The sequence below is a fragment of the Pseudomonas sp. F007 genome (assembly GCF_057814275.1).
The window spans coordinates 340,894-565,679 of record NZ_JBVATA010000002.1 but is presented as its reverse complement, the minus strand read 5'-3'; the positions used below and the strand labels follow the sequence as shown (position 1 = coordinate 565,679).

Sequence of the window (224,786 nt, the reverse complement as noted above, 5' to 3'; positions counted from 1 at the left end):
GATCCAGTCGATGATCGACAAGAACGCCTTCGGCCTCAAGGACGCTGGCTTCAAGGTCGTCGAGTCCAGCGAAGCCGGGATGCTGTCGCAAGTCGACCGCGCGCAGAAACGCGACACTGCCGTCGTCTTCCTCGGCTGGGCCCCGCACCCGATGAACAAGCGCTTCAAGATTCAATACCTGACCGGTGGCGATGACTTCTTCGGCCCGGATTTCGGCGCCGCTACCGTGGCCACCAACACCCGCAAGGGTTACGCCACGGAATGCAGCAACGTTGGGCAGTTGTTGAAGAACCTGGAGTTCACCGTCGACATGGAAAGCGAACTGATGGGCAACATCCTCGACGACAAGATGAAGCCTGACGCGGCCGCCAAGGCCTGGCTGAAAAAGAACCCACAGGTGCTCGATACCTGGCTCGCTGGCGTGACCACCATTGACGGTAAACCAGGCCTGGAGGCCGTGAAAGCCAAGTTGCAGTAGTCGCTTATGCCGGACGGCGCATGCCGTCCGGGCTGTTAATTACCTTGCATGCGGACGTTCATTACCATGCTGATTGATCAGAAAATACCCCTAGGCCAGTACATCGCGGCATTCGTTGAATGGTTGACGCAACACGGCGCCAGCACCTTCGACGCGATTGCCGTGTCGCTGGAAACGATGATCCACGGCGTGACGTTTGCGCTGACCTGGTTCAACCCGCTGGCACTGATCGGTCTGATCGCTTTGCTGGCGCACTTCATCCAACGCAAATGGGGCCTGACTGCCTTTGTCGTCGCCTCGTTCCTGCTGATCCTCAACCTGGGGTACTGGCAGGAAACCATGGAAACCCTCGCCCAGGTGATGTTCGCCACCCTGGTCTGCGTGTTGATCGGCGTGCCGTTGGGCATCGTCGCCGCGCACAAACCGATGTTCTACACCATGATGCGTCCGGTACTCGATCTGATGCAGACCGTACCGACGTTCGTGTACCTCATTCCTACCCTGACCCTGTTCGGTCTGGGTGTTGTCCCGGGGCTGATCTCCACGGTGGTGTTCGCGATTGCCGCGCCCATCCGCCTGACCTACCTGGGCATTCGCGACGTACCGCAGGAACTGATGGATGCCGGCAAGGCCTTTGGCTGCTCGCGCCGTCAGTTGCTCTCGCGCATTGAACTGCCCCACGCCATGCCAAGCATCGCGGCCGGTATCACCCAGTGCATCATGCTGTCGTTGTCGATGGTGGTGATTGCCGCGCTGGTGGGTGCCGACGGCCTGGGCAAACCCGTGGTCAACGCACTGAATACCGCTGATATCGCCCTGGGCTTCGAAGCCGGCCTGGCGATCGTATTGCTGGCGATCATGCTCGACCGTATCTGCAAACAACCCGACGCCAAAGTAGGGGGTGACGCATGAGCATAATTCGCTTCGAAAACGTTGACGTGATCTTCACCAAGGATCCGCGCGAAGCACTGAAACTGCTCGATCAAGGCTTGACCCGCAGTGAGATCCTGAAAAAGACCGGGCAGATCGTCGGCGTTGAAAAGGCCAGCCTGGACATCAACAAAGGCGAGATCTGCGTGCTGATGGGCCTCTCCGGCTCCGGCAAGTCCAGCCTGTTGCGCTGCATCAACGGCCTCAACACCGTGAGCCGCGGCAAGCTGTTCGTCGAGCATGAAGGTCGGCAGATCGACATCGCCTCGTGCACCCCGGCCGAACTGAAAATGATGCGCACCAAGCGTATCGCCATGGTCTTCCAGAAGTTCGCCCTGATGCCCTGGCTGACGGTGCGCGAGAACATCAGCTTCGGCCTGGAAATGCAGGGTCGTCCGGAGAAGGAACGGCGCAAGCTGGTGGACGAGAAGCTGGAGCTGGTGGGCCTGACCCAGTGGCGCAACAAGAAGCCTGATGAGCTGTCCGGCGGCATGCAGCAACGGGTCGGCCTGGCCCGCGCCCTGGCGATGGACGCCGATATCCTGTTGATGGACGAACCCTTCTCGGCCCTCGACCCACTGATCCGCCAGGGTCTGCAGGACGAACTGCTGGAGCTGCAACGCAAACTGGCCAAGACTATCGTCTTCGTCAGTCACGACCTCGATGAGGCGCTGAAGCTGGGCAGCCGCATCGCGATCATGAAGGACGGTCGGATCATCCAGTACAGCAAGCCGGAAGAGATCGTCCTCAACCCGGCCGACGACTATGTGCGCACCTTCGTCGCCCACACCAATCCGCTCAACGTGCTGTGCGGCCGCAGCCTGATGCGCACCCTGGACAACTGCAAGCGCATCAACGGTTCGGTGTGCCTGGACCCGGGCGGCGACTCGTGGCTGGACCTGGCCGAAGGCAACACCATCAAGGGCGCCCGCCAGAACGGCTCGGCCCTGGACCTGCAGAACTGGGCACCCGGCCAGTCGGTGGAAGGCCTCGGCCGCCGCCCGACCCTGGTCGACTCCAACATCGGCATGCGCGACGCCCTGCAGATCCGCTACCAGACCGGCAACAAGCTGGTGCTCCACGACAACAACCATGTGGTCGGGATCCTCGGCGACAGCGAGCTGTACCACGCGCTGCTGGGCAAGAACCTGGGCTAACCCAGACCCGCAGACACAAAAACGCCGCGAGAGATCGCGGCGTTTTTGTTTGTGGGATAGACCCTTGTGGGAGCCAGCCTGCTGGCGAAGAAGTTGTTGCGGTGCGGCTGATGCCCCTTCGCGAGCAAGCTCGCTCCTACAGAGATCTGTGTCGGACACATATCCTGCGGATGTTCACAAACCTTGTAGGAGCTGGCTTGCCAGCGAAGAAGTTGATGCGGTGCGGCTGATGCCCCCTTCGCGAGCAAGCTCGCTCCTACAGAGATCTGTGTCGGACACATATCCTGCGGATGTTCACAAACCTTGTAGGAGCTGGCTTGCCAGCGAAGAAGTTGTTGCGGTGCGGCTGATGCCCCTTCGCGAGCAAGCTCGCTCCTACAGAGATCTGTGTCGGAGACATATCCTGCGGATGTCCACAAACCTTGTAGGAGCTGGCTTGCCAGCGAAGAAGTTGATGCGGTGCTTCAGACTGAAACACCGCTCCACTTACCCATCAGGCTGCCGTTGTGCTCTGACGCACTGGCGACGGCGCCGGTTGCAGATCCAGGTCGCTCAGCAGCTCATTGAAACCACGCCGCCCACGCGCCGCCAGTTCGGCTTGTTCCTGTTCGATCTGCACGTCCTGGCGCATCGCCTTGTGCAGGCCGAACATGAAGAACACCAGCACCACCGAGAACGGCAAGCCAGCCAGCACCACCATGGTCTGCATGGCTTCGAAGTTACCGGCGAACAGCAGGCCGATGGTCACCAGGGTGATCACCGCCGACCAGAAAATCCGCAGCCAGTGCGGTGCGTCCTCGTCGACATCGCCGCCTTTGCACGAGAGATTGGCCATCATCACCGCGCCGGAATCCGCCGGGGTCAGGAACAGCACAAAGCCGACAAAGATCGACACACCGATGACGATTTTCGATGCCGGGTAATGCTCAAGCAGTTGGTAGATCGCCATCGACGGCTGCTCCAGCGCCGTCTTGCCCAGCTCCACCGCCCCCTGGTTCATCACCAGATCGAGGGCCGAGTTACCGAAGATCGACAGCCACGCCAGGGTGAAGCCCAGCGGGATCAGTAGCACGCCAGCCACCAGTTCGCGCACGGTACGGCCACGGGAAATACGCGCGATGAACATGCCGACAAATGGCGCCCAGGAAATCCACCAGGCCCAGTAGAACAGGGTCCACAGGCCCAGCCAGCGCTCGGACTTGGCGTTGTCGGCTTCGTACACGTACAGGTCGAAGGTTTTCAGCACCACGCCGTTGAGGTAGTCGCCGATGTTCTGCACGAAGCCGTTGAGCAGGTGCAGGGTCGGGCCGAACAACAGCACAAAAATCAGCAGGCCGCTGAACAGCACGATGTTCAGGTTGGACAGGCGGCGAATGCCGTTTTCCACACCCGATACCGCAGCGATGGTCGCCACGGTGCTCATGACGATGATCACGATCAGCAGGTTGGTGTTGCTGTGCTCGATGCCGAACAGGTTCTCCAGCCCCGACGACACTTGCAGCGAGCCGATCCCCAGGTTGGTCACCAGGCCCAGCAGCGTGACGAACATGCCGAAGCCGTCCACCGCATGCCCGGCCGCGCCCTTGACCCAGCGCTCGCCGACCAGCGGATACAGCGCCGAACGCAAGGCCAGCGGCTGGTTGTGACGGTAGGCAAAGTAGGCCACGGCCAGCCCGACCAAAGCGTAGATCGCCCAGCCATGCAGGCCCCAGTGCAGGAAGGTCAGCTGCACTGCCTGACGCGCCACCTCGTGGGAACCCGGTACGCCTTCCGGTGGATTGAAAAAGTGGTCCAGCGGCTCGGATGCACCGAAGTACAGCAACGAGATACCGATACCGGAGGAGAACAGCATCCCCGCCCAGGCGCCGTAGCTGAAGTCCGGGGTGTCGTCCTTGCTGCCCAGCTTGAGCTTGCCGTAGGAGGAAAACGCCAGGCCGACGACAAACACCAGGTAGGCGGCGATCACCACCATGTAATACCAGCCGAAGCTGCGCGACAGCCAGGCCTGGGCAATGCCCAGCAACCGGCCCGCTTCTTGCGGTGCGGCAATGAGGATGGCAGTCAGCAGCAGAATCAATGCGGTGGAGGTGTAGAACACCCAACCGTTGACCGTCACCTTTTCTGGCGGGGTCTTTATTAGAGAGGCAGAACTCATTGCACAGATGCTCCAGGCAGTGCGAGAGAAGGACACAAGGCAAAGCCGTACCCGACCAATCGGTTAGTGGGCAGCCGACCAGCGGGTGATATAAAGACACCCGTAAAAACGCCCGAAGCCTGCAAGCGCCAGTGCGCGTGGGTTTCGAGCGTTTTTGGATGTCGTTTTTCCGCCATTTACACGTAGGAAAAACCTGTAAGCAGCGACGATTTGTCGCAGATCTTATTCTTTGTTGATTGAACGTTCAATCAAAACAAAATAGACTGGTCCTCAATCCGACAGACGTTTTTCGTCCATCGGGAGGCCTAAGGAGAGGTGCAACATGCCCAAGGTCGGTATGCAACCCATTCGCCGCCAGCAATTGATCGAAGCCACGCTGCTGGCCGTCGATCAGGTCGGAATGGGGGACGCCAGCATTGCGCTGATCGCTCGTTTGGCCGGTGTCTCGAACGGCATCATCAGTCATTACTTTCAGGACAAGAACGGCCTGATCGCCGCCACGATGCGGTATCTGATGAGTGTCCTCAGCGAGAACGTCACCCTGCGCCGTCAGGCGCTGACAGATGACAGCCCGCGGGCCCATCTGCAGGTGATCATCGAAGGCAACTTCGACGCCAGCCAGGTCAATGGCCCGGCAATGAAAACCTGGTTGGCCTTCTGGGCCACCAGCATGCATCAACCGTCGTTACACAGGTTGCAGCGGATCAACGATCACCGCCTGTATTCCAACCTGTGCTGCCAGTTCCGCCGCGTCTTGCCGCTGGACCAGGCACGCAGCGCGGCACGCGGACTGGCTGCACTGATCGACGGCTTGTGGTTGCGCGGCGCCTTGTCGGGAGATGCTTTCGACACCGAGCAGGCGCAGCGGATCGCTTACGAATACATGGATATCCAATTGGCCAAGCAGGTGAGTTAGAGCACACCAGAACGCTCTACCCCTGAACTCCAGCGCACGTGTCGTGCTGTACGACCCGCACGCTGGTTACCGCCAACCCACTCAATGCGCTTGCGAGGACTTTATGGCCCGTTTCGAACTGCAAAAACTCTACATCGATGGCGGCTACACCGACGCTGGCAGCGATGCCACTTTCGAAGCCATCAACCCGGCTACCGGGGAAGTCCTCGCCAAGGTGCAACGTGCGACTTTCGACGACGTCGAACGCGCCGTGGTCAGTGCCGAGAAAGGCCAGAAAATCTGGGCGGCGATGACTGCCATGGAGCGTTCGCGGATCCTGCGTCGCGCCGTCGACATCCTGCGCGAGCGCAACGATGAGCTGGCCGCCCTGGAAACCCTGGACACCGGTAAAGCGTTCTCCGAAACCAAGTACGTCGACATCGTCACCGGTGCCGACGTGCTGGAATACTACGCAGGCCTGGTGCCGGCAATCGAAGGCGAGCAGATCCCGCTGCGCACCACCTCCTTTGTCTACACCCGTCGCGAGCCGGTAGGCGTGGTGGCCGGTATCGGCGCGTGGAACTACCCGATCCAGATCGCCCTGTGGAAATCCGCCCCGGCCCTGGCCGCGGGTAACGCGATGATCTTCAAGCCAAGCGAAGTCACTTCCCTGACCACCTTGAAACTGGCCGAGATCTACACCGAAGCCGGCCTGCCGGATGGTGTATTCAACGTCCTGACCGGCAGCGGCCGTGAAGTCGGCACCTGGCTGACCGAGCACCCGCGCATCGAGAAAATCTCCTTCACCGGCGGCACCGACACCGGCAAGAAGGTCATGGCCAGTGCCTCGGCGTCCTCGCTCAAGGACGTCACCATGGAACTGGGCGGCAAGTCGCCACTGATCATTTTCGACGACGCCGACCTCGACCGCGCCGCCGATACCGCGATGATGGCCAACTTCTACAGCTCCGGTCAGGTCTGCACCAACGGCACTCGCGTGTTCGTGCCGAGCCACCTGAAAGCAGCCTTCGAAGCCAAGATCGCCGAACGCGTTGCACGCATTCGCGTCGGCAACCCGCAAGACGAAAACACCAACTTCGGCCCACTGGTCAGCTTCGCCCACATGGAAAGCGTGCTGGGCTACATCGCCAAGGGCAAGGCCGAGGGCGCGCGCGTCCTGTGCGGCGGCGAACGCATGACCGAGGGCGAATTCGCCAAGGGCGCGTTCGTGGCACCGACCGTGTTCACCGACTGCACCGACGAGATGACTATCGTCCGTGAAGAAATCTTCGGCCCGGTGATGAGCATCCTCACCTACGAAACCGAAGAAGAAGTGATCCGCCGCGCCAACGACACCGACTTCGGCCTCGCCGCCGGCGTCGTGACCCGCGACCTGAACCGCGCCCACCGCGTGATTCATCAGCTCGAAGCCGGTATCTGCTGGATCAACGCCTGGGGCGAATCCGACGCGAAGATGCCGGTGGGTGGCTACAAGCAGTCGGGTGTTGGCCGTGAGAACGGCATCAGCTCGCTGAACAACTTCACCCGCATCAAATCGGTACAGGTTGAATTGGGCGATTACGCCTCGGTGTTCTAAGACCCGAGTGATGCATTGCCCGTAAGGCCGCTTTCGCTGGCAAGCCAGCTCCTACAGGTATTGCGCTGCCCTTGTAGGAGCAGGCTTGCCAGCGAATCGGGTGCAAAGCACTCACAAGGCCCGACCTGACCACCATCAAAGAGGGTGCATTCAATGTCCCAAGAATACGATTACATCATCATCGGCGCCGGTTCGGCCGGTAATACCCTGGCGACCCGTCTGACCGAAGACGCTGGCGTCACCGTCCTGCTGCTCGAAGCTGGCGGCCCGGACTACCGTTTCGACTTCCGCACGCAAATGCCGGCGGCGCTGGCGTTCCCGCTGCAAGGCCGTCGCTACAACTGGGCCTATGAAACCGATCCAGAGCCGCACATGGACGGCCGCCGGATGGAATGCGGTCGCGGCAAGGGCCTGGGTGGCTCGTCGCTGATCAACGGCATGTGCTACATCCGTGGCAACGCCATGGACTACGACGGCTGGGCGAAGAACCCGGGCCTGGAAGACTGGACCTACCTCGACTGCCTGCCGTATTTCCGCAAGGCGGAAACCCGTGACATCGGCCCCAACGATTACCACGGCGGCGAAGGCCCGGTCAGCGTGACCACGCCTAAAGCAGGCAATAACCCGCTGTTCCACGCGATGGTTGAAGCCGGCGTGCAAGCCGGTTACCCCGCTACCTCCGACCTCAACGGCTACCAGCAGGAAGGCTTCGGTCCGATGGACCGCACCGTGACGCCCAAAGGCCGTCGCGCCAGCACCGCGCGCGGTTACCTGGACACCGCCAAGAAGCGTTCGACCCTGAACATCGTCACCCACGCCCTGACCGACAAAGTGCTGTTCGAAGGCAAGCGCGCCGTGGGTGTGCGCTACCTGGTGGGCAGCGCCGAAGAAGTCGTGGAAGCCCGTGCGCGCAAGGAAGTGCTGGTGTGCAGCGGCGCGATCGCTTCGCCACAGATTCTGCAACGCTCCGGCGTCGGCCCGGCCAAGCTTCTGGAAAGCCTGGATATCCCGGTGGTTCATGACCTGCCAGGCGTGGGCGAGAACCTGCAGGATCACCTCGAACTGTACCTGCAGTACGCCTGCACCCAACCAGTGTCGCTGTACCCGTCGCTGCTCTGGTACAACCAGCCGGCGATCGGTGCCGAGTGGCTGTTCAACGGCACCGGGATCGGCGCCAGCAACCAGTTCGAAGCCGGCGGTTTCATTCGTACCCGTCCGGATTTCGAGTGGCCGAACATCCAGTACCACTTCCTGCCGGTGGCGATTAACTACAACGGCAGCAACGGTGTGAAAGAGCACGGTTTCCAGGCACACATGGGCTCCATGCGTTCGCCAAGCCGTGGCCGGATCCAGGTCAAATCCAAGGACCCGCGCCAGCACCCGAGCATCCTGTTCAACTACATGGCCACCGAGCAGGACTGGCAGGAATTCCGCGACGGCATCCGCCTGACCCGGGAAATCATGCAGCAGCCGGCGCTGGATGCGTTCCGTGGTCGCGAAATCAGCCCGGGTATCGAGGTGCAAACCGACGAGCAACTGGACAAGTTCATTCGCGAGCACGCCGAAACCGCGTTCCACCCGTCCTGCTCGTGCAAGATGGGCACCGACGCGATGGCGGTGGTCGATGGCGAAGGTCGCGTCCACGGGATGCTGGGTCTGCGTGTGGTCGATGCCTCGATCATGCCGCTGATCACCACCGGCAACCTCAACGCGCCGACGATCATGATCGCCGAGAAAATCGCCGACAAGATCCGTGGTCGCCAGCCGTTGCCGCGCAGCCAGGCCAAGTACTACGTCGCCGGCGATGCGCCGGTGCGTGGCAAGCCGCTGCGTGAAGTGAGCCGTACCGCGCAGTAAAACAGTTACACCGAGGCGCGCCTTTCGCGACGGTGCGACAGTCTCGCTCTCACAGCTTCTATGGTTATCACAACATTTGTGAACACCAGCGATCCTTGTGGGAGCGAGCCTGCTCGCGAAGGGGGCTCAACTGACCACCACAATCCCAACCCTTCCTACACCCTTGCCCCCACCCCCCGCCCCGGCCTACTCTAGGCATCGCGCAAACGTTTCACCTCCCCGCCCCACCGACAGGCCGCCCCCTGGCTGGCCACGAGGCTTACTCATGTTTGATGTCGTCTCTTCGAGCAAATGGCCCACCGGCTATCTGATCAATCCCAACGTAGAACCCCTCGATCCAAAATGGCTGACCGAGTTCAGCAAGATCCCCGCGGCCGCCGTCAGCGACTGCCTGGGGCGCAACGTCGGCGGTCTGGGCCTCAAGCCGTTCCATGGCAGCGCGCCGATGCTCGGCAGCGCGCTGACCGTGCGTGTGCGCCCCGGCGACAACCTGATGATCCTCAAGGCCATGCAGATGGCCCGCCCGGGTGACGTACTGGTGATCGACGGCAGTGCCGACCTGACCCGCGCCGTGTTCGGCGGCATCATGCGCGCCATGGCCCTCAAGGCCGGGATCGTCGGCGTGGTGATCAACGGCGCCCTGCGTGACCTCGACGAATGGCAGACCGGTGAATTGCCAGCCTATGCCATCGGTGGTGTGCACCGTGGCCCGAGCACCGACGGCGGTGGCGAGATCAACGTGCCGATCTCGTGCGCCGGCATGCTGGTGATGCCGGGCGACCTGATGATCGGCGACGGCGACGGCGTGGTCGCCGCTGCCCGTGCCGAACTGCCTGAGTTGCTGGTGCGCTGCCACGACCTGCTGGCCCGCGAGAAAGCCACCCTGGCCGCCATCGAAGCCGGCACCCTGGACCCGGATCGCTTCGACGCCATCCTCCGCGCCAAGGGCTGCCCGGTCTAAAGCGTCCAACCTCCTGTAGGAGCAGCCCGGGCGGCGTTCCGCTGCTCGCGAAGAACCCGAGAACACCGCGATCTTGTAGGAGCTGGCTTGCCAGCGAAGAACCCGAGGGCACCGCGATCATTCAGGATGACCGCGTCACTGTTCTTTCGCGAGCAAGCTCGCTCCTACAAGGGTATCAAGGCCCCCAAAATCCCCCCCACACGGAGGTAGGCATGTTCGATTTCCATCCCCAACTCAAGCAGCGCTTCGCTGCCCTGCGCACCGGCGCCGAGTTTTTTTCCCTGCGCCATGTGCGCGAGTCGGGCCAGTACCTGTCGGTGCGCAAGAACGTTGCCGAGCCGCCGCACCTGAGCCGTGACGAAGGTGCGATGCTCACCGCCCGGGTGAATGGCGTCGAAGCCTACGCCGCGACCAACGACCTGTCCCTCGCCGGCCTGCAGGCCGCCCTCGAGCGCGCCGAACAGCAGGCCCGCGCACTGGCCGCCTACGCCCTGCTCGACCTGCGCCAGCAAGCGGTGTCCAGCGAGCGCGGCGACTACCTGTCACCGAATCTGCAACAACCCTTCCCCTCGCTCGCCGAGTGCTACCAGTTGCTCGGCGCCGAATCCGCCGCCGTGCCCAAGGACGAGCGCCTGGTGAACTGGCAGGTGAGCATCGGCATCACTCATGTCGAGCAGATCTACCTCAACAGCGCTGGCGCCGAACTGCGCCAGGCGCAACGCTTCGTCTATCCCGGACTGGACGTCACCGCCTACGACGGCAACGACAGCCAGACCCGCAGCCTCGGCCGCGAGAATTTCGGCCAGCAAGGCAGCGCCGACGTCATCAGCCGTTGTGGCCTGATCGGTGCCGCGCCGCAGGTCGCCGACCAGGCCCTGCAGTTGCTGCTGGCGCCCAACACCCCGCAAGACCGCTGCGACCTGCTGCTGATGCCGGACCAGATGATGCTGCAGATCCACGAATCCATCGGCCACCCGCTGGAACTGGACCGCATCCTCGGCGATGAGCGCAACTACGCCGGCACCAGCTTCGTCAAAACCAGCGATTTCGGCAGCCTGCAATACGGCTCGACACTGCTCAACGTGACCTTCGACCCGGAGATCCCCGAAGAGCTCGCCAGCTACGCCCACGACGATGACGGCACGCCTGCGAGCAAGCAGTTCCTGATCCGCGAAGGTTTGCTGCAGCGGCCTTTGGGCGGCGCCCTGTCGCAGTTTCGCGCCAATCTGAATGGCGTCGCCAACAGCCGTGCCTGTGGCTGGAACCGGCCGCCGATCGACCGCATGGCCAACCTCAACATCGAGCCGGGCGAGCAGTCGCTGGAGCAGTTGATTGGCGGCATCGAACGCGGCGTGCTGATGTCGACCAACCGTTCCTGGTCGATCGACGATGCGCGCAATAAATTCCAGTTCGGCTGCGAATGGGGCCAACTGATCGAAAACGGCGAACTCAAGGGCGTGGTCAAGAACCCCAACTACCGGGGCATTTCCGCGCAGTTCTGGAACAACCTCAGCGCGGTCGGCGACAGCAGCACCTTCAAGGTGTTGGGCACGCCGAACTGTGGCAAGGGCGAACCGAACCAGGTGATCCGCGTCGGCCACGCGTCGCCGGCCTGTGTATTCAGCAATATTGATGTATTTGGGGGAGACGCCTGATGAGCACCGCATTGAGTCAGGTCGAGCAATTCAAGGCGCTGGTGAACGCGCTGCGCGAAGCCCTGCGCGAACCGGAGCAATTCACTTTGAGCTATGCCGCCGAGTCGTCGGCGTTCGTGCGCTTCAACCACGCTCAAGTCCGCCAGGCCGGGCAGGTGCAACAGGCGCGCCTCGGTTTCAAGCTGATTGACGCCGGTCGGCATGCCGACTTGAGCATCACCCTGGCCGGCGATCCGCAGGTCGACCGCGAGCGCCTGGCCGACGCCCTGCAGCAACTGCGCGAGACCTTGCCGCTGCTGCCACCGGATCCGTACCTGCTGCTCAACCACGATGCCTGGCAGAGCCATAACGTGCAGGACCATCCGCTGCCGGACACCGCCCAGGCAGTGGCCGAAATCGCCAGCGCCGCCGCTGGCCTGGACCTGGTCGGTTTCTATGCCGCCGGCCCGATCAGCCGCGGATTCGCCAGTTCATCGGGTGCGTTTGGCTGGCATCAGGCCAACAGCTTCAACTTCGACTTCAGCCTGTTCCACGCCAACGGCCAGGCGGTGAAAGCCAGCTACGCCGGCCACGATTGGAACAGCGAAGCCTTCGCCAAGCGCTTCGAGCAGGCTCGGCAGCAGCTGGAATTTCTCGGTCGCCCCTTGCGCACCCTGCCACCGGGTCAGTACCGCGCCTACCTGGCACCGGCAGCCCTGGATGAGCTGGTCGGCATGCTCTGCTGGGGCGGTTTTTCCGCACAGGCGATCGCCAGCAAGAGCAGCCCGCTGCAAAAACTCTATGCCGGCGACCAGGCTTTCAGCCCGCTGCTGTCGCTCGATGAACAGGTCAGCGGCTCGCTGAGCCCGGCGTTTTCCGGCGAAGGTTATCCACGCAGCGACCTCAAGCTGATCGCCGCCGGCCAGGCCGATCAGCGCCTGGTCAGCTCACGCAGCGCCGCCGAATACGGCCTGAACGCCAATGGCGCCGGCGACGGTGAAGCGCCGAGCGCGCTGAACATGGCCGCTGGCACCCTGGCCGAGTCGCAGATTCTCAAGCAACTGGGCACCGGCCTGTACATCAGCAACCTGTGGTACCTGAACTACTCGGACCAACCGGCCGCGCGCCTGACCGGCATGACCCGCTTCGCCACCTTCTGGGTGGAGAACGGCGAGATCCAGGCACCGGTCAGCACCATGCGTTTCGATGACAGCGCCTATAGTCTGTTGGGTTCGCAACTCGAAGCCCTGACCCGGGAGCGCGAGCTGATCCTGTCGGCCAGCACCTACGACCAGCGCGCCACGGCGTCGGCATTGTTGCCGGGGGCGTTGATCAAGCGGTTGACGTTGACCCTGTAAGACCGCAAAACCTTGTAGTAGGAGCTGGCTTGCCAGCGAAGGCGTCTTTGAGGGCGCCAAGAGCTTCGCTGGCAAGCCAACTCCTACGGGAAGCGGTGAGTTGTCAAAATTCAAGAGGTCCCATGCCCAACCGCCCTGTTCTCGATCCCGTCACCGCCCGCTGGATTCCGTGGGTGGTGGCGATTGCGTTTTTCATGCAGTCCCTCGACGGCACCATCCTCAACACCGCGCTGCCGGCCATGGCCCGCGACCTGGCGGAAGACCCGCTGCGCATGCAGGGCGTGATCATCGCCTACATGCTCACCGTGGCCCTGCTGATTCCGGCCTCGGGCTGGATCGCCGACCGCTTCGGCACCAAGAAGATCTTCTTCAGCGCGATTCTGCTGTTCAGCTTCGGCTCATTGCTCTGCGCCCTGTCCAGCAGCCTGAGCATGCTCATCGGCGCCCGGGTGATCCAGGGCCTGGGCGGCGCGCTGATGCTGCCGGTCGGGCGCTTGGTGGTGCTGCGCGCCTACCCGCGCTCGGAACTGGTGCGGATCATGGGCTTCATCACCATTCCCGGGTTGCTCGGCCCCTTGATCGGCCCGACCATGGGCGGCTGGATGGTCGAGTACCTGACCTGGCACTGGATCTTCCTGATCAACCTGCCGGTGGGCCTGATCGGCTGCTACGCCGTGTGGAAGTTCATTCCCGATCTGCGCGGCAGCGAGCGCACGCGCTTCGATAGCCTGGGGTTCGTGCTGTTTGGCGCGGCCATGGTGCTGATCACCATCGCCATGGAAGGTCTCGGCGAACTGCACCTGCCCCACCTGCGGGTGATGTTGCTGCTGTTCGCCGGCATGGCGTGCCTGGCGGCGTACTGGCTGCGCGCCGGGCACATCGACAACCCGATGTTCTCGCCCACGCTGTTCAACACCCGGACCTTCGCCGTGGGCATCCTCGGCAACCTGTTCGCCCGCCTCGGCAGCGGTGCCCTGCCGTTCCTGGTGCCGCTGCTGTTGCAGGTGGCGATGGGGTATTCGCCGTCCCAGGCGGGGATGAGCATGTTGCCGCTGGCCGCTGCGGCGATGGTCGCCAAGTGGGTGGCGCGGCCGCTGATCGAGCGCCTGGGCTATCGCATCGTGCTCACCGGCAATACGTTGGCGCTGGGGATCATGCTGGCGAGCATGGGCCTGGTCAGCGAGCAGACGCCGTATTGGCTGCTGCTGGTGCACCTGGCAATCCTCGGGGCGATCAACTCGCTGCAGTTCACCGCGATGAATACCGTGACTTTGATCGACCTCGACGACGCCAACGCCAGCAGCGGCAACAGCTTGCTCTCGGTGGTCGCGCAGTTGTCCCTGAGCCTGGGCGTGGCCTGCGCCGGTGCCCTGCTCGGCGGCTTTACCGCCGAGGTCGGCAACGATGGCGTGGAGACCATTCTGGGCGCCTTCCAGCTGACCTTTGTCACGGTCGGGATCATGGCGATGCTGGCGGCAGCGATCTTCTTGCAGCTGTCGCCAAAAGACGGACGGCGGGTCACACGTCCGGAAGAACACATCGAGCCTTAGTTTCCGGATGATAAGTGCCTGCGCTCGACCATGCTGCGTTGAAAACAGCCTCGAAATGCTCATTGGCTAAAGCCAACTCCGCTTTCTCGGCAGTTTTCGCCTTGCCTGGTCATCGCTCGGCTACTTCTCATCCGGAAACTACGGGCTAAAGGCAATAGGACTGGTACACTGCGCGACATTTTGTTTTGCAGGCCAGTCCCGTGACCACCATCGCCACCGCTTTTAATACTTTGCCGCTGTCTGCCGCCATGCTGGCTAACCTCGACTCCCTCGGTTATGCCCAGATGACGCCGATCCAGGCGCAAAGCTTGCCGGTGATCCTCAAGGGGATGGACCTGATTGCCCAGGCCAAGACCGGCAGCGGCAAGACCGCAGCCTTTGGCATCGGCCTGCTGAACCCGATCAACCCGCGTTTCTTCGGTTGCCAGGCGCTGGTGATCTGCCCGACGCGCGAGCTGGCCGACCAGGTGGCCAAGGAAATCCGTCGCCTGGCCCGTGCCGAAGACAACATCAAGGTCCTGACCCTGTGTGGCGGCGTGTCGTTCGGCCCGCAGATCGGTTCGCTGGAGCACGGCGCGCACATCATCGTCGGCACTCCGGGGCGGATCCAGCAGCACCTGCGCAAGGGCTCGCTGGTCCTGCACGGCCTGAACACGCTGATCCTCGATGAAGCCGACCGCATGCTCGACATGGGTTTCTACGACTCCATCGAAGAAATCATCGCCCAGTGCCCGGAGCGCCGCCAGACCCTGCTGTTCTCCGCCACTTACCCGGTGGGCATCAAGCAACTGGCGTCGAAATTCATGCGCAACCCGCAGCAAGTGAAGGCCGAGGCGTTCCACGACGACAGCCAGATCGAGCAGCGCTTCTTCGAGATCAACCCGGACGAGCGCATGGATGCCGTGGTCAAGGTCCTCGGCCACTTCCGCCCACAGTCCACCGTGGCCTTCTGCTTCACCAAGCAGCAGGTGCAGGAGACCGTCGATCACCTGACCGCCAAGGGTATTTCCGCCGTCGGCCTGCACGGCGACCTGGAACAGCGCGACCGTGACCAGGTGCTGGCGATGTTCGCCAACCGCAGCACGTCGGTGCTGGTGGCCACCGACGTCGCCGCGCGCGGCCTGGACATTGATGCGCTGGACATGGTGATCAACGTCGAACTGGCGCGGGACTCGGAAATCCATATCCACCGCGTCGGCCGTACCGGTCGTGCCGGTGAGAAAGGCATCGCGATCAGCCTGGTGGCGCCGTCCGAAGCGCACCGTGCCCAGGCCATCGAGCAACTGCAGAAGACCCCGCTGAACTGGGATCAGGTCGACAACCTCACCCAACAGGGCGGCGGCCCGCTGTTGCCGGCCATGAGCACCCTGTGCATCGGCGCCGGGCGCAAGGACAAGGTACGCCCAGGCGACATCCTCGGCGCCCTGACCGGCGACGCCGGCGTGCCGGGTGCGCAGGTCGGCAAGATCGCGATCTTCGACTTCCAGGCCTTCGTCGCCGTCGACCGTAGCATCGCCAAACAGGCCTTGCAGCGTCTGAACAACGGCAAGATCAAAGGCCGTTCGTTGCGTGTGCGGATCCTTTAAGGGATTACCCTCCCCGTAGGAGCTGGCTTGCCAGCGAAGGCGGTCAGGCAGGCAACATCTGTGTTGAATGCGCCAAAGTCTTCGCTGGCAAGCCAGCTCCTACAGAAGGGTGTTGCGTCTGTGAATTTTGTGTGAGGACACCGTTTTGCGCTCTACCGAAGTCGTGATCATTGGCGCTGGCGCCGCAGGGTTGATGTGTGCACTGACCGCCGCCGGGCGCGGGCGCCAGGTGCTGTTGCTCGACCATGCCAACAAGGCCGGCAAGAAAATCCTGATGTCGGGCGGTGGCCGCTGCAATTTCACCAACATGTACACAGAGCCGAGCAATTTCCTCTCGCAGAATGCGCATTTCTGCAAATCCGCGCTGGCGCGTTACACCCAGTGGGATTTTATCGGCATGGTGGCCAAGCACGGCGTGCCGTATCACGAGAAAAAGCTCGGCCAGCTGTTTTGCGACAACAAGTCCAGCGATATCCTCGAGATGCTCCTCAACGAGTGCGATCAGGCCGGCGTCAGCCTGCACCTGGACACCTCGATCCAGACCATCGAGAAGCTCGAAAGCGGCTACCTGCTGGACACCACCCTTGGCCAGGTGAACTGCCAGTCGCTGGTGATCGCCACCGGCGGCCTGTCGATTCCAACCCTCGGCGCCACCGGTTTCGGTTACCAGGTGGCGCGCCAATTTGGTCACGAACTGCTGCCGACCCGCGCCGGTCTGGTGCCGTTCACCATCACCGACCAACTCAAGGAGTTGTGCAGCGAGTTGTCCGGGACCTCGGTGGATTGCCTGGTGAGCTGCAACGACCAGAGCTTTCGCGAGAACATCCTGTTCACTCACCGTGGCCTCAGCGGCCCGGCGATTCTCCAGATTTCCTTGTTCTGGCAATCCGGCGACAGCGTCGAAATCAACCTGATGCCCGACCATGACGCGCACGCCTGGCTGCAACAGCAGCAAGCCGAGCGGCCGAACAGCGAACTGAAAACCCTGCTCGGCGAGATCTTCACCAAGAAGATGGCCAACCTGCTGGCCGACAACTGGTTCGCCTCCAAGCCGATGAAGCAGTACACCCACGCCGAAATCGCCGAGATCGCCGCCAAACTGGCGAGCTGGACGGTGGTGCCCGCTGGCACCGAGGGCTACCGCACCGCCGAGGTGACCCTCGGTGGCGTCGATACTCGCGAGGTGTCATCCAAGACCATGGAATCACTGAAAAGCCCGGGCCTGTATTTCATCGGCGAAGTACTCGACGTCACCGGCCACCTCGGCGGCTTCAACTTCCAGTGGGCCTGGGCTTCGGGATATGCGGCGGCGCAGTACGTCTAAGCCGCATCGCTCCCTGTAAATAACCTTTGTAGGAGCTGGCTTGCCAGCGAAGCTCTTGGCGCTCTCAAGGGCGCCTTCGCTGGCAAGCCAGCTCCTACGGATCACATGCGCGCCGGCGAAGGAACAGATTTTGCTGTCAGATGTGATCGTCGCCATTGCGTCGGCGTCATTACTGGCTCAATTTAGCGGCATTGCCCCGGAAGGCCTTCGCACTTCATGTCATCGACTCCGTTTCGTCAGTCTCTGCGGCGCCTTTGGGCACTGGACAAGTTCAGCTACAGCGTGCGGGTGTTCATCGCCCTGACCGGCAGCATGGCGCTGTGTTGGTACCAGGATGAAATGGCCCTGCTGATTCCGCTGTTCCTGGGGATCATCGCCTGCGCCCTGGCCGAGACCGACGACAGTTGGCAGGGCCGCCTCAACGCGCTGGCCGTGACCCTGGTGTGCTTCAGCGTCGCGGCATTTTCGGTCGAACTGCTGTTCCCTTACCCCTGGATTTTCGTGATCGCCTTTGCGCTCGCCAGCTTCGGCCTGACCATGCTCGGCGCCCTCGGCGAACGCTACGGGGCGATTGCCTCGGCGACGCTGATTCTCTCGGTCTACACCATGATCGGCGTCGACCAGCGTGGCGGTGCGGTGACTGACTTCTGGCATGAACCGGTGCTGCTGGTGGCGGGCGCGGCGTGGTACGGCCTGCTGTCGGTGCTGTGGCAAGCGATGTTCTCCAACCAGCCGGTGCAGCAAAGCCTGGCGCGGCTGTTCCGCGAACTGGGCTACTACCTCAAGCTCAAGTCGGCGCTGTTCGAGCCACTGCGGCAGATGGACGTCGAAGCCCGGCGCCTGGAACTGGCGCAGCAGAACGGCCGCGTGGTCGCCGCGCTCAATGCCGCCAAGGAAATCATCCTGCACCGGGTCGGCAATGGCCGGCCGGGGTCGAAAGTCAGCCGCTACCTGAAGCTGTACTTCCTCGCCCAGGACATCCACGAGCGCGCCAGTTCCTCGCACTACCCGTACAACGCCCTGGCCGATGCGTTCTTTCACAGCGACGTGCTGTTCCGCTGCCAACGCCTGCTGCGCCAACAGGGCAAGGCGTGCCGGGCACTGGCCGAATCGATCCAGATGCGCCAGCCGTTCGTCTATGACGACAGCTTCGCCCAGGCCCTGAGCGACCTGCACGCCTCGATCGAGCATCTGCGCATCCAGAGCAACCCGGCCTGGCGCGGATTGCTGCGCTCATTGCGTGCACTCGCGGCCAACCTCGGCACACTCGACCGCCTGCTCAGCGACGCGAGCAACCCCGACGCCCTCGCCGACGCCACTGACAGCAGCCTGCTCGACCGTTCGCCGCGCAATCTAAAGGACGTCTGGACCCGCCTGCGCACCCAGATGACCCCGACCTCGCTGCTGTTCCGTCACGCCCTGCGCCTGCCGCTGGCGCTGACCATCGGCTATGGCGTGCTGCACTTGATCCACCCCTCGCAGGGCTACTGGATCATCCTCACCACGCTCTTTGTCTGCCAGCCAAACTATGGCGCAACCCGACGCAAGCTCGGCCAGCGGATCATCGGCACCGCCATCGGCCTGACCGTGGCCTGGGCGCTGTTCGACCTGTTCCCCAGCCCGCTGGTGCAATCGTGTTTCGCGATCGCCGCCGGAGTGGTGTTCTTTATCAACCGCACCACCCGCTACACCCTGGCGACGGCGGCAATCACCGTGATGGTGCTGTTCTGCTTCAATCAGGTCGGCGACGGCTATGGACTGTTCCTGCCGCGCCTGTTCGATACCCTGCTCGGCAGCCTGATTGCCGGCCTCGCGGTGTTCCTGTTCCTGCCGGACTGGCAGGGTCGGCGGTTGAACAAGGTGCTGGCCAACACCCTGACCTGTAACAGCATCTACCTGCGCCAGATCATGCAGCAGTACGCCGCCGGCAAAAGCGATGACCTGGCCTACCGCCTGGCCCGACGCAACGCGCACAACGCCGACGCGGCACTGTCGACCACTCTGGCCAACATGCTGATGGAGCCGGGGCATTTCCGTAAGGAGGCGGATGTCGGTTTTCGTTTCCTGGTGCTGTCGCACACCCTGCTCAGCTACCTCTCGGGCCTCGGCGCGCACCGCGAGACCCGGCTACCGGATGAAATCCGCGAGCAGCTGATCGAAGGTGCCGGGTTCAAGCTGGCGAGCAGCATCGATGAAATCGCCCAGGGCCTGGCGAGCAAACAACCGATCGCGATCCAGAGCGACGAAGAAGAAGCCCTGGCGACCGAGCTGGAACAGATGCCCGACGAGATCGACGAAGGCCAGCGCCTGGTGCAGACGCAGCTGGCGTTGATCTGCCGGCAGTTGGGGCCGTTGCGAACGCTGGCGGCACACCTGATAAAGGGATAAAAGCAGCGGCACGTTTTCAGCTGCAAGCTGCAAGTTTTCGGCGCGCCTGACCTTGCCGCTTGTAGCTGAAAACTTGTCGCTGCTCACATCCCGTGCTGCCTCAGCAGCCGCTCATAACTGCCGTCCGCCTTCATCCCGGCAATTTCCCGATCGAACCCGGCCACGATCTTCTCGTGATCCGGGTTCTTCAGGCTGACCAATATATGCAGGCTGTTTTCGCTCAAGGGCCGCGGCACAAACTCCACGGCATTGCGCACCTTGGGTGACTCGCGCGCCAGGTAATAACGCGCCACATACTCGTCTTCCAGGGTCAACTTCACCCGGTCCGCCGCCACCATGCGCACCGCCATGGCGAAATTGTGCACCGGGACTTTCTGCAGCGCGGCATCACCATCGAACTCCGGCGAATAGGCATAGCCGCGCACTACCGCTATCGGATAGGTGTGCAGTTGCTGCAGGTCGTTGTATTCGATGGGTGCATCCTTGCGCTTGATGAAGCGGACGCGATTGAGCAGGTATTCGGCAGAAAATTGCCCGACATGGGTGCGTTCTTCGTTGTACCAGGCGTTCACCAGGACGTCGTAGCGACCCTCGCCCAGCCCCAGCATTGCCCGGGCCCAGGGTACTTGCTGGAAATCACTGGCATAGCCGGCGCGCGCCAGTGCGGTGCTGACGATATCGGTGGCCAGCCCGCCGTTGACCAGCGTGGCGTCGGTGAACGGCGGCCAGGCATCGGCCACCAGTCGCAGCTTCTGAGCCTCCACGTCCTGGCTCAGCCACAGCAACCCCATCAACGCAATGATTCGATGCAATCGCGGCATGCCAAAAAATCCTTAGTGGGCGCCAACCCAACACGTTTTCAGCCGAACTCGATGATCGTAGGCCGCCGGGCGGCGATGTGTGTGCCCTTGTCTCGCAACGAGGAGCAAGGGCCCTGAAGCAGATTACACAAAGATGACGAAGGCGCACTAAATCAATGATGGCATTTTGGACTATGTCGCAGATTTTCACGCAGGCAAGACATACCGGCGGCAGACGCTTAGTATCTGACCAGGCTTTTTAAAGGATAGAACGATGAGCATCGAATGGATCTGCAAGCACCATGAGGACCTGGGCAAAGAGCAGCTTTACGCCATTTTGCAGCTGCGCACCGAGGTGTTCGTGGTGGAACAGAAGTGCGCCTATCAGGAAGTCGATGGCCGCGACCTCGAGGGGGACACCTGCCACCTGATGGCCTGGCAGGATGATCGGCTGATGGCGTACCTGCGCCTGCTCGACCCCTCCTCACAAGGCGGCGATGTGGTGATCGGCCGTGTCGTCATTGCGCCAGAAGTGCGGGGCAAGGGTCTGGGCCACGACCTGATGCAGCAGGCGCTGAAACAGGCCGAGAAGCACTGGCCCGAAACACCGATCTACCTTTCGGCCCAGGCCCATCTGCAGGGTTACTACGGCCGCTACGGCTTTGTCGTGGTGGGCGAGGAATACCTGGAAGACGACATTCCGCACATCGGCATGCGCAAGGGCTGAACATCCTCGAGGACGGTTCAGGGATAACCCAGGACCGCCTTGATCTGCCGCAGATGCTGTTCGATCCAGCGCGGATCGATGGCACCCCAGCTGAGAATCCGATAGCGCCCGGCGTGGTTGCGGGCGCCGTCTTCCTGTTCGAACTCGCAGACCACGTCCAGGTCGGCCAGGGCGGCAATGGTGTCCTGGGCGGTGCGTCGCGGCATGCCGGTCAGCTCGGTCAGCGCCGGCACGCTGCTGGCCAGCCCGCTGTCGATCAGGTAGGCCACGTACAGCCGCCGATAAAAACTGCTCTTGGTCTTGCTGACGTCCATCCAGACTCTCCGTGTGAATTACTGCAGGTCGCGCCAGGTCAGGTAGACCCGCAGATCGAACTCCAGTTGCTGATAGCCGGGCAGCATGTGCTCGCACAGCTTGTAGAAGGCTTTGTTGTGGTCGGACTCTTTGAAGTGCGCCAGCTCGTGGACCACGATCATCTGCAGGAACTGCGGCGCGGCGTCCTTGAACAGCGAGGCGATGCGGATTTCCTTCTTCGCCTTGAGCTTGCCGCCCTGCACCCGGGAAATCGTGGTGTGCAGGCCGAGTGCGCGATGGGTCAGGTCGAGCCGGTTGTCGAACAGCACCTTGTCGATGGCGGGCGCGTTGCGCAGGTATTCCTGCTTGATGTCCAGGGCATAGCTGTACAGCGCCTTGTCGCTCTGCACTGCGTGTTTGTCCGGGTAGCGTTGGTTCAGGTAGTCGCCCAGCCGATCCTGTTCGATCAACTGGCGGACCTGATCTTGCAAGGTGGCGGGATAGGCCTGGAGGTATTTGAGCGCGGTCATGGAGCAACGATCAGAGTGACGACAGGCCGCCAGTGTAGCGAATTCAGGTGCCCAGCGCGCCCCACTCGAACGGCTGCACAAAGTCGCCGACGTCCTCGGCCATCAGCGGCCGCGCCACCAGCGAGCCCTGTCCGAAAGGGCAACCGTTTTCCACCAGCCATCGATACTGCGCTGGACTATCCAGGCCTTCGGCGATCACCAGCACACCGAACTGCCGGCACAGTTCAATGACACTGCGCACCAGCGCGGCGTCGCGCGGTGAATCGACGACCCGCGCCAGCAGGTGGCGGTCCAGCTTCAGGGTGTCGAACGGGATGTCGCGCAGATGGGCCAGCGAGCACGGCCCCGAGCCAAAATCATCGAGCGCCACCCGCACCCCGAGCTTGCGCAACAGGCCGACCTGACGTCGCGACTCATCGAGATTGTGAATCAGCGCCTGCTCGGTGATCTCCAGCTCAAGCTGAGCGGGCTGCAACTGACAGCGCTCCAGCACCTGGCGCAACTCGGCGACCAGGTTGGGCATGGCGAACTGGGTGCTGCTCAGACTGACGGCCAGCACCATGTCCTCGCGAAACAGCGGCTCCCAGTCCTTGCGCTGCTGCGCTGCGCTGCGGTAGATCCAACTGCCCAGGCGACTGATCAGGCGCGCCTCCTCCAGCAACGGCAGGAACAGCCCGGGCGGGACATCGCCGACACTCGGATGCTGCCAGCGCAGCAGGGCCTCGAAGCCGCGCACGCGACCGTCGGCGATGGATACCTGAGGCTGGAACACCAGCTTGAAGTCTTTGCTTTCGATCGCCGAGCGCACGCTCTCTTCGAGCATCAGGCGCGTGCGCGCGCGGCCATTCATGTCGTGATCGTAGAACCGGTACTGCTGGCGCCCGGCGCGCTTGGCCTCGTACATGGCGATGTCGGCGGCCCGCAGCATGCCATCGAGGTCATTGCCGCAATCGGGAACGGTGGCGATGCCGATGTTCGCGCCCTGTGTGACGTCCATGCCCTCGATCTGTTGGCACACCGACACCCGCTCGATCAGCATTTCGGCGATCTTCGCCGCTTGTTCGGGAAACTCCAGGTCGAGCAAGGCAGTGAATTCGTCGCCCCCGATCCGCGCCAGTATGTCGAAAGGCCGTAGGCACGCCTTGAGCTGCTCGGCGACTCGGCGCAGCACCCGATCGCCGGCGTCATGGCCCAGGCAATCGTTGACCCGCTTGAAGCTGTCCAGATCGAGGTACATCAGCACCCAGGTACTACCCGCCCGTTCGCCGCGCAGCAGCAGGTTCTCTGCCGCCTGATAAAAACCACGACGATTGAGCAGCCCGGTCAAGGGATCGCTGACGGCTTGCAGCTCCAGCTGTTGATGCAACTCGCACACGGCTGACATGTCGAGCACCGTCACCACCATGGCCCCCTGCTCCAGCGGCAGCGGCGCACAGGACAGCGCCGCGGGCACCTGCTGGCCGGTTGCAGTGCGCAGGATCGCGTCATGGGCGCGCCAGGTCTGACCCCGGCGCAGGTCGGCGCAGAGGTCCGAGTCGAGCCACTGAGCGATGGTCGGGGTGTGCAGGAAATCGACGAAGCCGGCGCCTTGCAGGGTCTCGATCGGGGCGTCGAGCAGGCGGGAAATGGCTGGGTTGGCGTAGCGAATCACGCCATCCTCGGCGACCACCAGAATGCCCTCGGCAGCGTTCTCCAGCACCGAGGCGTTGAAGGCGCGCGCGACTTCGAGGTCATGGCTCAGGCGTTGCAGGGCACGCCGATTGCGCTGGTGATCGAGCAAGGCCTGGACCTTGGGCTTGAGGATCTGCGGATCGAACGGCTTGAACAGGTAATCCACCGCGCCACTGGCATAGCCCTTGAGCACGGCTTCGGTGGATTGCTCATTGGCGGTGAGGAAAATGATCGGTGTCAGTCGGGTCCGCCGGCTGCCGCGCATCAGCCGCGCCACTTCGAAGCCATCCATGCCGGGCATCTGTACATCCAGCAGGACCAGGTCGACTTCATGCTCAAGCAGCAGGCCCAGGGCTTCGAAGCCCGAGGCAGCGGTCATCACCAGCCAGTCCTGGCGCTGTAGCAACGCGCGCATGCTGATCAGGTTTTCCGGGTAATCATCGACGATCAAAAGAACTGAGCGGCCATCAACTGGCATCGGGTGCGCGCATTCCATGCTGCTTCTCTTTAACGGGGCATCTGGCGGGTTACGGAAAAAGTCGACCCCAGGCTGTGGCTTCACTCTAGACCCGGTTTATGCAAATCAGTAGAAATCAGACAGCCGCCATTGAACAAAGCACCAGGCTCCCGACTAACGGTCTGTCTTTGCAGGCCCCGTAAACCGGTCGGTGTGGCACGTCGCCATTTAGTCGGCGTCAAAAAACCGTTAACAATGGTTGCGCTCACGTTTATAAAGGCCGCCCTTTCATGCGTACGCCAAGGCATTGGCACGCATCAACCGGCAGCACTTGTGGACACCTGACGATGATCGATCTCGCAACCTGGAACCTCAGCGTTCCCGTTGGCAGCCCTCCCGCCACCATCGACACGCCCAAGCTGGTCAGCGGCTTCAAGAACCAGTACTTCCATTCCAGCAGCGGCACCCTGTTTTTCTGGGCGCCGGTCACCGGTACGCGCACCGAAAATGCCATTTACCCGCGTACCGAACTGCGTGAAACCTACAGCAACGGCACCCTGCGCAACTGGCTGTATCCCGAGGCCGACAACTCGCTGCGAGCAACGCTGAAGGTGAGCAAGGTGCCCAGTTCGGGCAAGGTGGTGATTGGCCAGATCCACGCCTACGACAGTCAGAAGCCGTTGGTGAAACTCGAGTATCAATACAAAAGCAAAACCGCGACCGGCAACATCGTCGCCAAGGTCCGCACCCGGCCGGATGACGCCGAGGGCCGGGTGATCACCATCGCCAGCGGGGTCAAGCTCGACCAGGACTTTTCCTACCTGATCCACCTGAGCCCCGGTGGCGCCCTCGGCATCAGCGCCGCCGGCTCGCAGTGGGACTCGAAGATCAGCGCCACCTGGCGCGACAAGCCGCTGTACTTCAAGGCCGGGGTCTATGTGCAGGACAACGCCGGCCCGACCAGCGAAGGGGCCCAGGTGAGCTTCAGCAAACTGGACATCGATCACGACAAATAACCCCTCGCAGATGCAGGACCACGACGCTTTCAGACAGATCCGCGCCGAGGGGCTCGACATTCTTGTAGGACAATTTGAGTATTGCGCCGCGTTATTTAAACGCCCCCCCTACAAGAACGTCATGGAGACACACCGATGCCCTTCACTCGCACCCTTCTCGCACTCTCTCTGGGCATGGCGCTGCTGCACAATCCAGCCTTCGCCGCCCCGCCGCTGTCGATGACCGACGGCGTGGCGCAGGTCAGCACCCAGGACAGCAACGCCTGGGTGGAAATCAACAAACAGGCTTTTGAAAACAACATTCGCGCCCTGCAGGTCACGCTGGCCGGCAAGTCGAAAATCTGCGCGGTACTCAAGGCCGACGCCTACGGCCACGGCATTGGCCTGCTGATGCCCTCGGTGATCGCCATGGGCGTGCCCTGCGTCGGCGTGGCCAGCAACGAAGAAATCCGCGTGGTGCGCGAAAGCGGCTTCAAGGGCCAGTTGATCCGTGTGCGCACCGCCGCCCTCAGCGAACTGGAAGCGGCGCTGCCGTACAACGTCGAAGAACTGGTGGGCAACCTCGACTTCGCCGTTCGCGCCAGCCTGATCGCGGAAAACCACGGCCGGCCACTGGTGGTGCACATTGGCCTGAACTCCAGCGGCATGAGCCGTAATGGCGTGGAAATGACCACCGCCCAAGGCCGCCGCGACGCCGTGGCGATCACCAAGGTGCCAAACCTCGAAGTGCGGGCGATCATGACCCACTTCGCGGTCGAGGACGCTGCGGATGTCCGCGCCGGTCTCAAGGCGTTCAACCAGCAGGCCGACTGGCTGATCAAGGTCGCGCAACTTGACCGCAGCAAAATCACCCTGCACGCGGCCAACTCCTTCGCCACCCTGGAAGTGCCCGAGTCGCACCTGGACATGGTCCGTCCCGGCGGCGCGCTGTTCGGCGACACCGTGCCCTCGCACACCGAATACACCCGGGTCATGCAGTTCAAATCCCATGTCGCTTCGGTCAACAGCTACCCCAAGGGCAACACCGTCGGCTACGACCGCACCTTCACCCTGGCGCGCGACTCGAAACTGGCCAACATCACCGTCGGCTACTCCGACGGCTACCGCCGCGCCTTCACCAACAAAGGCATGGTGCTGATCAACGGCCACCGCGTGCCGGTGGTGGGCAAGGTATCGATGAACACCCTGATGGTCGACGTCACCGACGTACCCAGCGTGAAAAGCGGCGATGAGGTGGTGTTGTTCGGCAAACAGGGCAAGGCCGAGATCGCCCAGGCGGAAGTCGAAGAGATCAACGGCGCGCTGCTGGCGGACTTGTATACGGTGTGGGGCAATTCCAATCCGAAGGTGTTGGTGGATAAGTAAGGTCAAGTAGTCGGAGCAAGCCCTGTGGGAGCGGGCTTGCCCCGAGCGACGTTCCGACGATTGAGCCATCAGCCACACCGCATCAGCGTCATCGCGAGCAGGCTCGCTCCCACAGGATGTTTTCAAACACTAAAAAATTTGTTATCGACACAATCATTATTTACTTTTTCTTAACTTCCTTGAATTCAAAATCTCCTTCCGCTTGAAAAGCACCTTCTTTCAGTTTGAACACCCCAGTAAATTCCGGCCAACCTTTGGTCAAGTGAATCGTCCCTTCAGCAAATAAACCAGCCACTTCACCATCGTATTCCAACTGCGCCCTCAAGCTCGGGTTATCCTTGACGAATGTGTGCTCTACCCCAACCTGAAGATTAACGGGAGCTTTGATCACCATATAATAACGGTGCCCATTAATTTCCTTCCGCCCCGGCCTGACGTAAAAGAACTCATTATCCGCAGCCAAATGGCCATACTCTTTCAAATTCAGAGGAGCGGGATCAAGCTCTCCGTATTTGTACACAACATTAAGATCGCCAAACGCATTGGCGGCTGGATATTTATCTTTCATTTCTCACATCCAACAAAAAGTAAGTGAGTCGAAAGCGTAAACTTTCCCAGGCAAGGACACACCTATCAGATCTGACAGTAATTCATAACCAGTTGAAATTACGGATTAGCGTTAATAACCAAATAATAGCCACCCGTGATTTCTCCGCGCCGATCGTTCGTTAGAGCAGAGCTAAATATTCCAGACAAAAAAATACCCCGACAAGTCGGGGCATTTTTAATTCAGGCCGTCGGCTTAGTTGACCTTCGCGTTCAACTCACCTTTCAGGTAACGCTGGTACATCGCTTCCAGGGAGATCGGCTTGATCTTCGAAGCGTTGCCGGCGGTGCCGAAGGCTTCGTAGCGGGCGATGCACACGTCGCGCATGGCGGTGACGGTGGCGCCGAAGAATTTGCGCGGGTCGAACTCGCTCGGGTTGGTGGCCATCAGGCGACGCATCGCACCGGTGGACGCCAGGCGCAGGTCGGTGTCGATGTTGACCTTGCGCACGCCGTGCTTGATGCCTTCGACGATTTCTTCAACCGGTACGCCGTAGGTCTCTTTGATGTCGCCGCCGTACTGGTTGATGATCGCCAGCCACTCTTGCGGAACCGAAGACGAACCGTGCATCACCAGGTGAGTGTTCGGAATGCGCTTGTGGATTTCCTTGATGCGGTCGATGGCCAGCACGTCACCGGTAGGTGGCTTGGTGAACTTGTAGGCGCCGTGGCTGGTGCCGATGGCAATCGCCAGGGCATCGACCTGGGTGCGCTTGACGAAGTCAGCGGCTTCTTCCGGATCAGTCAGCATCTGGCTGTGATCCAGCACGCCTTCGGCGCCGATGCCGTCTTCTTCACCGGCCATGCCGGTTTCCAGCGAACCCAGGCAGCCCAGCTCGCCTTCTACCGATACACCGCACGCGTGCGCCAGGGCCACGGTTTGCTGGGTCACGCGGACGTTGTAGTCGTAGTCGGTCGGGGTCTTGCCGTCTTCACCGAGGGAGCCGTCCATCATTACCGAGCTGAAGCCCAGTTGGATCGAGCGCTGGCAGACGTCAGGGCTGGTGCCGTGGTCCTGGTGCATGCACACCGGGATGTGCGGGAATTCTTCGATGGCCGCCAGAATCAGGTGACGCAGGAATGGCGCGCCAGCGTATTTGCGAGCGCCGGCCGAAGCCTGGACGATCACCGGGGAGTCAGTCTTGTCAGCGGCTTCCATGATGGCGCGCATCTGCTCAAGGTTGTTGACGTTGAAAGCTGGAACGCCGTAGCCGAATTCGGCTGCGTGGTCCAGCATCTGGCGCATGCTGATAAGTGCCATTGTGAGTGTCTCTCCCGGTTTAGGGTCGTTAATCGTGCAAGCCTGCCGTAGCGGCGGCTGCTATTCAAGTTATTGCAGATCGGGGGTCAAACCCCGGCCTGCGAATCAGGGTGTTACTTGGCCTTGCAGCCACGGCCGATCAAATCATTGGTGGCGACCCAGTACACCAGGCCTTCGTCACCCTTGAGGTGAAACGCCAACTGGTCGTCGCTGTACAGCGATCCACTGCCAGCGGGCTCGAGTTTCAGGCGATGCACCTGATCATCGGCAAGACGCACATCCACTGTTTCCTGCGCGGCATCGGCGAAGCGCCAGTGCACGACGGCCTGGCTGTCACACACCCAATCGGTCCAGTTATCGGACGCGGCAGGGGCTGACGCCAACGGGTTCCAACCAGCACATCCGGCAAGCACTGCCAGGGAGGCCACGGCGATCAAGCCTTTCATCCATTTTCCTCGGCTGGCGGCAACGGCCGCCGGCACTGGCGTTAGTCAGTCAGACCGGTCAGGGACATCCCTGTTCCCTGGCCGGCGTGTGCGTCTCGTATTTATCCAGGCCCTCGGGCCCGGAACGCTTGTTGAGCACCGGATTGGTTTCCGCCTGCCAGTCGGCCTGGTAGCAGCCTTTTTCCGGCGCGCCGGTTTCCGGGTCCTTGGCGGCCTTGGGACTGCTCCCGCAACCGGCCAGTACCGCAGCGGCAATCAACGTCGCTAACGTCTTGACCATGTGAACACTCCTTTGCCTGGTCAACGGGCGGCCTTACGCCTTGGCCCGGCTTTCCAGGACTTCAACGGCTGGCAGCACCTTGCCTTCGACGAATTCGAGGAATGCGCCGCCACCGGTAGAAATGTAGGAGATTTGCTCGGCAACGCCATATTTATCGATGGCCGCCAGGGTGTCGCCACCACCGGCAATGGAGAACGCCGAGCTGTCGGCGATGGCCTGGGCCAGCACTTTGGTGCCGTTGCCGAACTGATCGAATTCGAACACGCCCACCGGGCCGTTCCACAGGATGGTTTGCGACGATTTCAGCAGCTCGGCGAAGTGCGCAGCAGTCTGTGGGCCGATGTCGAGGATCATGTCGTCGGCGGCCACGTCGGCAATCAGTTTGACGGTGGCGGCGGCGCTTTCGGCAAATTCCTTGGCCACGACCACGTCCACTGGCAACGGTACGCTGACCTTGGCGGCGATGGCGCGGGCGGTGTCCAGCAGGTCCGGCTCGTACAGCGATTTACCGACCGGGTGACCGGCTGCGGCGAGGAAGGTGTTGGCAATGCCGCCGCCGACGATCAGTTGATCGCAGATCTGGCTCAGGCTGTTGAGCACGTCGAGCTTGGTCGAGACCTTGGAACCGGCAACGATGGCGGCCATTGGCTGGGCCGGGGCACCCAGCGCCTTGCCCAGTGCGTCCAGTTCGGCGGCCAGCAATGGGCCAGCGGCGGCAACCTTGGCGAACTTGGCCACGCCGTGGGTCGAGCCCTCGGCACGGTGGGCGGTGCCGAAGGCGTCCATCACGAACACGTCGCACAGGGCGGCGTATTGCTGGGCCAGTTCGTCGGCGTTCTTTTTCTCGCCCTTGTTGAAGCGCACGTTTTCGAACAGCACCACGTCGCCGGCCTTGACGTCAACGCCGCCCAGGTAGTCGGCCACCAGCGGCACTTCGCGGCCCAGGGCCTTGCTCAGGTAATCGGCCACCGGCTTGAGGCTGTTCTCGGCCGAGAACTCGCCTTCGGTCGGACGGCCCAGGTGCGAGCAGACCATGACGGCCGCACCTTTTTCCAGGGCCAGCTTGATGGTCGGCAGCGAAGCCAGGATACGCGCATCGCTGGTGACTACACCGTCCTTGACTGGGACGTTGAGGTCTTCGCGGATCAATACGCGCTTACCTTGCAGATCGAGGTCGGTCATCTTCAACACGGTCATGGGTCGCACTTCCTGGGGGTTCACTGTTTTAGACAGCAGGGTTTTGAGAGGCAGAAGGTTTGATAGCGGTTTGCAGATAGTGTTCGGCAACGTCCAGCATGCGGTTGGCAAAACCCCACTCGTTGTCGAACCAGGCCAGTACATTCACCAGCCTGGGGCCGGAAACACGGGTCTGACTGGCATCGACGATGGCCGAATGCGGGTCATGGTTGAAATCGCAGCTTGCATGGGGCAGCTCGGTGTAGGCCAACAGCCCCTTGAGCGGGCCGCTGGTGGCGGCCTCGCGCAGGATCCGGTTGACCTCATCGGCGTCGGTGTCGGTCACGGTTTGCAGGGTGATGTCCAGGCACGACACGTTGACGGTCGGCACCCGTACCGCTTTGGCCTGGATTCGCCCGGCAAGTTCCGGCAACAGCCGCTCGATGCCACGCGCCAGACCAGTGGACACCGGAATCACCGACTGGAACGCCGAACGGGTGCGGCGCAGGTCTTCGTGGTGATAGGCGTCGATCACCGGCTGGTCGTTCATCGCCGAGTGGATCGTGGTGATCGACACGTAGTCCAGGCCAAGGGCCTGGTCCAGCAGGCGCAACAGCGGCACGCCGCAGTTGGTGGTGCAGGAGGCGTTGGACACCAGCAGCTCGTCGCCGCTCAGGCAGTCCTGATTGACGCCGTAGACGATGGTGGCGTCGACATCCGCCTCGCTGGCCATCGGCTGGGAAAACAACACCCGCGGTGCGCCGGCGTCGAGAAAACGCTGGCCATCGGCACGGGTGTTGTAGGCACCGGAACATTCGAGCACCAGATCGACACCCAGGGACGCCCAATCGATGCCTTCGGGGGTGGCACTGCGCAGGACCTTCACGCAGTCGCCATTGATATGCAGACAATCGCCGTCGACCTTCACCTCACCGGGAAACCGGCCGTGGGTGGAGTCGAAGCGTGTCAGGTATTCGACACTGGCCATGTCGGCCAGATCGTTGATCGCGACAATTTCAAACCCGGCCTTCTCGCCTCGCTCAAACAACGCACGCAGGACGCAACGACCAATCCGGCCGTAGCCGTTGAGTGCAACTTTGTAAGGACGCGGTTGAGGCATGGGGTTCTCGATAATGCGCAGCCAGGCGAAAATCTTGTGTGCACAGCCCCTTTGTAGGAGCTGGCTTGCCAGCGAATGGGACATCCGATCCAACACTGCTGTCGACGGAAAGGTCGCTTTCGCTGGCAAGCCAGCTCCTACAGAGGGTTGCGGTGGTCATGAAACCACCGCACTTTGCTTCAGTCTTCCAGCAGCTCTTCAGCCTGACCCAGGATGTTTTCCAGGGTGAAGCCGAACTCTTCGAACAGCGCTGGCGCCGGCGCCGACTCACCGTAGGTGGTCATGCCGATGACGCGGCCTTCCAGGCCCACGTACTTGTACCAGTAGTCCGCGTGAGCGGCTTCGATGGCGATCCGCGCGCCCACTTGCAGCGGCAGGACCGCTTGCTTGTAGCCGGCATCCTGGGCATCGAACACGCTGGTGCACGGCATGGAAACCACGCGCACCTTGCGGCCCTGCTCGGTCAGCTTGTCGAAGGCCTGAACCGCCAGGCCGACTTCCGAACCGGTAGCGATCAGGATCAGCTCAGGCTCGCCCGCGCAGTCTTTCAGCACATAGCCACCACGGCTGATGTCGGCAATCTGGCCGGCATCACGGGTTTGGTGCTGCAGGTTCTGACGCGAGAAAATCAGTGCCGAAGGACCGTCCTTGCGCTCCAGGGCGTACTTCCAGGCCACGGCCGATTCGACCGCGTCACCTGGACGCCAGGTGTCCAGGTTCGGCGTGCAGCGCAGGCTGGCCAGTTGCTCGATTGGCTGGTGAGTCGGACCGTCTTCGCCCAGACCGATGGAGTCGTGGGTGTAGACGTGGATCACACGCTGCTTCATCAGCGCCGACATGCGCACCGCGTTGCGGGCGTATTCCATGAACATCAGGAAAGTCGCGCCGTAAGGCACCAGGCCGCCGTGCAGGGCAACGCCGTTCATGATCGCGGTCATGCCGAACTCGCGCACGCCGTAGTACATGTAGTTGCCGCTGGCATCTTCTGCGCTGACGCCCTTGCAACCTTTCCACAGGGTCAGGTTGGAACCGGCCAGGTCAGCCGAGCCGCCAAGCACTTCCGGCAGCAGCGGGCCGAACGCGTTCAGGGCGTTCTGGCTGGCTTTACGGCTGGCGATGGTTTCGCCCTTGGCGGCGACTTCAGCGATGTAGGCCGAGGCTTTTTCCGAGAAGTCCGCCGGCAGCTCACCGCTCAGGCGACGCACCAGCTCGTTGGCTTCTGTCGGGAAAGCAGCGGAGTAGGCGGCGAAACGCTGATCCCACTCGGCTTCGACCGCACGGCCCGCTTCCTTGGCATCCCACTCGGCATAGATGTCGGCCGGGATTTCGAAAGGACCGTGGTTCCAGTTCAGCGCTGCACGGGTCAGGGCGATTTCCGCGTCACCCAGTGGGGCGCCGTGGCAATCTTCCTTGCCTTGCTTGTTCGGCGAACCGAAGCCGATGGTGGTCTTGCAGCAGATCAGGGTCGGCTGCTCGCTCTTGCGGGCGGTCTCGATGGCAGTCTTGATCTCTTCCGGATCGTGGCCGTCGACGTTGCGGATCACCTGCCAGTTGTAGGCCTCGAAACGCTTCGGCGTGTCGTCGGTGAACCAGCCTTCGACTTCGCCGTCGATGGAGATGCCGTTGTCATCGTAGAATGCGATCAGCTTGCCCAGGCCCAGGGTGCCGGCCAGGGAGGCGACTTCGTGGGAAATGCCTTCCATCATGCAGCCATCACCCAGGAACACATAGGTGTGGTGATCGACGATGTTGTGCGATGGACGGTTGAACTGCGCCGCCAGGACTTTTTCCGCCAGGGCGAAACCCACGGCGTTGGCCAGGCCCTGGCCCAGTGGACCGGTGGTGGTTTCAACGCCTGGGGTGTAGCCGAATTCCGGGTGGCCAGGGGTGCGGCTGTGCAGTTGACGGAACTGCTTGAGGTCTTCGATCGACAGGTCGTAGCCGGTCAGGTGCAGCAGCGAGTAGATCAACATCGAGCCGTGACCATTGGACAGCACGAAGCGGTCGCGGTCGGCGAAGGATGGATTGCTCGGGTTGTGTTTGAGGTAGTCACGCCACAGTACTTCGGCGATATCCGCCATACCCATGGGGGCACCTGGATGTCCGCTGTTGGCTTTTTGCACGGCATCCATGCTGAGGGCACGAATGGCGTTGGCACGCTCACGACGGCTGGGCATCGCTGATCTCCTGGGGGTTCAGAATCAAGAGTGAATAAAATGAAACGGAAAAAAGGCGTGCATTTTCCCTCAGCGGACAGCCTCGGGGCAATGACCGATAGACGATCAGGCACGTTTTTCCTGTGGATAAATGCATCGCAACCGGGTGAAACCTTTCCGCATTCGATTTGTAGAGTAGGGTTGGGCCCAGGAAGTGCCATCCATCGAGCAATATCAAAACTTTTTGATATTGAACTTGCGGTGATTTGACGGCCTGTCTAGACTGCCGGCCATATGAATCTACCTGCGTCCTCCATTCGCCCTGACGATTGCGATGAGCTGGCGGCCCTGTGCAAGGCCGGCGGCGATCCGCTGCGCCTGAATGTTTTGCGCGCCCTGGCCAACGACTCGTTTGGCGTCCTGGAGCTGGCGCAGATTTTTGCCACCGGCCAATCGGGCATGAGCCACCACCTCAAGGTGCTGGCCCAGGCCGATCTGGTGGCCACGCGCCGCGAAGGCAATGCGATCTTCTACCGCCGCGCCCTGCCCCGCACCGAACTGATGGGCGGCAAGCTGCACGCCGCCCTGCTCGAAGAAGTCGACAGCCTGACCCTGCCCGGCGATGTGCAACTGCGCATCACACAGGTTCATGGCCAACGGGCAGCCGCCAGCCAGGATTTTTTCTCACGGGTAGCGGAAAAGTTTCGCGCCCAGCAGGACTTGATCGCCGGCCTGGCGCAGTACCGCGAAAGCGTGCTGGCACTGCTCGACAAACTCAGCTTCGGCGACGGCGCCACGGCGATTGAAGTCGGCCCCGGCGACGGCAGCTTCCTGCCGGAGCTGGCGCGCCGCTTCAGCCAGGTCACCGCGCTCGACAACAGCCCGGCGATGCTCGAGCTGGCGCGCCAGGTGTGTGCCCGCGAAGCACTGGGCAATGTCCACCTGCAGTTGGCCGATGCCCTGAACGGCGTCAGCCTGGTGGCCGATTGCGTGGTGCTGAACATGGTCCTGCACCATTTCGCCGCGCCAGCCGACGCCCTCAAGCACCTGGCTGGCCTGCTGCAACCCGGCGGCAGCCTGTTGGTAACAGAGTTATGCAGTCACAACCAAAGTTGGGCCAGGGAGGCCTGCGGTGATCTTTGGTTGGGCTTTGAACAGGACGATCTGGCCCGTTGGGCCACCGCTGCGGGACTCGTTCCCGGGGACAGCCTCTATGTAGGCTTACGTAATGGTTTCCAGATCCAGGTCCGCCACTTTCAGCGACCGACTGGCGACACTCACCATCGGTAAATTTCAGGAAAACATCGAGATGAGCGAATACTCCCTTTTCACCTCCGAGTCCGTATCTGAAGGGCATCCGGATAAAATCGCCGACCAGATTTCCGATGCGGTGCTGGACGCCATCATTGCTGAAGACAAGTTCGCCCGCGTGGCCTGCGAGACGCTGGTGAAAACGGGCGTGGCGATCATCGCCGGCGAAGTCACCACCACGGCCTGGGTCGACCTCGAGCAGATCGTCCGTGATGTGATCACCGACATCGGCTACACCAGCTCCGACGTCGGCTTCGACGGCGCGACCTGCGGCGTGATGAACATCATCGGCAAGCAGTCCCCTGACATCAACCAGGGTGTCGACCGTGCCAAGCCTGAAGATCAGGGCGCCGGCGACCAGGGCCTGATGTTCGGCTACGCCAGCAACGAGACCGACGTGCTGATGCCAGCGCCGATCACCTACTCGCACCAACTGGTCCAGCGCCAGGCTGAAGCCCGTAAATCCGGCCTGCTGCCGTGGTTGCGCCCGGACGCCAAGTCCCAGGTCACCTGCCGCTACGAAGGCGGCAAGGTGGTTGGCATCGACGCCGTGGTGCTGTCGACCCAGCACAACCCGGACGTGTCGTACAAAGACCTGCGCGAAGGCGTGATGGAGCTGATCGTCAAGCACGTCCTGCCAGCCGAGCTGCTGACCAAGGACACCCAGTTCCACATCAACCCGACTGGCCAGTTCATCATCGGTGGCCCGGTCGGCGACTGCGGCCTGACCGGTCGCAAGATCATCGTCGACAGCTACGGCGGCATGGCCCGTCACGGTGGCGGCGCATTTTCCGGCAAGGACCCATCGAAGGTCGACCGTTCGGCCGCCTACGCCGGTCGTTATGTGGCGAAGAACATCGTCGCCGCCGGCCTGGCCGAGCGTTGCGAGATTCAGGTTTCCTACGCGATCGGTGTCGCCCAGCCGACGTCGATCTCGCTGAACACCTTCGGCACTGGCAAGATCAGCGACGACAAGATCGTACAACTGGTGCGTGAAGTGTTCGACCTGCGTCCTTACGCCATCACCACCATGCTCGACCTGCTGCACCCGATGTACCGTGAAACCGCTTCGTATGGCCACTTCGGCCGTACCCCGGCGACCAAGACCGTGGGCGAAGACACCTTCACCACCTTCACCTGGGAAAAGACCGACCGCGCCGACGCCCTGCGCGCTGCCGCCGGCCTGTAACCCAGCTGCACAAAAGCCCCGCACGGTTCGCCCTGCGGGGCTTTTTCATGGGCGCTGGATAGCTCGCCCGAAGCGCTGGCAGCAAATGGTTACCGGATTGAATGCCCCTCGATGCCCGGGAGCTTGCTAACATTGACGGTTTCCGCGAGCGCAACAGGCGCTATTGCAACCAACGCCCGTTGCCGCGTTCCAACAGACTTTACGTTCGCGACTCCATCACCTTTCAACACGGAGCCTCCATGAAATTTCTTGCACCGCTCGCCCTGCTGACCCTGTGCAGCGTCTTCGCCGCGCCCTCGATGGCCACCGAGCAAGCCCCGGAACTCACCGGCTGCGCCGCCAAGCGCCAGTCCATCAGCACCCAGATCGAACAGGCCAAGGCCCACGGCAATGCCGAACAGCAGGCCGGCCTGGAAAAAGCCCTGAGCGAAGTCACCGCGCACTGCACCGATGCGTCGCTGAAGAAAGAGCGCGAGAACAAGGTGCTGGACGCCAAGCATGAAGTCAGCAAGCGCCAGGCTGATCTCGACAAGGCGATGAAGAAAGGGGATCCGGAGAAGATCAACAAGCGCAAGGACAAGCTCGCCGAGTCGCGCAAGGAATTGCAGCAGGCGCTGGATGAGTTGGATAAGTAACGGGCGGGTTTTGCGGGGGGGGTTGAGGGCCTCTTCGCTACGATGCGGCGGCCCGACAAGCCAGCTCCTACGGGAGCTGGTCACAACTTGCGGCTTATGGCTTGCAACTTGAGGCTCCGGCTACGGCTCAATGATCCCGAAACTGTTTATGGCAGGCACTGCAGGCATCTTCGACTTTCTGCACCGCAGGGCCCAGGTTGCTGGCCTTGTAGGGCTGAACCTGGCTGGCGATCACCAATTCACCGGTGGCCGCCTCGAGGGTGCGGGCCATTTCCTGGAAGCGCGCCTGCTTCTCCCAGACATCGGCGGTGGCACTGCTGTTGTCTTCTTCACGGACCTGCGGGAAATGTTTCCACGGCTCATGGGACAAGGCATCGAGCTTGACCGCGCCCTCGGCGAATTTCGCGCCGTCGAACGGGACACGCCCGCGCAGCATGCCGCCCAGGTCTTCGCCGGTCTTGAGCATTTGCTTGAAGATCGCCTTGCGCTGACCCAACGGCGAGTTGGGATCGACACCGCCACAGGCGGTCAGGGCCAGGCAGGCCAGCAATACAACTGAAATTCGTTTAAGCGTCATGGTGGCTCAAGGTCCGGAAATCGGCGGCCAGTATCCTCGCCTGAACCGCAAAGACCAATAGCCCTATCAACAATACGGGTTGCCGCAGCCGCCAATGCGCTGCGCCAACCAGCACAGGAAGTACCGCATGAACACTCGCTTCAAGGCCTGGGGCAAGACCCTGGCCTGGACCGTCCCGATGATCGCCCTGCTGGCCGGTTGCAACGGCGGCGACAACACCAAGCCGCAAACCCACGCCATCGCCACCTACTCCAGCGCCACCTGGGACGCCTTGCCGGCGGTCTCGGACAGCGACCTGCTGGCCGGTTTCGGCTCATGGCGCAGCGCCTGCACTCGACTCAAGAACGATCCGGTCTGGGGCCAGACCTGCGCTGCGGCAGCCAGCGTCGCCCTGGAACCGGGCGCGGTGCGCAGCTTTCTCAAGGAACACTTGCAGGTCTACGGCCTGCGCTCCTCGGGCGGCAACGCCAATGGCCTGATCACCGGCTACTACGAGCCGGTCTATCCGGGCAGCCTGACCCAGACCCCGAGCGCCCATGTGCCGATCTACGGGGTGCCGGAAGACATGATCATCGTCGCCCTCGACAGCCTCTACCCAGAGCTCAAGGGCAAGCGCCTGCGCGGTCGCCTGGAAGGTCGTGTGCTCAAGCCGTACGACGATTCCGCGACCATCGAGAGCCAAGGCGTGAAGGCACCGGTGGTGGCCTGGCTGACCGACCCGATGGACCTGCAATTCCTGCAGATCCAGGGTTCCGGCCGGGTCCAGCTGGCTGACGGTCGCCAGTTGCGCATCGCCTATGCCGACCAGAACGGCCACCCCTACCGCCCCATCGGCCGCTGGCTGGTGGAACAGGGCGAGCTGAAGAAAGAAGAGGTGACCATGGGCGCCATCAGCGCCTGGGCCAAGGCCAACCCGACGCGCATTCCCGAGTTACTGGCCAGCAACCCGAGCTATGTGTTCTTCACCCGCAACCCGGACAGCAACGAAGGTCCACGTGGTTCGCTGAACGTGCCACTGACCTCGGGCTATAGCGTCGCCGTCGATCGCAAGGTGATTCCGCTGGGCAGCCTGCTGTGGCTCTCGACCACGCGTCCTGACGGCACCCCACTGGTGCGCCCGGTAGCAGCCCAGGACACCGGCGGCGCAATCACCGGCGAAGTGCGTGCCGACCTGTTCTGGGGCACTGGCGAAGCCGCCGGGCAACTGGCCGGCGACATGAAACAGCAAGGCCAGATCTGGATGCTCTGGCCCAAGGGTGCGGCGCTGCCACAATTGCCCCAGGTGGCCGACAAACCTTGAGGTGACTGGCCTGCGGGAGTGCCGGAGCGCTCCCGCAGGGACTTCACATCGATACGAAGAAGAAGCTGGCGATCAGTGCCATGCCGACGAACCACACCAGCGAGCGCAGGATCGCCCAGTCCGCCAAGTAGCAGATGATGTACAACAGGCGACTGGTGATGAACAACACCGCCAGCACGTTGATCGTCACCAGCTCGGCGTTGCCCGCCAGATGGGCGACGATGACCGCTGCGGCAAAGGCCGGGGTGACTTCAAAACTGTTGAGCTGGGCCGCATAGGCACGCCGGGCAAAACCGTCGAGGTTTTCCAGGAAATCCCGTGGGTCGTGGTTATCCGCCAGGCGAAAGCGCCCGCCCAGCTTGGCGATATAGATGCACACGTATGGCAGGAAGATCGCGATCAAAATGCACCACAGGGCAACCGTCATTGCAGAATCCTTGTTCAGAGTTATCGGGAAGTTCGTCTAGAACTTCATGACCAGCATGCCTATCAGTACCAGCCCACAGGCTAAGAGCCGTGGCGTGCCAAAAGGTTCTTTGAGGTAGCGCATGCCGAACAGCACCACCAGGATCACGCTGATTTCACGCAGTGCCGCCGCTTCGGCAATCGACCCCAACTGCATCGCCCACAGCACCAGAGCGTAGCTGAACAACACACAGAACCCGACCGCCAGCCCCAGCCGCCACTGTTCGCGCCAGAACAGCATGAACGCCGGGCGCTTGCGCACCAGCGCCAGCAACGGAAAGGGCCAGGCACTGAGCAGGGTGACCCAGACCAAGTAATCCAGCGGATGGGACCAGCGCCGAATCGCCTGGCCGTCGATAAAGGTGTAGCAGCCGATGCACAGGCCAATCAGCGCCACCACCGGCAACATCGACCACGGCAGGCGCTCGCCGCCACCACCCTGCCACAGCAGGCACAGCATGCCGAACGGGATCAGCAGGATGCCGAGGATCTGCTGGGTGGTCAGCACTTCACCGGCGAAAATCAGGGTCAGAGCCAGCACCACCAAGGGCGACAAGCCGCGCATCAAGGGGTAGACCAGGCCCAGGTCACCGACCCGGTAGGCCTGGATCAACAGGTAGCGATAGAGCAACTCGAAGGCCGCCGAGGCGAGGATCCACGGCCAGATCTCCAGCGGCGGCAGCGCCACGAACGGCAGCATCAAGGCGACGAACAACAGCGCCACGCTGTCCATGCACGCCACCACCAGCAATCGCTCGGCACTGAACTTGATCAGGGTATTCCAGGCCGCGTGCAACAGCGCCGCGACCAAAACCAGAACCGTGGGTAACACAGCGCCTCCTTGCTCAAGAGAATTGATTCGTCATATGTCTGGAGCTGTTTATACTGCAAGCGAACACGCCGTACTCACGTGCGCACATACTTATTCCAATAAATCCCTGCTGCTGCCGACTCTGCCCAGACTCGGACACCGGCATGCGTTCGCCTGATCAAAGCGTCAAGACTACCGACAGAGACCTTGCGCATGCCACTCGCCTTGCTTGCATTGGCCGTTGCCGCTTTCGGCATTGGCACCACTGAATTCGTGATCATGGGCCTGTTGCCCGACGTTGCCCGCGACCTGGCAGTGAGTATTCCGCAGGCCGGCCTGCTGATCACCGGCTATGCCCTGGGCGTGGTATTCGGCGCGCCGATCCTCGCCGTGGGCACCGCCAAGATGCCGCGCAAAGCCACCTTGCTGGGGATGACGCTGATGTTCATCCTCGGCAACATGCTCTGCGCCCTGGCGCCGAACTACGTCACTCTGATGGCCGCGCGCGTGGTCACCGCGCTGTGTCACGGGGCTTTTTTCGGCATTGGCTCGGTGGTGGCCGCCGGCCTGGTGGCGCCGAACAAACGGGCCCAGGCGATTGCCCTGATGTTCACCGGCCTGACCCTGGCCAACGTGCTCGGCGTGCCGCTGGGGACCGCGCTGGGCCAATACGCCGGCTGGCGCTCGACGTTCTGGGCGGTGTCGGTGATCGGCGTGCTGGCCGCCCTCGCTCAATGGCGGTGGCTGCCTCGGGACATCGCCATGGACAAGGCCAACCTGGCCAGTGAGTTCAAGGTGCTGGGCAAAGCCAACGTGTTGCTGGCCCTGGGCATGAGCGTGCTGGCCTCGACCAGCCTGTTCAGCGTCTTCACCTACATCGCGCCGATCCTCCAGGACATTACCGGCGTTAGCCCCCATGGCGTGACGATCATGCTGCTGTTGTTCGGCGTCGGCCTGACCGCCGGCAGTATGCTCGGCGGGCGCCTGGCGGACAGCCGACTGCTGCCGTCACTGGTGGGCATGGCCCTGGCCGTGGTGCTGGTGCTGGCCGCCTTCAGCCAGACCAGCCACTCGGTGATTCCAGCGGCGATCACCCTGGTGCTGTGGGGCATTTTTGCCTTCGCCCTGTGCCCGATCCTGCAACTGCTGATCATCGACCAGGCCCACGAAGCGCCCAACCTCGGCTCGACCCTGAACCAGAGCGCGTTCAATCTGGGCAATGCGGCAGGCGCCTGGATCGGCGGCCTGGTGGTCGGCAGCGGCGCCGACCTCGCCGACCTGCCCTGGACCGGTGCGCTGGTCAGTGGGCTTACCGTGTTGACGGCGCTGTATTTCATTTATCGGCAGCGGCGGGTGGTGGCAGCGCTGGGGCAATCAGCGACACCGCATTAACTTCATCGCCAACAGGCTGGCTCCTACAGGGATCTATGAACACCCATAAAACCTGTAGGAGCTAGCTTGCTAGCGAAGGGGCCATCAGCAACACCGCATCAATTTCATCGCCAACAGGCTGGCGCCTACAGGGATCTGTGAACACCCGCAAATGAACTTTACCGCCAGCAGGCTGGCCTGCATGTCTGGTGTCACTTGGCGAGGGTCGCGCGCAACATTTGCAGCCTGAAACAGGCCAGAGCACGCGCAAGTGTCAGGGAACCCATCCCATTTGCGAGAGTCAACACCCCCCTTCCCGTCCGCTACCAGAATGTGCCGGACACCCTTATCACCCCCTGCCCCGAGACCCCGGATGCTTGAGCTTGTCGCTGCCTTTATCTGCCTCACCACCCTGCTGACCTTCGTCAATTTCCGCTTCATCGGCCTGCCGCCGACCATCGGCGTAATGGTCACCGCACTGCTGTTTTCCCTGTTGTTGCAGGGCCTCAGCCTGATCGGCTATCCCGGCCTGGAAGAACGCGTGGAACAACTGATCGGCCAGATCGACTTCGGCGATCTGCTGATGAACTGGATGTTGTCCTTCCTGCTGTTCGCCGGCGCCCTGCACGTCAACCTCAATGACCTGCGCAGCTACCGTTGGCCCATCGGCCTGCTGGCGACCTTCGGCGTGTTGATCGCCACGGTGGTCATCGGCAGCCTGGCCTATTACATCTTTGCCCTGTTCGGCTGGCACGTCAGCTTCCTCTATTGCCTGCTGTTCGGCGCGCTGATCTCGCCCACCGACCCGATTGCGGTGCTTGGTGTATTGCGTACCGCCAACGCTTCCAAGCCGCTGAAGACCACCATCGTCGGCGAATCGCTGTTCAACGACGGCACCGCGGTGGTGGTGTTCACCGTGCTGCTGGGCATCGCCCAACTCGGCGAAACCCCGACCGTCGGCGCGACCGCCCTGCTGTTCGCCCACGAAGCCCTGGGCGGCGTGGTGTTTGGCGGGCTGATTGGCTATCTGGTGTACCTGATGATCAAGAGCATCGAGCAGCACCAGATCGAGGTGATGCTGACCCTGGCACTGGTGATCGGCGGCTCGGCCATGGCGTCCGAGTTGCATGTCTCGGCGCCCATCGCGATGGTGGTCGCCGGCCTGATCATCGGCAACCTGGGGCGCAACCTGGCGATGAACGACATGACGCGCAAATACCTGGACGGCTTCTGGGAGCTGCTCGACGACATGCTCAACGCCCTGCTGTTCGCCCTGATCGGCATGGAATTGTTGCTGCTGCCGTTCAGTTGGATGCACTTGCTGGCGGCCAGTCTGCTGGCGCTGGCGATCCTGCTGTCGCGCCTGCTGACGGTGGCGCCGGCCATCGTCCTGCTGCGGCGCTGGCGCACGGTGCCACGCGGCACCATCCGCATCCTCACCTGGGGCGGTTTGCGCGGCGGCGTATCAGTGGCATTGGCCCTGGCCCTGCCGCTGGGCCCGGAGCGCGACCTGCTGCTGAGCATCACCTATATCGTGGTGTTGTCGTCGATCCTGTTGCAGGGCCTGAGCATCGGCAAGCTGGTCAAGCACGTGACCCGTGATGAAACGGCGCCGGCGGCACCGGCCGGGCATCACTGATCAGCGGTGCGTGACGGCTGCGCGGGCTGCTTCGGCGGCCCGCTTTCGCTGCGTACCTGGGCGTGACTGAGCAACGCAAAGATGAAGCTGCCGCCGACGATATTGCCGCCCAGCGTCGGCCCGGCGAACACCAGCCAGAAGTCCGCCCAGGACAACTCGCCGGCAAACACCAGGTACGAGACTTCGGCCGAGCCAACCACAATGTGGGTGAAGTCGCCCAGCGCCATCAGGTAAGTGATCAGGATGATGATCCACATCTTGGCGCTTTCCATAGAGGGGATCATCCAGACCATGGTGGCGATCATCCAGCCCGAGACGATGCCCTTGGCGAACATTTTGCCGGCGTCGTTTTCCATGACCTTGCGCCCGATTTCGAGAAAGGCCAGGTCGGTTTTGCTGTCGAAGATCGGCAGGTGCAACATCACGTAGGCCACCAGCAAGGTGCCGCACAGGTTGCCCACCAGCACCACGCTCCACAGGCGCAAGAGCCGGCCGAGGTTGTCCAGGGTGAATTTGGTCATGACCGGCAGCACTGCGGTCAGGGTGTTTTCGGTGAACAATTGCTGGCGCGCGAGGATCACCGCAAGAAAGCCGGCGCAGTAGCCGAAGCTCGCGATCACTTTGAACGCTTCGCCGTCCGGCAAACGTGAGTTGAGCAGCCCCATGGCCATCAGCGACAGCCCCATGGTCAGGCCGGCGGCCAGCGCGGACCACCAGAGCGCAGCGACACTGCGCTCCAGTTCCTGATCGCCCTGGGTGCGGATGATTTCGTGCAGAACGGCCGCGCGTGGCGGCTGGTTCTTGTCGACGTCGTGCTTTTCCTGCGCCGACAGGTTTGGTGTCTTGCCGTCTTTTTCAGTGCTCATTGGCTGCGCTACCCGGGTGGTCATTCTGGTACGACCCGCCGGGTGCGCCGCTGTTCACTGCGCAGGGGATGAATTACTCGACGGCGGTGCCGTCCTGGAACTGATCCTTGACGTAGCGGATCTCGGTCCGCCCGTGGGCCGCCGGCAGGCCGTCTTCGCCGAGGTTGACGAAGACCATTTTCTCGACGGTGAGGATGCTCTTGCGGGTGATCTTGTTGCGCACTTCGCAGGTCAGGGTGATGGAGGTGCGACCGAACTCGGTGGCAGTGATGCCCAGTTCGATGATGTCGCCCTGGCGCGAGGCGCTGACAAAGTTGATCTCGGAAATGTACTTGGTGACGACGCGCTGGTTGCCCAGTTGCACGATGGCGTAGATCGCCGCTTCTTCATCGATCCAGCGCAACAGGCTGCCGCCGAACAGCGTGCCGTTGGGGTTGAGGTCTTCAGGTTTTACCCATTTGCGGGTGTGGAAATTCATATTCGCTCCTGAGGGTCTTGCCGATGGATGCCGCCCATCATGGCAGAGCCCGGCGCAGAGCTCTACGCTGCATCGACTATGGTCTCGATCAAGATAATCAACCAGCCGACAGAAACCCTTTGGCAGATCCGCCCGGCCCGCTATAATCGCCTCCGTTTCAAAACGGTCATCTTCGACGGTTACCGTTTTCCCGCCACCTGTCCGAGGGGCGCTGCAGCAGGCTAGACCTGTCAGGCTCGGATGGGGCGTTGCCTGGCCTAATTGGGCCGGACACTAAACGCACAACGGCGCCCATTCGCATACATTACGAATGGAGGCTCTTCATGAGCGCTGTCAACACGCCTGCAGATTTCACCGACTACAAAGTCGCCGACATGTCCCTGGCCGCCTGGGGCCGTCGCGAAACCATTATCGCCGAGTCGGAAATGCCGGCCCTGATGGGTCTGCGTCGCAAATACGCCGGTGAGCAGCCGCTCAAAGGCGCGAAGATCCTCGGCTGCATCCACATGACCATTCAGACTGCCGTGCTGATCGAAACCCTGGTTGCCCTGGGCGCCGAAGTACGCTGGTCGTCCTGCAACATTTTCTCGACTCAGGACCAGGCCGCTGCGTCCATCGCCGCTGCCGGCATCCCGGTGTTCGCCTGGAAAGGTGAGACCGAGCAGGAGTACGAGTGGTGCCTGGAGCAAACCATCCTCAAAGATGGCGCGCCTTGGGATGCCAACATGATCCTCGACGATGGCGGCGACCTGACCGAGCTGCTGCACAAGAAGTACCCACAGGTACTGGATCGCGTCCACGGCGTGACCGAAGAAACCACCACCGGCGTACACCGTCTGCTGGACATGCTGGCCAAGGGCGAACTGCGCATCCCGGCCATCAACGTCAACGACTCGGTAACCAAGTCCAAGAACGACAACAAGTACGGCTGCCGTCACAGCCTGAACGATGCGATCAAGCGCGGTACCGACCACCTGCTGTCCGGCAAGCAAGCGCTGGTCATCGGCTACGGTGACGTGGGCAAGGGTTCGGCCCAGTCCCTGCGTCAGGAAGGCATGATCGTCAAGGTGTCCGAAGTTGACCCGATCTGCGCCATGCAAGCCTGCATGGACGGCTTCGAACTGGTTTCGCCATTCATCGACGGCATCAACACCGGCACCGAAGCGAGCATCGACAAAGCCCTGCTGGGCAAGATCGACCTGATCGTGACCACCACCGGCAACGTCAATGTCTGCGACGCCAACATGCTCAAGGCCCTGAAAAAGCGCGCCGTGGTCTGCAACATCGGTCACTTCGACAACGAAATCGACACCGCTTTCATGCGCAAGAACTGGGCATGGGAAGAAGTGAAGCCGCAGGTGCACAAGATCCACCGTACCGGCGCTGGCGATTTCGACCCGCAGAACGATGACTACCTGATTCTGCTGGCCGAAGGCCGTCTGGTAAACCTGGGCAACGCCACCGGTCACCCAAGCCGCATCATGGACGGTTCGTTCGCCAACCAGGTGCTGGCGCAGATCTTCCTGTTCGAACAGAAGTACGCCGACCTGTCGCCAGCCCAGAAAGCCGAGCGCCTGACCGTTGAAGTACTGCCGAAGAAACTCGACGAAGAAGTGGCCCTGGAAATGGTCCGCGGTTTCGGCGGCGTCGTGACTCAACTGACCAAGACCCAGGCCGACTACATCGGCGTGACGGTTGAAGGTCCGTTCAAGCCGCACGCTTACCGCTACTGATTCTTGGCAGACAACACGGTGTGCCCGGCGCACCGTGTTGTCTGATTCGCTGGCAAGCCAGCTCCTACAGATTGCACGTCGCATTTGTAGGAGCTGGCTTGCCAGCGAAGGCGTTGTGACGGACACACCGTTTGGCTCTCGAGTTTCCAAGGATATGACCATGTCCCAAGATCGTCGCTACAGCTTCGAGTTCTTCCCTACCAAGACCGACGCTGGGCATGAAAAGCTGCTCGCCACTGCTCGTCAGCTGGCCACCTATAACCCTGACTTCTTCTCCTGCACCTACGGCGCAGGCGGCTCGACCCGGGATCGCACGATCAACACCGTGTTACAGCTTGAAAGCGAAGTGAAAGTACCTGCCGCCCCGCACCTGTCGTGCGTCGGCGACAGCAAGGCTGACCTGCGCGGCCTGCTGAGCCAATACAAGGCGGCCGGGATTACCCGCATCGTCGCCCTGCGCGGTGACCTGCCTTCGGGCATGGGCATGGCCAGCGGTGAACTGCGCCACGCCAATGACCTGGTTGAATTCATCCGTGAAGAAACCGGCGATCATTTCCACATCGAAGTCGCTGCTTACCCGGAAATGCACCCACAAGCGCGCAATTTCGAGGACGATCTCAACAACTTCGTGCGCAAGGCCAACGCCGGCGCCGACAGTGCGATCACCCAGTACTTCTTCAATGCCGACAGCTACTTCTACTTCGTCGAGCGTGTGCGGGCACTGGGTGTGAACATCCCGATCGTGCCGGGCATCATGCCGATCACCAACTACAGCAAGCTGGCGCGCTTCTCCGATGCCTGCGGTGCGGAAATCCCGCGCTGGATCCGCAAGCAACTGGAAGCCTACGGCGACGACACCTCGAGCATTCAGGGTTTCGGCGAGCAGGTGATCACAGAGATGTGTGAACGTTTGTTGCAAGGCGGTGCACCGGGGCTGCATTTCTATACCCTGAACCAGGCTGAACCAAGCCTCGCTGTCTGGAACAACCTGAAACTACCGCGCTGACGGTAGTGTCAGAACAAAGGCCCTGGCGAACCCAGGGCCTTTTTTTTTGCCACTCAACCGGAAAACCGCCGTAGATGTCGACCTCACGCCAAGCACCGACCCCCCAACTGATTTATCTGGTCTATGGGGCCTGCACCTACCACCAGGAGGCGATCTTCAGCATTGCCAGCGCCCTGGCCGGTTTGCGCAAGACGCCGGGGCAAGCGCTCGATATCCAGGTCTTCACCGACAAACCGGAGCACTACCGCGACCTGCCAGTGCGGGTTCGCGAGTTCGACGAAAGCACCCGGCAAGGCTGGATCGCGCCCCACGGCTACCATTTCCGCGCCAAGCACGCGGTCATGCAGCAGGTCATGAAAGAGTCCGAGCTGGCGCTGCTGATCGACACCGATACCTTCTTCCACGGCTCGCCGCTGGAGCTGTTCCGCCGCATCGAGCCCGGCACCCTGTTGTGCAATACCCTGGGCACGGCCTATGGGGCCAACAAGCAGACCTTGCTCTACCGGACACTGGCCGAGGTCCTGCAGCAGCGGCAACTGGCCGATGACAGCACGCCGATGCTCAATTCCGGGGTGATTGGCCTGTACCAGCAGGACGCCGACATTCTCGAGCGCTCACTGGCGCTGATGGACGAGTTGTATCCCCTGGCCCAGGGCGCCTACACCCTGGAAGAGTTCTGCCTGTCGCTGGCGTCCTATCGCACCCTGCAGGTGCGCGAATGCCCGGACCTGATCCACCATTACTGGAGCCGCAAGGAGCTGTTTCGCGCCAAGATCAACGCCTGGCTGGATAAACACCGGAGCAACCCGACCAGCACTCTGGCCCAGGATGAAACCGCCCTGGTCACCGCGACCCTGCCACGCCCGCCGACCCTGCAACGCTTTGCCTACAAAGTCGTGACCCTGGCCCTGCCACGCGAACAACGCCAGTTCATGCGCGAGATTCTCTACGGCTGCTATCGCCACCCCAACCCGTTCGATCAGGCCTGTACCCCGGTCTGGTGGGAAAAAGCCCATGCCAATGTGGAAAAACGCCTGAAGCGACCGCTCAAAGGCGACCAGCTCGAACGCTGGTTCAACCACCCGATCAACCGGCTGGTACTTGGCAAGCGGCGAAGAGCCATCTACCTACACCTGATGCAGGCAAAAGGCGACTAAGCCTCGGGCTAGACCGCCTCTAGCTATTTGCCCGCCACTCGTCGTAATCTCCAGCAATGCCCGTCATTGCCCAATTACTGACAGCCGTGCTTCTTGCTTGCCTGAGCTTCGCTGCCCGGGCGGAAAAACTGCGGATTGTCACCGAGCCCTGGGCGCCTTACGTCTACGAGGAGAATGGCCAGGCTCGCGGGCTGGACTACGAAACAACGGCGATTGTCTTCCAGCGCCTGGGGATCGAGGTGCAATGGCAATTCCTGCCGTGGAAACGCTGCCTGGCCATGCTCGACCAGGGGCTTGCCGATGGCGTGCTGGACATCTTTCACAGCGATGAGCGCGACGCCACCCTGCTCTATCCCAGCGAACCCCTGTCCCAGGTCGAGTTCGTGATGTTCTACGCCAACGCCCGGCCCCACCCGTTCAAGACCCTCGAAGACCTGCGCGGCCTGACCATCGGCACCTCGCCCGGCTACCTGTACAGCGAGGATTTTCGTCAATCGACGCTGTTCACCCGCGAACCTGCGCCGACCCACGAAGCCAATTTCGGCAAGCTGGCGCTGGGACGCATTGACCTGCTGATCACTGATCGCCGGGTCGGCCAGACCCTGCTCGACAGCCTGAGCCTGCGCGGGCAGATCAGCGAAAGCCCCACCGTGATCAGCCAGCAGAGCCAGTTTCTCGCGGTGCGCCGCAATGCCGGCATGGACCTGCTGATACAGCGCTTCGGCGCCGAACTCAAACGCTTCAAGCGTGAACCGGCCTACGCCCAGCTCAGCGCTCGTTATGGTGCTGCACCTGCTCCTGGCATGGCCCTGGCCACGCCTTCGGCCGGTGAAGAAAAGGCCGTTGAGCAGCAGGAACGCAGCGCACAGTGATTGCTCTGTTATACTCCGGCCTTCCCGCCAGGCTTACGCCCGGACGCTCGGCACCGCACATCGCCTCTCGACATCGCTACAGCGCAGCTTTCAGCCCGCGCGAGCACTCGCAGATGAGCCCGCGGCACCCAGCAGGACCGGACGCGATTGCGCTTCTCTTTAATGCCACTCGCGCCAGGCAAGACTATCCCATTGGGCCAAGCCCTAACTAAAAACAGGATTACTCATGTCCTTTGCTTCCCTCGGTCTCTCCGAGGCTTTAGTCGGCGCCATCGAAGCCGCCGGCTACACCCAGCCTACTCCGGTGCAACAGCGGGCCATTCCCGCCGTGTTGCAAGGTCGCGACTTGATGGTTGCGGCACAGACAGGTACTGGTAAAACCGGCGGTTTCGCCCTGCCGATCCTCGAGCGCCTGTTCCCCAACGGTCACCCGGACAAATCCCAGCGCCATGGCCCACGCCAGCCGCGGGTACTGGTCCTGACCCCGACTCGCGAACTGGCCGCCCAGGTGCACGACAGCTTCAAGCTGTATGCCCGCGACCTGAAGTTCGTCAGCGCCTGCATCTTCGGCGGTGTTGGCATGAACCCGCAGGTCCAGGCCATGGCCCGTGGTGTCGACGTACTGGTCGCCTGCCCGGGTCGTTTGCTCGACCTGGCCGGCCAGGGCAGCGTCGATCTGTCCCACGTGGAAATCCTCGTGCTCGACGAAGCCGACCGCATGCTCGACATGGGTTTCGTCCATGACGTGAAAAAGGTCCTCGCCCGCCTGCCGGCCAAGCGCCAGAACCTGTTGTTCTCGGCGACGTTCTCCAAGGACATCACCGACCTGGCCGGCAAGCTGCTGCACAACCCCGAGCGCATCGAAGTCACGCCGCCGAACACCACGGTCGAGCGTATCGAGCAGCGCGTGTTCCGCCTGCCGGCGAGCCACAAGCGCTCGCTGCTGGCGCACCTGATCACCGCGGGCGCCTGGGAACAGGTGCTGGTATTCACCCGCACCAAGCACGGCGCCAACCGCCTGGCCGAGTACCTCGACAAGCACGGCCTGAGCGCGGTGGCGATCCACGGCAACAAGAGCCAGAACGCCCGCACCAAGGCCCTGGCCGACTTCAAGGCCGGTAGTGTGCGGATCCTCGTCGCGACCGACATCGCGGCGCGCGGCCTGGACATCGACCAGCTGCCACACGTGGTCAACTTCGAACTGCCGAACGTCGATGAAGACTACGTGCACCGCATCGGCCGTACCGGTCGTGCCGGTCGTTCGGGCGAGGCGATCTCGCTGGTCGCCCCTGACGAAGAAAAACTGCTGAAAAGCATCGAGCGCATGACCAAGCAGAAGATCGCCGATGGCGACCTGATGGGTTTTGATGCCAGCAGCGTCGAAGCCGAGAAGCCGGAAGTTCGCGAGCGTCCGGATGTGCGCAACCCGCGCAATGCCCGCGGCCCACGTGGTGACGGTCCGAACGGCGGTGGCGGTGGCGGCGGTCGCAAGGACAAGGGCAAGGACAAGGGCGGCAAGGAGAAACCGGCTGCCGGCCGTGGCGAACGCCAGGCGCAAAAGCCGCGTGAAGGCACCCCGGCCCGCGAACAGCAGCGCCCTGCTCCACGCGCTGCCGCGCCGGACCGCGCACCGGACGAGTTCCTCGACGATGATGTCGATAACTTCGGTAACCGCGTCGATTACGTGCCCCAGCAGAAACCGGCCCAGGGCCGTGGCCGTCGTCCAGGTGCTCCGGCACAAGGCGCTGGCGCGGGTGGCGGTGCACGCACCGGTCAGTCGCAAGGTCGCCAGAGTAATCCACGCAACAGCAGCGGCGGCGCCTCCACTGGCACCCCGGCAGCCAAGCGCAGCGGTCCACGCAGTGGTGCAGCGCGTGACGGCCAGGGCGGTCGTCGCGAAGACTCGCGCAACCGTCGACCAGCCCGTGACGATCAATCGCGCCAGGAACCGGCCGTGCAAAACCCGCGCGGCGGCCCGGCACCGAAGATCATCCACAAGGAGTCGAAGTCTGACCGCTTCCCGACACCTGAGCAGCTCGATCAACTGCCGAGCCGTCCACGTGGTGAAAAACCAGCGCTGCTGACCCGCAACCGCTGATTTTCAAAGCGCCATAAAAAATGCCCCGCATCTTTCGATGCGGGGCATTTTTCTGTGCGCGGCGAAAATTACTTCGCTTTCACGCCTTCAAACGAAACATACAGTTCAACGGCGTCGGATTTTGGACCCAGGTCTTTCTGCTTGCCGAAATCGGAGCGCTTGATGCTGGTAGTGCCTTCGAAGCCGGCACGGTAGCCGCCCCATGGATCCTTGCCTTCACCCAGGAAAGTGGCCTTGACCACAACTGGTTTGGTCACGCCTGCGATGGTCAGGTCGCCGGTCACGTCAGCGGTGTTGGCACCGGTGGATTTGACGCTGGTGGAAACAAAGGTCGCTTTGCCGAATTTGCTCGCGTTCAGGAAGTCAGCGCTGGCAATGTGCTTGTCGCGCTCGGCGTGGTTGGTGAACACGCTCGCAGTGTTGACGTTGAACTCGATCTTGCTGTCTTCCGGCTTGGCAGCGTCGAAGCTGAACTTGCCGTCGATGTCCTTGAAGGTACCGGTGATGTAGCTGTAGCCCAGGTGGCTGATCTTGAAGTCGACGAAGGCGTGCTGGCCTTCCTTGTCGACCACGTAGTCAGCGGCCATCACGTTGGCCGACAACAGTGCAGAACCGATTGCCAGAGCGGCGAGAGATTTTTTCAACATGCTTTCTATTCCTTGGAGTCGAGGTTGAATTTCAGGCTTTGCGACCGAGCATTCGCTTCAGGGTCACATCACGGTCGATAAAGTGGTGCTTCAGTGCTGCCAACGCATGGAGGCCGGAGAAAATCACCAGCGCCCAGGCCAGGTACAGATGAATCACACCGGCCACATCTGCCTGGTCCGGTAGCCCGGAAACCAGTGCAGGTACTTCGAACAAGCCAAACACCGGAATTCCGACACCGTCTGCGGTGGAAATCAGGTAACCGGCAATCATTACAGCGAACAAACCGATGTACAAAAATCCGTGACCCAACTTGGCGCCGATGCGCGTCAGGCGGTCGTAGCTGGTAAGCGTTGGTGGCGGTGGGCTGATAAAACGCCAGATCACCCGCAGCAACATCACCGCGAACAACACCAGGCCAATGCTCTTGTGCAGGTCCGGCGCGTCTTTGCGCCAGGTGCTGTAGTAGTCCAGACCGACCATCCACAAGCCCAGGGCAAACAGACCAACCACTGCCAGGGCGACGCCCCAGTGCATGAAAATGCTGACCCAACCGTAGCGGGAGGTAGAGTTACGTAGCTGCATTGCTCAGATCCTGTAAGAACTGCGACCAAGACTATCGAGTTATCTATCGAATTAAAGCCGAAAATTTCGCTTTGAAATATCGAGAAAAACGATAAAGAGTGTGAATCGGGTTGGTTAAGGAAAGATTAACCGCGAATCAGATTAGTCCTCTATACAGCCACCCGCGTGCCCCCGCTCACAGATTTCTCGTCAATTCAGACGGCTGAAAAACCACAATGGGTTGTCCGCACCCCTTTCATTGCATAGGCTTGCGCGACCGTTTGCCCGCGAAACCAGCGCGCCGTCTCGAGGAGAATGAACATGGGCTTGAATAATCAGTGGATGCAGCGCGATCTCGCGGTGCTGTGGCATCCCTGCACCCAGATGAAAGACCACGAACAACTGCCGCTGATCCCGATCAAGCGCGGCGAAGGTGTGTGGCTGGAAGATTTCGAAGGCAAGCGCTACCTCGACGCGGTCAGTTCCTGGTGGGTCAACGTGTTCGGCCATGCCAATCCGCGGATCAACCAGCGCATCAAGGACCAGGTCGATCAACTGGAACACGTGATCCTCGCCGGCTTCAGCCATCAGCCGGTGATCGAGTTGTCCGAGCGCCTGGTGAACATCACCCCCGAAGGCCTGACTCGGTGCTTCTACGCCGATAACGGTTCGTCCTGCATCGAAGTCGCGCTGAAAATGAGTTTTCACTACTGGCTCAACCGCGGCCAGCCGAACAAGAAACGCTTCGTCACCCTGACCAACAGCTACCACGGCGAAACCATGGCCGCGATGTCGGTCGGCGACGTGCCGCTGTTCACCGAAACCTACAAGGCGCTGCTGCTGGACACTATCAAGGTGCCGAGCCCGGACTGCTACCTGCGTCCCGAGGGCATGAGCTGGGAAGAACACTCGCGCAACATGTTCGCGGCCATGGAGCAGACCCTGGCGGAAAACCACGACAACGTCGCGGCGGTGATCGTCGAGCCGCTGATCCAGGGCGCCGGCGGCATGCGCATGTATCACCCGGTGTACCTCAAACTGCTGCGCGAAGCCTGCGACCGCTACGGCGTGCACCTGATCCACGATGAAATTGCCGTCGGTTTCGGCCGCACCGGGACGATGTTTGCCTGCGAACAGGCCGGCATCCGCCCGGACTTCCTCTGCCTGTCCAAGGCCCTGACCGGTGGCTATCTGCCACTGGCGGCCTGCGTCACCACCGAAGAGGTGTACAGCGCCTTCTACGATGATTACCCGACCCTGCGCGCCTTTCTCCATTCCCACAGCTACACCGGCAATCCGCTGGCCTGTGCTGCAGCCTTGGCGACCCTGGATATCTTCGAGCAGGACAAGGTGATCGAGAACAACCAGGCGTTGGCCCAGCGCATGGCCTCTTCTACCGCCCACCTGGCCGACCACCCGAACGTCTCGGAGGTGCGCCAGACCGGCATGGTGCTGGCGATCGAGATGGTCAAGGACAAGGCCAGCAAGGAAGCCTACCCCTGGCAGGAGCGTCGCGGCCTGAAAGTGTTTCAGCACGCCCTGGAACGCGGTGCGCTGTTGCGCCCGCTGGGCAGCGTGGTGTATTTCCTGCCGCCTTACGTGATCACCCCGGAGCAGATCGACTTCCTCGCCGAAGTGGCCAGCGAAGGTATCGATATCGCTACCCGTGATTCGATCAGCGTGGCGGTACCGAAGGATTTCCACCCGGGGTTTCGTGATCCGGGTTGAGAGGGGCCAAAATGGGATTTCCTCTTGCGGTATTGCCCTCCTGTGGGAGCGAGCCTGCTCGCGAAGGACGTCAACGATAACGCGCTTATTCTGGACGTACGCAGCGCCCTTGAGTTTTTCGCGAGCAGGCTCGCTCCTACAGATAGATCACCAGCATTTTTAACAGAGAACCCGAATGAGACTGTCCCGCTTCTTTATCGACGCCCCGCTGAGCCTCGGCGAACACGAGTTACCGGAGGCCCAGGCGCATTACATCAGCCGGGTGCTGCGCATGGCGCCGGGCGATGCCGTGCAGGTGTTCGACGGCTCAGGCCAGGAGTTTCTCGGCAGCCTGGCCGAAGTCGGCAAGAAACACGTGCGCGTGGCACTGACTGAAAGCTTTGCCGGGCAAGTCGAATCGCCGCTGCACATCCATCTCGGCCAGGGTTTGTCCCGGGGCGAGCGCATGGACTGGGCGATTCAGAAGGCCACCGAGTTGGGGGTGAGTGAAATCACGCCGATCTTCAGCGATCGTTGCGAAGTACGGCTCAAGGACGAACGCGCCGACAAGCGCCTGCAACACTGGCGCCAGGTGGCAATCAGCGCCTGCGAACAATGCGGGCGCTCGACAGTGCCGGTTATTCATCCGCCGCTGCTGCTGGCGGACTGGATCAAGCAGACCCAGGCCGAACTCAAGCTGGTGCTGCACCCGGTGGCCGAGCCCATGGTCAGCCATGCCAAACCGGCGACCCTGGCGTTCCTGATCGGCCCGGAAGGCGGCTTGAACGACAACGAAGTGGAACAGGCCCAGGCCGCCGGCTACCACGCCGCCCGCCTCGGCCCACGGGTGCTGCGCACCGAAACCGCGCCAGTGGTGGCACTGGCGGTGGCGCAGCAACTGTGGGGCGACTTCTAAGACGTTATTGCACCGGGTCGCTGGTGGGTTTGGCGATGATTGCCTTGAGTTCGCTGGTCATCGGGAACTCGAGGTTCAAACCCTTCGGCGGAATCGGCTGCTCGAACCAGCGCTGGTAGATGCCATTGATCTCGCCCGAGCTGTAGAGGTCGCCCAGGGCACCGTTGACCAGCGCGAGGAACTGCGGATCGTCCTTGCGCACCATGCAGCTGTAGATTTCCCGCGATTGCTCTTCGCCCACCACCACCCACTTGTGCGGATCGCGAGCCTTGGCACGCTCGCCGTAGAGCAACGCGTCGTCCATGTAGAACGCCGCCGCCCTTCCCGATTGCAGCATCTGGAAGGCTTCGCCGTGGTCCTTGGCGCTGATCACGAACATGTCCAGCTTGTTGTCCAGGTTGTAGCTCTTCAGGAAGCGCTCGTTGGTGGTGCCGGCGGTGGTCACTACATTCTTCCCGCGCAGGTCGGCAAAGCCCTTGATGCCGCTGTCGTTGGCGGTCAGCAACTGGCCTTTGACGTAGATAAAGCCATAGGAAAACGCCACCTGCTTCTGCCGCTCGGCAGTCACCCCGGTCGAACCACATTCCAGGTCGACGGTACCGTTCTGCACCAGCGGAATGCGGGTCTGCGAGGTCACCAGGTTGTATTTGACCTTGAGCGGTCCGGTCGCCAGTTTCTGCTCGATGCGCTCGACGATTTTGCCGGCCAGGTCCACCGAATAGCCCATGGGTTGACCGGTGTGGTCACCGACGTAGGAAAACGGTACCGACGCATCGCGATAACCCAGGGTAATGCCCTTGGCCTCGGCGATTTTGCTCAGGGTCGGCCCCAGCGGGGCTTCGTTGGCCTGGACCTGCGCAGCCAGCAACAGGCTCAGGGTGCAGCCGAGCAACGTGATTTTTTGCATTGTTATTCTCCGTTGTAGGGGTTCGATGGCTTAGCGGCGCGCCGCGATCACGGTGATTTCCACCAGCACCTGCGGGCGTGCGAGCTGCGCCTGCAGGGTGGTGCGACTCGGTGCCTGGCCAGGTGACAACCAGGCCGACCAGACGTCATTCATCGCGGCAAAATCGGCCTCGATGTCCTTCAGGTAAATGGTCGCGCTGAGCAGATGGTCCTTGTCGCTGCCGGCTTCGGCCAGCAGGGCGTCGATTTTTGCCAGCACCTCGCGGGTCTGCCCGGCGGCGTCGGTTGCATCGCCCGGCACCTGGCCGGAGAGGAACACCAGTTCGCCATAGGTCACGGCAGCGGATAAACGTGGGTTGCTGTGGAGACGTGTGAGGGTCATCGCAAGGTCCTTCTAAGGGATTGGAATTCAGGCTGCGCGGGGGGTAAAACCCTGCAGGTCGATGGATGGCCGGCGCTGGCCAATCAGTTCGCTGAGCACCCGGGCACTGCCACAGGCCAGGGTGAAACCGAGCGCGCCATGGCCGAGGTTCAGCCACAGGTTGCGATAAGCGGTGGCGCCCAACAGCGGCACACCGCTGGGAGTTGCCGGGCGCATGCCGGCCCATTCGACGGCCGCATCATAATCGCCGGCCTGGGCAAAGGTATCGCGGGCCTGGCGCTTGATCAGGGCCAGGCGCTTGGGGTCCAGCGTGGCATCGAAGCCGACGATGTCGACCATCGCCGCCACCCGCAACTGCTCGCCGATCCGCGCGTAGACGATCTTGCGGTTGTAGTCGGTGATGCTCAGTTCGGGCGCGCGGTGTTCAGGACCGATCGGCACCGTCAGGCTGTAGCCCTTGAGCGGATACAGCGGCAGGTCGAGGCCGGGCAAGGCCAGCAACGGGCTGCGGTGGCCGGCGGCGATCACCAGTTGCTCGACCGCCAGCACCTCATCGCCCAACTCGATTGCGCTCACCGCGCCCTGGTTATGGCGAATCGCAGTCACGGCCTGGCCCAGGCGGAACTCGCAACGGCCGGAAGCTCGCAGCCGTGCGGCCAACTGTTGGCAAAAAGCGTGGCAGTCGCCGACTTCTTCATCCGGGGTGTAGATGGCGCCGACAAAGGGCGCATCGGCCAGCGCCGGCTCCAGTTGCGCGCACTCTGCGGCCGACAGCACCTGCTGTTGCTGCGGATCGGCGAGCCCGGCGCGGGCGTGCTCGAAGCTGGCGGTCTCGCGGAAGGTCACCAGCTTGCCGTTGCGCCGCCAGTTGAACTCCCCCAGCGCATCGTCTTCGCGCCAGTGGTTCAGGGTCGACTGGCTGAACAACGCCAGGCGCAGCAAATGGGCAGCATTGGCGCGATTCACCGAGGACCGGCAAGCGCCCAGGAACGAGGCCATCCAGCGCCACTGCGCCGGATCGAAACGCGGCCGCAGCTTGAGCGGCGAGTCGCCGCGCAGCATCCAGCCGATCGCCTGCAACGGCACGCCGGCATCGGCCAAGGGCGCCACATAGCGATAGGACAACTGGCCACCGTTGGCGAAACTGGTCTCGCTGCCCAGCGAATCACGGGCCTCGACCAGGGTCACCTCGACGCCGTCGCGCACCAGGGCGTAGGCCGTTGCCAGGCCGATGACGCCGCCGCCAATGATGCATACACGCTGAGCCATGTCAGTCCTTAAGTGTTGATGAGACATGGACCGAGGGTAGAGCCAGGTGACAGGCGCCGAACAATGAATAAAGATGGCCATCCCATAAACAAAGGTTATGGACTCGCCATGCGCCTTCGTCACATCGAGATTTTCCAGGCCATCCGCCAGACCGGTTCGATCAGCGGTGCCGCGCAGTTGTTGCACGTGTCCCAACCCGCCGTGACCAAGGTCCTGCAACACGCCGAGCAGCAACTGGGATTCCCATTGTTCCTGCGAGTACGCGGCAAGCTCCAGGCCACCCCTGAAGCGCTGGAACTGGAGCGCGAAGTGGACAAGGTCACCGAGAGCCTGCAAGGCGTGCGGCGCCTGGCCCAGAGCCTGCGCCGCGAACCGGGCCACAGCCTGCGGATTGGCGCAACTCCCGCACTGGCCCTGTCGCTGCTGCCGCCGGCGATTCATGAGTGGACCCAGGGTTATCCGGACATCGCCTGCGAACTGGCCAGCGCCCACAGCCGTGAACTGATGCAGAACCTGCTGATGCGCGAAATCGATGTCGCCCTGACCCTGCAACGCCCGGACCATCCGGGCCTGAAGGCCGAGGCATTGGCCAGCGGCGTGCTGGTGGCGTTGGCGCCCAAGGGGTTCTGGCCCGACGACGAACAAGGCAAGCCATTGCCGCTGCAGGCCCTGGCGGATGCGCCGTTGATTGGCCTGTCCAGCGCCGACCCGCTGTCAGCTCGGCTCGACAGCTACCTCAAGACCGTGGAACCGCCGCCACGGGTGAGCATCGCGGTGCAGACCTATTCGCTGGCGCGGGCAATGGTCGAATCCGGTGCCGGGCTGGCGGTCATCGATCCGTTCACCGCCCTCGGTGCCGCACCGGACAGCACCGCCATCCGCCCGCTGGCACCGCCGCTGCCGATCACCTTGTATGCGGTCACCCGTGCCAGCGAACCACCGCCACACACCGTCAGCGCGCTGCTGACGATTTTCAGCCGCCGCGCCCGCGAGCAACTGGATCGGGTCTACAACACGTAGAACAGAATCGCCACGAAGTGCAGGACGCTGCCGGTGATCACAAACAGGTGCCAGATGCCATGGGCGTGACGCAGGCGGCTGTCGAGGGCGAAGAAAATGATGCCGACGGTATAAAACACCCCGCCCGCCGCCAGCCAGGCGAACCCCGCTGTGCCCAGCGCGGCCAGCAACGGCTTGACCGCCACCAGCACGATCCAGCCCATCACCGCATAAATCACGATCGACAGGATCCGCGCCTCGCTGCGCGGCTTGATCTCTTGCAGCATGCCGATCACCGCCAGCCCCCAGACGATGCCGAACAGGGTCCAGCCCCACGGACCGCGCAAAGTCACCAGGCAAAAAGGTGTGTAGCTGCCGGCGATCAGCAGGTAGATCGACAGGTGATCGACCTTCTGCATGATCTTCTTCGTCCGCCCGCGCACGCTGTGATAGACCGTGGAAACGCTGTACAGCGCCAGCAGGGTCACACCGTAGATCGCCACGCTGACGATCTTCCAGGGACTGCCGTCGAAGCTGGCAACCACCAACAGCCACACCGCACCGACAAACGCCGCGACCGCCCCCAGCAAATGCGTCCAGGCGTTGAATCTTTCCCCGTAATACATAAGCCTCCCGTCAGGTTTGCTTGCTTGAATCAGACCAGCCCGGCCTCCACCAGTCGCTGTTCCAGCGCCAGCAGGTCGGGAATCTTCGCTACCTGTTCGGCCACTTGCACCGCCGCTTGTTCCAATCCGCAAAGCGCAACGTCGACATAACTCAACTGACTGTCGAGCTTGCACGAGCGCGGGATGCCCTGGACCAGCAGCGCCATGAACTTGAGGTCCGGCCGGCCACCGAGGGCGTTGAGCACGACGATGCGCGCGCGGTCGCCGATCACGGTCTTGCCGCCGCAGGCCGACTCGAAACTGAGCAACGGGATCTGCCGGTTGCGCCAGTTGACCCGCCCCAGGTACCAGGGCGGCGAATCCATGTCGAAGCTCCCGGGTTGGTAATCGATCAGTTCGGCTACGGCCACGTTGGGCAGGATCAGGGTGCGGTCAGCCAGGGGCAGGAGCAGCCCGGTGAGCTGGCGGGTGCGATGTTCAAGCATGGGTTTTGCTCCACAAGGCGATGCTCTCGAGCAACACCGACTCCTGATACGGCTTGCCGAGGTAGTCATTGACGCCGATGGCCATGGCCCGGTCGCGGTGTTTCTGCCCGGTACGCGAGGTGATCATGATGATCGGCAGGTGTTGCAGGCGTGGGTCATTGCGCACCTGGGTGGCCACTTCAAAGCCGTCCATGCGCGGCATCTCGATGTCCAGCAGCATCAGGTCGGGCATGTGTTCTTCCAGCAACAACATGGCATCCACACCGTCCTTGGCCGTGAGCACGCTCATGCCATGGCGCTCCAGCAAGCGGCTGGTGACCTTGCGCACGGTGACCGAATCGTCGACCACCAGCACCAGCATCGAACGCTGCGGTTGTGCCTCGCCAGCGTGCGGCAGCTGCGTCGGCAAGCGCACCTGCATCGCCCGCAGCGGCGCCAGCAGATCGAGAATCAGCACCACCCGGCCGTCGCCGAGAATGGTCGCCCCGGACAAGCCCTGCACCGCCGCAAATTGCGGGCCGAGGCTTTTCACCACGATCTCGCGGGTGCCCAGCATCGCGTCTACCTGCACGGCAATGTGCCGCTCGTTGCACTGCACCAGCAGCACCGGCAACGCCTGGCTCTGCCCCAGCAGCCGCGGGCGAACCGTGGTTTTCAGCAGCTCGCCGAGATGGCACAGCTCGTAGCGCTGACCCGCGTACTGGTACACCGGCGGATCGAGCTGGTAGTAACCCTCCAGCTCGTTGGGCAGCACCCGCACGATGCCTTCGATGGTGTTCAGCGGAATCGCGTACTGCTCATCGGCGCACTGCACCATCAGCGCCCGGTTGACCGAAACGGTGAACGGCAGGCGGATGCGAAAGTGCACGCCCTTGCCCGGAATCGAGTCGATGCTCATCGAGCCGCCGAGTTGCCGCACCTCTTCATGGACCACATCCATGCCGACGCCGCGCCCGGAGATCTGGGTGATTTTCTCGGCGGTGGAGAACCCGGGCTGAAGGATGAACTGCAGCACGTCGCGATCAGTCATGTCGCTCTCGGGCGCCAGCAACCCGCGCTTGATCGCCTTGCGCCGCACCGCTTCAAGCGGCACGCCGGCACCGTCGTCGCGGATGTCGAAAATCATGTCGCCGCCTTCGCGGGACAGGTCCAAGGTGATTCGGCCCTGGCTCGGCTTGCCGGCGGCGCGGCGCACCTCGGCCGACTCCAGGCCGTGGTCGACGGCGTTGCGCAGCATGTGCTCCAGCGGCGCCGCCATGCGCTCGAGGACATTGCGATCCATCTCGCCCTCGGCATTGCCGACCACGAACTCGACGTCCTTGCCCAACTCGCTGGCGACCTGGCGGACGATGCGCTTGAGGCGCGGCAGCATTCGCTCGAACGGCACCATGCGCGTGCGCATCAGGCCTTCCTGCAGCTCGGTGTTGATCCGCCCCTGCTGCTGCAACAGGTTCTGTGCATCGAGGTTGCGCCGCTCAAGGGTTTCCTTGAGGTCGAGCAAGTCCGAGGCCGATTCGAACAAGGCACGGGACAACTGTTGCTGCTGGGAATGGCGATCCATCTCCAGCGGGTCGAATTCTTCATAACCCAGGCGCTCGGCTTCGACCTGCTGACGACTGAGAATCCGCCCCTGGGTCTCGGTATCGAGCCGGCGCAGTTGGTCGCGCATCCGCTCGAGGGTGGTTTCCATCTCGCTCAAGGTCACCTGGGCATCGTTGACCTGCTGCTCGACCCGTCCGCGAATGATCGAGGTTTCCGCCGCCAGGTTGACCAAATCATCCAGCAGTTCGGCCGAGACCTTGACCATGTCCGCGCCAATCTCGGCGGGCGCAGCAGCCGGCTCGGGCTTGCCCGGCGTCGCATCGGGTAGCGCATCGACCAGCGCAGGCGCCTGCTCGAGGGTGCTCGGGTGACTGAAGCCCCTGATCGCCTCGATCAGATTTTCGGCTGCTGCCACAGGCTGGCCGGCGCGGGTGGCATCGAGCATCTGTGCCAGGCGATCGTGGCTGCGTTGCAGCAGGCCGAACAACGCAGGGGTGGCTTGCAGCAGCCCACTTGACAGCGCTTCGTAGAGAAATTCCAGCTCATGGGCCAGGTCGCCAATCGGCGCGATTTCGACCATCCGCGCACCGCCCTTGAGGGTGTGCAAATCGCGCAGCAGGGTTTCCATTTCCTGGCGGTTGTGCGGATCGGCTTGCCAGCGGGTCAGCGCCGCGCCGGAACTGTCGATAATGTCGAAACCTTCCTCGAGGAAGATCTCCAGCAATTCCGGATCGTGGCTGGCGGTGTCGCCGCTCGGCATGGGTTCATTCGGTTCGGCGTTGCCGGCCAGGCCCTGGCGCCACTGCGCGATGGCTTCGATCAGGGCGCTGCAATCGTCCAGCGGCTGATGCCGTTGCAACTGTTCAAGCAATTGCGCGAGGCGATCATGGCTGTGCTGCAGCAACAGGCCCAGTTCGGCGCTGTGGCTCAGGCGCCGATCGACCAGGGCCTCATATAGGCTTTCCAGCTCGTGGGCCAGGTCGCCCACCGGGCCGACTTCAGCCATCCGTGCACCGCCCTTGAGCGTATGCAGGTCGCGCTGCAGGGCTGACAGCGGCGCCGGGTTCTGCGGCTCATTGAGCCAGCGCTGCAGGGCCTGGCCCGAGCTTTCGAGGATGTCCACCGCCTCCTCGAGGAAGATCTCGACCATTTCCTCGTCGGCGCTCAACGGCGTCGGCGAGGATTGCCCCAGTTCGGCGGTGACACTGCTCAACTCGGTGATGCTCAGGCTGCGGCTGCCATCGCTGCGGATCAGGCCCATGGCTGCCGGGTCGAGCCCCTCATCAAGCAAATCGCGCAGGGCCCGCACGCGCTGCGGCTGATGGCTGACCTCCTGGCCGGCCGCCAGTTGGTCGAGCATGTTGATCAGGTCTTCGTGGGCAGCTTGCGCCTGCTCGAAGAAGCGCTCGCTGACAGCCAGGCTGCTTTCTTCAACGGCACCATAGAGATCGAGCAGCGCCTCGCAGAGCTCATCGACCGGGTGCAGGTCGGCCAGGTGCGCGCTTTCCCCCAGGGTGGTCAGTTCATCGAGCAGCGCGCTGAGTTCCTGACGCTCGCCGGGATGCTCCTGCCAACGCTGCAGCAGGCTTTCGGCATCGAGCAGGATGTCCATGCCCTGAGCCAGGAAGTTGTTGATCAGTTGCGGGTCGCGCTTGCTCCGTACGCCGCTGTCTGGCGCATTGTTGGCCGCCTCAAGGCGCTCGGCGAGCAGGCGCTGGAGGCGGCCGATCAATTCGCCGGCACCCTCGATGTGCAGCAGCGGGTCGTCCTGCAAGTGTTCGAGGCCACGGCGCAGCAAGACCCAGGCTTCGTGCAGCAACTCGACTTCATCCAGATCGAGGGGCAGCAGGTGCGCCTTGTACTCACGCGCCAGTTGGTCCAGCGGCGCCGCCAGTTGGGCAATCGCCAGCACCCCTGCCACCGAGGCGCTGCCCTTGAGCGTATGCAGGGCACGCTGCAACTCATCGCTGGCCTGCAACGGCACATGCTCAGCGGCTTGATCGAGGAAACGCTTGAGGCTGTTGAGATGGGTCTGTGCTTCGTTGCGGAAAATCTCCAGCAACTGCCGATCGGCCGCCATGCTGTCCGGCGCTGCCGGCAACGCTTCACCGCGGGCCAGCGCGTGGGCGCTGGCGGCCAGGTGGTCGACGTCCTGGCGCTGACGCTGGCGGTTGCCGGCGAATTCGTGCGCCAGTTGCGGCAGCACCTGCAACACCCGGTCGAGCAACTGGTGAACCTGCGGGCTCGGCTCGACGCTGTGCTCGAGGATCCGGTTGAGCAGGTTTTCCACGGCCCACGCCAGTTCCGCCAACACCAGCGCGCGCACCATCCGTCCGCTGCCCTTCAAGGTATGGAAGGCTCGGCGCAGTTCGCCGAGCACCGAACGGCTCTCGGGGCTGGCGATCCAGCGCGGCAGGTACTCGCGCAGAATCTCGAGGACCTCGTCGGTCTCCTCGAGGAACACTTCGCGCAGCTCGTCATCCACCGGTTCTTCATCGGCCGGTGGCGGCAGCAGGCTTTCGGGGCTGACGATTGCCGGCGGGTTGACCGCCGACAGCGGACTGGCCAGGGCCTCGGCCAGCGCTTGCAGATCCTGTGGGTCTTGTGGGGCCGCCTTGTGGACCGCGACCGGCACTTCGCGGGGCAGATAACCGAGCGCCGCCAGGCTCTGCTCAGCGACGTCGAGGACCTGCTCGCCGAGGTTCTGCGGGTCTTCGTTCAAGCGCTCCAGGTAGTACTCGATGCTGGTGATGGCGTCGGCCAGGTTATCCAGTTGATGCCAATCCGGCGGCGTGCGGTCGCCCAGCAAGTGCTCGCCAATGTAGTCATTGCAGGCTTCCAGCAGGCTTGCCGCGCGGTTCAGCGGAATCATCGCCAGCGCACCGCGCACCTGGGTCAGCAGTTCCGGCAGCAGCAACAACGGCTGGCGATCCCAGTCACTGTCGATGTATTCGACGATCATGTCCTTGGCCTGTTGCAGGCACAGGCGCGCTTCCTTGATCACGATCTGGTGGATCTCGGTCAGGTCGGTGGTCGGCAGCCGGCTTTCTTCGCGGCTTTCCTCGACAATCCCGACCATCCCGGCCAGGTTTGCCTCGACGTACAGCAAGGCTCCGGCAACATCCATCAGGATCGCGTCATTGGGTTCGCGCTGCCCCTGGGCCAGGCTCTGCACCACCGCCAGCTGATCGATGATCACCTTGCGCGGCTGGCCGAAACCGAGCACTGCCAGGGTGTCGGCGATTTGCCGCAGCGGCGCCAGCAGGCTGTCGAGGTCCGCGGTGTGCTGGCGGTCGCTGCGCACGAACAGGTCGAGCCGCTCCTTGACTCGCACCAACTCTTCACACAGCGCCGCCAGCACCGAGCGCATGGCGTCGCGGTCGGGTCCGGCCAGGCGCGCACGCTCGGCGTCCAGCAGTGCGCTGTCGGGCAACGCGTCATCCAGTCCAAAACGATCTTTCATGGTTTGCATCCGGGCACTGGGGTATTGGGCCTTGGCGATATAAAACAACAGGCTCTTGAGCAACTCGGCCGGAGCCGGTTGATTGATCCCGGGTATGCCCTGCTCTTGCAGGCGCTTGAGTTCCTTGTCGGCATCCTTGAACAGACTGCGCAGGGCCGGACTGTTGGCGATGGCGCCGCTGCTCATGCCTTCGACCAGCGCCGCGGCGACCTGCCACAGCGGGCTGAGCGGCGCATCGCCGGACAGCCTTTCCAGCCCTGCAAAAACCTTGGCCAGATAGCCGTAATGGGTATCGTCCTCCTGCTCGCGGAGCAAGCCGGCGAGACCCATCTGCAGCATTTGCCGCAGCTTGCGCAGCACATTCGGCCAATCGTCGGGGGCCAGCTGTTGCAGTTGTGCCTCATCCAGCGCCGGCAGGCTGGGCAGTTGCGGGCTGAACAGGCTGGTTTCCGCCAGCAGGCCTTCGCCGCGCGCGCTGCGCAGATCGTTGATCAGCGGCAGGACCACCAGCGGCAGGTCGCGCCGGGCGCTTTGCACCCGATCGAGGTAGGTCGGTAACTGGCTGAGGGCTTGTTGCAGCAGGCGGATGGCTTCGTCGCGGTGAGCCACGGTGCCCTTTTGCAGGGCCGCAGCCAGGTGCTCCATTTCTTCGGCCAGCAGGGCGGCGCCGTAGAACTCGACCATCTGCAAACTGCCGTGGACCTGATGGATACCGGCCAGGCAGCGGTCGAGCTCGTGCAACGCCTGCGGGTCCTCGATCAGATTATCGAGGGCGAAGTAGGCCTGCTTCAGCGTTTCGGCAATTTCACCCTTGACCCATTCGAGGGCCACATAGTCGTGCCGATCACCCATAACCACTCCAGTCAAAGTCGCGCATTCAGCCCTTTTCAGCCCCGCGCGCCGGCGCCGCCGGCAGGGTAAAACCGGACACCGAGCGACGCAGCTGGCTGGCCATTTTTGCCAGGTTGCCAATGCTCTCGGCGGTGGCCGTGGAGCCCGACGAGGTTTGCGTGGTGATCTGCTGGATCACGTTCATCGTCAGGGAAATCTGACCTGCCGAAGAGGTCTGTTGTTGCGCCGCGTTGGAAATACTCTGGATCAACGCCGCGAGGGTTTTCGACACGCCTTCGATTTCTTCCAGGGCCACCCCGGCATCCTGCGCCAGTCGCGCGCCACGCACCACCTCGGTGGTGGTCTGCTCCATGGAAATCACCGCTTCATTGGTGTCGGTCTGGATGGCCCGCACCAGGGTCTCGATCTGCCGGGTGGCGGCGGAGGAACGTTCGGCCAGGCGCTGGACCTCGTCGGCCACCACCGCAAAGCCGCGCCCGGCGTCGCCGGCCATCGAAGCCTGGATCGCGGCGTTGAGCGCGAGAATGTTGGTCTGGTCGGCAATGTCGTCGATCAGGCTGACGATGTCGCCGATTTCCTGGGACGACTCGCCCAGGCGTTTGATGCGCTTGGCGGTGTCCTGGATCTGCTCGCGGATGTTGTCCATGCCGTGGATGGTGTTGTGCACCACCTCGTTGCCCTTGTTGGCAATTTCCACCGAGCGCTCGGCCACCGCGGAAGACTCGGCGGCGTTGGCCGAGACCTGGTCGATGGACTGGGCCATTTCGTTGATCGAGGTCGAGGCTTCGGAGATCTGCTGCGCCTGGTGCTCCGAAGCCTGGGCCAGGTGCATCGCCGTGGCCTGGGTTTCCTGCACGGCGGCAGCCACCTGGCCGGCGGTGAGGTTGATGGTGGCGACCAGGTCGCGCAATTGGTCGACCGAATAGTTGATCGAGTCGGCAATGGTCCCGGTGAAGTCTTCGGTCACCGAGGCGGTCACGGTCAGGTCGCCGTCGGCGAGGTCTTCGATTTCGTCGAGCAGGCGCATGATCGCGTTCTGGTTGCGCTCGTTCTTCTCGGCGGTTTCTCGCAGTTGGCGGTTGGTTTCGCGGACCATCACCAGGCCGATCAGGATGATCGAGGCCAACGCCAGCAGGCCCAGCACATAGCCGCCGATGGTATCGGTGGAGCGCCCGCCTACCAGGTTCTCGAAACCGCTGGCCAGGTGCGAGGCTTCCTCGAGCAGGGTTTGCGAGAGGTTGAAAATATTCCCCGCCGACTCACGGACCTTGAACAGTTGCGGCGAGGTTTCAAGGATTTCATCCACCGAGCCGGAGACGAACTGGAACAGCTCGGCAATCTCGGTGAGCCGCGCGCGGGCGTCGCGGTCCTCGACTTCGCTGATTTTCAGCGCCGGATTGCCCTGCAGCATGCCGTTGAGTACCTGGCCGAAGCGCGCTGCGTCACGGCCAAAGACGTCCGCCGCCTGCTGGGCATTTTCGTCGCCGGCCAGCACCGTGTTCACCGCACCGAGAATCCGCTCGGCGAGCAACGATTGTCGCTGGGCCACGGCCACCTGGGCGGCCGGTGCACCGCGCTGCAACAGGATCTCGACGACTTTTTCGTACTCGACCTGCAACTGCGGCACGGTCTCGGCCAGCGTCGCGGCCACCTGGTGCAGCGACAGCACGGTCTGTTCGCTGGACAGGATCGCATCGGTATTTTTCAGCAACCGCTCCCAATCCAGCTGCACCGCGCGCATTTGCGGGCGCACCGCCGCCGGCGCGGGCGGCAGGCCGGTGGCAGGGTCGCCTTTTTTCAGGTAGCTCCAGCGCTGGGCAAAATCATTGCGCGCATCGCTCAGCAACTTGAACGCCGCCGACTTGCCGGCAGCGGCTTCAGTGGCGTTCTTGGCAATGCGCTGGGACAGCACACGCAATTCGCCGGCATGGCCGATGTACTGCTTGTCGTGGGCGGCCTGGGTATTGAGGTAGGCAAAGTTGGCGAATAACAGCACGATGAACACGATCAGGGCAATGAACAGCGCAATGATCTGCGAGCGACTGCGCGTGCCGTCGGTGGAGGTGCCTGCGTTTGCTTTGCTCATCGATTCTCGCCTGTTGATCCACACGCTGCTGCAACCGCCTCGGGTTACAGCGCCACGTCCATGAAGCGTTGGGACTGCGCCAGGGCAAACGGGCTGAACACCTGCCAGCTCTGCTCGCGCTCGAAGCGCCCCTTGATGAAGGCCCCTGCCGGCCCGTCCGGTTCTGCGGCGCCCGCCTGGAAACCAGCCTGATCGAAGTGCTGCATGCCCAGCACCTCATCTACCATCAAGCCGACGAAGACTTCCTGATGCTCGACCACCAACACCCGGCGCTGGCGGCGCTGCGCCGCCAACTCGGCGCCGAGAAAACTGCACAGGTCCAGCACCGGCAACAGCCGCCCGCGCAGGTTGGCCACGCCCCTGACCCACGGCTTGACCCCGGGCAACGAGGTCAGGCGCGGCTCGTGCAGCACTTCACTGACCTCGCCCATGGGCGCCACGTACCAGTGTTCGCCGAGGCGAAAACCGACACCGCTCCAGCCATGATTGCGCAGGGGCCGGGACGGCAGGTCCGCCGCCAGCAACCGGCAGCGCTGGTCGATCTGCAGCAGCAGTTCGAAGGCGGTCAGCGACTCGGCCATGGCGCGGCCGTCAGCCTGCCAGCACGGCGTTCAGGGTCTTGATCAGGGTATCTTCGTCCACCGGTTTGGTCAGGTAGTCGCGAGCGCCCTGGCGTGTGCCCCAGACCTTGTCGGTCTCCTGGTCCTTGGTGGTAATGATGATGACCGGGATGTGCCCGGTCTCGGCGTCCTTGGTCAGTTGCCGGGTGGCCTGGAAGCCGTTGAGACCGGGCATGACGATGTCCATCAGGACCGCGTCGGGTTTTTCCTGGCGGGCCAGGGCCACGCCGTCGGCGCCGTTTTCCGCCTTGAGCACTTCATGGCCGTGCTTTTCCAGCATGCCGGTGAGTTTGTACATTTCAGTCGGCGAGTCATCGACGATCAGAATACGAGCCATGGTCTTCCCCATTCTTGTCGGCGCCGCAGCGGTGGGCCGAGCGTCCTTGTGCGTGTCCTACAACGGCGAATCGGCAGCAAAGCCCGGTACATGGGCGCGGATTGCGTTCAACAATTCGTCCTTGCTGAAGGGCTTGGTCAAAAACTGGTCGGAACCGACGATTCGCCCCTTGGCCTTGTCGAACAGACCGTCCCTTGATGAAAGCATGATCACCGGCGTGGACTTGAACGCACTGTTGTTCTTGATTAAAGCGCAGGTCTGATAACCATCCAGACGCGGCATCATGATGTCGACAAAGATGATCCCCGGATGATTGTCGGCAATCTTGGCCAGGGCATCAAAACCGTCGATGGCGGTGATCACCTCGCAGCCGGCATTGAGCAACATGGTTTCGGCGGTACGGCGAATGGTTTTCGAGTCGTCGATCACCATGACCTTCAAGGCGTTGGAATGCTGTCCCATATCTGCTCTACCATCGCCTGGGCGAATCAATTTGTCCGTTTACACCGGCCCGATGGCTCGAAAGCCTTGAAGTTCAAGGGCCAGCGCAACATGGCAGCCTTTTTAGCACAGTCTCCGAGTGCAATCTATCGAGCGGCTCGCGCGGCGGTTTTTCCTTGACCGGGAACACACTGGGCGCCACTCTGACGCCACTTTTTCAATGCCTTTTCTGCCCCTGAAAAGGCGCTAGCCCATTTCGAGGAAAAACCCATGAGCGTTCGCGTCGGGATTGTCATGGACCCTATCGCCAGCATTTCCTACAAGAAGGATAGCTCGCTGGCCATGCTGCTGGCCGCCCAGGCGCGCGGCTGGGAGCTGTTCTATATGGAACAGCACGATCTGTACCAGGGCGAAGGCGAAGCCCGGGCGCGCATGCGTCCATTGAAGGTGTTTGCCGATCCGCAGAAATGGTTCGAGCTGGGCGAGGAAAGCGACGCGCTGCTCAGCGACCTCGACGTGATCCTGATGCGCAAGGATCCGCCCTTCGACATGGAGTTCGTCTACTCCACCTACCTGCTCGAACAGGCCGAACGCGCTGGCGTGCTGGTGGTCAACAAGCCGCAAAGCCTGCGTGACTGCAATGAAAAGCTGTTCGCCACGCTGTTTCCGCAGTGCACCCCGCCGACCGTGGTCAGCCGCCGTGCCGACGTGCTGCGCGAATTCGCCGCCAAACACGGCGACGTGATTCTCAAGCCGCTGGACGGCATGGGCGGCACCTCGATCTTCCGTCATCGTGCCGGCGACCCGAACCTGTCGGTGATCCTCGAAACCCTGACCGCGCTCGGCACCCAGCAGATCATGGGCCAGGCCTACCTGCCGGCAATCAAGGACGGCGACAAGCGCATCCTGATGATCGACGGCGAGCCGGTGGACTACTGCCTGGCGCGCATCCCTGCCCAGGGCGAAACCCGTGGCAACCTGGCGGCGGGCGGTCGCGGTGAAGCGCGTCCGCTGAGCGACAAGGACCGCTGGATCGCTGCCCAGGTTGGCCCGACCCTGCGTGAAAAGGGCCTGCTGTTCGTCGGCCTCGACGTGATCGGTGAGCACCTGACCGAAATCAACGTCACCAGCCCGACCTGCATTCGCGAGATCGACAATGCGTTTGGCACCAATATTGGTGAAATGTTGATGGCGGCCATCGATCAGAAGCTCAAGGCCCGTTGATATAGAACCCGCAAGGCGAGACCAACATTGCGTTATCATGCGCGGCTTGTGAAAAACGCGATGTTGGTTTCCTTGTCATGACCCTTCCGTCCGATCTGCCTCCCGAACTCGCCCACCGCGGCGTGCGCCCGGCCGATCGCCTCGGTTTTACCCTGTTTCTCGCGGCGCTGATTCACCTGGCGCTGATCCTCGGCCTGGGCTTTACCTTTGTCGAACCCAAGCAGATCAGCAAAACCCTGGAAATCACCCTCGCCACCTTCAAAAGCGAAACCAAGCCGAAAAAGGCCGATTTTCTCGCCCAGGAAAACCAGCAAGGCAGCGGCACCCTGGATAAAAAGGCAGTGCCCAAGACCACCGAAATTGCGCCGTTCCAGGACAACGAGGTGAAAAAAGTCACGCCACCGCCCGCGGCCCCGCCGCCAGTGCCGCAAGCGGCGCCGAAAGCAGCAGTGACCACCGTGGCCCCGGCGCCAAAAAAGGCCGTGACCAAGAAGGAAGAAACCAAGACCCCGCCGACGCCGAAGGCCGCGACGCCGACCTTCGACAGCTCGCAGCTGTCCAGCGACATCGCCAGCCTCGAAGCCGAACTGGCCAAGGAACAACAGCTGTACGCCAAGCGCCCGCGCATCCACCGCCTCAGCGCCGCCTCGACCATGCGTGACAAGGGCGCCTGGTACAAGGATGAGTGGCGCAAGAAGGTCGAGCGGATCGGTAACCTGAACTATCCGGACGAAGCGCGGCGCAAGCAGATCTACGGCAACTTGCGCCTGATGGTCTCGATCAACCGCGACGGCTCGCTGTACGAAGTGCTGGTGCTGGAGTCCTCCGGCCAGCCGTTGCTCGATCAGGCCGCCCAACGCATCGTGCGCCTGGCCGCGCCCTTCGCGCCCTTTACCGGCGACCTGTCGGACATCGACCGCCTGGAAATTATCCGCACCTGGAAATTCGCCCGGGGTGATCGTCTGTCCAGTAATTGACGTCGGCTTCCCGCCCCCCCTGTAGGAGCTGGCTTGCCAGCGAAGAGGCCGCCAGCCCCCCCTATCCATCTATCACCTGACAAAACGCATTCGCGGGCAAGCCCGCTCCTACAATCCAGGGTGCGAGCCGCAAGCAAGTGTTCGGGCCAACAGGCGAATCGGCTCATTCACATCGCATCCCCAGCTTGTCAGTTTGCCCCTCCACCGCCACACTAGCGCACATGAAAAACGTCATCCCCAGCTACCTCAAGCATCACTTCCTGATCGCCATGCCCCATATGGCCGACCCGAACTTTGCGCACACCTTGACCTATATCGTCGAGCACACGGCCAATGGTGCCATGGGACTGGTGGTCAACCGCCCGCAGGACCTGAGCCTGGCGGATATTCTCGAGCAGTTGCGCCCTGACATCGAACCACCTGCCTTGTGCCAGCACGTGCCGATTTTCATCGGCGGGCCGGTGCAAAACGATCGAGGCTTCGTCCTGCACCCCTCGGGCCAGACGTTCCAGGCGACCGTCGATCTGGAAAGCGACCTGTCGTTGTCCACGTCCCAGGACGTGCTGTTTGCCATCGCCGACGGCGTTGGCCCGGCGAAAAGCCTGATCGCCCTCGGTTACGCCGGCTGGGAAGCCGGGCAACTGGAGGCCGAACTGGCCGACAACGCCTGGCTGACTTGCCCGTACGACGCCGACATCCTGTTCAACACCAGCAGCGAACTGCGCCTCGAAGCCGCAGCCAGGCACCTGGGCGTCAACCTCAGCCTGCTGACCAGCCAGGCGGGACACGCCTGATGGCCTTGCGTCTGATCCTCGGCTTCGACTACGGCACCAAACAGATCGGCGTCGCCGTCGGCCAGGTAATCACCGGCCAGGCTCGCGAGCTGTGCACCCTGAAGGCGCAGAACGGGGTTCCCGACTGGAATCAGGTCGAAGCCCTGGTCAAGGAATGGAAGCCCGACGCCGTGGTGGTCGGCCTGCCGCTGAACATGGACGGCACGCCGAGCGAGATGTGCGCCCGTGCCGAAAAATTCGCCCGCCGCCTCAATGGCCGCTTCAACCTGCCGTTCTATACCCATGACGAGCGCCTGACCACGTTCGAGGCCAAGGGCGAACGGCTGCAGCGTGGCGGACAAAAGGGCAGTTACCGCGACAACCCGGTGGACGCCATCGCGGCCGCCCTGTTGTTGCAGGGCTGGCTCGACGAAAACCATCATTTGTTTGAATCCTGAAAAGCGCCGCGGCGCTTTTCTTTTAGCTTAAACCCAGGCTTCCCCGGCTGCGTCCGAGGGCCCGGCCGGGGTCATTCGAAGGAGCAACCATGAGCCTGCCCAATCCCGCCGATCTGATCAGCCAGATGGCGATCCGCCTCAAGGCGCACCTGGCCCAGCGTGATATCAGCGAACCACGCTTTATCGGCATTCGCACCGGCGGTGTCTGGGTCGCTCAAGCCCTGCTCGAAGAGCTGGGCAGCGATGCGCCATTGGGCATTCTCGACGTGTCCTTCTACCGCGATGATTTCAGCCAGAATGGCCTGCACCCGCAAGTTCGCCCTTCGGCCCTGCCGTTCGAGATCGAAGGTCAGCACCTGGTGCTGATCGACGACGTGCTGATGAGCGGTCGGACCATCCGTGCGGCAATGAACGAGCTCTTCGACTACGGCCGCCCCGCCAGCGTGACCCTGGTCTGCCTGCTCGACCTCGATGCCGGCGAATTGCCGATCCGCCCCAATGTGGTCGGCGCGACCCTGGCCCTCGCGGCCCACGAGCGGGTCAAGCTGTCCGGCCCGGAGCTCAAGCTCGAAATGCAAGACCTCGCCCTTTAATCCGCCCTATTGAGAGTCCCCTTCGCGATGACGCCTCCAGATACCAAGCGCCCGCTGCAGCTCAATGATCAGGGTCAGCTGCGCCACTTCCTCTCGCTCGACGGCCTGCGCCGCGAGTTGCTGACGGAAATCCTCGACACCGCCGACTCGTTCCTCGAAGTCGGCGCCCGGGCCGTGAAGAAGGTCCCGTTGCTGCGCGGCAAGACCGTGTGCAACGTGTTCTTCGAGAACTCGACCCGCACCCGCACCACCTTCGAACTGGCGGCCCAGCGGCTGTCGGCGGACGTGATCACCCTCAACGTCTCGACGTCGTCGGCGAGCAAGGGCGAAACCCTGCTCGACACCCTGCGCAACCTCGAAGCCATGGCCGCCGACATGTTCGTCGTGCGCCACGGCGACTCCGGTGCCGCGCACTTCATCGCCGAACATGTCTGCCCACAAGTGGCGATCATCAACGGCGGCGACGGCCGTCACGCGCACCCGACCCAGGGCATGCTCGACATGCTGACCATCCGCCGGCACAAAGGCAGCTTCGAGAACCTTTCGGTGGCGATCGTCGGCGATATCCTGCATTCACGGGTGGCACGCTCGAACATGCTCGCGCTGAAAACCCTGGGTTGCCCGGACATCCGCGTCATTGCGCCGAAAACCCTGCTGCCGATCGGCATCGAGCAATACGGCGTGAAGGTCTACACCGACATGACCGAAGGCCTGAAAGACGTCGACGTGGTGATCATGCTGCGCCTGCAGCGTGAACGCATGACCGGTGGCCTGCTGCCGAGCGAAGGCGAGTTCTATCGCCTGTTCGGCCTGACCACCGCGCGCCTGGCCGGTGCCAAGCCGGATGCCATCGTCATGCACCCGGGACCGATCAACCGGGGCGTGGAGATCGAATCGGCGGTGGCCGATGGTCCGCATTCGGTGATTCTCAATCAGGTGACCTACGGGATCGCCATTCGTATGGCCGTGCTGTCCATGGCCATGAGTGGGCAGACCGCCCAGCGCCAATTCGAGCAGGAGAACGCGCAGTGAAGCTCAGCATCCTCGGCGCCCGCGTCATCGATCCAAGCAGTGGCCTGGATCAAATTACCGACCTTCATATCGAAGCCTGCAAGATCGTCGCCCTGGGCGCCGCACCGGCTGGTTTCGTCGCCGCGCAGACCATCGAGGCCCAGGGCCTGGTGGTCGCCCCCGGCCTGGTCGACCTCAACGTCGCCCTGCGCGAGCCGGGCTACAGCCGCAAAGGCAGCATCGCCAGCGAAACCCGCGCCGCCGCTGCCGGCGGCGTCACCAGCCTGTGCTGCCCACCACAGACCAAACCGGTGCTGGACACCTCGGCCGTTGCCGAACTGATCCTCGACCGCGCCCGCGAAGCCGGCAACGCCAAGGTGTTCCCGATCGGTGCCCTGAGCAAAGGCCTGGACGGCGAGCAACTGGCCGAGCTGGTTGCGTTGCGCGACGCCGGCTGCGTGGCCTTCGGCAATGGCCTGGAGAGCTTCCGCAACAGCCGCACCCTGTGCCGGGCACTGGACTACGCGGCAACCTTCGACCTGACGGTGATCTTCAATTCCCAGGACCACGACCTGGCCGAAGGTGGCCTGGCCCATGAAGGTCCGACCGCCAGCTTCCTCGGCTTGCCGGGGATTCCGGAAACCGCGGAAACCGTGGCCCTGGCCCGGGACCTGCTGCTGGTCGAGCAAACCGGCGTACGTGCACACTTCAGCCAGCTGACCAGCGCCCGTGGCGCCGCACTGATCGCCCAGGCCCAGGCCAAGGGGCTGAAGGTGACCGCCGATGTCGCGCTGTATCAGTTGATCCTCACCGACGAGGCGCTGATCGACTTCAGCAGCCTGTACCACGTGCAACCGCCGCTGCGCACCCGCGCCGACCGCGAAGGCCTGCGCGCTGCGGTGAAGTCCGGGGTGATCCAGGCGATCTCCAGCCATCACCAGCCTCACGAACGCGACGCCAAGCTGGCCCCGTTCGGTGCGACCGAACCGGGCATCAGCAGCGTTGAGTTGCTGCTGCCGCTGGCGATGACCCTGGTGGAAGACGGCTTGCTCGATCTGCCGACCCTGCTCGCCCGTCTGGGCGCCGGCCCTGCAGACGCCCTGCGCCTGCCAGCTGGCAAACTGGCGGTGGGCGCCCCGGCCGACCTCGTGGTATTCGACCCGAACGCCTCAACCGTGGTCGGTGAGAACTGGCTGTCGAAGGGCGAAAACTGCCCGTTCATCGGCCACAGCCTGCCGGGCGTGGTGCGCTACACCCTGGTGGACGGGCGGATCAGTCACCAGGCATAACGCTGTTATTCGTAGGAGCTGGCTTGCCAGCGAAGGCGGTGTGCCTGACACACCGCAGCGCCTAATTCGCCGGCAAGCCGCAAGCGGGAGCCAGCTCCTACAGCGATGCTTTTTACTGGAAAGCACCCCGATTCTGCGCATTGCGCAGCGAAACCTGGTCATTCAACGTCCAGAAGTCATACAGCACGCCCAGGAAGAACAACCCGCCGGTCACCAGGTACAGCAAGCCGCTGATCCATTTGCCCTGGTACATCCGGTGCAGACCGAACACCCCGAGGAAGGTCAGCAGAATCCAGGCCACGTTGTATTCGATTGGCCCAGCGGTGAAACGCAGGTCCGCTTCCCGGTCCATGGCCGGGATCAGGAACAGGTCGATCAACCAGCCAATGCCCAGCAAACCGAAGGTAAAAAACCAGATCGTCCCGGTCACCGGCTTGCCGTAATAGAAGCGGTGAGCGCCGGTAAAACCGAAAATCCACAGCAGGTAGCCAATCACCTTGCTGTGAGTGTCCTGGGGCGAAACATCCTGCCGATAGGTGTTCATGGGTTCCCTCATTTGCCTCGATAGATAAATATTTTTGTGACTTGTGTGACTTTTTTGTGTCGTGCCGACAAGTGGTTCATTTGCCTGACACTTCCCGCAAAGCCCCGTACCGCCTGACTTCTGTCCGACAATCGAGCCAATTTGCCGCAGCCCGAGGGCGATTTGACCCCGGCCAGAATCGACCAACGGCCCCGAAAGTGACAAAAAAGCTGTTATAAAGTTGCGCGCTTCCCCATATAGAGCCCTGCCTAATGCGTCCATTTTTCAAGACATGGCTAACCATTTGCCTTTTATTGCCACTGGCCGCCCACGCCACCAATCGTGAGCAACGTCTTCCGAACGTTAATGGTTACACCCCAAAATCTCATGTTTCTGCCGCTACCAGCAAAAACAAACATGCCGTAAAAGCCCCAGTCCTGAGCAAGAACAACAGCTCGCTGGTGCCACCGATGGCTGCCAAACAGAGCAGCGAAGTGCTGAGCCGCGCGGTGAACGTGCTCGGCACCCCTTATCGTTGGGGCGGCAGCAGTCCAAGTAAAGGCTTCGATTGCAGCGGCCTGGTGAAATACGCCTTCAACGACGTTGCCGCCGTTGACCTGCCGCGCACCTCCAACGCCATGGCTGCGGGCCACGGTGTGAAAGTCGATCGCAAGGACCTCAAGCCCGGCGACCTGATTTTCTTCAACATCAAGAGCCGTCGGGTCAATCACGTGGCCATCTACCTGGGCAACGACCGCTTCATCCACGCCCCGCGGCGCGGCAAGTCGGTGACCATCGACACCCTGAAAAAGCCGTACTGGGAAAAGAACTACGTGGTCGCCAAGCGTGTCCTGCCGAAAGAGCCGAACACCATGCGTATCGTTCAGCGTTGAGCTGACACCGACGAACCGAGGGAGCCTGCTCCCTCGTCTCCTTTCAGAATCCCTCCAGCGAACGCGCGTGTTCGCGCGCATGCTCACGGCTGATCAAGCCCTTGCCAAGCAATGACTTCAGACTCATGTCCAGGGTCTGCATGCCCAATGCCCCTCCCGTCTGAATCGACGAATACAGCTGCGCCACCTTGTCTTCGCGGATCAGATTACGAATCGCCGCCGTACCGAGCATGATCTCGTGCGCCGCCACCCGCCCCCCACCGACCTTTTTCACCAGCACTTGGGACACCACCGCCTGCAACGATTCAGCGAGCATCGAGCGGACCATGGCTTTCTCATCGCCAGGGAAAACATCCACCACCCGGTCAACGGTTTTCGCCGCCGAGCTGGTGTGCAGGGTGCCGAACACCAGGTGCCCGGTCTCGGCGGCGGTCAACGCCAGGCGAATGCTCTCCAGGTCACGCAATTCCCCCACCAGGATCACGTCCGGGTCCTCGCGCAGGGCCGAGCGCAGCGCGGTGGCGAAGCTGTGGGTATCACGTTGTACTTCGCGCTGATTGATCAGGCATTTGCGCGGCTCGTAGATAAATTCGATGGGGTCTTCAATGGTCAGGATGTGCTGATGGTGGTGGCTGTTGAGGTGATCAACCATCGCCGCCAGGGTCGTCGACTTACCGCTGCCGGTCGGCCCGGTCACCAGCACCAGGCCCCTGGGAATCTCGGCAATACGCCGAAACACATCCGCCAGACCCAATTCGGCGAGGCTCGGCACCTGGCTGGCAACCGTGCGGAACACAGCGCCGGGGCCGCGATGCTGGTGAAAGGCGTTGACCCGAAAGCGCGCCACGCCAACTGCTTCAAAGGAAAAATCCAGTTCCAGGGCCTGGGCGAACTGTGTCCGCTGCTGCTCGTTCATGACCCGGTGGATCAGCGCAGTGACCTGGCTGGCATCCTGCGCCGGCACGTTGATCCGCCGCACGTCACCGTCGACCCGAATCATCGGCGGCAAGCCGGTGGACAGGTGCAAGTCCGAAGCGCCTTGCCTGGCGCTGAAAGCCAATAGCTCAGTGATATCCATGGCACCTCTCAATTCCAGTAGAATGCCGCGAACCTCAGACTGCCGGCGTCCCTTGAATGTCCACGATAGCAGACAACATTTCACAGGTAGCTGCGCGCATCCGCGCCGCCGAACAGGCCAGCCAGCGTGCTGAACACAGCGTCCATCTGCTCGCCGTGAGCAAGACCAAGCCGGCCGAGGCAGTGCGTGAAGCCTATGCCGCCGGGGTCCGGGATTTCGGCGAGAACTACCTGCAGGAAGCCCTCGGCAAGCAGCTGGAATTGACCGATCTGCCCTTGAGTTGGCACTTCATCGGCCCCATTCAATCGAACAAGACGCGCGCTATCGCCGAGAACTTCGCTTGGGTGCACTCCGTGGATCGCTTGAAAATTGCCCAACGCCTGTCCGAGCAACGCCCTGCCGACCTGCCGCCACTGAACATCTGCATTCAGGTCAACGTCAGTGGCGAGGCCAGCAAGTCCGGCTGCACACCCGCCGACCTGCCGGCCCTGGCCAGCGCCATCAGCGCCTTGCCGCACCTGACGCTGCGCGGTTTGATGGCGATTCCCGAGCCCACCGACGACCGCGCCGAACAGGACGCTGCGTTTGCCGCTGTGCGCGAGCTGAACCAGAGCCTGCAGGCCAGCCTCAAGCTGCCGCTCGACACACTGTCCATGGGCATGAGCCACGACCTCGAGTCGGCCATTGCCCAGGGCGCAACCTGGGTTCGTATCGGTACGGCCCTGTTTGGCGCCCGCAACTACTCATGAATGCATGGCCAGCCATCAACCCTGGCCGAAACCCACTCTATAAGGACCTGACATGAGCAAGACGCGTATTGCCTTTATCGGTGCCGGAAACATGGCCGCCAGCCTGATCGGCGGCCTGCGGGCCAAGGGCCTTGAAGCTGCGCAGATCCGTGCCAGCGACCCTGGCGCCGAGACCCGTGCGCGGGTCAGCGCCGAGCATGGCATTGAAGTGTTCGCCGACAACGCCGACGCCATCCAGGGCGCCGATGTGGTGGTTCTGGCGGTCAAGCCACAGGCGATGAAAGTGGTCTGCGAGGCGATTCGCCCGCACCTGCAGCCGGGCCAGTTGGTGGTTTCGATTGCCGCCGGCATCACCTGCGCCAGCATGAACAACTGGCTGGGTGCGCAACCTATCGTGCGCTGCATGCCCAACACTCCGGCGCTGCTGCGCCAGGGCGTCAGCGGCCTGTACGCCACCGCCCAGGTCAGCACCGAGCAACGCCAGCAAGCCGAGCAACTGCTGTCGGCCGTGGGCATCGCCCTGTGGCTCGACGAAGAACAACAACTGGATGCCGTTACCGCCGTCTCCGGCAGCGGGCCGGCGTATTTCTTCCTGCTGATCGAAGCCATGACCGCAGCCGGCGAAAAGCTCGGCCTGCCGCGTGAAACCGCAGCCCAACTGACCCTGCAAACCGCCCTCGGCGCAGCGCACATGGCGGTGGCCAGCGACGTCGACGCCGCCGAATTGCGTCGCCGCGTTACTTCGCCGGCCGGCACCACTGAAGCCGCGATCAAGTCCTTCCAGGCCGACGGTTTCGAAGCCCTGGTGGAAAAAGCACTGGGTGCCGCCGCACACCGCTCGGCCGAGATGGCCGAGCAATTGGGCCAATAAGGAGCCATACATGATTGGATTGAACACTGCAGCGGTCTACGTGCTGCAAACCCTGGGCAGCCTGTACCTGCTGATTGTCCTGCTGCGGTTTGTCCTGCAACTGGTGCGGGCGAACTTCTACAACCCGCTGTGCCAATTCGCGGTCAAGGCCACCCAGCCGCTGCTCAAGCCGTTGCGCCGGATCATCCCGAGCCTGTTCGGCCTCGACCTGTCGTCGCTGGTGCTGGCGATCCTGGTGCAACTGGCGTTGATGGCCCTGACCCTGTTGCTGACCTACGGCACCACCGGCAACCCGCTGCAACTGCTGATCTGGTCGATCATCGGGGTCACGGCGCTGTTCCTGAATATCTTCTTCTACGCCCTGATCATCAGCGTGATCCTGTCGTGGGTTGCACCGGGCAGCCATAACCCGGGGGCGGAGCTGGTCAACCAGATCTGCGAGCCGGCCCTGGCGCCGTTCCGCAAGATCCTGCCGAACCTCGGCGGCCTGGATATTTCGCCGATTCTGGCATTCATGGTGCTGAAGCTGATCGACATGCTGGTGATCAATAACCTTGCGGCGATGACCATGATGCCGGAGATCCTGCGGCTGTTGATCTGATAGACCGCCTCGCAATGATCGCGAGCAAGCTCGCTCCTACAGGAAAATTGTTTCCTTGTGGGAGCGAGCCTGCTCGCGAATGGCGACCCCCGTTCCGACTGCATAAAATCCCCTCCGCCCTTCCCTTGCCGCTAGCCACAGCGGTCTTTAGACTTACGCCTCATTTCAACGAGAGCAGGGTCGATGCCAACTGCCTTTCCCGCCGATTCTGTTGGTCTGGTGACGCCCCAGGTGGCGCACTTCAGCGAGCCCCTGGCCCTTGCCTGCGGCCGCTCCCTGTCAGCCTATGACCTGATCTACGAAACCTACGGCACGCTGAACGCCACGGCGAGCAACGCCGTGCTGATCTGCCATGCCCTGTCCGGTCACCACCACGCGGCCGGCTACCACAGCCCCGACGACCGCAAGCCCGGTTGGTGGGACAGCTGCATCGGCCCGGGCAAGCCGATCGATACCAATCGCTTCTTCGTGGTCAGCCTGAACAACCTCGGCGGCTGCAACGGCTCCACCGGCCCCAGCAGCATCAATCCGGAGACTGGCAAACCGTTTGGCGCCGAGTTCCCGGTATTGACCGTCGAAGACTGGGTCCACAGCCAGGCGCGCCTGGCCGAACGCCTCGGTATCCAGCAATGGGCCGCGGTGATCGGCGGCAGCCTTGGCGGCATGCAGGCCATGCAATGGAGCATCACCTACCCGGATCGCATCCGCCATTGCCTGGCCATCGCCTCGGCACCCAAGCTGTCGGCGCAGAACATCGCCTTCAACGAAGTGGCGCGCCAGGCGATCCTCACCGATCCGGAGTTCCACGGCGGCTCGTTCCAGGAAGCCGGGGTGATTCCCAAGCGCGGCCTGATGCTGGCGCGCATGGTCGGGCACATCACTTACCTGTCGGACGACTCGATGGGTGAGAAATTCGGCCGTGGCCTGAAGAGCGAAAAGCTCAACTACGACTTCCACAGCGTCGAGTTCCAGGTCGAAAGCTACCTGCGTTATCAGGGTGAGGAGTTCTCCGGGCGTTTCGACGCCAACACCTACCTGTTGATGACCAAGGCGCTGGACTACTTCGATCCTGCAGCGAACTTCGACGATAACCTGGCAAAAACCTTTGCCGGCGCCAAGGCCAAGTTCTGCGTGATGTCGTTCACCACCGACTGGCGTTTTTCCCCGGCGCGCTCGCGCGAGCTGGTGGACGCCCTGATGGCGGCCCAAAAAGACGTGTGCTACCTCGAGATCGATGCTCCGCAAGGCCACGACGCCTTCCTGATTCCGATCCCGCGCTACCTGCAGGCGTTCAGCAATTACATGAAGCGGATTACGGTGTGAGAAAGCCATGAGAGCTGATCTGGAAATCATCCAGGAATGGATCCCCGCCGGCAGCCGCGTGCTCGACCTCGGTTGCGGCGATGGCGAACTGCTGACCTGGCTGCGCGACCACAAGCAAGTCACCGGCTATGGCCTGGAGAACGACCCGGACAACATCGCCGAGTGCGTGGCCAAGGGCATCAACGTTATCGAACAGGATCTGGACAAGGGTCTGGGCAACTTTGCCAGCAACAGCTTCGACATCGTGGTCATGACCCAGGCGCTGCAGGCCGTGCATTATCCGGACAAGATCCTCGACGAAATGCTCAGGGTCGGGCGCCAGTGCATCATCACCTTCCCCAACTTCGGCCACTGGCGCTGCCGCTGGTACCTGGCCAGCAAGGGCCGGATGCCGGTGTCGGAGTTCCTGCCCTACACCTGGTACAACACGCCGAACATTCACTTCTGCACCTTCGAGGATTTCGAAGCGCTGTGCAGCGAACGTGAAGCCAAGGTCATCGATAGACTTGCTGTCGATCAACAACACCGCCACGGGTGGGCCAGTAAGCTATGGCCTAATCTATTAGGTGAGATCGGCATCTACCGGGTCAGCAGTCCTGGCCTGCAGGATCACCAGGTAGCGGTTTAACCCTGTTATTCGAGGAGAACGATCATGAGTCGTCTTGCGCTGTTTGTCTTAACGGCCTGCCTGAGCGTCAGCGCCATGGCCGCTGAGGTGATCAAGGGCGATCGCCAGGAAACCTTCGGCGACGTCACGGTGCACTACAACACCTTCAATTCGACGTACCTGCAGCCGGATATCGCCAAGGCGGCCGAGCTGATCCGCAGCAAGAACCAGGGCGTGATCAACGTCTCGGTACTCAAGGCCGGCAAGCCACTGGTTGCCAACGTCAGCGGCAGCGTCAAGGACCTGACCAGCAAAAGCGTACCGCTGAACTTCAAGCAGATCACCGAGCAAGGGGCGATTTACTACATTGCCCAATACCCGGTAGAGCAGCAGGAAACCCGCACCTTCGAGATCAAGGTGCAGACCGGTGACGCGATCAACACCATCAATTTCAACCAAGAGCTCTTCCCCGGCGAATGATCACTTTCCCGCAACTCGTATTGGCCAGCCATAACGCCGGCAAACTCAAGGAACTCCAGGCCATGCTCGGCGACTCGGTGCAATTGCGCTCGATCGGCGAGTTCAGCCAGGTCGAGCCCGAGGAAACCGGCCTGTCGTTCGTCGAGAACGCCATCCTCAAGGCGCGCAATGCCGCGCGCATCTCCGGCTTGCCGGCGCTGGCCGACGACTCGGGCCTGGCGGTGGACTTCCTTGGCGGCGCGCCGGGCATCTACTCGGCACGTTATGCCGATGGCCAGGGCGATGCGGCGAACAACGCCAAGCTGCTGGACGTGCTCAAGGACGTCCCGGAGGCCGAGCGTGGCGCCCAGTTCGTCTGCGTACTGGCACTGGTGCGGCATGCCGACGACCCGCTGCCGATCCTCTGCGAAGGCCTGTGGCACGGGCGCATCCTGACCCAGGCCAGCGGTGAGCACGGCTTTGGCTACGATCCGCTGTTCTGGGTACCGGAGCGCAACTGCTCGAGCGCCGAGCTGAGTCCGGCCGACAAGAACCAGATCAGCCACCGCGCCCGCGCAATGGCTCTGCTGCGCCAGCGTCTGGGCCTGAAATGACCCACGACTCTCCCGCGTCGCCGCTGATTTTCGGTGGCGCCGCACCTTCGACCCGGGGCCCGCTGCCGACGCTGCCGCCCCTGGCGCTGTACATCCACATCCCGTGGTGCGTACGCAAATGCCCGTATTGCGACTTCAACTCCCACACCGCCAGCCCAGTGCTGCCAGAAGAGAAGTACGTCGATGCCCTGCTGGCCGACCTCGACCAGGACCTGCACGCGGTGTACGGCCGGGAGCTGAGTTCGATCTTCTTCGGCGGTGGCACCCCGAGCCTGTTCAGCGCCCCGGCACTGGGTCGCCTGCTCAAAGGTGTGGAACAGCGCATCCCGTTCGCCAGCGACATCGAAATCACCCTGGAAGCCAATCCGGGGACCTTCGAGCAAGAGAAATTCGTCGCCTACCGCGCCCTGGGGATCAATCGCCTGTCGATCGGCATCCAGAGCTTCCAGCAGGAAAAGCTCAAGGCCCTGGGACGCATCCACAATGGCGACGAGGCCATCCGTGCCGCCGGCATGGCGCGCCAGGCCGGGTTCGACAACTTCAACCTGGACCTGATGCACGGCCTGCCTGACCAGTCCCTGGAAGACGCCCTGGATGACCTGCGCCAGGCCATTGCGCTGCAGCCGACCCACCTGTCCTGGTATCAGCTGACCCTGGAGCCCAACACGGTGTTCTGGAACCAGCCGCCGCCCCTGCCGGAAGACGACACGCTGTGGGACATCCAGGAAGCCGGTCAGGCGCTGCTGGCTGAACACGGTTACGCCCAATACGAAGTCTCGGCCTACGCCCAGCCCGGCCGGGCGGCGCGGCACAACCTCAATTACTGGAGTTTTGGCGACTTTATCGGCATTGGCGCCGGCGCCCATGGCAAGCTCAGTCACCCGGACGGACGCATCCTGCGCACCTGGAAGACTCGCCTGCCCAAGGACTACCTGAACCCGGCGAAAAGCTTCAAGGCCGGCGAGAAAGCCCTGGGCGACGAGGAAATGCCGTTCGAGTTTCTCATGAACGCCTTGCGCCTGACCGACGGGGTCGAGGCCAGGCTGTACCCGGAACGCACCGGCATGCCATTGGAAAGTCTTGCCGAAGGCCGTCGCGATGCCGAACAAAGTGGCTTGTTGCGGGTCGAACCGTCACGTCTGGCGGCCACCGAGCGCGGACAGCTGTTCCTCAACGACTTGCTGCAGAATTTTCTGATCTGATCTCAGACCTAAGGGAAAACGAATGGATTTGGTACTCGACCTGCTCGCCACCGTCTCGCGCTGGAGCCGCAGCAACCTGTCGGAAATCTCTTTGGCGCTGGTGGGTTGCTTGCTGGTGCTGTTTGGCGCGGATTTCAAAGGCTGGATCGAACAGCGCCTGGGCAACATCGCCGGTGCCTTGCGCGTGCCGATGATGTCGTTGCTGTGCGTGATCGGCAGCGGCGCCGCCTTGATCTACGCCACCCCGTGGATCGTCAAGGGCCTGAGCCAGTTCAACAACTACAGCCTGGCACCGGTGTTGCTGGTGGTGCTGGTGTTGATCGGGGTGGTGGCGGATCGGCGCTGATCCGACACTATCCCTGTAGGAGCGAGCCTGCTCGCGATTGCGGTGTGTCATTCAACATGTGTATTGGCTGACACGGCCTCATCGCGAGCAAGCTCGCTCCTACAGGGGTTAAGCGTGCTTAGGACTGTTTTTCGAACTTCAAATCCCACACCCCATGCCCCAGCCGTTCGCCACGGCGTTCGAACTTGGTGATCGGGCGTTCGGCCGGGCGTGGCACACACTTGCCGTCTTCGGCGAGGTTGCGATAACCCGGGGCGACGTTCATCACTTCCAGCATGTACTCGGCGTACGGTTCCCAGTCGGTGGCCATGTGCAGCACACCGCCGACCTTCAACTTGCTGCGCACCAGCTCGGCGAACGAGGCCTGGACGATGCGGCGCTTGTGGTGGCGGCTCTTGTGCCACGGATCCGGGAAAAACAGCATCAGGCGATCCAGGCTGTTGTCGGCCACGCAACGATTGAGCACCTCGATTGCATCGCAATCGTAGACGCGCAAGTTGGTCAGCCCCTGGGTCAGTACGCCATTGAGCAGCGCACCGACACCCGGACGGTGCACTTCGACACCGATGAAGTCCTGCTCAGGCGCAGCCGCGGCCATTTCCAGCAGCGAATGGCCCATGCCAAAACCGATTTCCAGCGAGCGCGGCGCCGAGCGACCAAACACCTGGTCGAAATCTACCGGCGCGTCGGCCAGTGGCAGGACGAACAGCGGCGTGCCCTGCTCCAGGCCCTTTTGCTGGCCTTCGGTCATGCGCCCGGCGCGCATCACGAAACTCTTGATGCGGCGGTGTTGGCGCTCTTCGCCTTCTTCCGTCTGGATAGGCGTGTCGTTCGATTCAGTCATCAATGGCTCTTACTTGATCAGACCATCCAGCGGCGAGGAGGCGCTGGCATAGAGTTTTTTCGGCATGCGCCCGGCCAGGTACGCCAGGCGACCTGCGACGATTGCGTGTTTCATGGCTTCGGCCATCATGATCGGTTGCTGCGCATGGGCGAGGGCCGAGTTCATCAGCACCGCGTCGCAGCCCAGTTCCATGGCGATGGTGGCATCGGAAGCCGTGCCCACACCCGCATCCACCAACACCGGGATCTTCGCTTCTTCAAGGATGATCTGCAGGTTGTACGGATTGCAGATGCCCAGGCCCGAGCCAATCAGACCGGCCAGCGGCATCACCGCGATACAGCCGATTTCCGCCAGTTGCCGGGCGATGATCGGGTCGTCGCTGGTGTAGACCATCACGTCGAAGCCTTCCTTGACCAGGGTTTCCGCGGCCTTGAGGGTTTCGATCACGTTGGGGAACAGGGTTTTCTGGTCCGCCAGCACTTCCAGCTTCACCAGGTTGTGGCCGTCGAGCAGTTCACGGGCCAGGCGGCAGGTGCGCACGGCCTCGATCGCGTCGTAGCAACCGGCGGTGTTCGGCAGGAAGGTGTAGCGATCCGGCGACAGCACTTCGAGCAGGTTCGGCTCGCCCTCGATCTGTCCGAGGTTGGTGCGGCGCACGGCGAAGGTGACGATCTCGGCACCCGAGGCTTCGATGGCCGAACGGGTTTCTTGCATGTCACGGTACTTGCCGGTACCTACCAGCAAACGCGACTGGTACGTACGACCGGCCAGGACGAAGGGCTTGTCGCTGCGAACGTTGCTCATCGGAAATCCTCTGTGGGGGGGAGGTTCTTGCACAATGCGTGTAGGGCGCGGGTGTCGCCAGGACGATCAGCCGCCGCCGATGGCGTGCACCACTTCCACCGAATCGCCTTCAGCGAGGGTGGTGTCTGCATGCTGGCTGCGCGGGACGATGTCCAGGTTGCGCTCGACCGCGACACGGCGTCCGGTCAGGTCCAGACGGACCAGCAGGCCCGCAACGGTCTCGCCGTCGGGCAGTTCAAGGGATTCACCGTTCAACTGAATGCGCATGCCGGATGCCGCCATCATTTTTAGGGGCCAGCATTCTAGCCCGATCATGACCTAAAGGTCAGTAACAAGCGTCAGGCGGTCGCCTGCAGGCGCCAGGCGGCGAGTCCCAGGCACAGCCAGCCAATCAGGAACGCCAGGCCACCGAACGGGGTGATGATGCCGAGCTTGCCGATGCCGATAGTGGTCAGCAGGTACAGGCTGCCGGAGAACAGCAGGATACCGATACTGAACGAGATGCCGGCCCAGGCCACCAACCGTCCCTGCATCTGCATGGCCAGCAGCGCGACGCCGAACAATGCCAGCGCATGCACCAACTGGTAGGTGACGCCGGTGTGGAAAATGGCCAGGTACTCGGGGGTCAGGCGGCTCTTCAAGCCATGGGCGGCGAAGGCACCCAGGGCAACGCCGGTGAAACCGAAGAAAGCAGCCAGCATCAGAAAGCCACGCAGCATGAAGAACTCCAGTCAGACTCGATCAACAGGGTCTGTATAATGGCCCGCTCGACGGGTTCGGCCAAGCCATCTCTATGCTGCGTATATTTTTTCGACGTTTCACCAAGGCCCTGCTCTGGTTCGCGGCTGGCAGCGTGGTGCTGGTGCTGATTTTTCGCTTCGTCCCACCACCGGGCACGACGCTGATGATCGAGCGCAAGATCGAATCCTGGATCGACGGCGAACCCATCGACCTGCAGCGCGACTGGACCCCATGGGAGGACATCGCCGATGACCTCAAAGTCGCGGTGATTGCCGGCGAAGATCAGAAATTCCCCGAGCATTGGGGCTTCGACCTTGGCGCAATTCGCGCCGCCCTGGCCCATAACGAGCTGGGGGGGTCCGTGCGCGGTGCCAGTACCCTGAGCCAGCAGGTGTCGAAGAACCTGTTCCTGTGGTCCGGCCGCAGTTGGCTGCGCAAAGGCCTGGAAGCCTGGTTTACCGGGCTGATCGAAGTGCTTTGGCCAAAGCAGCGGATTCTCGAGGTGTACCTCAACAGCGTCGAATGGGATGACGGCGTGTTCGGCGCCGAAGCCGCCGCCCGCCATCATTTCGGCGTCAGCGCGAAAAACCTCAGCCGGCAACAGGCCAGCCTGCTGGCGGCGGTACTGCCCAATCCGCGGGTGTGGAGTGCCAGTCATCCGACTGCTTATGTGCAACGCCGGGCTGGCTGGATCCGTCAGCAAATGCGCCAGTTAGGCGGAGATAGCTACCTGATCGGTTTGAATGACTCGCGTCGGGCGCCCTGGGCGGAGTAAATCCACCCACCACCCCACTGTAGGAGCGAGCTTGCTCGCGAAAAACTTCAAGGGCGCCGCGCTCATTCAGAATGTCCGCGTTATCGTTGACGTTTTTCGCGAGCAAGCTCGCTCCTACAAGGGTCACCACAAAAAAGCCCCGATCAAATGACCGGGGCTTTTTTATTGCCGGCTTGCAGCTTACGCCGCAATCGACAGTTTCAACTTGTTCATCGCGCTCTTCTCAAGCTGACGAATCCGCTCGGCCGAGACGTTGTACTTCTGCGCCAGGTCGTGCAGCGTGGCTTTTTCTTCTGCCAGCCAACGCTGGTAGAGGATGTCACGGCTGCGGTCGTCCAGGACGTCCAGCGCCTCGTGCAGGTTACTGGTGGAGTTGTCGCTCCAGTCAGCGTCTTCCAGCTGGCGAGCCGGATCGTAGCGGTGGTCTTCCAGGTAGTTGGCTGGAGACTGGAAGGCGCTGTCGTCGTCGGCTTCGGCAGCCGGGTCGAAGGCCATGTCCTGGCCAGTCAGGCGACTTTCCATCTCGCGCACTTCCCGCGGCTCTACGCCGAGGCTTTCAGCCACACGATGGACTTCTTCGTTGTTCAGCCACGCCAAGCGTTTTTTCTGGCTGCGCAGGTTGAAGAACAGCTTGCGCTGGGCCTTGGTGGTCGCGACTTTCACGATGCGCCAGTTGCGCAGGATGAATTCGTGGATTTCCGCCTTGATCCAGTGCACGGCAAAAGACACCAGGCGCACACCCATTTCCGGATTGAAGCGTTTCACCGCTTTCATCAGGCCGACGTTGCCTTCCTGGATCAGGTCAGCCTGGGCCAGGCCGTAGCCGCTGTAGCTACGGGCGATATGCACAACAAAACGCAGGTGGGCGAGCACCATCTGCCGAGCTGCCTCAAGATCCTGCTCATAGTAGAGACTCTCGGCCAGTTCACGCTCCTGCTCTGGCGTCAGCAGTGGAATGCTGTTCACCGTGTGCACGTAGGCTTCCAGGTTTGCACCGGGAACCAGGGCATAAGCAGGTTGCAAAGAAGTGGTCATACGAAAAAACCTCCGACTCACATAACTCGTGCAGTTCAGCACTGCGAAAATTGACCGGAAACCGAAGGACAAGTTCCCCTACACGCTGAAAGGACATACAAGCAAAAAATACAATTTATTTCGGTGCAAGCTCTCTCAAATGGCGTGCCACCGCAATCCACGCACCGATATAACCCAACAACACCGCGCCAAGCAAGAGCGACAGACCATCGGCTACCGGCACACCGGCCAGCGCGAAACTGCTGCCGTACAAGCCGGCCAGGCCGACCACCGCGTCGTTCAGCCAGTTCAGGCCGAACGCCAGGACGCCCCAGGAAAAAATCCCCGCACCGAAGCCATAAAGCGCACCCATATAGAGAAAGGGCCTACGCACATAGCTGTCAGTGCCGCCGACCAGTTTAATCACTTCTATCTCTGTGCGGCGGTTTTCAATATGAAGACGAATGGTATTGCCTATCACCAAAAGTAATGCAGAAACCAGCAACACCGTCAAACCGAAGACAAACCGATCGCCCAGCTTGAGAATCGCTGCCAGACGCTCGACCCAAACCAGGTCCAGTTGCGCCTGCTGCACCTTGGGCAACTCGGCAAGTCGCTGACGCAAGGCCTCCAGAGTCGTCTTGTCGACTTCATTCGGGGTCACCAGCACCACGCCCGGCAGCGGGTTTTCCGGCAACTCCTTGAGCGCCTCGCCCAGGCCCGACTGTTGCTGGAACTCTTCCAGCGCCTGGTCGCGGCTGATGTACTCGGCCTCCGCCACCCCGGGCAGTGCCTTGATCTGCTCGCGCAGTTGCTCGCCCTCAGCGGCGCTGGCATCCAGCTGCAGGTACAGGGAAATCTGCGCCGCACGCTGCCAGGAGCCACCCAGGCGCTCGACGTTACTCAGCAGAAGTGACAGCCCCATCGGCAAGCTCAGGGCCACGGCCATCACCAGGCAAGTGAAGAAACTGCCGATCGGCTGCTTGCCCAGACGGCGCAAGCTGTCGAGTAGGCTGGCGCGGTGACTTTCGATCCAGGCGCGCAACAGGGTGCGAAAGTCCGGACCATCATCTTCGTCGTGCTTTTTCTTCTGCGGTTGCGGGTCGGCAGCCTTGGGGGCTACGCGCTCGGAAACCTTTGGACTGCGTGTCGCACTCATGCTCCGGCCTCCCCGTCGCCAATCAATCGGCCGCGCTGCAAGGTCAGCATGCGATGACGCATGCGCGCGATCAGCGCCAGGTCGTGACTGGCAATCAGCACGCTGGTGCCCAGGCGGTTGATGTCTTCGAAAACCCCCATGATCTCTGCCGCCAGGCGCGGGTCGAGGTTACCGGTGGGTTCGTCCGCCAACAGCAGGGCCGGACGGTGGACGATGGCGCGGGCGATGCCGACGCGCTGTTGCTGCCCGGTGGACAGGTCGCCGGGGTACAGATCGCTCTTGTCCGACAGCGCGACGCGATCGAGGGCCGAATCCACGCGCTTGGCGATCTCGACCTTGGACAGGCCGAGGATCTGCAGCGGCAAGGCGACGTTGTTGAACACGGTGCGGTCAAACAGCAGTTGGTGATTCTGGAACACCACGCCGATCTGCCGGCGCAGGAACGGGATCTGCGCATTGCTGATGGTCGCCAGGTCCTGCCCGGCCAGCAGCAATTTGCCAGTGGTCGGACGCTCCATCGCCAGCAACAGGCGCAGCAGGGTGCTTTTACCGGCGCCGGAATGCCCGGTGACGAACAGGAACTCGCCGCGCCGGACTCGAAAGCTCAGCTCATGCAAGCCGACGTGACCGTTCGGATAACGCTTGCCGACCTGTTCGAAACGAATCATGCACGCTCCCGCTCGGCAAACAATGCCTGGACAAAGGGTTCTGCTTCAAAGGTGCGCAAGTCATCGATGCCTTCACCGACGCCGATGTAGCGAATCGGCAGGCCGAACTGCTTGGCCAGGGCAAAAATCACCCCGCCCTTGGCCGTGCCGTCGAGCTTGGTCAGGGCCAGGCCGGTCAGTTCCACCGTCTGGTTGAACTGCTTGGCCTGGTTGATGGCGTTCTGGCCGGTACCGGCATCGAGCACCAGCAGCACTTCGTGCGGCGCTTCGGCGTCGAGCTTGCCGATCACCCGGCGCACCTTCTTCAGTTCTTCCATCAGGTTGTCTTTGGTGTGCAGGCGACCGGCGGTATCGGCGATCAGCACGTCGATATTCCGCGCCTTGGCCGCCTGCACGGCGTCGAAGATCACCGACGCCGAATCGGCACCGGTGTGCTGGGCGATCACCGCAATGTTGTTGCGCTCGCCCCAGACCTGCAGCTGCTCGACGGCCGCCGCACGGAAGGTATCACCCGCCGCGAGCATGACTTTCTTGCCTTCGAGTTGCAGTTTCTTCGCCAGTTTGCCGATGGTGGTGGTCTTGCCGGCGCCGTTGACGCCCACTACCAGGATCACGAACGGCTTGTTCTGCGAAGTGATCTTCAACGGCTGCTCGACCGGCTTGAGCATCGCCGCCAACTCAGCCTGCAGGGATTTGTACAGGGCGTCGGCGTCAGCCAGTTCCTTGCGGGCGACCTTCTGGGTCAGGCGCTGGATGATCACCGAGGTGGCCTCGACCCCGACGTCGGCGGTCAGCAGGCGAGTCTCGATGTCTTCGAGCAACTCGTCATCGATGATCTTCTTGCCGAGGAACAGGCTGGCCATGCCCTCGCCAATGCTGGCGCTGGTCTTCGACAGGCCTTGCTTGAGGCGGGCGAAGAAACCGGTCTTGGCTTCTTCATTGCGCACCGGCTCAGTGACTGCCGGCTCGACCACGACAGGTGCCGGAGCAACTGGCGCTGGAGTCACGGGTACAGGAGCGGCGGGAGCTGGAGCGGCGGCAACTGGCGTCGGTTGCGGAACAACCGGCGGGGCCACGAACGCGGCGATGACTGGCTGCGGCAGATCAGGCTCTTCAACGACTTCAGGCGTTTCGATGACCGGCTTCGACTCGACCACCAACAGCTCCACGGCTTGCTGGACCACAGTCGGCGCGGGAATCGGCGGCGTGATGTGCGGCGCCTGCTCATCTTCGACCAGGGCCACTGGCTCTTCGGGCACCGGCAGGGTCAACCACGGCTCGGGGCTCGGTGCAGGTACCGGCGCTGGCTCGACTGCCGGCTGCAGGACCGGCTCAGTGATGGGCTGCACCACCGGCGAAGTCGTCTCGACCACCGGCGCGGCTTCTACCAAAGGCTGCGGGGCAATCTCGGGTTCTGGTTGTGGCTGTTCGACGACGGCTTGCTGCGGTTTTTTACGCAACCATCCGAACAGGCTTTTCTTCTCGCCAGCCGCAGCTGGGTTCTTCTTGTCGTCGTTGGAACCAAACATGGAGGACGGCTATCTCACAGTAGCGGCGCGCCAATGGCGCCCCGGCAATTGAATATTCGATGCAGAACAGACTGCGATTCCCGCAGCTTGTTCACGCGCAACAATTTGTCGAGATGCTCGCGGGCATCTCAAAAGGTCGATTAACACTAAGGACTGGAACGGCATCGTCGGCGAAAACGCTGAGTTTAGCTGATAAACCCAATGCTTCTTCCGGAAACCCATACAACCTACTGACCGATCGAAGGCCTGATAGGCGTGGCCGCCAGTAAAACGGATCAGTATCCTAGCACCTCCTCGCCCGCCGACGCTAAGACCAAGCGGGCAGCCCAACAGGTCAAGAAACCCATGAATGCTCTAGCCCGCCGCGCTGCTGGCCTGCTGCTCAGCACAGTTTGTCTGCCCCTGGCCGCCCTGGCTGCCGACCCGCAACCGACCCATGAATTCACCCTCGACAACGGCCTCAAGGTCGTCGTGCGCGAGGATCACCGCGCGCCGGTGGTGGTGTCACAGGTCTGGTACAAGGTCGGCTCCAGCTACGAAACCCCGGGCCAGACCGGCCTGTCCCACGCCTTGGAACACATGATGTTCAAGGGCAGCGAGAAGGTCGGCCCCGGCGAAGCGTCGTTGATCCTGCGCGACCTCGGCGCCGAAGAGAACGCCTTCACCAGTGACGACTTCACCGCCTACTATCAGGTGCTGGCCCGCGACCGCCTGGGCGTTGCCTTCGAGCTGGAAGCCGACCGCATGGCCAGCTTGCGCCTGCCGCCGGACGAGTTCAGCCGCGAGATCGAAGTGATCAAGGAAGAACGCCGCCTGCGCACCGACGACAAGCCGATGTCCAAGGCCTACGAACGCTTCAAGGCCATGGCTTACCCGGCCAGCGGCTACCACACCCCGACCATCGGCTGGATGGCTGACCTGGACCGCATGAAGGTCGAGGAGCTGCGTCACTGGTACGAATCCTGGTACGCGCCGAACAACGCCACCCTGGTGGTGGTCGGCGATGTCACCCCGGACGAAGTCAAAGCCCTGGCCCAGCGTTACTTTGGCCCGATTGCCCGACGCGCGGTGCCACCGGCGAAGATTCCGCTGGAACTGGCCGAGCCGGGCGAACGGCAGATCACCCTGAAAGTGCAGACCCAGCTCCCGGCCCTGATGCTGGCCTTCAACGTGCCGAGCATTGCCACCACCGAGGACAAACGCTCGGTCAACGCCCTGCGACTGATCTCGGCGCTGCTCGATGGCGGCTACAGCGGACGCATCCCGACCCAGCTGGAGCGCGGTGAAGAACTGGTGTCCGGTGGCTCGTCGAGCTACGACGCCTACACCCGTGGCGACTCGCTGTTCACCCTGTCGGCTACACCCAATACCCAGAAGCAGAAAACCATGGCCCAGGCCGAAGCCGGTCTTTGGAGGCTGCTGGAGCAGTTGAAGACCACCGCACCGTCCGCCGAGGAACTGGAACGCGTCCGCGCCCAGGTGATCGCCGGTCTGGTCTACGAGCGTGACTCGATCACCAGCCAGGCCACCGCCATCGGCCAGCTGGAAACCGTCGGCCTGTCGTGGAAGCTGATGGACAGCGAGCTCGCCGAGCTGGAAAGCGTGACCCCGCAAGACATCCAGAACGCCGCCAAGCGGTATTTCACCCGCGAACGTCTCAGCGTCGCCCACGTACTGCCACAGGAGACGCCTCATGAGTGAGCGTAAACCACCGCGCCTGCTGCTGATCGGCCTGATCGCTGTCGCACTGGCGGGCTCTGCCGTGTTCTATTTCTCGCGCAGCGCTGAAACCGTCGCCAGCGAAGCCCTGGACAAGGCCCAGTCGAGCCAGAAGCTGCAGTCGCTGGCCGAACTCGACGGCAAGGCCCCGAGCCGGCGCAAGCTCGACGTGCAGACCTGGAACACCGCCGAAGGTGCGAAAGTGCTGTTCGTCGCCGCACCCGAGTTGCCGATGTTCGACCTGCGCCTGATCTTCGCCGCCGGCAGCAGCCAGGACGGCAATGCCCCGGGCCTGGCCATGCTGACCAACGCGATGCTCAACGAAGGCGTTGCCGGCAAGGACGTCAGCCAGATCGCCCAGGGGTTTGAAGGCCTGGGCGCAGACTTCGGCAATGGCGCCTACAAGGACATGGCCGTTGCTTCGCTGCGCAGCCTGAGCGCCGTGGACAAACGCGAGCCAGCGCTCAAGCTGTTCGCTGAAGTGGTCGGCCACCCGACCTTCCCCGCCGACTCGTTGGCCCGCATCAAGAACCAGGTGCTGGCCGGTTTCGAGTACCAGAAACAGAACTCGGCGAAAGTCGCGAGCCTGGAGCTGATGCGCCGCCTCTATGGCCAGCACCCCTACGCCCACGCCAGCGATGGCAATCCGCTGAGCATTCCGCCAATCACCCTGGCGCAGCTCAAGGCCTTCCACGCCAAGGCCTACGCCGCCGGCAACGTGGTCATCGCGCTGGTCGGCGACCTGTCGCGCAGTGAAGCCGAGGCGATCGCCGCCCAGGTCTCCAGCGCGCTGCCCAAGGGCCCGGCGCTGCCAAAGATCGCTCAGCCGGCCGAGCCCAAGCCCGGCACCAGCCGCGTCGAGTTCCCCGCCAAGCAGACCAACCTGATGCTCGCGCAATTGGGCATCGACCGCGACGATCCGGATTACGCCGCCCTGTCCCTGGGCAACCAGATCCTCGGCGGCGGAGGCTTCGGCACCCGCCTGATGAGCGAAGTCCGGGAAAAGCGCGGCCTGACCTATGGCGTCTACTCGGGCTTCTCGCCGATGCAGGCTCGCGGTCCGTTCATGATCAACCTGCAAACCCGTGCGGAAATGAGCGAAGGCACCCTGAAACTGGTGCAGGACGTGCTGTCCGACTACCTCAAGACCGGCCCGACCCAGAAGGAACTCGACGACGCCAAGCGCGAACTGGCCGGCAGCTTCCCGCTGTCCACCGCCAGCAACGCCGATATTGTTGGTCAACTGGGCGCCATGGGCTTCTATAATCTGCCACTGACCTACCTCGAAGACTTCATGCAGCAATCCCAGAGCCTGACAGTCGAGCAGGTCACCGCGGCCATGAACAAACACTTGAGCATGGACAAAATGGTGATCGTCACTGTCGGCCCTACCGTGCCGCAACAGCCGTTACCGGCCCCCACTGACAAACCTTCCGAGCAGCCGCTCGGGGTTCCGGAGCATTAATGGCCCGTTCATCGCAGCCGAAAAAACCCGTTCACAACGTGCATAACGGCGTGAACCAACTGCGCATCATCGCCGGTGAGTGGCGCAGCCGTCGCCTGAGCTTCCCCGACGCCCCGGGCCTGCGCCCGACGCCGGACCGCGTGCGCGAAACCCTGTTCAACTGGCTCGCACCCTACGTGCCAGGGGCCAAGGTCTTCGACCCGTTCACCGGCAGCGGCGCGCTCTTTCTCGAAGCGTTGTCCCGGGGCGCGGCCATGGGCCAGGCGCTGGACGCCAGCAGCCTGGCGGTGTCGAGCCTGAAGGAGCACCTGGGCACCCTGCGCTGCACCGTCGGCCAGGTGCAGACCGCCGACGCGCTGCGCTACCTGGAAACCCAGCCGGCCACCGCCTACGACCTGGTGTTCCTCGACCCCCCGTTCAACCAGAACCTGCTGCCTGCGGTCTGTACGCTGCTGGAAGAGCGGCAGTGGCTGGCGGATGACGCCTGGATCTACACCGAAAGCGAAACCGCGCCCTCCACACTCGGCCTGCCAGCCGGCTGGCGCCTGCACCGCGAGCAGAAATCCGGGCAGGTCTATTACGCGTTGTGGCATCGCCTCGTCTGACCCGCTACGCCAACGGGCGGCCACACCGCCCGTTGCCCTTCCAGCACGGTATTAAATAGCTACCACCCGCCTGCTCGTGCCATGACCGACAGTGATCGACAGTTCTTCCCGTCAATCACCAAGGATGCCCACCCCATGAATATCTTCTGCAGCGTCCTGCTGCTCTTGAGTGGGCTGATGCCCATGATGGCGCTCACCGCCCACAGCAGTCTGTCACAACCTGTGGATCCACCGAGCCCGCGCATGTGTCGCGCTGACGAGCCGTTTGTGGCAAGTTAGTTTATCCGCCGTACAGTCCCGAGATCGTCGTGCTCCAGCCCTGCACTCTTGCCACCCCGTCCTTCACGCCCGCCCTGGGCCTGGGCAACCCGCACCTGCAAACCCTGTGGGGACCGCTGTGGCGCAAGACCACCCATCTTGAGCGCCAGCGCGAACGCCTGTGGCTGGATGACGGTGACTTCCTCGACTTCGACTGGCATGGCCCGCACAGCGCCGAGGCGCCGCTGGTGCTGGTGCTGCACGGGCTGACCGGCTCTTCAAATTCGCCTTATGTCGCCGGGCTGCAACAGGCCCTGTCCGCCCAGGGCTGGGCCAGCGCGGCACTGAACTGGCGCGGCTGTTCCGGCGAACCGAACCTGCTGCCGCGCAGCTACCACTCCGGCGCCAGCGAAGACCTGGCGGCAGCGATCAACCATTTGCGCAAGGTTCGTCCCCTGGCCCCACTGTATGCCGTTGGCTATTCGCTGGGCGGCAATGTGCTGCTCAAACACCTGGGAGAAAGCGCTGGCGACAGTCAACTGCAGGGCGCGGTAGCCGTTTCCGTACCCTTTCGCCTGGACCAGTGCGCCGACCGCATCGGCCAGGGTTTTTCCCGGGTCTATCAGGCGCATTTCATGCGCGAGATGCTGGCATACATCAAGAACAAGCAGCGTCAGTTTCTCCAGGACGGTCGCCACGAAGGCCTGGCGACCCTGGCCAGCCTCGGCTCGCTGGAAAAGATGCGCACCTTCTGGGACTTCGACGGCCGCGTCACCGCGCCCCTGCATGGCTTCGCCGACGCGCAGGACTACTACCGACGCGCCTCCAGCCGCTATTACCTGGGCGAAATTCGTACGCCAACCCTGATCATCCAGGCCGCCGACGACCCCTTTGTCTACCCCCACAGCCTGCCCGAGGCGCACGAACTGTCTGCCTGCACTCACTTTGAATTGCAGCCCAAGGGCGGCCATGTCGGCTTCGTTGATGGCACATTGCGTAAACCCGGCTATTACCTCGAGCGGCGCATCCCTCAGTGGCTGACCCTCGCGGGACGCGGTTAAGCCCATGCAACAGCTGCCGGGCGAATCCATCCATTTCTGGCAAACCGCCCCCCTGGCCGGCGTCGAACTGCTGTCAGCTCGCTATATCGAGCAGCGTTTCGTCCCCCATGTGCACGATGGTTTCGTGATCGGCATGATCATGGCCGGCGCCCAGCGCTATCGGTATCGCGGCGCCGAGCACCTGGCCGGCAGCGGCACGCTGGTGGTGATCAACCCGGACGAACTGCACACCGGCAACAAGGGCACGGAAGACGGCTGGCTATATCGCGCGTTCTATCCCGACAACCAGCAAATCCATACCCTGCTGGCCGAGCTGGAACTGCCCGCCCACAGCCTGCCGGCCTTTGGCGCGACGCTGTATCGCGACCCGGACCTGGTCAGTGGTTTCAGTTATTTGCACCGTCTGCTGGAGAGCCCGGCCAGCGCCTTGCAACAACAGACCCTGTGGCGCGAAACGATGTTCGCGCTGCTGCAACGTCATGCTGCGGTGGCGACACCCGGACAGCCGGGCCGCGAGCACCGCGCCATCGCCCGCGCCAAGGAATTGATGCACAGCCAACTGGCCGCGCCGCCCTCGCTGGAAGCCCTGGCGGCGGCGGTCAATCTGTCGCCCTTTCACTTCGCCCGGGTGTTCCGCCGCGCCACCGGCATGCCACCGCACACCTGGCTGATGCAGCAGCGCATCGCCCAGGCCCGCGCGCTGTTGCAGGAGGGCTGCCTGCCGCTGGCGGTCGCCACGCAGCTGGGCTTTGCCGATCAAAGCCATTTGAGCCGGCAGTTCAAGAAGGTCTATGGCGTCGGGCCCGGGGCCTATCGCAGCGCCAGATCCGTGCCGCCCTCAGTCGGCTAAAACCTGCAAGATCGTTCAAGACACGCCTCTGCCGCCCAGCGCAAGATGGCTGGACAAGGAGAGTCACGATGACCCGAAAGCAGCTTTATTCACGCGGTATCCGCGACAGTTTCGCCATGGCGGTGGGCATTCTGCCGTTTGGCCTGATCTTCGGCACCCTGGCCGGGGCGGCCGGCCTGACACTCTGGCAGGCCTTCGGTATGTCCGCGCTGGTGTATGCCGGCTCGGCGCAGCTTGTCGTCCTCAGTTTGCTCGGCAGTGGCGCCAGCCTGCTGGTGATTCTGCTGACGACCTTCATCGTCAACCTGCGCCACGTGCTCTACAGCGCCACCCTGCAGCCCCACGTCGGCAACTTGCCGCAACGCTGGCGCATCCTGCTGGCGTTCTGGCTGACCGATGAAACCTTCGCCGTGGTCCAGCGCTTCTACCTGCTGCACGGCGACCGGCCGCTGGCGCAGTGGTACTGGCTGGGGGTCGCCAGTTCGCTGTATGCCTGCTGGGTGTTGAGTTCGCTGGCCGGCGTGCTGTTCGGCCAGGCCGTGCCCGACCTGGCGAGCTGGGGCCTGGAGTTCGCCATGCTGGCGACCTTTATTGGCATCGTCATCCCCCTGCTGCGCAATCAACCACAGCTTGCCGCCGCACTGGCCGCTGGCGCCGTAGCCCTGGCCACGTTCCACTGGCCGTACAAGCTGGGCCTGATGGCTGCGGCGTTCAGTGGCATCGCGGTAGGCGTAGTGCTGGAGCGTCGACAGTTGACCCGCCACACCGCCAGGGAGCTGCACACATGAATTATGGGTGGATGATCTTCGGCATGATGGCGATCAGCTTTCTCCTGCGCTACAGCCTGTTCGCCTGGCCCAACCTGCGCTTTCCGACCCTGGTGCGCCAAGGTCTGCACTATGTGCCGACGGCCGTACTGACGGCGATCGTGGTGCCGGGCATGCTGCTGCCCGATGGCCAGCACTGGGCGCTGAACCTCGACAACGCCTACTTGCTCGGGGGTTTGGCGGCCATCGCCATTGCCGCCACCACCCGGCACCTGTTGGCGACGATCGGCGGTGGCATGCTGGTGTTCTTTCTGCTGCGCTGGCTGCTCGGGCAACTGCCCATCTAGCCCATCAGTCGCCGGTGGCAATCGCCCGCTGGGGATCGGTGATCCACTCGCTCCACGAGCCGGCATACAACGTCCCCAGCGGGTAGCCGGCCAGACACAGGGCAAACAGGTTGTGGCAGGCGGTCACGCCGGAACCACAGTACGCCACCAACTCGCTGGGTGAGCGATCCGCCAGCTTCTCGGCAAAGCGCTGCTTGAGTTGCTCGGCTGGCAAGAAGCGACCGTCCGCCCCGAGGTTGTCGGTAAACGCTGCGCATTGTGCGCCAGGGATATGGCCGGCCACCGGATCGATGGGCTCGACTTCACCGCGAAAACGCGGCAGTCCACGGGCATCGAGCAGGGTCATCTGCGGACGGTCCAGGCGCTTGAGCAACTGCTCGGCATTCAGCACCAGGCTGGAGTCAGGGCTGCCGCTGAATTTGCCACGCGCGGTAGTCGGTGCATCCAGGCTCAACGGCAAGCCAGCCGCATGCCAGGCCTTGAGGCCACCATCGAGGATAAACACCCCGTCGCGCTTGCCCAGCCAGGCCAACAACCACCAGGCCCGTGCGGCATAGGTGCCAGGGCCGTCGTCATAGAGCACCACCATGCTGTCGTTGTTGACGCCCCAGGCCTGCAGACGCTCGATCAAGTCCGCCGCTGCCGGCAGTGGGTGACGGCCAGTGACACCCTTGGTCACCGGCCCGCTGAGATCACGTTCGAGGTCGGCGAACGCAGCGCCGGCGATGTGTCCCTCGGCATAGCTGCGCTGGCCATAATCCGGGTCTTCGAGGGCGAAACGGCAGTCCAGAATCACCAGCCCCGACTGGTTCTTCTTACGGTCCAGGTCGAGTGGGCTGATCAGTTGCGCGATGGGCATGGCGGGCTCCTGTGAGTTCAAGCGGTGAACGATCCTACTGCACTTCTTCGAGAGCCTGGCCCAGCGGCACGTAAAACTCTTCGAACAGGGCGTCGATTTCCTCGCGCGATTGCTCGGTGACAAACCCGGCTTCCAGCACCAGCACCTGATACACGCCACGTTTAATGGCCTGCTCGCTGAGGTGATTGGAGTTGTCGCGGGTGGTGCACAGGAAGCGCACCCAGGACGTCAGGATGATCCAGGCGTTCAGGGTCAGGGATTCGATCTGCACCTTGTCCATCTTGAGGATGCCGGCGTCGACAAACCCGGCGTAGATCGCCGTGCCCTGGATCAGGCAGCGTTGGGAGAAGCGCCGGTAACGGGCCGCCAACTCCACATCGTTGTCGAGCAGATGTTCCAGGTCGCGGTGCAGGAAACGGTAGCGCCACATCGCGTTCAGCAGCTCTTTCAAGTAGTAGCGCTTGTCTTCGACGGTGGCGGCACGGCCCTGGGGCGGGCGCAGGAAGCTCTCGACCAGGGCCTCGTACTCACTGAACAACACGGCGATGATCGCCTGCTTGTTGGGGAAGTGGTAGTACAGGTTGCCCGGAGAAATCTCCATGTGCGCGGCAATGTGGTTGGTGCTGATGCTGCGCTCACCCTGCTGGTTGAACAGCTCCAGGCTGTTCTGCACGATGCGCTCGCTGGTTTTTATTCGTGGGGCCATGGCTTGAGCTTTAATTCTTCTGTGCGTTGCGGGCATCTTACGACCTATCCGTCGGCGGATAAATCTTCACGTCCCGAGGAAGGCATTTGACATTTTAGAGCATAGACTCTAAAAACATCCTCATTCTAAAAAAAACCGGAGCCACCATGACCGCCGACATTGCCTACATGCAAAACGCCCAGCAGCCGTTGAGCGAGCTGAACGACTTGTTTACCGCGCAGCGTCAGGCGTATGCAGGCAATCCGATGCCGTCGGCGGCCCAGCGCCAGCAATGGCTCAAAGTCTTGCGCGATCTGCTGGATACCCAGCGCGACAAACTGATCAAGGCGATCAGCGAAGACTTCAGCAACCGCAGCGCCGATGAAACCCTGTTTGCCGAGCTGATGCCCAGCCTGCACAACATCGATTACGCCAGCAAACACCTCAAGAGCTGGATGAAAGCCTCGCGGCGCAAGGTCGGCGTGGCGTTTCAACCGGCCAGCGCCAAGGTGGTCTACCAGCCGCTGGGGGTGGTCGGGGTCATCGTGCCGTGGAACTACCCGCTGTACCTGGCCATCGGACCGCTGGTCGGGGCCCTGGCGGCGGGCAACCGGGTCATGCTCAAGCTCAGTGAATCGACCCCCGCCACCGGGCAACTGCTCAAGGAACTGCTGGCGCACATCTTTCCCCAGGACCTGGTGACCGTGGTGCTGGGCGAGGCCGACGTCGGCATCGCATTCTCCAGGCTGCCGTTCGATCACCTGTTGTTCACCGGCGCCACCAGCGTGGGCAAGCACGTGATGCGCGCCGCCGCTGAAAACCTGACCCCGGTCACCCTGGAGTTGGGCGGCAAGTCCCCGGCCATCGTCTCCCATGATGTGCCGCTCAAGGACGCCGCCGAACGGATCGCCTTCGGCAAGACATTGAACGCCGGGCAGACCTGCGTCGCGCCGGACTACGTGCTGGTCCCGGAAGGTCGGGTGAATGACTTCGTCGAGGCCTACCGCCAGGCTGTTCGCGGCTTTTATCCGACCCTGGCCGACAACCCGGACTACACCGCGATCATCAACCACCGGCAGCTGGCGCGCCTGAACAGCTATGTCACTGATGCCACCAACAAAGGCGCGCAGTTGATCCCGATTTACGATCAGGATCAGGACCGGCGCATGAGCCACAGCCTGCTGTTGGATGTCAGCGACGAGATGCTGGTGATGCAGGACGAAATTTTCGGCCCGCTGCTGCCGATCGTGCCTTACCGCACCCTGGACCAGGCATTTGCCTACATCAACCAACGGCCACGTCCTCTGGCGCTTTACTACTTTGGCTACGACAAGTCCGAACAAAATCGCGTGCTTCACGAGACCCATTCCGGCGGTGTCTGCCTCAACGACACCCTGCTGCACGTGGCCCAGGACGACATGCCGTTTGGCGGCATCGGCGCCTCAGGCATGGGCCATTACCACGGCCACGAAGGCTTCCTGACATTCAGCAAAGCCAAGGGCGTCCTGATCAAGCAGCGTTTCAATGCGGCGAAGCTGATCTATCCGCCTTACGGCAAAACGATGCAGAAGCTGATCCAGAAACTCTTCATCCGCTGACCCCTCACTGCCGGGTAATAACAACAATGATCCCTAGCGTTTCCGATACTCCCGCGCTGTCCCGGCGCGGCCTGCTCAAGTTCAGCCTCGGTGCCAGCGCTTTCCTCGCCACGGCCGGCCTCGGCGCCAGCCTCAGCGGCTGCTCGGCCAGTACCCCGGCCAATGGGTTTGCCGCTTTGCGCAGCAGCGACCTGCCCTGCTTGCGGGCAATCATCCCGGTGATGATCGAAGGTGCAGTGGCCGGCGAAAAACTCACCGCGGCGCTCGAGCAAACCCTGCTCAGCCTGGATAACGGCCTCAATCACCTGTCGCCGGAAATGCTCAAGCTGACCCGGCAACTGTTCGACGTACTGGGCATGACCATCACCCGCGGGCCGCTGACCGGGATCTGGGGCAGTTGGGAAAACGCCCGCCCCGAGGCCATTCGCGACTTTCTCCAGCGCTGGGAAAACAGCTCCCTGAGCCTGCTGCGCATGGGCCACAACTCCATTGTGCAGCTGGTGATGATGGCCTGGTACAACCGCGCCGAATCCTGGGCGCATTGCGGTTACCCCGGGCCGCCGAAAGTCTGATTCCGCCCTTTCATAACTATAAAAAGAGACGCACCTGATGCCCGTACCCGATCCGTTCCGCGAAGGCATGGCCCGCGGCTGGAAAACCCATGACGGCTCGCAACTGACCCAGGACCTGACCCTGGAAGCCGATGTCGCGATCATCGGCAGCGGCGCCGGCGGCGGTACCACCGCCGAAATCCTCAGCGCTGCCGGCTACAAGGTGTTGCTGATTGAAGAAGGCCCGCTCAAGACCAGCAGCGACTTCAAGTTGCTGGAAGACCAGGCCTACACCCAGCTGTACCAGGAAGGCATCGGCCGCATGAGCAAGGACGGCGCGATTACCATCCTGCAAGGCCGCGCGGTGGGTGGCACGACCTTGATCAACTGGACCTCCAGCTTCCGCACCCCCGAACCGACCCTCGACCACTGGGCCCGCGAGCACGGGGTCAAAGGCCACAGCGCGGCGGAGATGGCACCCTGGTTCGAAAAAATGGAGCAACGCCTCGGCGTCGCCCCCTGGATGGTCCCGCCCAACGCCAACAACGATGTGATCCGCAAAGGCTGCGAGCAACTGGGCTACAGCTGGCACGTGATCCCGCGCAACGTGCGCGGGTGCTGGAACCTCGGCTACTGCGGCATGGGCTGCCCGACCAACGCCAAGCAATCGATGATGGTCACCACCATTCCGGCGACCCTGGAAAAAGGCGGCGAACTGCTGTATTTCGCCCGCGCCGAGCAACTGCAGATCAAAGACGACAAGGTCACCGGCCTGCTGTGCGTGGCAATGGATCAGCGCTGCGTGGAACCCACCGGCCGGCGCATCAACGTCAAGGCGCGGCATTACGTGCTGGCCGGTGGCGGGATCAACAGCCCGGCGCTGCTGATGCGCTCCAAGGCGCCCGACCCCCATGAGCGCCTGGGCAAGCGCACCTTCCTGCACCCGGTGAACATGTCGGCGGCGTTGTTCGACGAGGTCATCAACCCGTTCTACGGTGCGCCGCAGTCGATTTATTCCGACCACTTCCAATGGCAGCACGGCGCCACCGGCAAAATGTCTTACAAGCTGGAAGTGCCACCGCTACACCCGGCGCTGGCGGCCACCCTGCTCGGCGGCTTTGGCGGCGAGAGCGCGGCACACATGCAGCAGCTGCCCCATACCCACGCGATGCTGGCGCTGCTACGCGACGGCTTTCACCCGGACAGCAGCGGCGGCAATGTCGAACTGCGCGGCGATGGCTCGCCGGTGCTCGACTATCAAGTCTCGGACTATGCCTGGGACGGCCTGCGCCGGGCGTTCCACAGCATGGCCGAGATCCAGTTCGCAGGAGGGGCCAAGGCAGTAATGCCGATGCACGCGGATGCGCGCTACGTCAAAACCCTTGCTGAGGCGCGCACGCTGATCGACGGCCTGAGTCTGGAGTTGTACCGCACGCGACTCGGCAGCGCTCATGTGATGGGCGGCTGTGCCATGGGTGAGTACCCGAAACAGGCCGTGACCGACAGCCTCGGCCGGCATCATCAACTGAGCAACCTGTCGATCCATGACGGCTCGCTGTTTCCAACCAGCATCGGTGCCAATCCGCAGTTGTCGGTCTACGGCCTGACCGCACAATTATCCAGCGCATTGGCCGAACGCCTGAGAAATCCGTGAAAAAACTGCTTATTCGCCGTGTCTATAGTGCTTTCTTAGTCCAATGGCGACTTGGCCGACCGGGAATGCTGCGATACCATCCGACTCCCCAACGGATTCCCGCCAGGACGACGCGATGAACCGAGTGTTGTACCCAGGTACCTTCGACCCTATTACCAAGGGCCATGGCGATCTGGTCGAACGCGCCTCGCGCCTGTTCGACCATGTGATCATTGCCGTCGCCGCCAGCCCCAAGAAAAACCCGCTATTCCCCCTGGAACAGCGTGTTGAACTGGCGCGCGAGGTCACCAAACATCTGCCGAACGTCGAAGTCGTCGGCTTTTCGACGCTGCTGGCGCACTTTGCCAAAGAGCAGAACGCCAATGTGTTCCTGCGTGGTTTGCGTGCGGTCTCGGACTTCGAATACGAATTCCAGCTGGCCAACATGAACCGCCAACTGGCGCCGGACGTGGAAAGCCTGTTCCTGACCCCGTCAGAACGTTATTCGTTTATTTCCTCGACGCTGGTCCGTGAAATCGCTGCCCTGGGCGGTGATATCACCAAGTTCGTCCACCCTGTCGTGGCGGATGCCCTGACACTCCGATTCAAGAAGTAGACCCCGATTGTAGGAGCTGGCTTGCCAGCGAAAAACGTCAACGATTACGCAGCGCTATCAGAAAGAACTCGGCGCCCTGACGTTTTTCGCGAGCAAGCTCGCTCCTACAGCGCCAATGCGGCACAATTGCGCGCATCAGTTTTCAAAACGCCCGGGCCGACGACCCTGGCTGGAGTCTCCAATGTCCCTGATCATCACCGACGATTGCATCAACTGCGACGTCTGCGAACCCGAGTGCCCGAACGCCGCTATCTCCCAGGGCGAAGAAATCTACGTGATTGACCCGAACCTCTGCACCCAGTGCGTCGGCCACTACGACGAACCGCAGTGCCAGCAGGTGTGCCCGGTGGACTGCATTCCACTGGACGAAGCCCATCCGGAAACTGAAGAACAGTTGATGGAGAAGTACCGCAAGATTACCGGCAAGGCCTGAACGACCTGGCAAGCGCCGGCGATCAGCGCTGACAGCGCGGGCAGAACACGCTCGCGCGCTGCCCCAGCTTCACTTCCCGCAGCTGCGTGCCACACACCTTGCAGCCCTCGCCGCCTCGGCCATAGACGAACAGCTCCTGCTGGAAGTAGCCCGGCTGGCCATCGCCGCCAATGAAGTCACGCAAGGTGGTGCCGCCACGCTCGATGGCCGCCACAAGAATGCGTTTGATCTCGATCGCCAGCTTCAAATAGCGCGCCCGGGAGATGCCCTTGGCTTCGCGCCGTGGATCGATGCCGGCGGCGAACAGCGCTTCGGTCGCATAGATATTGCCAACCCCCACCACCACCGCGTTATCCATGATGAACGGCTTGACCGCCGTCGAGCGCCCGCGTGACAGCTGAAACAGCCGCTCGCCATCAAACAGATCGGTCAACGGTTCCGGCCCCAGGCGTACCAGTAACTCATGCTGCAGCGGGTCGAGGCTCCAGAGCATGGCGCCGAACCGTCGTGGGTCGGTGTAGCGCAGCGCCAGGCCGGATTCCAGTTCGATATCCACATGCTCATGCTTGGCTGCCGGCATTCCGACTTCCACCAGGCGCAGGTTGCCCGACATGCCCAGGTGACTGATCAGGGTGCCGACCTCGGCATTGATCAGCAGGTACTTGGCTCGCCGCTCCACCAGCACGATGCGCTGCCCGGACAGACGCACATCGAGGTCTTCGGGGATCGGCCAGCGCAAGCGCCGGTCACGCACGACCACCCGGCTGACGCGCTGACCTTCAAGGTGCGGCGCAATACCGCGACGGGTGGTTTCGACTTCAGGCAATTCAGGCATGGTGCACTCGACTCAGGGAAAGATCCGACGCTCAGTGGTGAGCGCCGAGCTCGCGAATCGTCTGTTTCAGGTTCTCGAAGTCATAGTCCGAGAGGCCGACATAGTCCAGCACCAGGTGGCCGATGCTGTCCCACTCGTGGTCCTCGGTCTGGTTGCCCAGCACCCGATAGGACGCGCAAATATGCTCGGCCATCTTGAGGATCGCCAACAGGTTCTTCAACTGGCTGTTGCGCGCCGACTCGTCGCTGAAAATCGACAAGGCATTGTGGTGATTGGCGATGGCGTGGGTCACATGCTCCGGCAGGCGCCAGGACTTGGCGGTGTAGTAGCCGACCACGGCATGGTTGGTATTGAAGGTGCGGTTCTCCGTGTCGACCACCCGGCACTCGGCGCCGGCATTGGCATAGGCCTGCTCCAGCACCGTCATATAGTTGGGGAAACGCTTGAGCATCAGCGGCACCCCGCAATCGTGGAACAGGCCCAGGGCGTAAGCCTCGTCCACTGCTTGCGAGCCGATGCGCTTGGCCAGGCTGAGGCTGGTCATCGCCACGTCTTGGGCGGTGTCCCAGAAGCGGTTGAGGGTGACGATGGTGTCGTCATTCATTTCGCCCTTGATCGACTGGGCGTTGATCATGTTGATCACCGAACGACTGCCCAGCAGGTTCACCGCGCGCTGGATCGAGGCAATCTTGTTGCTCAGCCCGAAGTATGGCGAGTTGACGATTTTCAACAGCGCGCCAGAAAGACCGGGGTCCTGGGAGATCAACTTCGCGATCACTTCGAGGTCCGGGTCGGGCATGTACTGTTCCATCTGCAAATCCACCATGATTTGCGGTTGCGGCGGAACGCTGATGCCTTGCAGGGCCTGCTGGATCTGTTCGGAAGATAGCTCTTGGGACATAAGTACTCACTCTGGGCAAGTGGGCGATTCTAGCGGAAAAAAACCGCCCAATGGGCGACATGTCCGGCGTATCGGCGACAAACTAGCGCGCTTCGAGCGCCCATCTAGCGCTATAATCCCGCTCTTTTTTTCACCTGGAGCGACGTCATGTCCCTGCCAAGCCTGCGCCTCAAAGCCAACGCCGACCGTCGCCTGCGCGCCGGTCACCTGTGGGTCTACAGTAACGAAATCGATGTAGCCACCACCCCACTGCATGGCTTCAAGGCTGGCGATCAAGCGCTTCTCGAAGCTGCCGGCGGCAAGCCGCTGGGCATCGTGGCCATGAGCCCGAACAACCTGATCTGCGCCCGCCTGCTGTCGCGCGACATCAAGCTGCCATTGGACAAGTCGCTGCTGGTGCACCGCCTCAACGTCGCCCTGTCGCTGCGCGAGCGCCTGTTCGACAAGCCGTTCTACCGCCTGGTCTACGGCGATTCCGACCTGTTGCCAGGCCTGGTAGTCGATCGTTTCGGCGACATTTTGGTAGTACAGATCGCTTCGGCAACCATGGAAGCCCACAAGGACGACGTGATCGCCGCCCTGACCCAGGTCCTGAAGCCGAGCGGCATCCTGTTCAAGAACGACTCCGCCGCACGCGATGCCGAAGGCCTTAACCGCTACGTCGAAACCGTGTTCGGCCTGGTGCCGGAGTGGGTTGCCCTGGAAGAGAACGGGGTGAAATTCGAGGCACCGGTGATCCAGGGCCAGAAAACCGGCTGGTTCTACGACCACCGCATGAACCGCGCGCGCCTGGCACCGTACGCCAAAGGCAAGCGCGTGCTCGACCTGTACAGCTACATCGGTGGCTGGGGCGTGCAAGCCGCCGCCTTCGGCGCCAGCGAAGTGTTCTGCGTCGACGCCTCGGCTTTCGCCCTCGACGGTGTCGAGCGTAACGCCGCACTGAACGGCTTCGCCGACAAGATGACCTGCATCGAAGGCGACGTGTTCGAAGCCTTGAAGGAACTGAAAGCCAGCGAAGAGCGTTTCGACGTGATCGTTGCCGACCCACCCGCCTTCATCAAGCGCAAGAAAGACATGAAGAACGGCGAAGGCGCCTACCGCCGCCTCAACGAGCAAGCCATGCGCCTGCTGAACAAGGACGGCATCCTGGTCAGCGCCTCGTGCTCGATGCACCTGCCCGAGGACGACCTGCAAAACATCCTCCTGACCAGCGCCCGCCACCTGGACCGCAACATCCAGATGCTCGAACGCGGCGGCCAGGGCCCGGACCATCCGGTGCATCCGGCGATTGCTGAAACGCGTTATATCAAGAGCATTACGTGCCGGTTGTTGCCGAATAGCTGAGGCGTTTCGCGAGCAGGCTCGCTCCTACAGGATCTGTTGCCGATCACAAGATCTGCATCCACCGCAAAACCTGTGGGAGCTGGCCTGCCAGCGATGAGGCCTTCAGCAACACCGCATCAACTTCATCGCCACGGTGCGACGATTCGACAGGCTGGCTCACAGGTTCTTTGGCCGATAACAAGATCTGTATCCACCGCAACCCTGTGGGAGCTGGCTTGCCAGCGATTAGGCCCTGGCATCCGACATCTTCAAAGCCTGACACTCCGCATCGCGGGCAAGCCCACTCCCACAGGGGATGGAGTGTTCCCGCCCTCCACACGTCCCAAAGCCGCCGTGTTCAAGGTTTCGGCCATTCCCTCCAGCCGCCAGCGGTGTAGAATCGACGCTATTCATCGCCAGTCATCCCCCGGCGGGTTTATGAGCTCAAGGCCAATGCGCACGGCGATCCCGTCACGTTTGCGGCAACGTCCGGACACACGGCCATTTTTCGAGTGTTCCAGACGTCAATAGAAGCTCACTCCCCTTTGATACCTGATTTGCCGCCCGGAGTGCTCCATGCCTGATTACCGTTCGAAAACATCCACCCACGGCCGCAACATGGCCGGTGCTCGTGCCCTGTGGCGCGCCACGGGGATGAAAGATGACGACTTCAAAAAGCCGATCATCGCCATTGCCAACTCGTTCACCCAATTCGTACCGGGCCACGTGCACTTGAAGGACCTGGGTCAGTTGGTCGCTCGCGAAATCGAGCGCGCTGGCGGCGTTGCGAAAGAATTCAACACCATCGCGGTCGATGACGGCATCGCCATGGGCCACGACGGCATGCTCTATTCGCTGCCGAGCCGCGAGATCATCGCTGACTCAGTCGAGTACATGGTCAACGCGCACTGCGCCGACGCCATCGTCTGCATCTCCAACTGCGACAAGATCACCCCTGGCATGCTGATGGCCGCCCTGCGCCTGAACATCCCGGTGATCTTCGTCTCCGGCGGCCCGATGGAAGCTGGCAAGACCAAACTCGCCTCCCACGGCCTGGACCTGGTTGACGCCATGGTCATCGCCGCCGACTCCAGCGCTTCTGACGAGAAAGTCGCCGAGTACGAGCGCAGCGCCTGCCCGACCTGCGGTTCGTGCTCCGGCATGTTCACCGCCAACTCGATGAACTGCCTGACCGAAGCCCTGGGCCTGGCCCTGCCGGGCAACGGTTCGACCCTGGCTACCCACAGTGATCGCGAACAGCTGTTCCTGCAGGCCGGCCGCACCATCGTCGAGCTGTGCAAACGCTACTACGGCGAAAACGATGAGTCGGTATTGCCGCGCAATATCGCCAACTTCAAGGCCTTCGAAAACGCCATGATGCTGGACATCGCCATGGGCGGTTCGACCAACACCATCCTGCACCTGCTGGCCGCCGCCCAGGAAGCCGAGATCGCGTTCGACCTGCGCGACATCGACCGCCTGTCGCGAAAAGTGCCGCAACTGTGCAAGGTGGCGCCGAACATCCAGAAGTACCACATGGAAGACGTGCACCGCGCCGGCGGGATCTTCAGCATCCTCGGTTCGCTGGCCCGTGGCGGCCTACTGCACACCGACCTGCCGACCGTGCACAGCCGCAGCATGGAAGAAGCCATCGCCAAGTGGGACATCACCCAGACCGACGACGAAGCGGTGCATCACTTCTTCAAGGCCGGCCCGGCAGGCATCCCGACCCAGACCGCATTCAGCCAGTCGACCCGTTGGGAAACCCTCGACGACGACCGTGAAAACGGCTGCATCCGAAGCTTCGAACACGCCTACTCGCAAGAAGGCGGCCTGGCCGTGCTGTACGGCAACATCGCCCTCGACGGTTGCGTGGTGAAAACCGCCGGTGTCGACGAGTCGATCCACGTGTTCGAAGGCAACGCAAAAATCTTCGAAAGCCAGGACAGCGCCGTACGCGGCATCCTCGCCGACGAAGTGCAGGCCGGCGACATCGTGATCATTCGCTACGAAGGTCCGAAAGGCGGCCCGGGCATGCAGGAAATGCTCTATCCGACCTCCTACCTGAAGTCCAAGGGCCTGGGCAAAGCCTGCGCCCTGCTGACCGACGGCCGCTTCTCCGGCGGCACCTCGGGCCTGTCCATCGGCCACGCTTCGCCAGAAGCCGCTGCCGGCGGCGCCATTGGCCTGGTGAAGGATGGCGACAAGGTGTTGATCGACATTCCAAACCGTTCGATCAACCTGCTGGTCAGCGACGAAGAACTCGCCGCCCGCCGCGCCGAGCAGGACAAGAAAGGCTGGAAACCGGTCGAAGTGCGCCCACGTAAAGTGACCACCGCACTGAAAGCCTACGCCCTGCTCGCCACCAGCGCCGACAAGGGCGCGGTACGCAACAAGGCCATGCTTGACGGGCTGTGATCGCTAGCTGCTGAACAAAAAATGCCCCGCCTTGTGCGGGGCATTTTTTTTGCCTGTCTCAATCGTGCGGATCGAGATTATCCAGCGCCTGGTTCACCGCCAACTCACCCAGCATTATGACCTGCGCGATGCCCAACATCGTGCTGCGTCGCGGACCTTCCAGCAGGCCGGCGAAATCACTGGCTATGACCTGGGCCGAGGCCAGCGGCTATCGGAAATTTGAATCGCCCCGGATCACGGTTTGACCCAAGGTTCGGCTATCGACAGCGTGATGAGATAGCGCTCCTCATTCGGACGCTTGGGATCATCAAAGCGCCCCACATTCAGCATGACCTGATAAAGATTGGCTGCCTGCCAACGTGTAGTACCGCCCTTTCTCTCATTTTGTAATCGATCCCGCCAAAAGGGCGTGTCAGCAATCGGCGGACGAATAGCTCGCCAGCCTTTCTGCCGCCATTGGTCTTGCAAATCCAGTATCAGTTTCAGCGTGTCGTCGAGCAGAAGAGGCTCGACTTGGGGAGACATACGCACGCTGTATACCAACCCATCGCTGTAGAACACCGCAAAGAAACGAGCCCTAGGAGTGACAAATCCGTACTGGAGATCAGTGAAACGTAGACGAGCATCTGATTGCGGAATGGAAAACGACACTCCATCGGGAACGGCAGCACCTATGGATGCACTGGATCGCTTGCGCATATCTTCGTAAGGCTCACCAATCACCAAAGCAATTTCCGGCTCAGAAAGCGCCTTGATCACAACTACCGCCAACAGAACCGCGACGCCCAATACCGAAATACGAGTACGCCAACTCGTCGGTACGCCTAACCTCTGACTCACGGTTTCACCCATGGTTTGGCTATCGACAACGTGATGAGATAGCGCTCCTCCTTCGGACGCTTATCGTCCCTGAACCGCCCCACATCCAGCATCACTTGGTACAAATCGCCCGCCTGCCAATAGGTCGTACCGCCTTGGTTTACGTCACGTAATCGAGCTCGCCATTCGGCGGTGCCTTCAATCGGTGGACGGATAGGTTTCCAACCGCCTCGGCGCCACTGTTCTTGCAGGTCCAGTACCACCTCAAGCGCGTCTTCGAGCAAAAGTGGTTCGACCTGCGGAGAGATACGGACCCCTCGGACCAACGCGCCGTTATCAAAACTTACGGTGAAGAATCGAGCTAGCGGGGTAACAAACCCATACTGAGAATGCAGGAAGCGAAGGCGAGCATCAGACCTGGGTAACCTCCCCCAGTATTGCCCTGCAATGGCTGGATCAATCGTCGCAGTCGAACGCTCTCGCATGGCTTCCCATGGCTCTCCAATCATCAGAGCAATTTCTGGCTCATCCGAGGCCGTCCTTATTACAACCGTCGCCAGCAGTATTGCGGGGGCCATTATCGAGATACGAGCGCGCCAGCTCATCTGTTTAAAACGACTCATCAGCGCACTTCGAACCCCGATCATGGTTTGACCCAAGGTTCGGCTATCGACAGCGTGATGAGATAGCGCTCCTCATTCGGGCGTTTGGGATCATCAAAACGCCCCACACTCAGCATGATTTGGAATAAATCGCCTGCTTGCCAATAGGTTGTGCCACCGATTCTCTCGCTCTGTAATTCGGCACGCCAATACGGCGTATCAGCAATCGGCGGACGTATGGCTCGCCATCCGTTCTGCCTCCATTGCTCTTGCAGGTCCAATATCAAATTGAGAGTGTCGTCGAGCAGGAGTGGCTCGATTTGAGGGGACATGCGCACACCATCGACCAAACCTTCATCGAACATCACTACGAAAAAACGAGCCGGCGGTGTTACGAAGCCATATTGAGCATTAACAAATCTCAAACGAGCATCTGACCTGGGAATGTTGAACCAAGCACGCCCTGGCACAGCTGGGCCAATACTTGCAGTCGATCGCTTACGCATATCTTCGTAAGGCTCACCAATCACCAGAGCGATTTCCGGCTCACCCGAAACTGCCTTGATCACAACTACCGCCAACAGAGCCGCGACGCCCACTACCGAAATACGAGTGCGCCAACTTGCATGTTTGAGCCAATTCTTCAGCACCCCTCGAACCCGAATCATGGCCTGACCCAAGGCTCGGCTATGGCCAACGTGATGAGATATCGCTCTTCACTCGGGCGTTTATCGTCTCTGAATCGCCCTACTACCAACATCGCTTGGTACTTGCTTCCCGCTTGCCAATAAGAGGTGCCACCTTTTTTTACGCCTCCTAACTTAGCGCGCCATTCGGGCGTGTCGGCAAACGGCGGATCATCTTTGATACGGATTGGGTTCCAACCAGCTTTGCGCCACTGGTCCTGTAGGTCCAATACAATCTTGAGGGTGTCATCGAGCAGGAGCGGCTCGATTTGGGGAGACATTCGAACGCCGTCGACCAACTCGTCATCAAACATAACTGCGAAAAAACGAGCCGGAGGTGTCACGAAGCCGTATTGAGGATCAACAAATCTCAAACGAGCATCTGACTTGGGAATGTTGAACCAGGCACGCCCTGGGATCGCAGGCCCAATGCTTGCGCTAGAGCGATGACGCATGGCTTCATATGGTTCGCCAATAACCAACGCAATTTCCGGCTCTCTGAATAGCGTATTGAAAGCTGCCCACAATAGGACTGCCACAGCAGTTGCAAACACACCACGCTGCCAACCCAATCGTTTGAGCCAGCTCATCGCACACCATGCCCGCCGGCAATATCCCGAATTGACTGTTCGATTAGATAACGCTCTGCACTCTGTAGGAGCCTATCAAACTCCCCGGCAGCCTTGAGCACAAAAGCCATGCGCTGGTCGATATCGGATAGGTCTGCCAGAGGACTGTTGCCGAATCCAATAGTACGGCTGTCATCGACGCGCCGACACTGACTAGCTAAAGTGAGCTCAATGGCTTGTGCAGCGCCGGACGGAAAACCCGTGACATAGGATGCATGGTTGCCTCGCAACAACCTTACAAATCGAGCGTCGCTGTACATCGACGGTTGCAAGATATTGACCTGCTCGTGTCTGGCAAGATGGTCCACACTTTTCGCTACGTCACCATTCTCGATGGCATGAAAAGCCTGCCCAATTTCCTTGTGGTTGAATCCAAAACCCAACTTCTCCTGCTCAATCGGCCACAACAGCGGATACCGTTCATTCCCATAAAGATTCTTCCGCGACGGCAAACACTCCTCAAACGCCCCCAACCCCCTCTCGCTATAAAACAAATGCAACGGATACACATCCAAAAACAGCGTGGTATTGCCCAGCGCCAGCATGTCGTGCACGAACTGCAGTTGCTGCTGCACCAGCGATAGCGGTTCGCCGTCGCGCCGCAGGTCGACGCCTGGTACCGGGTTGTTGCTGCGGGCTTGTTCGTAGTCGCGTTGCGCTCGTTTGTCGGTCTTGCCGAAGAGGGTCAGTCCGGGAAATTTCCAGCGCCGCCCAGCGCTTTCAATCATGCGTTGTCCTGTCTCGTGCTCGGCCTGGATCTTCTCGATCGACTCCACCGCATGCAGCAACCCACACCCCACCTGCTTCGACGCAAACGCCGCCAGTCCCGCCCACTGAAAGCGTGGGTCTTTCAACCAAAGGTTGGCGTAGGCGGCGTTGATCGCGCGGTTGCGGGCTTTGGGGTCGGCGATAAGGATGCCACCCGGGGCGACGACGGCTTCAGCGCGCATTTGATAGCTGCGCCAGAGGTTTTCGCAGTATGGCGTGGGTTGTTCGCTGAACACTGCGGCGGGCGAGGCATTGAAGGAGCGCGGGGCGGTGGGAGTGGGGGCGAATGATTGAGCGGCGGCTCGGCTGTGATCAACCGTTGGGACATTTTCGAACTCTTCGGAGAAGATTGTCTGGTTGGCTTCGAGCCGGGGTGGCGGGTCGCATTTGCAGCGGCAGAGGTCGCCGTCGAGGGCGACCTGGCGGCCGTAGAACGAGTTGTTCAGATGGGGACCGTCGAGGGCGATGACGCCGGTGCTGTCGCATTCCGGGCAGTAGACTTCATCGCCTGCACAGGCAACGGGCTGGTTTTCGATCTTGAAATACCCGGTACCCGTGCGTACGTCGCCGCCGACGGTGGTTTTGGCTCCAACGGTGATGAGGTGGCGCTTCATGCGAAATGTGTCCCTGTCAGATCGAAAGGACGCACGCTAGAAGAGCCAGTGCCGGAGTTAAATCAGACGTTTCGTTGTTTGGTGTAGGACGGCTCCAAAAAGCTGTAGCCCTAGTGCGCCAAGACCTCACTGCCAGCGCACCAGACAATCACCTCGACTAAAACTGCGGCTTATACGTCACGCTGAACATCATGTTGCGCGGATCGCCGTAGTAGTTGTTACCGGCGAGTTGAGCGTAGGACGGGATGAAGTATTTCTTGTCGAACATGTTGTTCAGGTTCACCGCCAGGGTGACTTCGTCGCTGGCGTCGTAGGCGACGCGGGAGTTCCAGATGGCGAAACCGGCCTGGGCGAAGGAGCGATCGAAGCTCAGGGTGCTGCTCTGAGCGTTGACGCCGGCGCCGACGCTGAGTCTTTCCAGCTCGCCCGGCAGGCGGTAATCGCCCCATACCCGCAGCATGTGCATCGGGGTCGCGGTGTTGAAGACCTTGCCTTTGAGCTCGGTGTCTTCAAGGAACTTGGTGGTGTTGTAGGTGTAGCTGCTGTTGAGTTGCAGGTTCGGCAGCACTTCGCCGCTCAGCTCGGCCTCGATGCCCTGGCTGCGCACCTTGCCCGAGGCCGTCGAGCAGTACCAACCGCCGCAGGCATTGGGGCCTTCGATGTCGGTGCTGAAGTCGGTGACCGCGCGGTTTTCGTGGATATAGCGGAACATCGCCAGCGAGGCGTTGAGCTGGCCGTCCATCAGCTCGCCCTTGATGCCGACTTCGTAGTTCTTGCCTTCGACAGGCGGCAGGCCGGTTTTCTGCTGGGTCATCTGCACCTGGGGGATGAACACTTCGGCATAGCTGCCGTACACCGACCACTCGTCGTTGAGGGCATAGACCAGGCCGGTGTAAGGCGTGACCTTGCCGGTGGCCTTGACCGAATTTTTCTCGCCGCCTTCCTGCAGTTCACGGGCGAAATAGTTGTCCTGGTAGAAGTCGAAATCGTACCAACTGCTGCGCGCGCCGAGGATCAGGGTCAACGGATCGGTCAGGTGAATGTTCCACGAACCGTACAGGCCTTTCTGCCGCACGTCGTAGGTGCTGACGGCCAGGTTGGCCTTGTCGGCGATGCTGTCGAAGCTCTGGAAGGGCCGATGGTGATCGATGTTGAAGATGTCCACGCCCGGGGCGAACGCGCGGGCGTAGCTGTCGTCGGTGGTGTACTTGGAGTAGTTGGCGCCCAGCACCACGCTTTGCTTGAACGACAGCGCCTCGAAATCGCCATTGATGAACACGTCCAGACCACGGTTCTTGCCATAGAAGTCGGTGGCGTAATCGGCAAAGCGCGAGCCGCTGGAAGTCCCGGGGGTGATCGCGCCGGTGGTGAACTGGTAGGTCGCCTCGTTGGACTCGTTCATCGCCGTCGCCGAAGCCTTGAGCTTCCAGGCGTCGTTGAAGTGATGCTCAAGATCCATGTACACCGCAGTCTGATCGTTTTCCGAGCGGTTCCAGGTGGCGCCGGTATAGGTCGAGCGCGAGAGGTTCACCGCACTGCCATCGGTGTAGCGCGGCAAGGCGATGAAGTACGGCCGGCCGTGGCTTTTCTTGTTGCTGAAACCGACGCCGAGCACGGTGTCTTCGCTCAAGTCGAAATCCAGCGCGCCATATACGGTTTGTTCCCAGTTCCACGTGTAGTCGGAAAACGAGTGGCCCTTCTCGTAGTTGACCACGGCGCGACCGCGCACGGTGCCGGCTTCATTCAACGGCCCGCCGACATCCGCCTGGGAGGCATAGCGGTCCCAACTGCCGGCCTTGGCGCTGAGGGTCACGGTCGGTGCTGCCTGCGGGCGCTTGCGCACCAGATTGACCGCGCCGCCCGGGCTGTTGGCGCCCTGCAACAGCGCAGCGGAACCGCGCAACACTTCCATGCGGTCGTAGATCACCATGTTTTCGGTGATGTAACTGCCCAGCGCGTAGACGTTACGCGGCACCGGCACGCCGTCGTACTGCAGCGCCTCGATCTCGAAACCCCGGGAGAACATGAACATGCCCGGCCCCGGTGACTTGACCGACGCCATCCCCGGCACCGCTTCGACGGCCTGGGTCAGGGTACTGATGTTCTGGTCATCCATGGATTTGCGCGTCAGTACGCTGACCGACTGCGGGATGTCCTTGAGTTTCTGGGTGCTCTTGCCGATGGTCACGGCACCAGTGGTGTAGGAACCGCTACCTTCGGTGGTCGTCCCCAGGCGCTGGGCGCCGACTTTGGTTGCTCCCAACTCCAGGGCCGAACCGTTGTCCACCGGGCGATGCAGTGTGACGCTATCGTCATCGATGAAACTGGCGACCAGGCCCGTTCCGCCAAGCAACTGCGCCAGCGCATCATTGCGCGAGTAGCTGCCCTTGACGCCCGGCGACTGCACGCCCTGGGTGACATCGGCAGACACCAGCACCTGCAGGCGAGTGACCGAAGAGAACGCGGTCAAGGCCGAGTCCAGCGACTGTCCGGCAATCTCGAAGCGATAGACCTGCGCCTGCTCGGCACTGGCGGCCTGCAGGTAGACCGGCGTAACGCCGCCTGCCAGGCCCAGTGCCAGCGTCAACACAGTCGGCAGGCCAGGCGAGCGTCGCGTGGCAGTCAGATGTCCCATGAGCGTTTCCCCAAAGATCGAAGTCGGTGATCCAGCGCCGCACTATTTGAGAGTGCTTATTATTTGCGCCTCAGTGATCAAGGACGACGACGCCCTGGGAAACCCTGAAAGTTTTTGATAATTATTTACAGAGTCTTTGGCAGGCGGTCTTCAACCCGCCCGCAGCACCAGCAAATACGGGGTGTAATGCTCGGCCTTGAGGTTGAGGGTGTAGACCAGCGCCTTGAGTACAGCCTCCGGCTTATCGATGTCGAAAACCCCGGAAACCCGCTGTTCGCGCAGCTCATCGCCGAGCACCAGGGTGCGTCCGGGCCAGTAGCGATTGAGCTCCTCGACTACCTCGGCCAGCGGTTGCTGACGGAATACCAGTTGTCGCTGGCGCCAGGCAAAGCCGGCGGCCGGGTCAAAACCGTGGACCTGACTCAATTGGCCGTCAGCAAACTCGACCGCTCGCCCCGGCTCCAGGTACACCGGCGCCCCGCTGCCGGCGCTGACCTGCACCTTGCCCTCGGCCACCTGGACCTGAGTGCGCGCCTGACGCTGGGCGACGCTGAATTGGGTGCCGACCACCGTCACCGAACCCGCACCGGACTCGACCACGAACGGTCGGGCCGGGTCCTTGCTGACCTCAAACCAGGCTTCGCCGCGCAACAGGCGCACCTGGCGCTGGCCGGCGCTGAGATGGATTTGCACCGCACTGTCGGTGTTCAGTTGCAGCCGTGAGCCGTCGGCCAAGGCGATCGTCCGCGTCTCGCCGGTGCGGGTTGCATAGTCGGCGCGCCAGCGGTCCAGCCACGGGGTTTGCGTGGCCAGCGCGCCGACCATCAACAGCACCGCAGCGGCACCGGCCCACGGCATCCAGCGTTTTGCCGGCGTTTTTTTCCAGCGCGCCTGTTCGGCCTGGCGGATCTGCCGGGCCGGTTCGCGCAGGCTGCCGAGCAACTGCTGCACTTCCTGCCAGGCCTCGTATTGCGCCGCACCCTGGGCCAGCCAATGGGCGAATTGCTCCCGTTCGGCGTCGGTCACGTCGTCGGCCTGGAGGCGGAAATACCAGCCGGACGCCTCGGCAAACAGGTCGTCGCGATCCGGAGCAGCAGGTTCGGTCATCAGGGTATCCACAGCCACAGGCTCGCGATTCATCAGCGTGAGCCCTGTGCGTCGTTGGCCAACCGCGCCTGGATGTAGGCCCGGCAATCGATCAGCGCACGACGCAGTTGGTATTCGACACTTCGCGGGCTGATTGCCAGACGTTCGCCAATCTCCCGGTAGGAGCATTCGTCGACATGATAGAGCAGGAAGATATTTCGAGTCGCTTCGGGAAGCGCGGCGATCGCGTCGTGCATCAGGGTCTGTTCCTGAATCGCGGACAGTTGATCCACCGCCGACGGGCTGCTGCAGGGCAAGTCTTCACTGGGTTCGCCGGCTTCCACCCGCTCACGACGAATCGCCTGGCGCTGGTGATCGCGCACCAGGTTGCTGGCAATGGTGAAGAGAAATGCCGGCAGGTTGTCGATCTTCTCGCCGGAATCGAGCCGCGCCAGGCGCAGGAAAGATTCCTGGGTCAAGTCGGCCGCCACCTGCGCACTACCGGTGCGGCGGGTGACGAACGCTTCCAGGGCTTTCTTCTGTTCGGCGAACAGGCGCGCGATCTGCGTATTCCAGGAGGACACAGCACTACCTTGAGCGGGAGAGGCATTCAGGAGCGCGCACGCTAGCAGAAGATGCGAGTGATTCGCAATTGATCATTAAAATTCAGTTGCTCCCTGTAGGAGCGAGCCTGCTCGCGATGAACGAGAGGACGCCGCGCACATTCAGACAGTGCGCGTCATCGTTGACGACCATCGCCAGCAGGCTGGCTCCTACAGGGGTGGCGGGATTACTGAATATCCTCCGGCTTGACGATCACCCAGTTCTTGTCCGCCGTCACCGGCAAGCCTTCCTTGGCCTGGGCCGCAGCGTTTTTGGCCATCATGCCGTTAATCTGGGTCATGTATTTGTCCTTGCGGTTGATCCACAGGTGGATGCCGCCTTTGGCCACGTCGACGCTGTGGAACAGCATGTAGCCGTCGCTGGTCGGGGTGTCGCCGCCTACCAGCACCGGTTTTTTCCACTCATCGATGTAGGTCAGGATCGCGGCCTGCTTGCCGGCCATCCAGGTCGCCGGGGTCCACAGGTACGGGGTCAGCTCCAGGCCCAGGTTGGCTTTCTCGTCATACTTGCCGGCGGTGATCTGTTTGCGGGCGGTGGTCAGCTCGCCGGTCTTGCGGTCCTTGAGCAGCATCGACACGCCGATGACGTTCTGCGGTTTGACGTTGTAGCCGTATTTCGGATCGGAAGCGACCATGCGCACCAGCTCTTCCGAGGCGGCGGTCATGACGTAGACCTCGATGCCGTTTTCCATCAGTTTGTTGTACAGCTCGGCCTGGCCGGTGAAGATTTTCGGCGGGTTGACCTCGATGGTCTTGACCACGTCACCTTCGTAATAAGTGCTCGGCACCGGCTTGCCGGAAGCCATCAGCTCATCGACGTAGCCCTTGAGCTCCTTGAGGGTGAAGCCCGAGAACACTTGGGCGACCCAGGGGTAGCAGACCATGTCGTCGACTTCGCACAGGCGATAGTAGTAACTGAACAGGCTTTCCTTGTGGTCGGCGGTGTCCTTGAACGGCATCAGTTTCAGCGAGGGATCGAGTTTCTCGCGGGTGATCAGGCCCTTGTTCTCCATGAACGGCAGCAACGACTCTTCCAGGTCGTAGCGGTAACTGGTGTTGTCCATGTCGAACACCGCGTAGTTACCCTTGTTCGCGTTGGCCGCGATCATCGCGTCCAGTTGCTTGGCCTGGGCCTCGGGCCAGTGCTTGAGATCAGTGGCGGACACCTGGCCAGCAAGGCCCAGGCACATGGCGACGGCTAGTACTTTCGCGGCGACTTTCATGTGCATTTCTCCCTGGATGAAAGTCATCGACGCTAACAAATAAGTGTGACAGTCCTCGTCTGAGGGCGACCGCTTGCGTGCTGATTCCGCCACCGACATAACCCACAGCGCCAAGGCCTTATTCCAAAAACGACAGTCGACCTGCCTTTTTGATATTAATTCTTTAGATATCAAGCTGTTAGGCTTGCCGGTTCGCAATCGCCCCTGCATCGCGATTGGCACAAGTCTTTTGGAGTTGTCATGAATCTGCCGCTGATCCTCAATCTGCTGGTGTTCCTCGCCCTGCTGTTCGGCCTGGCCCAGACCCGCCACACCACCTGGAGCCTGGCCAAAAAAGTGCTGCTGGCACTGGCCTTGGGCGTCGGCTTTGGTGTCGCCCTGCATTCGATCTACGGTGCCGGCAATCCGATCCTCAAGGCCAGCATTGGCTGGATCGACCTGGTGGGCAACGGTTACGTGCAGTTGCTGCAAATGATCGTGATCCCGCTGGTATTTGCCTCGATCCTCAGCGCGGTGGCACGGCTGCACAACGCCTCGTCCCTGGGCAAGATCAGCTTCCTGACCATCGGCACCCTGCTGTTCACCACGGCCATCGCCGCGCTGATCGGCATCGGCCTGACCAATCTGTTCGGCCTCACCGCCGAAGGCCTGGTGGCCGGCACCCAGGAAATGGCGCGCCTGCAAACCATCCAGAGCGACTACGCAGGCAAGGTCGCCGACCTCAATGTGCCGCAGTTGCTGCTGTCGTTCATCCCGCAGAACCCGTTCGCCGACCTGGCGCGGGCCAAGCCGACGTCGATCATCAGCGTGGTGATTTTCGCCGCGTTCCTCGGGGTTGCAGCGCTGCAACTGCTCAAGGATGACCTGGAAAAAGGTCAAAAAGTGATCAACGCCATCGACACCCTGCAAGCCTGGGTGATGCGCCTAGTGCGTCTGGTGATGAAGCTGACCCCGTACGGCGTGCTCGCACTGATGACCAAGGTGGTTGCCGGTTCGAACCTGCAGGACATCATCAAGCTCGGCAGTTTCGTCGTGGTGTCCTACCTCGGCCTGGGCCTGATGTTCGTGGTGCACGGCCTGCTGGTGGCGCTGGCCGGGATCAACCCGCTGCGGTTTTTCCGCAAGGTCTGGCCAGTGCTGACCTTCGCCTTCACCAGCCGCTCCAGCGCGGCGAGCATTCCGCTGAGCATCGAGGCGCAAACTCGCCGCCTGGGCATCCCGCAGTCGATTGCCAGCTTCGCCGCGTCGTTTGGGGCGACCATTGGCCAGAACGGTTGTGCCGGTCTCTACCCGGCGATGCTCGCGGTGATGGTTGCGCCGACTGTGGGCATCAACCCGCTGGACCCGCTGTGGATCGCGACGCTGGTAGCGATTGTGACCCTGAGTTCGGCCGGCGTGGCGGGTGTGGGTGGCGGCGCGACCTTTGCCGCGCTGATCGTGCTGCCGGCCATGGGTTTGCCGGTGTCACTGGTGGCGTTGCTGATCTCGGTCGAGCCGCTGATCGACATGGGGCGTACTGCACTGAACGTCAGCGGCTCGATGACCGCCGGGGCGATCACCAGCCAGATGATGCAGCAGACCGATAAAGCATTGCTCGATGCCGATGAGCATGAGGAATTGGCGCACGCTTGAAATTTGTAGTGAGCGGGCGGGCCTCTTCGCGGGCAAGCCCACTCCTACAGGTTCCGCTCCCACACCTCAAAGCTGTACGCCGGCCTGCCATCCTGCGCCGCATTCGGCGCGTCCGACACCAGCTTCCACTGCGCCGCATCGAACTCTGGAAACCACGCATCGCCCTCGGGGCTCAAGGCCACGCGGGTCAGGTACAGCCGGTCGGCGTGGGCCAGGCCTTGCGCGTAGAGCTGCGCGCCACCAATCAGCATCAGCTCGTCGACGCCCTGCTCCAGCGCCCATGCCTCTGCCCGCGCCACCGCGGCTTCGAGGGACGGATAGACTTCGGCGCCCTCCAGTTGCAGGTCGGGCTGGCGGCTGACCACGATGTTCAGCCGACCTGGCAACGGCCGACCGAGGGAATCCCAGGTCTTGCGCCCCATGATGATCGGCTTGCCGAGGGTGGTGGCCTTGAAATATTTGAAATCGCCCGGCAAATGCCAAGGCATGCTGTTGTCGACGCCGATCACACGGTTTTCGCCGAGGGCTGCGATCAGGCTGAGGGGGAGTGATTTTTTCATGGCGCCGAGGATACCAGAGCCACGCTTTCCCCGATAAGCGCCACAGCGGTTATGCTCATTCATTCACCTGAGCGACGGGACGACGCGTGACTGAACTGCACACACTCTGGCTGACCGAAACCATTCGCCTGCGCGAGGAACACGCCGGCGCCCTGGAAGACGCGGAAGCCAACCGCCTGGCACGCAAGGCCGGCGGCGATCTGCCGACGCGGATCCAGGCGCGCGCCCTGTGGCTGGCCGAACGCGACGGCCTGAGCAGCGCCCTGCAACATTGGCTGCAAGGCGCGCGACTGGCGCTGATCGTGCTCGCGGTGCTGGCGATTGTCAGCGGCACCGGCCTGGCCTTTGCCGCCCTCGGCGATGGCCTGACCCCGGTCAATGTGTTCTGGGCCCTGGGCAGCCTGCTCGGGCTGAATCTGATTCTGCTGCTGAGTTGGGCCTGCGGGCTGATCTTCGCCGGCGACTACGGCGCGACCCTCGGTCGCCTGTGGCTGTGGCTCAGCGAAAAACTCGCCCGCGACGCCAAGGCTGCGCACCTGGCGCCGGCCCTGCTGCTGTTGCTGCAACGGCAAAAACTCAACCGCTGGGTGCTCGGCATGCTGGTCAACGGCCTGTGGCTGCTGGCCCTGCTCAGTGCGCTGGTGATCGTCCTGACGCTGCTGGCGACCCGGCGCTACGGCTTTGTCTGGGAAACCACCATTCTCAGCGGCGCCACCTTCGTCAACCTGACCCAGGCCCTCGGCGCCCTGCCCGCGCTGCTCGGTTTCAGCGTGCCCAGCGAAGCCATGATCCGCGCCAGTGGCGATGCCGCGCTGAACATCGAAAGTGCCCGGCAAGCCTGGGCCGCCTGGCTGGTGGGCGTGCTGCTGGTGTACGGCATCGTCCCGCGCCTGCTGTTGACGCTGCTGTGCCTGTGGCGCTGGAAACGCGGGCGTGGCGATTTGCGCCTGGACCTGAATCTGCCAGGTTATGCGCAACTGCGTGAACGCCTGATGCCCAGCAGCGAACGGCTCGGGGTCAGCGATGCCGCGCCGCAACAGTTGCATCAGGTCGAAGGCGGCAGTCACGGGGCGCACAGCGACGGCGCGTTGCTGGTGGGTATCGAACTCGACGACCAACGCCCGTGGCCACCGGCGCTGCCGAAGACGGTCAAGGACGCCGGCATTCTCGACAGCCGCGAGTCGCGGCAAAAACTCCTCGAGCAACTGACCCGCTTCCCGCCGGCGCGCCTGCTGATCGCCTGTGATCCGCGGCGCTCCCCCGACCGTGGCAGCCTGGCGCTGATCGCCGAACTGGCACGCACCGCCGGCGCCGCGCGCATCTGGCTGCTGCAAGCGCCGGCCGGCCAGGCGCTGGATGGCGAACGCCTGGGCGACTGGCACGCCGCACTGGAGCAACTGGGCCTGCCCTTCGCCGATTGCGCACCGATGAACTGGCTGGAGAACGGTCATGACTGATCCCCGCAACAAGCCGCTGAAGCTGGCCGTGGTCGGTCACACCAACGTCGGCAAGACCTCGTTGCTGCGCACCCTGACCCGCGATGTCGGCTTCGGCGAAGTGTCCCATCGTCCCAGTACCACCCGGCACGTCGAGGGTGCGCGGCTGTCGGTGGACGGCGAGGCCTTGCTGGAACTCTACGACACCCCGGGACTGGAAGACGCGATTGCCCTGCTCGATTACCTGGAGCACCTGGAACGCCCCGGCGAGCGCCTCGACGGCCCGGCGCGGCTGGCGCGATTTCTCGAGGGCAGCGAGGCGCGCCAGCGTTTCGAACAAGAGGCCAAGGTGCTGCGCCAACTGCTGGCGTCGGATGCCGGATTGTATGTAATCGACGCCCGCGAACCGGTGCTGGCCAAGTACCGCGACGAATTGGAAGTGCTCGCTGGCTGCGGCAAACCGCTGCTGCCGGTACTGAATTTCGTCAGCAGCGCCAACCATCGCGAACCGGACTGGCGTGAAGCCCTGGCCCGCCTGGGTCTGCATGCATTGGTGCGCTTCGACAGCGTGGCGCCACCGGAGGACGGCGAACGCCGACTGTATGAAAGCCTGGCGCTGATGATGGAAAGCGCACGCGGGCAGCTGGAGCGACTGATTGCCGACCAACAGGCCCAACGCCTGGCCCGTCGGCAAAGCGCGGCGCGGCTGATCGCCGAATTGCTGATCGACTGCGCCGCCTGCCGCCGCAGCGTGGTCAGCGACGCCGAGCAGGAACAACAGGCAATCAGCGAGTTGCGCAAAGCCATTCGCCAACGCGAACAACGCTGCGTCGAGGCCCTGCTCAAGCTGTATGCCTTCCGCCCCCAGGACGCCGCCGCCAGCGATCTGCCGCTGCTCGATGGGCGTTGGGGCGATGACCTGTTCAACCCGGAAACCCTCAAGCAGCTTGGCGTTCGGGTCGGTGGCGGGATTGCCGCGGGGGCAGCGGCCGGTGCTGGGGTCGACTTGCTGGTGGGTGGCCTGACCCTCGGCGCCGCCGCACTGGCCGGGGCGATTGCCGGCGGTGCCCTGCAAACCGCGCGCAGTTATGGCGGACGCCTGCTGGGCAAGCTCAAGGGCCAGCGCGAACTGACAGTCGACGACAGTGTGCTGCGTTTGTTGGCCCTGCGTCAGCGGCAACTGGTGCAAGCACTCGAGCAACGCGGGCATGCGGCGATGGACAGCGTCCAGGTCGCAACACCTGAAGACAAAAGCTGGCGCGAAGGCAAACTGCCGGAAGCCCTGACCCGGGCACGGGCACACCCGCACTGGTCGTCGCTCAATCCGCAGGCGAAGTTGAGCCAAGCCGAACGCCAGGAACAGCTGGAGGCCTTGGCGCAGAAGGTGATCGAGGCTTGATCTCTAGTGGGCCAACACACGCAGTGCCTTGGCCTTCAACGTCGACAGATCGAGCAGCGGCACGCCGACTTCCTTGGCCTGCTCATCCCAGTGGCGCAGGCGCAAACTGACGGCACATAGCGGGTCCTCGGCAAATGCCTGCGCCTCGCTGGGCGTCATCACACCGCCCTGATACTCCAGCGTCCTGCGACTGGCTTCGCTCAAGCGCTCGTAGTAACCCGGCTCGGTCAGGGTCAGGTAGCGCTTGGCCTGGACGTGGTACTCCACCAGCCGCGCCATACGCTCGCCAAAGCCCAGCCGGCGCAGGTAATCGGCGCCGAGGCGTTCGTGGCTGACCACGCCGAATCCGCCCATGTTTTCCGCGTTCTCGGCGCAGATGTGCCCGATGTCGTGGAAGAACGCCGCCAGCACCACCTCATCGTCGAAGCCTTCGGCCATGGCCAGCTCGGCGGCCTGGGACATGTGTTCGATCTGCGAGATGGACTCGCCGATGTAGTCGTCGGCACCGAAGCGCTCATACAAAGCGAAGACTTCGGCGACCACCTGTTCACTGCGTTGCATCAGCACGCTCCCCATAAACTCTGGATATTTCGCTCAGCCAACGCCGGCCCGACACTCATGCCCACGCCCGTGTGCATCAACGCCGCATGCACCCCCGGCGCGGCCTGCAGGAACGAAAACGGCGCCGGCCCCTTGGCACCATAGACGCCCTGCCAACGCTCGACCACCTGCACCCGGCAGCCGAGGGTCTGCTCGGCCAGTTCGATCATCCAGTCGTCTACCTGCTCGGCGTTGAATGGCGAGGGATCGCTGCCGTAATGGTGGGAGTCGCCGATGATCAGCTCGCCGTGGGGCGTCGGGCTGATCAGCAGGTGAATCCCGTGTTCATCCAGGTGCGGTGTCTCGCGCCGAATCTGTGCCTGCACGGCTTGCGCCTGCGGCAGGTCGGCGAAGGCGCCGTAGTGCACGCAGCTCAGGCCGGTCAGCACAGCATGCTGCAGGTCGAGCGGGATCTGCGGCCGGGCGCGAAGCATTTGCAAACGGCAGACCTGCGGTTTGAGCGCGGCAAGCGGCTCGGCGAGCAGGGTTTGATAGTCGTGGCCGGAGCAGACGATGATCTGCTCGCCGCTGAAATTGCCGGCGGTAGTGTGAACGCGGCCGGGCTCGACCTCGCGCACCAGGGTGCTGAAGTGAAACTCGACGCCCAGTTCGCGCTGCAGATAGTCGATCAGCGCCGGGATCGCTTCACGGGAGTACAGTTGCTGGTCGTCGAGGCCATGCAAAGCCGCGCGGTGATGGCTGAACTGCCCGTCGTACAAGGCATGCAGGGCGGCACCTCGCAGCAGTTCGACGCGGTAGCCATGTTCGATCGCCCGACCTTCGCAGAAGGCTTGCAGCAGTAGCTCTTCGGCTTCGCTGCGAGCAAAAAGATAAGAGCCGTTGCGCTTGAGCTGCAGGCCGGCGACGTGCGCCCAGTGGCCCCAGATCTCGCGGCTGGCTTGTGCCAGTTGAAGCATTTGCCCGGGTGGCTGGCCGGTGACCAGCGCCTGGCCAAAGTTGCGCACCGAGGCGCCCAGGGGTGTCGCGGTGCGTTCGAAAACGCGAACCTTGAGACCGCGTTTGGCCGCGGCGTAGGCATGGGACAGGCCGAGGATGCCGGCGCCGATGATGAGCAGGTCGTTGTGGTGGGTCATGCAGTTTTTGTCCTGAATTCAAGGCCGTCATCGCCAGCAGGCTGGCTCCCACAGGGTGAAATGCAGCTCTTCTGTGGGAGCTGGCCTGCCAGCGATTCGGCCCTTTCAGCCAACGGAAATCTTACTTGGCAGCCACTTTCTCGGACTTGCCGTCATAACGCTTGCGCCATTCGCTGAGGATCTCGTCGCGATTCTTTGAGGCCCAGGCGAAGTCGTTCTTGATCAGGCGTTGCTCGTAATCAGCCGGCAGCTCGGTCTGCGGCTTGGCGATCCCCGGTTGGGCAAGCACAGCGAAGTTTTCCTTGTACAGTTCCATCGCAGCCGGGCTGGCAGAGAAGTCGGCCAGTTTCTTCGCCGCTTCTTCATGGGCAGTGCCCTTGATCACGGCGGTGGCTTCGATCTCCCAACCCAGGCCTTCTTTCGGCAGGATGATGTCCAGCGGCGCGCCTTGGCGCTTGAGTTGCACGGCCGGGTATTCGAAGGAAATACCGATCGGGAATTCACCGGCAGCCGCCAGCTTGCATGGCTTGGAACCGGAGTGAACGTACTGGCCGATGTTCTGGTGCAGCTCATCCATGTACTGCCAGCCCTGCTTCTCGCCGAAGGTCTGCAGCCAGGCGCTGACGTCGAGGAAACCGGTACCGGACGACGCCGGGTTGGGCATGACGATCTTGCCCTTGTACTCGGGCTTGGTCAGGTCCTGCCAGCTCACCGGCTTGCTCAGGCCCTGCTTCTCGGCTTCGACGGTGTTGAAGCAGATGGTCGCGGCCCACACGTCCATGCCGACCCAGGCTGGCGGGTTGGCGGCGTCGCGGTAGTTCGCGCCGATCTTGTCCAGATCCTTGGGGGCGTAGTTTTGCAGCATGCCCTGCTGATCGAGGATCGCCAGGCTCGACGCCGCCAGGCCCCATACGGCATCCGCCTGTGGTCGGGCTTTTTCGGCGAGCAACTTGGCGGTGATGATCCCGGTGGAGTCACGCACCCACTTGATCTCGACGTCCGGGTTGGCCGCTTCGAACGCCTGCTTGTAGGTTTTCAGCTGCTCGGCTTCCAGCGCGGTGTAGACCGTCAGCTCGGTTTTCGCAGCGAACGCATTGAAGCTGAAAGCGGTGAGGACAGCAGCGGCTAGAGCCAGGGGCTTGAACATGGTGCGGTTCCTTTTGAGTGCGAAGCAGGGGTTGAGGGAATCAGTGGCCGGGCGCGGTCTGCCGCCAGGCCTGGGAGCGACGCAGCAAGCCGCGCGCAGCCCAGGCCAGCAGCAGGGACACGCCAGCGGAGGTAATCAGGATCAGTGTCGACATGGCGGCAGCTCCGCCGACGTTGCCGGCGTCGTCCATGTTCAGCACCGCTACCGCCGCAAGGATGGTGTCGGGGCTGTAGAGGAAGATCGCTGCGGAAACGGTGGTCATCGCCGAGACGAACAGGTAGCGCACAATGTCCAGCAGCGCCGGCAGGCAGATCGGTAGCGTGACGCGCCAGTAATGGCGATACAGCGGGGCCTTGAGCGACAGCGCGGCGGCTTCGAATTCCGCATCGAGCTGGCGCAGGGCGGTGGTCGCGGTCATTTGTGCGGTGGTCAGGTAGTGGGCAATGGTGCACACCACCAACAGGGTCATGGTCCCGTAGAACACATGCAGCGGGTTGCCGTTGAGGTTGAAGAAGAAAACGTAGCCCAGGCCCAGCACCAGGCCCGGCACCGCCATCGGCACGAAACTGAGCATGCGCAAGGCCAGGTTCAGGCCGCGCTGGCCCTTGGTTTTTTCCATCAGGTAGGCGCCGGTGAAAATCACCACGCTGCCGATCAACGCCGTGCACACCGCCATTTTCACGCTGTTGCCGTAGGCCAGCCAGCCGCCGCCGGCGGTGTCGCCAAATTGGTAGTGCTTGAACGACAGCGACAGGTTGTAGGGCCAGAATTTCACCAACGAGGAGTACACCGCCATGCCGAACACCAGCAGCAACACCGCGCAGATCAGCAGCACCACCGCCAGGTAGCAGCCATCCCGCAAGCGCGAGGGTGCCGGCTGGAATACCTGGGCCCGACCACTCATGGAATCGCCATGACGGCGGCGCAACCAGGCATCGACGGCGAAACTGAACAGCGCCGGCAGCAGCAGCACCATGCCGATCAAGGCACCGCGACCGAATTGCTGCTGACCGACCACCGCCTTGTAGGCCTCCAGCGCCAGCACCTGATAGTCGCCACCGACGACCACCGGTACACCGAAATCAGTAATGGTCAAAGTGAACACCAGGCAGAACGCGGCGAACACCGCCTGGCGCGTCGCCGGCCAGGTGATACTGCGAAACGCCTTGGCCGGACTGGCGCCCATGCTCGAGGCAGCATCGAACAGCCGCGCATCGGCCAGCGACAACGCCGACAGCAGGATCATCAAGGCGTGGGGAAAGGTGTAGATGACCTCGCCGAGGACAATGCCCCAGAAGCCGTAGATGTTGTCCGAGAACAGCCCGCGCAACAGGCCCTGGTTGCCGAACAGGTAGACCAGCGCGATCCCCGGCAGCATCGACGGCGCCATCAACGGCAGCAACGACAGGCCACGCCAGACCGCCTTGCCGGGAATCAGCGTGCGTTGCAGGGCGTAGGCAAACAGGTAGGCCAGCGGTACGACGATGGCGGCGACACTGAACGCGACTTTCAGACTGTTACCGAGCAACCAGTGAAAGTTGGCGCTGCTCAGCAGCTCCCGGGCCGCGACCCAGCCACCGCCCTGCCCTGCGTCGTTGCTGAAACCACGCCAGAAGATCGCCAGCAGCGGCATCAACACCGCGACGCCGAGCAAACACAGGAGCAGCAACTTGCCGCCGACCACGAACAGGCGGTCGCCGATTTCGGCACGGGAGCTCTGGCGAATCTGCTTGTGCGCCAGCGGCAGGGCAACGGGCGTGCTCATCAGGCAAACACCTGCAGGCTGCGCGGGGGCAAGGCGACCATGATGTCCTGGGCACCGAGGCGCGGCATGGCTTCAGGCGCCAGTTCGGCGAGCAGCGAATGACCGGGCAGATGATTGAGTTCGAAGCTCATCCGGCAGCGATTGCCGAGGAAGGTGATTTCGCGAACCTTGGCCGGGAACAGGTTTTCCTCGTGCACCGCCGGGTTGACGCTGATCGCTTCCGGGCGGCAAAACAAGCGCCCCGACGCGGCCTTGGCGCTGTTGTCGGCCAGGCGCACCGGCATGCCGCCGACCTGGGCATGGCTGTCGCTGCTGCGCTGGAACGGCAGCCAGTTGCCCTGGCCGACAAATTCAGCGACGAAGGGCGTGGCCGGACGGTTGTAGATTTCCTGCGGGGTGGCGTACTGCTCGACCTTGCCGTTGTTCATCACGGCAATCCGGTCGGCCATCAACATCGCCTCGTCCTGATTGTGGGTGACCATCAGGGTGGTGATGCCGAGGTTACGCTGCAATTGACGCAACTCGGTACACAGATGCTCACGCACCCGGGCATCGAGGGCCGACATCGGCTCGTCGAGCAGCAACAGCGAAGGGGCTGGCGCCAGGGCGCGGGCCAGGGCGACGCGCTGCTGCTGGCCGCCGGACAACTGGCCGGGGTACTTCTTCTCGCTGCCAGTCAGGCCCACCAGTTCCAGCATCTGCGCGACACGCTTGCGCACTTCATCGCGACCGCTGCCGGCCAGGCCGTAGGCAATGTTGGCTTCGACGCTGAGATTGGGGAACAACGCGTAGGACTGGAACAGAATGCCGTAGTCCCGCGCCTGGGGTGCCAGCAACGAAACATCGCGCTCACCGAGGTAAAGCTCACCGCGGTCCTGTCGCTCCAGCCCGGCGATGCAACGCAGCAGGGTAGTCTTGCCGCAGCCCGAAGGCCCTAGCAGACAAACCAGCTCGCCGGCCGCCACGTCCAGCGACACATGATCCAGCGCGGTAAACGCGCCGAAGCGTTTCTCGATACCGCGCACCCGCATCGGGATACCGGGGTGGGTCAGGGCTGTGGCGACGGAACGGTTCATGGACGGACCTCATCTGGCAGATGCAGGCCATCCTAGGGAGCGATTGCGTAGTTCATGTGGCAGTGAGGCAAAAACTGCCGATAGTGGTATTGGGGGATTTGGGTTTACGGATTCGCGGGCAAGCCCGCTCCTACAGGCGCCATCTCCTGCGCCAACCCCAGGAAGGCCGCCGGCAAGCGCGCATTTTTGCGCTCCTTGAGGCAATAGAGGTACTCGGGGATCTGCGGCGCATTTTCCAGGGTCAACACCCGCAATTGCGGATCGTGGGGCACTTCCTGGCGGGCGATGATGCTGATGCCGATGTTGCGCAGCACCGCCTCACGGATCGACTCGCGGCTGCCAATTTCCAGCAGTGGACCGAAACTCACGCCGGCGCTGGCCAACAGTTCTTCAGTCAGACGCCGAGTGGTAGAACCCGGCTCACGCATCAACAGGGTATGCCCGACCAGCGCACTCAAAGGCACATGTTCATGTACCGCCAACGGATGGTTGCGATGGACGGCCAGCACCAGCGGATCGGAGCCGAGCACGCGGCGGATCAGGCGCGCGTCTTCGACCAGTTGCGACGAGGCGGCGAGGTCGACCCGGTAGTCCTCCAGCGCTTCGAGGACCTGTTGCGAGTTGCCGATTTCCACCGCCACTTCGACCTGCGGCAAGCGCTCGCGGAAGGTTTTCACCAGGTCGAGAATGTAATAGGGCGCCGTAGCGGCGATGCGCAGCGCTCCCTGGACCTGACCACTGTTGCGCAGGAAAAACTCGATATCCGCTTCCTGTTGCAGCAGCGCCTTGACCATCGGCAACAACCGCGCGCCTTCATCGCTGAGGCTGAGCCGGCGCCCGCCGCGGTAGAACAACTCGACCGAATACTGGCTTTCCAGATGGCGAATCTGCGTGGTCACCGTAGGTTGGCTCAGGCCGAGCTTTTTCGCCGCAAGGGTGATGCTGCCCAGACGCGCGACCATGTAAAAAGCCTTCAGCTCGGCACTCAGCACATCACCCTCTCTTCGTTTATTTGCGCAACAGGCGCAGACCGTTGAACACCACCAGCAGGGCCACGCCCATGTCGGCAAACACGGCCATCCACATGGTGGCCAGACCGAAGAAGGTTACCCCAAGAAAGATCGCCTTGATGATCAATGCCAACGCGATATTTTGCGTGAGCACACTTGAGGTCTGACGAGACAGGCGGATAAATGCGGGAATCTTGCGCAGATCGTCGTCCATCAGGGCGACATCGGCGGTTTCAATCGCGGTATCGGTGCCCGCTGCCGCCATCGCAAAACCGATCTCGGCACGGGCCAGCGCGGGTGCGTCGTTGATCCCGTCACCGACCATGCCGACCCGATGTCCCTGGGCATACAACGCCTCGATCGCCTTGAGTTTGTCGGTCGGCAGCAAGTCACCCTGGGCCTGATCAATACCCACCTGAGCGGCGATGGCCTGGGCGGTGTGCGGGTTATCGCCGGTGAGCATCAGGGTTTTCACCCCCAGAGCATGCAGTTGCTGAATTGCCTCACGGCTGGATTCCTTGACCGTATCCGCCACGGCAAACAACGCCAGCGGACCGGAAGTGTCGAGCAACAGCACCACGGTCTTGCCCTGTTGTTCGAGGGCGAAGAGCTTCTCTTCGAGCGCTGGCGAGCACAGGCCGAGCTCTTCCACCAGACGGTGGTTGCCCAAGTGGTAGAGTTGCCCATCGATCTCACCGCGCACTCCGCGCCCGGTCAGCGCCGCGAAGTTATCCACAGTGCGCAGCGCCAGTTGTTTATCCACAGCGGCGTTGGCGATGGCCAGTGATACCGGATGGTCGGAACGACCGGCGAGGCTCGCGGCCAGTATCTGGGCGTTGGCTTCGGCCGTTGGATCGAGGGCCAGGTAGTCGGTTTGCACCGGCTTGCCGTGGGTGATGGTGCCGGTCTTGTCCAGCGCCAGGTAATCGAGCTTGTAGCCGCCCTCCAGGTACACGCCGCCCTTGATCAGGATGCCCTTGCGCGCCGCCGCGGCAAGGCCGCTGACGATGGTCACCGGTGTGGAGATCACCAGCGCACAGGGGCACGCAACCACCAGCAGTACCAGCGCGCGGTAGATCCAGTCGAACCAGGCGGCGCCCATGAACAGCGGCGGAATCAGCGCGACGCCCAGGGCGAAGACGAACACCACCGGGGTGTAGATTTTCGAGAAGGCGTCGACGAAGCGCTGGGTCGGCGCACGTGCGCCCTGGGCTTCCTCGACGGCGTGGATGATCCGCGCCAGGGTCGAGTTGTTGGCCGCCGCGGTGACCTTGTATTCAAGGGAGCCGGCCTGATTGATGGTGCCGGCAAAGACTTTGTCGCCGACGGTTTTTTCCACCGGCAGGCTTTCACCGGTGATCGGCGCCTGGTCGATGGTCGAGTTGCCCGCCATCACTTCGCCGTCGAGGCCAATCCGTTCGCCGGGACGCACCCGGACCAAGGCCCCGAGTTCGATGCTTTTGGCTTCCTGTTCGACCCAACTGCCATCGGCCAGCTGTACAGTGACTTTTTCCGGAGTCATTTGCATCAGGCCGCTGATGGCATTGCGCGCACGGTCCAGGGACTTGGCTTCGATCAATTCGGCAACGGTGAACAGGAACATGACCATGGCCGCTTCCGGCCACTGGCCAATCAGCACCGCGCCGGTCACCGCGATACTCATCAGCGCGTTGATGTTCAGGTTGAGGTTTTTCAGGGCAATCCAGCCCTTTTTGTAGGTGCCCAGGCCACCGCTGAGAATCGAGATCAGCGCGATGATCGCCACCACCCAGGTCGGCGCGGCGTTGGTGAAGTGGATCACTTCAGCGGCCAGCGCGCCGACACCCGAAAGCGCCAGCGGCCACCAGTGTTTTTTCGCCGGCAGCGGACGTTTTTCATCCGCGGCGGCGCCCTCTTCGATCGGCTCGGCGTGCATGCCGATGGCCTTGATCGCCTCGATGATCGGCGCCGTATTCGGCAGGTCGTGGGTCACGCCCAGCACCCGATTGATCAGGTTGAACTCCAGTTGCTGCACCCCGGCCAGCTTGCCCAGCTTGTTCTGGATCAGCGTCTGCTCGGTCGGGCAGTCCATCGCTTCGATGCGGAAGCGGCTCAGGCGTGCGCCGTCAGGCGCGGCCTCGCTGATTTTTACCAATGCTGGCGCCGCCGCCGAAGAACAGCAGGAACCGCCGTGACTGGCGTGATCGTGGGGCTTCTGCACAGGCTGCAGTTTTGCGCCGTGGCTGTGCGAGTGTTGGTCGCCGGGGGCGTGGGTATGCCGGGAGTCGCTCATTGGGTTGCGTCCATGAAGGTGCCTGTTGCCAAGTAAAGACCCTGTAGCCACTATAGGGTCAAGCACCCATTTGGAGATCGTTGCAATGAAGATCGGAGAACTGGCGAAACTGACCGACTGCGCGGTCGAGACCATTCGCTACTACGAGCGTGAAAACCTGCTGCCGGAGCCGGCCCGCAGCGACGGCAACTACCGGGTCTACACCCAGGCCCACGCCGAGCGCCTGACGTTCATACGCAACTGCCGAACGCTCGACATGACGCTTGAGGAAATCCGCAGCCTGCTGGCCTTGCGCGACAGCCCCCAGGACCAGTGCGAAAACGTCAACGCGCTGATCGATGAGCACATCCATCACGTCAAGGCACGGATCGACGGCTTGCTCGCCCTGCAGGCGCAACTGCTCGACCTGCGCCAACGCTGCAGCGAAGGGCCGGATATCGAACAGTGCGGGATCTTGCAGCGACTGGAGGTCAGTGGCGGGGTTGTGGCGACGGAGGTGGAGCATTCACATGTGGGGCGTAGTCACGGGCATTGAGCCCCAGGTCACTGTAGGAGCGAGCCTGCTCGCGATAGCGTGCTGTCAGTCAACAACATTGGCACTGACAGACCGTTATCGCGAGCAGGCTCGCTCCTACAGGTTTCGCGATTACTTGTTAGACCGCCATCGGCGCGGTCATCGGCGCGTGGTGCTGGTAGCCTTCCAGCGAGAAATCGCTCGGTTCGACCAGTTCCAGCCACTCCGGCTGGTACACGCCGGTCTTGGCGAACTCCGGTACACGGTCGGAAATCACCAGCTTGGGCATCGGGAACGGCTCACGGGTGAGCTGTTCGTTGAGCATGTCCAGGTGGTTTTCGTAGACGTGCGCGTCACCGATGAAATAGGTGAACCAGCGAGGCGTGTAGCCGGTCAGGCGGCCGACCAGGCTCAGCAGCGCCGCGCCCTCGGTGAGGTTGAACGGCGTGCCCAGGCCCAGGTCGTTGGAACGAATGTAGAGGGTCAGGGAAATCTCCCTGGTCTCGACGTTCGGGTGGAACTGGTACAGCAGGTGGCACGGCGGCAGGGCCATTTCATCGAGTTGGGCGACGTTCCAGCCATGGAACAGGATGCGCCGGCTGCCCGGGTCCTTGATGATGGTGTCAAGGCACTGGCGGATCTGATCGATGGCCTTGTACAGCACCACGTAAGCCTGGCCGTCTTCCTCGCCCTCGGCAATCTGCCGGTAACCCTGGCTCAGGGTCTGCTCGATGGCCGCCGGGTTGCTCAGGGGGATCTGCTTGTAGGCAGGCCACTTGCGCCACTGCACGCCGTAGATTTCGCCGAGGTCGTCTTCACCCTGACGGAACGGGTTGGCCAGCCATTGCGCATTTTCGTTGGCGTTCTGGTCCCAGACCTTGCAGCCCAGGGCGCGGAATTCGGCGGCGTTGTTCACCCCACGCAGGAATCCGCACATCTCGCCAATGGCCGATTTGAAGGCCATCTTGCGAGTGGTGATGGCCGGGAAGCCTTCCTGCAGGTCATAACGCAGCATCGCGCCCGGGAAGCTGATGGTGTTCACACCGGTGCGGTTGGCTTGCTTGGTGCCGTTCTTGATGACGTGGGCGACCAGATCGAGATATTGCTTCATGTATTACCTGTGTCCTTGAATCCCGGGGATCGCCCGGGATTCCAATGTAGAGCGGCGTGTCAGGCAGCCGGGGTAACCGGAGCCGCCGGGGCGCGATGATAAGCCAGCCAGATCAGGAACAGCCCGCCGATGATCATCGGCACGCACAGCACTTGACCCATGGTCAGCCAGTTCCAGGCCAGGTAGCCCAGTTGCGCGTCCGGCACGCGAACGAATTCGACGATGAAACGGAAGATCCCGTAGAACAGCGCGAACATCCCGGACACCGCCATGGTCGGCCGCGGCTTGCGCGAGAACAACCAGAGGATCACGAACAGGGCCACGCCTTCCAGGGCGAACTGGTACAGCTGCGAGGGGTGACGCGGCAGCTGCGCGGGATCGCTGAATGCCGGGAAGACCATGGCCCACGGTACGTCGGTGGCCTTGCCCCACAATTCGGCGTTGATAAAGTTGCCGATACGCCCGGCGCCCAGGCCGATCGGCACCATCGGCGCGACGAAGTCCATCAGTTGGAAGAACGACTTGCCGTTCTTCTTGCCGAACCACAATGCCGCCAGCATCACCCCGATAAATCCGCCATGGAACGACATGCCGCCCTTCCACACTTCGAAAATCAGCGTCGGGTTGGCCAGGTAGGCGCTCAGGTCGTAGAACAGCACGTAGCCCAGGCGGCCACCGACAATGACGCCCATGGACATCCAGAACACCATGTCGGAGAGCTTTTCCTTGGTCCAGGTCGGATCAAAGCGGTTCAACCTGCGCGACGCCAGCAGCCAGGCTCCGCCAATGCCGACCAGGTACATCAGGCCGTACCAATGGATTTTCAGCGGGCCAATGGCCAGGGCCACCGGGTCAATCTGCGGGTAAGGCAGCATTGCGACTCCTCGTTAGAGTTGAAACCTAAAATTCCTGGCGCGAAGGTGCCACGCCGGGATTAAGCCAGGATTGCGCCGCGTGTCAGAGCAGGAAGCTCAAGCCCACGCACAACAGCAAAGCGGCAAACAGTCTTTTCAGCAAACGCGGCGACAGCTTGTGGGCCAGTCGCGCGCCAAAGCGGGCGAACACCATGCTGGTCAGGGCAATGCCCAGCAGCGCCGGCAAATAGATGAAACCCAGACTATGAGCGGGCAACAGCGGATCATGCCAGCCCAGAATCATGAAACTTAATGCACTTGCCAAAGCGATCGGCAGGCCGCAGGCGGACGAGGTCGCCACTGCCTGCTGCATCGGCACGCTGCGCCAGGTCAGGAACGGCACGGTCAGCGAGCCGCCACCGATCCCGAAAATCGCCGAGGCCCAGCCGATCACACTGCCGGCCAGGGTCAGACCGACTTTGCCAGGAACCGTTCGGCTGGCCTTGGGCTTGAGCTCCAGGGCCATTTGCACGGCAATCACCAGGGCGAACACACCGATGATTTTCTGCAGGTTGGGCCCGGAAATCGCTTCGGCGGTCAACGCGCCGAAACCGGCGCCAAGCAGGATGCCCAGGGTCATCCAGGCAAAGATCGGCCAGCGCACCGCACCTTTGCGCTGGTGTTCGCGGACCGCGTTGATCGAGGTAAAGATGATGGTGGCCAACGAAGTGCCCACCGCCAGGTGGGTCAGCACCGAGGGGTCGAAACCCTGCAAGGTGAAACTGAACACCAGCACCGGCACGATGATGATCCCGCCACCGACCCCAAACAGCCCCGCCAGCACGCCCGCACAGGCGCCCAACAGCAGATAGAGCAGAAATTCCATGCCTGCACCCCTTAAACAAGAGCGGCATGGTAACGGATGCAGACCCCAACCCTCCACTGCGTATGCCGATGGATCGACGGGCGATGTCTGGGTACAGTGAGCAAAAAACACCCAAGGACTCTCTCATGTGCCTGATTGTTTTTGCCTGGCGCCCGGATCACGCCACCCCCTTGGTGGTCGCCGCCAACCGTGACGAGTTCTACGCCCGCCCCAGCCTGCCGCTGGCAGCCTGGCCGGAATCGCCGCAGGTGTACGCCGGGCGCGACCTTGAAGCTGGCGGCACCTGGCTGGGTATCGGTGCCGATGGGCGCTTTGCCGCGTTGACCAATATCCGCAATCCGCACCAGCCGCCGGCGCGCAAGTCGCGGGGTGAGCTGGTGGCGCGTTTTCTTGCGGGAGAGACGTCAATTGCCGACTATTTGGCCGACGTTGTCAGCAGATCGATTGAATATGCCGGCTTTAACCTGCTGATCGGCAATCGCAACGAACTGTGGCACTACAACGCTCAAGAGAGCGAGGCGCTGCAGTTGAAGCCAGGGATCTATGGTCTATCGAATGCCGGGCTGGATACACCTTGGCCCAAGTTGCTCAAGGCCCGGGCCGCGCTGAACGAAGTGCTCGACGACCCGCAGCCACAGGCGCTGCTGGCCCTGCTGGGCGATCCGCAGACCGCGCCTTTTGCCGATCTGCCGGACACCGGCGTGGGCTTGGCGACCGAAAGTCTGTTATCGAGCGTGTTCATTGCCAGCCAGAGCTACGGCACTCGGGCGAGTACTGCGCTGATCGTACGAGCGGATGGTTCGCGGTGGATGGTGGAGCGCAGTTTCGGGCCGTTTGGCGGGCATTTGGGGGAGGTTGAGATCAGGGTTTGAATGTGCCGGCCTCGTCGCGAGCAGGCCAGCTCCTACAGAGATCTGTGTCGGCCACAAATCCTGCGGATGTTCACAAGCTGGCTTGCCAGCGATGAAGTTCATGCGGTGTGGCTGATGACCCCATCGCGGGCAAGCCCGCTCCTACAGGATTACCGGTGCCCTGTGTAGGAGCTAGCCTGCTAGCGATGGCCGCACCGCCGATCTACGAAGCCTTCACCGATGCCGGATTGACCATCCGCGCCAACCCAAGGTTTTTCAGGGCCAGTTGCAGCGAGCTGTGGATAACTTGCGGGTTATCGATGGTCATCAGTTCCGCCAGCAAGTCCTTCGCCCAGCTGACATTGATCTGGCGCAGCATCCATTTCACCTTCGGCAGGTTGGTGGCGTTCATCGACAGGCTGTCGAAACCCATCGCCATCAACAGCACCGCCGCCGCCGGGTCGCCGGCCATCTCGCCGCAGATACTGACCGGCTTGCCTTCGGCGTGAGCGTCGCGCACTACCGTTTGCAAGGCTTGCAGCACGGCCGGATGCAGGTAGTCGTAAAGGTCGGCCACCCGTGGGTTGTTACGGTCCACGGCCAACAGATACTGGGTCAGGTCGTTGGAGCCGACCGACAGGAAGTCCACCTGGCGCGCCAGTTCCTTGGTCTGGTAGACCGCCGCCGGGATCTCGATCATCACTCCGACCGGAGGCATCGGCACATCGGTGCCTTCGTCCCGCACTTCGCCCCAGGCCCGGTGGATCAGGTGCAGCGCCTCTTCCAGCTCATGAATGCCGGAAATCATCGGCAGCAGGATGCGCAGGTTGTTCAGGCCTTCGCTGGCCTTGAGCATGGCGCGGGTCTGCACCAGGAAGATTTCCGGATGATCGAGGGTCACGCGGATCCCGCGCCAGCCGAGGAACGGGTTGTCTTCCTTGATCGGGAAGTACGACAGCGCCTTGTCGCCGCCGATGTCCAGAGTACGCATGGTCACCGGTTGCGGGTGGAAGGCAGCGAGTTGCTCGCGGTAGATCGCCAACTGCTCCTTTTCGCTGGGGAAGCGCTGGTTGATCATGAACGGCACTTCGGTGCGGTACAGGCCCACCCCTTCGGCGCCGCGCTTCTGTGCCCGCGCCACATCCGCCAGCAGGCCGGTGTTGACCCACAGCGGCATGCGGTGACCGTCGACGGTCACGCACGGCAGGTCGCGCAGCGCATCGAGGCCCAGGGCCAGTTGCTTCTCTTCTTCCACCACTTCGGCGAACTGCTTGCGCAGCACGTCGCTGGGGTTGGTGTAGACCTCGCCCTTGGTGCCGTCGACGATCAGGTCGATGCCATCGACCTTGGCGTACGGCAGATCCACCAGGCCCATGACCGTCGGGATGCCCATGGCCCGTGCGAGGATCGCCACGTGGGAGTTACCCGAACCCAATACCGAGACCAGGCCGACCAGCGTGCCCTCGGGCACTTCGCCGAGCATCGCCGGGGTCAGCTCTTCACTGACCAGGATGGTTTTTTCCGGGTAGACCAGGTTCTGCTGGCGCTCTTCCTGCAAATAGGCGAGCAGGCGCCGGCCGAGGTCTTTTACGTCCGATGCACGCTCGCGCAGATAGGCGTCGTCCATCAGTTCAAAGCGGTTGACGTGATCGGTGACCACCTGGCGCAGTGCGCCCTGGGCCCATTGGCCGGTCTTGATCACGGTAGTGATTTCGCTGCCCAGCGAGGCATCGTCGAGCATCATCAGGTAGACGTCGAACAGCGCTCGTTCTTCAGGGCGCAGTTGCGTGGCGAGCTTGGCCGACAACGCGCGCATGTCGGCGCGCACGCCTTCGATGGCGGTCTTGAACAGGGCCAGCTCGGCGTCGATATCGCTGATGCTCTTGTCGGGCACCACGTCCAGGTCGGCCGGCGGCAGCATGACCACTGCAGTACCGACTGCGGCGCCCGGCGAGCCCGGCACACCGACGAACTTGGCTTCCTGAATGCCCTTGCCCTGACGCCCCAGGCCACGGATCGAGCCGGTGGCCTCGGCATGGGCGATAACCCCGGCGAGTTGGGCACTCATGGTCACCAGGAAGGCTTCTTCGCCTTCATCGAACTGACGACGTTCTTTTTGCTGGATAACCAACACGCCGACCACGCGGCGGTGGTGAATGATCGGCGCACCGAGAAACGAGGCGTAACGCTCTTCACCGGTTTCGGCGAAGTAGCGATAGCGCGGGTGGTCGGCGGCGTTTTCCAGGTTCAGCGGTTCTTCACGCGTACCGACCAGGCCAACCAGACCCTCGTTGGGCGCCATGCTGACCTTGCCGATCGAGCGCTTGTTCAAGCCCTCGGTGGCCATCAGCACGAAGCGGTTGGTCTCGGGGTCGAGCAGATAGACCGAGCAGACCTGGCTGCCCATGGCCTCTTTGACGCGCAATACAATAATGCCCAACGCCGCCTTGAGATCCTTGGCGGAGTTAACTTCCTGGACGATCTTGCGCAGCGTATTGAGCATGGCTCGGGGTCGAACTCCGTCGTCAGTCGCGCGCTAAAAGGCGCGGGGCAAGCTCTTTGAGAGCGCGGCGATACACCTCGCGCTTGAATGTCACCACCTGGCCCAGCGGATACCAATAACTGACCCAGCGCCAGCCATCGAATTCCGGTTTACCGGTCAAATCCATCCGCACCCGCTGCTCGTTGGAGATCAGGCGCAGGAGAAACCATTTCTGTTTCTGGCCGATGCACAGCGGTTGGCTGTGGGTACGGACCAGACGTTGCGGCAAACGATAGCGCAACCAGCCGCGCGTGCAGGCGAGAATTTCAACATCCTCGCGCTCCAGGCCGACTTCTTCGTTCAACTCGCGGTACAAGGCGTCTTCCGGCGTCTCCTGAGGGTTGATACCACCTTGAGGAAACTGCCAGGCATCTTGATTGATACGGCGAGCCCAGAGCACCTGGCCGGCATCATTCGTCAGAATGATCCCCACATTGGGGCGGAAACCATCGGGGTCGATCACGGCAACAACCTCGCAAACGCATGTCGCCGCATTGTTCCACAAAGGTTGTGAGGGCGGCAACGAAGCTTCCTACGTTATGTGCACTCTTGTGAAAAGACCGTATTCTTATCGCCTTTTTACAGACTAATCAGCGGGTAACTGCAATGCGCCTGGCTTTATTCGACCTCGACAACACGCTTTTGGGCGGCGACAGCGATCACGCATGGGGCGACTACCTGTGCGAACGAGAGATTCTCGACCCCATCGCCTACAAGGCGCGCAACGATGAGTTCTACCAGGACTACCTGGCCGGCAAGCTGGACAACGCCGAGTACCTGAACTTCTGCCTGGAAATCCTCGGCCGCACCGAGATGGCCCAGCTCGATGAATGGCACCGCGACTTCATGCGCGACTGCATTGAGCCGCTGATGCTGCCCAAGGCTGTGGAATTGCTGGCCAAGCATCGCGACGCTGGCGACAAGCTGGTGATCATCACCGCCACCAACCGCTTCGTCACCGGGCCGATTGCCGAGCTGTTGGGCGTGGACACCTTGATCGCCACTGAATGCGAAATGCATGAAGGTCGCTACACCGGACGCAGCACCGATGTGCCGTGCTTCCGTGAAGGCAAGGTGACGCGCCTGAATCGTTGGCTGGAGGAGACGGGGTTGTCGCTGGACGGCAGCTACTTCTATAGCGACTCGATGAATGACTTGCCGCTGCTGGAGCAGGTGGCGAATCCGGTGGCGGTGGATCCGGATCCGAATCTGCGGGCTGAGGCCGAGAAGCGTGGGTGGCCGGTGATCAGTCTGCGGGGCTGATAACGCTTTCGCTGGCAAGCCAGCTCCTACAGTGGATCTGTGTCGTTCACAAATCCCTTGTGGGAGCGGGCTTGCCCGCGAATGGGGTCAGCGCGGTTCAAACCGGCTTGGCCCCCATCAACCCGGCAATCGCGATAAAGCAGACAAAGCTGACCAGCGCCAAGGCAAAGCTGAACCTGCCGACACTGCCCGGCGCCTTGCGCAACCGATTCAAGCGCACCAGCAACCAGAACCAGGCCAACGCCGCCACCGTGTACAACACGCTGGAGGCCAGCAGCCAGGTTTGCCCCAGCGGCCAGCCCACCAGATGCACCATCCACCAGCCGGTGAACGGCATGCTCAGCAGCGCCAGGCCCATCAGCAGCCAGACAAATACCCGCGGCCGTTGCAAGGTCCGCGCAGGCGCCGTCGCGTCACCGTTGCGCCGCGCCAGAAACACCCAGATGCCCAGCCCCAACGCGCCGACCAGCAAGACCACGGTGGCAACCATGTGCGCCATTTTCAGGGCGGTTAACGTTTCCATTGTCTGATTTCCTTATTTCCTGCCCATCAGCGTAGCCGTTCAGCCGAGAAACAGCTGATAGGCCGGGTTGTCGCTTTCGTCCCAGTACGGATAACCGATCTGCTCCAGCGCCGCCGGCACCAGATGACGCTCGTCGTGAGGTACCTGCAGGCCCGCGACCACACGGCCATCAGCGGCACCGTGGTTGCGGTAGTGGAACATCGAGATATTCCAGCGTCCGCCGAGCTTGTGCAGGAAGTTGAACAGGGCGCCCGGACGCTCGGGGAACTCAAAGCGCAACACCACTTCATCGACCACCTGGGCCGCACGTCCGCCAACCATATGGCGAATGTGCAGCTTGGCCAGTTCGTTGTCGGTCAGGTCGAGCACCGGAAAGCCCTGCTCGGTCAGGCTGGCGATCAGCCCACTGCGCGGGTCGTTTTCCGGATGGGTCTGCACACCGACGAAGATGTGCGCTTCGCTGCCAGTGCTGTAGCGATAGTTGAATTCAGTGATCTGGCGCTTGCCGATGGCCTCGCAGAACGCCTTGAAGCTGCCCGGCTTCTCGGGGATGGTCACGGCGATGATCGCTTCACGGCCCTCACCCAGTTCGGCGCGCTCGGCGACGTGGCGCAGGCGGTCAAAATTGACGTTGGCCCCAGAGTCGATGGCCACCAGGGTCTGCCCGGTGACGCCGCGCTGTTCGACGTACTTCTTGATCCCGGCCACGCCCAGGGCGCCAGCCGGTTCGGTGATCGAGCGGGTGTCGTCGTAGATGTCCTTGATCGCGGCGCAGATTTCGTCGGTGCTGACGGTGATGACTTCGTCGACGTAATCCTTGCAGATGTCGAAGGTGTGCTGGCCGATCTGCGCCACCGCCACGCCATCGGCGAAGATGCCCACGGTCGGCAGCACCACGCGCTCGCCGGCGGCCATGGCCGCTTGCAGGCAGTTGGAGTCGTCCGGCTCGACGCCGATGATTTTGATTTCCGGGCGCAAGTACTTCACGTAAGCCGCGATCCCGGCGATCAGGCCGCCACCGCCGACCGGCACGAAGATCGCATCCAGCGGGCCAGGGTGCTGACGGAGAATCTCCATCGCCACCGTGCCCTGCCCGGCGATGGTGTGCGGATCATCGTAGGGGTGAATGTAAACGTAGCCCTTTTCGTCAACCAGCTTCAGCGAATAGGCCAGGGCTTCCGGGAAAGAATCCCCGTGCAGCACCACTTTGCCGCCACGCGAGCGTACGCCTTCGACCTTGATTTCCGGAGTGGTCTTGGGCATCACGATAGTGGCCTTGACCCCCAGCACCTTGGCGGCCAGCGCCAGGCCCTGGGCGTGGTTGCCCGCCGAGGCCGTGACCACGCCACGGGCGCGCTCTTCGTCGCTCAGTTGGGTGAGCTTGTTGTAAGCCCCGCGAATCTTGAACGAGTACACCGGCTGCAAGTCTTCGCGCTTGAGCCAAATCTGATTGCCCAGCCGCTCGGAGAGCTGGCGAGCAGTCTGCAAAGGGGTTTCTACGGCAACGTCATAAACGCGCGAGGTGAGGATCTTTTTGACGTACTGTTCAAGCATCGGAAGGCATCACTGAGCGGGTTGGGCAGGACCAACGAGTCTAACCCGGCTTTTGCCCGGGCGACCACACCAAACCGGTGGTTTCAAGCCCCGGGATAAAGCCGGGCTGGCCCAGACACACTGTCGCACCCGCCAATCGGGCAATGACCTTGCCTGCAGCGGGGCCTATAATGCCGGCCTTTCAAACCCCACTTCGGCACTTCGGAGCCCGCATGACCCAGGATCAACTCAAACAGGCAGTGGCACAGGCCGCCGTCGATTTCATCCTTCCCAAACTCGACGACAAGAGCATCGTCGGGGTCGGCACCGGCTCCACCGCCAACTGCTTCATCGACGCCCTGGCCCAGCACAAGGGCGCCTTCGACGGCGCGGTCGCCAGTTCCGAAGCCACCGCCGCACGTCTCAAGGGCCACGGCATTCCGGTGTATGAACTGAACACCGTCAGCGACCTGGAGTTCTACGTCGACGGCGCCGATGAAAGCGACGAGCACCTGAACCTGATCAAGGGCGGCGGCGCAGCCCTGACCCGCGAGAAGATCGTCGCCGCCGTGGCCAAGACCTTCATCTGCATTGCCGATGCCAGCAAGTTGGTGCCAGTACTGGGCACTTTCCCGCTGCCGGTCGAAGTAATCCCGATGGCCCGCAGCCACGTGGCCCGCGAGCTGGTCAAGCTGGGCGGCGACCCGGTGTACCGCGAAGGCGTGTTGACCGACAACGGCAACATCATCCTCGATGTGTTCAACATGCAGATCACCAACCCGGTGGAGCTGGAGAAGCAGATCAACGCCATCGTCGGCGTAGTCACCAATGGCCTGTTCGCTGCCCGCCCGGCGGACCTGCTGTTGCTGGGGACCAGCGAAGGTGTGAAGAGCCTGACGGCGAAGTAATTCATATCCCTGTGGACCAATGAAATACCTGTAGGAGCCGGCTTGCCGGCGAAGGCGGTGGATCATTCAGCCTATGTATTGACTGAAAGGCCGCCTTCGCCAGCAAGCTGGCTCCTACAATGGTTTTGCGGTGTTGGTCAGGGCTGAGCCGGCTTCTTGAAGACGTAAAACAGGTTCGGCTCGCTCACCAGGTACAGCATCCCCTCGTCATCCATGGCGATCCCTTCTGCTTGCGGCACGGTCTTCTGCAGGCCATGTTGACCTTTACGCAACGACATTGTGCTTAGCGGTCGACCGTCGATATCCAGTTCCAGCACCAGGAACGACTCATCCGACAGCGCCAGCAAATGGCCGCTGCGCTCGTCGTATTGCAGGCTCGACAGATCGCGAACAAACAATCCGGCATCCCGCTTGGGGTTGTTGATCACGTGCACGGCGTAGGATTTTTCCGGGTTGTAATGGGGAAAGCCCTGCACTTCGTAGATCAGCATCGGGTCGCGCTCCTTGGCGACGAACAGTCGCTTGCCCTTGGAGTCGTAGGCCAGCCCCTCGAAGCCCTTGTTGCGGGTCATGTGCATGCCCAGGGTCATCTGCTCGGCATCGGCGGCATCGAGGAAGGTGGTGCCCTCCTCCAGGTGAATCTTGATCAAACGCTGCTGACGCTCGTCGCTGATCACATAAGTGTCAGCACTGATGAACTCCACGGCTTCGGGGTCGCCAAAACCGATCAGCGCAATCCGCCGCAGGATGCGTCCATCGAGGGACATTTCGATCAGCTCGGAATTCTGGTTGGTCACGGTGAACAGGCTGTTGCGCACCGGATCGAAGGTCAGCGCCGAGACGTCGTCGTCCAGGCCGTCAATCACCTTGGCCTCGAGCGCCACCTGATAATCATTGAGCGCCATCGATTGCTCGGAAAGCGGGTGCAGCCAGTTTTGCAGGTTGAACCAGGCGCGCTCGTACAGACGGTAATACTGCGCCGCCACGCCCAGCACCAGCACGACGGCGACCAACAGGATCAGGGCAAGCGGTTTGGGACGGGCAAGTCGACGCATTCAGGCGGGCTCGAAAACGAAACGGGCGGATGAAATATCACGCCTGGATGAATTCAAGCTTAATAGCCGTAGGCCATTGCCTACAACTTTATGGGACAACACCCGGCCTCTGTAGGAGCTGGCTTGCCAGCGAAGAACGCCAGGACACCGCGTTTTTTCAGGATAGACGCGTCATCGTTGGCATTTTTTCGCTGGCGAGCCAGCTCCTACGAGGGTTCCGTTCAGGTCTTAGCGAACGCTGCTGGTAAAACGACTGGCACCCGGCAGTTCCAGCACCAGCTCATCACCCACGTTCAGCGGACCGACGCCCACCGGGGTGCCGGTGAGGATCACGTCGCCGGCCTGCAGCGAGAAGCAACCGGCCATGTGCTGGATCATCGGCACGATCGGGTTGAGCATGGCGCTGCTGTTGCCGTCCTGGCGCACTTCACCGTTGATGGTCAGGCGGATGCCAATGTCGGTCAGGTCGGCAAAGGTACTGCCGACCACGAACGGCGCGATCACCGCCGCTCCGTCGAAAGACTTGGCGATTTCCCACGGCAGGCCCTTGGATTTCAGCTCGGCTTGCTTGTCGCGCAGGGTCAGGTCCAGGGCCGGGGCGAAACCGGAGATCGCGTCCAGCACTTCCTCGACGCTCGGCTTGGTCGACAAGGGCTTGCCGATCAGCACCGCGATTTCCGCCTCGTAATGCACCGAACCACGCTCGGTGGGAATCGCGAAACCGCCTTCCAGCGGTACCACGCAACTGCCCGGCTTGATGAACAGCAGCGGCTCGGTCGGCACCGGGTTATCCAGTTCCTTGGCGTGTTCGGCGTAGTTACGCCCGATGCACACCACTTTCCCGAGCGGGAAATGAATGCGGGTACCGTCGACATACTGGTGCTGATAGCTCATTACCGCCTCCTGCCTCAAGGTTTGTTCAAACGGCGAAGATCTTGCCCGGGTTCATGATGCCGTTCGGGTCGAAGACTGCTTTTACGGCTTTCATGTACTCGATTTCAACCGGGGAGCGGCTGTAGGTCAGGTAATCGCGCTTGGTCATACCGACGCCGTGTTCGGCAGAAATCGAACCGTTGTACTTCTCGACGGTTTCGAACACCCACTTGTTCACGGTCGCGCACTTGGCAAAGAACTCGTCCTTGCTGAGGTTTTCCGGCTTGAGAATGTTCAGGTGCAGGTTGCCGTCGCCGATGTGACCGAACCAGACGATTTCGAAATCCGGGTAGTGTTCGCCGACGATCGCGTCGATTTCCTTGAGGAACGCCGGGACTTTCGACACGGTCACCGAAATGTCGTTCTTGTACGGGGTCCAGTGGGAAATGGTCTCGGAGATGTACTCGCGCAGTTTCCACAGGTTGTGCAGCTGGGTTTCGCTCTGGCTCATCACACCGTCCAGCACCCAGCCCTGCTCCACGCAGTGCTCGAAGGTTTCCAGGGCGTGGTTGGCCACTTCTTCGGTGGTCGCTTCGAATTCCAGCAGCGCGTAGAACGGGCAGTCGGATTCGAACGGTGCCGGCACGTCGCCGCGATCGAGGACCTTGGCCAGGGCCTTGTCGGAGAAAAACTCGAAGGCGGTCAGGTCCAGCTTGCTCTGGAAGGCGTGCAGCACCGGCATGATCGAATCGAAATCGGCGGTGCCGAGGACCATCGCGGTGAGGTTTTTCGGCGCACGATCCAGGCGCATGGTCGCTTCGACCACGAAACCCAGGGTGCCTTCAGCGCCGATGAACAGCTGGCGCATGTCGTAGCCAGTGGCGTTCTTGATCAGGTCGCGGTTCAGTTCCAGCACGTCACCCTTGCCGGTGACGACTTTCATGCCGGCCACCCAGTTGCGGGTCATGCCGTAGCGAATCACCTTGATCCCGCCGGCATTGGTGCCGATATTGCCGCCAATCTGGCTGGAACCCGACGAAGCGAAGTCCACCGGGTAGTACAGGCCCTTTTCTTCGGCGACGTTCTGCAATTGCTTGGTGACCACGCCTGGCTGGCAGATGGCGGTGCGGTCGGTCAGGTTCACGTCGAGAACCTGGTTCATGTAGTCGAACGACACCACCACTTCGCCATTGGCCGCCACCGCAGCCGCAGACAACCCGGTACGACCACCGGACGGCACCAGCGCCACTTTGTGTTTGTTGGCCCACAGCACGATGGCCTGGACCTGCTCGGTAGTCTTGGGGAACACGATGGCGGTCGGCGCCGGGGCGAAATGCTTGGTCCAATCCTTACCGTAAGCATTCAGGGAGTCGGCATCGGTCAGCACCTTGCCAGGCTCAACCAGGGTCTTCAGCTCATCAATCAGGGCAGGATTGGTCATCGACAGAACTCTCGAACAATTCATGGTCATCCTGAGAACGCTTCACGTCGCAGGAATGAGTGTTTAGCGGGGCGCATATGCTAGCATACCGACCCCGCAGCATAGTGCCCAACGGCTGTTCTGCGGTGACGGTTTAGTTGCCGTCCGGGTCAGCATCTGTTGACCATCTCCTGCCATTTTTCTCCGGGATACAGGTTTACGCAGATGAGCAAGACTTCTCTCGATAAGAGCAAGATCAAGTTCCTTCTTCTCGAAGGCGTCCACCAATCGGCTGTCGACGTCCTCAAGGCGGCGGGCTACACCAGCATCGAGTACCTCACAGGTTCTCTGCCGGAAGCCCAGCTCAAGGAAAAGATCGCTGATGCGCACTTCATCGGCATTCGCTCCCGTACTCAACTGACCGAAGAGATCTTCGATCACGCGAAGAAGCTGGTGGCTGTCGGCTGTTTCTGCATCGGCACCAACCAGGTGGACCTCAACGCCGCCCGCGAGCGCGGTATTGCCGTGTTCAACGCGCCGTACTCCAACACCCGCTCCGTTGCCGAGCTGGTGCTGGCCGAAGCGATCCTGCTGCTGCGTGGCATCCCCGAGAAAAACGCTTCCTGCCACCGTGGCGGCTGGATCAAGAGCGCGGCCAACTCCTTCGAAATCCGTGGCAAGAAGCTGGGTATCGTCGGTTACGGCTCGATCGGCACTCAACTGTCGGTCCTGGCAGAAGGCTTAGGGATGCAGGTGTACTTCTACGACACCGTGACCAAGCTGCCACTGGGTAACGCCACCCAGGTCGGCAACCTGCACGAACTGCTGGGCATGTCCGACATCGTCACCCTGCACGTACCGGAAACCGCTGCGACCCAGTGGATGATCGGCGAGAAGGAAATCCGCGCCATCAAGAAAGGCGGGATCCTGATCAACGCCGCGCGTGGCACCGTGGTTGAGCTGGACCACCTGGCCGCCGCGATCAAGGACAAGCACCTGATCGGCGCTGCCATCGACGTGTTCCCGGTCGAGCCACGCTCCAACGACGAAGAGTTCGAGAGCCCGCTGCGTGGCCTGGACAACGTGATCCTGACACCGCACATCGGTGGTTCCACCGCTGAAGCGCAAGCCAACATCGGCCTGGAAGTCGCTGAGAAGCTGGTGAAGTACAGCGACAACGGTACTTCGGTATCGTCCGTGAACTTCCCGGAAGTGGCCCTGCCGGCTCACCCTGGCAAGCACCGCCTGCTGCACATCCACGAGAACATCCCGGGTGTGATGAGCGAGATCAACAAGGTCTTCGCCGAAAACGGCATCAACATTTCCGGTCAGTTCCTGCAGACCAACGAGAAAGTCGGCTACGTCGTGATCGACGTCGACGCCGAGTACTCGGACCTGGCGCAAGAGAAGCTGCAGCACATCAACGGCACCATTCGTTGCCGCGTGTTGTTCTAACGCTCAAGCGTCAATAAAAAGGGAGCTCCGCGGAGCTCCCTTTTTTTCGCCTGGACGTTTTACTTGACCGTGACGGTGATCTTTTCCGAAAGGATAGGCGGGTCGAACGCCTGGTGATTCTTGTCGCCCAGTTCCAGTTGCAGGGTGTGCTTGCCAGGGGTCAGGGTCAGATCGCCTTGGGTTTGCGCTTTGCCAAAATGCACGTGATTGGCATCTGACGGGATCACTTGGCCAGCGGCAATCGGGGCGGTATCAATCAGTACGTGGTGGTGACCGGAGTTGGGCGTAGGATCACCTGCCTTGGCCAGGGATACATCTTTAACAGCAAACTTGATCTGGAAGGTCGTGGGCACGGTGCCGCCATCTGCCGGCGAAACGATAGAGACCTCCGCACCTTTAGGAGCAGGCGTCGCGGCATTGGCCAGCATCGAAGCACCGAGCAGCATCCCTGCAAAAACAGCACGTGACATAAAGGTTTTCATTCTTTTCTCCAGTTTTATGCTTAATCTTCATGTATGTGACAACTTCGTAGCAATTTGTTGTCGAAGGACCTCAACACCATAGCAAAGCGCGCCGAAGCAGCGCGTCGCACATAACGAATCAAGGAGAGACCATGCGCTTTTTGCCTGGCCTGATGCTGTTGCTGCCCCTTCTGAGTCCTTTTGCTCACGCTGAACTGATTGACGACGTCAACGATCGCGGTGAATTGCGCATCGCCCTGGAAGCCAATACCCCGCCCTTCAACTTCAAGGACGATGGCAAACTCACCGGCTTTGAAGTCGAGTTGGGCCATCTTTTGGCCAGCGAGCTGGATGTGCGCGCCGACTTCGTGGTGACCGACTCCACCGACCTGCTGCCCGGTGTCGAGAGCGGCCGCTACGACATCGCCATCAACCACATAGCACTGACCCCGGAACTCAAGGATCGTTTCGACGTCAGCGAACCTTATAGTTATTCAAGCGCACAATTGATCGTGCGCCAGGAAGAACAACGTCCGCTGGGCTCGTTGCCGGCGCTCAATGGCAAGGTGCTGGGCGTGGCCCAGGGCAGTCAGTTTGTCGATCAGGCTCGCAGCGTCGAAGGTGTCGACCTGCGCAGTTACCCGGATGCGCAACAGCCGCTCAAGGAAGTGGCGGACAAACAATTGGACGCGGCCATCAGCGATCGCCTGCTGATTCCCTACGCGATCCGCGACAGTCGTTTGCCAGTGAAGGAAGGCGCGAAGATCGGCCCGACGCTGAGCCTGGTGATTCCGTTCCAGAAAGGCAACCCGGCGTTCCAGGCGACACTCGCCGGGGCGTTGGAGCGAATCAAGAAAGACGGGCGCCTGATGGCCCTGTCCGAGAAGTGGTTTGGCATGGATGCGACCCAGCCACCGAAGTCCTGATCGGGCCTGCCCTCAGTCCAGCGCCGCCAGGGCGCTGGCCGCTTCGGCCAATTGCGATTCGTTGAACACCCGGACTCCGTGACGGCCCAGCAAGGCGGCAGTGACGCCCTCACCGCTGACCTTGACCCCGCTGAAGGTGCCGTCATAAGTCAGCAGATTGCCGCATGAAGGGCTGTTGGCCTTGAGCACGGCGATGCGGATGCCATGTTGCTGCACCAGCGCCAGGGCTTGCCGCGCCCCCGACAGGAACTCGGCACTGACATCGTCACCCTCGGTGGTGATGACCCGGGCACTGCCATCGAGCACCTCGGCACCTTGCCCACCCGGAATCTCCGCCGCCGCCCGCGGAGTCGGCAAGCCGCCGGCCACTTCCGGACACAACGGCACCACTCGACCTTCAACGATCCACTGCTGCAGTTGATCGAACGGCCCACTGGCGCCGCCGTCATAACGCACGCGATGGCCCAGCAGGCAGCGGCTGACCAGAATTTTCTGCATCAGAACGGCTCGTTGCCGCGGCGGCGAAACCAGCCGGTCAAGGACAGGCGTTCGCGGGTCGCCGGCAACACCTCATGGGGCACCTGGCCGGAGAGAAACACCACCAGGCAGCCGCCCACAGGGTCGACATCGTGTGGCGCGTCGTCTTCCAGGTACATGCGCAGTTGACCGCCCTGCTCCGGCAACCAGCCGTCGTTGAGGTAGATCACCGCCGACACCATGCGCCGGTCGTCGTCGCGAAAGCGGTCGACATGGCGGCGGTAGAACGCGCCTGGCGGGTACAGGGCGAAGTGGCTTTCGAAGTCTTCGAGACCGAGGAACAAGCCGCGATTGAGGGCCTCGCGCAAGCTGTCCATCAACCCCAGATAGCGGTCGCAGGCATCGGCCTGGCCGGGTTCCAGCCATTGAATATGATCGCCGCGAATACCCTCGCGAACCTCCGAAGCGGGGCCACGACCCACCGCCGCCGGCGCCAGTTCTCCCTCGGCCGCACGTTTACGGCATTCGGCCGCCAGCTCTCCGGTCAAAGACAGAGGCAGGAACAGATTCTGCTGCGACCAGCCTTGGGTGGCGAGGTCGTCAACGATACGCAGCAGCAGCGGGTGATCAGAGGGTATGAGCATGGCGCGCATAGTATTCCTGCGCCGACAAATCCGACAGTGCCGGATAGCGGAGGATCGTCGGATATGCAGATCAACCTGATACGAATTCTCGACAACCTGTGTCTGGCCCCGGAGAATAGTCGACTGCCGACAGGAGTCCTTATGCGCCGTTTGCTTTTTTCACTGTTGATGCTCTGCACTTTCCCCTCCTGGGCAGACGGCTACGACCAGTTGTACAAGGTCGCAGGCTGGCCGGACCAGCGCGCGCACTTCAACGACGCCCTCACCGCCGCCCAACAACGCTACCAGAGCAGCCTGCCGCCAGCGGTGTTCCAGGCGTTGGTCAACAACAGCAACCAGCGCTTTGCGCCGCAGGCTGTGGATCAGCGTGCGCAGGCACAACTGCGCAAGAACCTCGCCGACCCCAAGCCGGCACTGGCATTTTTCCAGTCGGCGCTGGGGCGCAAGATCATCGCCGCGGAGTTGCTGGCGACCCGCCGCGACCAGTTGGCGAAGAACGCCAAGGGCCTGCCGAAAATCGAAGCCAGCGACACCCGCCAGTTGATCGTCGGCCACCTGGCCCAGGCGCTGCCAGCCCGCGAGGCCGGCGCCGAAGTCAGCCTGGCGATTGCCGGCGTGGCGGCGGACAGCCTGAGCCAGATGATCCCCGGCCTGCTCGGCGGCGGCCAGGCTCAGGGCATGCTCAACGGCCAGCGCCAGCGCCTGATGGAGCAGATCGGCAGCGACCTCAACAACACCCTGCTGTACGTCTATCGCGACCTGTCGGATGCCGAGCTGGAAGAGTTTGCCAACTTCGCTGAATCCACCGACGGCAAGGCTTACTACCAGGCGGCACTGGCGGCGATTCGGGCGGGGCTGGCGGTGGGGCAAAGTGCGTCGAGTCTGGCGCCGTGATTTGGGTAGCCTGCTGAATCGCTATCGCGAGCAGGCTCGCTCCTACAGATTCCGGCCTTTAATACGCCGACTCAAAAACCCGAAATACTCCTCCCGCAACGCCGCCGTTTCATTCGCCAGATGATGCCGCGCCTCCGGCAATTTCAGCACCTGTGGCCGGTCGAACTTGGCCGCCAGCACCTGCAGATTGTGTTGCCAATCCACGGTCATGTCGGCCATCCCCTGAATGATCAACGGCCGCCGCGGGCTCGCCGGCGCCGCTTCGATGCGCTTGATCCAACGCGCCAACGCCCCGACCCAGGCGGTCGGCAGGCGCTGCGGTTGCAGCGGATCGGCCTGCAGGAACGGCAGGAACGCCGGGTCGTTGGAGTTCTCGCTGAAGCGCCGGGCAATGCCTTTGACGAAGGGCCGCAGCAGGTAATAGCTCAAGCGCGACCAACCCCAGGCACGCGGCCGCACCAGCGGTGATAACAGCAGCACCTGGCCCTGCGCCGGGCTGTCGGCGCCCTGGTTGAGCACGTGGTCGATGACGATCGCCCCGCCGGTACTCTGCCCGCACAGGTGCCAGGGCTGCGGCAGGTCGATTGAGCGCGCTTCGGCGAACAGGCCTTGCAGGGTGTCCTGGTACTCGGCGAAATCGCGGATGCTCGCACGCTCGCCACTGGACAGGCCGTGCCCCGGCAAATCGCAGGCAATCACTGCGAAACCCTGATCCAGCGCCCATTCGATGACATGCCGATACAGCCCGGTGTGATCGTAGAAGCCATGGAACAGAAACAGCGTCGCCTTCGCCCTCTCGGGCCACCAGAGCTGGCTGACCACCTCATAGCCATCGACCTCGAACCGCCCCAGGCCACGGCGCAGCGTGCGTTGCGCGAAATCCAGGCCATAAAAGCGCTGATAGGCCCGCGCCTCGTCCGACAACGGCTGCGCGCACGCCAGGGGTTGCAGGCTGGCGCGCAGTTGATCGGCATTGAAGGTCACAGCCATGAGGGGATTCCAGAGCAGGCGCAGCGCGCGAAACAGACTTTATGGGCCTGCGATATTCTTCTGTCGCGCCAAGCATGGCAAGCTACGCGACCGCCAAGGATGCTTTCACATGCGCTCGCACACCCGCACGACCTTGCTTGCCACCCTGATCGCGCTGATCTGCGCCGGCGTGTTGTGGGCGGCCTACGACTGGTTCCAGGGACGCTACCTGCGTGCCTTCAGCGAGCACACCGCGGTCTTTTCCGGCGATCCGCTGCGCCTGCCCGAGCACCTCGCCGGCCCCGGCTCGATCCGCGTCGTGCACTTCTGGGACCCGTCCTGCCCGTGCAACGTCGGCAACCAGCAACACCTCGCCGAACTGCTCGAACACTACGGCCCCCAGGGCGTGCAATTTTTCGCCGTGCAAAAACCCGGCAGCCACGGCCAGTTACCCAGCACCCTCAGCGGCCTGAAAACCCTCGAAGTCCTCCCCGGCTCCACCCAGATCCCCGCCAGCCCGGCCGTGGCGATCTGGGACCGCAGCGGCAAACTCGCCTACTTCGGCCCCTACAGCGAAGGCCTGACCTGCAACTCCAGCAACAGCTTCATCGAACCGATTTTGCAGGCACTGAGCGAGGATCGTCCGGTCAGTGCAACCAATACCTTGGCGGTGGGGTGTTATTGCCCGTGGGTCAGTGAAACACCCTAGGGCATTCCGGACTTTTCAAGGTCGGGCATGCCCGGTGGGCAAGGGCTGTGCTACATCTTGACCGCCCCGACAGGCGGTATTCCAAAAAGAACAAGGAGTCTCCATGAAGCGCGTCATGACCCTGCTGGCCTTGCTGCTCGTCCTGCTCGTCGCAGGCGCCGGCTGGTATGTGTATAGCAAACAACCCACCCGCCAGGGCCAGGTGCAGTTGCAGCACCTCGAAGGCGCGGTGACGGTGCGTTATGACGAGCGTGGGGTGCCGCATATTCGCGCCACCAACGAGACCGACCTGTATCGCGCCCTCGGTTATGTGCAGGCCCAGGACCGCTTGTTTCAGATGGAGATCATGCGGCGCCTGGCCCGTGGCGAGCTGGCAGAGGTGTTGGGGCCGAAGCTGATCGACACCGACAAACTGTTCCGCAGCCTGCGCATTCGCGAGCGTGCCGAGACTTACGTGGCCGCGCTCGACAAGCAATCCCCCGAGTGGAAGGCCCTGCAGGCCTATCTGGATGGAATTAATCAGTATCAAGACAGCCACGCCGCGCCGGTGGAGTTCGACGTGCTGGGGATCCGCAAGCGGCCGTTCACCGCCCAGGACAGCATCAGTGCCGCCGGGTACATGGCCTACAGCTTTGCCGCGGCGTTTCGTACCGAGCCGGTGCTGACCTATGTGCGCGATCAACTGGGCAGCGACTACCTGAACATTTTCGACCTCGACTGGCAGCCCAAGGGCGTACTCGCCCAGAAACCCGGCTCGGCGCCGGTCCTCAGCGCCGCTGACTGGAAGGACCTCAACGCACTGGCCCGCCTCAGCGAGCAGGCGTTGGCCGAGCACGGCCTGCCGCAATTCGAAGGCAGCAATGCCTGGGCGATTGCCGGCAGTCGCACCAAAAGTGGCAAACCGCTGCTGGCCGGTGACCCGCACATTCGCTTCTCGGCACCGGCGGTGTGGTACGAGGCGCAACTGTCGGCGCCCGGCTTCGAGCTCTACGGCCACCACCAGGCGCTGGTGCCGTTCGCTTTTCTCGGCCACAACATGGATTTCGGCTGGAGCCTGACCATGTTCCAGAACGATGACCTCGACCTGATCGCCGAGAAGGTCAATCCGGACAATGCCAATCAGGTCTGGTATCGCGGGCAATGGGTCGATCTGGTCAGCACCGAGCAGCAGATCGCCGTAAAGGGTCAGGAACCAGTGACCCTGACCCTGCGCCAGTCGCCCCACGGGCCGATCATCAACGACGTGCTGGGCGCCACCGCCGGCAAAACGCCGATTGCCATGTGGTGGGCGTTTCTCGAGACGCAAAACCCGATCCTCGAAGGTTTCTACCAGCTCAACCGCGCCGACACCCTGGCCAAGGCCCGAACCGCCTCCTCCAAGGTCCAGGCACCGGGCCTGAACATCGTCTGGGCCAATGCCAAGGGCGACATCGGCTGGTGGGCCGCCGCGCAACTGCCCAAGCGTCCGGCCGGGGTCAAGCCGCAGTTCATTCTCGACGGCAGCAGTAACCAGGCGGACAAGGACGGTTTCTACCCGTTCAGCGCCAACCCCCAGGAAGAAAATCCGCCACGCGGCTACATCGTTTCCGCCAACTTCCAGCCGCTTTCCCCTACCGGCATGGAGATTCCCGGCTACTACAACCTGGCGGATCGCGGCCAGAAACTGAACCAGCAGTTGAGCGACAACACTGTGAAGTGGGACGTCGAGGGCACACAGAAATTGCAGCTGGGCACCACCACCAACTACGGTCCGCGCACGCTGGCGCCACTGTTGCCGGTATTGCGTGAAGTGGTCAGTGATCGCACCGAGTTGAAGCTGGTGGAGCAACTGGCGGCGTGGAAAGGCGACTACCCGCTGGAGTCGACCAGCGCCACGCTGTTCAACCAGTTCCTCTACGACCTGGCCTATGGCGCGCTGCACGATGAACTGGGCGACAACTTCTTCGACACCCTGCTCTCGACCCGGGTCATCGACGCCGCCCTGCCCCGGCTGGCCGCCAACGCCGACTCACCCTGGTGGAACAACCGCAGCAGCGGCACCCCACAAACCCGTGCCGAAGTGGTCAAGGCCGCCTGGAACGCCAGCCTGGCGCACCTCAAGAACACCCTGGGCGCCGACACCACGCAATGGCAATGGGGCACGGCCCACACCCTGACCCACGGTCACCCGCTGGGCATGCAGAAGCCACTGGATCGGATCTTCAACGTCGGCCCGTTCGCCGCCCCGGGCAGTCATGAAGTGCCGAACAACCTCACCGCCAAAATCGGCCCCGCACCCTGGCCGGTGACCTACGGCCCGTCGACCCGGCGCATCATCGACTTCGCCGATCCAGCCCATGCCCTGACCATCAACCCGATCGGGCAAAGCGGCGTGCCGTTCAACACGCACTATGAGGATCAGGCCGAGGCCTACATCGAAGGTATCTACCATCAGGCGCATTTCAGCGAAGAGGAAGTCGCCGCCAACACCCGCAGCACCTTGAAGCTGCTGCCGGCGCGCTGATCAGCGACGCCCGGGATCGATAGCCAACCTGGGCGGCGTTCGTCGAGCGAGTCGATTTGCGACGATTGGATGAACAACTGAGCGGATCGAGCCAACGCGTTTGGCCCGAGTGGACAACACTGTCTCTGCCACAACAGTGAACCCCAACCTGCTCAGGAGATAACGCAATGTTCAACAATTGGTCCGAACTGCTGCCCACTATCCAGAAGGCCTTCGGTGGCCTGGGCAAAACCAATCCGAAAATGGTCAAGGCCTATATGGCGCTGGGTGAAGCCGCCGAAGAGAACAACGTGCTGGATGCCAAGACCCGCGAGCTGATTTCCATCGCGGTCGCCATTACCACCCGTTGCGACGGCTGCATTGGCGTGCACACCGATGCCGCGATCAAGGCCGGCGCCACCCGCGAAGAAATCGCCGCGACCTTGGCCACGGCGATCTCGCTGAATGCCGGTGCGGCGTACGTGTTCTCGCTGCGTGCGCTGGAGGCGCATGATGCGTTGAAGGGATGAATGGCTGAAATCTATAAAACCTGTAGGAGCGAGCTTGTCGAATCGTCGCACCGTCGCGAAAAAACTTTGGACGCCGCGTGCATTCTGAATGTTCGCGTCATCGTTAGCGTCCTTCGCGGGCAAGCCCGCTCCTACAGATGGGGGTGACCACACAATGGTCCCCCCACTCCCCTATCAAACCGCCTGCGGTGCCTGCGGCCGGCGGACTTCCGGTTGTTTCCAGGAGTCGGCGGCGCTTTCTTCGATGGCTTGCTGGATCGCGCGCTTGCGGTTTTCTTCGGCACGACGGCTGAAGAACCAGACCAGGAAGGTCACGATCGACACCGCCAACAGGATCAGGCTGGCCACCGCGTTGATCTCCGGCTTCACGCCCAGGCGCACCGCCGAGAACACTTCCATCGGCAAGGTCGTCGAGCCCGGGCCCGAGACGAAGCTGGCGAGCACCAGGTCGTCGAGGGACAGGGCGAACGACATCATGCCGCCCGCGGCCAGCGACGGCGCGATCATCGGGATGGTGATCAGGAAGAACACCTTCCACGGCCGCGCACCGAGGTCCATGGCCGCCTCTTCGATGGACATGTCCAGCTCACGCAGACGGGCCGACACCACCACCGCGACATAGGCCGCGCAGAACGTGGTGTGGGCGATCCAGATGGTCACCAGGCCACGCTCCTGTGGCCAGCCGATCATTTGCGCCATGGCCACGAACAGCAGCAACAGCGACAAACCGGTGATCACTTCCGGCATCACCAAGGGTGCGGTAACCAGGCCGCCAAACAGCGTGCGGCCCTTGAAGTGGGTGATCCGGGTCAGCACGAACGCTGCCAGGGTCCCCAGCGCCACCGCGGCAATCGCGGTGTAGCAGGCGATTTCCAGCGAGCGCACCACCGAGCCCATCAGCTGGGTGTTGTCCAGCAGGCCGACGTACCACTTGATCGACCAGCCGCCCCACACCGTCACCAGTTTCGAGGCGTTGAACGAGTAGATCACCAGGATCAACATCGGCAGGTAGATGAACAACAGACCCACGACCAGCATCAGGCTGGAGAAACGGAAGCGCTTCATTCTTTACCCTCCATTTCCTTGGCCTGACTGCGGTTGAACAGGATGATCGGCACAATCAGGATTGCCAGCATCACCACTGCCAGGGCGGACGCCACCGGCCAGTCACGGTTGTTGAAGAACTCTTGCCAGAGCACTTTACCGATCATCAGGGTTTCCGGACCGCCGAGCAGTTCCGGGATCACGAACTCACCCACCACCGGGATGAACACCAGCATGCAGCCGGCGATGATGCCGTTCTTCGACAGTGGAATAGTGATTTTCCAGAAGCTGTTGAAGGTGCTGGAACCCAGGTCGGAAGCCGCCTCCAGCAGGCTGGTATCGTGCTTCACCAGGTTGGCGTAGAGCGGCAGGATCATGAACGGCAGGTACGAATAGACCACGCCGATATACACCGCCAGGTTGGTGTTGAGGATCTGCAGCGGTTCGTTGATCCAGCCCATGCTCATCAGGAAACCGTTGAGCAGGCCGTTGTTGCTGAGGATACCCATCCACGCATAGACGCGGATCAGGATCGCGGTCCAGGTCGGCATCATGATCAGCAGCACCAGCACGGTCTGCATTTCCTTGCGCGCACTGGCGATGGCGTAGGCCATCGGGTAACCGATCAGCAGGCAGAGGATGGTGCTGATCAGCGCCATCTTCAGCGAGCCGAGGTAGGCGGCGATGTACAGCTCATCCTCACTGAGCAACACGTAGTTGCCGAGGTTGAGCAGCACCTGCAGCTTCTGTTCAACGAAACTGTAGATCTCGGTGTACGGCGGAATGGCCACGTCTGCTTCGGCGAAGCTGATCTTCAGGACGATGAAGAACGGCAGCATGAAGAACAGGAACAGCCAGAGGAACGGAACCCCGATGACCAACTGACGGCCACCGGGAATTATTCGACTGAATCGGCGTTTGAGCTTTCGCATGTTCATGAGCGCAGTACCACGCCGCTGTCGTCTTCCCACCAGACGTAGACCTGGTCACCCCAGGTTGGCCGCTGGCCGCGACGCTCGGCGTTGGCGACGAACGACTGCACCAGCTTGCCGCTCGGCAGTTCGACGTAGAACACCGAGTGGCCGCCCAGGTAGGCAATGTCATGCACCTTGCCGCTCGACCAGTTGTACTCGCAGGTTGGCATGTCGGCGGTAACCAGCAGCTTCTCCGGACGAATCGCGTAGGTCACCGACTTGTCCTGGACCGAAGTGCTGATGCCGTGGCCGACGTAGATATTGCGGTCCAGGTCCTTGCAGGTGATCAGGGCGTGACCCTCGGCATCGTCCACCACTTCACCTTCGAAGATGTTGACGTTGCCGATGAATTCGCAGACCAGGCGGCTGGTCGGGGTTTCGTAGATGTCGATCGGGCTGCCGATCTGGGCGATCCAGCCCAGGTGCATGATCGCGATGCGCTCGGCCATGGTCATGGCCTCTTCCTGGTCGTGGGTCACCATCACGCAGGTCACGCCAACGCGCTCGATGATCTCAACCAGTTCCAGCTGCATCTGCGAGCGCAGTTTCTTGTCGAGTGCGCCCATCGGTTCGTCGAGCAGCAGCAGCTTCGGACGCTTGGCCAGGGAACGGGCCAGGGCCACGCGCTGACGCTGGCCGCCGGAAAGCTGGTGCGGCTTGCGCTTGGCGTACTGGCTCATCTGTACCAGCTTGAGCATCTCGGCTACACGGGCGTCGATCTCGGCGGCCGGGATCTTGTCCTGCTTGAGGCCGAAGGCGATGTTCTGCGCCACGGTCATGTGCGGGAACAACGCATAGGATTGGAACATCATGTTGATCGGCCGCTCGTACGGCGGCATATCGGTGATGTCCACGCCATCGAGGAAGATTCGCCCTTCGGTCGGTCGCTCGAAGCCGGCGAGCATGCGCAGCAAGGTCGATTTGCCCGAACCCGATCCGCCGAGCAAGGCGAAGATTTCGCCTTTCTTGATTTCCAGGGACACATCGTCCACGGCAATCGTCTCGTCGAACTTCTTCGTGACCCGGTCGATTTTGACCAACACCTGTTTCGGTGTCTGGTCGCCCTCGAGGGCTTTCTTATAGGCGCCGGAGGCAACTGCCATTTACGAAACTCCCAAAACAAAAGAGTGCAGTTCGCTCAAGGTGAGCCAACCTTGGATAGATTGAGCCTTTGTCACTATTTACCCGACTTGACCTTGGTCCAGCTGCGGGTCATCAGCCGTTGAATGTTCGGCGGCAACTCGATCGACACATAGGTCTTGTCGAGCACGGCCTGGGGTGGATAGACCGATTCGTCTTCGCGGATCGACTGCTCCATCAACTTGTCCGACGCCGGGTTCGGGTTGGCGTAACCCACGTAGTCGCTGACCTGGGCAATCACTTCAGGCTTGAGCAGGTAGTTGATGAAGGCATGAGCCTGTTTGACGTTGGCCGAATCCTTGGGAATCGCCAGCATGTCGAACCACAGGGCGCCGCCCTCTTTCGGAATCGAGTAAGCGATGTTCACGCCCTTCTTCGCTTCCGCCGCACGGTTTTTCGCCTGGAACATGTCGCCGGAGAAGCCGATCGCCACACAGATGTCGCCGTTGGCCAGGTCGCCGATGTACTTGGAAGAGTGGAAGTAGGTCACGTAAGGGCGCACCGCAAGCAACTTGGCTTCGGCCTTTTTGTAGTCCTCGGGGTCGGTGCTGTTGGCATTCAGGCCCATGTAGTTGAGAACAGTCGGCATCATCTCGTCAGCCGAATCGAGGAACGCGACACCGCAGCTTTGCAGCTTCTTGATGTTTTCCGGCTCGAACACCGCGGCCCAGGAGTCGATCTTGTCGACGCCCAGCACCTCTTTGATCTTGTCGACGTTGTAGCCGATGCCGTTGGTGCCCCACAGGTACGGCACGGCATACAGGTTGCCCGGGTCGTTCTGTTCCAGGCGCTTGAGCAGCACCGGATCGAGGTTGCTGTAGTTGGGCAACAGCGACTTGTCGAGCTTCTGGAACGCCCCGGCCTTGATCTGTTTGCCGAGGAAGTGGTTGGACGGCACCACCACGTCATAGCCGGTGCGCCCGGCCAGCAACTTGCCTTCCAGGGTTTCGTTGGAATCGAACACGTCATACACCGGCTTGATGCCCGTGGCTTTCTGGAAGTCCGCCAGGGTGATCTCGCCGATGTAATCGGACCAGTTATAAATATGCACGGTGCCGGCGGCTTGAACACTGGCAGCCAGTGTCAACCCGGCGCCAACCAGCATGGCTTTGCGCAACAAAGAAAAAATGGCCACGTGGAGGTCCTCTCTCAAATTAGTTGGGCGCAAGTTGCCCAGCGTTACCGGACAGCCGTGGCTGCCCGGCAACAAAACCGGCGCGCAACTTACCCTCGATAAACCGATCCAGCAAACTTTAAAAAGATCCCTGTACTTGTAGGAGCGAGCTTGCTCGCGAAGAACGTCGCCACACCGTGGAGTGTCAGACACTCCGCATCATCATTGACGACCATCGCGAGCAAGCAAGCCCCTACACAGGCTTATTTACCCGATTTGATCTTGGTCCAGCTGCGAGTCAGGATCCGCTGGGTCGCGGCCGGCAGGTCGGCAATCGCGTACAGCTTGGCCAGCACGTCTGCCGGTGGGTAAACGCCCGGGTCGCTGGTGATGTCTTTATCAACCAGTGGGGTTGCAGCAGCGTTACCGTTCGGGAAGCGTACGGCGTTAGTGATTTCCGCCATGATTTCCGGCTTCTGCAGGAAGGTCATGAACTTGTAGGCGCCTTCGACGTTTTCGGCATCTTTAGGGATGGCGACCATGTCGTAGAAGCTGCCTGCACCTTCTTTGGGAATGTTGTAGCTGACCTTGACCTTGTCACCGGCTTCAGCGGCGCGGGTCTTGGCCTGGTAGATGTCACCCGAGTAGCCGATCGCCACGCAGATGTTGCCGTTGGCCAGGTCGGAAATGTACTTGGAGGAGTGGAAGTAACCGATCGAAGGACGGACTTTGAGGAACAGTGCCTCGGCCTCGGCCAGTTGTTTCTTGTCCTGGCTGTCGGTTGGATAACCCAGGTAGTGCAGGGCCACCGGAATCATCTCGGTTGGCGAATCCAGCACGCTGATGCCACAGGATTTCAGCTTGGCGGCGTTTTCCGGCTTGAAGATCAGGTCCCAGGAGTTGGTCGGTGCATCCGGCCCCAGTGCGGCCTTGACCTTCTCGGCGTTGAAGCCGATACCGATCGAGCCCCACATGTACGGGAAGGCGTGCTCGTTACCCGGGTCGCTGACCGAAACGGCCTTGAGCAGATCGGTGTTCAGGTTCTTCCAGTTCGGCAGCTTGGACTTGTCCAGCTTCTGGTAGACGCCGGCCTTGATCTGCTTGGCCAGGAAGTTGTTCGAAGGCACCACGATGTCGTAACCGGACTTGCCGGCCAGCAACTTGGCTTCGAGGGTTTCATTACTGTCGAAGACGTCGTAGACCACCTTGATGCCCGACTCGTCTTCAAACTTCTTGATGGTGTCCGGCGCGATGTAATCGGACCAGTTATACACGTGCAAGACTTTGTCATCTGCTTGAACCGCGCTCGCCATGATGCCCATCAGGGACATGGCAAGGAGTGTCTTGCCGGCGAGCTTTTTACCGAGTGCCTTCATGCGTAATGCTCCAAATTTCTGCTTTTTTGAACCACCTGTTCCGCGCCGAACCCGGGCATTTGGAACGGTGGCTAGTCTGGCAACATCCATGGCGGTCTTTCAAGGAAAGGCCAAGCTTTCTGACCGCTCTGAACGAAAGTTCATACAACTTCCGCTCAGAGCCTAGCACTTAGCCCTGCAACACACTCAGGGTCAGGTCCAGGCACTTGCGTGCCTTGCTCACCAGCTCATCGATTTCCGCCTTGGTAATCACCAGTGGCGGCGCGATGATCATGGTGTCACCGACCGCGCGCATGATCAGCCCGTTGTCGAAGCAGAACTGCCGGCAGATCATGCCCACGCCCTTGCCCTCGTAACGCTTGCGCGTGGCTTTGTCCTGAACCAGTTCGATGGCGCCCAGCAGCCCTACCCCGCGAACTTCACCCACCAATGGATGATCGTTGAGTTCACGCAGACGCTTTTGCAAATACGGTGCCGTTTCTTCCTGGACGCGCTCGATAATCTTCTCTTCGCGCATGATGCGGATGTTTTCCAGGGCAACGGCCGCCGCCACCGGGTGACCGGAGTAGGTGAAGCCGTGGTTGAAATCGCCACCTTCATTCAGCACTTCGACCACCGAATCGCGCACGATCAGGCCACCCATCGGGATGTAGCCGGAGGTCAGACCCTTGGCGATGGTCATCATGTCGGGCTTGAGGTCGTAGAAATCACTGCCGAACCACTCGCCGGTACGGCCGAAACCGCAGATCACTTCGTCGGCGACGAACAGGATGTCGTACTTGGCGAGGATTTCCTTGATGCGCGGCCAGTAGCTTTCTGGCGGCACGATCACGCCGCCGGCGCCCTGGATCGGCTCGGCAATGAAGGCGCCGACGTTGTCGACACCGACCTCGAGAATCTTTTCTTCCAACTGGTTGGCCGCCCAGATCCCGAATTCTTCCGGGCTCATGTCGCCGCCTTCACCGAACCAGTAAGGCTGTGGAATGTGCACGATGCCCGGGATCGGCAAGTCGCCCTGTTCGTGCATGTAGGTCATGCCGCCCAGGCTGGCGCCGGCCACGGTCGAACCGTGGTAGCCGTTCTTGCGGCTGATGATGACTTTCTTGTTCGGCTGGCCTTTGATCGCCCAGTAGTGGCGGACCATGCGCAGCATGGTGTCGTTGCCTTCAGAGCCGGAACCGGTGAAAAACACGTGGTTCATGCCTGCTGGCGCGATATCGGAGATCGCCTTGGCCAGTTCGAGGACGGGCGGGTGAGCGGTCTGGAAGAACAGGTTGTAGTACGGCAACTCGCGCATCTGCTTGCTGGCAGCCTCGGCCAATTCATCGCGACCGTAGCCGATGGCCACGCACCACAGGCCAGCCATGCCGTCGAGGATCTGGTTGCCTTCGCTGTCCCACAGGTAAACGCCCTTGGCGCTGGTGATGACGCGCGGGCCTTTTTCCTTCAGCTGTTTGAAGTCACTGAAGGGGGCCAGGTGGTGTTCGGCGCTCAGGTTCTGCCATTCACGGGTTTGCGGGTTGTTGCTCATAAAGCTCTCCTAGTGAGGTGAGAGTGCGGCTTTTGAGGGCCGCACCCGGCGTGTCAGACGGCGAACAACAGGAATTCCCGTTCCCATGAGCTGATCACGCGCTTGAAGTTTTCATGCTCGGCCCGCTTGACCGCGACGTAGCCAGTGATGAAGTTGTGACCCAGGTATTTCTCGATGGTCTTGCTGTTTTCCATGCGCTCCAGAGCGTCTTCGATGGTCAGCGGCAGACGCAGGTTGCGCCGCTCGTAACCACGGCCGACCACCGGTGCGCTTGGGTTGATGCCTTCGACCATGCCGATGTAGCCGCACAGCAAGCTCGCGGCGATCGCCAGGTAGGGGTTGGCGTCGGCACCCGGCAGGCGGTTTTCCACCCGACGGTTTTGTGGACCGGCATCCGGCACCCGCAGGCCCACGGTGCGGTTTTCTTCGCCCCACTCGACGTTCACCGGCGCCGAGGTGTCCGGCAGGAAGCGGCGGAACGAGTTGACGTTGGGCGCGAACAGCGGCAGCAGTTCAGGGATGAATTTCTGCAGGCCGCCGATGTGGTTGAGGAACAACTGGCTCATGCTCCCGTCTTCATTGGAGAAGACGTTCTTGCCGGTCTCGATGTCAATGATGCTCTGGTGCAGGTGCATGGCACTGCCAGGCTCGCCGGTCATCGGCTTGGCCATGAAGGTGGCGGCCACGTTGTGCTTGAGCGCGGCCTCGCGCATGGTGCGCTTGAACACCAGGATCTGGTCGGCCAGTGACAGCGCGTCACCGTGACGGAAGTTGATTTCCATCTGCGCCGTGCCGTCTTCGTGGATCAGCGTATCGAGGTCCAGCTCCTGCAGTTCGCACCAGTCGTAGACGTCTTCGAACAGCGGGTCGAATTCGTTGGCCGCTTCGATGGAGAACGACTGGCGACCGATTTCCGGACGCCCGGAACGGCCCACCGGCGGTTGCAACGGGTAGTCCGGGTCGTCGCTGCGCTTGGTCAGGTAGAACTCCATTTCCGGCGCGACGATTGGCTGCCAGCCCTTGTCGGAATAGAGCTTGAGGACCTTCTTGAGGACGTTGCGTGGCGACAGCTCGATCGGGTTGCCCTGCTTGTCGTAGGTGTCGTGGATCACCTGCGCGGTCGGCTCGATGGCCCAAGGCACAAGGAACACCGCGTTCTGGTCGGGGCGGCAGATCATGTCGATGTCGGCCGGGTCGAGCAGTTCGTAATAGATGTCGTCTTCGACATAGTCGCCCGTCACTGTCTGCAACAGCACGCTCTCGGGCAGGCGCATGCCTTTTTCGGCAATGAACTTGTTGGTTGGCGAAATCTTGCCGCGGGTGATCCCGGTCAAGTCGCCAATCATGCATTCGACTTCTGTGATCTTGTGGTCTTTCAACCAATCGGTGAGCTGGTCGAGGTTGTTACTCATAAATGCCTCTGGGCTGAGTGTCCCGGCTTCATTAGGGGCCGGGCGTTGTTTGACGCATCCGCGTCGCGTTGGCAGTCCTGGGAGACGCCCAGGACCTGCGAGCTAGAGCTTACCTGCCCTGGTGACTGGCTGTGCAAGCCTGATGCAAAAGCCGTGCGTGCAGAAACCGCAACAGCACGGCGTGGCATTAAGCGGGAAGTTGAATCGCGTGCAGAATCATGGGCAACTCCCGCAGTTCGCGCAGGGCCGCTATAGTGAATAGGTTCTACAGTTGATGAAGACCGGGTAAATAACCGCTGCTGCGGTGCGTCCAGAATAACGGACGCCGACAGCCATTTCGGCACCGTCGACAGGCCTGTGGCCCTTGCGCTTGATGCGCGGACGAAGCTGTCGCCATTGATATGGCAAGCCTGCAGGCCGATCTGCACAGAGCAGGTGGCGATGCCGTTTGACGGCCGGCGAGACATGAAACACCCCGGTATTATTGCTGTTATGGGTTTGATCCGAGCTTAGCCTTGTTCATTTTTTTACACAACACCCCCGTAAAAAATACAACACGGCCCGCTCAAACCCGCGGCTGGCAAAGAAGGGAAAGGCATTAAAACGCCCCAAACTGCCTCAGAAATGCCTTACGAGCGCTTTTTTAGGGCAAAAAAGCCCTCGCTTGACTTCAGCATGCCGTTCGGGTTGACTGGAATCCGAAAAGATCAATGATTGATATTTTTAACAACAAAGGTGTTGCATCATGTCGGTACCCCCGCGTGCCGTTCAGCTTAACGAAGCGAACGCGTTCCTTAAGGAACATCCTGAGGTTCTGTACGTTGACCTTCTGATTGCGGATATGAATGGTGTGGTGCGCGGCAAGCGCATCGAACGCACCAGTCTCCACAAGGTTTACGAGAAAGGCATCAACCTGCCGGCCTCCCTCTTTGCCCTGGATATCAACGGCTCTACGGTGGAAAGCACCGGCCTGGGCCTGGACATCGGTGATGCTGACCGAATCTGCTATCCAATCCCTGACACCCTGTGCAACGAGCCCTGGCAGAAGCGCCCTACCGCGCAACTGCTGATGACCATGCACGAACTCGAAGGCGAACCTTTCTTCGCCGACCCGCGTGAAGTGCTGGCCAATGTCGTGCGCAAGTTCGACGAAATGGGCCTGACCATCTGCGCCGCGTTCGAACTGGAGTTCTACCTGATCGACCAGGAGAACGTGAACGGTCGTCCGCAGCCGCCGCGCTCACCGGTATCCGGTAAACGCCCGCATTCGACCCAGGTCTACCTGATCGACGACCTCGACGAATACGTCGACTGCCTCCAGGACATTCTGGAAGGTGCAAAAGAGCAAGGCATCCCGGCTGACGCCATCGTCAAGGAAAGTGCCCCGGCGCAGTTCGAAGTGAACCTGCACCACGTCGCCGACCCGATCAAGGCCTGCGACTACGCCGTACTGCTCAAGCGCCTGATCAAGAACATCGCCTACGACCATGAAATGGACACCACTTTCATGGCCAAGCCTTACCCGGGCCAGGCGGGCAACGGTCTACACGTGCACATTTCGATTCTTGATAAAGACGGCAAGAATATTTTTGCCAGCGAGGATCCCGAGCAGAACGCCGCACTGCGTCACGCGATCGGCGGTGTGCTCGAGACCCTACCGGCGCAGATGGCCTTCCTCTGCCCGAACGTCAACTCCTACCGTCGTTTCGGCGCCCAGTTCTACGTGCCGAACTCGCCGAGCTGGGGCCTGGACAACCGCACCGTGGCCCTGCGCGTACCGACCGGCGCCGCCGACGCGGTGCGCCTGGAACACCGGGTCGCCGGTGCCGATGCCAACCCGTACCTGCTGATGGCTTCGGTCCTGGCCGGCGTGCACCACGGCCTGACCAACCAGATCGAGCCGCCACCGCCGACGGAGGGCAACAGCTACGAGCAGAACGAGCAGAGCCTGCCGAACAACCTGCGCGACGCCTTGCGCGAGCTGGACGACAGCGAGGTCATGGCCAAGTACATCGATCCGAAATACATCGATATCTTCGTCGCCTGTAAAGAGAGTGAGCTGGAGGAGTTCGAACACTCCATCTCCGACCTCGAGTACAACTGGTACCTGCATACCGTTTAAGCGGTTGCTCTGAAAAACGCCGCCAGCTGTTGAAGCCTGCGGCGTTTTTTTATGGCCGCCATTGCGGCGATGCGACAACCCGACAGGCCCGCTCCCACAGTTTTTTGCCAGCCACAAATCTTGAGACACCAAGACCTCTGTAGGAGCTGGCTTGCCAGCGAACGAAACAACGCGGTTTATCAGGTCCGCTACCTTCGCCGGCAAGCCGGCTCCTACAGGGTTTGGGTTGGTCACAACATCCAATAAATCCACAACCTCTGTAGGAGCTGGCTTGCCAGCGAACGAAACAACGCGGTTTATCAGGTCCGCCGCCTTCGCCGGCAAGCCGGCTCCTACAGGGTTTGGGTTGGTCACAACATCCAATGCATCCGCAATCTCTGTAGGAGCTGGCTTGCCAGCGAACGAAACAACGCGGTTTATCAGGTCCGCTGCCTTCGCCGGCAAGCCGGCTCCTACAGGGTTTCGGGTTGGTCACAACGTCCAATACATCCGCAATCTCTGTAGGAGCTGGCTTGCCAGCGAACGAAACAACGCGGTTTATCAGGTCCGCTGCCTTCGCCGGCAAGCCGGCTCCTACAGGGTTTCGGGTTGGTCACAACATCCAATGCATCCGCAATCTCTGTAGGAGCTGGCTTGCCAGCGAACGAAACAACGCGGTTTATCAGGTCCGCTGCCTTCGCCGGCAAGCCGGCTCCTGCAGGGTTTCGGGTTGGTCACAACGTCCAATACATCCGCAAACCTGTGGGAGCGAGCCTGTCGGGTCGCCGCATCGTCGCGATGGCGTCCTGGCAGACAACACCCAACCCGCCTCGTACAATGCCCGCTGCCCTGTAGGAGAGTTCAATGACCCGCATCGCCACCGCCCGCAAACCCCGCGCACGCAGCCAGGCCCGCATCGACTCGATTCTCGACGCGGCCCGCACCTTGCTGGCGGCCGAGGGCGTGGCCAGTCTGTCGATCTACAGCGTGGCCGAACGCGCCGAGATCCCGCCCTCCTCGGTCTACCACTTCTTCGCCAGCGTCCCGGCCTTGCTCGAGGCCCTGACCGCCGACGTCCACGCCGCGTTTCGCGCCTGCCTGCAAGCACCGATCGACAGCCAGACGCTGTACAGCTGGCGCGACCTGTCGCGGCTGGTGGAAGAACGCATGCTGGTCATCTACAGCGAAGACGCCGCCGCTCGCCAGTTGATCCTGGCCCAGCATGGCCTGACCGAAGTGACCCAGGCCGACCGCCAGCACGACATCGAGCTGGGCGACCTGATGCACAAGCTGTTCGACCATCACTTCGAACTGCCGAGACTGCCCGAGGATGTCGACGTATTCGCCCTGGCCATGGAGCTCGGCGACCGGGTCTACGCTCGCTCGGTGCAGCAACACGGGCAAATCACCCCGCGCATGGCCGAGGAAGGCATGCGCGTGTTTGACGCCTACCTGGGGCTGTACCTGCCGCCCTACCTGCCCAAGCGCCAGGCATGAAAAACCCCGAAGGGTTCACACCCGTCGGGGTTGCTCGTTGCGCACCGCTTACAACTTGGCGATCGAAACCTCGGTGGATTTGACGAAGGCGATCACTTCACTGCCGATCACCAGTTCCAGCTCTTTTACCGAGCGCGTGGTGATCACCGACGTGACGATGCCCGAGGCGGTCTGCACGTCGATTTCCGACAGCACGTCGCCTTCGACGATTTCCTTGATGGTGCCTTTGAATTGGTTACGGACGTTGATGGCTTTGATAGTCATGAGCTTGATTCCTGTCTTGAGAAAGTAAGGTTATTGCGCCCAGCGCAGTTGCGTAGGCAAGGGTGAAACAGGTTCCGGCTCAGGCGGTACGCCCGGCACGGCCAACACTCGGTTGAGCACTTCGGTTTCCAGCGCTGCCAGTCGATATGAGCCCCGGGCCCGTGGGCGCGGCAGTTCGACGTGCAGGTCCAGGCCAATCTCGCCCTCTTCGATCAGCAGCACCCGGTCGGCAATCGCCACCGCTTCGCTGACGTCGTGGGTCACCAGCAATACGGTGAAGCCATGTTGCTGCCACAAGCGCTCGATCAGTTGCTGCATCTCGATCCGGGTCAGGGCATCCAGCGCACCCAAAGGCTCGTCGAGCAACAACAGACGTGGTTTGTGGATCAAGGCACGAGCCAAGGCCACGCGCTGCTTCTGTCCGCCGGACAAGGCGGCCGGCCACTCATGGGCACGATCCGCCAGGCCCACCGCTTCCAGGGCATCCAGCGCCTGTTGCTGCCAATTGCCCTTGAGGCCGAGACCGACGTTGTCGATGACCTTTTTCCACGGCAGCAAGCGCGCTTCCTGGAACATCAGCCGGGTGTCTTCCCGCGCTTCGCTGAGCGCTGCGGAACCAGCAAGCAGTTCGCCCTCAGTGGGTTGATCGAGACCGGCCAGCAAGCGCAGCAAGGTGCTCTTGCCGCAGCCGCTGCGACCGACCACGGCGACAAACTGCCCGGCCGGAATGTGCAGATCGATCTCGCGCAGCACCTGCCGCGCGCCAAAGGTCTTTTGCAGCTTGCGCACCACCAGCGGAATCCCGCGCAGCAAGCGCGGCGGTTGTTGAGCCGTCATGCCGCACCTCCCTTGACCACTTGATAGGCCGGATGCCAACGCAACCACACGCGCTCCAGACCGCGAGCCGCGAGGTCGGCCAACTTGCCGAGTACCGCGTACAAAACAATCGCCAGCACCACCACGTCGGTTTGCAGGAACTCCCGGGCATTCATCGCCAGGTAGCCGATGCCGGAGCTGGCGGAAATGGTTTCGGCAACGATCAGCGTCAACCACATGAAGCCCAGGGCAAAACGCACGCCCACCAGAATCGAGGGCAGCGCGCCCGGCAGAATCACCTGGCGGAACAGGCTGAACCCACTCAGGCCGTAACTGCGAGCCATCTCCACCAGCGCCGGGTCGACATTACGAATGCCGTGGTAGGTGTTGAGGTAGATCGGGAACAAGGTGCCCAGGGCCACCAGGAAAATCTTCGCCGACTCGTCGATACCGAACCACAGGATCACCAGTGGGATCAGCGCCAGGTGCGGCACGTTGCGGATCATCTGTACCGAACTGTCGAGCAAGCGCTCGCCCCACTTCGACAGGCCGGTGATAAACCCCAACGCCAGGCCGATCCCGCCGCCGATGACAAAACCGAGGCCGGCGCGCCAGCCGCTGATGGCCAGGTGTTTCCAGATTTCGCCGCTCTGCACCAGGTTCACACCGGCCTCGATTACCGCGATCGGCGCCGGCAGAATCCGCGTCGACAACCAGCCCGCCGACACCGACAACTGCCACACCGCCAGCAACAACAACGGCAAGGCCCAGGGCGCAAGGCTGTGGATAAGGGTTTGCTTCTTCATGACGCGCCTCAGCTCTGCGACGCGGCTTTGGGAAGAATGTCGTTGGCCACCATCTCGCCGAACGGGCTGACATAACCGGCACTTTTCGGCAGTTCGGGACGTACCACATCCAGATGCGGGAACAGCAGTTCAGCCACCCGGTACGACTCTTCCAGGTGTGGATAACCGGAGAAGATAAAAGTGTCGATACCCAGCTCCGCGTACTCCTTGACCCGCGCTGCCACAGTCGAACCATCACCCACCAGCGCCGTACCCGCGCCACCGCGCACCAGGCCAACCCCGGCCCACAGGTTGGGGCTGACTTCCAGGTTGTCACGACTGCCGCCATGCAAGGCGGCCATGCGCTGCTGGCCCACCGAATCGAAACGCGCCAGGGAGGCCTGGGCGCGGGCAATGGTATCGTCGTCCAGGTGCGAGATCAGTCGATCCGCTGCCTGCCAGGCTTCGGCGTTGGTCTCGCGGACAATCACGTGCAGACGAATGCCAAAGCGCACCGTGCGCCCAAGCTTTGCGGCTTTCTCGCGCACCAGGGCGATCTTCTCGGCCACCGCAGCCGGCGGCTCGCCCCAAGTCAGGACCATTTCCACCTGCTCGGCGGCCAGATCCTGTGCGGCTTCCGACGAGCCGCCAAAATACAGCGGCGGACGCGGCTGCTGGATCGGCGGATAGAGCAATTTCGCGCCCTTCACGCTGATGTGCTCGCCGTCGTAGTCGACCGTCTCGCCTTCCAGCACACGGCGCCAGATGCGGGTGAATTCCACCGAGGCCTGGTAACGCTCCTCGTGAGTCAAAAACAGACCATCGCCGGCCAATTCTTCCGGATCGCCGCCCGTCACCAGGTTGAACAGCGCACGGCCACCGGACAAGCGATCCAGGGTCGCCGCCTGCCGCGCCGCCACAGTCGGCGAAATGATCCCGGGGCGCAGGGCAACCAGGAACTTCAGGCGCTGGGTCACCGGAATCAACGAGGCGGCAACCAGCCACGAATCTTCGCAGGAGCGTCCGGTGGGGATCAGCACCCCGCCGAAGCCCAGGCGATCCGCCGCTTGCGCGACTTGTTGCAGGTAGCCATGGTCAACGGCGCGAGCGCCTTCAGCGGTGCCAAGGTAATGGCCGTCGCCGTGGGTAGGCAGGAACCAGAAAATATTGAGGCTCATGGAGTGGTCTCCTTGGGAAGTCGGATTACTGTGCGTTGGCAACGGTCGCCGGTGGCGTCCAGATCACGTCTTTGATGCTCAGGGGTTTGGGAATCAATTTGAGCTGGTAGAAGCTGTCGGCGATTTTCTGCTGCGCCGCGACCACTTCCGGGGTGAGGAAATGCGCGCCGTAGCCCTGGCGTTTCACCGAGGTCAAGGTGATGTCGGCAGGCAGGCCAAGCAGCGGTGCGACCTGTTTGGTCACGTCTTCGGGGTTGGCTTGCGACCACTCACCGACAGCGCGCACCTGATCCACCAGGGTCTTGATCACCGCCGGGTGTTGCTCGGCATACGGCTTGGTGGCCAGGTAGAACTGATGGTTGTCGACGATGCCCTTGCCGTCACGCAGGGTGCGCGCCTGCAGTTGCTGTTCGGCGGCGGCCTGGTACGGGTCCCAGATCACCCAGGCGTCCACGCTGCCGCGCTCGAAGGCGGCACGGGCATCGGCCGGTGGCAGGAAGACGGTCTGGATATCGCTGTATTTGAGGCCGGCGTCTTCCAGAGCGCGCACCAGCAGGTAGTGCACGTTGGAGCCCTTGTTGAGCACGACTTTCTTGCCCTTGAGGTCCTGCACCGACTTGATCGCCGAATCCTTCGGCACCAGGATCGCTTCGCTATGAGGCGCTGGTGGTTCGTAGGCGACGTAGAGCAGATTGGCACCGGCTGCCTGGGCGAACACTGGCGGGGTTTCGCCGGTCACGCCGAAGTCGATCGAGCCGACGTTCAGGCCTTCAAGCAGTTGCGGGCCGCCTGGGAACTCGGTCCATTGCACATCGACGCCCTGGGCGGCGAGGCTCTTTTCCAGGGTGCCCTTGGCCTTGAGCAGCACCAGGGTGCCGTATTTCTGATAGCCGATCCGCAGGGTTTCGGCCTGAGCTTGAGTAATGGCGCCGAAGGACACAGCCGCAACAAACAGAGCGACCAGACCGCGACGCAAAATGACAGGGCGCATGGCGCTCTCCTTTTTGCAGTAGGGTTGTGGCTGCACCTGCTTGCCCGTTGGCGGGCGAGTAAGGCCAGTACTTCAGTGGGTGGGTGAGACTTAAATGCTCCAGCGAGCACTCAACAAACGTTCATTCAACAACTGGGGGTCCAGTGGCTTGGGACGTCGGGCCAGCGCGCCGACAAACTGATCCAACGCTTCGTGCAGACGCTGTTCCAGCTGCGGCGCCAGCTTCGCCTGGGCACTGCCTTCGCCGTAGGCGATCTGGCTGTCCTCGGCAAAAATCCCCTGGAGCATTTCCTGGGCCTTGAGCGCCGACAACACCGGCTTGAGCGCGTAGTCCACCGCCAGCATGTGGGCGATGCTGCCGCCCGTAGCCATTGGCAACACCACCTTGTGACTCAGGGCACGCTCAGGCAGCAAGTCCAGCAGGGTTTTCAGCGCCCCGGAAAACGACGCCTTGTACACCGGGGTGGCGATCACCAGGCCATCGGCATTTTCAATCTGTTGCAGCAGGTCGATCACCTTCGGGCTGTCGAAGCGTGCATGCAGCAAGTCTTCGGCCGGGAAGTCCCGTACCTGGTAACTCACCACTTCCACTCCCTGTTGTTGCAACCAGCGTTGGCAGCGCTCCAGCAGCACCCCTGAACGGGAGCGTTGGCTGGGACTTCCTCCGAGTGAGACGACCAGCATTGCCTTGATTCCTTGCGCGTTATGAGCGATTCGCGGCGGCGATCTCGCGTTGGTTGAAGCAACCTTAACAGGTGTTTTTTATATCCATAAATCATATTTATTCATTTGGTTATGCCTTACGGAAATATACAAACAGCTTTCGATCGCCCATAAAAAAAGGCCGTCGAAACGGCCTGAAAACCCCTGCTTTGGAAAGTCTTTGCGGCGCTATCAGCGGTTCGGTTGCGGCGTCAGGCGCAGGTAGGGCTTCACGGCGCGATAGCCTTTGGGGAAGCGCTGGGCAATTTCCGCCTCGTCCTTGAGCGAAGGCACGATCACCACCTCATCGCCGTCCTGCCAGTTGGCTGGCGTGGCCACCTTGTGGCTGTCGGTGAGTTGCAGGGAGTCGATCACCCGCAGGATTTCGTGGAAGTTGCGTCCGGTGCTGGCTGGGTAGGTGATGGTCAGTCGAACCTTCTTGTTCGGGTCGATGACGAACAGCGAGCGCACAGTCAGGGTGTCGTTGGCGTTCGGGTGGATCAGGTCGTAGAGGTCGGACACCTTGCGGTCGGCGTCGGCGAGGATCGGAAAGTTGACCTGAGTGTCCTGGGTTTCGTTGATATCCTCGATCCAGCGATGGTGCGAATCCACCGGGTCGACCGACAGGGCAATGGCCTTGACCCCACGCTGGGCAAATTCGTCCTTGAGCCTCGCAGTGAAGCCCAGTTCGGTGGTGCACACCGGCGTGAAGTCGGCTGGATGGGAAAACAGCACGCCCCAGCTATCGCCCAGCCACTCATGGAAGCGGATGGTGCCGGCGCTGGAATCCTGTTGGAAATCGGGGGCGATATCGCCGAGTTTGAGGCTCATGGTGCGGCTCCTTGTAAGTGCGTGATGAGCCTACTGTGCCTCGTCTTTTTATTAATTAAAAAGAATAAATATCGATTTATTTAGAACTGCAAGGAATATTAAATTTCTGTTCACTGGACGCTCGCACGCGCAGCGGCCACTCTGGCGCCAAGGTTCGAGAAGGCCTTGAGTTGCTGTAGAGAGGGAAGTAAGGAAGCACCCGCGGGGGCGGGCCTTCCTGCAAGACAAAGCCCCGCCCGGCGTGATGCCGGGCGGGGCTTTTTTTCGTCAGTTGCGAACCGCGCTGTTACAACAGCGGGATCGAGTAGCTGACGATCAGGCGGTTTTCATCCTGGTCGCGTTGACCTGGGATGTCGTTGCGCCACATGGCGTTTTTCCAGGTCAGGCCGAGGTTTTTCAGCGGACCCTGAGGCACTACGTAAGCCACGGTCAGGTCACGTTCCCACTCGCTGGCGCCGGTGGCGTTGACGCGAGTCTGTGGCTTGGTGGTACCGACGCTGCCCGAGGTGTCGATGTCGTCGCCGCGCAGGTAAACGATACCGGCGGTCAGGCCTGGTGCGCCGATCTGGGCGAAGTCATAGGAGTAGCGCGCCTGCCAGGTACGTTCGCCAGCACGGGCGAACTTGGCGATTTGCATGTCGGTAGTCAGGTAAGCCGACGAGCCGTCGCCCTGGTTCAGCCAAGGGAAATCGCTGTCGCCGTTGCTGACCTGGTAACCGCCACCGAAGGTGTGACCAGAAACGGTGTACAGGAACAGGCCGCTGTACAGGTTGTTGTCGACCTTGCCCTTGGTGATGCCAGTGCCGTAGTCACCGGTGGTGTAGTACGCAGGATCGTTGCCGTTGGCACCGTCATCGCGGCTGTTGAAGTAGCGCAGGTCGGACTTCAGCACGCCCGGGCCGATCGCCCAGCTGTGGATCAGGCCCAGGAAGTGTTGCTTGTAGAAGTTATCCAGGTTGCCGTAATAGTACTGGGCAGTCAGGTCCTTGGTGATCTTGTAGTCACCACCACCGTAGATGAACTTGTTGCTGTCGCGACCCGAAGCGGTCGGGCTGTTGGCGCCAGCGATCGACAATTCTTCGTTGTTGCTCGAGTTACGGCCCTTGGCGTGCTCGATCTGGCCACCGACCAGGGTCAGGTCCTTGATCTCGTTGGTGGTGATCTGGCCGCCCTGGAAGGTTTGCGGCAGCAGGCGACCGTCGTTGGTCACGATCACTGGCAGTTTTGGCTGCAGGGTGCCCAATTTCAGTTCGGTCTGGGAGATCTTGGCCTTGGCGGTCAGGCCCAGGCTGGAGAAGTTATCAACGGCTTCACCGTTGGACTTGCTCGGGAACACGGTGCCGCCGTACGAAGTAGCGGTTGCGCCGTTGGTGCCGCCGCCGGAATCCAGCTTCACGCCCAGCAGGCCGATGGCATCAAGACCAAAGCCTACGGTGCCCTGGGTGTAGCCCGAGGTGAAACGCAGGTCGAAACCCTGGCCCCACTCTTCCTGCTTGTTCTGCGCACCGGCAGCTTTGGTGTTGTTGTCGCGGTTATCGGTGTTGATATAGAAGTTGCGCAGGCCCAGAGTGGCCTTGCTGTCTTCGATAAAACCGGCGGCGCCTGCCTGCTGCGCGACAACCCCTACGGCCACAGCCAGGGCCAAGGTGGACTTGTTCATGTATCACTCCTCTCGTTTCTAATTTTTGTGTTTCTGGTCCAGGGTCTGTCGCCCCGGTTCCACAGATGCGCGATTAGCGCCAGAGCCCATCCACCAAGTCAATCGTAACAAGGTGTGTCTACGACCAAGGTCTAACCGCATGATTCGGTGTGTTCAGGTTAATGACTTTTCGATAAACCCAAAAAGAATTATTTCATAGTTTTTCATACCATTCTGGAATATAGCGAGCCTGCCATCTCCGAACGGAGCGCAGGATATCGGTTACACCGCTAATTCCTAAACAGTATTTAATGAAGTTTTTTTAGATCATCTACTCGAAAAAGACATTGACGGTCGTCAAGAATGATCAAAAACGCGACTTCATTGGATGAAGCGCGCATCATCCGGGGCAAATGTTACAGTTTATGTATCGCTGAAATATTTCTGTCACCCTGGCTTCGATTGAAAGCCAGGGCGGTGGTGGCGGGGTCAGAGGGCTTTTTCGAAGATCTTCGAATTGCGCTGGTAGTTGTACAGCGAAGCCCGTGCCGACGGCAGGCGCTCGACGCTGCTGGGCACAAAGCCGCGCTCGCGGAACCAGTGTGCGGTGCGGGTGGTGAGCACGAACAGGGTTTTCAGCCCTTGGGCACGGGCACGGCTTTCGATCCGTTCCAGCAGTTCGTCGCCGCGGCGGCCATGGCGGTATTCCGGGTTCACCGCCAGGCACGCCAGCTCGCCGGCATCCGAGTCGGCAATCTGGTACAGCGCTGCGCAGGCAATGATCATCCCTTCGCGCTCGACCACGCTGAACTGCTCGATTTCGCGCTCCAGCACCTCTCGCGAACGACGCACCAGGATGCCCTGCTCTTCCAGCGGACTGATCAGATCCAGCAAACCGCCAACGTCTTCGATGGCCGCTTCGCGTAGCAGCTCGAACTGCTCCTGGGCGACCAGCGTACCGCCACCGTCCCGGGTGAACAGCTCGGTGAGCAGTGCGCCGTCTTCGGCATAGCTGACAATATGGCTGCGACCGACGCCGCCGCGGCACGCCTCGGCCGCCGCGTCCAGCAGTTCGCCCTGGTAGTTCGAACCCAGGCGCTGCAAGTGTGCCGGCACCTGTTGCGGGCGCAATTCGCGCACCAGCCGCCCGTCTTCACCGATCAGGCCCATTTCGGCACCGAACAGCAGCAGCTTGTCGGCCCCCAGGTCGATGGCCGCACGGGTGGCGACGTCCTCGCAGGCCAGATTGAAGATCTCCCCGGTCGGCGAGTAGCCCAGCGGCGACAGCAGCACGATGGAGCGCTCGTCCAGCAGGCGGTTGATGCCCTTGCGGTCGACCCGGCGCACTTCGCCGGTGTGGTGATAATCGACGCCCTCGAGCACGCCAATCGGCCGCGCGGTCACCAGGTTGCCGCTGGCCACCCGCAGGCGCGAACCCTGCATGGGCGATGAAGCCATGTCCATCGACAGGCGCGCCTCGATGGCGATGCGCAATTGGCCGACGGCATCGATCACGCATTCCAGGGTCGCGGCATCGGTGATGCGCATGCCGTGGTGATAGTGCGGGGTCAGGCCACGGGCAGCGAGGCGGGTTTCGATTTGCGGACGCGAACCGTGCACCAGTACCAGGCGCACGCCGAGGCTGTGCAACAGCACCAGGTCGTGGACGATATTGCCGAAATTCGGGTGTTCAACACCGTCGCCGGGCAGCATGACGACGAAGGTGCAATCGCGGTGGGCGTTGATGTAAGGGGAAGCGTGACGAAGCCAGTTGACGTACTCGGGCATAACACCTGCACCTGTAATAAATAACAGCCGATAAAAGGACTTTGCAAAACGCACAGCGGGCTGGTGGTTATCGTCGGAACAGGCTTGGCGACACGCGCGCTCTCCTCATGAATACGGATGGATTGCCCCGGGATTCAAGCCGGGGTCAGGCAGTAATGTTCGATCAATTGTCTTAGTAGATGCACCGTAGGCTGCAAACGTGACATTTGCAGGAATTCCCCCGGCTGGTGGGCACAGGCGATGTCGCCAGGACCGAGCACCACGGTCTCACAACCAAGGCGCTGAAGATAAGGCGCTTCGGTACCGAACGCTACTGCTTCGGCACTGTGGCCGGTGAGTTTTTCGGCAACCTGGACCAGATCCGACTCCGCAGGCTGCTCGAACGGCGGCACTTCGGGGAACAGCGGCGCATAGTCGATCTTTACCTGATGACGCTCGGCGACCGGTTGCAGCCTCTGGCGGATGGCGCCACGCAAGGCGTCCGGGTCCATGCCCGGCAGGGGCCGCAGGTCGAATTCCAGTGAACACTGGCCGCAGATGCGATTCGGGTTGTCGCCGCCGTGGATGCAGCCAAAATTGAGGGTCGGTTGCGGCACGCTGAACTGCGGATTGCTGAATTCACGCTGCCAGAGCAAGCGCAAGCCGCGCAGCTCGCCCATGGCATCGTGCATGGCTTCCAGCGCGCTGTGGCCCAGGCGCGGATCGGAGGAGTGGCCGCTCTGGCCGAGGATGTCGATGCGTTCCATCATCACCCCCTTGTGCAGGCGAATCGGCTTCAGGCCTGTCGGCTCGCCGATCACCGCCACCCGCCCCAGGGGCTTGCCGGCCGCCGCCAGGGCACGGGCACCGGACATCGAGCTTTCTTCATCGCAGGTGGCGAGGATCATCAGCGGTTGCTTGAACGGCTGGTCGAGCAACGGCAGCAAGGCTTCGATGGCCAGGGCGAAAAACCCCTTCATGTCGCAACTGCCCAGGCCCACCCAGCGACCGTCGACTTCGGTGAGTTTCAGCGGATCGGTTTGCCACAACGCGCCATCGAACGGCACGGTGTCGCTGTGCCCGGCCAGCACCAGGCCGCCGGGACCACTGCCGAAGGTGGCGAGCAGGTTGAACTTGCCGGGGCTGACCTGCTGGATCTCGCAGGCGAAACCGAGGTCGCCGAGCCAGGTGGCCAACAAGTCGATCACCGGGCGGTTGCTCTGGTCCAGGTGCGCTTGGGTGCAACTGACGGACGGCGTGGCGATCAGTGCAGCGAACTGGTCTTTCATGGACGGCAAAGGCATCGCTGGCTCCTACTCGCGGATTGAGGTTCATCATAGAACCATCCAGTGACAGGAATAAACCGTCGCGGGGCGTTGGTTAGTTGAGTGCTGTACACTGCACGGCCTTGGCAGCCACACATTTCCCCCGGCTGCATCCCCGATCCTGGATTTTCCGGCCATGCACAAAGAAACCGAAATCAAACTGCGCGTCAGCCGCGAAACCCTCGCCGCCTTGCGCGAGCATCCTCTGCTGAAAAAACGCAACAAAAGTGGCTGGGAAAGCCGTGAGTTGATGAACCAGTACTTCGACACCCCGGAGCGCGAACTGGCCCACGCCAAGGTTGCCCTGCGCCTGCGCCGCGATGGCGACGTAGTGATCCAGACCCTCAAGACCCGTGGCCAGAGCGTTGCCGGCCTGTCCGAGCGCAACGAATACAACTGGGACTTGCCCAAGGCCAAGCTCGACGTCAAGAAACTCGACGGCGAATGCTGGCCGCAAGCGCTGGCCGAGCTGGACAAAAAGACCCTCAAGCCGATCTTCACCACCGACTTCGTGCGCGAGCGCGCTGAAATCGCCTGGGGCCGTGGCAAGGCCAAAGTAGTGATCGAGGCCGCGCTGGACCTGGGCCACGTAGTGGTCGGCAAACAGAAAGAAGAAATCTGCGAGCTGGAACTGGAACTGCGCGAAGGCGAACCAGCGGCATTGCTCGAACTGGCCGCCGAGTTGGCCGAGAAACTGGCGCTGATGCCGTGCGACATCAGCAAGGCGGAACGTGGCTATCGCCTGTACGACGCCAACAGCTACACGCTGAGCCTGCCGGCCCCCGAGCTGACATTCGAAATGCCGCTGGACGATGCATTCGCCGCCCTGTGCTGGCACCTGCTGGGCAGCAGCCAGCGGCTGGCCGAGCAGTACCGCTTCAACGGTCATTGGCGTCTGCTGCAGGACTGGGTCGAGTGCCTGGCCGAACTGCGCGCACTGATTGGCAGCCTCGGCCAGGCCGCGCCACGTCAGTCGACCCACGACCTGCGCGTGGCCCTGGATGCCCTGCTCGAAGACTGGCGTCCGCTGGTCCAGGCCGGCCTGGATGACGAAGACGTGCGCAAGGTGGCGCCTGAGCAATTCCTCGAAGAACTTGAAGACCCGCGCTGGGGTCAGTTCTCGCTGAACGCTTCGCGCTGGCTGCTGGCCCGCACCTGGACCGCCGACCGCAATACCCGAGGCAACCGCCAGGGCGCCGCGCAGTTGGGTAACTGGCTGCCGCGCCTGCTGGGCGAAGAAGCCACCTCGCTGCAACTGCAACGTTACCAGCAACAGCCCGAAGACCTCGCCGAGCAACTGCCGCGCATCGAACGCATCCAGACCTGGCTGCACCACGCCCGAGCGGTGCTGGACGTGGCGGAAATGGATCGCCTGTACGGTGAGCTGAACAAGCTGGCGCAACTGGCCAACGAGTCGATCACCGACGAAGTGCTCGACGCCCGCAAGCAGCAGGCGATTGCGGTGTATCAGAACCGCGCGTGGAAGACCCTTCTGCGTATGTGATGCCGCCTTCGCCGCGATGCGGCGGCCCGACAAGCCAGCTCCTACAAGGGTCTGTGGTGCACACGCCCCCCTGTAGGAGCTGGCTCGCCAGCGAAGAGGCCAGCCCAATCACCGCAATACCTTCAAACCGGCAAACTGGTGGTCGACTTGATCTCCGACAACGCCACAATCGAATTCACTTCCTGAATCCCCGGCACCATCGACAGCTTCTCGAAGAAGAAGCGCTCATAGGCCTCGATGTCTGCCGTGACGATACGCAGCAGAAAGTCCACCGCCCCCATCAGCACATAACACTCCAGCACTTCGGGAAAACCGCGGATCGCCTCGGTGAATTCGGTGAAGTTCGAACGGCCGTGGGCGTTGAGTTTGACCTCGGCAAAAATCTGCGTGTTGAGGCCGATCTTCTTGCGATCGAGCAAGGTCACCTGACCGCGAATCACCCCCTCCTCGCGCATCCGCTGAATGCGCCGCCAGCAAGGCGACTGCGATAAGCCGACCTGCTCGGCAATCTGCGCGCTGGACAGCGAAGCGTCCTCTTGCAGCAACGCCAGGATGCGGCGGTCGTAGGCGTCCAATTCGCTGCGCATAAATTAATCCCTGCATCTATTATTAATGAATTGAATGATTCAAAAAAAATCCAAACTTGCCCATCTTAGGCAAATAAATCCCCACTGCAGATGTAAAAATTTCTCCATTGACCTGGAGACCGACCATGCCCCTGCTCGAAGCCGTCAGCAACCACCCTTCCCGCGCCGATGTCTGGCATGCCGGCAACGTCCATTGCCAGGTGCACTATCAATTGCTCGCCGAAGCCGAACCGGATCTACTGTGCCGGGCGCTGAACCTGTTTGCCTTGCAGTTTCTCGTGCCACTTCAGGTCAATGTGCAGCGCCAGGACGACCTGCTGGCTCTGGAGATCGTCATCGATGGCCTGAGCTGGCATCGCGCCGAAGTGATCGCGGAAAAACTCCGTAACCTGATCAGTGTCTGCTCGGTTCAGCTCAAAACCATTGATTCACAATGGCCGGCAGCGGCACTTGCGGTTGGTTGAGGCCCACGGAAAAACCCCGCAACGCTTGATCGGGCCGTGCCGCCAAGGCAGTGCCCGAGGCGATCTATCCTTGGCAATCGATGCTCTAGATCGTTTCCACAAGGAGTGCGGATGTCCTCTCTACTCGCTACCCAGGATCGCTGGCTGGATCTGAATGAATTGCTGCGTGGCTTGCTCGATCAAGGATTGATCAGCCAGGCAGCTGCCGAACAAACGCTGAGCGCTCGTCGCGACGCGGCCAACAGCCCGTTGCACCCGCTGGAGTTTCTGGCCGGCCAACGACTCGCCAATCGCCATCGCCCGGGCCACCACCTGGACCTGGAAAGCCTGACCCTGTGGCTGGCCAAACTGGCCGGCCAGCCCTATATGCGCATCGATCCGTTGACCATCAATGTCGCCCGGGTCACTCCGCTGATGTCCTACGCCTTCGCCCAGCGCCACAAGATCCTCGCCGTGGCGATTGATCGCGATGCCGTCACCATCGCCAGCTCGCAGCCTTATGTTCGCGGCTGGGAAGCCGACCTGGCGCACGTGCTGCAGGTGCCGATCAAGCGCGTGCTGGCCAACCCCGCCGACATCCAGCGCTACTGCACGGAGTTCTATCGCCTGGCCCGGTCGGTCAACGGCGCGACCCGGGCGGATCACGCGGTGAATGCTGCAGGCAACTTCGAGCAACTGCTCAATCTTGGCGCCAGCGACCAGGAGCCCGACGCCAATGACGCACACATCGTCAACATCGTCGACTGGCTGTTCCAGTACGCTTTCCAGCAGCGTGCCAGCGATATCCACATCGAGCCGCGACGCGAACAGGGCACTTTGCGCTTTCGCATCGACGGCGTATTGCACGGGGTCTATCAGTTCCCCCCGCAGGTCTGCCTGGCGATTGTCAGCCGCCTGAAAAGCCTGGGGCGGATGAACGTCGCCGAAAAGCGCAAGCCTCAGGACGGTCGGGTCAAGGCGCGCACGCCCCAGGGCGCGGAAGTCGAACTGCGCCTGTCCACCCTGCCCACCGCCTTCGGCGAAAAGCTGGTGATGCGCATCTTTGATCCACAGGTGCTGCTCAAGGACTTCAGCGAGCTGGGGTTCTGCGCCGATGATCTGCAGCGCTGGCAGGACATGACCCGCCAGCCCAACGGCATCATTCTGGTCACGGGCCCCACGGGGTCGGGCAAGACCACCACGCTCTACAGCACCTTGAAGCAACTCGCGACGCCGCAGGTCAACTTGTGCACCATCGAAGATCCGATCGAGATGATCGAGCCGGCGTTCAACCAGATGCAGGTCCAGCACAACATCGACCTGAATTTTGCCAGCGGCGTGCGCGCCCTGATGCGCCAGGACCCGGACATCATCATGGTCGGCGAAATCCGCGATGTCGAAACGGCCGAAATGGCGATCCAGGCAGCGCTCACCGGGCACCTGGTGCTGTCGACCCTGCACACCAACGATGCGCCCAGCGCCATCAGCCGCTTATTGGAACTGGGCATTGCCCACTATCTGATCAAGGCCACCCTGCTGGGGGTCATGGCGCAACGCCTGGTGCGCACGCTGTGCCCGCACTGCAAGGCGCCGCTGAAACTGGCCGAACACGACTGGCGCAGCCTGACCCATCCCAGGCCGCTGCCCCTGCCGGCCAACGCCCAGCGCGCCTCGGGTTGCCTGGAATGCCGCAATACTGGCTACCGCGGGCGCGCCGGGGTCTATGAAATCATGCAATTGAGCGACCGCCTCAAGGCCCTGATCAGCCCGGACACCGACGTCCAGGCCCTGCGGGAGCAGGCGCTCAAGGACGGCATGTGCAGCCTGCGCGAAGCCGGCGCGCAGAAAATCGCTGCCGGACTGACCAGCGTCGAGGAAGTCCTGCGGGTAACGCCACACTCTGCACAGAAGTAATCCGTGCCGCGGGCATCTTCGCGCCGCTACACTCAGGCCTGCACCTTCATTGACTGAACAGGGATTTTTCATGCAAACCGGTAGCGTACTTCTGCTTTTCCTTGGCCTGGTGGTCGCCATTCTGTTCATGGGGTTCAAAGTGGTTCCCCAGGGCTATCAATGGACCGTCGAGCGCTTTGGCCGCTACACCAACACCCTCAAGCCAGGCCTGAACATCATCATTCCGGTGATGGACCGCATCGGCCGCAAGATCAACGTGATGGAAAGCGTGCTGGATATTCCGCCGCAGGAAGTCATCACCGCCGACAACGCCACGGTGCAGATCGATGCCGTGTGCTTCTTCCAGGTGGTCAACACCGCACAGGCGGCCTACGAGGTGAACAACCTCGAACACGCCATTCGCAACCTGCTGCAGACCAACATCCGTACCGTGCTCGGCTCGATGGAACTGGACGCCATGCTCAGCCAGCGCGACGGTATCAACGAAAAACTGCTGCGCACCGTCGACGAAGCGACCGCGCCCTGGGGCATCAAGATCACCCGAATCGAAATCAAGGACATCAGCCCACCCGCCGACCTGATGGCCGCCATGTCCGGGCAGATGAAGGCCGAGCGGATCAAGCGTGCACAGATCCTGGAAGCCGAAGGCCTGCGCGCCTCGGCGATTCTCACCGCCGAGGGCAAGAAGCAGGCGCAGATCCTCGAGGCCGAGGGCAGTCGCCAGGCGGCCTTTCTCGAATCCGAAGCCCGTGAGCGCCAGGCCGAAGCGGAGGCCAAGGCCACCCAGGTGGTGTCTGAAGCGATTGCCCACGGCAACGTACAGGCGGTGAACTACTTCGTCGCACAAAAGTACATCGATGCACTCGGCCAACTGGCCTCGGCCAACAACAGCAAAGTCATCCTGATGCCGCTGGAAGCCAGCCAGGTGATTGGCGCGGTCGGCGGTATCGGCGAGATCGTCAAGGCCACGTTCGACGGCAAGAAGGTCTGAGGCGCGATTTATGTGGGCATTCCTGCAACAGCTTTCATTCTGGGACTGGCTGGCGCTGGGCACAGTGCTGCTGATTCTCGAAGTGTTCGGTGCCGGCGGTTATCTGCTGTGGATTGGTCTCGCGGCCGCCGCCGTCGGCGTGCTGACCTTCATCATTCCCGGCCTGTCGTGGGAGTGGCAGATCCTGCTGTTCGGCTTGCTGTCGATCCTCACCGCCCTGTACTGGTGGTACCGCCAGCGCAGTGCGGTGCGCACCAGCGATGAGCCGAACCTCAACCTGCGCGGCCAGGAACTGCTGGGCAAGGTGTACGTGGTGCATCAGGCGATTGTCGACGGGCGTGGCAAGATCAAGGTCGCCGATGGCGTGTGGATGGCCCGGGGCCCGGATACGCCCGAAGGCGCCAAAGTGCGGGTGGTGGGGATGGACGGTGTGGTGATAGTGGTTGAACACCTGGATTGACCGGCGCGGAACAAAAATGCGCTTTGCCGATCCAACCGGCCAGATCTTCCCAAACCACTGGAGTCACCCTCGATGCGCGTCAAACTGGCCGCCGCTACCCTTGCCCTGCTCTCGCTGAGCGCCGGGTCCGCCATGGCCGATACTTTCTGGAGAAACGTGATTTCCTCCGGTGCTACCACCGCCTCCACCTACCTGACGTCCAAGGATCACAAGATGATCGCGGCGGCCCAGGACGACGCCAGCAGCTTCGTTGCCAGCGACGGCGCGATTCGCGGACCGTTCCTGGAATCAGCGATGCACCAGGTGCGTGCCGAGCATCCGGGCCTGCAGGCCAGCGACATGGAATTGGCCAATGCGATTCTGGCGCGTAATACCACCGCCGAGTAATGCTGCTTTTTTGTAGGAGCGAGCTTTGCTCGCGAAGAACGTCAACGATGACGCGGTCATTCTGAATGATTGCGGCGCCCTCAGGTGCTTCGCGAGCAAGCTCGCTCCTACAGTGGTTCACCGCCACCCACGATGAATTTCACCGATACTCATCCACCGGCACACACGCACAGTACAAATTCCGATCGCCGTACACATTGTCCACCCGATTCACCGTCGGCCAGTACTTGTGCGCCCGGGTGTGGGCGTCCGGCGTCACGGCCTGCTCGATGCTGTAGGGTCGATCCCAGACACCGGTGATGTCCGCCAGGGTATGGGGCGAACGTTTCAGCGGGTTGTCCTCGGCTGGCCAGCTGCCGTTCTGCACCTCGGAAATCTCCGCACGGATACTCAGCATCGCATTGATAAAACGATCCAGCTCCGCCTTGGACTCACTTTCAGTCGGCTCGACCATCAAGGTACCGGCCACCGGAAACGACATGGTCGGCGCGTGGAAGCCGTAATCCATCAGGCGCTTGGCCACGTCTTCCTCAGTGATCCCGGTCAGCGCCTTCAGCGGCCGCAGATCGAGGATGCATTCATGGGCCACCCGTCCGTTGCGTCCGCTGAACAGCACCGGAAAGGCCCCCGACAGCTGCTCGGCCAGGTAGTTGGCGGATAGAATCGCCACCTCGCTGGCATCCGCCAGTTGCGGGCCCATCATGGCGATGTACATCCAACTGATCGGCAAAATACTCGCACTGCCCCAAGGCGCGGCGCTGACGGCACCGTTCTGCGGATCCGGACCGTCCAGCGGCACCACCGGATGATTGGCGACGAACGGCGCAAGATGCGCACGGACGCCAATCGGCCCCATCCCCGGCCCGCCCCCGCCGTGAGGAATGCAAAAGGTCTTGTGCAGGTTCATGTGTGAGACATCGGCACCGATGTCCGCCGGCCGCGCCAGGCCGACCTGGGCATTGAGGTTGGCGCCGTCCATGTACACCTGGCCGCCGTGGCGGTGGATAACTTCGCAGATCTCGCTGATACCCTCTTCGTACACACCATGGGTCGAGGGGTAAGTCGCCATCAGGCAGGCCAGTTTGTCCCCTGCCGCTGCGGCCTTGGTTTTCAGGTCTTCCAGATCGACGTTGCCGGCCTCGTCGCACTCGACAATTACCACACGCATCCCGGCCATCTGCGCAGAAGCCGGGTTGGTGCCGTGGGCCGATGCCGGGATCAGGCAAATGTCCCGCGCCCCTTGCTGGCGGCTCGCATGGTACTTGCTGATCGCCAGCAGCCCGGCGTACTCGCCCTGAGCCCCGGAGTTCGGCTGCATGCAGATCGCGTCAAAACCGGTGATCGCACACAGCCAGCTCTCCAGCTCAGTGATCATCAGGCTGTAGCCCATCGCCTGATCCTTCGGCGCAAAGGGGTGCAGGTTGGCGAAGCCCGGCCAGGTGATGGGGATCATCTCGGCGGTGGCATTGAGTTTCATGGTGCAGGAGCCCAGCGGAATCATCGACTGGTTGAGCGCCAGGTCCTTGTTCTCCAACTGCTTGAGGTAGCGCAGCATCTCGGTTTCGCTGTGATGGGCGTTGAACACCGGATGGCGCAGGTACGCGCTGCTGCGCAACAGGCTGGCGGGGATGCCGGACGCCAGTGGCTCGGCGTCCAGGTCGGCAATCTGCAGCCCATGATCGGCACCCAGGAACACGTCGAACAGCTTGGCCACGGTGCGTTCGTCGCAGCTTTCGTCAAGGCTCAGGCCAACCTGGCCCCGCCCCAGGATCCGCAGGTTGATCTGCGCCGCCTTGGCGGTTTCGATGATCGCGGTCTGGCTGCCGCCCACCTCAAGGGTCAAGGTGTCGAAGAACTGTCGGTTGAGGCGAGCAATACCGTTGCGTTCAAGACCGGCGGCGAGGATGCAGGTCAACCGGTGCACCCGTTGCGCAATGCGCTTGAGCCCTTGCGGGCCGTGGTAGACCGCGTAGAAGCTGGCGATGTTGGCCAGCAACACCTGGGCCGTGCAGATGTTCGAGTTGGCCTTCTCGCGGCGGATATGCTGCTCGCGGGTTTGCAGGGCCATGCGCAGCGCGACATTGCCCCGGGCATCTTTCGAGACACCGATAATGCGCCCGGGGATCGCCCGCTTGTACTCCTCGCGACTGGCAAAAAACGCCGCATGCGGGCCGCCATAGCCCATCGGCACGCCGAAGCGCTGGGACGAACCGAACACCACGTCGGCGCCCATTTCACCGGGCGGCGTCAGCAACAACAGGCTGAGCAAGTCCGCCGCCACGCAAGCCAGGGCCTGCTGGGCGTGCAAGTGGTCGATCAGCGGCCGCAAGTCGCGGATCTCGCCGTGGGTATCCGGATACTGCAACAGCGCGCCGAACACCTGATGCTGCGGCAAGTTATCCACAGCGTCGATAATCAGTTCGAAACCGAAACCCTCGGCGCGGGTCTGGACCACGGAAATGGTTTGCGGGTGACAGTTTTCATCGACGAAGAACAGATTGCTTTTAGACTTCGCCACCCGCTTGGCCAGCGCCATGGCCTCTGCAGCGGCCGTCGCTTCATCGAGCAAGGAGGCATTGGCCAGATCGAGACCGGTCAGGTCGATGGTCAATTGCTGGAAATTGAGCAGGGCTTCGAGCCGGCCCTGGGCAATCTCCGGTTGATAAGGGGTGTAGGCGGTGTACCAACCGGGGTTTTCCAGCACGTTGCGCAGAATCACCGCCGGCGTCAGGGTCCCGTGATAGCCCATGCCGATCAGGCTGGTCCACACCTGATTCTGCTCGGCATATCCGCGCAGCTTTGCCAACGCCGCCTCTTCGTCCAACGCCGGCGGCAGGTCCAGTGCGCGATTGAAACGAATGCCCGGCGGCACCGTCTGCTCGATCAACTCGACCCGGCTGCCGAGCCCCAGGCTGTCGAGCATCGCCTGTTGTTCGGCGGCGTCCGGCCCCAGGTGGCGGCGCAGGAAGGCATTGGGGTCGCGTAACTGGCTCAAGCTGGGCATTTGGGACATGACGGGCTCTCTCTTGATTGGCGCTCAGCGTCTGTTCAACTCGGTTCAGGCAGCATAGCTGCCCTGTGCGCAGGGTATGGTGTCTTCGGCCAATCGGAGCCATTCTATTGCGCGTCTCAACTACGTCCGCCCATCAGGTGCCCTGATCGTCATGAGCCAACTGCCTTTTCTGCCGTTTTCCAAACCTGTCATCGATGAAGCCACCATCAGCGCCGTCGGCGAGGTCCTGCGTTCCGGCTGGATCACCAGCGGGCCCAAGGTCCAGGCCTTTGAAGCGCAACTCTCGGAGTTTTTCGGTGGTCGTCCGGTACGCACCTTCAACTCCGGCACCTGCACCATGGAAATCGCCCTGCGCATCGCCGGCATCGGCGCCGGTGACGAGGTCATCACCACGCCCATTTCCTGGGTGGCAACGGCCAACGTGATCCTCGAAGTCGGGGCCACGCCGGTGTTTGCCGATATCGACCCGATCACCCGCAACATCGATCTCGACCAGCTGGAAGCCGCCATCACCCCGCGCACCAAGGCCATCATTCCGGTGTACCTTGCCGGTTTGCCAGTGGACATGTCGCGCCTGTATGCGATTGCCCGCAAACATGGCCTGCGGGTGGTCGAGGACGCCGCCCAGGCGCTGGGTTCCAGCTGGAAGGGGCAGCGGATCGGTGCCACCGGGGATTTCGTCTCGTTCAGCTTTCAGGCGAACAAGAACGTCACCTGCTCGGAAGGCGGTTGCCTGGTGCTCAACACCCCTGAAGAAGCGCGGCTGGCGGAAAAATATCGCCTGCAAGGGGTGACCCGCAGCGGTTTCGACGGCCTCGATGTGGACGTGCTCGGCGGTAAATTCAACATGACCGACATCGCAGCGGCCATCGGCCTCGGCCAGTTTGCCGGGATCGAGGCGATCACTGCCCAGCGCCGCATGCTGGCCAAGCATTATTTCGAGTGCTTCGGCAGCGACTTCGAAGAACGTTACGGCGCGCAGCTACCGCCGGCGGATTTCACCCAGAGCAACTGGCACCTGTTCCAACTGGTACTGCCTGAGCGCACGGACGGCCTACCGGCACGCGCCACCTTCATGGAAAAAATGCAGGAACTGGGGATTGGCATCGGCTATCACTACCCGCCGATTCATCTGCTGAGTCTGTACCGCGAGCGCGGTTTCAAGGAGGGGATGTTCCCGGTGGCCGAGCGTGTTGGCCGGCTGATCGTGTCGTTGCCGATGTTTTCCACCATGAACACCGCCGATGTGGAACGGGTGGTGGCAGCGGTGAAAACCGTACTGCAGCGCTGACGGCGTTGGCGCAGGAGCCGGCTAAGCGGCTCCTGCGTGCGCATCACTCGCCGATGGCGGCCTTGTAGCCGGCAGCGTCGAGGAGTTTTTCCAGCTCAGCCGGGGTGCTTGGCTTGAGCTTGAAGATCCACGCGTCGTAAGGCTCGGAGTTGAGCAGTTCAGGGTTGGCGCTCAGCTCTTCGTTGACGGCGATCACTTCACCGGCAACCGGCGAGTAGATGTCCGAAGCAGCCTTGACCGACTCCACTACACCGGCCTGGTCGCCAGCACCGAACACATTGCCCACCTCGGTCAGCTCGACGAATACCACGTCGCCCAACGCTTCCTGAGCGTGATCGCTGATGCCTACCGTGACCGTGCCATCGGCTTCCAGGCGCGCCCATTCGTGACTTTCGGCAAAACGCAGTTCGGCAGGGATATCGCTCATGTTCTGTGTCCTCAAGAATAAATGTCAGCGGTGTTGGCCCGCCGGAAATGGTTAGATCAAGGTTTTGCCATGCCGCACGAAGGTCGGTTTTACCACCCGAACCGGGTACCACTTGCCACGGATTTCCACTTCTGCGCGGTCGGCGGTTGCCATTGGCAATCGCGCCAGGGCGATCGATTTGCTAAGCGTAGGAGAGAAACTACCACTGGTGATCTCTCCTTCGCCAACATCAGCGATGCGCACCACTTGGTGCGCACGTAAAACCCCGCGCTCTTCGAGCACCAGGCCGACCAGTTTGTGCTGTACGCCTGCCGTACGCTCGGCCTCCAGCGCGGCCCGGCCGATGAACGGACGTGCGGCGGGATCCCAGGCAATGCTCCAGGCCATGTTCGAGGCCAGCGGCGAAACGTCCTGGTGAATGTCCTGGCCGTAGAGGTTCATGCCGGCCTCCAGGCGCAAGGTGTCGCGGGCGCCGAGGCCGATGGGCGAGATGCCGGCGCCGACCAGGTCGTTGAAGAATGCCGGGGCCTGGTCGGCCGGCATGGCAATTTCCAGGCCGTCCTCGCCGGTGTAGCCGGTTCGGGCAATGAACCAGTCGCCGTCGTACTGGCCTTCGAAAGGCTTGAGCTGCTGGATCAGGGTGCCACGAGACTGGCTGACCAGTTCGGCAATCTTCTGCCGGGCGTGCGGCCCCTGGATCGCCAGCATTGCCAGGTCGCGGCGCTCGTGCAGTTGTACCTGGAACTGGCCGATCTGCGCCTGCATCCAGGCCAGGTCCTGATCACGGGTGGCGGCGTTCACCACCAGGCGGTAACCGTCTTCCTGGCGATAGACGATCATGTCGTCGACGATGCCGCCACGCTCATTGAGCATGGCGCTGTACAGGGCACGGCCGTTGCTGTGCAGGCGCTCGACATCATTGGCCAGCAGATACTGGAGCCAGGCCTTGGCCTGTGGGCCGCTGACATCGATCACGGTCATATGGGAAACATCGAACACCCCGCAATCGCGGCGCACCTGATGGTGTTCCTCGACCTGCGAGCCGTAATGCAGTGGCATATCCCAACCGCCAAAATCGACCATCTTCGCGCCGAGGGCGAGATGAAGGTCATACAGAGGCGTACGCTGTCCCATGGGTTTCTCCTTCCGGGCGTGGCGAAGGTGCGAACAGGTGCCATCGGGGTGAAAGCCTCAGAATAGAAGGCTTTCAGCCAATTTCAGCTACCCGGTCTGAAGGACGATCCGCACCGAATGCCGCGCATTGTAGCCGCAAGGTGTAGGACTGGCACCTAACCGATGCGATGAGCCGAACGGCGGATCAAGCCGATGACCGGCAACAGCCCCACCAGAATCAGGGTCAGGGCTGGCAAGGAGGCGCGCGCCCACTCGCCTTCGCTGGTCATTTCGAAGATCCGCACCGCCAGCGTGTCCCAGCCGAACGGGCGCATCAGCAGGGTCGCGGGCATTTCCTTGAGCACATCGACGAATACCAACAGCGCCGCGCTCAGGGTCCCCGGCAGCAGCAGCGGCAGATACACTTTGAAAAACAGTCGCGGGCCGCTCACGCCCAGGCTGCGGGCGGCTTCGGGCAACGATGGACGAATCCGTGCCAGGCTGTTTTCCAGCGGCCCATAGGCCACCGCAATGAACCGCACCAGATAGGCCAGCAACAAGGCCGCCACGCTGCCCAGCAGCAACGGCTTGCCGGCCCCGCCCAGCCAGCTCGACAAGGGCACCACCAGCTCGCGGTCCAGGTAACTGAACGCCAGCATGATCGATACCGCCAGCACCGAACCGGGCAACGCATAGCCGATGTTCGCCACGCTGATCCCGGAACGGACGGCCCGGGTCGGCGCCAGGCGGCGGGCGAACGCCAGGACCATGGCCACGCTGACGGTGATCAGCGCCGCCATCGCACCCAGGTACAAGGTGTGCAGGATCAGCGCCGAGTAACGGTCATCAAGGTCGAAGCGGCCGCGCTGCCAGAACCACGCCAGCAACTGCAGCAACGGGATCACGAACGCGCAGGCGAACACCAGGCCACACCAGGTGCTCGCCGCCAGCGCCTTGAGCCCACGCAGGTGATACAGCGCCTTGCCACGCGGCCGCTCATTGCTCGCGCGACTGGCACCCCGGGCGCGCCGCTCGCCGTACAGCAGCACCATCACCACCAGCAGCAACAGGCTGGCCAATTGGGCAGCGCTGGACAGGCTGAAGAAGCCGTACCAGGTCTTGTAGATCGCGGTGGTAAAGGTGTCGAAGTTGAACACCGACACCGCACCGAAATCCGCCAGGGTCTCCATCAGTGCCAGGGCCACACCGGCGCCGATCGCCGGGCGCGCCATGGGCAGGGCGACGCGCCAGAACGCCTGCCATGGCGATTGCCCGAGCACCCGCGCCGCTTCCATCAGCCCCTTACCCTGAGCCAGAAATGCAGTTCGCGCCAACAGGTAGACGTAGGGGTAGAACACCAGCACCAGCACCAGGATCACCCCGCCTGTGGAGCGCACCCGTGGCAGGCGCAGGCCGCTGCCGAACCATTCGCGCAGCAGGCTTTGCACCGGGCCGGAGAAGTCCAGCAGGCCGACGAACACGAATGCCAGGACATAGGCCGGAATCGCAAAGGGCAGCATCAGCGCCCAATCGAGCCAGCGGCGCCCGGGAAACTCGCAGAGGCTGGTGAGCCAGGCCAGGCTCACCCCCAGCAGTGTTACCCCGACGCCAACCCCGAGGATCAGCGTCAGGGTATTGCCCAGCAGGCGCGGCATCTGGGTGTCCCACAGGTGCGACCAGATTTGCCCATCGACGGATTGCCACGACAGCAACAGCACGCTCAGCGGCAGCAGGACCAGGGCGGCGACGGCGAAAACCAGCGGATACCAGCGACGTTGGGCGGGATGGGCCACAGGGCGAGATCTCAAGCAGAGGAAACAGGCAGCACAGGGATGGCGGAGGCAGGCCCCCAAACAAAACGCCCCGCTAGTGCGGGGCGCAGTATACCGGCTGACTCAGTTCCAGCCAGCACGGTCCATCAAGCGAATGGCCTCGGCCTGGCGCTTACCCGCCACTTCAACCGGCAACGCGTCCGGAACGAACTGACCCCAGGCGGCCACTTCTGCCGAGGGTTTCACGCTCGGGTTGGCCGGAAATTCCTGGTTGACGTCGGCAAAGATCTTTTGCGCCTCAGGCGTGGTCATCCACTCCACCAGCGCCTTGGCGGCCGCTGGATGCGGGGCGTATTTGGTCAGGCCGATGCCCGACAGGTTGACGTGCACGCCACGGTCGGCCTGGTTCGGCCAGAACAGTTTGACCGGCAGGTCCGGGTTCTGCTGGTGCAGGCGGCCGTAGTAGTAGGTGTTGACGATACCCACGTCGCACTGCCCGGCGGCAATCGCCTGCATCACTGCGTTGTCATCGGAGAACACGTCGGTGGCGAGGTTATTTACCCAGCCCTTGATGATCGCTTCGGTCTTGGCTTCGCCATGGGTTTCGATCAGCGTGGCGGTCAGCGACTGGTTGTAGACCTTCTTCGCGGTACGCAGGCACAGGCGGCCTTCCCACTGTTTGTCGGCCAGGGCTTCGTAGGTGGTCAACTCGCTCGGCTTGACCCGTTCGGTGGAGTACACCAGGGTCCGGGCGCGCAGGCTCAGGCCGGTCCAGGCATGGGACTTGGCGCGGTATTGCGGGGGAATATTGGCGTCGATGGTTTTCGAGGTGAACGGCTGCAGGATGCCCATCTGCTCGGCCTGCCAGAGGTTACCGGCGTCAACGGTCAGCAGCAGGTCGGCGGTGGCGTTCTCACCTTCAGCCTTGATGCGCTGCATCAGCGGCGCTTCCTTGTCGGTGATGAACTTCACTTTGACACCGGTTTTCTCGGTGTAGGCATCGAAGACCGGCTTGATCAACTCGTCGATGCGCGAGGAGTAGACCACCACCTCGTCGGCAGCCTGTGCCGTGGTGCCAATCAGGGTCAGGGCAAGGGCGGTCAGTAGACGCTTCGGTGCCAACATGGGAGCGGTCTCTCGATTGCGAAAAAGAGCCGAAATGATAAGGACTCACATTTACCAGCTCAACCGATCCCTCCGCCGCACAAGTTACCAGATGTTGCGCGGCGCCCTCAGGCCTTGGCCAACTCCGGCAGATCGCCGCTCAAACCCAGGGCCTGACGCACAAACAGCGCCTTGGCCTCGGGCATCTGATCGACCATTTTCAAACCGGTATTACGCAGCCAGCGCACCGGCAAGGGGTCGGCCTGGAACAGCCGCTCGAAGCCTTCCATCGCCGCCATCAACGCCAGGTTGTGGGGCATGCGCCGCCGCTCGTAGCGACTGAGCACCTTCACATCCGCCAGGCGCTCGCCACGGCTGGCGGCTTGCAACAACACTTCGGCGAGCACCGCGGCGTCGAGGAAACCGAGGTTGACGCCCTGCCCGGCCAGCGGGTGAATGGTGTGCGCGGCGTCGCCGATCAGCGCCAGTCCCTCTGCCACGTAACGCTTGGCATGCCGCTGACGCAGCGGCACGCAGAGCCGTGGATCGGCGCTGAGCACGCGACCCAGGCGCCCTTCGAAGGCCCGCTCCAGTTCCGCGCAGAACGCTGCCTCGTCCAGCGCCATCAGGCGTTGCGCCTGCTCAGGCGTGGTCGACCAGACAATCGAACACCAGTCGTGCTGGCCGTCGCGCTCGAGCGGCAGGAAGGCCAACGGACCGTCATCGGTGAAACGCTGCCAGGCCGTCATCTGGTGTGGTTGGGAACTGCGCACGCTGGTAACGATTGCATGGTGCAGATAATCCCATTCCCGGGTGGCCACCCCAGTCAGCCGGCGCACGGCCGAGTTGGCGCCATCCGCGGCAATCACCAGTGGAGCGCGCAGGGTGCGGCCGTCAGCCAGGGTCAGCAGCCAATCGTCACCGGAGCGGCGCATCTGCTCCAGCCGCGCATTGGCCAGCAGGCCCAGGTCGCAATCGTGCAGGCGCTCGAGCAGTGCGTCCTGGACCACCCGGTTCTCGACGATGTGTCCCAGCGTCTCGGCATGCACGCTGGCCGCCGAGAAGTGGATCTGCCCGGTGCCGCTGCCGTCCCACACCTGCATGTCGGAGTACGGACTGCTGCGCCGCTTGAGCACGCCGTCCCAGACACCCAGGCGTTCGAGAATGCGCTGGCTGGCGACGGACAACGCACTGACCCGCGGTTCGAAGGCCGATTGCGCATCGAAGGGTTTGACGCTCATGGGGCTGCCGTCGAGCAGCAACACTTCCAGGCCACTGTCCTGTAGCGCCAGTGCCAGGGCACTGCCGACCATTCCAGCCCCGACAATCAGCAGATCTGCGCGCATGTCCATGCTTTAAGCCTGTCTCGCTTGCGGCTTGAGCCGCACGTAAAGGGTTTTCTCGACCCGGGCAACCAGAGTGCCAGCGCCGTCGTGAATATCGATCCGCAACTGCGGCAGGTACTTCTCGCCATTGGCGGTTTGCTCGCGCACCTCGTCGAGCAAACCCTGATCAATGCGAAAGCGGGCGAACACCGGGCCCTTGCCGGGGGAGATGAAGTCGATATCGGCCGACTTGTCCCAGACGATGTAGTCGCGCCCAAGGTTTTCCATGAGCATCAGCATGAAAAACGGGTCGATCATCGAGTACAGGCTGCCGCCGAACTGGGTGCCCACGTAATTGCGGTTGTACCAGCCCAGCCCCATGCTCACCTGGACATCGCGAAAGTCGTCGCTGATCTGCCGCACGCGCACGCCGGCGCCGATATAGGGCGGGTAAAAGCACATCAGGATGCGCATCAACCGTGCCTTGCCGACTTTGCGGGTCAACCACTCAAACATCCGGACGCGTCCCCAGCCCCATGGCCTGCCGGGCGAACCAGCGTTTGGCCGGTGGCAACAGGTCGAGGCCCAACAGGCCGATATTGCGCCCCAGGGAAACCAGCGGCTGGGTGCTGCCGAACAGCCGCGTGACCTGATCGGAGAAGCCAACGGTGAGGTTCTGGTCCAGGCGCTGGCGCTCGCGATAAGCCTGCAGGGTGGCGAACTCCCCCGGCTTGCCATCGCTGGCGAGCAAGGCTTCGGCCAGGGCCTGGGCGTCGCGCAAGGACAGGTTGAAGCCCTGCCCGGCAATCGGATGCAAGCTGTGGGCGGCGTTGCCCAAGACCGCCAGATGCGGGCGTACCTGCTCCTCGGCTTCGATCAGCGACAGCGGATACAAATGCCGCGCCCCGACCTGCTTGAGCGTGCCCAGGCGATATCCGAACACGCCCTGCAACTCACTGAGGAAACTGCGCTCATCCAGCGCCGCCAGGCGTTGCGCGTCCATGCCCAGGCGGGTCCAGACCAGCGCGCAGCGATTTTCCGGCAGCGGCAACAGGGCCATCGGCCCGTCGTCGGTGAAGCGCTCGAAGGCCATGCCGTTGTGCGCTTCGCTCGGGGTGATGTTGGCGATCAAGGCGCTCTGGTGATACGGACGCGTCTTGACGCCGATGCCCAGTTGCTCGCGCAACCCGGAACGGCCGCCGTCGGCCAACACCGCCAGGTCGCACTCAAGGCTGGTTTCATCATTGAGGGTCAGTCGATAGCCGTCTTCCAGCGGTTCCATGCGCGTGACCTCGGCCGGGCAACGCCAACTGATCACGTCCTTGTCCAGGCCCTGCCACAGGCATTGGCCCAGCCAGGCGTTTTCCACCACGTAGCCGAGGGCCGGAACGCCCTCTTCCATCGCCGACAGACGGGCGGTGGAAAAACGTCCACGGTCCGACACATGAATCTGCTTGATCGGCTCGGCACGCCGCGAAATCGCCTGCCACAGGCCCAGGCGCTGGTAAATCTGCTGCGCGCCGTAGGACAACGCCGAGGACCGCGCGTCGTAACTCGGCTGGTAGCTGTCACCGGGCGCGAAAGGTTCGATCAGCACGATCTTCCAGCCACGCGCCTTGGCGCCCGCCTGCAAGGCCAGCGCCAGACTGGCGCCAACCAGCCCGCCACCGATGATTGCCAGATTGACCCGGCTCATGCGACCTGGGCCCGGGCAGCGGCCATCAGCGCCTCGATCTCGGCAACCGTCTTCGGCACCCCATGGGTCAGGATTTCACAGCCTTGCTTGGTCACCACCACGTCATCCTCGATGCGCACGCCAATGCCGCGCCATTTCTTCGCTACGTTCTGATTGTCCGGGGCAATGTAGATGCCCGGCTCCACAGTCAGGGCCATGCCGACCTCCAGCACCCGCCACTCACCGCCGACCTTGTACTCGCCGACATCGTGCACATCCATGCCCAGCCAATGCCCGGCGCGGTGCATGTAGAACGCTTTATAAGCTTCGCTGGCGATCAGTTCGTCGACCTCACCCTGCAACAACCCCAGCTCGACCAGACCGGCGGTGATCACCTGCACCGTGGCTTCGTGCGCCTGGTTCCAGTGCCTGTTCGGCGCGATCTGGGCAAACGCGGCTTCCTGCGCAGCCAGTACCAGCTCGTAGATCGCCTTCTGCTCCGCCGAAAACCTGCCGTTGACCGGCCAGGTGCGGGTGATATCGCTGGCGTAGCAGTCGATCTCGCAACCGGCGTCGATCAGCACCAGGTCGCCATCCCTGAGCAACGCGTCATTCTGCTGGTAGTGCAGGATGCAGCTGTTGCGTCCGGCAGCGACGATCGAGCCATAGGCCGGCATTTTTGCTCCGCCCTTGCGGAACTCGTAGTCCAGTTCGGCTTCGAGGCTGAACTCGTGCAAGCCGGCTCGGCTGGCCTGCATCGCGCGAATATGGGCCTGGGCGGAAATCCGCGCGGCTTCGCGCATCACCTTGACCTCTGCCGCCGATTTATACAGGCGCATGTCATGCAGCAGATGATCCAGGGCAACGAATTCCTTCGGTGGCTGGGCACCGAGGTGCGCCTTGGAGCGAATCACGTTGATCCACTCCATCAGGTGCCGGTCGAATTCCGCGTTGCTGCCCATTGCCGAGTACACCCGGTCACGGCCTTCGATCAGGCCGGGGAGAATGTCGTCGATATCGGTAATCGGGAAAGCATCGTCAGCGCCGAAGTCGCGAATCGCGCCTTCCTGGCCGGCGCGCAGGCCGTCCCAGAGCTCGCGCTCGGCATTGCGCTCGCGACAGAACAGGATGTACTCGCCGTGCTCGCGCCCCGGGATCAGGACGATGACCGCCTGGGGCTCGGGGAAACCGCTGAGGTACTGGAAGTCGCTGTCCTGGCGGTAGACGTGCTCGACGTCGCGATTGCGGATGGCCACCGCAGCGGCCGGCAGGATTGCAATGCTGTTGGGTTCCATCTGCGCCATCAACGCCTTGCGGCGGCGGCTGTATTCCGATTTCGGGATATGAATCATGGGCAGATGGGGGTCCCTTTCCAGCAGTTGATTAATGCAGCGATGGCTTGGCAGCAGCCGGTTCGTCGGCTTTTTTGGTCTCGGTAAACAGCAGCAATGGGGCGACCCGCAGGTACTCCATGACTTCCATATAGTCGTTTTCGCCGTCGTCGGACTCTTCAAGAGCGTCCTGGACCTGGGAAATGGCCGAAAGATCCTGCAAAACCTCGGTGGCTTCGGTGCTCAGCATGCTGCTGTCGCGGCAGTTCAGGCCAAAACCGCTGAGGAAACCCTGGCACCACTCGCCCAGCGCAACCGCACGCTCGGCCAGCGGAGCGTCATCGGTTGGCAGCAGCAGGACCACGGTCATGTCGTCGCCGGTCAGCTCGCCCTTGACCATCTCCTGCAGGCCGATCAAGGCGTTGCGGACATTGTCCTGCGGCTCGCTTTCGAGCAGTTCGGCGGCATCGATCAGCCATCCTTCGGCGTCAAAGCCGGCGCCGGCACAGCTGCGGCCGAGCAACAGGCCGTGCAGTTCGGCAGGCGAGACAGGATGGCCGCTGGTTTGCAGCAGGGTGGCGAAGGCTTGGTACGGAGAATTCTGAATGGGCATGGGCAGCTAGGCGCCAAGCGGCGCTATGTCTAGAATGAAGGCCTTGTATCCTACATCGACTCCCCTGTAGGAGCGAGCCTGCTCGCGATGTTAACGCTGAGCATCTGACACCACGCGGTGCGAGATCGCGCCTGAAGTCCGCCCCCCATCAGACAGTGAAGACAATGGAAGACGACGACCTGCAAGCGCTGATGGCCAGACTCGAGTTGCTAATTACCCGAGTCGAGCAACTAAAGAGCCAAAACGGACTCTTACTAGCTCAGGAAAAAACCTGGCGCGAGGAACGCGCGCACCTCATTGAAAAAAATGAAATCGCCCGGCGTAAGGTCGAATCGATGATTTCGCGCCTCAAGGCCCTGGAGCAAGACTCATGAGTTCAAGCAATAGCGTCACCGTGCAGATCCTCGACAAAGAGTATTCGATCATCTGCCCCCAGGAAGAACGCAGCAATCTGGTGAGCGCCGCCCGCTACCTGGACGGCAAGATGCGCGAAATCCGCAGCAGCGGCAAAGTCATCGGCGCCGACCGCATTGCCGTGATGGCCGCCTTGAACATCACCCATGACCTGCTGCACAGCCAGGAACGACCGGACGTGCAGGCCAGTGGCTCGACCCGCGAACAGGTGCGTGACCTGCTCGATCGCGTCGACCTGGTGCTTGCGTCCGATCAGGATGTAGGCAAAAGCTGATTCCTTGGGGTGGTTGCGGTATACTCGCGCCACTCCCTGGGGTGCTTGCCAGTTGACGATGTCCCTGAGCCGATTCGCACTACCCTGGAGGTTGCACGTTGGGCTGGTGTGCATGTCCGCTAGACGGAAAGCCTTAAAGCCTACTGCATCTTCCACCTTGAACTTTCGGGTTCAAGGGCTAAGTCAGCAGCGGTTCATCCGGGGAGCCTGATTCAAGCCGATGCCAGTTCCTGCTGGCATCGGCTTTTTACGATCACGCCCTTCTGGCGCAATCGACACCCGAACGGCCCAAGACGATGACCGAACCTGCGCCGCTTTCCCGCCCGCAACTTCGACGCCAGTTGCGCAAGGCCCGCCGCGCACTGACCGGCAGCCAGCAACAGCAAGCCGCCCGCGGGCTGTATCGACAACTGGCTCAACATCCGTTGTTTCGCCGCGCCAGACACATCTCCCTGTACCTGCCCACCGACGGTGAAATCGATCCGCGCCTGTTGCTGCGCGCCGCCCAGCGTCGGGGCAAGGCCACTTATCTGCCGGTGCTCAGCGCCTGGCCCCGGACGAAGATGGTCTTCCAGCGCATTCGTCCCGGCGAAAAACTGCTGCCCAATCGCTTCCGCATTCTCGAGCCACAGGTCAACCCGGCACGCCAGCGCAAGGTCTGGGCGCTGGACCTGGTGCTGCTACCGCTGGTCGGTTTTGACGAGGAAGGTGGGCGCCTGGGCATGGGCGGTGGTTTCTATGACCGCAGCCTGGCCTATCTGGAGCGCCGCAAAAGCTGGCGCAAGCCGACGCTGATGGGCCTGGCCCACGAATGTCAGAAAGTCGGGAAGCTGGCGCAAGCCAGTTGGGATGTGCCGCTGCAGGGCACGGTGACCGATCGCCAGTGGTACGTTGCCGACCCGGCGATCCTTGACACTTGAACCTTAGCGCTTGAAGGGCTGGATCTGTTGCGCGAGCTCGATCGGCGCATCGGTCTTGTTGGCCCACAGGCTCTGTGCGTAACCGGTCGTCACCACACCCAGACCAAACACGATCACCAGTACCCAGAGTAAATCCGGCTTGCGTTGCATCGATTGCCCCCCTCAAGGCGTGTCACACACGATGTCAGCAGCCGTGTCCATTCCAGGCCGTGCTTGCCGCGTCTTGCTTAAAAGTCCGGCATTTTGCGGTAACGTGAGGCGACACGCAAACGCTGGCGTCAACCGACCGTCGGTTTGTCATATATTTACCCTTATCCTTCGCGCCCCCTGCTTTTGGAGCATAAAAGATGGCCTATTGGCTGATGAAATCCGAGCCCGACGAGCTCTCGATCAAAGGCCTGGAAAAGCTCGGCGAAGCCCGTTGGGACGGGGTTCGCAACTATCAGGCGCGCAATTTCCTGCGAGCCATGGCGGTGGGTGACGAGTTTTTCTTCTATCACTCGAGTTGCCCCGAGCCTGGCATTGCCGGCATCGGACGAATTGTCGAAGCGGCCTATCCGGACCCGACAGCGCTGGAACCCGAGAGCCATTACTTCGATCCCAAGGCCAACGCCGACAAGAATCCCTGGAGTGCGATCAACGTCGCGCACGTGGAAACCTTTCCAAAGGTACTAAGGCTCGACTACCTGAAGCAGCAAAGTGCCCTGGAACAGATGCCCCTGGTGCAAAAAGGCAGCCGGCTTTCGGTGATGCCGGTCACTGACGAGCAATGGGCTGCCGTGCTCGCACTGCGCTGAGGAGCAGAACCCGACAGTCACCGCCTCGACAGGTGCATCGCCCTGTGCAATCGGGTTAGGCTGGCGTTTCATTTGACCGGCATCAAGTGGCCAGCCCCCTGATGCCGTCAGACTAGGACGCTACGATTGCAGGATGCACTCATGTCGACGAACCATCGCTCACCCCGTCTTTTTGCCCTCGCCCTGCTGACCCTGCTGGTCGGAGCGGGTGGCTTCGGCTACTGGAAATCCCTCAACGACCGCCTGCCGGAAGGCCTCAGCGTCGGCAACGGGCGCCTCGAAGCCACTGAAGTGCAGATCGCCAGCAAGGTTCCCGGGCGCCTGGCCGAGGTGCACGTCGATGAAGGCGACAAGGTGCTCAAGGGCCAACTGCTCGCCCGTATGGACACCCGCACCCTGGAAGCGCAGCGCAATCAGGCCGAGGCCGAAGTGCTCCGTGCCCGGCAGAACTACGCCGCAGCCCAGGCCAATGTGCAGCTGCGCCAAAGCGAAGTACTGCTGGCCAACCAGGAAATCAAGCGCTCCCAGGAGTTGTTCAAGCGCGGTTTCGCCAGCCAGCAGATCCTCGACCAGCAACAGGCCCGGCTGGACACCGGAAACGCCGCGGTGCAAGCGGCGAACGCCCAGGTCGCGGCGGTTTCGGCGGCCATCCGTGCCGCCCAGGCGCAAGTCGCCCAGTTGAACAGCGAGATCGATGACAGCAGCCTGCGGGCGCCGATCGACGGAGTGATCCAGCTGCGCCTGGCCGAACCCGGCGAAGTGCTCGGCGCCGGTGGCCGGGTGTTGCTGCTGATCGACCCCAACGACCAGTACATGAACCTTTACCTGCCCGCCTCCGTCACCGGTCGCCTGACCGTCGGCAGTGACGCGCGGGTGTTGCTCGACGCCCTGCCCGAGCGGCCATTGCCAGCGAAAATCAGCTTCGTCGCCGCCAAGTCGCAATTCACCCCCAAGGAGGTGGAAACCCGCGACGAACGGCAAAAGCTGGTGTTCCGGGTCAAACTCAAGCTGACTGAACCGAGCGCCGTGCCCGAGGCCAAGCCGGGAATGCCGGGCGCCGGCTACGTGCGCACAGCGACTGTGGACTGGCCGGCCAACCTGCAATGAGCGCCCTGGCGCTGCAAGCCGAAGGCCTGTGTCACGCCTACGGTTCCCGGCAAGCGTTGATCGACATCGCCTTCAGCCTGCCCAGCGGCACCCGCTGCGCCTTGATCGGCCCGGATGGCGCGGGCAAATCCAGCCTGCTGGGACTGATTGCCGGGGTGAAAAAGCTGCAACAGGGGCAATTGCAAGTGCTCGGTGGCTCCATCGACCAACGACGTCACCGCAACAGCCTGTACCCGCGCATCGCCTTCATGCCCCAGGGCCTGGGCGGGAATCTGTACCCGGACCTGTCGATCAGCGAGAACATCCGCTTTTTCGCCACCTTGTTCGGCCTGTCGAAAGACGACTGCGAGCAGCGCATGCACAGCCTGCTGCTGGCCACCGACCTGGCGCGCTTTGCCGAACGGCCGGCGGGCAAGCTGTCCGGCGGCATGAAACAGAAGCTCGGCCTGTGCTGCGCGCTGATCCACGAACCGGACCTGCTGATCCTCGACGAGCCGACCACCGGCGTCGACCCGCTGTCGCGCCGGCACTTCTGGGAACTGGTGGAAGACGTGCGTCGGCAACGCCCGCAACTGACCCTGCTGGTGGCCACGGCCTATATGGAAGAAGCCGAGCAGTTCGAACACTGCCTGATGCTCGACAACGGCAAACTGATCGCCGCCGGCTTGAGCCAGGAGCTGGCGGCCGTCACCCCCAGCGGCAAGCTGGACGACGCCTTTACCCACTTCCAGGGTGACAGCGGCCACAACGCTACGGCGCTGGTGATTCCCCCGCGCAACAGCGACAACCGCGAAATCGCCATCGAAGCCCATGAACTGACCCTGCGTTTCGGCGACTTCACCGCCGTTAACAAGGTCAGCTTCGCCATCGGTCGCGGTGAGATTTTCGGTTTCCTCGGCTCCAATGGCTGCGGCAAGACCACCACCATGAAGGTCCTCACCGGCCTGATGCCCGCCAGCGAAGGCAGCGCGACCCTGCTCGGCCAGCCGGTGGATGCCAAGGACCTGGCCACCCGCAAGCGCGTCGGCTTCATGTCGCAAAGCTTCTCGCTGTACGGCGAACTCAGCGTGCGGCAGAACCTGGAGTTGCACGCGCGCCTGTTCGACCTGCCCAAGGCCGAGAGTGCGTCACGTATTGAAGAACTGATCCGGCGCTTCGACCTGGGCAGCATCGCCGAAGAGCAATCCGGCGCCCTGCCCCTGGGCCTGCGCCAGCGTCTGTCACTGGCGGTCGCGGTGCTGCATCGCCCGGAAGTGCTGATCCTCGACGAACCGACTTCCGGCGTCGACCCGGCGGCGCGGGATGATTTCTGGCGCCTGCTGATCGAGTTATCCCGCGAGCAAGGGGTGACGATCTTTCTTTCCACCCACTTCATGAACGAAGCCCAGCGCTGCGACCGCATCTCCTTGATGCACGCCGGCAAAGTCCTCGCCTGCGATACTCCGGCCGCGCTCCAGCAACAGTTTGCCGGCACGACGTTGGAAGACGCGTTCGTCCGTTGCCTGGAACAGGCGCAAAACGACAGTCCTGCACCGCCCGCACCCGAGCCTGTCAATCCAGCGCCAGGCCAGCCACTGCCTGAACACACTCGCCGATTCAGCCCGAGCCGGCTGCTGGCCGTCGCCAGCCGCGAAGGCAAGGAACTGCTGCGCGACAAGGTACGCCTGGCCTTCGCCCTCGCCGGTGCGTTGTTCATGATGGTGATCTTCGGCTACGGCATCTCCCTGGACGTGGAGAACCTCGCCTTTGCCGTCTACGACCAGGATCAGACGCCGCAAAGTCGCGCCTACCTCGAAGCGTTCCGTGGCTCGCGCTACTTTTCCGAACAGCCGCCGATTCACGACGCCCAGGCGCTGCATCAGCGCTTGCAACGCTCGGAGATCAAACTGGCCCTGGAAATTCCCCCCGGTTTCGGCCGCGACCTCTACGCCGGTCGCCAACCCGCCGTGGCCGCCTGGCTGGATGGCGGCATGCCGTTCCGCGCCGAGACCAGTCGCAACTACGTCGAAGCCGTGCACCAGGCCAACCTCGAACAGCTGGCCGCGCAAAGCAGCCCGGCGCTGAACACCAGGCCGGTGGCCAAACTGGAAACCCGCTTTCGCTATAACCAGGACGTGGTCAGCGTCAACGCTATCGGCCCCGGGGTGATGGCGCTGATCCTCGCCTTTATTCCAGCGATGCTCACGGCGCTGGGCATCGTGCGCGAGAAGGAGCTGGGCTCGATCACCAATTTCTATGCCACGCCCCTGACGCGCCTGGAATTCCTGCTGGGCAAGCAGGCGCCGTATCTGGCAGTGAGCCTGATCAACCTCGCACTGCTGGTGGCGATGAACCGCTGGCTGTTCGGCGTGCCATTCAAAGGCAGCAGCCTGACCCTGGCACTCGGCGGCCTGCTTTACGTGCTGGCGACCACCAGCATGGGCCTGCTGATTTCTGCGTTCACCCGCACTCAGATTGCGGCGATCCTCGGCACCATGATCATCACCAGCCTGCCCACCATTCAGTTTTCCGGGCTGATCGTGCCGCGCTCGTCGCTGGAGGGGGCTGCCGCGCTGATGGGCCAGCTGTTCCCGGCCGGACACTTCCTCGACATCGCCGTCGGCACCTTCACCAAGGCCCTGGACCTGCGTCAGCTATGGCCGCAGTGCCTGGCGCTGCTGGGGTTTTTCCTCGGGTTCACCGGGCTTAGCCTGGCCATGCTGAAAAAGCAGGAGGTCTGATGCATCAGCTTTCGCACATCCTGCGCCTGGGGCTCAAGGAACTCACCAGTCTGCGCCACGACAGTGTCCTGCTGCTGTTCTTGCTGTACGCCTTCAGCGTGGCGATCTACATGCCGGCGGCCGGCTCGGTGATCGGCGTCAACAACGCCAGCGTGGCCATCGTCGACGAAGACCACAGCCAGCTCTCGCGGCGACTCGCCGAAGCCCTGCAGCCGCCGCAGTTCCAGAACGCAGTGTTACTGCCCTATGACCAGTTGGACCAGGTCATGGACAGCGGTCAATACACCTTCGTGATCAACGTACCGGCGAACTTCCAGGCCGACCTGCTGGCCGGACGGACGCCGGCGCTGCAGGTCAACGTCGACGCCACGGCCATGAGCCAGGCGTTCATGGGCGCCGGTTACATCGGGCGGATTTTCCAGCGCGAATTGCTCACCTACGGCGGCCAGGCCGAAAGCGCCAGCAAGGCCCCGGCATCGCTGACCACTCGCGCACTGTTCAACAGCAATCTGGAGGGCGGCTGGTTTCTCGCGGTGATCCAGATCGTCAACAACATCACCATCCTCGCCATCGTCCTGACCGGCACGGCGCTGCTGCGCGAACGCGAGCACGGCACCCTCGACCACTTGCTGGTGCTGCCGCTGACGGCGCTGGAAATCATGCTGGCGAAAATCGGCAGCAACCTGCTGGTGGTGGTGCTGTGCACCTGGGTTTCACTGGAAGTGGTGGTCAAGGGCTTGTTGGGAGTTCCCCTGGCCGGCTCCCTCGGCTTGTTTCTGCTGGTGACCGCGCTCTACCTGTTCGCCAGCACCGCGCTGGGGATTTTCCTCGCAACCCTGGCACGCTCGACACCGCAATTCGGCTTGCTGGCAATCCCGGTGATCATCCCGATGCTCCTGCTTTCAGGCGGCAGCACGCCACTGGACAGCATGCCGCAATGGCTGCAGTGGGTGATGCAACTTTCGCCCTCTACCCACTTTGTCAGCCTCAGTGCAGCGATCCTGTTCCGCGACGCTGGGCTCGAGGTGGTCTGGCCCGAGCTGCTGGCCCTGACCGTCATCGGCCTGGCGTTCTTCGGCATTGCCCTGGCGCGTTTTCGCAGGAGCCTGGCGTCCTGAACGGTACTTACTGAACGATCAGGTTGTTGAACAACAGATCCTCGACCATTGGCTTGCCCGTTTCGTCGGTCATGACCTGCTGAGTCTGCTTCAGGGCTTCCTGGCGCAGTTTTTCCTTGGACTCGACGTTGTTCATGGTCTCGCTGGTTTGCTGATTGAACAGTGCCACCAGCTGGTTGCGGATCAATGGCTCGTTGGCCTTGACCGCCTTCGCCGCTTCATCGCCGGTCACCCGCAACGCCACGTCGGCCTTGTAGACCTTGAGCTTGGGCGTGCCGTCCAGGCCGTAATTGCCCACGAACGGCGGGCTCAGGCTGATGTAGCTGACTTTCGGCGCCGCACCCTCTTTGGCTTCTTCGCCCAGCGCTGCCACAGGCAGAGACAGGGCCAGCATCAACATGATCCACGCTTTCACAATTCGCTCCTTTTCCGATTGGCGGCCCAGCATAGCGATCCACTCACGCCAGCCCAAGCGCAAAGCTTATGGCCGGTTATCAGGGTGGGGCATGCTCGTTGACCCGTTGACTCACACACCTACACTTATCGGCCATCACTCCCAAAGGAATAGCCCTGATGAAAGCCGTGCTGTGCAAAGCCTTCGGCCCTGCCGAATCGCTGGTGCTGGAAGACGTCGCCAGTCCTGTCGCGAAGAAGAACGAAATCCTGCTGGAGGTGCATGCCGCCGGGGTCAATTTTCCGGACACGCTGATCATCGAGGGCAAATACCAGTTCAAGCCACCCTTCCCGTTTTCACCGGGCGGTGAAGCGGCCGGCGTGGTCAGCGCGGTGGGGGAAAAGATCAGCCACCTCAAGGTCGGCGACCGGGTCATGGCACTGACCGGCTGGGGTAGCTTTGCCGAGCAGGTCGCGGTGCCGGGCTACAACGTGCTGCCGATCCCGCCGTCGATGGATTTCAACACCGCTGCAGCCTTCAGCATGACCTACGGCACCTCGATGCACGCGCTGAAACAACGCGGCAACTTGCAGCCGGGGGAAACCCTGCTGGTACTGGGCGCCTCCGGTGGTGTCGGCCTGGCTGCCGTGGAAATCGGCAAAGCCATGGGCGCCCGGGTAATTGCCGCCGCCAGCAGCAGCGACAAACTCGCGGTGGCCAAGGCCGCCGGAGCCGACGAGCTGATCAACTACAGCGAAACCAGCCTCAAGGACGAAATCAAGCGTCTGACCGACGGCCAGGGCGCCGATGTGATCTACGACCCGGTCGGCGGCGACCTGTTCGACCAGGCCGTTCGCGCCATCGCCTGGAACGGCCGCCTGCTGGTGGTGGGCTTTGCCAGCGGACGCATTCCGGAATTGCCGGTCAACCTCGCGCTGCTCAAGGGCGCCGCTGTGGTTGGAGTGTTCTGGGGCTCGTTCGCCCAGCGCCAGCCCCAGGACAACGCCGCCAACTTCCAGCAGTTGTTCGCCTGGTTCGGCGAGGGCAAGCTGAAGCCACTGGTGTCGCAGGTCTATCCGCTGGCAAATGCCGCCCAGGCAATCAACGACCTGGGTCAGCGCAAGGCGGTGGGCAAGGTGGTGGTGCAGGTCCGTTAGAGGATCTTGCGAATTTCCTCCGGCAGGAAGCGCTTGAACCGTGAGGCCGGGTAGTTCAGGCACTGCCGGGCAATGTACGGCACCTGCCGGTTCAACCTGGCGATCAGGGCCAGGCGCTCTTCGGTCGACCATTGGTGATGGAACATCCCGTTCGTCAGATACGCCCGGGTGTAGCGAAACGCCGTCAGGTCGATCCAGCTATGTTCGGCGAAGTGGGAAAAGCTGCGATTGATCTCGCGGCATTTCACCTCCTTGAGCCACTGATGGGCATCCAGTGGGTCATCCAGCCGAAACTGCATGGGGGCAATGATTTCCAGTTCCGGCGGTCGCTCGGCAGCCACCGACCAGGGCTTGAACCGCCACTGCAGTGCCGCCTCCTTCGCCGCGTCCGCGAGTCCGGGGTGGTCACTCTGCACAATACGGACCTTGCTCACCGTGCCATCGGCTTGCACGGTCATCCCGACCCGAACATCGCCAACCACCCCGGCCCGGTGCAACGCCTTGGGGTAAACCGGCTTGGGACTGTATTGCGCGATCAGGAATATTTCCCCGGCCAGCCCCTCTCCCACAACGCACATCAATAGAAACAAACCAAGCCAACGCATACCCGCCCTCCGCAGTCCCGTGCCGGGTTTGGCACTGATGCAAAAGGTTACGGACAGCGTTGTATAAGCCCTATCCCCGCATTTCCGAGAGCCTTGCAGGAAGCGTCGCTAAATGTTGCATTTCAATTCCTACAGCGGCGACCGATTGATGAGCTGCTGCCCGCGTCAGTGCCGCGACGCATCCGCGTGATCCCGAGAGGAACCACAGCGCTTGAGTCGCGCCTCCAGATTGCGGTCCGGCATGGCGTGGCTACGCAGGGCACTGACCGTTTGCTCGACGTAATCGCGCGTCGTGCCATAACGCCCGCAAGCGCTTTCAAAGACCTGGCTCAGCACATGATCCGGCAAGTTGCCGGCATAGCTGGGCAGGTGCCGCTCCAGGACAAAGCCCAACGCCTGCACCTTGCTGCCGTCTTCGAGCCGGCAGTTGAGCCAGTGCGGGCGATAGGAGGGCACTGGCATTTCGCGCTGCCACAGGGCGTACAGCGACGCTTCGAGTTGTTCCTCGGGCAAGCGATAGGCAAACCCGCTGCATGAACCGCCACGATCCAGGCCAAACACCAGCCCCGGCAACTCCGGCGTGCCGCGATGCTCGTGGGACCACAGGTACAAACCACGGTGGTAGCCATGCACGCGCCCACGCACCCGCTCGACGGCCGAACATTCCGGGCGCCAGATCAATGAGCCGTAGGCGAACAACCAGACCGGCCCGCCTTTGTGCTGGGCCATGGTGGATTGCATCGAATCGAGCAACTGCTCGCGCGTCAATTGCGCACCCAGTTCAAGCCGCGGAGGATAAGCCAGATTCAAGAATTCAGATTCAATGGCTGTCATGATAGAAACTAACGCCCCCACAGTTGTTGCGAGATGTAAGTAACTTTAGCTCAATTGAACGTAAAGCTCTAACTACCGCTCGCAACTTACTAAGAACTCAGAACTTTCCCGGATAAATATTCAATAAGTCAGCGACATATAGCGTAACGTCATTTGCAACGTCACTTAAATATCTTTATGTACTAACCATAAGCTATTCGCACTACGGCAACCGCCAGCACGTTCAGCTTGGCAACAGGAGCAGTCCCGTATAAATGCCGGTCACAACGCCAGCCTTATCGCGTTGAAGGAACCAACGATGAAAAAAACCTGGATCTGCCTGCTTCTGGCGATCACCTACACCGCCCACGCCTGGGCGCAGGATGACGAGCAAGGGGCGTGGTATCTGCAAACCAGTGTCTACACCCGACACTTCTCCCCCGACCCCGAGCACAACAATCACCAGCAATTGCTCGGCCTGGAGTACCACGACACTTCCGGCTGGCTGCTGGGCGGGGCGACCTTTCTCAACTCGTTCGATCAGCGCGCCTACTATGCCTATGGCGGCAAACGCTACGACAGTGCGGACTATCCGCTCTATGTGAAGCTCACCGGAGGACTGCTGGAGGGTTATCACGGCAAGTACCAGAACAAGATCCCGCTCAACCGCTACGGGGTTGCGCCGGTCGTCATTCCATCCCTGGGCACTTACTACGGACCGGTTTCAGCCGAGCTGGTATTGCTCGGCTTCAACGCAGCGATGATTACCACCGGGGTGCGGTTTTAGGCGGGATCAAGATCGCGGATCAAGATCGAGGCGCGTAGGCAAATACGTCGGCGCGCATCTGGTGGGCGTCCATGCCGGCTTCGACCAGGGCGTCCAGCGTGCCGTAGACCATCGCCGGCGAGCCGCTGGCATACACATGCAGCGGCTTGAGATCGGGGAAGTCCTGGCAGACCGCTTCGTGCAACATGCCGCAGCGCCCTTCCCAGCCGCACAGATCACTGACCACCTGATGCAGGAACAGATTGGGCAATTTCTGCCATTCGTCCCAGTGCTCCATCTGGTAGAAATCTTCCGGCCGACGCACGCCCCAATACAGGTGCACCGGGTGCTTGAAGCCCTTGGCCCGACAGTGTTCGAGCAGGCTGTGGATCTGGCCCATGCCGGTGCCGGCTGCGATCAGCACCAGCGGGCCGTCTGGCAGTTCGGCGAGGTGGGTATCGCCGAAGGGCATTTCGATGCGCGCCATGCCGTTGCGCTGCAATTGCTCGATCAGGCTCCGGGCGCTGGTCTCGCGAGCCAGCACGTGGATTTCCAGGTCACGCCCGGAATGCGGAGCGGAGGCCAGGGAGAAGGCGGATTTTTCGCCATTCTCGCGTTCGATCATCAGGTACTGCCCGGCGTGATAGCGCGGCGGCTTGCCTGCCGGCGCCCGCAGGCGGACCCGCCAGGTGTCGCCGCCAACGTCCAGACATTCGATGACCTGACACGACAGACTGCGCACCGGCAGTTCTCCCAGCGCAAGAACGCCATCCCACAACACAATGCAGTCTTCCAGCGGCGCTGCTATGCAAGTGTAGAACTCGCCGTGGTCGCGCACCTCACCGGTCTGCTCGACCCGGCCTTCGACCAGCAGTGCCGCACACACGTGGCAATTGCCGTTGCGGCAGCTTTGCGGGCAGTCGTAGCCCAGGCGTCGCGCGCCATCGAGAATTCGCTCGCCGGGCTGTATCTCAAGCACTGCTCCGGACGGCTGCAAGGTTACACGCATCAATCTATTCCTAACTGATTCCAGATGGCATCGATCCGGCGCGTCACCGCCTCATCCTTGACGATCACCCGGCCCCACTCGCGGGTGGTTTCACCGGGCCACTTGTGCGTGGCATCGAGCCCCATCTTCGAACCCAGGCCGGAAATCGGCGAGGCGAAGTCGAGGTAGTCGATCGGCGTGTTATCGATCATCACCGTGTCGCGCTTGGGGTCCATGCGCGTGGTGATGGCCCAGATCACGTCGTTCCAGTCGCGGGCGTTGATATCGTCGTCGGTGACGATAACGAACTTGGTGTACATGAACTGTCGCAAAAACGACCAGACACCCAGCATTACCCGCTTGGCGTGGCCCGGGTACTGCTTCTTCATGGTTACCACCGCCATGCGATACGAGCAGCCCTCGGGCGGCAAGTAGAAGTCGGTGATTTCCGGGAACTGCTTCTGCAGGATCGGCACGAACACTTCATTCAAGGCCACGCCGAGAATCGCCGGCTCATCCGGTGGACGGCCGGTGTAGGTGCTGTGGTAAATCGGCTTGATGCGATGGGTGATGCGCTCGACGGTGAACACCGGGAAGCTGTCGACTTCGTTGTAATAGCCGGTGTGATCGCCATACGGACCTTCATCGGCCATCTCGCCCGGATGAATCACCCCTTCGAGGATGATTTCGGCGGTGGCCGGAACCTGCAGATCGTTGCCGCGGCACTTCACCAGTTCGGTGCGGTTACCGCGCAACAGGCCGGCGAAGGCGTATTCGGACAGGCTATCCGGCACCGGCGTCACCGCGCCAAGAATGGTCGCAGGGTCGGCGCCCAGCGCCACCGACACCGGGAACGGTTGCCCCGGATGCTTCTCGCACCACTCACGATAATCGAGCGCGCCGCCACGGTGGCTCAACCAGCGCATGATCACTTTGTTGCGGGCAATCACTTGCTGGCGATAGATGCCCAGGTTCTGCCGGTCCTTGTTCGGACCCTTGGTCACGGTCAGACCCCAGGTGATCAGCGGCCCGACGTCGCCGGGCCAGCAGGTCTGCACTGGCAGCATGGCCAGATCGACGTCATCGCCTTCGATGACCACTTCCTGGCAGATCGCGTCCTTGACCACCTTGGGCGCCATGGAAATGATCTTGCGGAAGATCGGTAGCTTCGACCACGCATCCTTCAGGCCCTTCGGCGGCTCGGGCTCCTTGAGGAACGCCAGCAACTTGCCGATTTCGCGCAGCTCGCTGACCGCTTCGGCGCCCATGCCCAGGGCCACGCGCTCGGGCGTGCCGAACAGGTTGCCGAGCACCGGGATGTCGTAGCCAGTGGGATTTTCGAACAGCAGTGCCGGGCCCTTGGCGCGCAGCGTGCGATCGCAGACCTCGGTCATTTCCAGCACAGGGGACACTGGAACCTGGATGCGCTTGAGTTCACCGCGCTGTTCCAGGCCGCTGATAAAGTCGCGCAAATCGCGATACTGCATGCGTAAGCCTCACTTGGCCGTGGCGTTCGGGGCAGGCAGTTTAGCGCCGAACCTTGCGCTTCAGAACCACGAACTGCCGGTTGAGCAAAATTCAGATAGCAAAAAGCCGGGTTTCCCCGGCTTTTTCGACCTGTTCGACTTACTTGCGTTTCATCGACAGGAAGAACTCATCGTTGGTCTTGGTCGTTTTCAGCTTGTCGACCAGGAACTCGATGGCAGCGACTTCGTCCATCGGGTGCAGCAACTTGCGCAGGATCCACATGCGCTGCAACTCGTCGTCGGCGGTCAGCAACTCTTCGCGGCGAGTGCCGGAACGGTTGATGTTGATGGCCGGGAACACGCGTTTTTCAGCGATACGGCGATCCAGTGGCAGCTCCATGTTGCCGGTGCCCTTGAATTCCTCGTAGATCACTTCGTCCATCTTCGAACCGGTTTCAACCAGTGCGGTGGCGATGATGGTCAGCGAGCCGCCTTCCTCGATGTTCCGCGCGGCGCCGAAGAAACGCTTTGGTTTCTCCAGGGCGTGGGCATCGACACCACCGGTCAGTACCTTGCCGGAGCTCGGGATCACGGTGTTGTAGGCACGAGCCAGACGGGTGATGGAGTCGAGCAGGATCACCACGTCCTTCTTGTGTTCGACCAGGCGCTTGGCCTTCTCGATCACCATTTCGGCAACCTGCACGTGGCGGGTTGGCGGCTCGTCGAACGTCGAGGCAACCACTTCGCCACGCACGGTGCGCTGCATTTCGGTCACTTCTTCCGGACGCTCGTCGATCAGCAGCACGATCAGATGAACTTCAGGGTTGTTACGCGCAATGTTCGCCGCGATGTTCTGCAGCATGATCGTCTTGCCGGCTTTCGGCGGCGCCACGATCAGACCACGCTGGCCTTTGCCGATCGGTGCGCACAGGTCGATCACACGACCGGTCAAGTCTTCGGTGGAACCGTTGCCGGCTTCCATCTTCATGCGCACGGTCGGGAACAGCGGGGTCAGGTTCTCGAAGAGAATCTTGTTCTTCGCGTTCTCCGGACGATCGAAGTTGATCGTGTCGACCTTGAGCAGCGCGAAGTAACGCTCGCCTTCTTTCGGCGGGCGGATCTTGCCAACGATGGTGTCACCGGTACGCAAGTTGAAGCGACGGATCTGGCTCGGCGAGACGTAGATATCGTCTGGGCCGGCGAGATAGGAAGCGTCTGCAGAGCGCAGGAAGCCGAAGCCGTCCTGGAGGATCTCCAGCACGCCATCACCGGAGATTTCCTCGCCGCTTTTCGCGTGCTTTTTCAGCAGGGAGAAAATCACGTCCTGCTTGCGCGAACGGGCCATATTTTCTATGCCCATCTGTTCGGCCAATTCGAGCAGTTCGGTAATCGGCTTTTGCTTGAGTTCAGTCAGATTCATATAGGAATGACGTAATCATTTATAGAGGGGGGAAATTAAGCTTTTGGCTTAATGAGGCCGCGCCGCGGAGAAGGCGACAGGATCGCGTACTTGTTCGAAAAGGAGAGCGTCGGCGACGGCTTGCAGGGGGCACTGGAGAAACCAGTGCGGGGCCGAATGTACCACCTCGATTTCGGAGCGTCTAGCCCTGAACAACGAAAAAGCCCCGCAAAATGCGGGGCTTTTGGGGTGACACTTGCAACGACGCTTAGATGTTGGCGTCGAGGAAGGCAGCCAGTTGCGACTTCGACAGCGCACCGACCTTGGTCGCTTCAACGTTGCCGTTCTTGAACAGCATCAGCGTAGGAATACCACGCACGCCATGCTTGGCAGGGGTTTCCTGGTTTTCGTCGATGTTCAGCTTGGCAACGGTCAGCTTGCCCTTGTAGGTCTCAGCGATTTCGTCCAGGACCGGAGCGATCATCTTGCATGGACCGCACCACTCAGCCCAGTAGTCGACCAGTACAGCACCTTCGGCCTTGAGTACGTCAGCTTCGAAGCTAGCGTCGCTAACGTGTTTGATAAGATCGCTGCTCATGGAAGTCTCCAGGTTGTAAGCAAAAAAACGTGGCCCATCATAGCCGCCCTTCCCCCGTTCAGGAAGCCGCAGTTGATTGAGTCTCGCTATGGTGATGCATGAGTTTGGGTATAGCTCAGGTCAGGGGGTCAGGGGAGCGATGAACGCAATTCCAGTACGCAGGGCGGCATTGCGTACATGTTCCTGCATGGCCTTTTGCGCAGCACCCGAGGCCCGGCGAGTCAGGGCGCGAAGGATCTTGCGGTGTTCCTGCCAGGTCTCCATGGCCCGTTCGGCCCGGATGAACGGTAGCTTCTGGCTCTCCAGGTAGATGTCGGCCCTGGCCGTCAGGATACTCAGCATCGCCTGGTTGCCGCTGGCCAGCAGGATGCGTCGGTGGAACTCGAAGTCCAGCCGCGCCGCTGCTTCGAAGTCGCCAGACTTCAATTGGTGACGCATGGCGGCGACATTGTCTTCCAGTGCGTCGAGCTCATCGGTGCTCAAGGTCACCGCCGCCAACCCCGCCGCAAAGCTCTCCAACGCATAGCGCAACTGGAAGATATCCAGCGGCGAAGCTTGCGCCGCGAACGGCCAGCCCGGCGCGGCCTCGCCTTGCGGCAACTCCACCGGTGCCTGCACAAACACGCCTTTGCCCGGCTGGACGCTGATGACACCCAGCGCACTCAGGGAAGACAAGGCTTCACGTAACGAAGCCCGGCTGACCCCCAACTGCACCGCCAGGTCGCGTTGCGAAGGCAGTGCATCCCCAGGGCCAAAGCCCTGCTCGGCAATCAGTTTGCGGATGGCTTGCAGCGCCACCTCCGGTACGGCGCGGGAGATCGAATTCATGGTTTTCCAGACGAACCAGGCCAAGGTGCGGTCAGTTGTAAAGCTATTCGCGACGCCCGGCAAGTCGTGCCCCATGGGGGTTCGGTACTTTTCACGGCTGCGCCATCGGGGTGCGAAATGCAACCTGACTGTTCAGACCAGTAAGACCGTACGACGCCAGCAAAACCGTGCCCTGGCACCCGCAGAACCGCAAGTTGGCATGGCCCATGCTCTGTCGATCGGCAGAAATCACTTCTTGCCGATCCGGAGATTTGCCATGACCCAGCGTTACAGCGCCCTCCTCGCCGCCCTGTTTGCCAGCCTGATGCTGAGCCAGGCTCCCGCCCACGCCGACGGTCTGGAGGATGTGGTCAAGCGCGGCGTGCTCAAGGTGGCCGTGCCCCAGGACTTCCCGCCCTTCGGCTCGGTCGGGCCGGACATGAAGCCCCGCGGTCTCGACATCGACACCGCGAAACTGCTGGCCGACCAACTCAAGGTCAAACTTGAACTGACCCCGGTCAACAGCACCAACCGCATCCCGTTCCTCACCACCGGAAAGGTCGACCTGGTGATTTCCAGCCTCGGCAAGAACCCGGAGCGCGAGAAAGTCATCGACTTCTCCCGCCCTTATGCGCCGTTCTACCTCGCCGTGTTCGGTCCGCCCGATGCCGACATCAAGTCGCTGGACGACCTCAAGGGCAAGACCATCAGCGTCACCCGCGGCGCGATCGAAGACATCGAGCTGACCAAAGTCGCCCCCGAAGGCGTGACCATCAAGCGTTTCGAAGACAACAACTCGACCATCGCCGCATACCTGGCCGGGCAAGTCGACCTGATTGCCAGCGGCAACGTGGTGATGGTCGCGATCAGCGAAAAGAGCCCGAAGCGGGTGCCCGCGCTGAAAGTGAAGCTCAAGGATTCGCCGGTCTACGTGGGCGTCAACAAGAACGAGCCGGCATTGCTGGACAAGGTCAACCAGATCCTGGTGACCGCCAAGAGCGACGGCGCACTGGAAAAGAACGCCCTGACCTGGCTGAAAGAGCCGCTGCCGGCCGACCTCTGATTCGGCACGCTGGAGACGTTTTATGGCTTATCAGTTCGATTTCCTGCCGGTGCTGAGCAACACCGACCTGTTGTTGCGCGGTGCGTTGTTCACCCTTGAGCTGACCGCCATCGGCGCTGTGCTTGGCGTGGGACTGGGCATCGTCGGGGCGCTGGTGCGGGCGTGGAATATCCGGCCTTTCTCGGGGATCTTCGCGGTCTATGTGGAGTTGATCCGCAACACGCCCTTCCTGGTGCAGCTGTTTTTCATCTTTTTCGGATTGCCATCCCTCGGCGTGCAAATTTCCGAGTGGCAGGCGGCGGTGCTGGCGATGGTGATCAACCTCGGCGCCTATTCCACCGAGATCATCCGCGCCGGCATCCAGGCGATCCCCCGGGGTCAGCTGGAGGCCGCGGCAGCACTGGCGATGACGCGTTTCGAGGCATTCCGCCACGTGGTGCTGCTGCCGGCGCTGGGCAAGGTCTGGCCGGCCCTGAGCAGCCAGATCATCATTGTCATGCTCGGCTCGGCAGTGTGTTCGCAGATCGCCACCGAAGAGCTGAGTTTCGCCGCCAACTTCATTCAATCGCGCAACTTCCGCGCCTTTGAAACCTATGCCCTGACCACGCTGCTGTACCTGTGCATGGCACTGCTGATCCGCCAATTGCTGAACTGGATCGGCCAGCGGTTCATTACAAGGAGTAGCCGATGAGCGACTTCACCTTCTGGGACATCGTGCGCAACCTGCTGACCGGCCTGCAATGGACGCTGGCGCTGTCGCTGGTGGCGTTTATTGGCGGCGGGCTGATCGGCTTGCTGATCATGGTCATGCGCATTTCGAACAAAGCCCTGGCGCGTCGCTTCGCCCGTACCTACATCGAGCTGTTCCAGGGCACGCCGCTGTTGATGCAACTGTTTCTGGTATTTTTCGGCGTGGCGCTGGCCGGGGTGGAGATTTCACCGTGGATGGCGGCAGCGATTGCACTGACGCTGTTTACCAGCGCGTACCTGGCGGAGATCTGGCGCGGTTGTGTCGAAGCGATCCCCAACGGCCAATGGGAGGCGTCGTCGAGCCTGGCACTGAACCCGTTGGAACAGTTGCGCTACGTAATCCTGCCGCAGGCCCTGCGCATCGCCGTGGCGCCGACCGTGGGCTTCTCGGTGCAGGTGGTCAAAGGCACTGCCGTCACCTCGATCATCGGCTTCACCGAACTGACCAAGACCGGCGGCATGCTCGCCAACGCCACCTTCGAACCTTTCATGGTCTATGGCCTCGTCGCCCTCGGCTACTTCCTGCTCTGCTACCCCTTGTCGCTCAGTGCGCGATACCTGGAAAGGAGACTGCATGCCTCTGCTTAGAATTTCCGCCCTGCATAAATACTACGGCGACCATCATGTGCTCAAAGGCATCGACCTGAGCATCGAGGAAGGCCAGGTAGTTGCAATCATTGGCCGCAGTGGCTCGGGTAAATCGACCTTGCTGCGCACCCTCAACGGCCTGGAGTCGATCAACGACGGCGTGATCGAAGTCGACGGCGAATACCTCGACGCTGCCCGCGCCGACCTTCGCAGCTTGCGGCAGAAAGTCGGCATGGTGTTCCAGCAGTTCAACCTGTTCCCGCACCTGACCGTGGGTGAGAACGTCATGCTCGCGCCGCAGGTGGTGCAGAAAGTGCCCAAGGCCAAGTCCGCCGAATTGGCGCGTCAGATGCTGGACCGGGTCGGCCTGGGGGAAAAATTCGATGCCTTCCCGGACCGACTGTCCGGCGGCCAGCAACAAAGGGTGGCGATTGCCCGTGCCCTGGCGATGTCGCCGAAAGTGTTGCTGTGCGATGAAATCACCTCGGCACTGGACCCGGAGCTGGTCAACGAAGTGCTGAGCGTGGTCCGACAACTGGCGAAGGAAGGCATGACGCTGATCATGGTCACCCACGAAATGCGTTTCGCCCGGCAAGTTGGGGATAAGTTGGTGTTCATGCACCAGGGCAAGGTGCATGAGGTGGGTGATCCCAAGACGTTGTTTGCCCAGCCGCAGACGGCGGAACTGGCGAATTTCATCGGGACGGTCGAGGCGGCGGGCTGACCGATCTTCAGCGTCGGTCAGGCCGCTTTCGCGGGCAAGCCCGCTCCGACATGTGGGTTTCCATGTTGCCACCCACTGTGGGAGCGGGCTTGCCCGCGATTGACCGCGCAGCAGGCAGCGGCTTTCCTGCGTTGGATCAAGGCTTTGAATACTGCGCGTTGGCGCCAGCGTTTGATCGTGGCACGATGGTCAGGTTATCGACCGAGACCTCTAGACCATGCCCCAATCCCAAGCCAAGAATCTGTCCCTGATCGCCGCTATCGACCTGGGCTCGAACAGCTTTCATATGGTCGTGGCCAAAGCTCACCACAATGAAATACGCATTCTCGAGAGGCTCGGCGAAAAGGTTCAGTTGGCTGCCGGGATCGATGAAGCGCGCCAACTCAGCGAAGAGTCCATGCAGCGCGGGCTCGACTGCCTCAAGCGCTTTGCCCAACTGATCAACGGCATGCCGCTGGGCGCCGTGCGGATCGTCGGCACCAACGCCCTGCGTGAAGCGCGCAACCGCGGCGAATTCATCCGCCGCGCCGAGGAAATTCTCGGGCATCCGGTCGAAGTCATTTCCGGTCGTGAAGAAGCCCGCCTGATCTACCTCGGCGTGTCCCACACCCTCGCTGACACCCCGGGCAAGCGCCTGGTGGCCGACATCGGCGGCGGCAGTACCGAATTCATCATCGGCCAGCGCTTTGAACCGCTGCTGCGTGAAAGCCTGCAGATGGGCTGCGTGAGCTTCACCCAGCGCTACTTCAAGGACGGCAAGATCACCCCGGCCCGCTACGCCCAGGCGTATACCGCAGCGCGCCTGGAGATCATGAGCATCGAGCACGCCCTGCACCGCCTGACCTGGGATGAGGCCATCGGCTCTTCGGGCACCATCCGCGCCATCGGCCTGGCACTCAAGGCCGGCGGCCACGGCACTGGCGAGGTCAATGCCGAAGGCCTGGCCTGGCTCAAGCGCAAGCTGTTCAAGCTCGGCGACGCCGAGAAAATCGACTTTGACGGCATCAAGCCGGATCGCCGGGCGATCTTCCCGGCCGGCCTGGCAATCCTCGAAGCGATCTTCGATGCCCTTGAGCTGCAACGCATGGATCACTGCGACGGCGCCCTGCGCGAAGGCGTGCTGTACGACCTGCTGGGCCGTCATCACCACGAAGACGTGCGCGAGCGCACCCTCAGCTCGCTGATGGACCGTTACCACGTCGACCTTGAGCAGGCCGTGCGCGTCGAGCGCAAGGCCCTGCATGCGTTCGACCAGGTGGCGGCGGACTGGGATCTGGATGACGGCGTCTGGCGCGAACTGCTGGGCTGGGCCGCCAAGGTGCATGAAGTCGGCCTGGACATCGCCCACTACCATTACCACAAGCATGGCGCCTACCTGATCGAGCACTCGGACCTGGCCGGCTTCTCCCGTGAAGACCAACTGATGCTGGCCCTGCTGGTTCGCGGCCACCGCCGCAACATTCCCAAGGACAAGTTCGCCGACTTCGGCGACGACGGCATCAAGCTGATCCGCCTGTGCGTGCTGCTGCGCTTCGCGATTCTGTTCCACCATATCCGCGGCACCCAGGCGATGCCCCAGGTATCGCTGCACGCCAAGGGCGACAGCCTGGAAGTAGAGTTCCCGGAAAACTGGCTGGACGACAACCAGCTGACCCAGGCCGACTTCGCCCTGGAAGCCGAGTGGCTGACCCGGGTCGGATTCACCCTCAGCGTACGCTGAAAACAAAAATGGCGATCCTCAGGGATCGCCATTTTTTTGCCTGTTGCCTGACAGTCAGCTGCTGACTGGCAGGATCGGGCTGCCCAAACGTTCCAGCAAGGTCGCCTGGGCGCTGCGCGGGTTCTGGTTGCCGGTCGGCGTGTTGCGCACGTAGCGCCCGTCCGACTGCAGGCTCCAGCTGTGAGTGTTATCGGTGAGATACAGCTCCAGCTCCTTCTTCACCCGAGTCAGCAACTTCTTGCCCTCCACCGGGAAGCAGGTCTCGACGCGCTTGTCGAGGTTGCGCTCCATCCAGTCGGCACTGGACAGGAACATCTGCTCTTCGCCGCCATTGAGGAAGTAGAACACCCGGGTGTGCTCGAGGAAGCGGCCGATGATCGAGCGCACGTGAATGTTGTGCGAGACCCCGGCGATGCCCGGACGCAGGCAGCACATGCCGCGCACCACCAGATCGATGCGCACGCCCGATTGGCTGGCCTTGTACAGCGCGCGAATGATCTTCGGATCGGTCAGCGAGTTGAACTTGGCGATGATGTGCGCCGGCTTGCCGTCGAGGGCGAACTGGGTTTCGCGGGCAATCATGTCGAGCATGCCCTTCTTCAGGGTAAACGGCGCGTGCAGCAGCTTCTTCATGCGCAGCGTCTTACCCATGCCGATCAACTGGCTGAACAGCTTGCCGACGTCTTCGCACAACGCGTCGTCGGACGTCAGCAGGCTGTAGTCGGTGTACAGGCGGGCGTTGCCGGCGTGGTAGTTACCGGTGCCGAGGTGCGCATAACGGACGATTTCACCGGCCTCGCGCCGCAAGATCAGCATCATCTTGGCGTGGGTCTTGAAGCCGACCACGCCATAGATCACCACCGCGCCGGCCGCTTGCAGACGACTGGCCAGTTGCAGGTTGGACTCTTCGTCAAAACGCGCCCGCAGTTCGATGACCGCGGTGACTTCCTTGCCGTTGCGCGCGGCATCCACCAGCGCATCGACGATTTCCGAGTTGGCGCCGGAACGGTACAGGGTCTGGCGCACAGCCAATACGTGCGGGTCCTTGGCGGCCTGGCGCAGCAGGTCGACCACCGGGGTGAACGACTCGAACGGGTGCAGCAACAGGATGTCCTGCTTGCCGACCACGCTGAAAATGTTCTCGCTGTTCTGCAGCAGTTTCGGGATCTGCGGGGTGAACGGGGTGTATTGCAGCTCCGGATGACTGTCCAGGCCGGTGATGCTGAACAGACGGGTCAGGTTGACCGGGCCGTTGACCTGATACAGCTCGGTCTCGCTCAGGTTGAACTGCTTGAGCAGGTAGTCCGAGAGGTGTTTCGGACAGGTATCGGCCACTTCCAGACGCACCGCATCGCCATAGCGACGCGAGAACAACTCGCCACGCAGGGCGCGGGCCAGGTCTTCGACGTCTTCGGAGTCGAGGGCAAGGTCGGCGTTTCGGGTCAGGCGGAACTGGTAGCAACCCTTGACCTTCATGCCCTGGAACAGGTCGTCGGCGTGCGCGTGGATCATCGATGACAGGAACACATAGTTGTCGCCGGTGCCACCGACTTCTTCCGGCAGCTTGATCACCCGTGGCAGCAAGCGCGGTGCCGGGATGATTGCCAGGCCGGAATCACGACCAAAGGCATCGACCCCTTCGAGCTCGACGATGAAGTTCAGGCTCTTGTTCACCAGCAACGGGAACGGGTGCGTCGGGTCGAGACCGATCGGGGTGATGATCGGCGCGATTTCGTCGCGGAAATAGCGGCGCACCCAGGTCTTGATCTTGGTATTCCAGTGGCGTCGACGAATGAAGCGGACCTGATGTTTCTCCAGCTCCGGCAACAGAATGTCGTTGAGGATCGCGTATTGGCGATCCACATGACCGTGCACCAGCTCGCTGATGCGCGCCAACGCCTGGTGCGGCTGCAGGCCATCGGCCCCGGCCTGCTCACGGGCGAAGGTGATCTGCTTCTTCAGGCCGGCGACGCGAATCTCGAAGAACTCATCGAGGTTGCTGGAGAAGATCAGCAGGAACTTCAGTCGCTCCAGCAACGGGTAGGACTCATCCAGCGCCTGTTCCAGCACGCGGATGTTGAACTGCAGTTGCGACAGTTCGCGATGAATATAAAGGCTGCTGTCGTCCAGGCCTGGAACAGGAACCGCCGGCGCAGCGGGCGCCGTCTCGGCAACCACCACGGGTGCCGGGGCGGGTTCAGGCTCAGGCGTGGCTTCGACAACCGGCTCGTCCACAGGCAGGGCTTCGTTTACAGCAACTTCAGTAAGGCCTTCGGTATTCATCGCGTGTTCCTGGGAGGGCTATTTTTGCTCTCGTAACAATTGAGCGGCACGTACGGCAAAGTAAGTGAGGATGCCATCAGCACCGGCACGTTTGAAGGCGGTCAGGGATTCGAGGATCACCCCTTCGCTCAACCAGCCGTTCTGTATCGC

General features: G+C 62.1%; 212 protein-coding genes, 1 other RNA gene, 1 pseudogene and 1 riboswitch (2 of these 215 only partly in view). Of the genes and pseudogenes, 100 read left to right on the top strand and 114 right to left on the bottom strand.

From position 1 onward, the window contains the following. From ACZYR5_RS06815 to choV, 3 genes are all read left to right on the top strand, one after another. On the top strand, nt 1-478 hold the 3' portion of the coding sequence (locus ACZYR5_RS06815; protein WP_027617077.1) for a choline ABC transporter substrate-binding protein. Its footprint begins 464 nt before the window's first position; 478 of the gene's 942 nt are visible here — the last part of the coding sequence; its start codon lies beyond the left edge, outside the window; it ends in the stop codon at nt 476-478. A gap of 66 nt (nt 479-544) precedes the next feature. Further along, the gene (gene choW / locus ACZYR5_RS06810; RefSeq protein WP_027617076.1) at nt 545-1,390 is read left to right on the top strand and encodes a choline ABC transporter permease subunit; all 846 of its coding nucleotides are present in this window, start codon (nt 545-547) and stop codon (nt 1,388-1,390) included. Continuing rightward, nucleotides 1,387-2,565 (top strand): choline ABC transporter ATP-binding protein, encoded by a 1,179-nt coding sequence (gene choV / locus ACZYR5_RS06805; RefSeq protein ID WP_489088616.1) that lies wholly within the window; start codon nt 1,387-1,389, stop codon nt 2,563-2,565. The genes choW and choV overlap by 4 nt, the downstream gene beginning before the upstream one ends. A 493-nt stretch (nt 2,566-3,058) precedes the next feature. Here choV and ACZYR5_RS06800 read toward each other — a convergent pair whose 3' ends face one another. Then, a complete protein-coding gene (locus ACZYR5_RS06800) occupies nt 3,059-4,663 on the bottom strand; it encodes a BCCT family transporter (protein WP_489089048.1) in 1,605 nt (534 codons plus the stop codon). Nucleotides 4,664-5,042: 379 nt separating this feature from the next. Between ACZYR5_RS06800 and betI the strand changes: the two genes are divergently transcribed. The 10 genes from betI (at nt 5,043) to yccS (ending at nt 19,870) form a co-directional block, all read left to right on the top strand. Next, nucleotides 5,043-5,636: a transcriptional regulator BetI gene (gene betI, locus ACZYR5_RS06795; RefSeq protein WP_027617073.1), complete on the top strand. Its 594-nt coding sequence runs from the start codon at nt 5,043-5,045 to the stop codon at nt 5,634-5,636. A 103-nt stretch (nt 5,637-5,739) separates the two neighbouring features. Next, nucleotides 5,740-7,212: a betaine-aldehyde dehydrogenase gene (gene betB / locus ACZYR5_RS06790; protein WP_489088617.1), complete on the top strand. Its 1,473-nt coding sequence runs from the start codon at nt 5,740-5,742 to the stop codon at nt 7,210-7,212. A 153-nt stretch (nt 7,213-7,365) separates the two neighbouring features. Continuing rightward, complete coding sequence (betA, locus tag ACZYR5_RS06785) at nt 7,366-9,069, top strand: choline dehydrogenase (protein ID WP_489088618.1); 1,704 nt, start codon at nt 7,366-7,368, stop codon at nt 9,067-9,069. Between the two features lie 265 nt (nt 9,070-9,334). Then, nucleotides 9,335-10,030 carry an RraA family protein gene (locus ACZYR5_RS06780; RefSeq protein WP_489088619.1) on the top strand — a complete coding sequence of 232 codons (696 nt, stop codon included), beginning with the start codon at nt 9,335-9,337 and terminating at the stop codon, nt 10,028-10,030. A gap of 212 nt (nt 10,031-10,242) precedes the next feature. Continuing rightward, complete coding sequence (locus ACZYR5_RS06775) at nt 10,243-11,685, top strand: TldD/PmbA family protein (protein WP_489088620.1); 1,443 nt, start codon at nt 10,243-10,245, stop codon at nt 11,683-11,685. Next, a complete protein-coding gene (locus ACZYR5_RS06770; protein ID WP_489088621.1) occupies nt 11,685-13,022 on the top strand; it encodes a TldD/PmbA family protein in 1,338 nt (445 codons plus the stop codon). Before ACZYR5_RS06775 ends, ACZYR5_RS06770 begins: the two co-directional genes overlap by 1 nt. A gap of 122 nt (nt 13,023-13,144) precedes the next feature. Then, the gene (gene mdtD, locus ACZYR5_RS06765; RefSeq protein ID WP_489088622.1) at nt 13,145-14,572 is read left to right on the top strand and encodes a multidrug transporter subunit MdtD; all 1,428 of its coding nucleotides are present in this window, start codon (nt 13,145-13,147) and stop codon (nt 14,570-14,572) included. Between the two features lie 248 nt (nt 14,573-14,820). Continuing rightward, complete coding sequence (dbpA, locus tag ACZYR5_RS06760; RefSeq protein ID WP_489089049.1) at nt 14,821-16,158, top strand: ATP-dependent RNA helicase DbpA; 1,338 nt, start codon at nt 14,821-14,823, stop codon at nt 16,156-16,158. Between the two features lie 145 nt (nt 16,159-16,303). Beyond that, nucleotides 16,304-17,482 carry a BaiN/RdsA family NAD(P)/FAD-dependent oxidoreductase gene (locus ACZYR5_RS06755; protein WP_489088623.1) on the top strand — a complete coding sequence of 393 codons (1,179 nt, stop codon included), beginning with the start codon at nt 16,304-16,306 and terminating at the stop codon, nt 17,480-17,482. Between the two features lie 216 nt (nt 17,483-17,698). Beyond that, complete coding sequence (gene yccS / locus ACZYR5_RS06750) at nt 17,699-19,870, top strand: YccS family putative transporter (RefSeq protein ID WP_489088624.1); 2,172 nt, start codon at nt 17,699-17,701, stop codon at nt 19,868-19,870. Nucleotides 19,871-19,953: 83 nt separating this feature from the next. Here yccS and ACZYR5_RS06745 read toward each other — a convergent pair whose 3' ends face one another. After that, entirely contained in the window at nt 19,954-20,691 is a 738-nt protein-coding gene (locus ACZYR5_RS06745) for a substrate-binding periplasmic protein (RefSeq protein WP_489088625.1), read from the bottom strand. A 253-nt stretch (nt 20,692-20,944) separates the two neighbouring features. Between ACZYR5_RS06745 and ACZYR5_RS06740 the strand changes: the two genes are divergently transcribed. Next, nucleotides 20,945-21,397: a GNAT family N-acetyltransferase gene (locus tag ACZYR5_RS06740; protein WP_489088626.1), complete on the top strand. Its 453-nt coding sequence runs from the start codon at nt 20,945-20,947 to the stop codon at nt 21,395-21,397. Between the two features lie 17 nt (nt 21,398-21,414). Here ACZYR5_RS06740 and ACZYR5_RS06735 read toward each other — a convergent pair whose 3' ends face one another. From ACZYR5_RS06735 to ACZYR5_RS06725, 3 genes are read right to left on the bottom strand one after another with little or no spacing between them, the layout of a single operon-like run. Beyond that, nucleotides 21,415-21,711: a winged helix-turn-helix domain-containing protein gene (locus ACZYR5_RS06735; protein ID WP_093417994.1), complete on the bottom strand. Its 297-nt coding sequence runs from the start codon at nt 21,709-21,711 to the stop codon at nt 21,415-21,417. Nucleotides 21,712-21,729: 18 nt separating this feature from the next. Continuing rightward, complete coding sequence (locus ACZYR5_RS06730; protein WP_489088627.1) at nt 21,730-22,221, bottom strand: M48 metallopeptidase family protein; 492 nt, start codon at nt 22,219-22,221, stop codon at nt 21,730-21,732. A gap of 43 nt (nt 22,222-22,264) precedes the next feature. Beyond that, nucleotides 22,265-24,388, bottom strand: coding sequence for a putative bifunctional diguanylate cyclase/phosphodiesterase (locus ACZYR5_RS06725; protein WP_489088628.1), 2,124 nt, complete (start codon nt 24,386-24,388; stop codon nt 22,265-22,267). Nucleotides 24,389-24,696: 308 nt separating this feature from the next. Here ACZYR5_RS06725 and ACZYR5_RS06720 point away from each other — a divergent pair, with 308 nt between their 5' ends. Beyond that, nucleotides 24,697-25,365, top strand: coding sequence for a polysaccharide lyase family 7 protein (locus ACZYR5_RS06720; RefSeq protein ID WP_489088629.1), 669 nt, complete (start codon nt 24,697-24,699; stop codon nt 25,363-25,365). A 135-nt stretch (nt 25,366-25,500) separates the two neighbouring features. Next, nucleotides 25,501-26,730: an alanine racemase gene (alr, locus tag ACZYR5_RS06715; RefSeq protein WP_489088630.1), complete on the top strand. Its 1,230-nt coding sequence runs from the start codon at nt 25,501-25,503 to the stop codon at nt 26,728-26,730. A gap of 160 nt (nt 26,731-26,890) precedes the next feature. On the opposite strand, the gene ACZYR5_RS06710 is transcribed toward alr, so the two are convergent. From ACZYR5_RS06710 to tkt, 7 genes are all read right to left on the bottom strand, one after another. Continuing rightward, nucleotides 26,891-27,298: a hypothetical protein gene (locus tag ACZYR5_RS06710; RefSeq protein ID WP_489088631.1), complete on the bottom strand. Its 408-nt coding sequence runs from the start codon at nt 27,296-27,298 to the stop codon at nt 26,891-26,893. A 234-nt stretch (nt 27,299-27,532) separates the two neighbouring features. After that, nucleotides 27,533-28,597, bottom strand: a complete 1,065-nt coding sequence (gene fba / locus ACZYR5_RS06705; RefSeq protein WP_027617054.1) for a class II fructose-bisphosphate aldolase — start codon at nt 28,595-28,597, stop codon at nt 27,533-27,535. A 113-nt stretch (nt 28,598-28,710) separates the two neighbouring features. Then, on the bottom strand, nt 28,711-29,043 hold the full coding sequence (locus ACZYR5_RS06700; RefSeq protein WP_256830785.1) for an MliC family protein: 333 nt from the start codon (nt 29,041-29,043) through the stop codon (nt 28,711-28,713). A gap of 58 nt (nt 29,044-29,101) precedes the next feature. Continuing rightward, nucleotides 29,102-29,323, bottom strand: coding sequence for a hypothetical protein (locus ACZYR5_RS06695; protein ID WP_489088632.1), 222 nt, complete (start codon nt 29,321-29,323; stop codon nt 29,102-29,104). A 33-nt stretch (nt 29,324-29,356) separates the two neighbouring features. Next, nucleotides 29,357-30,520 carry a phosphoglycerate kinase gene (locus tag ACZYR5_RS06690; protein ID WP_489088633.1) on the bottom strand — a complete coding sequence of 388 codons (1,164 nt, stop codon included), beginning with the start codon at nt 30,518-30,520 and terminating at the stop codon, nt 29,357-29,359. A gap of 28 nt (nt 30,521-30,548) precedes the next feature. Further along, nucleotides 30,549-31,619 (bottom strand): erythrose-4-phosphate dehydrogenase, encoded by a 1,071-nt coding sequence (gene epd / locus ACZYR5_RS06685; RefSeq protein ID WP_256830788.1) that lies wholly within the window; start codon nt 31,617-31,619, stop codon nt 30,549-30,551. A gap of 179 nt (nt 31,620-31,798) precedes the next feature. Beyond that, entirely contained in the window at nt 31,799-33,796 is a 1,998-nt protein-coding gene (gene tkt / locus ACZYR5_RS06680; RefSeq protein WP_489088634.1) for a transketolase, read from the bottom strand. A 39-nt stretch (nt 33,797-33,835) separates the two neighbouring features. Between tkt and ACZYR5_RS06675 the strand changes: the two genes are divergently transcribed. The 4 genes from ACZYR5_RS06675 to ACZYR5_RS06660 all read left to right on the top strand — a co-directional run bounded on the left by ACZYR5_RS06675 (nt 33,836) and on the right by ACZYR5_RS06660 (nt 36,910). Further along, complete coding sequence (locus ACZYR5_RS06675) at nt 33,836-34,045, top strand: hypothetical protein (RefSeq protein WP_489088635.1); 210 nt, start codon at nt 33,836-33,838, stop codon at nt 34,043-34,045. A 24-nt stretch (nt 34,046-34,069) separates the two neighbouring features. Next, on the top strand, nt 34,070-35,065 hold the full coding sequence (locus ACZYR5_RS06670; RefSeq protein ID WP_489088636.1) for an ArsR/SmtB family transcription factor: 996 nt from the start codon (nt 34,070-34,072) through the stop codon (nt 35,063-35,065). 19 nt (nt 35,066-35,084) lie between these two features. Then, complete coding sequence (gene metK / locus ACZYR5_RS06665) at nt 35,085-36,275, top strand: methionine adenosyltransferase (protein ID WP_489088637.1); 1,191 nt, start codon at nt 35,085-35,087, stop codon at nt 36,273-36,275. Nucleotides 36,276-36,514: 239 nt separating this feature from the next. Then, nucleotides 36,515-36,910, top strand: coding sequence for a DUF1090 domain-containing protein (locus tag ACZYR5_RS06660; RefSeq protein WP_489088638.1), 396 nt, complete (start codon nt 36,515-36,517; stop codon nt 36,908-36,910). A 127-nt stretch (nt 36,911-37,037) separates the two neighbouring features. On the opposite strand, the gene ACZYR5_RS06655 is transcribed toward ACZYR5_RS06660, so the two are convergent. Continuing rightward, the gene (locus tag ACZYR5_RS06655; RefSeq protein ID WP_489088639.1) at nt 37,038-37,487 is read right to left on the bottom strand and encodes a c-type cytochrome; all 450 of its coding nucleotides are present in this window, start codon (nt 37,485-37,487) and stop codon (nt 37,038-37,040) included. Between the two features lie 127 nt (nt 37,488-37,614). Here ACZYR5_RS06655 and mltA point away from each other — a divergent pair, with 127 nt between their 5' ends. Further along, the gene (mltA, locus tag ACZYR5_RS06650) at nt 37,615-38,787 is read left to right on the top strand and encodes a murein transglycosylase A (protein ID WP_489088640.1); all 1,173 of its coding nucleotides are present in this window, start codon (nt 37,615-37,617) and stop codon (nt 38,785-38,787) included. A 43-nt stretch (nt 38,788-38,830) separates the two neighbouring features. Here mltA and ACZYR5_RS06645 read toward each other — a convergent pair whose 3' ends face one another. Both ACZYR5_RS06645 and ACZYR5_RS06640 read right to left on the bottom strand, forming a co-directional pair. Beyond that, nucleotides 38,831-39,214, bottom strand: coding sequence for an MAPEG family protein (locus ACZYR5_RS06645; protein WP_027617044.1), 384 nt, complete (start codon nt 39,212-39,214; stop codon nt 38,831-38,833). Nucleotides 39,215-39,250: 36 nt separating this feature from the next. Continuing rightward, on the bottom strand, nt 39,251-40,084 hold the full coding sequence (locus tag ACZYR5_RS06640; protein ID WP_489088641.1) for an EamA family transporter: 834 nt from the start codon (nt 40,082-40,084) through the stop codon (nt 39,251-39,253). A gap of 192 nt (nt 40,085-40,276) precedes the next feature. Here ACZYR5_RS06640 and ACZYR5_RS06635 point away from each other — a divergent pair, with 192 nt between their 5' ends. After that, on the top strand, nt 40,277-41,455 hold the full coding sequence (locus tag ACZYR5_RS06635) for an MFS transporter (protein ID WP_489088642.1): 1,179 nt from the start codon (nt 40,277-40,279) through the stop codon (nt 41,453-41,455). A gap of 352 nt (nt 41,456-41,807) precedes the next feature. Then, a complete protein-coding gene (locus tag ACZYR5_RS06630) occupies nt 41,808-43,073 on the top strand; it encodes a cation:proton antiporter (RefSeq protein WP_489088643.1) in 1,266 nt (421 codons plus the stop codon). Here ACZYR5_RS06630 and ACZYR5_RS06625 read toward each other — a convergent pair. Both ACZYR5_RS06625 and ACZYR5_RS06620 read right to left on the bottom strand, forming a co-directional pair. Beyond that, on the bottom strand, nt 43,067-43,939 hold the full coding sequence (locus ACZYR5_RS06625; RefSeq protein ID WP_489088644.1) for a formate/nitrite transporter family protein: 873 nt from the start codon (nt 43,937-43,939) through the stop codon (nt 43,067-43,069). The two genes, ACZYR5_RS06630 and ACZYR5_RS06625, sit on opposite strands and share 7 nt — an antisense overlap. Nucleotides 43,940-44,012: 73 nt before the next feature. Then, complete coding sequence (locus tag ACZYR5_RS06620) at nt 44,013-44,417, bottom strand: acyl-CoA thioesterase (RefSeq protein WP_489088645.1); 405 nt, start codon at nt 44,415-44,417, stop codon at nt 44,013-44,015. Nucleotides 44,418-44,614: 197 nt separating this feature from the next. Further along, a riboswitch (S-adenosyl-L-homocysteine riboswitch) is annotated at nt 44,615-44,717 on the top strand. A gap of 23 nt (nt 44,718-44,740) precedes the next feature. Between ACZYR5_RS06620 and ahcY the strand changes: the two genes are divergently transcribed. From ahcY to rhlE2, 5 genes are all read left to right on the top strand, one after another. Continuing rightward, nucleotides 44,741-46,150: an adenosylhomocysteinase gene (gene ahcY, locus ACZYR5_RS06615; protein ID WP_489088646.1), complete on the top strand. Its 1,410-nt coding sequence runs from the start codon at nt 44,741-44,743 to the stop codon at nt 46,148-46,150. Nucleotides 46,151-46,310: 160 nt separating this feature from the next. Continuing rightward, a complete protein-coding gene (metF, locus tag ACZYR5_RS06610; RefSeq protein ID WP_027617036.1) occupies nt 46,311-47,156 on the top strand; it encodes a methylenetetrahydrofolate reductase [NAD(P)H] in 846 nt (281 codons plus the stop codon). A gap of 74 nt (nt 47,157-47,230) precedes the next feature. Further along, complete coding sequence (locus ACZYR5_RS06605) at nt 47,231-48,313, top strand: hypothetical protein (RefSeq protein WP_489088647.1); 1,083 nt, start codon at nt 47,231-47,233, stop codon at nt 48,311-48,313. Between the two features lie 56 nt (nt 48,314-48,369). Continuing rightward, nucleotides 48,370-49,185, top strand: coding sequence for a substrate-binding periplasmic protein (locus tag ACZYR5_RS06600; protein WP_489088648.1), 816 nt, complete (start codon nt 48,370-48,372; stop codon nt 49,183-49,185). Between the two features lie 226 nt (nt 49,186-49,411). After that, the gene (rhlE2, locus tag ACZYR5_RS06595) at nt 49,412-51,283 is read left to right on the top strand and encodes an RNA helicase RhlE2 (RefSeq protein ID WP_489088649.1); all 1,872 of its coding nucleotides are present in this window, start codon (nt 49,412-49,414) and stop codon (nt 51,281-51,283) included. Between the two features lie 68 nt (nt 51,284-51,351). Here the strand turns inward: rhlE2 and ACZYR5_RS06590 are convergent, their stop codons facing one another. Both ACZYR5_RS06590 and ACZYR5_RS06585 read right to left on the bottom strand, forming a co-directional pair. Beyond that, nucleotides 51,352-51,930, bottom strand: a complete 579-nt coding sequence (locus tag ACZYR5_RS06590; RefSeq protein WP_489088650.1) for a YceI family protein — start codon at nt 51,928-51,930, stop codon at nt 51,352-51,354. A gap of 31 nt (nt 51,931-51,961) precedes the next feature. Further along, nucleotides 51,962-52,513, bottom strand: a complete 552-nt coding sequence (locus ACZYR5_RS06585) for a cytochrome b (protein WP_489088651.1) — start codon at nt 52,511-52,513, stop codon at nt 51,962-51,964. A gap of 300 nt (nt 52,514-52,813) precedes the next feature. On the opposite strand from ACZYR5_RS06585, the gene ACZYR5_RS06580 reads away from it, so the two are divergent. After that, on the top strand, nt 52,814-54,220 hold the full coding sequence (locus tag ACZYR5_RS06580; RefSeq protein WP_489088652.1) for an adenosylmethionine--8-amino-7-oxononanoate transaminase: 1,407 nt from the start codon (nt 52,814-52,816) through the stop codon (nt 54,218-54,220). 175 nt (nt 54,221-54,395) lie between these two features. Beyond that, nucleotides 54,396-55,115: a 16S rRNA (uracil(1498)-N(3))-methyltransferase gene (locus ACZYR5_RS06575; protein ID WP_489088653.1), complete on the top strand. Its 720-nt coding sequence runs from the start codon at nt 54,396-54,398 to the stop codon at nt 55,113-55,115. 4 nt (nt 55,116-55,119) lie between these two features. Here ACZYR5_RS06575 and ACZYR5_RS06570 read toward each other — a convergent pair whose 3' ends face one another. Genes ACZYR5_RS06570 through ACZYR5_RS06560 form a run of 3 tightly spaced genes read right to left on the bottom strand, consistent with a single transcriptional unit; the run spans nt 55,120 to nt 57,672 of the window. After that, nucleotides 55,120-56,022, bottom strand: coding sequence for a transporter substrate-binding domain-containing protein (locus ACZYR5_RS06570; protein WP_489088654.1), 903 nt, complete (start codon nt 56,020-56,022; stop codon nt 55,120-55,122). Nucleotides 56,023-56,052: 30 nt separating this feature from the next. Next, nucleotides 56,053-56,403, bottom strand: coding sequence for a RidA family protein (locus tag ACZYR5_RS06565; RefSeq protein WP_489088655.1), 351 nt, complete (start codon nt 56,401-56,403; stop codon nt 56,053-56,055). Nucleotides 56,404-56,430: 27 nt separating this feature from the next. Beyond that, complete coding sequence (locus ACZYR5_RS06560) at nt 56,431-57,672, bottom strand: D-amino acid dehydrogenase (RefSeq protein WP_489088656.1); 1,242 nt, start codon at nt 57,670-57,672, stop codon at nt 56,431-56,433. Nucleotides 57,673-57,780: 108 nt separating this feature from the next. On the opposite strand from ACZYR5_RS06560, the gene ACZYR5_RS06555 reads away from it, so the two are divergent. Further along, nucleotides 57,781-58,692, top strand: a complete 912-nt coding sequence (locus tag ACZYR5_RS06555) for a LysR family transcriptional regulator (protein ID WP_489088657.1) — start codon at nt 57,781-57,783, stop codon at nt 58,690-58,692. On the opposite strand, the gene trhA is transcribed toward ACZYR5_RS06555, so the two are convergent. Genes trhA through pilG form a run of 7 tightly spaced genes read right to left on the bottom strand, consistent with a single transcriptional unit; the run spans nt 58,680 to nt 69,144 of the window. Continuing rightward, nucleotides 58,680-59,297, bottom strand: a complete 618-nt coding sequence (gene trhA / locus ACZYR5_RS06550; protein ID WP_489088658.1) for a PAQR family membrane homeostasis protein TrhA — start codon at nt 59,295-59,297, stop codon at nt 58,680-58,682. The genes ACZYR5_RS06555 and trhA overlap by 13 nt on opposite strands. Nucleotides 59,298-59,326: 29 nt before the next feature. Then, nucleotides 59,327-59,782: a chemotaxis protein CheW gene (locus ACZYR5_RS06545; protein WP_489088659.1), complete on the bottom strand. Its 456-nt coding sequence runs from the start codon at nt 59,780-59,782 to the stop codon at nt 59,327-59,329. Further along, nucleotides 59,775-65,639 (bottom strand): Hpt domain-containing protein, encoded by a 5,865-nt coding sequence (locus ACZYR5_RS06540; RefSeq protein WP_489088660.1) that lies wholly within the window; start codon nt 65,637-65,639, stop codon nt 59,775-59,777. Before ACZYR5_RS06540 ends, ACZYR5_RS06545 begins: the two co-directional genes overlap by 8 nt. Nucleotides 65,640-65,664: 25 nt before the next feature. Next, nucleotides 65,665-67,725 carry a methyl-accepting chemotaxis protein gene (locus tag ACZYR5_RS06535; RefSeq protein ID WP_489088661.1) on the bottom strand — a complete coding sequence of 687 codons (2,061 nt, stop codon included), beginning with the start codon at nt 67,723-67,725 and terminating at the stop codon, nt 65,665-65,667. Between the two features lie 44 nt (nt 67,726-67,769). Beyond that, on the bottom strand, nt 67,770-68,306 hold the full coding sequence (locus tag ACZYR5_RS06530) for a chemotaxis protein CheW (protein ID WP_489088662.1): 537 nt from the start codon (nt 68,304-68,306) through the stop codon (nt 67,770-67,772). Between the two features lie 10 nt (nt 68,307-68,316). Further along, nucleotides 68,317-68,682, bottom strand: a complete 366-nt coding sequence (gene pilH / locus ACZYR5_RS06525) for a twitching motility response regulator PilH (RefSeq protein WP_489088663.1) — start codon at nt 68,680-68,682, stop codon at nt 68,317-68,319. A gap of 57 nt (nt 68,683-68,739) precedes the next feature. Beyond that, a complete protein-coding gene (gene pilG, locus ACZYR5_RS06520) occupies nt 68,740-69,144 on the bottom strand; it encodes a twitching motility response regulator PilG (RefSeq protein ID WP_489088664.1) in 405 nt (134 codons plus the stop codon). Between the two features lie 249 nt (nt 69,145-69,393). Here pilG and gshB point away from each other — a divergent pair, with 249 nt between their 5' ends. The 7 genes from gshB to ACZYR5_RS06485 all read left to right on the top strand — a co-directional run bounded on the left by gshB (nt 69,394) and on the right by ACZYR5_RS06485 (nt 75,448). Further along, the gene (gshB, locus tag ACZYR5_RS06515; protein WP_489088665.1) at nt 69,394-70,347 is read left to right on the top strand and encodes a glutathione synthase; all 954 of its coding nucleotides are present in this window, start codon (nt 69,394-69,396) and stop codon (nt 70,345-70,347) included. A gap of 77 nt (nt 70,348-70,424) precedes the next feature. Further along, a complete protein-coding gene (locus ACZYR5_RS06510) occupies nt 70,425-71,324 on the top strand; it encodes an energy transducer TonB (protein ID WP_489088666.1) in 900 nt (299 codons plus the stop codon). 221 nt (nt 71,325-71,545) lie between these two features. Beyond that, entirely contained in the window at nt 71,546-72,118 is a 573-nt protein-coding gene (locus ACZYR5_RS06505) for a YqgE/AlgH family protein (RefSeq protein ID WP_489088667.1), read from the top strand. After that, a complete protein-coding gene (gene ruvX, locus ACZYR5_RS06500; RefSeq protein ID WP_489088668.1) occupies nt 72,118-72,555 on the top strand; it encodes a Holliday junction resolvase RuvX in 438 nt (145 codons plus the stop codon). The genes ACZYR5_RS06505 and ruvX overlap by 1 nt, the downstream gene beginning before the upstream one ends. A gap of 89 nt (nt 72,556-72,644) precedes the next feature. Then, the gene (gene pyrR / locus ACZYR5_RS06495; RefSeq protein WP_489088669.1) at nt 72,645-73,148 is read left to right on the top strand and encodes a bifunctional pyr operon transcriptional regulator/uracil phosphoribosyltransferase PyrR; all 504 of its coding nucleotides are present in this window, start codon (nt 72,645-72,647) and stop codon (nt 73,146-73,148) included. A gap of 27 nt (nt 73,149-73,175) precedes the next feature. Beyond that, nucleotides 73,176-74,180, top strand: coding sequence for an aspartate carbamoyltransferase catalytic subunit (locus ACZYR5_RS06490; protein ID WP_027617012.1), 1,005 nt, complete (start codon nt 73,176-73,178; stop codon nt 74,178-74,180). Then, the gene (locus ACZYR5_RS06485; RefSeq protein ID WP_489088670.1) at nt 74,177-75,448 is read left to right on the top strand and encodes a dihydroorotase; all 1,272 of its coding nucleotides are present in this window, start codon (nt 74,177-74,179) and stop codon (nt 75,446-75,448) included. The genes ACZYR5_RS06490 and ACZYR5_RS06485 overlap by 4 nt, the downstream gene beginning before the upstream one ends. Nucleotides 75,449-75,560: 112 nt before the next feature. On the opposite strand, the gene ACZYR5_RS06480 is transcribed toward ACZYR5_RS06485, so the two are convergent. Further along, nucleotides 75,561-75,992 carry an NINE protein gene (locus ACZYR5_RS06480; RefSeq protein WP_489088671.1) on the bottom strand — a complete coding sequence of 144 codons (432 nt, stop codon included), beginning with the start codon at nt 75,990-75,992 and terminating at the stop codon, nt 75,561-75,563. A gap of 251 nt (nt 75,993-76,243) precedes the next feature. Between ACZYR5_RS06480 and ACZYR5_RS06475 the strand changes: the two genes are divergently transcribed. Continuing rightward, on the top strand, nt 76,244-76,864 hold the full coding sequence (locus ACZYR5_RS06475; protein WP_489088672.1) for a C40 family peptidase: 621 nt from the start codon (nt 76,244-76,246) through the stop codon (nt 76,862-76,864). 43 nt (nt 76,865-76,907) lie between these two features. Here the strand turns inward: ACZYR5_RS06475 and ACZYR5_RS06470 are convergent, their stop codons facing one another. Then, nucleotides 76,908-77,942, bottom strand: a complete 1,035-nt coding sequence (locus ACZYR5_RS06470; protein ID WP_489088673.1) for a type IV pilus twitching motility protein PilT — start codon at nt 77,940-77,942, stop codon at nt 76,908-76,910. A 56-nt stretch (nt 77,943-77,998) separates the two neighbouring features. Between ACZYR5_RS06470 and ACZYR5_RS06465 the strand changes: the two genes are divergently transcribed. The 9 genes from ACZYR5_RS06465 to ACZYR5_RS06425 all read left to right on the top strand — a co-directional run bounded on the left by ACZYR5_RS06465 (nt 77,999) and on the right by ACZYR5_RS06425 (nt 84,714). Beyond that, nucleotides 77,999-78,691: a YggS family pyridoxal phosphate-dependent enzyme gene (locus ACZYR5_RS06465; RefSeq protein WP_489088674.1), complete on the top strand. Its 693-nt coding sequence runs from the start codon at nt 77,999-78,001 to the stop codon at nt 78,689-78,691. Nucleotides 78,692-78,743: 52 nt separating this feature from the next. Then, nucleotides 78,744-79,562 carry a pyrroline-5-carboxylate reductase gene (gene proC, locus ACZYR5_RS06460; RefSeq protein ID WP_489088675.1) on the top strand — a complete coding sequence of 273 codons (819 nt, stop codon included), beginning with the start codon at nt 78,744-78,746 and terminating at the stop codon, nt 79,560-79,562. Between the two features lie 10 nt (nt 79,563-79,572). Further along, nucleotides 79,573-80,163 (top strand): YggT family protein, encoded by a 591-nt coding sequence (locus ACZYR5_RS06455; RefSeq protein WP_489088676.1) that lies wholly within the window; start codon nt 79,573-79,575, stop codon nt 80,161-80,163. Nucleotides 80,164-80,346: 183 nt separating this feature from the next. Then, nucleotides 80,347-81,486, top strand: a complete 1,140-nt coding sequence (gene metX / locus ACZYR5_RS06450; RefSeq protein WP_027617004.1) for a homoserine O-succinyltransferase MetX — start codon at nt 80,347-80,349, stop codon at nt 81,484-81,486. 7 nt (nt 81,487-81,493) lie between these two features. Further along, the gene (metW, locus tag ACZYR5_RS06445; RefSeq protein WP_489088677.1) at nt 81,494-82,114 is read left to right on the top strand and encodes a methionine biosynthesis protein MetW; all 621 of its coding nucleotides are present in this window, start codon (nt 81,494-81,496) and stop codon (nt 82,112-82,114) included. A gap of 24 nt (nt 82,115-82,138) precedes the next feature. Next, on the top strand, nt 82,139-82,573 hold the full coding sequence (locus ACZYR5_RS06440; RefSeq protein WP_489088678.1) for a DUF4426 domain-containing protein: 435 nt from the start codon (nt 82,139-82,141) through the stop codon (nt 82,571-82,573). Beyond that, entirely contained in the window at nt 82,570-83,166 is a 597-nt protein-coding gene (gene rdgB, locus ACZYR5_RS06435) for an RdgB/HAM1 family non-canonical purine NTP pyrophosphatase (RefSeq protein ID WP_489088679.1), read from the top strand. Before ACZYR5_RS06440 ends, rdgB begins: the two co-directional genes overlap by 4 nt. Continuing rightward, entirely contained in the window at nt 83,163-84,368 is a 1,206-nt protein-coding gene (gene hemW, locus ACZYR5_RS06430; RefSeq protein WP_489088680.1) for a radical SAM family heme chaperone HemW, read from the top strand. The genes rdgB and hemW overlap by 4 nt, the downstream gene beginning before the upstream one ends. Before the next feature lie 22 nt (nt 84,369-84,390). After that, nucleotides 84,391-84,714 carry a DUF3392 domain-containing protein gene (locus ACZYR5_RS06425; protein WP_489088681.1) on the top strand — a complete coding sequence of 108 codons (324 nt, stop codon included), beginning with the start codon at nt 84,391-84,393 and terminating at the stop codon, nt 84,712-84,714. Between the two features lie 118 nt (nt 84,715-84,832). Here the strand turns inward: ACZYR5_RS06425 and trmB are convergent, their stop codons facing one another. From trmB to ACZYR5_RS06405, 4 genes are all read right to left on the bottom strand, one after another. Beyond that, entirely contained in the window at nt 84,833-85,558 is a 726-nt protein-coding gene (gene trmB, locus ACZYR5_RS06420; protein WP_027616998.1) for a tRNA (guanosine(46)-N7)-methyltransferase TrmB, read from the bottom strand. A gap of 9 nt (nt 85,559-85,567) precedes the next feature. After that, nucleotides 85,568-86,362 carry a thiazole synthase gene (locus ACZYR5_RS06415; RefSeq protein ID WP_027616997.1) on the bottom strand — a complete coding sequence of 265 codons (795 nt, stop codon included), beginning with the start codon at nt 86,360-86,362 and terminating at the stop codon, nt 85,568-85,570. 66 nt (nt 86,363-86,428) lie between these two features. Next, entirely contained in the window at nt 86,429-86,629 is a 201-nt protein-coding gene (thiS, locus tag ACZYR5_RS06410) for a sulfur carrier protein ThiS (RefSeq protein ID WP_489088682.1), read from the bottom strand. A 71-nt stretch (nt 86,630-86,700) separates the two neighbouring features. Then, entirely contained in the window at nt 86,701-87,081 is a 381-nt protein-coding gene (locus ACZYR5_RS06405; RefSeq protein WP_489088683.1) for a DUF423 domain-containing protein, read from the bottom strand. 74 nt (nt 87,082-87,155) lie between these two features. On the opposite strand from ACZYR5_RS06405, the gene mtgA reads away from it, so the two are divergent. Further along, nucleotides 87,156-87,878: a monofunctional biosynthetic peptidoglycan transglycosylase gene (mtgA, locus tag ACZYR5_RS06400; RefSeq protein WP_489088684.1), complete on the top strand. Its 723-nt coding sequence runs from the start codon at nt 87,156-87,158 to the stop codon at nt 87,876-87,878. A gap of 180 nt (nt 87,879-88,058) precedes the next feature. On the opposite strand, the gene rpoH is transcribed toward mtgA, so the two are convergent. The 4 genes from rpoH to ftsY all read right to left on the bottom strand — a co-directional run bounded on the left by rpoH (nt 88,059) and on the right by ftsY (nt 92,248). Further along, nucleotides 88,059-88,913, bottom strand: a complete 855-nt coding sequence (rpoH, locus tag ACZYR5_RS06395; RefSeq protein WP_489088685.1) for an RNA polymerase sigma factor RpoH — start codon at nt 88,911-88,913, stop codon at nt 88,059-88,061. A gap of 115 nt (nt 88,914-89,028) precedes the next feature. Next, nucleotides 89,029-90,051: a permease-like cell division protein FtsX gene (gene ftsX / locus ACZYR5_RS06390; RefSeq protein WP_489088686.1), complete on the bottom strand. Its 1,023-nt coding sequence runs from the start codon at nt 90,049-90,051 to the stop codon at nt 89,029-89,031. Continuing rightward, nucleotides 90,048-90,719 (bottom strand): cell division ATP-binding protein FtsE, encoded by a 672-nt coding sequence (gene ftsE, locus ACZYR5_RS06385; RefSeq protein WP_027616991.1) that lies wholly within the window; start codon nt 90,717-90,719, stop codon nt 90,048-90,050. Before ftsE ends, ftsX begins: the two co-directional genes overlap by 4 nt. Further along, nucleotides 90,716-92,248: a signal recognition particle-docking protein FtsY gene (gene ftsY / locus ACZYR5_RS06380; protein ID WP_489088687.1), complete on the bottom strand. Its 1,533-nt coding sequence runs from the start codon at nt 92,246-92,248 to the stop codon at nt 90,716-90,718. The genes ftsE and ftsY overlap by 4 nt, the downstream gene beginning before the upstream one ends. A 345-nt stretch (nt 92,249-92,593) precedes the next feature. Between ftsY and ACZYR5_RS06375 the strand changes: the two genes are divergently transcribed. The 7 genes from ACZYR5_RS06375 (at nt 92,594) to ACZYR5_RS06345 (ending at nt 99,320) form a co-directional block, all read left to right on the top strand. Beyond that, nucleotides 92,594-93,949 (top strand): M16 family metallopeptidase, encoded by a 1,356-nt coding sequence (locus ACZYR5_RS06375; RefSeq protein ID WP_489088688.1) that lies wholly within the window; start codon nt 92,594-92,596, stop codon nt 93,947-93,949. Next, a complete protein-coding gene (locus tag ACZYR5_RS06370; RefSeq protein ID WP_489088689.1) occupies nt 93,942-95,432 on the top strand; it encodes a M16 family metallopeptidase in 1,491 nt (496 codons plus the stop codon). Before ACZYR5_RS06375 ends, ACZYR5_RS06370 begins: the two co-directional genes overlap by 8 nt. Next, the gene (rsmD, locus tag ACZYR5_RS06365) at nt 95,432-96,037 is read left to right on the top strand and encodes a 16S rRNA (guanine(966)-N(2))-methyltransferase RsmD (RefSeq protein WP_489088690.1); all 606 of its coding nucleotides are present in this window, start codon (nt 95,432-95,434) and stop codon (nt 96,035-96,037) included. Before ACZYR5_RS06370 ends, rsmD begins: the two co-directional genes overlap by 1 nt. A 308-nt stretch (nt 96,038-96,345) precedes the next feature. Beyond that, nucleotides 96,346-97,356 carry a hydrolase gene (locus ACZYR5_RS06360; RefSeq protein WP_489088691.1) on the top strand — a complete coding sequence of 337 codons (1,011 nt, stop codon included), beginning with the start codon at nt 96,346-96,348 and terminating at the stop codon, nt 97,354-97,356. Between the two features lie 4 nt (nt 97,357-97,360). After that, nucleotides 97,361-98,206: an AraC family transcriptional regulator gene (locus ACZYR5_RS06355; RefSeq protein ID WP_489088692.1), complete on the top strand. Its 846-nt coding sequence runs from the start codon at nt 97,361-97,363 to the stop codon at nt 98,204-98,206. A gap of 68 nt (nt 98,207-98,274) precedes the next feature. Beyond that, a complete protein-coding gene (locus tag ACZYR5_RS06350; protein ID WP_489088693.1) occupies nt 98,275-98,994 on the top strand; it encodes an AzlC family ABC transporter permease in 720 nt (239 codons plus the stop codon). Beyond that, a complete protein-coding gene (locus tag ACZYR5_RS06345) occupies nt 98,991-99,320 on the top strand; it encodes an AzlD domain-containing protein (protein WP_489088694.1) in 330 nt (109 codons plus the stop codon). The genes ACZYR5_RS06350 and ACZYR5_RS06345 overlap by 4 nt, the downstream gene beginning before the upstream one ends. A 4-nt stretch (nt 99,321-99,324) precedes the next feature. Here the strand turns inward: ACZYR5_RS06345 and ACZYR5_RS06340 are convergent, their stop codons facing one another. Together ACZYR5_RS06340 and ACZYR5_RS06335 are read right to left on the bottom strand one after the other, a co-directional pair. Continuing rightward, complete coding sequence (locus ACZYR5_RS06340) at nt 99,325-100,179, bottom strand: sulfurtransferase (RefSeq protein ID WP_489088695.1); 855 nt, start codon at nt 100,177-100,179, stop codon at nt 99,325-99,327. A gap of 34 nt (nt 100,180-100,213) precedes the next feature. Beyond that, nucleotides 100,214-100,885, bottom strand: coding sequence for a TetR/AcrR family transcriptional regulator (locus tag ACZYR5_RS06335; RefSeq protein WP_489088696.1), 672 nt, complete (start codon nt 100,883-100,885; stop codon nt 100,214-100,216). Between the two features lie 146 nt (nt 100,886-101,031). On the opposite strand from ACZYR5_RS06335, the gene ACZYR5_RS06330 reads away from it, so the two are divergent. From ACZYR5_RS06330 to ACZYR5_RS06310, 5 genes are all read left to right on the top strand, one after another. After that, nucleotides 101,032-102,462: a coniferyl aldehyde dehydrogenase gene (locus ACZYR5_RS06330; RefSeq protein ID WP_489088697.1), complete on the top strand. Its 1,431-nt coding sequence runs from the start codon at nt 101,032-101,034 to the stop codon at nt 102,460-102,462. 26 nt (nt 102,463-102,488) lie between these two features. Next, nucleotides 102,489-103,034 carry a twin-arginine translocation pathway signal protein gene (locus ACZYR5_RS06325; protein ID WP_489088698.1) on the top strand — a complete coding sequence of 182 codons (546 nt, stop codon included), beginning with the start codon at nt 102,489-102,491 and terminating at the stop codon, nt 103,032-103,034. A gap of 37 nt (nt 103,035-103,071) precedes the next feature. Beyond that, nucleotides 103,072-104,667, top strand: coding sequence for a GMC family oxidoreductase (locus ACZYR5_RS06320; protein WP_489088699.1), 1,596 nt, complete (start codon nt 103,072-103,074; stop codon nt 104,665-104,667). 115 nt (nt 104,668-104,782) lie between these two features. Further along, a complete protein-coding gene (gene coaD / locus ACZYR5_RS06315) occupies nt 104,783-105,262 on the top strand; it encodes a pantetheine-phosphate adenylyltransferase (RefSeq protein WP_008019993.1) in 480 nt (159 codons plus the stop codon). 181 nt (nt 105,263-105,443) lie between these two features. Then, the gene (locus ACZYR5_RS06310) at nt 105,444-105,695 is read left to right on the top strand and encodes a YfhL family 4Fe-4S dicluster ferredoxin (RefSeq protein ID WP_003195146.1); all 252 of its coding nucleotides are present in this window, start codon (nt 105,444-105,446) and stop codon (nt 105,693-105,695) included. A gap of 22 nt (nt 105,696-105,717) precedes the next feature. Here the strand turns inward: ACZYR5_RS06310 and mutM are convergent, their stop codons facing one another. Both mutM and ACZYR5_RS06300 read right to left on the bottom strand, forming a co-directional pair. Further along, complete coding sequence (gene mutM, locus ACZYR5_RS06305; RefSeq protein WP_489088700.1) at nt 105,718-106,530, bottom strand: bifunctional DNA-formamidopyrimidine glycosylase/DNA-(apurinic or apyrimidinic site) lyase; 813 nt, start codon at nt 106,528-106,530, stop codon at nt 105,718-105,720. A gap of 31 nt (nt 106,531-106,561) precedes the next feature. Further along, complete coding sequence (locus ACZYR5_RS06300) at nt 106,562-107,431, bottom strand: HDOD domain-containing protein (protein ID WP_489088701.1); 870 nt, start codon at nt 107,429-107,431, stop codon at nt 106,562-106,564. Between the two features lie 147 nt (nt 107,432-107,578). On the opposite strand from ACZYR5_RS06300, the gene ACZYR5_RS06295 reads away from it, so the two are divergent. Together ACZYR5_RS06295 and ilvD are read left to right on the top strand one after the other, a co-directional pair. Then, nucleotides 107,579-108,775 (top strand): class I SAM-dependent rRNA methyltransferase, encoded by a 1,197-nt coding sequence (locus ACZYR5_RS06295; RefSeq protein ID WP_489088702.1) that lies wholly within the window; start codon nt 107,579-107,581, stop codon nt 108,773-108,775. A 555-nt stretch (nt 108,776-109,330) separates the two neighbouring features. After that, nucleotides 109,331-111,172 (top strand): dihydroxy-acid dehydratase, encoded by a 1,842-nt coding sequence (gene ilvD, locus ACZYR5_RS06290; protein ID WP_489088703.1) that lies wholly within the window; start codon nt 109,331-109,333, stop codon nt 111,170-111,172. A gap of 58 nt (nt 111,173-111,230) precedes the next feature. Here the strand turns inward: ilvD and ACZYR5_RS06285 are convergent. The 10 genes and pseudogenes from ACZYR5_RS06285 to ACZYR5_RS06240 all read right to left on the bottom strand — a co-directional run. After that, nucleotides 111,231-111,377, bottom strand: a pseudogene (locus tag ACZYR5_RS06285) (DUF6124 family protein); the annotation flags it as partial. Between the two features lie 29 nt (nt 111,378-111,406). Then, entirely contained in the window at nt 111,407-112,024 is a 618-nt protein-coding gene (locus ACZYR5_RS06280) for a hypothetical protein (RefSeq protein ID WP_489088704.1), read from the bottom strand. After that, nucleotides 112,009-112,614 (bottom strand): hypothetical protein, encoded by a 606-nt coding sequence (locus tag ACZYR5_RS06275; RefSeq protein WP_489088705.1) that lies wholly within the window; start codon nt 112,612-112,614, stop codon nt 112,009-112,011. Before ACZYR5_RS06275 ends, ACZYR5_RS06280 begins: the two co-directional genes overlap by 16 nt. Before the next feature lie 20 nt (nt 112,615-112,634). Then, complete coding sequence (locus ACZYR5_RS06270; RefSeq protein ID WP_489095157.1) at nt 112,635-113,261, bottom strand: hypothetical protein; 627 nt, start codon at nt 113,259-113,261, stop codon at nt 112,635-112,637. Further along, nucleotides 113,258-113,869 (bottom strand): hypothetical protein, encoded by a 612-nt coding sequence (locus tag ACZYR5_RS06265; RefSeq protein ID WP_489088707.1) that lies wholly within the window; start codon nt 113,867-113,869, stop codon nt 113,258-113,260. Before ACZYR5_RS06265 ends, ACZYR5_RS06270 begins: the two co-directional genes overlap by 4 nt. Beyond that, nucleotides 113,866-115,290: a PAAR domain-containing protein gene (locus ACZYR5_RS06260; protein ID WP_489088708.1), complete on the bottom strand. Its 1,425-nt coding sequence runs from the start codon at nt 115,288-115,290 to the stop codon at nt 113,866-113,868. The genes ACZYR5_RS06265 and ACZYR5_RS06260 overlap by 4 nt, the downstream gene beginning before the upstream one ends. Nucleotides 115,291-115,447: 157 nt before the next feature. Beyond that, a complete protein-coding gene (locus ACZYR5_RS06255) occupies nt 115,448-117,925 on the bottom strand; it encodes a TonB-dependent siderophore receptor (RefSeq protein ID WP_489088709.1) in 2,478 nt (825 codons plus the stop codon). A 150-nt stretch (nt 117,926-118,075) separates the two neighbouring features. Continuing rightward, entirely contained in the window at nt 118,076-119,032 is a 957-nt protein-coding gene (locus ACZYR5_RS06250; RefSeq protein WP_489088710.1) for a FecR family protein, read from the bottom strand. A 32-nt stretch (nt 119,033-119,064) separates the two neighbouring features. Further along, on the bottom strand, nt 119,065-119,595 hold the full coding sequence (locus ACZYR5_RS06245; protein ID WP_489088711.1) for an RNA polymerase sigma factor: 531 nt from the start codon (nt 119,593-119,595) through the stop codon (nt 119,065-119,067). Nucleotides 119,596-119,801: 206 nt separating this feature from the next. Continuing rightward, entirely contained in the window at nt 119,802-120,857 is a 1,056-nt protein-coding gene (locus ACZYR5_RS06240) for an HAD family hydrolase (protein ID WP_489088712.1), read from the bottom strand. A gap of 240 nt (nt 120,858-121,097) precedes the next feature. Between ACZYR5_RS06240 and ACZYR5_RS06235 the strand changes: the two genes are divergently transcribed. Continuing rightward, entirely contained in the window at nt 121,098-122,489 is a 1,392-nt protein-coding gene (locus ACZYR5_RS06235) for an L-cystine transporter (RefSeq protein ID WP_489088713.1), read from the top strand. Between the two features lie 44 nt (nt 122,490-122,533). Here ACZYR5_RS06235 and ACZYR5_RS06230 read toward each other — a convergent pair whose 3' ends face one another. Then, a complete protein-coding gene (locus ACZYR5_RS06230) occupies nt 122,534-123,049 on the bottom strand; it encodes a dihydrofolate reductase (protein ID WP_489088714.1) in 516 nt (171 codons plus the stop codon). An 86-nt stretch (nt 123,050-123,135) separates the two neighbouring features. Here ACZYR5_RS06230 and ACZYR5_RS06225 point away from each other — a divergent pair, with 86 nt between their 5' ends. Together ACZYR5_RS06225 and ACZYR5_RS06220 are read left to right on the top strand one after the other, a co-directional pair. Then, entirely contained in the window at nt 123,136-124,506 is a 1,371-nt protein-coding gene (locus ACZYR5_RS06225; RefSeq protein ID WP_489088715.1) for a DUF2868 domain-containing protein, read from the top strand. After that, entirely contained in the window at nt 124,499-125,884 is a 1,386-nt protein-coding gene (locus ACZYR5_RS06220) for a GTPase/DUF3482 domain-containing protein (RefSeq protein ID WP_489088716.1), read from the top strand. The genes ACZYR5_RS06225 and ACZYR5_RS06220 overlap by 8 nt, the downstream gene beginning before the upstream one ends. A 3-nt stretch (nt 125,885-125,887) precedes the next feature. Here the strand turns inward: ACZYR5_RS06220 and ACZYR5_RS06215 are convergent, their stop codons facing one another. From ACZYR5_RS06215 to ACZYR5_RS06185, 7 genes are all read right to left on the bottom strand, one after another. Continuing rightward, nucleotides 125,888-126,445 (bottom strand): phosphonate degradation HD-domain oxygenase, encoded by a 558-nt coding sequence (locus ACZYR5_RS06215; protein ID WP_489088717.1) that lies wholly within the window; start codon nt 126,443-126,445, stop codon nt 125,888-125,890. Further along, complete coding sequence (locus tag ACZYR5_RS06210) at nt 126,445-127,578, bottom strand: TIGR03364 family FAD-dependent oxidoreductase (RefSeq protein WP_489088718.1); 1,134 nt, start codon at nt 127,576-127,578, stop codon at nt 126,445-126,447. Before ACZYR5_RS06210 ends, ACZYR5_RS06215 begins: the two co-directional genes overlap by 1 nt. Before the next feature lie 121 nt (nt 127,579-127,699). Then, nucleotides 127,700-128,725 carry a putative 2-aminoethylphosphonate ABC transporter substrate-binding protein gene (locus ACZYR5_RS06205; protein WP_489088719.1) on the bottom strand — a complete coding sequence of 342 codons (1,026 nt, stop codon included), beginning with the start codon at nt 128,723-128,725 and terminating at the stop codon, nt 127,700-127,702. Between the two features lie 40 nt (nt 128,726-128,765). Further along, the gene (locus ACZYR5_RS06200) at nt 128,766-130,490 is read right to left on the bottom strand and encodes a putative 2-aminoethylphosphonate ABC transporter permease subunit (protein ID WP_489088720.1); all 1,725 of its coding nucleotides are present in this window, start codon (nt 130,488-130,490) and stop codon (nt 128,766-128,768) included. Next, on the bottom strand, nt 130,490-131,566 hold the full coding sequence (locus ACZYR5_RS06195) for a putative 2-aminoethylphosphonate ABC transporter ATP-binding protein (protein WP_489088721.1): 1,077 nt from the start codon (nt 131,564-131,566) through the stop codon (nt 130,490-130,492). The genes ACZYR5_RS06200 and ACZYR5_RS06195 overlap by 1 nt, the downstream gene beginning before the upstream one ends. Nucleotides 131,567-131,670: 104 nt before the next feature. Continuing rightward, complete coding sequence (locus tag ACZYR5_RS06190) at nt 131,671-132,558, bottom strand: LysR family transcriptional regulator (RefSeq protein WP_489088722.1); 888 nt, start codon at nt 132,556-132,558, stop codon at nt 131,671-131,673. 16 nt (nt 132,559-132,574) lie between these two features. Then, entirely contained in the window at nt 132,575-134,848 is a 2,274-nt protein-coding gene (locus ACZYR5_RS06185) for a heavy metal translocating P-type ATPase (protein WP_489088723.1), read from the bottom strand. Between the two features lie 85 nt (nt 134,849-134,933). Between ACZYR5_RS06185 and cadR the strand changes: the two genes are divergently transcribed. After that, complete coding sequence (cadR, locus tag ACZYR5_RS06180; protein WP_489088724.1) at nt 134,934-135,383, top strand: Cd(II)/Pb(II)-responsive transcriptional regulator; 450 nt, start codon at nt 134,934-134,936, stop codon at nt 135,381-135,383. A gap of 118 nt (nt 135,384-135,501) precedes the next feature. On the opposite strand, the gene ACZYR5_RS06175 is transcribed toward cadR, so the two are convergent. The 3 genes from ACZYR5_RS06175 to ACZYR5_RS06165 form a co-directional block, all read right to left on the bottom strand. Continuing rightward, nucleotides 135,502-136,473 (bottom strand): thymidylate synthase, encoded by a 972-nt coding sequence (locus ACZYR5_RS06175; protein WP_489088725.1) that lies wholly within the window; start codon nt 136,471-136,473, stop codon nt 135,502-135,504. Between the two features lie 59 nt (nt 136,474-136,532). Next, nucleotides 136,533-137,348: a prolipoprotein diacylglyceryl transferase gene (lgt, locus tag ACZYR5_RS06170; protein ID WP_489088726.1), complete on the bottom strand. Its 816-nt coding sequence runs from the start codon at nt 137,346-137,348 to the stop codon at nt 136,533-136,535. 82 nt (nt 137,349-137,430) lie between these two features. Beyond that, nucleotides 137,431-138,213: a sulfite exporter TauE/SafE family protein gene (locus tag ACZYR5_RS06165; protein ID WP_027616955.1), complete on the bottom strand. Its 783-nt coding sequence runs from the start codon at nt 138,211-138,213 to the stop codon at nt 137,431-137,433. 125 nt (nt 138,214-138,338) lie between these two features. On the opposite strand from ACZYR5_RS06165, the gene ACZYR5_RS06160 reads away from it, so the two are divergent. Then, nucleotides 138,339-139,085 carry an NRDE family protein gene (locus ACZYR5_RS06160; RefSeq protein WP_489088727.1) on the top strand — a complete coding sequence of 249 codons (747 nt, stop codon included), beginning with the start codon at nt 138,339-138,341 and terminating at the stop codon, nt 139,083-139,085. A gap of 202 nt (nt 139,086-139,287) precedes the next feature. On the opposite strand, the gene ptsP is transcribed toward ACZYR5_RS06160, so the two are convergent. Further along, complete coding sequence (gene ptsP / locus ACZYR5_RS06155) at nt 139,288-141,567, bottom strand: phosphoenolpyruvate--protein phosphotransferase (RefSeq protein ID WP_489088728.1); 2,280 nt, start codon at nt 141,565-141,567, stop codon at nt 139,288-139,290. A gap of 22 nt (nt 141,568-141,589) precedes the next feature. Then, a complete protein-coding gene (locus tag ACZYR5_RS06150; protein ID WP_007897732.1) occupies nt 141,590-142,069 on the bottom strand; it encodes an RNA pyrophosphohydrolase in 480 nt (159 codons plus the stop codon). 143 nt (nt 142,070-142,212) lie between these two features. Here ACZYR5_RS06150 and ACZYR5_RS06145 point away from each other — a divergent pair, with 143 nt between their 5' ends. Further along, entirely contained in the window at nt 142,213-142,869 is a 657-nt protein-coding gene (locus ACZYR5_RS06145; protein WP_489088729.1) for a histidinol-phosphatase, read from the top strand. A 97-nt stretch (nt 142,870-142,966) separates the two neighbouring features. On the opposite strand, the gene ACZYR5_RS06140 is transcribed toward ACZYR5_RS06145, so the two are convergent. Continuing rightward, a complete protein-coding gene (locus tag ACZYR5_RS06140; protein WP_489088730.1) occupies nt 142,967-143,392 on the bottom strand; it encodes a DUF2269 domain-containing protein in 426 nt (141 codons plus the stop codon). 39 nt (nt 143,393-143,431) lie between these two features. After that, complete coding sequence (ilvA, locus tag ACZYR5_RS06135; protein WP_489088731.1) at nt 143,432-144,946, bottom strand: threonine ammonia-lyase, biosynthetic; 1,515 nt, start codon at nt 144,944-144,946, stop codon at nt 143,432-143,434. A gap of 212 nt (nt 144,947-145,158) precedes the next feature. Between ilvA and rpiA the strand changes: the two genes are divergently transcribed. Continuing rightward, a complete protein-coding gene (rpiA, locus tag ACZYR5_RS06130; RefSeq protein ID WP_027616949.1) occupies nt 145,159-145,833 on the top strand; it encodes a ribose-5-phosphate isomerase RpiA in 675 nt (224 codons plus the stop codon). Nucleotides 145,834-145,970: 137 nt separating this feature from the next. Here rpiA and ACZYR5_RS06125 read toward each other — a convergent pair whose 3' ends face one another. From ACZYR5_RS06125 to ACZYR5_RS06115, 3 genes are all read right to left on the bottom strand, one after another. Continuing rightward, on the bottom strand, nt 145,971-146,888 hold the full coding sequence (locus ACZYR5_RS06125; RefSeq protein WP_489088732.1) for an SdiA-regulated domain-containing protein: 918 nt from the start codon (nt 146,886-146,888) through the stop codon (nt 145,971-145,973). 228 nt (nt 146,889-147,116) lie between these two features. Then, nucleotides 147,117-147,782, bottom strand: coding sequence for a fumarylacetoacetate hydrolase family protein (locus ACZYR5_RS06120; RefSeq protein ID WP_027616947.1), 666 nt, complete (start codon nt 147,780-147,782; stop codon nt 147,117-147,119). A 25-nt stretch (nt 147,783-147,807) separates the two neighbouring features. Beyond that, a complete protein-coding gene (locus tag ACZYR5_RS06115; protein WP_027616946.1) occupies nt 147,808-149,202 on the bottom strand; it encodes an FAD-binding oxidoreductase in 1,395 nt (464 codons plus the stop codon). Between the two features lie 204 nt (nt 149,203-149,406). On the opposite strand from ACZYR5_RS06115, the gene serA reads away from it, so the two are divergent. Beyond that, entirely contained in the window at nt 149,407-150,636 is a 1,230-nt protein-coding gene (serA, locus tag ACZYR5_RS06110; protein ID WP_027616945.1) for a phosphoglycerate dehydrogenase, read from the top strand. A gap of 59 nt (nt 150,637-150,695) precedes the next feature. Here serA and ACZYR5_RS06105 read toward each other — a convergent pair whose 3' ends face one another. Further along, nucleotides 150,696-151,118, bottom strand: a complete 423-nt coding sequence (locus ACZYR5_RS06105; RefSeq protein WP_489088733.1) for a DUF4399 domain-containing protein — start codon at nt 151,116-151,118, stop codon at nt 150,696-150,698. Between the two features lie 131 nt (nt 151,119-151,249). Here ACZYR5_RS06105 and ACZYR5_RS06100 point away from each other — a divergent pair, with 131 nt between their 5' ends. Beyond that, nucleotides 151,250-152,023 carry a transporter substrate-binding domain-containing protein gene (locus ACZYR5_RS06100; protein WP_489088734.1) on the top strand — a complete coding sequence of 258 codons (774 nt, stop codon included), beginning with the start codon at nt 151,250-151,252 and terminating at the stop codon, nt 152,021-152,023. A 12-nt stretch (nt 152,024-152,035) separates the two neighbouring features. Here the strand turns inward: ACZYR5_RS06100 and ACZYR5_RS06095 are convergent, their stop codons facing one another. Then, on the bottom strand, nt 152,036-152,521 hold the full coding sequence (locus ACZYR5_RS06095) for a 2-thiouracil desulfurase family protein (protein WP_489088735.1): 486 nt from the start codon (nt 152,519-152,521) through the stop codon (nt 152,036-152,038). Continuing rightward, nucleotides 152,521-153,153 (bottom strand): 2OG-Fe(II) oxygenase, encoded by a 633-nt coding sequence (locus tag ACZYR5_RS06090; RefSeq protein ID WP_489088736.1) that lies wholly within the window; start codon nt 153,151-153,153, stop codon nt 152,521-152,523. Before ACZYR5_RS06090 ends, ACZYR5_RS06095 begins: the two co-directional genes overlap by 1 nt. 132 nt (nt 153,154-153,285) lie before the next feature. Here ACZYR5_RS06090 and ACZYR5_RS06085 point away from each other — a divergent pair, with 132 nt between their 5' ends. Then, a complete protein-coding gene (locus ACZYR5_RS06085; protein WP_489088737.1) occupies nt 153,286-154,038 on the top strand; it encodes a hypothetical protein in 753 nt (250 codons plus the stop codon). A 42-nt stretch (nt 154,039-154,080) separates the two neighbouring features. Here ACZYR5_RS06085 and bipL read toward each other — a convergent pair whose 3' ends face one another. Beyond that, entirely contained in the window at nt 154,081-155,028 is a 948-nt protein-coding gene (bipL, locus tag ACZYR5_RS06080; RefSeq protein ID WP_489088738.1) for a phospholipase BipL, read from the bottom strand. 109 nt (nt 155,029-155,137) lie between these two features. Between bipL and ACZYR5_RS06075 the strand changes: the two genes are divergently transcribed. The 3 genes from ACZYR5_RS06075 to ACZYR5_RS06065 all read left to right on the top strand — a co-directional run bounded on the left by ACZYR5_RS06075 (nt 155,138) and on the right by ACZYR5_RS06065 (nt 158,728). Then, nucleotides 155,138-155,716 carry a DUF6436 domain-containing protein gene (locus ACZYR5_RS06075; protein ID WP_489088739.1) on the top strand — a complete coding sequence of 193 codons (579 nt, stop codon included), beginning with the start codon at nt 155,138-155,140 and terminating at the stop codon, nt 155,714-155,716. A 103-nt stretch (nt 155,717-155,819) separates the two neighbouring features. Next, nucleotides 155,820-158,219: a penicillin acylase family protein gene (locus tag ACZYR5_RS06070; protein WP_489088740.1), complete on the top strand. Its 2,400-nt coding sequence runs from the start codon at nt 155,820-155,822 to the stop codon at nt 158,217-158,219. Between the two features lie 167 nt (nt 158,220-158,386). Continuing rightward, nucleotides 158,387-158,728, top strand: coding sequence for a carboxymuconolactone decarboxylase family protein (locus ACZYR5_RS06065; protein ID WP_027616935.1), 342 nt, complete (start codon nt 158,387-158,389; stop codon nt 158,726-158,728). A gap of 174 nt (nt 158,729-158,902) precedes the next feature. On the opposite strand, the gene ACZYR5_RS06060 is transcribed toward ACZYR5_RS06065, so the two are convergent. From ACZYR5_RS06060 to ACZYR5_RS06030, 7 genes are all read right to left on the bottom strand, one after another. After that, on the bottom strand, nt 158,903-159,793 hold the full coding sequence (locus tag ACZYR5_RS06060) for an ABC transporter permease subunit (protein ID WP_489088741.1): 891 nt from the start codon (nt 159,791-159,793) through the stop codon (nt 158,903-158,905). Next, nucleotides 159,790-160,671 (bottom strand): ABC transporter permease subunit, encoded by an 882-nt coding sequence (locus tag ACZYR5_RS06055; protein ID WP_489089050.1) that lies wholly within the window; start codon nt 160,669-160,671, stop codon nt 159,790-159,792. The genes ACZYR5_RS06060 and ACZYR5_RS06055 overlap by 4 nt, the downstream gene beginning before the upstream one ends. Before the next feature lie 35 nt (nt 160,672-160,706). Further along, nucleotides 160,707-161,849 carry an ABC transporter ATP-binding protein gene (locus ACZYR5_RS06050; protein ID WP_027616932.1) on the bottom strand — a complete coding sequence of 381 codons (1,143 nt, stop codon included), beginning with the start codon at nt 161,847-161,849 and terminating at the stop codon, nt 160,707-160,709. 74 nt (nt 161,850-161,923) lie between these two features. Next, nucleotides 161,924-163,021 (bottom strand): polyamine ABC transporter substrate-binding protein, encoded by a 1,098-nt coding sequence (locus tag ACZYR5_RS06045; protein ID WP_489088742.1) that lies wholly within the window; start codon nt 163,019-163,021, stop codon nt 161,924-161,926. A 242-nt stretch (nt 163,022-163,263) separates the two neighbouring features. Beyond that, on the bottom strand, nt 163,264-164,376 hold the full coding sequence (locus ACZYR5_RS06040) for a polyamine ABC transporter substrate-binding protein (protein WP_489088743.1): 1,113 nt from the start codon (nt 164,374-164,376) through the stop codon (nt 163,264-163,266). Nucleotides 164,377-164,545: 169 nt separating this feature from the next. Then, on the bottom strand, nt 164,546-165,907 hold the full coding sequence (locus tag ACZYR5_RS06035; protein ID WP_489088744.1) for an aspartate aminotransferase family protein: 1,362 nt from the start codon (nt 165,905-165,907) through the stop codon (nt 164,546-164,548). 53 nt (nt 165,908-165,960) lie between these two features. Continuing rightward, nucleotides 165,961-167,319: a glutamine synthetase family protein gene (locus ACZYR5_RS06030; RefSeq protein WP_027616928.1), complete on the bottom strand. Its 1,359-nt coding sequence runs from the start codon at nt 167,317-167,319 to the stop codon at nt 165,961-165,963. 745 nt (nt 167,320-168,064) lie between these two features. Between ACZYR5_RS06030 and ACZYR5_RS06025 the strand changes: the two genes are divergently transcribed. Further along, entirely contained in the window at nt 168,065-169,441 is a 1,377-nt protein-coding gene (locus ACZYR5_RS06025) for a glutamine synthetase family protein (protein WP_489088745.1), read from the top strand. Nucleotides 169,442-170,284: 843 nt separating this feature from the next. Next, nucleotides 170,285-170,917 (top strand): TetR/AcrR family transcriptional regulator, encoded by a 633-nt coding sequence (locus ACZYR5_RS06020; protein ID WP_489088746.1) that lies wholly within the window; start codon nt 170,285-170,287, stop codon nt 170,915-170,917. Between the two features lie 48 nt (nt 170,918-170,965). Here ACZYR5_RS06020 and ACZYR5_RS06015 read toward each other — a convergent pair whose 3' ends face one another. The 10 genes from ACZYR5_RS06015 to argE all read right to left on the bottom strand — a co-directional run bounded on the left by ACZYR5_RS06015 (nt 170,966) and on the right by argE (nt 181,194). Then, the gene (locus ACZYR5_RS06015; RefSeq protein ID WP_003213899.1) at nt 170,966-171,181 is read right to left on the bottom strand and encodes a TOBE domain-containing protein; all 216 of its coding nucleotides are present in this window, start codon (nt 171,179-171,181) and stop codon (nt 170,966-170,968) included. Between the two features lie 30 nt (nt 171,182-171,211). After that, nucleotides 171,212-172,018 (bottom strand): aliphatic sulfonates ABC transporter ATP-binding protein, encoded by an 807-nt coding sequence (ssuB, locus tag ACZYR5_RS06010; protein ID WP_489088747.1) that lies wholly within the window; start codon nt 172,016-172,018, stop codon nt 171,212-171,214. Beyond that, nucleotides 172,015-172,803 (bottom strand): aliphatic sulfonate ABC transporter permease SsuC, encoded by a 789-nt coding sequence (ssuC, locus tag ACZYR5_RS06005; RefSeq protein ID WP_027616924.1) that lies wholly within the window; start codon nt 172,801-172,803, stop codon nt 172,015-172,017. Before ssuC ends, ssuB begins: the two co-directional genes overlap by 4 nt. 8 nt (nt 172,804-172,811) lie before the next feature. After that, nucleotides 172,812-173,960 carry an FMNH2-dependent alkanesulfonate monooxygenase gene (ssuD, locus tag ACZYR5_RS06000; RefSeq protein WP_489088748.1) on the bottom strand — a complete coding sequence of 383 codons (1,149 nt, stop codon included), beginning with the start codon at nt 173,958-173,960 and terminating at the stop codon, nt 172,812-172,814. Between the two features lie 25 nt (nt 173,961-173,985). Beyond that, nucleotides 173,986-174,951: a sulfonate ABC transporter substrate-binding protein gene (locus ACZYR5_RS05995; RefSeq protein WP_027616922.1), complete on the bottom strand. Its 966-nt coding sequence runs from the start codon at nt 174,949-174,951 to the stop codon at nt 173,986-173,988. A gap of 90 nt (nt 174,952-175,041) precedes the next feature. Continuing rightward, on the bottom strand, nt 175,042-175,635 hold the full coding sequence (ssuE, locus tag ACZYR5_RS05990) for an NADPH-dependent FMN reductase (protein WP_489088749.1): 594 nt from the start codon (nt 175,633-175,635) through the stop codon (nt 175,042-175,044). Between the two features lie 210 nt (nt 175,636-175,845). After that, complete coding sequence (locus tag ACZYR5_RS05985) at nt 175,846-176,484, bottom strand: peroxiredoxin (RefSeq protein ID WP_489088750.1); 639 nt, start codon at nt 176,482-176,484, stop codon at nt 175,846-175,848. Nucleotides 176,485-176,770: 286 nt separating this feature from the next. Continuing rightward, nucleotides 176,771-178,144, bottom strand: coding sequence for an OprD family porin (locus tag ACZYR5_RS05980; RefSeq protein WP_489088751.1), 1,374 nt, complete (start codon nt 178,142-178,144; stop codon nt 176,771-176,773). A gap of 468 nt (nt 178,145-178,612) precedes the next feature. Then, nucleotides 178,613-179,911 carry an amino-acid N-acetyltransferase gene (gene argA, locus ACZYR5_RS05975; RefSeq protein ID WP_027616918.1) on the bottom strand — a complete coding sequence of 433 codons (1,299 nt, stop codon included), beginning with the start codon at nt 179,909-179,911 and terminating at the stop codon, nt 178,613-178,615. Between the two features lie 134 nt (nt 179,912-180,045). Then, nucleotides 180,046-181,194, bottom strand: a complete 1,149-nt coding sequence (argE, locus tag ACZYR5_RS05970) for an acetylornithine deacetylase (RefSeq protein ID WP_489088752.1) — start codon at nt 181,192-181,194, stop codon at nt 180,046-180,048. Between the two features lie 157 nt (nt 181,195-181,351). Between argE and ACZYR5_RS05965 the strand changes: the two genes are divergently transcribed. Next, complete coding sequence (locus ACZYR5_RS05965) at nt 181,352-182,719, top strand: CYTH domain-containing protein (protein ID WP_489088753.1); 1,368 nt, start codon at nt 181,352-181,354, stop codon at nt 182,717-182,719. A gap of 122 nt (nt 182,720-182,841) precedes the next feature. On the opposite strand, the gene ACZYR5_RS05960 is transcribed toward ACZYR5_RS05965, so the two are convergent. Further along, nucleotides 182,842-183,306: an Lrp/AsnC family transcriptional regulator gene (locus ACZYR5_RS05960; RefSeq protein ID WP_489088754.1), complete on the bottom strand. Its 465-nt coding sequence runs from the start codon at nt 183,304-183,306 to the stop codon at nt 182,842-182,844. Nucleotides 183,307-183,431: 125 nt separating this feature from the next. On the opposite strand from ACZYR5_RS05960, the gene ACZYR5_RS05955 reads away from it, so the two are divergent. From ACZYR5_RS05955 to ACZYR5_RS05935, 5 genes are all read left to right on the top strand, one after another. Next, nucleotides 183,432-183,770: a hypothetical protein gene (locus ACZYR5_RS05955; protein ID WP_489088755.1), complete on the top strand. Its 339-nt coding sequence runs from the start codon at nt 183,432-183,434 to the stop codon at nt 183,768-183,770. 111 nt (nt 183,771-183,881) lie between these two features. Then, nucleotides 183,882-185,663 (top strand): type IV pilus assembly ATPase TfpB, encoded by a 1,782-nt coding sequence (gene tfpB / locus ACZYR5_RS05950; protein WP_489088756.1) that lies wholly within the window; start codon nt 183,882-183,884, stop codon nt 185,661-185,663. A 70-nt stretch (nt 185,664-185,733) separates the two neighbouring features. Continuing rightward, nucleotides 185,734-186,654 (top strand): SPFH domain-containing protein, encoded by a 921-nt coding sequence (locus ACZYR5_RS05945; RefSeq protein WP_489088757.1) that lies wholly within the window; start codon nt 185,734-185,736, stop codon nt 186,652-186,654. Between the two features lie 10 nt (nt 186,655-186,664). Further along, nucleotides 186,665-187,114: an NfeD family protein gene (locus ACZYR5_RS05940; protein ID WP_489088758.1), complete on the top strand. Its 450-nt coding sequence runs from the start codon at nt 186,665-186,667 to the stop codon at nt 187,112-187,114. A gap of 72 nt (nt 187,115-187,186) precedes the next feature. Beyond that, on the top strand, nt 187,187-187,501 hold the full coding sequence (locus tag ACZYR5_RS05935; protein ID WP_489088759.1) for a DUF2388 domain-containing protein: 315 nt from the start codon (nt 187,187-187,189) through the stop codon (nt 187,499-187,501). A 139-nt stretch (nt 187,502-187,640) separates the two neighbouring features. Here the strand turns inward: ACZYR5_RS05935 and gcvP are convergent, their stop codons facing one another. Beyond that, nucleotides 187,641-190,514, bottom strand: a complete 2,874-nt coding sequence (gcvP, locus tag ACZYR5_RS05930; protein WP_489088760.1) for an aminomethyl-transferring glycine dehydrogenase — start codon at nt 190,512-190,514, stop codon at nt 187,641-187,643. Between the two features lie 151 nt (nt 190,515-190,665). On the opposite strand from gcvP, the gene ACZYR5_RS05925 reads away from it, so the two are divergent. Continuing rightward, nucleotides 190,666-191,805, top strand: coding sequence for a DegT/DnrJ/EryC1/StrS family aminotransferase (locus ACZYR5_RS05925; RefSeq protein ID WP_489088761.1), 1,140 nt, complete (start codon nt 190,666-190,668; stop codon nt 191,803-191,805). A gap of 43 nt (nt 191,806-191,848) precedes the next feature. Here the strand turns inward: ACZYR5_RS05925 and gcvH are convergent, their stop codons facing one another. The 9 genes from gcvH to ACZYR5_RS05880 all read right to left on the bottom strand — a co-directional run bounded on the left by gcvH (nt 191,849) and on the right by ACZYR5_RS05880 (nt 201,165). After that, nucleotides 191,849-192,232 carry a glycine cleavage system protein GcvH gene (gcvH, locus tag ACZYR5_RS05920; RefSeq protein ID WP_489088762.1) on the bottom strand — a complete coding sequence of 128 codons (384 nt, stop codon included), beginning with the start codon at nt 192,230-192,232 and terminating at the stop codon, nt 191,849-191,851. A gap of 51 nt (nt 192,233-192,283) precedes the next feature. After that, complete coding sequence (gene gcvT, locus ACZYR5_RS05915; protein WP_489088763.1) at nt 192,284-193,366, bottom strand: glycine cleavage system aminomethyltransferase GcvT; 1,083 nt, start codon at nt 193,364-193,366, stop codon at nt 192,284-192,286. Nucleotides 193,367-193,521: 155 nt separating this feature from the next. Beyond that, on the bottom strand, nt 193,522-195,138 hold the full coding sequence (locus ACZYR5_RS05910; RefSeq protein ID WP_489088764.1) for an ABC transporter permease: 1,617 nt from the start codon (nt 195,136-195,138) through the stop codon (nt 193,522-193,524). Nucleotides 195,139-195,240: 102 nt separating this feature from the next. Beyond that, entirely contained in the window at nt 195,241-196,242 is a 1,002-nt protein-coding gene (locus tag ACZYR5_RS05905; RefSeq protein WP_489088765.1) for an extracellular solute-binding protein, read from the bottom strand. A 107-nt stretch (nt 196,243-196,349) separates the two neighbouring features. After that, complete coding sequence (locus tag ACZYR5_RS05900) at nt 196,350-197,567, bottom strand: 2-octaprenyl-3-methyl-6-methoxy-1,4-benzoquinol hydroxylase (RefSeq protein ID WP_489089051.1); 1,218 nt, start codon at nt 197,565-197,567, stop codon at nt 196,350-196,352. 9 nt (nt 197,568-197,576) lie between these two features. Then, nucleotides 197,577-198,062, bottom strand: a complete 486-nt coding sequence (locus ACZYR5_RS05895) for a DUF4442 domain-containing protein (RefSeq protein ID WP_489088766.1) — start codon at nt 198,060-198,062, stop codon at nt 197,577-197,579. Beyond that, nucleotides 198,055-199,242, bottom strand: a complete 1,188-nt coding sequence (gene ubiH / locus ACZYR5_RS05890) for a 2-octaprenyl-6-methoxyphenyl hydroxylase (protein ID WP_489088767.1) — start codon at nt 199,240-199,242, stop codon at nt 198,055-198,057. Before ubiH ends, ACZYR5_RS05895 begins: the two co-directional genes overlap by 8 nt. Further along, nucleotides 199,239-200,573, bottom strand: a complete 1,335-nt coding sequence (pepP, locus tag ACZYR5_RS05885; protein WP_489088768.1) for a Xaa-Pro aminopeptidase — start codon at nt 200,571-200,573, stop codon at nt 199,239-199,241. Before pepP ends, ubiH begins: the two co-directional genes overlap by 4 nt. A 31-nt stretch (nt 200,574-200,604) precedes the next feature. Continuing rightward, nucleotides 200,605-201,165, bottom strand: a complete 561-nt coding sequence (locus ACZYR5_RS05880; protein WP_489088769.1) for a YecA/YgfB family protein — start codon at nt 201,163-201,165, stop codon at nt 200,605-200,607. 164 nt (nt 201,166-201,329) lie between these two features. On the opposite strand from ACZYR5_RS05880, the gene ACZYR5_RS05875 reads away from it, so the two are divergent. From ACZYR5_RS05875 to ACZYR5_RS05860, 4 genes are all read left to right on the top strand, one after another. Further along, complete coding sequence (locus ACZYR5_RS05875) at nt 201,330-201,539, top strand: TIGR02449 family protein (RefSeq protein ID WP_027616898.1); 210 nt, start codon at nt 201,330-201,332, stop codon at nt 201,537-201,539. Beyond that, complete coding sequence (locus tag ACZYR5_RS05870; protein ID WP_027616897.1) at nt 201,536-201,853, top strand: cell division protein ZapA; 318 nt, start codon at nt 201,536-201,538, stop codon at nt 201,851-201,853. Before ACZYR5_RS05875 ends, ACZYR5_RS05870 begins: the two co-directional genes overlap by 4 nt. A 30-nt stretch (nt 201,854-201,883) precedes the next feature. Next, nucleotides 201,884-202,062: non-coding RNA, 6S RNA (ssrS, locus tag ACZYR5_RS05865), on the top strand. 87 nt (nt 202,063-202,149) lie between these two features. Further along, nucleotides 202,150-202,773: a 5-formyltetrahydrofolate cyclo-ligase gene (locus ACZYR5_RS05860; RefSeq protein ID WP_489088770.1), complete on the top strand. Its 624-nt coding sequence runs from the start codon at nt 202,150-202,152 to the stop codon at nt 202,771-202,773. Nucleotides 202,774-202,776: 3 nt separating this feature from the next. On the opposite strand, the gene ACZYR5_RS05855 is transcribed toward ACZYR5_RS05860, so the two are convergent. Next, nucleotides 202,777-202,923, bottom strand: a complete 147-nt coding sequence (locus ACZYR5_RS05855) for a hypothetical protein (RefSeq protein WP_489088771.1) — start codon at nt 202,921-202,923, stop codon at nt 202,777-202,779. A gap of 197 nt (nt 202,924-203,120) precedes the next feature. Here ACZYR5_RS05855 and ACZYR5_RS05850 point away from each other — a divergent pair, with 197 nt between their 5' ends. The 4 genes from ACZYR5_RS05850 to ACZYR5_RS05835 all read left to right on the top strand — a co-directional run bounded on the left by ACZYR5_RS05850 (nt 203,121) and on the right by ACZYR5_RS05835 (nt 208,515). Continuing rightward, on the top strand, nt 203,121-203,570 hold the full coding sequence (locus ACZYR5_RS05850; protein ID WP_489088772.1) for an EVE domain-containing protein: 450 nt from the start codon (nt 203,121-203,123) through the stop codon (nt 203,568-203,570). Nucleotides 203,571-203,711: 141 nt separating this feature from the next. Then, entirely contained in the window at nt 203,712-204,677 is a 966-nt protein-coding gene (locus tag ACZYR5_RS05845) for an HlyD family secretion protein (protein WP_489088773.1), read from the top strand. Continuing rightward, nucleotides 204,674-207,397 (top strand): ribosome-associated ATPase/putative transporter RbbA, encoded by a 2,724-nt coding sequence (gene rbbA / locus ACZYR5_RS05840; protein WP_489088774.1) that lies wholly within the window; start codon nt 204,674-204,676, stop codon nt 207,395-207,397. Before ACZYR5_RS05845 ends, rbbA begins: the two co-directional genes overlap by 4 nt. Beyond that, nucleotides 207,397-208,515: an ABC transporter permease gene (locus tag ACZYR5_RS05835; RefSeq protein WP_489088775.1), complete on the top strand. Its 1,119-nt coding sequence runs from the start codon at nt 207,397-207,399 to the stop codon at nt 208,513-208,515. Before rbbA ends, ACZYR5_RS05835 begins: the two co-directional genes overlap by 1 nt. 7 nt (nt 208,516-208,522) lie before the next feature. On the opposite strand, the gene ACZYR5_RS05830 is transcribed toward ACZYR5_RS05835, so the two are convergent. Further along, on the bottom strand, nt 208,523-208,930 hold the full coding sequence (locus ACZYR5_RS05830) for a flagellar basal body-associated protein FliL (RefSeq protein WP_489088776.1): 408 nt from the start codon (nt 208,928-208,930) through the stop codon (nt 208,523-208,525). Nucleotides 208,931-209,088: 158 nt separating this feature from the next. Between ACZYR5_RS05830 and ACZYR5_RS05825 the strand changes: the two genes are divergently transcribed. After that, on the top strand, nt 209,089-210,066 hold the full coding sequence (locus ACZYR5_RS05825) for an NADPH:quinone oxidoreductase family protein (RefSeq protein ID WP_489088777.1): 978 nt from the start codon (nt 209,089-209,091) through the stop codon (nt 210,064-210,066). Here the strand turns inward: ACZYR5_RS05825 and ACZYR5_RS05820 are convergent. Together ACZYR5_RS05820 and ACZYR5_RS05815 are read right to left on the bottom strand one after the other, a co-directional pair. Continuing rightward, entirely contained in the window at nt 210,063-210,671 is a 609-nt protein-coding gene (locus ACZYR5_RS05820) for an energy transducer TonB (RefSeq protein ID WP_489088778.1), read from the bottom strand. The genes ACZYR5_RS05825 and ACZYR5_RS05820 overlap by 4 nt on opposite strands. Before the next feature lie 165 nt (nt 210,672-210,836). Then, nucleotides 210,837-211,505: a gamma-glutamylcyclotransferase gene (locus ACZYR5_RS05815; RefSeq protein ID WP_489088779.1), complete on the bottom strand. Its 669-nt coding sequence runs from the start codon at nt 211,503-211,505 to the stop codon at nt 210,837-210,839. Nucleotides 211,506-211,803: 298 nt separating this feature from the next. Here ACZYR5_RS05815 and ACZYR5_RS05810 point away from each other — a divergent pair, with 298 nt between their 5' ends. Beyond that, complete coding sequence (locus tag ACZYR5_RS05810; RefSeq protein WP_489088780.1) at nt 211,804-212,271, top strand: sn-glycerol-3-phosphate transporter; 468 nt, start codon at nt 211,804-211,806, stop codon at nt 212,269-212,271. A 19-nt stretch (nt 212,272-212,290) separates the two neighbouring features. Here the strand turns inward: ACZYR5_RS05810 and ACZYR5_RS05805 are convergent, their stop codons facing one another. The 5 genes from ACZYR5_RS05805 to ACZYR5_RS05785 all read right to left on the bottom strand — a co-directional run bounded on the left by ACZYR5_RS05805 (nt 212,291) and on the right by ACZYR5_RS05785 (nt 217,529). Then, nucleotides 212,291-213,259: a CDP-6-deoxy-delta-3,4-glucoseen reductase gene (locus tag ACZYR5_RS05805; protein WP_489088781.1), complete on the bottom strand. Its 969-nt coding sequence runs from the start codon at nt 213,257-213,259 to the stop codon at nt 212,291-212,293. After that, the gene (ubiD, locus tag ACZYR5_RS05800; RefSeq protein WP_489088782.1) at nt 213,259-214,725 is read right to left on the bottom strand and encodes a 4-hydroxy-3-polyprenylbenzoate decarboxylase; all 1,467 of its coding nucleotides are present in this window, start codon (nt 214,723-214,725) and stop codon (nt 213,259-213,261) included. Before ubiD ends, ACZYR5_RS05805 begins: the two co-directional genes overlap by 1 nt. Nucleotides 214,726-214,864: 139 nt before the next feature. Beyond that, complete coding sequence (gene rho, locus ACZYR5_RS05795) at nt 214,865-216,124, bottom strand: transcription termination factor Rho (protein WP_003206716.1); 1,260 nt, start codon at nt 216,122-216,124, stop codon at nt 214,865-214,867. 247 nt (nt 216,125-216,371) lie between these two features. Next, nucleotides 216,372-216,701 carry a thioredoxin TrxA gene (gene trxA, locus ACZYR5_RS05790; protein WP_003206727.1) on the bottom strand — a complete coding sequence of 110 codons (330 nt, stop codon included), beginning with the start codon at nt 216,699-216,701 and terminating at the stop codon, nt 216,372-216,374. Nucleotides 216,702-216,821: 120 nt separating this feature from the next. After that, complete coding sequence (locus ACZYR5_RS05785) at nt 216,822-217,529, bottom strand: FadR/GntR family transcriptional regulator (RefSeq protein WP_489088783.1); 708 nt, start codon at nt 217,527-217,529, stop codon at nt 216,822-216,824. A 256-nt stretch (nt 217,530-217,785) separates the two neighbouring features. On the opposite strand from ACZYR5_RS05785, the gene ACZYR5_RS05780 reads away from it, so the two are divergent. From ACZYR5_RS05780 to ppx, 5 genes are all read left to right on the top strand, one after another. Then, on the top strand, nt 217,786-218,571 hold the full coding sequence (locus ACZYR5_RS05780; protein WP_489088784.1) for a transporter substrate-binding domain-containing protein: 786 nt from the start codon (nt 217,786-217,788) through the stop codon (nt 218,569-218,571). 22 nt (nt 218,572-218,593) lie between these two features. Next, complete coding sequence (locus ACZYR5_RS05775; protein WP_027616884.1) at nt 218,594-219,262, top strand: amino acid ABC transporter permease; 669 nt, start codon at nt 218,594-218,596, stop codon at nt 219,260-219,262. Then, nucleotides 219,259-219,909, top strand: coding sequence for an amino acid ABC transporter permease (locus ACZYR5_RS05770; protein ID WP_489088785.1), 651 nt, complete (start codon nt 219,259-219,261; stop codon nt 219,907-219,909). The genes ACZYR5_RS05775 and ACZYR5_RS05770 overlap by 4 nt, the downstream gene beginning before the upstream one ends. Then, nucleotides 219,896-220,633: an amino acid ABC transporter ATP-binding protein gene (locus ACZYR5_RS05765; RefSeq protein ID WP_489088786.1), complete on the top strand. Its 738-nt coding sequence runs from the start codon at nt 219,896-219,898 to the stop codon at nt 220,631-220,633. The genes ACZYR5_RS05770 and ACZYR5_RS05765 overlap by 14 nt, the downstream gene beginning before the upstream one ends. A gap of 217 nt (nt 220,634-220,850) precedes the next feature. Then, entirely contained in the window at nt 220,851-222,353 is a 1,503-nt protein-coding gene (gene ppx, locus ACZYR5_RS05760) for an exopolyphosphatase (protein ID WP_489088787.1), read from the top strand. Between the two features lie 54 nt (nt 222,354-222,407). Here ppx and ppk1 read toward each other — a convergent pair whose 3' ends face one another. Both ppk1 and hemB read right to left on the bottom strand, forming a co-directional pair. Next, entirely contained in the window at nt 222,408-224,636 is a 2,229-nt protein-coding gene (gene ppk1, locus ACZYR5_RS05755; RefSeq protein ID WP_489088788.1) for a polyphosphate kinase 1, read from the bottom strand. 18 nt (nt 224,637-224,654) lie between these two features. After that, nucleotides 224,655-224,786: the final stretch of a porphobilinogen synthase gene (gene hemB / locus ACZYR5_RS05750; RefSeq protein WP_489088789.1), read on the bottom strand. Its footprint extends 882 nt past the window's final position; 132 of the gene's 1,014 nt are visible here — the last part of the coding sequence; its start codon lies beyond the right edge, outside the window; its stop codon occupies nt 224,655-224,657.

Excerpts from the sequence above, each read along its gene's own strand:
- ACZYR5_RS06480 (WP_489088671.1), bottom strand. The coding sequence starts at position 75,992 with ATGAACACCTATCGGCAGGATGTTTCGCCCCAGGACACTCACAGCAAG.
- betB (WP_489088617.1), top strand. The coding sequence starts at position 5,740 with ATGGCCCGTTTCGAACTGCAAAAACTCTACATCGATGGCGGCTACACC.
- ACZYR5_RS06505 (WP_489088667.1), top strand. The coding sequence starts at position 71,546 with ATGAAAAACGTCATCCCCAGCTACCTCAAGCATCACTTCCTGATCGCC.
- ACZYR5_RS06220 (WP_489088716.1), top strand. The coding sequence starts at position 124,499 with ATGACTGATCCCCGCAACAAGCCGCTGAAGCTGGCCGTGGTCGGTCAC.
- ACZYR5_RS05815 (WP_489088779.1), bottom strand. The coding sequence starts at position 211,505 with ATGACAGCCATTGAATCTGAATTCTTGAATCTGGCTTATCCTCCGCGG.
- ACZYR5_RS06565 (WP_489088655.1), bottom strand. The coding sequence starts at position 56,403 with ATGACCCTCACACGTCTCCACAGCAACCCACGTTTATCCGCTGCCGTG.
- ssuC (WP_027616924.1), bottom strand. The coding sequence starts at position 172,803 with ATGAAGAAGCAAACCCTTATCCACAGCCTTGCGCCCTGGGCCTTGCCG.
- ubiH (WP_489088767.1), bottom strand. The coding sequence starts at position 199,242 with ATGAGCCGGGTCAATCTGGCAATCATCGGTGGCGGGCTGGTTGGCGCC.
- rsmD (WP_489088690.1), top strand. The coding sequence starts at position 95,432 with ATGGCCCGTTCATCGCAGCCGAAAAAACCCGTTCACAACGTGCATAAC.
- ACZYR5_RS06310 (WP_003195146.1), top strand. The coding sequence starts at position 105,444 with ATGTCCCTGATCATCACCGACGATTGCATCAACTGCGACGTCTGCGAA.
- ACZYR5_RS06635 (WP_489088642.1), top strand. The coding sequence starts at position 40,277 with ATGCCACTCGCCTTGCTTGCATTGGCCGTTGCCGCTTTCGGCATTGGC.
- ACZYR5_RS06590 (WP_489088650.1), bottom strand. The coding sequence starts at position 51,930 with ATGTTGAAAAAATCTCTCGCCGCTCTGGCAATCGGTTCTGCACTGTTG.
- lgt (WP_489088726.1), bottom strand. The coding sequence starts at position 137,348 with ATGCTGCCTTACCCGCAGATTGACCCGGTGGCCCTGGCCATTGGCCCG.
- ACZYR5_RS06625 (WP_489088644.1), bottom strand. The coding sequence starts at position 43,939 with ATGAGCACTGAAAAAGACGGCAAGACACCAAACCTGTCGGCGCAGGAA.
- ACZYR5_RS06060 (WP_489088741.1), bottom strand. The coding sequence starts at position 159,793 with ATGAAGCGCTTCCGTTTCTCCAGCCTGATGCTGGTCGTGGGTCTGTTG.
- ACZYR5_RS06215 (WP_489088717.1), bottom strand. The coding sequence starts at position 126,445 with ATGCAACGCAGTGAACAGGTGGTCGCCGAAGTCTTCGCTTTGTATGAG.
- ACZYR5_RS06540 (WP_489088660.1), bottom strand. The coding sequence starts at position 65,639 with ATGGGTGATCGGCACGACTATGTGGCCCTCGAATGGGTCAAGGGTGAA.
- argE (WP_489088752.1), bottom strand. The coding sequence starts at position 181,194 with ATGCCTTTGCCGTCCATGAAAGACCAGTTCGCTGCACTGATCGCCACG.
- mtgA (WP_489088684.1), top strand. The coding sequence starts at position 87,156 with ATGCTGCGTATATTTTTTCGACGTTTCACCAAGGCCCTGCTCTGGTTC.
- ACZYR5_RS06195 (WP_489088721.1), bottom strand. The coding sequence starts at position 131,566 with ATGAACCGTTCCGTCGCCACAGCCCTGACCCACCCCGGTATCCCGATG.
- pilH (WP_489088663.1), bottom strand. The coding sequence starts at position 68,682 with ATGGCTCGTATTCTGATCGTCGATGACTCGCCGACTGAAATGTACAAA.
- tfpB (WP_489088756.1), top strand. The coding sequence starts at position 183,882 with ATGTCCTCTCTACTCGCTACCCAGGATCGCTGGCTGGATCTGAATGAA.
- ubiD (WP_489088782.1), bottom strand. The coding sequence starts at position 214,725 with ATGCAGTATCGCGATTTGCGCGACTTTATCAGCGGCCTGGAACAGCGC.
- ACZYR5_RS06560 (WP_489088656.1), bottom strand. The coding sequence starts at position 57,672 with ATGGCTCAGCGTGTATGCATCATTGGCGGCGGCGTCATCGGCCTGGCA.
- ACZYR5_RS06440 (WP_489088678.1), top strand. The coding sequence starts at position 82,139 with ATGAGTCGTCTTGCGCTGTTTGTCTTAACGGCCTGCCTGAGCGTCAGC.
- ftsY (WP_489088687.1), bottom strand. The coding sequence starts at position 92,248 with ATGTTTGGTTCCAACGACGACAAGAAGAACCCAGCTGCGGCTGGCGAG.
- ACZYR5_RS06475 (WP_489088672.1), top strand. The coding sequence starts at position 76,244 with ATGCGTCCATTTTTCAAGACATGGCTAACCATTTGCCTTTTATTGCCA.
- gcvP (WP_489088760.1), bottom strand. The coding sequence starts at position 190,514 with ATGTCCCAAATGCCCAGCTTGAGCCAGTTACGCGACCCCAATGCCTTC.
- proC (WP_489088675.1), top strand. The coding sequence starts at position 78,744 with ATGAGCAAGACGCGTATTGCCTTTATCGGTGCCGGAAACATGGCCGCC.
- ACZYR5_RS06090 (WP_489088736.1), bottom strand. The coding sequence starts at position 153,153 with ATGCGCGCCATGCTCATACCCTCTGATCACCCGCTGCTGCTGCGTATC.
- ACZYR5_RS06175 (WP_489088725.1), bottom strand. The coding sequence starts at position 136,473 with ATGAAGCAATATCTCGATCTGGTCGCCCACGTCATCAAGAACGGCACC.
- ACZYR5_RS06335 (WP_489088696.1), bottom strand. The coding sequence starts at position 100,885 with ATGGCCCCACGAATAAAAACCAGCGAGCGCATCGTGCAGAACAGCCTG.
- rbbA (WP_489088774.1), top strand. The coding sequence starts at position 204,674 with ATGAGCGCCCTGGCGCTGCAAGCCGAAGGCCTGTGTCACGCCTACGGT.
- ACZYR5_RS05825 (WP_489088777.1), top strand. The coding sequence starts at position 209,089 with ATGAAAGCCGTGCTGTGCAAAGCCTTCGGCCCTGCCGAATCGCTGGTG.
- coaD (WP_008019993.1), top strand. The coding sequence starts at position 104,783 with ATGAACCGAGTGTTGTACCCAGGTACCTTCGACCCTATTACCAAGGGC.
- ACZYR5_RS05900 (WP_489089051.1), bottom strand. The coding sequence starts at position 197,567 with ATGCGCGCAGATCTGCTGATTGTCGGGGCTGGAATGGTCGGCAGTGCC.
- gcvH (WP_489088762.1), bottom strand. The coding sequence starts at position 192,232 with ATGAGCGATATCCCTGCCGAACTGCGTTTTGCCGAAAGTCACGAATGG.
- ACZYR5_RS06185 (WP_489088723.1), bottom strand. The coding sequence starts at position 134,848 with ATGAGCGACTCCCGGCATACCCACGCCCCCGGCGACCAACACTCGCAC.
- ACZYR5_RS05835 (WP_489088775.1), top strand. The coding sequence starts at position 207,397 with ATGCATCAGCTTTCGCACATCCTGCGCCTGGGGCTCAAGGAACTCACC.
- ACZYR5_RS06230 (WP_489088714.1), bottom strand. The coding sequence starts at position 123,049 with ATGAAAAAATCACTCCCCCTCAGCCTGATCGCAGCCCTCGGCGAAAAC.
- ACZYR5_RS06655 (WP_489088639.1), bottom strand. The coding sequence starts at position 37,487 with ATGACGCTTAAACGAATTTCAGTTGTATTGCTGGCCTGCCTGGCCCTG.
- ACZYR5_RS06200 (WP_489088720.1), bottom strand. The coding sequence starts at position 130,490 with ATGAGCACGCCCGTTGCCCTGCCGCTGGCGCACAAGCAGATTCGCCAG.
- ACZYR5_RS06035 (WP_489088744.1), bottom strand. The coding sequence starts at position 165,907 with ATGAGCAACAACCCGCAAACCCGTGAATGGCAGAACCTGAGCGCCGAA.
- ACZYR5_RS05870 (WP_027616897.1), top strand. The coding sequence starts at position 201,536 with ATGAGTTCAAGCAATAGCGTCACCGTGCAGATCCTCGACAAAGAGTAT.
- ftsE (WP_027616991.1), bottom strand. The coding sequence starts at position 90,719 with ATGATTCGTTTCGAACAGGTCGGCAAGCGTTATCCGAACGGTCACGTC.
- ACZYR5_RS05955 (WP_489088755.1), top strand. The coding sequence starts at position 183,432 with ATGCCCCTGCTCGAAGCCGTCAGCAACCACCCTTCCCGCGCCGATGTC.
- ACZYR5_RS06145 (WP_489088729.1), top strand. The coding sequence starts at position 142,213 with ATGCGCCTGGCTTTATTCGACCTCGACAACACGCTTTTGGGCGGCGAC.
- ACZYR5_RS06660 (WP_489088638.1), top strand. The coding sequence starts at position 36,515 with ATGAAATTTCTTGCACCGCTCGCCCTGCTGACCCTGTGCAGCGTCTTC.
- choW (WP_027617076.1), top strand. The coding sequence starts at position 545 with ATGCTGATTGATCAGAAAATACCCCTAGGCCAGTACATCGCGGCATTC.
- ACZYR5_RS06015 (WP_003213899.1), bottom strand. The coding sequence starts at position 171,181 with ATGACTATCAAAGCCATCAACGTCCGTAACCAATTCAAAGGCACCATC.
- ACZYR5_RS05860 (WP_489088770.1), top strand. The coding sequence starts at position 202,150 with ATGACCGAACCTGCGCCGCTTTCCCGCCCGCAACTTCGACGCCAGTTG.
- ACZYR5_RS06240 (WP_489088712.1), bottom strand. The coding sequence starts at position 120,857 with ATGAAAGTCGCCGCGAAAGTACTAGCCGTCGCCATGTGCCTGGGCCTT.
- ACZYR5_RS06735 (WP_093417994.1), bottom strand. The coding sequence starts at position 21,711 with ATGGACGTCAGCAAGACCAAGAGCAGTTTTTATCGGCGGCTGTACGTG.
- ssuE (WP_489088749.1), bottom strand. The coding sequence starts at position 175,635 with ATGCTGGTCGTCTCACTCGGAGGAAGTCCCAGCCAACGCTCCCGTTCA.
- ACZYR5_RS06645 (WP_027617044.1), bottom strand. The coding sequence starts at position 39,214 with ATGACGGTTGCCCTGTGGTGCATTTTGATCGCGATCTTCCTGCCATAC.
- ilvD (WP_489088703.1), top strand. The coding sequence starts at position 109,331 with ATGCCTGATTACCGTTCGAAAACATCCACCCACGGCCGCAACATGGCC.
- metW (WP_489088677.1), top strand. The coding sequence starts at position 81,494 with ATGAGAGCTGATCTGGAAATCATCCAGGAATGGATCCCCGCCGGCAGC.
- ACZYR5_RS06455 (WP_489088676.1), top strand. The coding sequence starts at position 79,573 with ATGATTGGATTGAACACTGCAGCGGTCTACGTGCTGCAAACCCTGGGC.
- ACZYR5_RS06535 (WP_489088661.1), bottom strand. The coding sequence starts at position 67,725 with ATGAGCAAAGCAAACGCAGGCACCTCCACCGACGGCACGCGCAGTCGC.
- gcvT (WP_489088763.1), bottom strand. The coding sequence starts at position 193,366 with ATGGGACAGCGTACGCCTCTGTATGACCTTCATCTCGCCCTCGGCGCG.
- ACZYR5_RS06555 (WP_489088657.1), top strand. The coding sequence starts at position 57,781 with ATGCGCCTTCGTCACATCGAGATTTTCCAGGCCATCCGCCAGACCGGT.
- bipL (WP_489088738.1), bottom strand. The coding sequence starts at position 155,028 with ATGGCTGTGACCTTCAATGCCGATCAACTGCGCGCCAGCCTGCAACCC.
- ACZYR5_RS05805 (WP_489088781.1), bottom strand. The coding sequence starts at position 213,259 with ATGCGTGTAACCTTGCAGCCGTCCGGAGCAGTGCTTGAGATACAGCCC.
- ACZYR5_RS05945 (WP_489088757.1), top strand. The coding sequence starts at position 185,734 with ATGCAAACCGGTAGCGTACTTCTGCTTTTCCTTGGCCTGGTGGTCGCC.
- ruvX (WP_489088668.1), top strand. The coding sequence starts at position 72,118 with ATGGCCTTGCGTCTGATCCTCGGCTTCGACTACGGCACCAAACAGATC.
- ACZYR5_RS06695 (WP_489088632.1), bottom strand. The coding sequence starts at position 29,323 with ATGGTCAAGACGTTAGCGACGTTGATTGCCGCTGCGGTACTGGCCGGT.
- hemW (WP_489088680.1), top strand. The coding sequence starts at position 83,163 with ATGACCCACGACTCTCCCGCGTCGCCGCTGATTTTCGGTGGCGCCGCA.
- betA (WP_489088618.1), top strand. The coding sequence starts at position 7,366 with ATGTCCCAAGAATACGATTACATCATCATCGGCGCCGGTTCGGCCGGT.
- ACZYR5_RS05965 (WP_489088753.1), top strand. The coding sequence starts at position 181,352 with ATGCACAAAGAAACCGAAATCAAACTGCGCGTCAGCCGCGAAACCCTC.
- ACZYR5_RS06405 (WP_489088683.1), bottom strand. The coding sequence starts at position 87,081 with ATGCTGCGTGGCTTTCTGATGCTGGCTGCTTTCTTCGGTTTCACCGGC.
- ACZYR5_RS06275 (WP_489088705.1), bottom strand. The coding sequence starts at position 112,614 with ATGAGTCGTTTTAAACAGATGAGCTGGCGCGCTCGTATCTCGATAATG.
- ACZYR5_RS05765 (WP_489088786.1), top strand. The coding sequence starts at position 219,896 with ATGCCTCTGCTTAGAATTTCCGCCCTGCATAAATACTACGGCGACCAT.
- mltA (WP_489088640.1), top strand. The coding sequence starts at position 37,615 with ATGAACACTCGCTTCAAGGCCTGGGGCAAGACCCTGGCCTGGACCGTC.
- ACZYR5_RS05770 (WP_489088785.1), top strand. The coding sequence starts at position 219,259 with ATGAGCGACTTCACCTTCTGGGACATCGTGCGCAACCTGCTGACCGGC.
- ACZYR5_RS06605 (WP_489088647.1), top strand. The coding sequence starts at position 47,231 with ATGTCGACCTCACGCCAAGCACCGACCCCCCAACTGATTTATCTGGTC.
- serA (WP_027616945.1), top strand. The coding sequence starts at position 149,407 with ATGAGCAAGACTTCTCTCGATAAGAGCAAGATCAAGTTCCTTCTTCTC.
- ACZYR5_RS06720 (WP_489088629.1), top strand. The coding sequence starts at position 24,697 with ATGATCGATCTCGCAACCTGGAACCTCAGCGTTCCCGTTGGCAGCCCT.
- ACZYR5_RS06260 (WP_489088708.1), bottom strand. The coding sequence starts at position 115,290 with ATGAAGCGCCACCTCATCACCGTTGGAGCCAAAACCACCGTCGGCGGC.
- ACZYR5_RS06255 (WP_489088709.1), bottom strand. The coding sequence starts at position 117,925 with ATGGGACATCTGACTGCCACGCGACGCTCGCCTGGCCTGCCGACTGTG.
- ACZYR5_RS06295 (WP_489088702.1), top strand. The coding sequence starts at position 107,579 with ATGTCCCTGCCAAGCCTGCGCCTCAAAGCCAACGCCGACCGTCGCCTG.
- ACZYR5_RS06670 (WP_489088636.1), top strand. The coding sequence starts at position 34,070 with ATGAATCTACCTGCGTCCTCCATTCGCCCTGACGATTGCGATGAGCTG.
- ACZYR5_RS05775 (WP_027616884.1), top strand. The coding sequence starts at position 218,594 with ATGGCTTATCAGTTCGATTTCCTGCCGGTGCTGAGCAACACCGACCTG.
- ACZYR5_RS06730 (WP_489088627.1), bottom strand. The coding sequence starts at position 22,221 with ATGACCGCGCTCAAATACCTCCAGGCCTATCCCGCCACCTTGCAAGAT.
- ACZYR5_RS06100 (WP_489088734.1), top strand. The coding sequence starts at position 151,250 with ATGCGCTTTTTGCCTGGCCTGATGCTGTTGCTGCCCCTTCTGAGTCCT.
- ACZYR5_RS05780 (WP_489088784.1), top strand. The coding sequence starts at position 217,786 with ATGACCCAGCGTTACAGCGCCCTCCTCGCCGCCCTGTTTGCCAGCCTG.
- ACZYR5_RS06165 (WP_027616955.1), bottom strand. The coding sequence starts at position 138,213 with ATGGAATTTCTGCTCTATCTGCTGTTGGGCGCCTGTGCGGGCGTGCTG.
- ACZYR5_RS05875 (WP_027616898.1), top strand. The coding sequence starts at position 201,330 with ATGGAAGACGACGACCTGCAAGCGCTGATGGCCAGACTCGAGTTGCTA.
- ssuD (WP_489088748.1), bottom strand. The coding sequence starts at position 173,960 with ATGAGCCTCAATATTTTCTGGTTCCTGCCTACCCACGGCGACGGCCAT.
- ACZYR5_RS05995 (WP_027616922.1), bottom strand. The coding sequence starts at position 174,951 with ATGCGCCCTGTCATTTTGCGTCGCGGTCTGGTCGCTCTGTTTGTTGCG.
- ACZYR5_RS06425 (WP_489088681.1), top strand. The coding sequence starts at position 84,391 with ATGGATTTGGTACTCGACCTGCTCGCCACCGTCTCGCGCTGGAGCCGC.
- ACZYR5_RS06465 (WP_489088674.1), top strand. The coding sequence starts at position 77,999 with ATGTCCACGATAGCAGACAACATTTCACAGGTAGCTGCGCGCATCCGC.
- ACZYR5_RS06160 (WP_489088727.1), top strand. The coding sequence starts at position 138,339 with ATGTGCCTGATTGTTTTTGCCTGGCGCCCGGATCACGCCACCCCCTTG.
- ACZYR5_RS06575 (WP_489088653.1), top strand. The coding sequence starts at position 54,396 with ATGAGACTGTCCCGCTTCTTTATCGACGCCCCGCTGAGCCTCGGCGAA.
- ACZYR5_RS05985 (WP_489088750.1), bottom strand. The coding sequence starts at position 176,484 with ATGAGCCTCAAACTCGGCGATATCGCCCCCGATTTCCAACAGGATTCC.
- ACZYR5_RS06740 (WP_489088626.1), top strand. The coding sequence starts at position 20,945 with ATGAGCATCGAATGGATCTGCAAGCACCATGAGGACCTGGGCAAAGAG.
- dbpA (WP_489089049.1), top strand. The coding sequence starts at position 14,821 with ATGCTGGCTAACCTCGACTCCCTCGGTTATGCCCAGATGACGCCGATC.
- rhlE2 (WP_489088649.1), top strand. The coding sequence starts at position 49,412 with ATGTCCTTTGCTTCCCTCGGTCTCTCCGAGGCTTTAGTCGGCGCCATC.
- ACZYR5_RS06470 (WP_489088673.1), bottom strand. The coding sequence starts at position 77,942 with ATGGATATCACTGAGCTATTGGCTTTCAGCGCCAGGCAAGGCGCTTCG.
- ACZYR5_RS05855 (WP_489088771.1), bottom strand. The coding sequence starts at position 202,923 with ATGCAACGCAAGCCGGATTTACTCTGGGTACTGGTGATCGTGTTTGGT.
- ACZYR5_RS06280 (WP_489088704.1), bottom strand. The coding sequence starts at position 112,024 with ATGGGTGAAACCGTGAGTCAGAGGTTAGGCGTACCGACGAGTTGGCGT.
- ACZYR5_RS05785 (WP_489088783.1), bottom strand. The coding sequence starts at position 217,529 with ATGAATTCGATCTCCCGCGCCGTACCGGAGGTGGCGCTGCAAGCCATC.
- rho (WP_003206716.1), bottom strand. The coding sequence starts at position 216,124 with ATGAATCTGACTGAACTCAAGCAAAAGCCGATTACCGAACTGCTCGAA.
- ACZYR5_RS06375 (WP_489088688.1), top strand. The coding sequence starts at position 92,594 with ATGAATGCTCTAGCCCGCCGCGCTGCTGGCCTGCTGCTCAGCACAGTT.
- ACZYR5_RS06040 (WP_489088743.1), bottom strand. The coding sequence starts at position 164,376 with ATGAAGGCACTCGGTAAAAAGCTCGCCGGCAAGACACTCCTTGCCATG.
- ahcY (WP_489088646.1), top strand. The coding sequence starts at position 44,741 with ATGAGCGCTGTCAACACGCCTGCAGATTTCACCGACTACAAAGTCGCC.
- trxA (WP_003206727.1), bottom strand. The coding sequence starts at position 216,701 with ATGAGCAGCGATCTTATCAAACACGTTAGCGACGCTAGCTTCGAAGCT.
- ACZYR5_RS06710 (WP_489088631.1), bottom strand. The coding sequence starts at position 27,298 with ATGAAAGATAAATATCCAGCCGCCAATGCGTTTGGCGATCTTAATGTT.
- ACZYR5_RS05905 (WP_489088765.1), bottom strand. The coding sequence starts at position 196,242 with ATGTTGGCACCGAAGCGTCTACTGACCGCCCTTGCCCTGACCCTGATT.
- ACZYR5_RS06205 (WP_489088719.1), bottom strand. The coding sequence starts at position 128,725 with ATGTTCAAGCCCCTGGCTCTAGCCGCTGCTGTCCTCACCGCTTTCAGC.
- ACZYR5_RS05820 (WP_489088778.1), bottom strand. The coding sequence starts at position 210,671 with ATGCGTTGGCTTGGTTTGTTTCTATTGATGTGCGTTGTGGGAGAGGGG.
- ACZYR5_RS06340 (WP_489088695.1), bottom strand. The coding sequence starts at position 100,179 with ATGCCCATCGCGCAACTGATCAGCCCACTCGACCTGGACCGTAAGAAG.
- ppk1 (WP_489088788.1), bottom strand. The coding sequence starts at position 224,636 with ATGAATACCGAAGGCCTTACTGAAGTTGCTGTAAACGAAGCCCTGCCT.
- cadR (WP_489088724.1), top strand. The coding sequence starts at position 134,934 with ATGAAGATCGGAGAACTGGCGAAACTGACCGACTGCGCGGTCGAGACC.
- ACZYR5_RS06545 (WP_489088659.1), bottom strand. The coding sequence starts at position 59,782 with ATGCTTGAACATCGCACCCGCCAGCTCACCGGGCTGCTCCTGCCCCTG.
- ACZYR5_RS06570 (WP_489088654.1), bottom strand. The coding sequence starts at position 56,022 with ATGCAAAAAATCACGTTGCTCGGCTGCACCCTGAGCCTGTTGCTGGCT.
- ACZYR5_RS06700 (WP_256830785.1), bottom strand. The coding sequence starts at position 29,043 with ATGAAAGGCTTGATCGCCGTGGCCTCCCTGGCAGTGCTTGCCGGATGT.
- ACZYR5_RS06530 (WP_489088662.1), bottom strand. The coding sequence starts at position 68,306 with ATGGCCGAGTCGCTGACCGCCTTCGAACTGCTGCTGCAGATCGACCAG.
- ACZYR5_RS06780 (WP_489088619.1), top strand. The coding sequence starts at position 9,335 with ATGTTTGATGTCGTCTCTTCGAGCAAATGGCCCACCGGCTATCTGATC.
- ACZYR5_RS06415 (WP_027616997.1), bottom strand. The coding sequence starts at position 86,362 with ATGAGCAACGTTCGCAGCGACAAGCCCTTCGTCCTGGCCGGTCGTACG.
- ACZYR5_RS06355 (WP_489088692.1), top strand. The coding sequence starts at position 97,361 with ATGCAACAGCTGCCGGGCGAATCCATCCATTTCTGGCAAACCGCCCCC.
- metK (WP_489088637.1), top strand. The coding sequence starts at position 35,085 with ATGAGCGAATACTCCCTTTTCACCTCCGAGTCCGTATCTGAAGGGCAT.
- ACZYR5_RS06325 (WP_489088698.1), top strand. The coding sequence starts at position 102,489 with ATGATCCCTAGCGTTTCCGATACTCCCGCGCTGTCCCGGCGCGGCCTG.
- alr (WP_489088630.1), top strand. The coding sequence starts at position 25,501 with ATGCCCTTCACTCGCACCCTTCTCGCACTCTCTCTGGGCATGGCGCTG.
- ACZYR5_RS06020 (WP_489088746.1), top strand. The coding sequence starts at position 170,285 with ATGACCCGCATCGCCACCGCCCGCAAACCCCGCGCACGCAGCCAGGCC.
- ftsX (WP_489088686.1), bottom strand. The coding sequence starts at position 90,051 with ATGAGTGCGACACGCAGTCCAAAGGTTTCCGAGCGCGTAGCCCCCAAG.
- ACZYR5_RS06235 (WP_489088713.1), top strand. The coding sequence starts at position 121,098 with ATGAATCTGCCGCTGATCCTCAATCTGCTGGTGTTCCTCGCCCTGCTG.
- rpoH (WP_489088685.1), bottom strand. The coding sequence starts at position 88,913 with ATGACCACTTCTTTGCAACCTGCTTATGCCCTGGTTCCCGGTGCAAAC.
- trmB (WP_027616998.1), bottom strand. The coding sequence starts at position 85,558 with ATGACTGAATCGAACGACACGCCTATCCAGACGGAAGAAGGCGAAGAG.
- ACZYR5_RS05940 (WP_489088758.1), top strand. The coding sequence starts at position 186,665 with ATGTGGGCATTCCTGCAACAGCTTTCATTCTGGGACTGGCTGGCGCTG.
- ACZYR5_RS06095 (WP_489088735.1), bottom strand. The coding sequence starts at position 152,521 with ATGCAGAAAATTCTGGTCAGCCGCTGCCTGCTGGGCCATCGCGTGCGT.
- choV (WP_489088616.1), top strand. The coding sequence starts at position 1,387 with ATGAGCATAATTCGCTTCGAAAACGTTGACGTGATCTTCACCAAGGAT.
- ACZYR5_RS05810 (WP_489088780.1), top strand. The coding sequence starts at position 211,804 with ATGAAAAAAACCTGGATCTGCCTGCTTCTGGCGATCACCTACACCGCC.
- ACZYR5_RS06345 (WP_489088694.1), top strand. The coding sequence starts at position 98,991 with ATGAATTATGGGTGGATGATCTTCGGCATGATGGCGATCAGCTTTCTC.
- ACZYR5_RS06070 (WP_489088740.1), top strand. The coding sequence starts at position 155,820 with ATGAAGCGCGTCATGACCCTGCTGGCCTTGCTGCTCGTCCTGCTCGTC.
- argA (WP_027616918.1), bottom strand. The coding sequence starts at position 179,911 with ATGCCCGAGTACGTCAACTGGCTTCGTCACGCTTCCCCTTACATCAAC.
- metX (WP_027617004.1), top strand. The coding sequence starts at position 80,347 with ATGCCAACTGCCTTTCCCGCCGATTCTGTTGGTCTGGTGACGCCCCAG.
- ssuB (WP_489088747.1), bottom strand. The coding sequence starts at position 172,018 with ATGACGGCTCAACAACCGCCGCGCTTGCTGCGCGGGATTCCGCTGGTG.
- fba (WP_027617054.1), bottom strand. The coding sequence starts at position 28,597 with ATGGCACTTATCAGCATGCGCCAGATGCTGGACCACGCAGCCGAATTC.
- ACZYR5_RS06350 (WP_489088693.1), top strand. The coding sequence starts at position 98,275 with ATGACCCGAAAGCAGCTTTATTCACGCGGTATCCGCGACAGTTTCGCC.
- ACZYR5_RS06075 (WP_489088739.1), top strand. The coding sequence starts at position 155,138 with ATGCGCTCGCACACCCGCACGACCTTGCTTGCCACCCTGATCGCGCTG.
- ACZYR5_RS06210 (WP_489088718.1), bottom strand. The coding sequence starts at position 127,578 with ATGACCCACCACAACGACCTGCTCATCATCGGCGCCGGCATCCTCGGC.
- pilG (WP_489088664.1), bottom strand. The coding sequence starts at position 69,144 with ATGGGACAGCATTCCAACGCCTTGAAGGTCATGGTGATCGACGACTCG.
- rdgB (WP_489088679.1), top strand. The coding sequence starts at position 82,570 with ATGATCACTTTCCCGCAACTCGTATTGGCCAGCCATAACGCCGGCAAA.
- ppx (WP_489088787.1), top strand. The coding sequence starts at position 220,851 with ATGCCCCAATCCCAAGCCAAGAATCTGTCCCTGATCGCCGCTATCGAC.
- thiS (WP_489088682.1), bottom strand. The coding sequence starts at position 86,629 with ATGCGCATTCAGTTGAACGGTGAATCCCTTGAACTGCCCGACGGCGAG.
- ACZYR5_RS06270 (WP_489095157.1), bottom strand. The coding sequence starts at position 113,261 with ATGATTCGGGTTCGAGGGGTGCTGAAGAATTGGCTCAAACATGCAAGT.
- ACZYR5_RS06250 (WP_489088710.1), bottom strand. The coding sequence starts at position 119,032 with ATGACCGAACCTGCTGCTCCGGATCGCGACGACCTGTTTGCCGAGGCG.
- ACZYR5_RS06050 (WP_027616932.1), bottom strand. The coding sequence starts at position 161,849 with ATGGCAGTTGCCTCCGGCGCCTATAAGAAAGCCCTCGAGGGCGACCAG.
- ptsP (WP_489088728.1), bottom strand. The coding sequence starts at position 141,567 with ATGCTCAATACGCTGCGCAAGATCGTCCAGGAAGTTAACTCCGCCAAG.
- ACZYR5_RS06030 (WP_027616928.1), bottom strand. The coding sequence starts at position 167,319 with ATGAGTAACAACCTCGACCAGCTCACCGATTGGTTGAAAGACCACAAG.
- ACZYR5_RS05960 (WP_489088754.1), bottom strand. The coding sequence starts at position 183,306 with ATGCGCAGCGAATTGGACGCCTACGACCGCCGCATCCTGGCGTTGCTG.
- betI (WP_027617073.1), top strand. The coding sequence starts at position 5,043 with ATGCCCAAGGTCGGTATGCAACCCATTCGCCGCCAGCAATTGATCGAA.
- ACZYR5_RS06065 (WP_027616935.1), top strand. The coding sequence starts at position 158,387 with ATGTTCAACAATTGGTCCGAACTGCTGCCCACTATCCAGAAGGCCTTC.
- ACZYR5_RS06120 (WP_027616947.1), bottom strand. The coding sequence starts at position 147,782 with ATGAGCTATCAGCACCAGTATGTCGACGGTACCCGCATTCATTTCCCG.
- ACZYR5_RS06580 (WP_489088652.1), top strand. The coding sequence starts at position 52,814 with ATGGGCTTGAATAATCAGTGGATGCAGCGCGATCTCGCGGTGCTGTGG.
- mdtD (WP_489088622.1), top strand. The coding sequence starts at position 13,145 with ATGCCCAACCGCCCTGTTCTCGATCCCGTCACCGCCCGCTGGATTCCG.
- ACZYR5_RS05925 (WP_489088761.1), top strand. The coding sequence starts at position 190,666 with ATGAGCCAACTGCCTTTTCTGCCGTTTTCCAAACCTGTCATCGATGAA.
- ACZYR5_RS06675 (WP_489088635.1), top strand. The coding sequence starts at position 33,836 with ATGAAACGGAAAAAAGGCGTGCATTTTCCCTCAGCGGACAGCCTCGGG.
- ACZYR5_RS06320 (WP_489088699.1), top strand. The coding sequence starts at position 103,072 with ATGCCCGTACCCGATCCGTTCCGCGAAGGCATGGCCCGCGGCTGGAAA.
- ACZYR5_RS06630 (WP_489088643.1), top strand. The coding sequence starts at position 41,808 with ATGCTTGAGCTTGTCGCTGCCTTTATCTGCCTCACCACCCTGCTGACC.
- pepP (WP_489088768.1), bottom strand. The coding sequence starts at position 200,573 with ATGATTCATATCCCGAAATCGGAATACAGCCGCCGCCGCAAGGCGTTG.
- gshB (WP_489088665.1), top strand. The coding sequence starts at position 69,394 with ATGAGCGTTCGCGTCGGGATTGTCATGGACCCTATCGCCAGCATTTCC.
- ACZYR5_RS06690 (WP_489088633.1), bottom strand. The coding sequence starts at position 30,520 with ATGACCGTGTTGAAGATGACCGACCTCGATCTGCAAGGTAAGCGCGTA.
- ACZYR5_RS06300 (WP_489088701.1), bottom strand. The coding sequence starts at position 107,431 with ATGTCCCAAGAGCTATCTTCCGAACAGATCCAGCAGGCCCTGCAAGGC.
- ACZYR5_RS06370 (WP_489088689.1), top strand. The coding sequence starts at position 93,942 with ATGAGTGAGCGTAAACCACCGCGCCTGCTGCTGATCGGCCTGATCGCT.
- ACZYR5_RS05980 (WP_489088751.1), bottom strand. The coding sequence starts at position 178,144 with ATGAACAAGTCCACCTTGGCCCTGGCTGTGGCCGTAGGGGTTGTCGCG.
- ACZYR5_RS06330 (WP_489088697.1), top strand. The coding sequence starts at position 101,032 with ATGACCGCCGACATTGCCTACATGCAAAACGCCCAGCAGCCGTTGAGC.
- ACZYR5_RS05845 (WP_489088773.1), top strand. The coding sequence starts at position 203,712 with ATGTCGACGAACCATCGCTCACCCCGTCTTTTTGCCCTCGCCCTGCTG.
- rpiA (WP_027616949.1), top strand. The coding sequence starts at position 145,159 with ATGACCCAGGATCAACTCAAACAGGCAGTGGCACAGGCCGCCGTCGAT.
- ACZYR5_RS06105 (WP_489088733.1), bottom strand. The coding sequence starts at position 151,118 with ATGAAAACCTTTATGTCACGTGCTGTTTTTGCAGGGATGCTGCTCGGT.
- ACZYR5_RS06490 (WP_027617012.1), top strand. The coding sequence starts at position 73,176 with ATGACGCCTCCAGATACCAAGCGCCCGCTGCAGCTCAATGATCAGGGT.
- pyrR (WP_489088669.1), top strand. The coding sequence starts at position 72,645 with ATGAGCCTGCCCAATCCCGCCGATCTGATCAGCCAGATGGCGATCCGC.
- tkt (WP_489088634.1), bottom strand. The coding sequence starts at position 33,796 with ATGCCCAGCCGTCGTGAGCGTGCCAACGCCATTCGTGCCCTCAGCATG.
- ACZYR5_RS06140 (WP_489088730.1), bottom strand. The coding sequence starts at position 143,392 with ATGGAAACGTTAACCGCCCTGAAAATGGCGCACATGGTTGCCACCGTG.
- ACZYR5_RS06510 (WP_489088666.1), top strand. The coding sequence starts at position 70,425 with ATGACCCTTCCGTCCGATCTGCCTCCCGAACTCGCCCACCGCGGCGTG.
- epd (WP_256830788.1), bottom strand. The coding sequence starts at position 31,619 with ATGCCTCAACCGCGTCCTTACAAAGTTGCACTCAACGGCTACGGCCGG.
- ACZYR5_RS05935 (WP_489088759.1), top strand. The coding sequence starts at position 187,187 with ATGCGCGTCAAACTGGCCGCCGCTACCCTTGCCCTGCTCTCGCTGAGC.
- ACZYR5_RS05895 (WP_489088766.1), bottom strand. The coding sequence starts at position 198,062 with ATGTTTGAGTGGTTGACCCGCAAAGTCGGCAAGGCACGGTTGATGCGC.
- ACZYR5_RS06620 (WP_489088645.1), bottom strand. The coding sequence starts at position 44,417 with ATGAATTTCCACACCCGCAAATGGGTAAAACCTGAAGACCTCAACCCC.
- ACZYR5_RS06600 (WP_489088648.1), top strand. The coding sequence starts at position 48,370 with ATGCCCGTCATTGCCCAATTACTGACAGCCGTGCTTCTTGCTTGCCTG.
- ACZYR5_RS06745 (WP_489088625.1), bottom strand. The coding sequence starts at position 20,691 with ATGCCGCGATTGCATCGAATCATTGCGTTGATGGGGTTGCTGTGGCTG.
- ACZYR5_RS06085 (WP_489088737.1), top strand. The coding sequence starts at position 153,286 with ATGCGCCGTTTGCTTTTTTCACTGTTGATGCTCTGCACTTTCCCCTCC.
- ACZYR5_RS06775 (WP_489088620.1), top strand. The coding sequence starts at position 10,243 with ATGTTCGATTTCCATCCCCAACTCAAGCAGCGCTTCGCTGCCCTGCGC.
- mutM (WP_489088700.1), bottom strand. The coding sequence starts at position 106,530 with ATGCCTGAATTGCCTGAAGTCGAAACCACCCGTCGCGGTATTGCGCCG.
- yccS (WP_489088624.1), top strand. The coding sequence starts at position 17,699 with ATGTCATCGACTCCGTTTCGTCAGTCTCTGCGGCGCCTTTGGGCACTG.
- metF (WP_027617036.1), top strand. The coding sequence starts at position 46,311 with ATGTCCCAAGATCGTCGCTACAGCTTCGAGTTCTTCCCTACCAAGACC.
- ACZYR5_RS06770 (WP_489088621.1), top strand. The coding sequence starts at position 11,685 with ATGAGCACCGCATTGAGTCAGGTCGAGCAATTCAAGGCGCTGGTGAAC.
- ACZYR5_RS05880 (WP_489088769.1), bottom strand. The coding sequence starts at position 201,165 with ATGCCCATTCAGAATTCTCCGTACCAAGCCTTCGCCACCCTGCTGCAA.
- trhA (WP_489088658.1), bottom strand. The coding sequence starts at position 59,297 with ATGTATTACGGGGAAAGATTCAACGCCTGGACGCATTTGCTGGGGGCG.
- ACZYR5_RS06265 (WP_489088707.1), bottom strand. The coding sequence starts at position 113,869 with ATGAGCTGGCTCAAACGATTGGGTTGGCAGCGTGGTGTGTTTGCAACT.
- ilvA (WP_489088731.1), bottom strand. The coding sequence starts at position 144,946 with ATGCTTGAACAGTACGTCAAAAAGATCCTCACCTCGCGCGTTTATGAC.
- ACZYR5_RS06725 (WP_489088628.1), bottom strand. The coding sequence starts at position 24,388 with ATGGAATGCGCGCACCCGATGCCAGTTGATGGCCGCTCAGTTCTTTTG.
- ACZYR5_RS06115 (WP_027616946.1), bottom strand. The coding sequence starts at position 149,202 with ATGACCAATCCTGCCCTGATTGATGAGCTGAAGACCCTGGTTGAGCCT.
- ACZYR5_RS06125 (WP_489088732.1), bottom strand. The coding sequence starts at position 146,888 with ATGCGTCGACTTGCCCGTCCCAAACCGCTTGCCCTGATCCTGTTGGTC.
- ACZYR5_RS05850 (WP_489088772.1), top strand. The coding sequence starts at position 203,121 with ATGGCCTATTGGCTGATGAAATCCGAGCCCGACGAGCTCTCGATCAAA.
- ACZYR5_RS06025 (WP_489088745.1), top strand. The coding sequence starts at position 168,065 with ATGTCGGTACCCCCGCGTGCCGTTCAGCTTAACGAAGCGAACGCGTTC.
- ACZYR5_RS06585 (WP_489088651.1), bottom strand. The coding sequence starts at position 52,513 with ATGCAGCTACGTAACTCTACCTCCCGCTACGGTTGGGTCAGCATTTTC.